Here is a 229,954-nt window from a genome sequence, read left to right on the forward strand (position 1 = left end):
TTCACATGTATTTTGTCTATATTATACGTCTTATTATGGGGTTTAACGTGGTGTGAAATATTGGCGAAGCTTCTATATTAGATGGAGGTTATAACTATTAATGATTTATTGTATTTTATTATAGGTATCGAACCGACCGAAGTGGTTTGCAATTAGTTGAATTTATAATATTTATTCATACTGATTGATATTGTGCTGGGTTTTTAAGCTTAGTTGTCTGGATACGGACTTAATTGAATCATTCATTGAACCTTTTCGAAGTGAAACTGCATAATTCTTTCCGCAATTAAACATTGCCAAATGATTTGATGGACAAACTTGCTTACGTCCCTGAGGAGGGATGACCCAATGCAAACATGGAAAAAGAAACTGGTTGTATCACAACTTGCATTAGCCTGCACACTGGCTATCGCTTCTCAGGCCAATGCGAAAGATATATCCGGCACGACCTATAATACTTTTGGATATGACAATACTGCGTCTACTCCCTGGTATTATGGTTATGCTGACTGGGATTATTCAGATGCCACACATGATGGTGACATTTATCCGGTCATCAATAAATCAACCGTAAACGGTGTTATTTCGACTTACTATCTGGATGATGGTGTCAATGGCCGTGCGAACGCGTTGAGTATTTCTAACAGCACCATTAACGGCATGATCACGTCAGAGTGTATGACCACGACGTGTGCAGATGGCGTGGATACGGACGGCACCAGCCATACCCAGTACGATCGTTTTAGCCTGACCGTTGATAACTCCACCATCAACGATGCCTACGAGCATTACGCGTATGATGTCGTTAATGGCGAGAATACTGAAACGCATTATCTGGACACCTATGGTCTGGGTAACGCAATTACCCTGGACGTTGAATCTGATATCGTTATTCAGAACAACTCCCACGTCGCGGGTATCACCCTGACGCAGGGTTATCAGGAACTGGATAACACTCCGTACGACGGCGTTGAAGGCGTTGCTAACAGCAGCAATGTCTTTACCGATACGCTGGTGGTGAAAGACTCCGTGCTGACCTCTGGTGCGTACAGCGATCTGGGCACCAACGGGTTCTACGGTCAAACGGCGAAGCCGAGCGACTACGGTGAAACCAACGCCTCGGCTGCGGATGATGCGGCGCTGATCGTTGCGGCCGGCGCGTCTGATAACGCCATGCAGACCACCGCGACCTTCGATCACTCTACCGTAACGGGTGACATTCTTTTCTCCAGCACCTTTGATAACAACTTCTACGAGAATGGCGATCCGGCAACGGATACCACTGAAGATGGCGTCTATAACCCAACCACCAACGGCTGGGACGGTACCGATACACTGGATGTTACGCTGACTAACGGCAGCAAGTGGGTCGGTGCAGCGCAGTCCAGCGTAGAAGCTATCGGCACTGCGCAAATGTATGGCCAGGGCTACAGCAACGTAGACTGGCACGCGTTATCGCCGAATAGCATCTGGCCTGATTCTACCTTTGACAGCAACGGCCACGTTGCCGGTGAAGAGGTGTACCAGAGCGGGCTGTTCAATGTGGCGCTGGATAACGGTTCCGAGTGGGATACCCGCAAGGTTTCTAACATTGATACGCTGACGGTGAACAACCAGTCTCAGGTCAATGTTGAAAACTCCGGCCTGCTGGCGGATTCAATCACCCTGACCAATGCTTCAACCCTGAATATTGGCGACAGCGGGGCCGTAGCCACCGACAGCCTCTATCTGGACAGCTATAGCCGTGCGGCACTGACCGAAGAAACCGCTGAACTGTATGCCAACACCATCACCGTGGACAACGGCGCAGAGCTGGCGCTGGGTCTGGGTCAGGTTGATACGCACAACATGGTGCTGACCGATGGTGGTGTGCTCAACGTTGCCAGCCGCGATTATGTGCTGAACAGCGACCTGAACAACGCACGCTACATCACCAACGATCGTTACAAAGCGGAATACGACTATGGTGTTGTCGCGCTGAACTCTGACGGTCATCTGGCGGTGAACGGTGACGTTGCTGGTAACTATAAAGTGCGCATCGACGATGCCACCGGTGCAGGCTCCGTTGCTGATTACGAAAACAAAGAGATCATTCGCGTCTATGACAATAACGCGGATACCGCAGCCAGCTTTACTGCCGCAAACAAAGCCGATTTAGGTGCTTACACCTATCAGGCGCAGCAGAAGGGTGACACCGTTGTTCTCCAGCAGAAAGAGCTGACTGACTACGCCAACATGGCGCTGAGCATTCCTTCTGCTAATACCAACATCTGGAATCTGCAACAGGATACCGTGGGTACGCGTCTGACCAACAGCCGTCACGGCCTGGCAGATAACGGCGGAGCGTGGGTGAGCTATTTTGGCGGCAACTTTGACGCGGATAATGGCACCGTTAGCTACGATCAGGACGTAAGCGGCATTATGGTCGGTCTGGATACTCAGATTGACGGTAATAACGCGAAGTGGATCGTCGGTGGTGCGGCTGGTTTCGCGAAGGGCGATATCAGCGATCGTACTGGTCAGGTCGATCAGGACAGCCAGACTGCGATGATCTACGCGTCTGCGACGTTTGCGAACAACGTCTTCCTCGACAGCTCACTGAACTACACCCGCTTTAACAACGACCTTTCTGCAACCATGAGCAACGGTCAGTATGTTGACGGTGACACCACCTCTGACGCTGTTGGCTTCGGGATGAAGCTGGGCTATGACTGGAAACCAAACCTGTCAGGCTACATCACCCCTTACGCGGCGGTATCTGGTCTGTTCCAGTCAGGTGACGACTACCAGCTGAGCAACGACATGCGTATCGATGGTCAGTCTTACGATAGCATGCGTTATGAACTTGGCCTGGATGCGGGTTATACCTTCAACTACGGTGGCGAGCAGGCGTTAACGCCATACTTCAAACTGGCGTACGTGTATGACGATGCCGACAACGAGGCGGATATCAACGACGACAGCATTGATAATGGCGTGGAAGGCTCTGCGGTTCGCGTAGGTCTGGGCACCCAGTTCAGCTTCACGAAAAACTTCAGTGCATACACTGATGCGACTTATCTGGGCGGCGGCGACGTTGACCAGAACTGGGGAGCAAACCTGGGTGTGAAATATACCTGGTAATACAGAAAGCGCGGGGGATTTTGCCCCCGCTTTTTTATGTGCTTTAAAAATAATAAAGAACCGACATATACAGATGACTTGAGGTATGCATGAACGTTAATGCGAAACCACTTTCTGAATTAAGCCGGCTCATAAAGTGTCTGGAAGTCGCCGGTACCCCATTTAAGAGCGAACCACAGCAATTAATAACTCCCGGCAATAATGATGATGAACCATTGACCTTTGTAATACAGTCCGGCATGACAGCCGTCCACCGTAAATCAGACGAATTACTGGTGGGTATTGCACGAGCACCGTATATTCATGGTTTAAGTGCATGGATAAATGACAGCTATCTTGAATATTCTCTGATAGCACAAACACCTTGCGCCGGATTTTATTTACCAGCCTCTACTGCGTGCCAGCTTATTCAGGAAGCACAGCTTTGGCAAGAAGCCTTCTGCTGGCTGTCCTGGCTAAACCATATACTGGGAAAACGTGATATACAACTGGTCGGAAATAATTCCTATAGCCAAATACGGGCAATGCTGATCAATATGGCAGAGTGGGATGACGCGCTACGTTCAAAAATTGGTGTTATGAATCATATTCAGCGTAGCACGCGGATTTCTCGTTCGGTCGTTGCGGAAGTGCTGGCGGCGCTGCGACAGGGCAACTACATCAATATGAGCCGGGGCAAACTGATCAGCATCAACCGTTTGCCCACGGACTATTGAGATCAGTTAGAGGCCGTAAGAACCTGCGCTTTATTGGCGCTGAGCTCGGCCACCAGGTTATTTACGCCATCACTCATATTCACGAAGCGGGTGTTCGGCGACCGGGTGACCACCACAAAAGCGCCTACGTTTGATTGCGGAATCATCGCCATGTAGGTGATGAATCCGCCACCCCCACCGGTTTTTTGAATAATACCCGGGCGGCCCTCTTTTGGTGCCATGTACACCCAGCCCATACCGAGAGCATCGGCTTTACCGGGAACGTCCATACCGATGACGCGACGTAACTGGGCACGCTGGTAGATAAGCGTCTGCATCCGGTCAGCCTGATTGCTGCGCGCGTAAAAATCCGAGGAGAGGAACTGCTGCATCCAGCGCATCATGTCGCCGGGCGTTGAATAAACCCCACCGCTGCCGATAGCGGCCAGCGTGTTGTTACACGGGCTGGCCCCTTTTTCCGCCACCATCAGTCGCTTGCACTGGTCCGGAGATGGAGTGTAAGTGGTATCTTTCATCCCCAGCGGACGCGTGATCTGCTCTTCAAACAGTTGAGGGTAAGGCTTGCCTGATGCCGACGCTAAGGCATCAGCCAGCAGATCAAACGCGAGGTTAGAATAGCCGGCCTGCGAGCCCGGAGCCGATTTCAGGGTAGCGGTGCTCAGGTAATTCCAGCGCTGTTCGCGGGTTGGCCAGACAAAAACAGGGCGATGCGCGGCGCCACCAGGCTGTTCTCGCGGCAGGGCGCTGGTATGGGTCGCCAGGTTCACCAGTCTGATCGGTGTGCCCTGATATGTCGGCACGCGCGCGCCGGGTGGGGCATATTTGCTGAGCGGATCGTCAAGTTTCACCACGCCCTGATCGAGTAATTTCACCAGCATTTCACTGGTCATCAGCTTGGTTATCGACGCGACGCGGATGACGGAATCCAGCTGCGGGCGAACATTATTTCCCGGTCGTGTTTCACCGAAGCTGCGAAACACCCGCTGGTTACCGTCGATCACGACCAGCGCCATTCCCGTCGCACCGCTGCCGTAATAAATCAGGTTCGCGTAGCGATCGGCAATGTCAGAGGCCAGAACCGGGGCCGTCAGAGGCTGGGCTGCCTGGGCGGTGGACAGGGTCACCGCACACAGCGCGGCGAAAGAGAGCAGACAACGTTTCAACGAAAAGCATCCATCAAGTGAATAAGGAGAGTTACGGGTATTTATACTACTAATCGGCGTCGGGCAATGGCCCGATTTGCATAACGATAGCGAGAAAAACGTAACCGTGGGTAAATTTGAACAATTTACTTGCGGCCAGACTCCCATTTTGTGACATCGACCGTATGATAGACGCTACGGTTGCTGTTGCGAATGAAACGCACCGAAACAATTCTCGAAAACGGGAAAGCGAACTAATAATTCACCCGCAGGTCTGACTTTTTTGCCTGAGCCGGGCGGCTGGCACAGGCAAGGTTTCGCGTGGCGATATGTTGAACACAGCAACAGCCATAACAACAAGAAGGAAGCACAATGTTTAAGTCATTTTTCCCAAAGCCGGGGCCTTTTTTCCTGTCGGCATTTATTTGGGCACTGCTGGCTGTCATTTTCTGGCAGGGCGGTGGCGGCGCGTGGCTGACCCGTCTTACGGGGGCAACGGGCGAGATCCCCATTAGCGCAGCGCGCTTCTGGTCCATGAGCTATCTGCTTTTCTACGCTTACTACCTGCTCTGCGTAGGGCTTTTTGCCATGTTCTGGTTCATCTATTCTCCTCACCGCTGGCAATACTGGTCGATTCTCGGCACGTCGTTAATCATCTTTGTCACCTGGTTCCTGGTGGAAGTGGGCGTGGCGGTCAACGCCTGGTATGCGCCGTTTTACGATCTGATCCAGACGGCGCTGAGTTCGCCGCATAAGGTGACCATAAACCAGTTCTACCATGAGGTGGGGATCTTCCTCGGCATCGCCCTTATTGCCGTGGTGATCGGTGTGATGAATAACTTTTTCGTCAGTCACTACGTGTTTCGCTGGCGTACCGCGATGAACGAACACTATATGGCGCACTGGCAGCACCTGCGTCATATCGAAGGTGCTGCACAGCGTGTGCAGGAAGACACCATGCGTTTTGCCTCTACGCTTGAAGATATGGGCGTGAGCTTTATCAACGCCATCATGACGCTTATCGCCTTCCTGCCTGTGCTGGTGACGCTCTCGTCGCACGTTCCGGAGTTGCCGATTGTCGGGCATCTGCCGTATGGCCTGGTGATTGCCGCGATTGTCTGGTCGCTGATGGGAACGGGGCTGCTGGCTGTCGTGGGGATCAAGCTGCCGGGGCTGGAATTTAAAAACCAGCGCGTGGAAGCGGCCTACCGTAAAGAGCTGGTGTATGGCGAAGACGACGCCAACCGTGCGTCACCGCCTACCGTGCGCGAGCTGTTTGGCGCCGTACGTCGTAACTACTTCCGCCTCTATTTCCATTACATGTATTTCAATATCGCACGCATTCTTTATCTTCAGGTGGATAACGTTTTCGGGTTGTTCCTGCTGTTCCCGTCCATCGTTGCGGGTACGATCACGCTCGGTCTGATGACCCAAATCACCAACGTCTTTGGTCAGGTTCGCGGTTCGTTCCAGTACCTGATAAGCTCCTGGACTACGCTGGTGGAGCTGATGTCCATCTATAAACGTTTACGCAGTTTCGAGCGTGAGCTGGACGATAAGGACTTGCAGGAAGTCACCCATACATTAGGTTAAAAAGGAATTGCTATGCCATTTGCCGTACCACGTGGATTACCGCTGACGTTACTCGCTGCCTTCGTGCTGGCGGGCTGTGCCGATAAAGGGGCCGCCCCGCTCAAAGAAGGCGAGAAGCCCGTTGATGTGGCAAGCGTGGTGCGGCAAAAAATGCCCGCCAGCGTGAAGGATCGCAGCGAGTGGGCTGATGCGCTGGCAACGACCTTCAAAAGCCAGAAGATTGCGCCTACCGAGGAGAATATCTGCTCGGTGCTGGCGGTGGCGCAGCAGGAATCGATGTATCAGTCAGATCCTGTCGTGCCTGGCCTGAACAAAATTGCCTGGAAGGAGATCGACCGCCGGGCCGAATCGATGCATATCCCGGTTTTCCTGGTGCATACCGCCCTTAAAATCACCTCGCCAAACGGTAAAAGCTACAGCGAACGGCTGGATACGGTGAAAACTGAGAAACAGCTGAGCGCCATTTTCGACGACCTGATCAGTATGGTGCCGATGGGGCAGAAGCTGTTCGGTTCGCTGAATCCGGTGCATACCGGCGGCCCGATGCAGGTCAGTATCGCATTTGCGGAAAAACATACCGACGGCTATCCGTGGGATATCGACGGTACGGTGCGTCAGGAAGTCTTCTCCCTGCGCGGGGGTCTGTGGTTTGGAACGTATCATCTGCTGAATTATCCGGCCAGCTACGATAAACCGCTGTATCGCTTTGCGGACTTTAACGCGGGCTGGTATGCCAGCCGAAATGCAGCCTTCCAGAATGCGGTGAGCCGCGCCAGCGGTGTGAAGCTGGCTCTGGACGGCGATCTCATTGCTTACGGCAGCAGCGAGGCGGGCACCACCGAACGTGCGGTGCGTAAACTCTCGACGAAGCTGGAGATGAGCAACAGCGATATCCGCCGTCAGCTGGAGAAGGGCGATAGCCTGGCGTTTGAGAAAACGGATTTGTATAAGCAGGTCTTTGCGCTCGCCGAGAAGAAAAGTGGGAAGGCATTACCAAGAGCCATTCTGCCGGGCATTCAGCTGGAAAGCCCGAAAATCACGCGTAACCTGACGACCGCCTGGTTCGCAAAACGCGTGGACGATCGTCGGGCTCGCTGTATGGGACTGTAATCAGTGGCGGTGGCGCCAGCGCAGGACGAGTGCAATGACGCCCAGCACCATGCTGCCCGCGAGGAAGGGGATGAGCCCGAACACGGTGCTCACGCCTAAACCGATTTCAACGCGCGGGCGGCCGGTATCCTGAACCTGCATCAGGTGCTCATACACGCCAGGAGCGTGAACCAGCATATTCAGCAGTTGGGTTCCTGCCCAGAAGCAAAACAGAACAAACAGGGCATAGGCAATGTTCCCCGCAGTGGAGGTTTTTGGTTGTTTTCCGCCAAAAATCGGTTTCGACAATGTAAAGTCTGCCATAAGACCTCCCGAAAATATCACTCTGTTTTAATACGCGTCGTACAGAGTGAGTGTGACAGGTCATAGCATTTGTCAATATCAGAATCGTGGGAAAGTCGGCTCAGGATTCCTCCTGGATTGTCGATTTATGCATCATGTCACAAATTGATAACATAAGTGAAACTGTGCTGCATTTCAGAATTTACGTATCCGCCACAGACGTCTTCAGTAAACTGTGAGAGGATGGTTTTTTTCTGCCGGAGTTGTCATGAAGCTCACTTCCAAACTACGCCGTGACTGGCATTACTACGCCTTTGCGATCGGGCTGATCTTTATTCTTAATGGTGTTGTCGGGCTGCTGGGCTTTGAAGCGAAAGGCTGGCAAACCTATGCGGTGGGGCTGGTAACCTGGGTCATCAGTTTCTGGCTGGCGGGATTCATTATCCGTCGTCGTCCCGATGAGACGACGACGGCAGAGAACGTCGAGTAACCGTTAGTTCATCGAACTTTTCAGGGCGCTGTCAGCGGCGTGACGTTCCAGCGCCAGTTCAATCAGGCGGGTGATCAGTTCCGGATAGCTTATCCCGCTGGCCTGCCACAATTTCGGGTACATGCTGATATTGGTAAAGCCCGGCAGGGTGTTGATTTCGTTAATCACTACCTCGTTATCCGGCGTCAGGAACACGTCGACGCGGGCCATCCCGCAGCATCCCAGCGCCTGATAGGCTTCAACGGCGATCGCGCGGATCGCGTCGTTAACATCGGGATCGAGCGCGGCGGGCACCACAACCTGGGCACCTTTGTCGTCAATATATTTGGTGTCGTAGGAATAGAAGTCGCTGCTCAGAACCACTTCACCGCAGGTGCTCGCCTGGGGGAAATCGTTGCCCAGGACAGCGCACTCGATTTCGCGACCTTTAATTCCCTGCTCAACCACCACCTTATGGTCGAATTCGAAGGCCAGACGAACGGCATCGTTAAACTGCGCTTCGCTGGTCACTTTACTGACGCCCACGGAAGAGCCCTGATTCGCGGGTTTCACGAACAGCGGCAGGCCAAGCTGCGCCTGGATCTGCGCGAAGCTGTGTTTATCGCGGTTGGCACGCGTAAGCGTCACGAACGGCGCAATGTTCAGACCGGCGTCGCGCAGCAGACGTTTAGTGACGTCTTTATCCATGCAGGCGGCAGAGCCAAGCACATCGGAGCCGACAAACGGCAGGTTCGCCATACGCAACATCCCTTGCAGGGAACCGTCTTCGCCCAGCGTGCCGTGAACGATGGGGAACACTACGTCAATCTGTGCCAGCGCCTGCGCGTTCCCGGCATTAATAAGCTGTCCCTGTTCCACGCCCGGCACCGTTGCGACGCTGATATCAGAAGGATTAAGGGCAATGTGCGCCGGATCGTCAGCATGTAGCAGATACTGGCTGGCATCGTTAACATGCCACTGGCCCTGTTTATCAATGCCCAGCAGCACCACGTCAAAACGGCTTTTATCAATCGCATCAACGATATTTTTAGCCGATTGCAACGACACCTCGTGCTCTGCCGATTTTCCCCCAAAGACAATACCTACGCGCTGCTTTGCCATCTCACTCTCTTCCAGTCTGACGAAAAGCCAATAACATACCACGATGCCCGGCGGGTTTCGCGGCCTTCTGCCATAATGTTTTAAGGGATGTTGAAGGGGGGCGCGTGAGAGGAAAAGGTCTGCTTATTCTTATCGTTATTGCCGGGATCGCCGCGGTGGGCTACCGCTGGTTGCCGCCGTATTACAATCCTTTCGTGCCGCTTACGCTTGACGATCCGCCCGGAAAAATAACCCAGTTTAAACTTCGGCGCTTAACGCCGCAGGCGTGCGAAAATCTGTTAGCGCAGGCGAATCAACGCCAGCTTATCCGTACCCAGGCTGTTGCTGACAGCGCCGGGGAGTGCCCGCTAAGTAACGTGGTGCGCGTGCGCGATTTTGGCCCCGTCAGCCTGAACGGCAGCTTTCTTGCCAGTTGCCCGCTGGCGTTAAGCTCGGCGCTGTTTGTCAGCCAGCAGGCCCGACCGCTCACCAAAACCTGGACGGGAAGCGAGCTTACGCGCATTGAACATCTGGGCAGCTTTGCCTGCCGCAATATCTATAGCCGCCCGGATGCGCGGCGCAGTGAACATGCCACGGCGGATGCGCTGGATATCAGTGCCTTCCGGCTGGCAAACGGACAGCGCGTTACCATCCTCAATGGCTGGAAAGCGGAAAAGACGCAGCCCTGGCTACAGGCGCTGCTGTCGGCAAGCTGCGGCTATTACGGTAACGGTCTGGGGCCGAACTATAATGCCGCCCATGCCAACCATTTCCATTTGGGGATGCGCGGTTACGGAATGTGTCGATGAAGCATAATCTTCCACCGAAAAGTGGATAAATTGTGACTTGTTTCACAAATATGATGACTGGGAAGATAAAACACCAAAGTCTGCAAGGCCGCATCTCTGGCGCTATGCCATCGCGCGTAACTTGCTAATCTGTCGGCGAATTCGCCTAAAAATGAAGACTATTTCTGTTATGGAATCCTGGAAAGTTAACCTCATTTCAGTCTGGTTCGGCTGTTTCTTCACCGGACTGGCTATCAGCCAGATATTGCCCTTCCTGCCGCTGTACGTGTCGCAGCTGGGGGTCACTTCCCATGAAGCGCTCTCCATGTGGTCCGGCCTGACGTTCAGCGTGACGTTTCTGGTATCTGCCATAGTGTCACCGATGTGGGGAAGTCTGGCGGACCGTAAGGGGCGCAAGCTGATGTTGCTCCGCGCCTCGCTGGGGATGGCGATAGCCATTTTGCTCCAGGCCTTCGCCACCAACGTCTGGCAGCTGTTTATTCTGCGGGCGATTATGGGGCTGACTTCCGGGTACATTCCGAACGCCATGGCGCTGGTGGCCTCGCAGGTACCGCGCGAGCGGAGCGGCTGGGCGCTCAGCACGCTTTCCACGGCACAGATCAGCGGGGTGATCGGCGGCCCGCTGCTCGGTGGCTTCCTGGCTGACCATGTCGGGCTGCGTGCGGTCTTTATCATTACCGCCATCCTGCTGACAATCAGCTTTATGGTCACCCTTTTTCTGATCAAAGAGGGCGGGCGGCCTGCTGTAAGTAAATCCGAACGACTGAGCGGAAAGGCGGTTTTCGCCTCGCTGCCTTATCCTGGCCTGATGATCAGCCTCTTTGTCACCACGATGGTGATCCAGCTCTGCAACGGCTCGGTGGGGCCGATTCTGGCGCTGTTTATCAAGTCGATGGCGCCGGACAGCAGCAACATTGCTTTTCTGAGCGGGATGATTGCCGCTGTGCCGGGCGTGTCGGCGCTGATGTCCGCGCCGCGTCTGGGAAAACTGGGCGACAGGATCGGTACGGCGCGCATTCTGATGGCAACGCTCATCATCGCCGTGATCCTCTTCTTTGCCATGTCGTTCGTCACCACACCGCTTCAGCTTGGCGTGCTGCGCTTCCTCCTTGGTTTTGCCGATGGCGCCATGCTGCCTGCGGTTCAGACGCTGCTGGTGAAATATTCCAGTGACCAGGTAACAGGCCGCATTTTTGGCTACAACCAGTCGTTCATGTATTTAGGCAACGTAGCGGGCCCGCTGATTGGCGCATCGGTCTCGGCGATGGCGGGTTTCCGCTGGGTATTTGCCGCAACGGCGGTGGTGGTACTTATTAATATTATTCAACTGGCCATTGCCTTACGCCGTCGCAGGCAAATCGCTGAGGCAAAGTCAGCCCGGTAAACACGATAATATATTATTTATTCTTATGAACGCCGCATTTTTATATAACGAAATGCGGCGCGTTTCTTTTAGAAAAACGTTTCGCTCCCGGTTCGGAATATCTTTTTTGGCAGCGATGTCACTTTTGCATAAGAGAAAATCAATCCATGCTTTGCATTATTCATTGAGGGTGTTAATTTCAGGGGGAATCACAAAAGGAAATAGCACCATGAAAAATCTCATTGCTGAGTTGTTGGTTAAGCTTGCCCAAAAGGAAGAAGAGTCGAAAGAGCTGGTTGCCCAGGTCGAGGCGCTGGAAATCGTCGTTACGGCACTGTTGCGACAGATGGCAAAACCGGAGCAGGAGGCGTTGATAGACAACGTTGAAGGCGCGCTGGAGAACGCTCGCCCTGATTCACAGGTGCCCGCAGAAGATGCGGAGCTGCTTCAACAATACGTAAAGAAGCTTTTAAGGCATCCTCGCAGCTAACCTGCCAGAGGTGAAAATGACGTGTCACAGAATTGTCATGCAGGATGCCTGGCGTCGCGCTGTTTTTATTTTTACCCACTTGTCATGGGGTAATTAAATTGAAGCAGAGCACACTTTTCACCGCATTATTTACGTTATTAATGACTTTTGTCCTTACGGCATAACCGGGTAATGATAATCGTACCGCGACGGAACTGAAATAACCGGGAGGCCCGGCGAAAATCATGGTTGCAGGGTGGTTTTTTTCCCGTAACGAACCAGACTTAACGTGGAACTTCCCATAAAGGATGGTGCAATGAAAACAACAATACTGGTTACCCTGCTCTCTGGCCTGTGTCTGATGGCCTCAGCACACGCGGAAGAGAAAACGTTAACGCCCCAGCAGCAGCGCATGACGACCTGTAACCAACAGGCGACATCGCAAAGTCTGAAAGGGGATGCCCGTAAAACGTATATGAGCGACTGCCTTAAGAAGGGTGCGGCCAAACCGGGTGAAAAAAGCCTGACCCCGCAGCAGCAAAAAATGCGCGAGTGTAATGCTCAGGCGACGCAGCAGATGCTGAAAGGCGACGATCGCAGCAAATTCATGAGCGCGTGCCTGAAGAAACAGGCGTAGTGCTAAGGGTGAGCCACGATAGTGGCTCACCCAAAATTTCATACTTTCGCTGTCATTCTCTCACTATAGCTGGGGAAATGGTTTCATAATTTTCCCAAGAAAGATGAGCGATGAATGTTATGAAATCACGAGCACCTTCGGGAAGCGGGCACCAGCAGCTTTTACTGGATGACTCATACCGTTCCGGCGGCGTTACTCATCAGGACTTACTCAGCTTCTCTGATTTTTCCATGCATTTTTGCATCGCCTCGATCACGGCGGAGCGGAACCCACGATCTTCCAGCACGCGCACGGCTTCAATGGTCGTGCCGCCCGGCGAGCACACCATATCTTTCAGTTCGCCCGGATGTTTACCCGTTTCCAGCACCATTTTGGCCGAGCCCATTACCGCCTGCGCCGCAAATTTGTAAGCCTGCGCGCGCGGCATGCCGCCCAGCACGGCGGCATCCGCCATGGCTTCGATAAACATAAAGACATACGCCGGCGCCGAGCCGCTCACGCCAACTACCGGGTGGATCATCGCTTCGGCAATCACTTCCGCTTCGCCGAAGCAGCGGAAAATATTCAGTACATCCGCCACGTCTTCAGACGTCACCAGGGCGTTCGGGGTCACGGAGGTCATGCCGGCATTCACCAGCGACGGGGTGTTTGGCATGGCGCGAACAATCTTACGGTCGTGGCCCAGCGCGCGGGCGAGCTGATCGAGGGTCACGCCTGCGGCAATCGACACCACCAGGGTATCTTTATTCAGGCTGGAGGTGATCTCGCTCAGGACTTTAATCATGATATTCGGCTTAACGGCGCCAAAGACAATGTCCGCCACCTGAGCCACTTCCTGCGCGCTTTCTGCGGCGTTGATACCATACTCATCACGCAGCGCCGCGACTTTATCCGGTGACGGGGTATAGACCCAAATCTGCCCCGGCAGCACCTGGCCGCTGGCAATCAGTCCACCGAGGATAGCTTTACCCATGTTCCCGCAGCCGATAAACCCGATTTTCTTATCCATCACGTCTCTCCGTTTTTATGCGTTGTTATCTCTCACTGATAGCTTAACAACGAAATGCAGGCGACAATAGTCGCCAGAATCATATTGGGGAGAGACTATGGCGATTTGGGTTGATGCGGACGCGTGTCCGAACGTGATCAAAGAGATTTTATTTCGCGCTGCCGAGCGCGTGCAGATGCCGCTGACGCTGGTGGCGAACCAGAATATCCGCGTGCCGCCCTCCAGATACATTCGTTCTCTGCGCGTTCCGGCCGGGTTCGACGTGGCGGATAACGAGATAGTACGCCTGTGCAGCGCAGGGGATTTGGTGATCACCGCGGATATCCCGCTGGCGGCCGATGTTCTGGCGAAAGGGGCGGCGGCGCTGAACCCGCGCGGAGAACGTTATTCTCCTGCAACGATCCGCGAGAAACTCACCATGCGTGATTTTATGGATACGCTGCGTTCCAGCGGCGTGCAGACCGGTGGGCCAGATAGCCTGTCGCAGCGCGATCGCCAGCAGTTTGCCGCCGAGCTGGATAAATGGCTGCTGGAAGTGAAACGCCGCCCGGCGTAGACATCCTCCGGGCTGTTTTGTGGTACAGTGTGGCTTCCACAGGCTTGTCATTCCGTACCGCTTTGCAGTAAAGTTAGCGCAACATCTTCTGCAATCATTTCTTTACAGCCTTCAGTTATCCGGCATCAAGGGGAATACCTGGTTATGAACCCACCCATCTTTTTAGTTGGCCCTCGCGGCTGTGGGAAAACGACCGTTGGTCTGGAGCTGGCGCGTTTGTGCCAGAGTCAGTTCGTCGATACTGACCACTGGCTCCAGGAGAATGCCGGTCAGACCATCGCCGATATCGTGGAGAATGAGGGGTGGGAGAGCTTTCGTGCGCGCGAAACGGCTACGCTGGAAGCGGTGACCGCACCGTCAACCGTGATTGCAACCGGTGGGGGCATTATTCTGGCACCGTATAATCGTCAGTTTATGCGCGAAAAAGGTGTCGTGATCTACCTCTGTGCCCCGGTGTCGACGCTGGTGGGGCGGCTGGAAGCCTTTCCGGAAGAGGGGCAGCGCCCGGCGCTGACCGCGAAACCGCTGAGTGAAGAGGTCAGCGACGTGCTCGCCGAACGCGATGCGCTATACCGCGAGGCGGCACACCATGTTGTGGATGCCTCGGCGTCACCCGAAAAAGTTGCGATTCAGATTATTACCGCCCTGCGTTTGGCTTGCGCCAGCTAACAGCCGTCTATACTCATAGCTCAGACATAAAAAAAGGATGAGCTATGCCAACCAGACCTCCCTATCCACGTGAAGCCCGCATCGTTACCGTTGAAAAAGGTAATGGCGATGAGACCGTAACCTGGTATCAGCTGCGTGCCGATCACCCCAAACCGGATTCGCTGATCAGCGAACATGAAACCGAACAGGAAGCGCGGGATGCGAAACGGCGCTATGAGGATCCAGAGAAGTCCTGATAAAAGTCCGAATTCGTTACAACCGTGCCTGCATCACACTTTTAACTTATCGCCAATGTTAAGTAGCAGTTAATATTTAGTTATTACAGGTGGATTCGGAAAGGCCAGTCGATCTTTACACTACGGTGTAGAGATCCCCTGCTACGCTTGGTGCTGTTTTGTTGAATAAATGAACGGTGCAGCGTAGTGAGCCTGTACCTGTGTGGCAGTTGTGGTAGTAACGAAAGGCGATCAAAATGAAGGCGACGTTGGCGATCCTCACAATCGGTGTGGTCCCTGTAAGCGAAGTATTACCGCTCCTCACGGAGCATATCTCTGAACAACAGATTAAGCATCTTAGCCTGTTAGGGAAGATGAGTCGGGAAGAGGTCATGGAAGACTACGCTGTCGAGGCGGGGGATGAGCCCCTGGCAACGTTATTAAGCGACGGTAAACTGGCGCATGTGTCGCGCCAGAAAATTGAGCGCGCGCTACAGGGCGTGATCGAAGTGCTCGATAATCAAGACTATGACGTTATTTTGCTGATGAGCACGGCACCGGTTAAAGGGCTTAGCGCGCGAAATGCCATTCTGCTCGAACCGATGCGGATCATTCCGCCGCTGGTGGCGTCAATTGTGGATGGTCATCAGGTTGGGGTTATCGTTCCCGTTGAAGAACTGCTGGATAACCAGACGGTGAAGTGGGCCGCGCTGGAGCACACTCCGCTGTACGCGCTGGCAAATCCGTTCTGGGACAGCGAAGCGAAACTGATTGCGGCGGGACAGGAGTTGATCGACAGAGGGGCGGATGTCCTGATGCTGGACTGCCTGGGGTTCCATCAGCGGCATCGTGATTTACTGCAAAAGGCGCTGGATGTTCCGGTGTTGCTCTCTAACGTCCTGATGGCGCGCCTGGCGTCGGAATTACTGGTGTAATGAATTTTGCGTGACAGGTCATGAGCATGGCCCCTATAGTGGATTTTTCTCTATAAATATAAGGGCCAGTTCATGCTTCAAAGTAACGAATACTTTTCCGGTAAAGTGAAATCCATTGGTTTTACCAGCAGCAGCACTGGCCGCGCCAGTGTCGGCGTAATGGCAGAAGGGGAATACACCTTTGGCACCGCAGAAGCGGAAGAGATGACGGTGGTCAGCGGCGCGCTGAACGTCTTACTGCCGGGTGAAACGGAGTGGAAAGTCTATAGCGCCGGGCAGGTATTCAACGTGCCGGGCCACAGCGAGTTCCATTTACAGGTTGCAGAGCCAACCTCTTATCTGTGCCGCTATCTGAAGTGATGTTTTTTTCCCTCTCCCCGTTGGGGAGAGGGTGATGGAGAATTATCTCTGCGCTTCGCCGCCGAGGCCTTCCACCAGATTCTGGATCAGCGCCGCCAGCTCGCCGGTCATCAGGATAAAGTCTGCGTCAAAGCGCTGGGCATAATCTTCGCGGTCGATATCTTCGTTCTGATCGCGCAGTTCATCGCAGAATTTCAGACGCTTCACCGAGCCGTCATCACACATCACAAACTGAATGCGCTGCTGCCAGTCGAGCGCCAGTTTGGTCACCACTTTGCCCGCTTCAATGTGCACGGCGATTTCGTCGCTCACCAAATCCTGTTTCTTCGCCCGGATCACGCCGCCGTCTTCCAGCAGCGCTTTCAGCTCTGCTTCATCAAGGATCTGGAAGCCCTGAGCGGCCGTCCCGCTACGCACCCACTCCGTCAGGGTCAGCTCAATCGGCGTTTCCAGCGCCAGCGGAACCACCGGCAATGAGCCAAGGCTCTTACGCAGCAGCGCCAGCGTATCTTCCGCTTTTTTGGCGCTGGCGCAGTCCACCATGATCAGCCCGTTAACGGTGTCGATCCACATCATGGTCTGGCTAAAGCGGCTAAAGGCGCGCGGCAGCAGCGAGTGCAGCACTTCATCCTTCAGCGAATCTTTTTCGGTTTTTTTAAGCTTACGGCCTTGTTCAGCTTCCAGCTTGAAGATCTTCGCTTCGAGCGCCTGCTTAACCACGGGCGTTGGCAGGATCTTCTCTTCTTTACGGGCGCAAACGATGATTTGCCCCGTGCTGCTGGCGTGGGTCAGCGCATCGCTTTGAGAACCCATTGGCGGAACCCAGCCGGTTTTTGCCATATCCTGGCTACCGCAAGGGGTAAAGGAGTAAGCGGCTAACTGTTTTTCCATCTCTTCTGCACGCAGCGAAACGTCGCGGCTGAGACGGTAAACCATCAAATTTTTGAACCACAGCATGATAATTTCCACGGCCTTGTCGTTAAATCAGCGGGCATGATAACGAATTGTCGCATCGCTTGCATTGCTAATCGGGATGCGGGCTTCTACTCTGTTGATAATCAAAATAATGAGGAGTGTCTTGTGCGTATTGGGATTGATTTGGGCGGCACCAAAACAGAAGTTATTGCGCTGAGCGAGCAGGGAGAGCAACTGTTTCGCCACCGTCTGCCTACGCCGCGCGATGATTATCACCAGACCCTCGAAACGATTGCCCGCCTGGTCGATATGGCAGAGCAGGCAACGGGCGAGACGGGGACCGTGGGGATTGGGATCCCCGGCTCCATATCGCCCTATACTGGCGTGGTGAAAAATGCCAACTCCACCTGGCTCAACGGTCAGCCGTTTGATAAAGACGTAAGTCAACGTCTGAACCGGGAAGTGCGTCTGGCAAATGACGCCAACTGCCTGGCGGTGTCCGAGGCCGTCGATGGCGCCGCGGCAGGCGCGCAGACCGTTTTTGCGGTCATCATCGGCACCGGCTGCGGGGCGGGCGTGGCTATCGGCGGACGCTCGCATATTGGCGGCAACGGCACCGCGGGCGAGTGGGGACACAACCCGCTGCCGTGGATGGACGAAGATGAACTCAAATACCGCGCCGAAGTACCGTGCTACTGCGGCAAGCAGGGCTGTATTGAGACCTTTATTTCCGGGACGGGGTTTGCCACCGATTATCATCGTCTGAGCGGCCAGCCGCTGAAAGGTAACGAGATTATGCGTCTGGTTGAGGAGCAGGATCCGGTGGCTGAACTGGCGCTCAGCCGCTACGAAATGCGGCTGGCAAAATCCCTGGCGCATGTGATCAATATTCTCGATCCTGACGTGATTGTGCTGGGCGGCGGCATGAGCAACGTCGACCGGCTGTACGCGACGGTGCCCACGCTGATAAAACAGTGGGTATTTGGCGGCGAGTGTGAAACGCCGATCCGCAAAGCCGTTCACGGTGATTCCAGCGGCGTGCGCGGCGCGGCGTGGTTGTGGCCGGAATAAACGCAAAACAGCAACGCAAGTTTTTGTACCCTCTCCCACGGGGAGAGGGCCAGGGTGAGGGCACCAGACCGCAGCGCCCCATCATTTAACCCACCGCAAACTCCCTGTCCAGCCTGCTGTATCCCAGCCCGTTGATCTTCTTCACTTTGATCTGCACCGGAATACGATCTTTCATTGCCTCGACGTGGCTGATCACGCCGATGGTTTTCCCGGTGGCGTTCAGCGCGTCGAGCGCATCCAGCGCGGTATCCAGCGTTTCGCTGTCGAGCGTGCCGAACCCTTCATCCAGGAACAGCGAGTCAATCCGCGTTTTGTGACTGACCAGATCGGAAAGCGCTAAGGCCAGCGCCAGGCTGACCAGGAAACTCTCCCCGCCGGAAAGGGTGCGCGTATCGCGTACCGCATCGGCCTGCCAGGTGTCGACCACCTCCAGCTCCAGCGCGTCGCTCGCTTTACGCTGGAGCAGGTAGCGGCCGTGCAGACGGTTGAGCTGCTGGTTGGCAAGCCACACCAGATTATCCAGCGTCAGCCCCTGGGCAAATTTACGGAATTTATCGCCGGTGCTGGAGCCTATCAGCGCATTGAGATAGCCCCAGTCGTCGGCCTGACGCGCCGCTTCCTCAATCTGCTGCATTAACGCCTGCTGGTGCAGACGGTTATCGCTGTCCTGTTTGAGCTGCTGGCGGATCTCCCCCTGATGCGTGGTGTTGTCCCGAAGCTGCTGCGCCAGCTGCTGTAACCGTGCCTGAAGGGTTGCGATATCGGTTTCCAGCCCCTCCGGGCGTTGTGTCTGGTGCGCCTGAAGCTGCTGGCTTGCCTGTACCGAGAGCGCCATGGCCTGCTGAAGCTGGTTCTCGAGCGTCTGCTTTTGCTGTTCAAGCTGGCGGATCGACGCATCATCCAGCAGGGCGGCGAGAAATGCCTCGCGATCGGCGAAGCAGCTCGCGGTCAGCGCGGCGCTGAACTGAGCCTGCGATTGCTGAAGCCGTTCACGCTCCAGGGTCTCCTGCTGCTGTAGGGTGGCGAGCTGGCTTTGCAGCGACACGCATTCGTCGTGGATCGCACGCCAGTTTTCAGGGATCACCGCGTCGGCTTCTGCATTATCAGAAACCGGCAGCGTATCCAGAATGGGCATCAGGGCGTTAATACGCTCCTGAATCGTACCGTGCTGGGCCTGTTTTTCCTGCCACCGGGCGTATTCGTTTTCGCGCGCGCTGAGCCAGGCATTTTCAGTACCCTCATCGGGCTCGCTAAGCGACAGCGACCGTAACGAGGCCGCCAGCGCCTGACGCGTCGCCGCCAGCTGCTGCTGGTGCTGGCGCGCCTGTCCTTCCTGTTCATTGAGCTGGTTTTGCAGCGTCAGACGCTGGCTTAGCTGATAAAGCTGGCGTTCGTACTGCTCCTGTTCGCTCATCCAGGGGGCAATATCATCCTGAATATTCAGCGCTATGTTCAGGGACGTGCAGACCTCCAGCCACTCTTTAGTGAGTGCTTGCTCTTCCTGAGAGAGGGACTGGGCTTCCGCTGTCTCGCGCTGGATCTGCTGGGTCAGCGCATTGACCTGCCCGAGCACCAGCAACCCTTCCTCTTTCAGCGCGACAACCTCTTTTTCGAGGGCATCGCGGCGGCGCTGATTGTCGGTCAGTTCGAGTGCCTGATACTGCACCACGGCCGGATGTTCGCATGAGCCGCAGAGCGGGCAAGGCTTACCGGCTTCCAGCTGAGCACGATAGTTCTCAAGATCTTTGATTGTCGCTTCACGCTCACAGAGCGCCTTAAGATCGACAAAGTGCTGATTTTTCTCTTTATACTGCTGGCGGCGCAGGGTCAGGGTGTCGTTGAGCGTGACCTGCTCAGCCTGTGCTTTCTTCACGCTTTCCGCATTCTGGCGCAGCCTTTTTTGCAGCGGCTGATAGCGAGCGTGAAGTGCGGTCAGGCGCTGGCGAAGCGCCCGCGTGTGTGCCTGTTGCTCCATTGCGGTTGTGATGGCCTCAGCCGTCAGCGTCAGCGTACTTTCCGGCATCCCGGCCAGCTTCTGGCGGAGCTCAGCAATGCGCGCCGACTGGGCCGCGAGCTGATTTTTATCGCGACTCAGCTGCGTAAAATGCGCCCGCCAGCCGGCAATTTCCTGTCCCCACTGACGGAAACGATCGTGTTCGGTCAGCCACTGCGTCAGCGCCGTGTGCTCTGTCTGCAACTGTTCACGGTTGCGCAGCGCACCGTTGCGGATACGCGCGCGCTGTGCCGCTCTGTCGAGTAAGCGAGTATTTACTTCAGCAATTCGCTCTGTGGTCTGCGACAGGCGGGCGGTCTGCTCCTGCTGGTGCTCCCACAGGGGGCGCAGCTGGGCGGCGGGCTGGGCCAGCTGAAGCTTCGCCAGTTGGGGAGCGGCGTCCGTCAGAGCCTGTTGCGCCTGCTGCTGCGAAACGGCTGCGCGCTGCTGTTCACGTATTAGCTCGTCGTTACGCGTAAGCCACTGAAAATCTTTCTGTTGGCTCTGCTGCCGGGCCAGCAGGATCTTTTCTTCGTCAGTGAGTGCCTGCAAACTTTGCTGCAAGTGCTGCTGCTGTTCCTCGCTCAGCAGCACTACGCCTGCGGCCTGCGCTTCACACATCTCCAGCGCGCTGCGTGCCGCTTTATGTTTTTCAAAGACCATGGCGGAAATCTGGCCGTAAATTTCCGTGCCGGTCAGTTCTTCCAGCAGCTCAGCGCGATCGCTCGGTTTCGCATTCAGGAAAGCGGCAAACTGCCCCTGAGAGAGCAGCATCGAGCGGGTAAAGCGTCCATAGTCCAGCCCGGTCAGTGCGGCGGTTTGTTCCAGCTTATCCGTGACTTTGTCGGCCAGAATTTTGCCGTCTTCGCAGCGGGCCAGCTCCACGCGCGGTGCCTGTAAGTTTCCGTCCGGCTGGTTGCGGGCACGGTTCTGGCTCCAGAAAGCGCGATAGGCGACGCCTTTGACCTCGAACTCCACCTCTGCCAGACATTCGGCGGTATCGCGCGTCATCAGGTCGTTTTGGGCCTGGGAGACCTTATTAAGGCGCGGCGTTTCGTGGTAGAGCGCCAGGCAGATGGCGTCCAGCAGCGTGGTTTTGCCTGCGCCAGTGGCACCGGTGATGGCAAACAGCCCGTTGCTGGCGAACGGCTCCGCGGTGAAATCAATTTTCCACTCGCCTTTCAGTGAATTGAGATTTTTCAGACGCAGGCTCAGAATTTTCATGCGTTTTCTTCCTCGTCATTGAGGGTATGCAGGGTCTGGGCAAACAGCTCGTTAAGCCTCGTTTGCCTGGCCTCGTCCATCTCTTCATGCGCAAGCCGCCGCGCGAACACCTCTTCAACCCGGAGTTCGCTCAGCGTTTCACGTTGAGCACTCAGCAGAATTTTCTCGCGCTGCTCGCGGCTGCGGCGTACCAGCAGCACCTCCACGGGAAGGTCTTCCGTCAGCGTCTGAATTTTACGCTGCATATCGTACAGGTAGTCGTCGGTGGCGATTTCGATATCGAGCCAGACGGGCGGGTTAAGCGCTGCGCCGCGCCACTGTTCAAGCTGGGCGGTAATGGCGGCCAGATCGCCTTTCAGCACCGCCAGCGGCTGGGTGACCGGGACCTCAAGCGTCTCAACGGCGCTGAGTTTGCCGTCGGTGAAGCTCACCAGATGCACGGATTTGGCTTTGCCCGTTTCGTCAAAACTGAGCGAAATGGGCGAGCCGCTGTAGCGGATGTGCTCGCAGCCGCCGATGATTTGCGCCCGGTGAATGTGCCCGAGGGCAATGTAGTCAGCGGGCGGGAAGTTCTGCGCCGGAAACGCGTCCAGCGTACCGATATAAATTTCGCGCACCGCGTCACTCTTACTGGCCCCGACGGTGGTGAGGTGTCCGGTGGCAACGATCGGAATGGCCTGTTCACCGCGCAGGGCACAGGCTTCCGTATGTTGCTGGTGGTAATAGCGCGTGATGGCCTGCAACAGATGCTGCTGCTTTTCGCTGCCGGACAGGCCGGCCTGGCTTTGCACGATATCGCGCGGGCGTAAAAACGGGATAGGGCACAGCACCGCGCCCGGCGTGCCGTCGCGTTTTTTCAGGATCTGCGGCGCGTGGCCGGCGCTGGCTACCACGGTGGTATTGAGGTACGCCAGAATATCGCGGGATTCGTTCAGCATCGCCACGGAATCATGGTTTCCGGCGACAATCACCAGATGACAACCGGTTTGCTGGAGGTTGACCACAAAACGGTTGTACAGCTCACGCGCATAGCTCGGCGGCGATCCGGTATCAAAAATGTCGCCCGCCACAATGATTGCGTCCACCTCGTGAGCCTGAGCCGTCTCCAGCAGCCAGTTCAGGAACGCTTCATGTTCCGCGGCGCGGCTTTTGCTGTAAAAATTTTGACCCAGGTGCCAGTCTGAGGTGTGAAGTATGCGCATAAGAGATCCGTGGCAATAATAAGAAAGCAGGATTATAAACTTTCGGGGAGCGGAAAATAACCGCTGTAATAAAACAACAGTTTGCCATTTACCGTGGTAATGTTTTTCATAAATCTGTCATAAATCTGACGCATAATGACGCCGCATTACAGACTTGTAACTTAAATACGATAAGACAGGGCAAAGTATGGCGAGACGTATTCTGGTCGTAGAAGATGAAGCTCCGATCCGTGAAATGGTGTGCTTCGTGCTTGAACAAAATGGCTTCCAGCCGGTTGAAGCGGAAGATTATGACAGCGCGGTGAACCAGCTGAATGAACCCTGGCCCGACCTGATCCTGCTGGACTGGATGCTGCCTGGCGGTTCCGGATTGCAGTTTATCAAGCATATTAAGCGCGAGGCGATGACCCGCGATATCCCGGTAGTGATGTTGACGGCGCGCGGTGAGGAAGAGGATCGCGTGCGCGGCCTGGAAACCGGCGCGGACGATTACATTACCAAACCGTTCTCCCCGAAAGAGCTGGTGGCTCGAATCAAAGCGGTGATGCGCCGTATTTCACCGATGGCGGTGGAAGAGGTGATTGAGATGCAGGGGCTGAGCCTCGATCCAACCTCACACCGGGTCATGACCGGTGAAAATCCCCTCGATATGGGGCCCACCGAATTTAAACTCCTTCACTTCTTTATGACACACCCGGAACGCGTTTACAGCCGCGAACAGTTGCTGAATAACGTCTGGGGAACTAACGTCTATGTCGAAGACCGAACGGTTGACGTCCATATTCGCCGCCTGCGTAAAGCACTGGAACTGAGCGGCCACGATCGCATGGTACAGACGGTCCGCGGCACGGGTTATCGTTTCTCGACCCGTTTCTGAACAATGACAGGAGTGTGACGCGTGCTGGAACGTCTGTCATGGAAAAGGCTCGTCTTTGAACTGATCTTATGCTGTATTCCGGCCCTCATTCTGGGGGCTGTTTTTGGCTATCTGCCGTGGTTTTTACTGGTGGCCGTGACGGGACTGCTCGTCTGGCATTTCTGGAATTTACTGCGCCTGTCATGGTGGCTATGGGTCGACAGGAGTATGACACCTCCGCCGGGAAGCGGGAGTTGGGAGCCGCTGCTCTACGGCCTGCACCAGATGCAGATGCGTAATAAAAAGCGCCGTCGTGAGCTGGGAAGCCTGATCAAACGCTTTCGCAGCGGCGCGGAGTCGCTGCCGGACGCGGTGATCCTGACGACGGAAGAAGGGACCATCTTCTGGTGTAATGGCCTCGCGCAACAGCTGCTGGGCCTGCGCTGGCCGGATGATAACGGCCAAAATATCCTTAACCTTCTGCGTTATCCCGAGTTCACGCTGTATCTGAAAAAGCGCGATTTTACCCGTCCGCATAACCTTAAGCTCAACAACGGTCGTCATCTGGAAATCCGCGTGATGCCCTACAGCGATCGGCAGTGGCTGATGGTGGCGCGTGACGTAACCCAGATGCACCAGCTTGAGGGCGCGCGCCGTAACTTCTTTGCTAACGTCAGTCACGAGCTGCGTACGCCGCTGACGGTGCTTCAGGGCTACCTTGAGATGATGCAGGAACAAACGCTGGAGGGGGCGCCGCGTGAGAAAGCGCTGCATACCATGCGGGAGCAGACGTTCCGCATGGAAGGGCTGGTCAAACAGCTGCTGACGCTTTCAAAGATTGAGGCAGCCCCGTCGCTGGCGCTAAACGACATCATTGACGTGCCGATGATGCTGCGGGTGGTAGAGCGCGAGGCCCAAACGCTGAGCCATAATCAGCACACGCTGGCTTTTGACGTTGATAACACGCTGAAAGTGCTTGGCAGTGAAGATGAGTTGCGCAGTGCTATCTCAAACCTGGTGTATAACGCCGTGAACCATACCCCGCAAGGGACGCATATTACGGTGCGCTGGCAGCATACCCCGGCGGGCGCTGAATTTAGCGTCGAGGACAACGGCCCGGGGATTGGGCCAGAACATCTCCCGCGTCTTACCGAACGGTTCTACCGGGTGGATAAAGCGCGCTCGCGGCAGACCGGGGGGAGCGGGCTGGGGCTGGCAATCGTGAAGCATGCGGTGAGCCACCACGACAGCCGTCTTGATATCGAAAGTACTCTGGGTAAGGGCACGCGCTTCAGCTTCGTGCTTCCGGAACGATTAATTGCCAAAAAAAGCGCCTGACGGCAGGTGTGTCAGTTTACCTTTCCACGGGCCAGCACTTGCTGGCCCGTTTGCTTTGCAGTCAAGCGAAACGCGGCTGAATATTATACGGCTGCTGCTTTTTTGTTCGCATGATTAGCCATGAGTTTTTCTTATACATGGCATATTATTTTGGTCTGCATTTTCATGCTGGCATATTGTTCTGGTTTTACGATCCCTCCTTGCCTTTAAACGTTATAAGCGTTTAAATTGCCCCCCATATACTGTCAGACCGACTGTATATGCGTGGTAAATCGAAAAACTATTCTTCTCCACGCCAGGACGGGAGCATATCCCGCTGAAATTGAGCAAATTTTCCGCTGCATTGTCCCGTCAGGGATGGCGAAAATCTCAACGTTTTCAACACCACATCCACAGGCAGTAAGGTTTTATGACCCATCACTTGAAATCGCGTGACATTATCGCGCTGGGCTTTATGACATTTGCGCTGTTCGTTGGCGCAGGCAACATCATTTTCCCGCCAATGGTTGGCTTACAGGCGGGTGAACACGTCTGGACGGCTGCGTTTGGCTTCCTGCTGACTGCCGTGGGTCTACCGGTACTGACCGTCATCGCGCTGGCGAAAGTGGGCGGCGGTGTGGACAGCCTCAGCACCCCGATTGGCAAAGTGGCCGGCGTTCTGCTGGCAACCGTCTGCTATCTGGCCGTTGGCCCGCTGTTCGCAACCCCGCGTACGGCGACCGTCTCCTTTGAAGTGGGTATCGCTCCGCTGACCGGTGACGGCGCGATGCCGCTGTTTATTTACAGCCTGATTTACTTCGCCATCGTGATTCTGGTTTCTCTCTATCCGGGCAAACTGCTGGATACCGTAGGTAACTTCCTGGCACCGCTGAAAATTGTGGCGCTGATCGTGCTGGCGGTTGCGGCTATCGTCTGGCCTGCGGGTCCTATCAGCTCCGCGATGGACGCGTATGAGAACGCGGCGTTCTCAAACGGTTTCGTGAATGGCTATCTGACGATGGATACGCTCGGCGCGATGGTGTTTGGTATTGTTATCGTTAACGCCGCGCGTTCTCGCGGTGTGACCGAAGCGCGTCTGCTGACCCGCTACACCATCTGGGCTGGCCTGATGGCCGGTGTCGGCCTGACGCTGCTGTATCTGGCGCTGTTCCGTCTGGGGTCAGATAGCGCAACGCTGGTCGATCAGAGCGCAAACGGCGCGGCGATCCTGCATGCTTACGTGCAGCACACCTTTGGTGGGGCAGGCAGCATGCTGCTGGCAGCGCTGATTTTCCTCGCGTGCCTGGTGACGGCGGTGGGCCTGACCTGCGCCTGTGCAGAGTTCTTCGCCCAGTATCTGCCGCTCTCTTACCGCACGCTGGTGTTTATCCTCGGCATCTTCTCCATGGCGGTGTCGAACCTCGGTCTGAGCCACCTAATTCAGGTGTCCATTCCGGTGCTGACGGCGATCTATCCGCCATGTATCGTGCTGGTCGTGCTGAGCTTCACGCGTCCGTGGTGGCATAACTCTACGCGAATTATTGCGCCAACCATGTTTATCAGCCTGATTTTTGGTATCCTTGACGGGATCAAAGCATCAGCATTTGCAGAAATCCTGCCAGCCTGGACACAGCGTCTGCCGCTGTCCGAGCAGGGCCTGGCCTGGCTGATGCCTTCCGTTGTTGCGCTGGTTCTGGCGATAGTTTGGGACCGTGCTGCCGGGCGTCAGGTAACCTCCAACGCCCATTAATCAACGGCAACAAATTGTTTAACCACGGGGCTTAAGGCCCCGTGGTTTTTTGTTTTTTTCGTGTTGAATGGCAAGATTTTAATGGAAAGCACTAACAAACTTAAACGTGGATTGAGCACCCGCCACATCCGCTTTATGGCGCTGGGCTCGGCTATCGGCACCGGTCTTTTTTATGGCTCGGCAGATGCCATCAAAATGGCCGGTCCAAGCGTTCTGCTGGCCTACATCATCGGCGGCGCCGCGGCTTATATCATCATGCGCGCGCTGGGTGAGATGTCGGTTCACAACCCGTCTGCCAGCTCGTTTTCACGCTACGCGCAGGAAAACCTGGGCCCGCTGGCCGGTTTTATCACCGGCTGGACCTACTGCTTCGAAATCCTGATTGTCGCGATTGCTGACGTAACGGCGTTTGGCATCTATATGGGGGTCTGGTTCCCCGCCGTGCCGCACTGGATCTGGGTGCTGAGCGTGGTACTGATCATCTGCGCCGTTAACCTGATGAGCGTGAAGGTGTTTGGCGAGCTGGAGTTCTGGTTCTCCTTCTTCAAGGTTGCGACCATTATCATCATGATCCTCGCCGGTTTCGGCATTATCATCTGGGGTATCGGCAACGGCGGGCAGCCAACCGGCATCCATAACCTGTGGAGCAACGGCGGCTTCTTCAGCAACGGCTGGCTTGGGATGGTCATGTCGCTTCAGATGGTCATGTTCGCCTATGGCGGTATCGAGATTATCGGCATTACCGCCGGGGAAGCGAAAGACCCTGAGAAGTCCATTCCGCGCGCCATTAACTCGGTGCCGATGCGCATCCTGGTGTTCTATGTGGGCACGCTGTTTGTGATTATGTCCATCTACCCGTGGAACCAGGTGGGCACCAACGGCAGCCCGTTTGTTCTGACCTTCCAGCATATGGGCATTGCGTTTGCGGCCAGTATTCTCAACTTTGTGGTGCTGACCGCCTCGCTGTCGGCCATCAACAGTGACGTGTTCGGCGTGGGCCGCATGCTGCACGGCATGGCGGAGCAGGGCAGCGCGCCGAAGGTGTTTGCCAAAACGTCGCGTCGCGGCACTCCGTGGGTAACGGTGCTGGTGATGACCGTGGCGCTGCTGTTCTCGGTCTACCTGAACTACATCATGCCGGAGAACGTCTTCCTGGTAATCGCGTCGCTGGCGACCTTCGCCACCGTGTGGGTGTGGATCATGATCCTGCTGTCGCAGATTGCGTTCCGTCGCCGCCTGTCGCCAGAAGAGGCCAAAGCGCTCAAGTTCAAAGTGCCGGGGGGCGTGCCAACGACCATCGTCGGCCTCATCTTCCTGGTCTTCATCATTGGCCTGATTGGTTATCACCCGGATACCCGTATCTCCCTGTACGTGGGCTTCGCGTGGATCGTCCTGCTGCTGGTGGGCTGGATGTTTAAATGCCGCCGCGACCGTCAGCTGGCGGAAGCAGAGTAAGATAAAAATGCCGGGTGGCGCTGCGCTTACCCGGCCTACACGCCCTTTTGCCCCGGCAAAAAGTCTCATCCCCCGTCCTCCTCCCCCAATAAATTCCGTCATGGTGAGCTAACCTTAACAACCCTGTGGCAAGGTGACGTCAATTTCATCAAAGGGGATTCGTGATGTTAAACGCCTGGCACCTTCCGGTTGCCCCATTTGTTAAGCAAAACAAAGACAACCTTGTGATTACGCTCTGGCTGGCGGGGGAAAATCAGCCTGAACGCGTGACGCTGCGCGCCGAAGTGGATAATGAAGAAACGTCGCTGAAAATGCACAAAGTGCGCAGCCAGCCGCAGCCGGGCATCACGGCGTGGCGGGCAAATATCGATTTGCGCAGCGGGCAGCCGCGACGCCGTTACGGCTTTAAGCTGCTGTGGAATAACCGTCAGCTGTGGTTTACCCCGCAGGGATTTAGCCGTTTTCCGCCCGCGCGCCTGGAGCAGTTTGCTGTGGACTGCCCCGATAGCGGCCCGCAGTGGGTTAACGATCAGGTCTTTTACCAGATTTTCCCGGACCGCTTTGCGCGTTCTGAAAAGCGCACCGCCGAGCAGGACAAGATCTACTACCATCATGCGGTCGGTCACGACATCATCCTGAAAAAATGGGATGAGCCGCTGACCGCCCAGGCGGGGGGATCGACCTTTTACGGCGGCGATCTCGACGGTATCAGCGAAAAACTGCCGTACCTGAAAACGCTCGGCGTGACGGCGCTCTACCTGAACCCGGTGTTTAAAGCGCCAAGCGTACACAAATACGATACTCAGGATTATCGCCACGTTGACGAGCAGTTTGGCGGTGACGAGGCGCTGCTGCGGCTGCGTCACAACACGCAAAAAGAAGGTATGCGTCTGATCCTCGATGGTGTGTTCAACCACAGCGGGGATTCTCACGGCTGGTTTGATCGTCACAATCAGTCGATGGGGGGCGCTTGCCATAATCCTGACTCACCGCAGCGTGACTGGTACAGTTTTGACGAGGAGGGTCGCGCTCTGGACTGGCTGGGCTACCCGAGCCTGCCGAAGCTTGATTTCCAGTCGCCCTCGCTGGTGAATGAGATCTACGGCGGGGAAGACAGCATCGTGCGCCACTGGCTCAAGGCGCCGTGGAATATGGACGGCTGGCGGCTGGACGTGGTGCATATGCTGGGGGAAGCGGGTGGGGCGCGAAATAATCTACAGCATGTCGCCGCCATTACCCGCTCGGCAAAAATGGCCCGCCCGGAGGCATTCGTTTTCGGGGAGCACTTTGGCGACGCGCGCCAGTGGTTGCAGGCAGATGCGGAAGACGCGGCGATGAACTATCGCGGCTTCACCTTCCCGCTGTGGGGGTTCCTCGCAAACACCGATATCTCTTACGATCCGCAGCATATTGACGCCGAAACCTGCATGGCGTGGATGGAGAACTATCGCGCCAGCCTTTCGCATCAGCAGCAGCTGCGGATGTTCAACCAGCTCGACAGCCACGATACCGCGCGCTTTAAGTCGCTGCTGGGTAAAGATGTGGCGCGCCTGCCGCTGGCGGTGACCTGGCTCTTCACCTGGCCGGGCGTACCCTGCATCTACTATGGCGATGAAGTCGGGCTGGACGGCAACAACGATCCGTTCTGCCGTAAAACCTTCCCGTGGGAGCCTGAAAAGCAGGATCAGGAGCTGTTCAGCCTGTACCAGCGCATGGCGACGCTGCGCAAGCAGAGCCAGGCCCTGCGCTACGGGGGCTGTCAGGTGATGTACGCCCACGATAACGTGGTGGTGTTTGTCCGCGTCTATAACCAGCAGCGCGTGCTGGTCGCAATCAACCGGGGCGAGGCGTGCGAAGTCGTGCTGGACAATTCCCCGCTGCTGGCCGGTAAAACGTGGAAGAGTAAAGAGGGCAAAGCGACGTTCCAGGAGAGCGTGCTCACGCTTCCCGCTATCTCTGCGGCGGTCTGGTTCGGCGGTTAACCGCAGGCAGAAGGGTTTTCACCTTTTAAGATGGCGCAAATGCAACTATTTGTGTCAATCTTAACGGATCGTTTACGGTGAAGGTGGAAACATGGACGAGCTTTACATCCTTGGCTGTTTGTTCCTGGTTTTTGCGCTGGTAGTGGCACCCGTGCTGGCGGTTATCGGCTTTAACCGAAGCACGGCGGCGAAGCAGGAGATCGCCCGGCTTCGCCAGCGCATTGAGGCGCTTGAGCAGCGTGGTGTGGCTGAAAAAGTGCCGGAGCCGGTGCAGGCCGTCACGCCGGTGGAGGAACCAGCGGCAGAGGCCGTTACCGCACCTGTCGATCCCTGGCGTCCCGAACCGCCCGTCACCGAAGCAAAACCTGCACCTGTACGGGCGACGAAACGGCCTTCTGCCTTTGGCGGCATTCTCTCCTCGCTGACGCGCTGGTTCATGCAGGGCAATCCGCTGGCGAAGCTGGGGATTGTGCTGCTCTTCCTGGGGCTCTCTTTCCTGCTGCGCTATACCGTTGAACATTCACTGTTCCCGCTTGAGCTGCGCCTTGCCGCCACGGCGCTGTTTGCCATGGTTCTGCTGGTCATTGGCTGGCGGCTGCGGCACAGGCAGCGTATCTATGCCCTTATTCTCCAGGGCGGGGCGACCGGCGTACTCTACCTGACCGTCTTTGGCGCATTCCGGCTGTGGCAGATGCTGCCGATGACCCTGGCGTTTGCGCTGCTGGTGGTGATTTGCGCGGCGAGCGTTGGGCTGGCCGTTCTGCAAAGGGCCCTGAGCCTTGCCATGCTGGCGAGCCTCGGCGGATATCTCGCCCCGCTGCTTCTGTCGACGGGCGGGGGAAGCTTTGTGGCGCTGTTCTCCTTCTATCTTCTGCTGTCCATCGGCATTCTCGTCATCAGCATCTGGCAGCACTGGCGCGAGCTCAATCTGCTCGGGCTGCTCTTTACGTTCGGCGTTGGCGGCTTGTGGGGGCTGAGCGACTACCAGCCTGAAGACTACGTCATCTGCCAACTGTTTCTGATCGCCAATACGCTGATTTTCGGCGTGTTTAGCGTGGCGCTGTCGCTGCGGGCGCAGGAAAAGGGCAAGCAGATTATTGACGGCGTACTGCTGTTTGCCCCGCCGCTGGTGGGGTTTGGGATGCAGTACGGCATGACCTCGCACTGGACGTACGGCCCGGCGCTCAGCGCGCTGGGCTACGGTGCGTTTTACCTCTCGCTGGCGTTTCTCGCGCTGCGGCGTTACCCCTCCATCGGACGACCGCTGGTTATGGCGGCGCTGGCGATTGGCGGCGGGTTTGCCACGCTTGCCATCCCGCTGGCGCTGTCGGCACGCTGGACGGCAATGGCCTGGGCGCTGGAAGGGCTGGGCATCCTGTGGCTGGGCGTACAACAGCAGCAGCGGCGCATGAGTTATAGCGGGACGGCGCTGCTGGTCCTGGCGCTCGGCAGCGCCATGTGGGCGCAGATGAACGGCGTCACATCGCTGAGCCTGCTGCTGATCTTCGCGGTGCTCAGCCTCTGCTGGCTGGCTGCGGCCTGGCTGTGGCGGAAAATCGCGCTGCCGGGCAGCTGGACGCTGCCGGGCAGCTGGACGCTGCTGGCCGGCGGGCTGCTGTTCTGGCTGGTGGCGCTGGTGGGCGCGTCGCAGCTGATCCTCAAGCCGGAGTTAGCGGTTCTGGCGGGCGTGCTGGCGCTGACGGCGGTGTCGGCCTGGGGCTGGCGGCAAATTGCCGCGCGTCTGGCATGGCGGGAGCTGGATGCCAGTAAATGGCTGCTGTGGCCGATGATGCTGCTGATGGTGCTGTATCAGGTCTCGCACCAGCAGATCCTGGCGGCCGGCTGGGCAAATCTGGCCTGGTGTATTGCGTTTCCTGCCGCCCTGATGCTGCTGCGGCGCGACGAAGAAAAACGTCTTCCACGCCTGTCGATGGGGCTGCACCTGTCGCTGTTGTGGATGATTTTGCTGACGCTGGGCGCTGAGCTTTACTGGTTTGCCCGCTCCCTGCCGTGGGGGATGGCGGCCTGGGGAAGCGGCATCGCCATGGCTGTTGGCGGTGGGGTGATTATGATGCTCTCCGCGGCCGTTCAGCATCGCGCGTGGCCGTTCCGGGTCTGGCCTGCACTCTATGCCTGTCTTAGCATGATACCGGTGGTTGTGGTGCTCCTGGTATTGCTGGTGATCACCAATTTCCAGGACGGCGTGGTCTATCGTCAGACCTGGCTGCCGCTGGTGAACCCGCTTGAGGAAGGGGCGGCGTTTGCCCTGCTGGGGCTGGTGGTCTTCTATCGGGCCGTGGATCGCTACTATCCGGCATCGCTTGCGCAGTCCCGACCGTGGCCCGCCGTTGCGCTGATGGCGCTTGGCTTCTGGTGGCTTAACGGCGCGCTGCTGCGCGCGCTGGCGTGGTACGGCGAGGTGGCCTGGAACATGGAATCATTGTGGCATTCGCGGCTTATTCAGACCACCTTTGCCCTGTTCTGGATGTTCTGCGCGCTGGTGGTGATGATCCGCGCCACCCGTCGGGCCTCCCGCCAGCAGTGGCTTGGCGGTGCGACGCTGCTGGGCGTGGTCATGCTCAAGCTGATGCTGGTGGACAGCGCGGGCGGAGGCGGCCTGGCGCGCGCCATCGCGTTTATTGGCGTGGCGATCCTGGTCCTGATTGTGGGCTATTTCTCGCCGCTACCGCCTAAAGCAGGAGAAGAAAAATGAAATGGATGAAAGCGGTTGTTTATGCGGCACTGCTGGCCCAGTCCGGTCCGGCGATAAGCGAGAGCGCACCGGCGGAATCCCCCCGGGATTATGCCTTCGGCCTGTCCCTTGATACCTCAACAGCGTCGCCGTGGTATCGGGTCACGCTGCCGTTGTCCGTTTACCAGCAGAGCACATCGCCCGATCTGCGCGACGTTCGCGTGTTTAATCAGGCGGGTGAGGCGGTTCCGTTCAGCCTGGTTACCACAACGCGTCCGCAGCCGGCACCGACCACAACGCCTCTGCGCCTTTTTGCGCTTAACGCCTCGCCGGGCGGGGAAGAAAACAACGGCGAGAAAATTATGCTGCGTGCCAGAAACGGCGTGGAAATTGTGCTGGAAGGGCAGACAGCAGCGGTGGCTGGACAACACTATCTGCTGACTCTGCCGGAAAACGCGGCTGAGGTTCCGCTCTCTCAGCTCCAGCTGATTTGGGATGCGCCGCAGGGCTCGTGGCAGGGGACCGCATCGGTCTATTACGGTGAGGATCTGAAAAACTGGTCAACCCTGCGCGAAGAGATGCCGCTGCTGGACGTGATGAGCGGGCAGGATCGCCTTAAGCTCGACCGCATCGATACCGATCTGGTGTTATCCCCTGAGGCGAATCGTTATCTGCTTCTGGTGCTGAACACGGGGCATTCTGCCCTGACGCTAACCGGCGTCAACGCCATTAACGCCCCTGCACAGGCGGAATCTGAACACATTAGCCTGGCGGGAGAGGGAGAGCGTGTATCCGAAAGCGAAGCCGTGTGGCGCTGGACGCATCCGCAACCCCTCAGTGCGATTGGCTTCATGCTGAATGGCGACGGCGTTCTCCCGGTAGAAATAGCCTGGCGGAGTTCGGACAAAGATCGGTGGCATACGCTGAAAAAAGAGGTGATCTACCAGCTTGGCGGTAAAACGTCTGAACCCGTTTCGCTTCCGGGCGGGCTGGTCGAGGCGGTGAAAATTAACGCCCTGAACGCGCGCCTGCCGGAGAACCTGCCGGTCGTGACCGGGCAACGCGTGCGCTACGATCTGGTGTTCAACGCGCAGGGAAGAGGGCCGTACCTGCTCGCGTGGGGGAACGGGGCCGCTAAACCGGCAAGCGTGGACATAGATATGCTGATCCCGTCCGGGCTGCGTAAGACCTACGATCTGGCAGCCCTGCCGATGGCCGATACGCTGGAGGCTGTCCCGCTGGGTGGCGAGGCGCGTTTAACCGCGACGTCTGCGGCAGAGCAGGAAAGCCGGATGAAAACGCTGATTGTCTGGGGCGTACTGATCGCCGGGGTATTGCTGCTTGCGGGGATGGCATGGCGAGTCTGGCGCGAGGTAAAAAAAGACGGCGCCGCATAAGGCATAAAAAAACCCGCGTATTCGCGGGTTTTTCGAAAACCGTGCCGATTACAGGCTGGATACGTTCTCAGACAGATATTTAGCTACGCCGTCTGGGGAAGCAGCCATACCTTCTTTACCTTTTTCCCACTGAGCCGGGCACACTTCACCGTGCTCTTCGTGGAACTGGAGCGCGTCAACCATGCGCAGCATTTCGTCGATGTTACGACCCAGCGGCAGATCGTTCACAACCTGATGACGAACGATGCCGTTTGCGTCGATCAGGAAAGAACCACGCAGTGCAACGCCAGCGTCCGGATGTTCGATACCGTAAGCCTGCTGGATTTCGCGTTTGATGTCCGCAACCATCGCGTATTTCACCGCACCGATGCCGCCGTTTTCGACAGGGGTGTTACGCCATGCGTTGTGTACAAATTCAGAGTCGAAGGAGACGCCAACCACTTCCACGCCACGCTTCTGGAATTCTTCGTAACGTTTGTCGAACGCGATCAGCTCAGACGGGCAAACGAAAGTGAAGTCCATTGGCCAGAAGAACAGAACGGTTGCTTTACCGTTGGTGTGCTGTTTGAAGTTGAAGTTTTCAACGATTTCACCGTTACCCAGAACTGCGGCAGCTGTAAAATCCGGGGCCGGACGAGTTACCAGAACCATATGATTCTCCTGTAGATACTAAGGTTATTTGGAACGCAACGCGGGCCAGTATAGAGACTGCGCGGGAATAAGACAAAGAGGTGGTAACAATCGTTCCACCAGTTTTTACCTATCAATCAAACCGGCATCACAGTTCTTTATTTTTTGCCTGCATCATCATACGCGGGTAGAACTGCCAGAAGCGGGTTTCCAGCGCATCGTAATGTTCATCCAGGTCATGCCATGAGTCGCGCAGCGCGTCCAGACGCGGGCGGCGGCTCGCCATGCCGTTCAGGACGTTCTGAATAAAATCCATCTCGCGGTATCGCTCCAGCCAGCGTTCAGACCACAGATAGTTATTCAGATTCACAAAGCGCGGCGGGGAGTCCGGCAAAATGATCGAGACCTGTGCGTGGGCGTAGCGCACAAACTCTGGCAGCGTCATGTCAGTCGACAGCTGTGACCAGTGGCGCGACAGGAAATGATCCCACATTACGTCGAGCGTGATTGGCGCCACGCGTCGCGTTTCGGGGCGGAACCAGGCTTTGGCTTCCGTTACTTCCGGCAGGTTATCGGTCAGCACGTCGATGCGGCGGTGCATAAAAATCCCGTCGACAACCTCGGGGGAATAGTCTTCCGCGGGGTTGCCGCGCACGAAATCGGCCAGCAAATTGCCGGAGAGGGAGCTGTCCGCGAGGTGAGCCAGATGCAGGTGAGCGAGAAAATTCATGCGTTTTATTTGTCCGGTGGCGGCTAGTTGTTGCAGCAAAAGGGCGCGAGCACTAGACTATGCCGCCTGTTTTTAAGTCACGAGTATACGTCATGCGCGTCGCCGATTTCTCCTTTGAACTACCTGAATCCCTGATTGCTCACTACCCCATGCCTGAGCGTAGCAGCTGTCGCTTGCTGTCACTGGACGGGCCAACGGGCGCGCTGACGCACGGTACTTTCACCGATCTGCTCGACAAGCTCAACCCTGGCGATCTGCTGGTCTTTAACAATACCCGCGTGATCCCGGCGCGCCTGTTTGGCCGTAAGGCCAGCGGCGGCAAGATTGAAGTGCTGGTCGAACGTATGCTCGATGATAAACGTATTCTGGCACATATTCGCGCCTCCAAGGCGCCGAAGCCGGGTGCTGAGCTGCTGCTGGGCGATGACGAGAGTATCAAAGCGACCATGACCGCGCGCCACGACGCGCTGTTCGAGGTGGCGTTCGACGACGAGCGCACGGTGCTTGATATCCTCAACAGCATCGGCCACATGCCGCTGCCGCCGTACATTGAGCGCCCGGACGAAGAGGCCGACCGCGAGCTGTATCAGACCGTCTACAGCCAGAAGCCTGGCGCGGTGGCGGCCCCGACCGCGGGCCTGCACTTTGATGAACCGCTGCTGGAAAAGCTGCGCGCCAAAGGCATTGAGATGGCCTTCGTGACGCTGCACGTCGGCGCGGGTACGTTCCAGCCGGTGCGCGTGGACAGCATTGAAGACCACATCATGCACTCGGAGTACGCCGAAGTGCCGCAGGAGGTTGTGGATGCGGTGCTGGCGGCGAAAGCGCGCGGCAGCCGCGTCGTGGCTGTCGGTACGACATCCGTGCGTTCCCTTGAGAGCGCCGCGCAGGCTGCGAAAAGCGAGTTGATTGAGCCGTTCTTTGGCGATACGCAGATCTTTATCTACCCGGGCTATCAGTACAACGTCATTGATGCGCTGGTGACCAACTTCCATCTGCCTGAATCTACATTGATTATGCTGGTGTCCGCGTTTGCGGGGTATCAGCATACGATGAATGCCTACAAGTCTGCGGTAGAACAAAAATATCGCTTTTTTAGCTACGGTGACGCGATGTTTATCACGTACAATCCGCAGGCTTTGAATGAGCGTGTCGGGGAATAAGTCCGCGGCACCGTATGACAACGTTGGACTGTTTTTCTGACGTCGGAGAAAAAATGAAATTTGAACTCGATACCACCGACGGTCGCGCGCGTCGCGGTCGCCTGGTGTTTGATCGCGGCGTGGTTGAAACCCCCGCGTTTATGCCTGTGGGCACCTACGGCACCGTAAAAGGGATGACGCCGGAAGAAGTTGAGGCCACGGGCGCACAGATTATCCTCGGCAACACCTTCCACCTGTGGCTGCGTCCGGGCCAGGAGATCATGAAGCTCCACGGCGATCTGCACGATTTCATGCAGTGGAAAGGCCCGATCCTGACCGACTCCGGCGGTTTCCAGGTCTTCAGCCTGGGCGATATCCGCAAGATCACAGAGCAGGGCGTACATTTCCGTAACCCGATCAACGGCGATCCGATCTTCCTCGATCCGGAAAAATCGATGGAGATTCAGTACGATCTCGGCTCCGATATCGTGATGATCTTCGACGAATGTACGCCATACCCGGCGGACTGGGACTATGCGAAACGCTCCATGGAGATGTCCCTGCGCTGGGCGAAGCGTAGCCGTGACCGTTTTGATTCCCTGCAAAACAAAAATGCGCTGTTCGGCATTATTCAGGGCAGCGTTTACGAAGATTTACGCGATATCTCCGTTAAAGGTCTGGTAGAGATAGGCTTTGATGGCTACGCTGTCGGCGGTTTGGCTGTGGGTGAGCCGAAGGAAGATATGCACCGCATTCTGGAGCATGTCTGCCCGCAAATCCCGGCGGATAAACCACGATACCTGATGGGGGTGGGTAAGCCAGAAGATCTGGTGGAAGGCGTACGTCGCGGCATTGATATGTTCGACTGCGTGATGCCTACCCGAAACGCACGTAACGGTCATCTGTTCGTTACCGATGGCGTGGTGAAAATCCGTAACGCGAAGCATAAGAGTGACACCAGCCCGCTCGATTCCGAGTGCGATTGCTATACCTGTCGCAATTATTCTCGCGCGTATCTGCATCATCTCGATCGTTGCAACGAGATTTTGGGCGCGCGTCTCAATACCATTCATAATCTTCGTTATTATCAGCGCTTAATGGCTGGTTTACGTAAGGCTATCGAAGAGGGTAAATTAGAGAGCTTCGTGACCGATTTCTACCAACGTCAGGGGCGGGATGTTCCACCGTTGAACGTTGATTAATTTTAATAATGAGGGAATTTGAATGAGCTTTTTTATTTCTGATGCGGTAGCAGCAACGGGCGCACCAGCGCAGGGCAGCCCGATGTCTCTGATTCTGATGCTGGTTGTGTTCGGTCTGATCTTCTACTTCATGATCCTGCGTCCACAGCAGAAGCGTACTAAAGAGCACAAAAACCTGATGAACTCCATCGCGAAAGGCGATGAAGTCCTGACCAATGGTGGCCTGGTAGGTCGCGTTACCAAAGTAGCGGAAAACGGCTACATTGCTATCGCCCTCAACGACACCACTGAAGTGGTTATCAAACGTGACTTCGTAGCTGCCGTTCTGCCGAAAGGCACCATGAAGGCGCTGTAATCCCAACTTTTCCCAAAGGGAACTGCCGTGTTAAACCGTTATCCTTTGTGGAAGTACATCATGCTGGTCGTCGTGATTATCGTCGGCCTGCTGTACGCGCTTCCCAACCTGTATGGTGAGGATCCGGCCGTTCAAATCACTGGCGCGCGCGGTGTCGCCGCCAGTGAGCAAACGCTGATCCAGGTCCAGAAAACGTTACAAGAAGAAAAAATTACCGCTAAGTCTGTGGCACTGGAAGAGGGCGCAATTCTTGCTCGCTTCGACACCACCGACACGCAGCTCCGCGCACGTGAAGCGCTGATGGGCGTGCTGGGTGATAAATACGTCGTGGCGCTTAACCTTGCTCCTGCAACCCCGCGCTGGCTGGCTGCGCTGAACGCAGAGCCAATGAAACTGGGTCTTGACCTGCGTGGTGGTGTTCACTTCCTGATGGAAGTGGATATGGATACCGCGCTCGGCAAGCTACAGGAACAGAATATCGACAGCCTGCGCAGCGATCTGCGCGATAAGGGCATTCCGTACACCACCGTACGCAAAGAAGATAACTACGGTATGAGCATCACGTTCCGCGACAGCGCGGCACGCGATCAGGCTGTGACTTATCTGTCTCAGCGTCACCGCGATCTGGTGATCACCTCTCAGGGCAGCAACCAGCTGCGTGCGGTCATGACCGACGCGCGTCTGAGTGAAGCGCGTGAATACGCCGTTCAGCAGAACATCAACATTCTGCGTAACCGTGTAAACCAGCTGGGCGTGGCTGAGCCACTGGTACAGCGTCAGGGTGCTGACCGTATCGTGGTTGAGCTGCCGGGTATCCAGGATACCGCGCGTGCGAAAGAGATTCTGGGTGCGACAGCAACCCTTGAGTTCCGTCTGGTGAATTCCAACGTCGACCAGGCTGCTGCGGCCTCAGGCCGTGTCCCGGGCGATTCCGAAGTGAAACAGACCCGCGAAGGCCAGCCGGTTGTGCTGTACAAACGCGTGATCCTGACCGGTGACCATATCACCGACTCCACTTCAAGCCAGGATGAGTACAACCAGCCGCAGGTGAATATCTCGCTTGATAGCGCTGGTGGCAACATCATGTCTAACTTCACTAAGGACAACATCGGCAAGCCGATGGCGACCCTGTTCGTGGAGTACAAAGACAGCGGTAAGAAAGACGCCAACGGCCGTGCGGTGCTGGTGAAAGAGGAAGAGGTGATCAACATCGCCAACATCCAGTCTCGTCTGGGTAACAGCTTCCGTATCACCGGTATCAGCAACCCGAACGAAGCGCGTCAGCTCTCTCTGCTGCTGCGTGCCGGTGCGCTGATTGCGCCAATTCAGATTGTTGAAGAACGTACCATCGGTCCAACCCTGGGTATGCAGAACATCAAACAGGGTCTGGAAGCGTGTCTGGCTGGCCTGGCGGTGTCCATCATCTTCATGATCTTCTTCTACAAGAAGTTCGGCCTGATTGCGACGTCTGCGCTGATTGCCAACCTGGTGCTGATCATCGGCATCATGTCCCTGCTGCCGGGGGCGACGCTAACCATGCCGGGTATCGCGGGTATCGTCCTGACCCTTGCGGTGGCGGTCGACGCCAACGTACTGATAAACGAACGTATCAAAGAAGAGCTGAGCAACGGTCGTTCTGTACAGCAGGCGATTGAAGAAGGCTACAAAGGGGCGTTCAGCTCCATCTTCGATGCGAACGTAACAACACTGATTAAGGTTCTTATCCTGTATGCAGTGGGTACTGGCGCGATCAAAGGCTTTGCGATTACTACCGGTATCGGTGTCGCAACGTCGATGTTTACCGCTATTGTCGGCACCCGTGCCATCGTGAACCTGCTGTACGGCGGCAAGCGCGTCAAAAAGCTGTCTATCTGAGGAGTGCGTTGTGGCACAGGAATATACTGTTGAACAATTGAACCACGGCCGTAAAGTCTGGGACTTTATGCGCTGGGACTACTGGGCCTTCGGCATTTCAGGTTTTCTGCTGATTTTGTCCATCGTCATTATGGGCGTGAAAGGCTTTAACTGGGGACTGGACTTCACCGGTGGTACGGTGATCGAAATTACCCTGGAAAAACCGGTCGATATGGACCAGATGCGTGAGTCTCTGCAAAAGGCGGGCTTTGAAGAGCCGCTGCTCCAGAACTTTGGCAGCAGCCGCGACATCATGGTGCGTATGCCTCCGGTACACGATGCCAACGGCAGCCAGGAGCTGGGCAGCAAGGTCGTTCAGGTTATTAACGAAACGACCAGCCAGGACGCGACGGTTAAGCGTATTGAGTTCGTCGGCCCGAGCGTCGGTGCAGACCTGGCGCAGACCGGTGCGATGGCGCTGCTGGTGGCGCTGATCTCGATCCTGATTTACGTCGGTTTCCGCTTTGAGTGGCGACTGGCGGCAGGCGTGGTTATCGCCCTGGCGCACGACGTGGTGATCACCATGGGCATACTGTCTCTGTTCCACATTGAGATTGACCTGACAATTGTGGCATCCCTGATGTCCGTTATCGGTTACTCACTGAACGACAGTATCGTGGTATCTGACCGTATTCGTGAAAACTTCCGTAAGATCCGTCGCGGTACGCCGTACGAAATCTTTAACGTGTCGTTGACCCAGACGCTGCACCGTACGTTGATCACCTCCGGTACCACCCTGATGGTGATCCTGATGCTGTTCCTGTTCGGTGGCCCGGTGCTGGAAGGCTTCTCGCTGACCATGCTGATCGGTGTGTCTATCGGTACGGCCTCGTCTATCTACGTGGCGTCCGCGCTGGCGCTGAAGCTGGGCATGAAGCGCGAGCATCTGATCCAGCAGAAAGTCGAGAAAGAAGGGGCGGATCAGCCGTCTATTCTGCCGTAAGCGAACGTCTTACGCGGCATCGAAATCCCGGCCTGTTGGCCGGGATTTTTTTTGTCTGCATCTCACAAACACTCCTGACAGTATGCTGTCAGGAGCCCTGTCGTAGACTCCTTCTCAACCCTAACAACAGGCAGGAGGACGTATGAAAAGTGTTATTAACTGGTTTGAAATTCCGGTCGCCAATATGGATCGCGCCATCAAATTTTATGAGTCGGTGATGCAGGTCGCGCTGCGGCGCGAGAAGATGGACGTGGCTGATCTGGCGATTTTCCCGCACGAGGATCCGGCCACGGGCGGCGCGCTGGCGAAATTTGACGGCGTTACACCGTCTTCGCAGGGCGCTATTATTTACCTGCATACTGCTAATCTGGCGGCCACGCTCGATCGTATTGCTTCTGCGGGCGGTGAGTGCGTGTTTGGCCCGCTGGAACTGCCGCAAGGCATTGGCACTATAGCCCTGTTTACCGACAGCGAAGGTAATCGCGTCGGCCTCCATCAACCGGTATGAGAGTAAACCGATGACCCGACGCGCTGACCGTTTGTTCCAGATTGTGCAGATCCTTCGGGGCAGGCGTCTGACAACGGCAGCGCATCTGGCGGAAAGGCTTGGCGTGTCCGAGCGCACGGTGTACCGCGATATCCGCGACCTGTCGCTTTCCGGCGTGCCGGTGGAAGGCGAGGCGGGAAGCGGATATCGGCTGATGTCGGGTTTTGATTTACCCCCGCTGATGCTGACCAACAAAGAGTCCGAGGCGCTGATGGTGGCGATTCGCCTGCTCAAAACCTGGGGCGGGGAATCGCTGTCGCGCGAGCTGGAGTCGGCCCAGGAAAAAGTGCTGGCGATCCTGTCAGAAGAGAGCCGCCGCAAAGCTGAGCAGACGCGGATTTACGCGCCGGATATTGCCCTTCAGCCACATTCCCGTAGTGGTTTCGACGTGATCCATCAGGCGATTTCCGCACAGCGCATGCTGGCACTGCATTATCGTGATGAGGCTGGGCAGCTCTCAAAGCGCGAGGTTCAGCCGCTGGGCTTGTTCTTCTGGGGAGAGCGCTGGCTGCTGGCGGCGTGGTGTGAACGGCGCGCTGACTATCGCTGTTTCCGGCTCGACCGATGCCTCAATATTGTGCAGACGGAGAGGCGGTTTAGCGAAAATGCGGACAGGTCATTGGCAGATTTTTTACGCAAGGTGAGGCAGTAAAAAGCCGGGTGGCGGCTACGCCTTACCCGGCCTACATTCGGATCGTAGGCCCGGTAAGCGTAGCGCCACCGGGCGGAATCCGCACTGATTAGAAGTTGTAACCCACCACCAGGTAACCACCCCAACCGGTAGAACGCACGCTGAAGTCGCCGTTGCCGAAGTTCAGGCTGGCGTCGTCGTTCCACTGACCGCCGTTGTGCCAGTAACGCGCAACAACAGAGTAGTGCCAGTGATCGTAGTTCAGCGCCAGGATGTGACTGGAGGCGATGGAGTCATTGGTGCGCGCCTTCTTGCCGTTCAGATCGCGGAAGTCGTTGTCGCCCAGGTCGGAACCCCAGTCAAAGTTGGTGAAGCCGATGTAGCTCAGGTTACCGCCCCACAGCTGGGTGATTGGCACAAAGTATTTCACTTTGAAACGGTAGCCGTCCCATTCGTTTTCGTTCGCGGCACCGTAGTTCTGCCACTGGTATTTTGCGTACACATTCATGGACAGGCTCATTGGCAGGCCAGTCTCAATGTCGGTGCCCAGACCCATATACCAGGTGCTCTGACGACCGGACTTGTTGCGGCCCATGTCGTAGATGTAGTTGTTTGCGAAATACCACTCTTTGAACGGACCAAACGCCAGGCTGGTGCCGGTCAGCTTGTCGATGGAGAAGCGCGGCTCGATCTCCATGAACAGAGGGGAACCATGGTTCCAGATACCTTTCGCGTCGGTGTTACCACCGAAGAAGACCGGGGCATCCATGTAGCCGTAGAAATCAAACCAGTCTTTTTTAGCGAACGCTTCGTACTCAAGGTAGGTATCGTTACGGATCTGCGGTCCGAAACGGGTGTGGTAACTGCCCACAACGTTAACGCTCTGATGCCACCAGTCAGAAACATATTCTGGCTTGTTATTCTCCGCAGCGTTAGCCGTGAAAGAGGAGGAGAGTGCCAGAACTGCACCGGCTGCGAGTAATGTTTTTTTCATAATCATGCCACTGATTGAAATTCCCTTCCGGGAGTGAAAAATGCGCGAATTGCGTTTCTAAATATTTCGTGTTTCTGCGGAGCCTATTATAGGAATCCTTGCTCACAAAAATATGTGGTGTTTCACATATCTCTCACATACGTAATCGATTGCGTTCACGTTTGCGTACTTTAGACGGGCGGGATTGTAGCGGCAATCATTTATGTTGCCAATCCATACGAAATGTAAATGTTAGCGGAGTGACATTTCACTCCGCTAGAAGGGGAGGTTATTGCGCGGCGGGTTGAATGTCGTGAATGCGGATAAAGCCTAACTGTTCCGGCGTCAGGCCGCTCAGCTGAACCGGGATGTCCACGTCGCTTGGTGCCAGCGTGCTGGCGGGGGCGGTGAAAAGCTGGTTCTTCACGTTCACTTCCTGATAATTCTCGGTAGTGCCCTGGATCTGTCCCCACTCCACGGTGCCGGTAAAGGCCGGAAGCGGATCGTTGGACTCACCCTGGATACGCAATGTTGCGCGCGTACCATCCGCATTGGCTGCAACATTCACCAGAGACATTTTTAGCATGCCAATCTGGCTGTTGAGTCGGGCAGGCGTATTAGCCCCTGGCAACAGATAAACGCCATTGCTGGATTTGGCATTCAGCGCGTTCTGCTGGGTGATTTTTACGGTTTCCTGGTTAAGTTTGTTCATCGCCACGTTGAGCGTATTCACGCTTTGTTTCATCTCGCGGACTTCACTTTGCTGTGCGCAGGCGCTGAGCGTGAACAGACTCCCCACCAGCACGATTTTCAGGTAACGTCTTGTCATTGCGTTTAATTCCTTGAAATCACAGAGTGCTGCAATGGTAGACAGGATAGTGCCGCCAGGCATAGATCCTTTGTCTCAAAAAGCTCTTCCTTTGTTGTCGGGCCAGTTCAGGGTAAAATAGAAATCAGTTAACCAGATAACAGGGACATCGTATGCATTGCCCATTTTGCTCCGCCGTGGATACCAAAGTCATCGACTCACGTCTTGTAGGCGAAGGGTCTTCCGTGCGCCGTCGCCGGCAGTGTCTGGTGTGCAACGAGCGTTTTACCACCTTCGAGGTGGCAGAGCTGGTTATGCCGCGCGTGGTAAAAAGTAACGATGTGCGCGAACCGTTCAATGAAGAAAAACTGCGCAGCGGGATGCTCAAGGCGCTGGAAAAACGGCCCGTCAGCTCCGATGACGTCGAAATGGCGTTAAACCACATTAAATCTTATCTGCGCGGGTTAGGCGAGCGCGAAGTGCCGAGCAAAATGATTGGTAATCTGGTGATGGAACAGCTGAAAAAGCTCGATAAAGTCGCCTACATTCGCTTCGCCTCCGTTTACCGCAGCTTTGAAGACATCAAAGAGTTTGGCGAAGAGATCGCCCGCTTACAGGATTAAGCCCATGCACGACGAGATGTACATGGCGCGAGCCATGAAGCTGGCGCAGCGCGGTCGGTTTACCACTCACCCTAACCCCAACGTCGGGTGCGTCATTGTTAAAGATGGCGAGATTGTGGGGGAAGGTTTTCACTACCGCGCAGGCGAGCCACATGCTGAAGTGCATGCCCTGCGTATGGCGGGGGAGAAAGCGCGAGGCGCGACGGCCTACGTGACGCTGGAGCCATGCAGCCACCACGGGCGCACGCCGCCGTGCTGTGAAGCGCTGATTGCGGCAGGGGTTTCGCGCGTGGTCGCCGCTATGCAGGATCCTAACCCGCAGGTGGCGGGCCGCGGCCTTTATCGTCTGCAACAGGAAGGGATCGACGTCAGCCACGGCCTGATGATGCAGGATGCGGAAGCCATCAACAAAGGCTTCCTGAAGCGCATGCGCACCGGCTTCCCGTTTATTCAGCTTAAGCTGGGTGCCTCACTGGATGGCCGCACGGCGATGGCCAACGGCGAGAGCCAGTGGATCACGTCCCCACAGGCAAGGCGCGATGTGCAACGTCTGCGCGCGCAAAGCCATGCTATTCTCACCAGCAGTGAAACGGTGCTGGCTGACGATCCGGCGATGACCGTGCGCTGGGATGAGCTGAATGCGGATACCCAGGCGCTCTACCCGCAGGAGAACCTGCGCCAGCCGCTGCGCATTATTATTGATAGCCAGAACCGCGTGACGCCGGAGCACCGCATCGTGCAGCAGCCGGGTGAAACCTGGATTGCGCGCACGAAGGAAGATACGCGCGAGTGGCCGGAAGGCGTGCGCAGCATTATGGTGCCGGAGCATAACGGCCATCTGGATCTCGTGGTGCTGATGATGTTGCTCGGCAAACAGCAGTTCAACAGCATCTGGGTCGAAGCCGGGCCGACGCTCGCCGGCGCGCTGCTCCAGGCGGGGCTGGTGGATGAGCTTCTCGTCTACGTTGCGCCTAAACTGTTAGGTAACGACGCCCGCGGCCTGTTTGTGCTGCCCGGCCTTGAAAAACTGGCCGATGCGCCGCAACTTTCATTCAGCGAGATTCGTCCGGTGGGTCCGGATGTCTGCCTCCATTTAACGACAGCGTAATTGCTCCCGAAATAGGGAAGCAGTGCGCAAAGTATTATGATAAAATCCGCCCCCCTGCGGGGCCAAATGAACCCGTAAAGGAAGAGTATGAACATTATTGAAGCTGCTGTAGCTACCCCGGACGCTCGCGTCGCCATCACCATTGCGCGTTTCAACAACTTCATCAACGATAGCCTGCTGGAAGGTGCGGTTGACGCCCTGAAACGTATCGGCCAGGTTAAAGATGACAATATTACCGTCGTTTGGGTACCAGGTGCTTATGAACTGCCACTGGCAGCAGGCGCGCTGGCGAAAACCGGTAAATACGACGCGGTGATTGCGCTGGGTACCGTTATTCGTGGCGGCACTGCGCACTTCGAATACGTTGCGGGCGGTGCAAGCAACGGTCTGGCGCACGTTGCGCAGGATGCTGAAATTCCTGTCGCGTTCGGCGTATTGACCACCGAAAGTATTGAACAAGCCATCGAACGTGCTGGCACCAAAGCCGGTAACAAAGGTGCAGAAGCTGCACTGACCGCGCTTGAAATGATCAATGTATTGAAAGCCATTAAGGCCTGATTTTTTTGTAAGGGGAATTCCGTGAAACCTGCTGCTCGTCGCCGCGCTCGTGAATGTGCCGTTCAGGCGCTTTACTCCTGGCAGTTGTCCCAGAACGACATCGCTGATGTTGAATACCAGTTCCTGTCAGAACAGGACGTGAAAGACGTTGACGTTCTGTACTTCCGTGAACTGCTGTCGGGAGTGGCGACTAATAGCGCGTATCTCGATGGCCTGATGAAGCCATACCTGTCCCGTCTGCTCGAAGAGCTGGGCCAGGTGGAAAAAGCAGTGTTGCGTATCGCGCTGTTTGAGCTGTCTAAACGTGATGATGTGCCGTACAAAGTGGCCATCAACGAAGCGATCGAACTGGCGAAAACCTTCGGTGCTGAAGACAGCCACAAGTTTGTAAACGGCGTACTTGATAAAGCCGCACCTGCGATCCGTCCCCACAAAAAGTGATCCGCAAACCGGAGTCCTGCATTGCCGAAACGGCAGTGCGGCTCCGGTTTTTTCTTTTATTTGCTGAGGCATAACGTATGGCATGCGGCGAATTCTCCCTGATTGCCCGTTATTTCGACCGTGTCAGAACCTCTCGTCTTGATGTTGAAACCGGCATTGGCGATGACTGTGCACTTCTCAATGTTCCCGAAAAACAGACGCTGGCAATCAGCACCGACACCTTAGTATGTGGGCGTCACTTCCTGCCCGATATCGATCCTGCTGACCTGGCGTATAAGGCGCTGGCGGTCAACGTCAGCGATCTGGCGGCAATGGGTGCCGACCCGGCCTGGCTGACGCTGGCCCTGACGCTGCCGGAGGTGGATGAAGCATGGCTTGAAGCGTTCAGCGATGCGCTGTTTGAGCAGCTGAACTATTACGATATGCAGCTGATTGGCGGTGACACCACTGCGGGTCCGCTATCGATGACCCTGGCCATTCACGGTTATGTGCCTGCCGGGCGCGCGCTCAAGCGCTCGGGCGCAAAACCGGGAGACTGGATCTACGTGACCGGCACGCCGGGAGATAGCGCGGCAGGTCTGGCGATCCTTCAGAACCGTTTAGCGGTTGAAGATGCGGACGATGCGGCGTACCTGGTGAAGCGTCACCTGCGGCCAACGCCGCGTATTCTGCACGGTCAGGCGCTGCGCGAGCGGGCCAGTTCGGCTATCGACCTGTCTGATGGGCTGATCTCCGATCTTGGTCATATCCTGAAAGCCAGCGGCGTGGGCGCACGTATCGATCTGGATCTGTTCCCGCTGTCAGAGCAGTTGCGTCGTCATGCCGAGCCTGAACAGGCGCTGCGCTGGGCGTTATCCGGTGGGGAAGATTATGAGCTGTGCTTTACCGTTCCCGAACTGAATCGCGGGACGCTGGACGTGGCGTTAGCGCATCTGGGAGCGAAATTTACCTGCATTGGGCAGGTGATGCCGGAGAGCGAAGGGCTACTATTTGTCCGTGATGGTGCCCCGGTTACGCTTGACTGGAAAGGGTACGATCATTTTGGGTGAGTGTTTTGCCGGGTGGCGGCTTCGCCTTACCCGGCCTACGATCGCACTCTATTTGTAGGCCGGGTAGGCGTAGCGCCACCCGGCAAGTGTTTACTTAAACCCCACCACCGGATGCTGCTGATACGGCGTCTCCAGCTCGGCAACCTGCTCCGGGGTCAGCGATAAATCCACCGCGCTTAACAACTCATCCAGCTGTTCTTCCCGCGATGTACCAATAATCGGTGCGGCGACACCCCGCTTGCCCAGCAGCCACGCCAGCGCCACCTGCGCGCGCGTTGCGCCGATATCGTCGGCGATCCCGGCTAAACGTTCGGCAATCAGCGCATCGCTGGCTTCCGTGCTGTCGTACAGATTTTTACCCACTTCATCCGATACCAGCCGTGCCGTGGTTTCTCCCCACGGACGGGTTAAGCGTCCGCGCGCCAGCGGGCTCCACGGGATCACCGCCACGCCTTCCTGGTCGCAGAGCGGCAGCATCTCGCGTTCTTCTTCCCGGTAAATCAGGTTGTAGTGATCCTGCATGGTGGCAAAGCGCGCCCAGCCGTGCTGCGCCTGGAGATCGAGCGCCTGAGCAAACTGCGACGCGTGCATGGACGACGCGCCGATATAGCGCGCTTTACCCGCTTTCACGACATCGTTCAGCGCTTCAAGCGTCTCTTCAATCGGCGTATTGTAATCCCAGCGGTGGATTTGCAGCAGGTCGACGTAATCCATGTTCAGGCGTCTGAGGCTGTCATCGATGGAACGGAGGATCTGCGCGCGAGAAAGGCCTTCAGTCAGCTCGCCTGACGGGTAGTAAACCTTGGTGGCGACCACAATCTCATCCCGACGGGCAAAATCACGCAGGGCGCGGCCCACAATCTCTTCGCTGCTGCCGTCAGAGTAGCTGTTGGCGGTATCGAAGAAGTTGATGCCGCCGTCTATGGCGCGCTTGATGATAGGGCGGCTGCTCTCTTCCGGCAGCGTCCAGGCGTGATTTCCCCGGTCAGGCTCGCCAAAGGTCATGCAGCCCAGGCAAAGCCGGGACACCCTGAGGTCCGTTTTTCCTAATGTCGTGTATTGCATGGTTCCGCTCCTGCTGTTTAAACAATACGTTTAAGCATAGCAGGAGCAGAAAAGGGGAGGGATCAGGCCAGCCAGCTGCGGATTCTGGCTTCGATACCGGCGGCGTCCAGGCCGATATCGGCACGCGCCTCGTCCTGAGTACCTTGCGGGATAAAGTGGTCCGGCAGGCCGAGATTCAGCACCGGAACCCATTTACGGTTCGCCATCAGCACTTCATTCACGCCGCTACCCGCGCCACCCATGATGGCGTTCTCTTCCAGCGTGACCAGCACGTCATGGCTTTCCGCCATGCTCAGAATCAGAGATTCATCGAGCGGCTTCACAAAGCGCATATCCACCAGCGTCGCGTTCAGGGTTTCAGCAACTTTTGCCGCTTCCGGCATCAGCGTACCAAAGTTCAGGATCGCCACTTTTTCGCCGCGACGTTTCACCAGACCTTTACCGATGTCCAGCTTTTCCAGCGGCTGAAGTTCAACGCCAAGGGCATTGCCGCGCGGATAACGTACCGCGCAGGGGCCGTCCTGATAGTGGTAGCCGGTATACAGCATCTGACGACACTCGTTTTCGTCGCTTGGCGTCATGATGACCATGTCCGGGATGCAGCGCAGGAAGGAGAGATCAAACGCCCCCTGGTGCGTCTGGCCGTCGGCCCCCACGATGCCCGCGCGGTCGATAGCAAACAGCACCGGCAGCTTCTGGATGGCAACGTCATGGATCACCTGATCGTAGGCGCGTTGCAGGAAGGTGGAGTAAATCGCCACCACCGGCTTGTAGCCGCCAATCGCCAGCCCTGCCGCGAAGGTAACCGCGTGCTGCTCGGCGATGGCGACGTCGAAATACTGGTCCGGGTATTTTTTGGAGAACTCGACCATACCGGAGCCTTCACGCATGGCAGGCGTGACCGCCATCAGCTTGTTATCTTTTGCCGCCGTTTCGCACAGCCAGTCGCCAAAGATTTTTGAGTAGCTCGGCATTCCGCCGCTGCTTTTCGGCAGGCAGCCGCTGGTATGGTCAAATTTGGGCACCGCGTGGAAGGTGATCGGATCTTTTTCCGCTGGTTCGTAGCCACGCCCTTTTTTGGTCATGATGTGCAGGAACTGCGGGCCTTTCAGATCGCGCATGTTTTTCAGCGTGGTCACCAGACCCAGCACATCGTGCCCGTCCACCGGGCCGATATAGTTAAAGCCCAGCTCTTCGAACAGCGTACCCGGCACGACCATGCCTTTGATGTGTTCTTCGGTACGCTTGAGCAGCTCTTTGATCGGCGGCACGCCGGAGAAAACTTTTTTCCCGCCTTCCCGCAGGGAGGAATAAAGCTTGCCGGAAAGCAGCTGCGCCAGATGGTTATTCAGCGCGCCGACGTTTTCGGAGATCGACATTTCGTTATCGTTGAGGATAACCAGCATGTCCGGCTTGATATCGCCCGCGTGGTTCATGGCTTCAAAAGCCATCCCGGCGGTGATCGCCCCGTCGCCAATGACGCAGACGGTACGGCGTTGCTTATTCTCTTTTTCGGCGGCAACGGCAATCCCGATGCCCGCGGAAATGGAGGTGGAGGAATGACCGACGCTTAACACGTCAAACTCGCTCTCGCCGCGCCACGGGAACGGATGCAGGCCACCCTTCTGGCGAATGGTGCCAATTTGATCGCGACGTCCGGTCAGAATTTTGTGCGGATAGGCCTGGTGGCCCACATCCCAGATCAGCTGATCGAACGGCGTGTTATAGACGTAATGCAACGCCACGGTCAGCTCAACCGTGCCAAGCCCGGAGGCGAAGTGGCCGCTGGAGCGGCTAACGCTGTCGAGCAGGTAGCGACGCAGCTCGTCACACAGCTTCGGCAGACTCTCTTTCGGCAACAGACGTAACTCCTGAGTGGAGTCAACTAACGCCAGTGTCGGGTATTTGGCAATATCAAAACTCATCAAAGGCTCATCGAGATATATAGTTTATTTATCACGCTGGATTATGTAGTCCGCTAGCGCTTCCAGTGCCGAGGTATCCAGCGATTGCGCGGCCAGCTCATTCAGCGACCGGCGGGCATCGTCTATCAGATCCCGGGCTTTACGTTGGGCATGCTCAAGGCCCAGCAGGGCGGGGTAGGTACTTTTGCCAAGCTGCTGATCCGCACCCTGACGTTTTCCCAATGTTGCAGTATCGCCCACCACATCCAGAATGTCATCCTGAACCTGGAATGCCAGACCGATACTTTCTGCGTATCTGTCCAGAATCGGCAGGGCTTTGCGCCCGCGTTCACCCGCGCTCAGCGCGCCCAGGCGAACGGCTGCCCGAATCAGTGCGCCCGTTTTGTGACGGTGGATGCGCTCCAGCTGTTCCAGCGTCACCTGACGACCTTCAGCTTCTAAATCCAGCGCCTGGCCGCCGCACATGCCGGCGACGCCGCTGGCCATCGCCAGCTCGGACACCATCGCCAGACGATCGCGATCGCTTACCTCAACCATCGGCGCATCGCTCAGAATTGAGAACGCCAGGGTTTGCAGAGCATCGCCCGCCAGAATGGCATTCGCTTCGCCGAACTTAATGTGGCAGGTCGGCTGACCGCGGCGCAGATCGTCATCGTCCATCGCCGGGAGATCGTCGTGGATCAGCGAATAGGCGTGAATGCACTCCACGGCGGCTGCCGGGGCGTCCAGCGTGTTATCGCTGATGCCAAACATGTTGCCCGTGGCATACACCAGGAACGGACGCAGGCGTTTACCTCCTAAGAGTGCGCCATAGTGCATGGCTTCAACCAGTGGAGTGTTCTGAAAAGGCTGCGGCTCAATAAAACGGCGCAGGGCGTCGTTGGCGCGAACGACGCGCGCCTGAAGCGCGGTGGTAAAATCCATTTACTCGGCGTCCGGTGTGAATGGCGTGGTTTTAGCGTCTTCGCTGTCGGAAAGCAGGATCTGCACGCGCTGCTCGGCCTGCTGGAGTTTTACCTGCCCCTGGCGCGCAAGCTGCACACCGCGTTCAAATTCGTTGAGGGCATCTTCCAGCGGTAAATCGCCGCTCTCGAGGCGGGTAACAATCTGCTCAAGCTCACTCAGCGCAGTTTCAAAACTGGCCGGTGCGTCGTTCTTCTTCGGCATAGTGAATTAACTCTTATATTCTTCGCCCCAACATGGTAACGGACTCGGGGCAATTATCAAATAACGCGAGTGGCGCGATGGTGGTATACTTGCGCGCCTGGATGCAGCCACGGGTGTGGGCTGCTGTATCATTTTCCACTACAAGCCTTTATAAGCTTGCCTAAGAAACATTGCAGCCATGAAGTTTATCATTAAATTGTTCCCTGAAATCACCATCAAAAGCCAATCTGTGCGTTTGCGCTTTATTAAAATTCTCACCGGGAACATTCGTAACGTTTTAAAACACTACGACGAAACGCTCGCCGTGGTGCGTCACTGGGACCACGTTGAAGTCCGCGCGAAAGACGAAAGCAAACGTCTTGATATTCGCGACGCGCTGACCCGTATTCCAGGTATTCATCATATTCTGGAAGTGGAAGACGTTCCGTTCAGCGATATGCACGATATCTTCGAAAAGGCGCTGGTACAGTACCGCGACCTGATCGAAGGCAAAACCTTCTGCGTACGCGTGAAGCGTCGCGGTAAGCACGAGTTTAGCTCGATTGAAGTTGAGCGCTACGTCGGCGGCGGTCTGAACCAGCACGTTGAGACGGCGCGCGTGCGCCTGACTAACCCGGACGTCACCGTTAACCTTGAGATCGAGAACGATCGTCTGCTGCTGGTTAAGGGTCGTTATGAAGGTATTGGCGGTTTCCCGATCGGCACGCAGGAAGATGTGCTGTCGCTGATCTCCGGCGGCTTCGACTCCGGCGTCTCCAGCTATATGCTGATGCGTCGCGGCTGCCGCGTACACTACTGCTTCTTCAACCTGGGCGGCGCGGCGCATGAAATTGGCGTCCGTCAGGTGGCGCATTACCTGTGGAACCGTTTCGGCAGTTCCCACCGTGTGCGTTTTGTGGCGATCAACTTTGAGCCGGTAGTGGGCGAAATCCTTGAAAAAGTGGATGATGGCCAGATGGGCGTGATCCTCAAACGTATGATGGTACGCGCGGCGTCCAAAGTGGCCGAGCGCTACGGCGTGCAGGCGCTGGTCACCGGCGAAGCGCTGGGCCAGGTCTCCAGCCAGACGCTGACCAACCTGCGTCTTATCGACAACGTATCAGATACGCTGATCCTGCGTCCGCTGATCTCGCACGATAAAGAGCACATCATCGATCTGGCGCGCAAAATCGGTACTGAAGATTTTGCCCGTACCATGCCGGAATATTGCGGTGTGATCTCAAAAAGCCCAACCATCAAGGCGGTGAAGGCGAAGATCGAAGCGGAAGAAGAGAACTTCGATTTCAGCATTCTGGAAAAAGTGGTGGCGGAAGCGTCCAACATTGATATCCGCGAGATTGCCCAGCAGACCGAGCAGGACGTGGTTGAGGTGGAAACCGTCAGCGGATTCGGCGCTAACGATGCCATTCTGGATATCCGCTCGATTGACGAGCAGGATGACAAGCCGTTGCAGGTGGAAGGCGTGGACGTGGTTTCTCTGCCGTTCTACAAGCTGAGCACCCAATTTGGCGATCTCGACCAGAGCAAAACGTATCTGCTGTGGTGTGAGCGCGGGGTGATGAGCCGTTTGCAGGCGCTGTACCTGCGCGAACAGGGCTTCGCGAACGTGAAGGTGTATCGCCCGTAGCCTATTGCCCGGTGGCGCTTCGCTTACCGGGCCTACTGTACCGTGCACTTGTAGGCCGGGTAAGGCGTAGCCGCCACCCGGCTTTTTTTACTCGTAGTAGTTATAAATCCCCGCCGCCATCACCAGCGATGACGCCACTTCGTACGCTTTCTCGCGCCCGACCAGCAGGTCAATAATCTTTAAGCCAAAATCAATGGCGGTGCCCGGCCCCTGGCTGGTGAGCAGGTTAACCCGCGGATCCCAGACCACACGCTTATCCACCCACTGCTCTTGCGGAATGGTGTCCTTAAGGCCGGGGAAGCCGGTCATATTGCCGATGGGGAAGATGTCGTGTGGAACCAGCACCGTGCCTGCGGCAGCACAGATTGCCGCGACGATACGCCCGGAAAGATGAAACTGACGAACGGTTTCAACCAGCAGCGGGCTGTCGCGGAAACACTCCGCGCCCTTCAGCCCACCCGGCAGGACAATAATGTCGTAATCGCCGTCCGCCACCTGTACAAGCGGTGCATCCGCCAGGATCTTCACCCCACGGGAACAGACGATCGTCAGATCGCCGTCGCTGGCGACGCTGGCGGTGGTGACTTTGATACCGCCGCGCACCATTAAATCAATGGCGGTGACCGCTTCTGTCTCTTCGCTACCAGGGGCGAGGCATACCAGTGCCGATGCGCTCATACTCACTCTCCTTTCGTTTTACTGACTCAAACAGACGGCTGTTTTCGGCAACGGTAATGCCGTGTGCCCGGGCGCGTTTTAACAGATAACCGGTAATGTAATCAATTTCGGTATGCCGCATCGCCCGGACATCCTGCAACATTGAAGAGATATTTTCTGCCGTACTCTCAATGACCTGGTCGACATAATAACGTAAATCGGTTTCTGAGGTGTGGTAGCCTTCGCGCTCAATCACGTCGGCAACTTCCCGGCAAATCAGCGCCACCTGATCCGAATGCTGACGCAGTTCACCGTTAGGGCAGTCCAGCAGGGCGGTCAGGGGGTTGATCGCGCAGTTGACCGCCAGCTTGCGCCACAGTTCCGCACGAATGTTATTGTGCCAGGCGACGTCAGGCAGCGTGCATTGCAACGTATCGGCAAGATAGCTGTAATCGCCGGGCTGCTCACGCGCAGGACCGATATGGGTGATACCATTGGCAACGTGAATAATGACGCTACCGTCGCGACGTGCCGCGTGGGTGGTTGTCCCCATTAGCAGCGGTTGCCGGACAGTTTTTAGCTCTTCAATGGTACCCATGCCGTTGTGGATCAGCAGGATTGGCGTGCTTTCAGGTAACTGGGCGGCCAGGCTTTTCACCGCATCGGAGACCTGCCAGGCCTTCAGCGTGACCAGCAGCAGATCGCTGGTGGCGAGAAATTCCGGATCGTTTGCCGTCAAAGACTCGTTAAAAATTGAACCGTCGGTACCCATCACGTTCACACTGCAATAGGGCTGAGGAATGCGCAGCCAGCCCTGTACGTCGTGTCCCTGTTTGCATAGCGCTGTAAGCCAGAGTTGGCCAAGGGCTCCGCATCCAAGCACTGTTACTTTCATTGTTCCTCCTCACCTGCAACGGTGCCAGGTGCTGTGACGCTAAGTATAGCGGCATCAGCTAAGCTTCTCGTTATGCCTCGTTGCGGGTATTATGCAACGCAACAAAAATGAAGGGAGAAGAAAAGATGCCATCTTTCGATATTGTTTCTGAAGTTGATTTGCAGGAAGCGCGTAACGGCGTAGATAACGCGATCCGTGAGGTTGAGTCACGTTTCGATTTTCGTGGCGTTGAGGCGACGATTGAACTGAACGACGCTAACAAGACGATCAAAGTCCTGAGCGAGTCTGATTTCCAGGTCAATCAGCTGCTGGATATCCTGCGCGCCAAGCTGCTCAAGCGCGGCATCGAAGGGACCTCACTGGATGTGCCGGAAGATTTCGTTCACAGCGGGAAAACCTGGTTTGTGGAAGCGAAGCTGAAGCAGGGCATTGAAAGTGCCGTGCAGAAGAAAATCGTGAAGCTGATTAAAGACAGTAAGCTGAAGGTGCAGGCGCAGATCCAGGGCGAAGAAATTCGCGTAACCGGAAAATCTCGCGACGATCTCCAGTCCGTCATGGCGCTGGTGCGCGGCGGCGATTTAGGTCAGCCATTCCAGTTTAAAAACTTCCGCGATTAAGACAATAATGCCCGGCTAAACCGGGCATTTTTTCAGGCCTTCAACGCCTGCTCCACCTCAAAGCGGTTCGTCACTTTGCTGTCAATTTTGACGTACGCGCTGCGCTCTTCCGGGACAATCAGCACTTCGCTCACGCCCTCTGTCGCTTCCAGACGCTGTTTTAGTGCATCACCGATTGTCACCTCATCGGGAATTTCTACCCGCAGGCTACTCACATAGCGCGGCTCTTTCATGGTGCTGGACACAAACAGCCAGAGCATCGCCAGCAGCGCACCGGCGAGGAAAACGGTCTGGGAATCAAACAGACCGTCCACCCAGCCGCCGAGCGAGCCGCCGATCGCCACGCCGAGAAACTGGCTGGTGGAGTAAATGCCCATCGCGGTGCCTTTGTATCCTGCCGGAGACTCTTTGCTGATCAGCGAGGGCAGCAGGGCTTCCATCAGATTAAACGCCAGGAAGAACAGCTGTACGCCTGCGATCAGCTCCCAGAAGTGCGGGCCGGCGCCCCACAGCACAATCTCGGCAATCAGCAGTAATGCCACGCAGCCCACGAAGACGCGTTTCATTTTGCGCTTCACTTCGGCGTAAATAATGAAGGGCACAACGGAGACAAACGAGATTAGCATTGTGACCAGATAAATTTTCCAGTGCTCGGCCGCCGGGAAACCTGCTGCGGCAAGCTGGCCGGGCAGGGCGACGAAGGTGGACATCAGCAGAATGTGCAGACACATAATGCCGAAGTTAAGCTTAAGCAGACGCGGCTCGGCGATGACTTTACTAAAGCAGCCTTTAACCATCCCGGATTCACGGTTGAGGACGTGATTTTTACTGTCTGGCACAACCCACAGTGTGAGTGCGATCCCGATGGTCGCCAGCACCGCAATCATCCAGAACAGAGCGTGCAGGCCGAGCGCATGCGTGATAATCGGCCCCAGCACCATGGCAATGGCAAAAGTGACGCCGAAGCTGACGCCAATAAACGCCATGGCTTTGGTGCGGTTTTGCTCGCGGGTTAAATCTGACAGCAGCGCCATCACGGCAGCAGCAATGGCGCCGGACCCTTGCAGGGCGCGGCCCAGGATAATGCCCCAGATGGAGTGGGAGAGGGCGGCGATGACGCTGCCCAGGATAAATACCAGCAGCCCGCCGACAATCAGCGGTTTGCGACCCACGCGGTCAGAGAGCAGGCCAAAGGGGATCTGGAAAATTGCCTGCGCCAGGCCGTAGATACCGATCGCCAGACCAATCAGCGCTTCGCTGGCACCCTGTAACGCCATGCCGTACGTGGTCAGAACGGGCAGGACCATAAACATGCCAAGCATCCGCAGCGAGAAAACAGTCCCTAAACCCCAGGTCGCACGCAGCTCGCCTGGCGTCATTTTATAATCGTTCATTACCACCTCAGTTCAAAAGCAGGCCATAGTGTAGTGCGGGGAAGGGGCGGGGTAAATAAAGGCTTATTTAACAAATATTACATGCGTGATTAATGGATTTGGTGAATAAAAAAGGGTGCCGAAGCACCCTTTTCATCATCACATAAACTTACCAGACGTAAGTCAGCAGGTTTTGCGAGTCCGGCACCATAAAGTCTACGGACATCATCACGGACAGGGAGGTGATGGCGACAATCGAGAACACAAACAGCTTGCGTGCCCAGACTTTGTCATCTTCTACCTTGTAGCCGCGCAGGGCCATGCCGAGCCACCAGACGCTCACCGCGGCCGCTACCACCAGATATTTATATCCGGCGTAACCGCCCAGAGAGAGCATCAGCGTTGCCACGGCAAAGGCGATGATGTACAGCGTGATGTGGTTCTTGGCAACCGAGATACCTTTCACGACCGGCAGAACCGGAATGTTCGCCGCCTGATAATCCTTGAAGCGGAAAATCGCGATGGCGTAGGAGTGCGGCATCTGCCACAGGCTAAAGATAGCCAGCAGGATGAGCGCACCGCTGTCGAACTCGTTCGTGACGGCGCAGTAACCAATCACCGGCGGCGCAGCGCCGGAGAGAGAACCAATCAGCGTGCCGTAGACGGAGTGACGTTTCATATACAGGCTGTAGACGCCCACATACACCACGAACCCCATCACCCCCAGCCAGCAGGCCAGCGGGTTAGCACCAAACCACAGCAGCATAAAGCCAGCAATACCCAGCAAGGTGGCGTACACCAGCGAGACGGAAGGGGCAATCAGGCCTTTAACCAGCACCCGATTTTTGGTCCTTTCCATCTTCTTGTCGATATCCATGTCGATGTAGTTGTTAAATACACAACCGGACGCAACCACCAGTGACACACCGACCAGCGTGTAAATAAAGAGGGTGTAATCAATGCTGCCTTTAGAGGCCAGCAGGAACCCTCCGATTACGGAGATCAGGTTGCCAAAGATGATGCCTGGTTTCGTGACTTGCAGGTATTGCTTAAACATACTCGCCGCTCTTAGTGAACCATCATGTTGTAGTTAAGGTTCCACATAATCCAGATGGAACCGACTACCAGGATAGCGATGATAATCACGGTAAAGATAAAGGCCGTCATGTTCCAGCCTTCATCGGACTTGGTGTTCATGTGCAGGAAGCAAACCAGATGCACCAGAATCTGAATCACTGCGGTCACCAGGATTGCTCCCAGGATAACCGGCTTGGATGCAGAACCGTTCATCACCATCCAGAACGGGATCACCGTCAGGATGATCGACAGGATGAAACCTGTCATGTAGGTTTTTACGCTGCCGTGGGAAGCGCCATGATCGTTAGAATGACTCATTACATCGCCCCCATCAGATAGACAACAGAGAACACACAGATCCATACCACGTCAAGGAAGTGCCAGAACAGGCTCAGGCACATAATACGGGTACGGTTAGTACTGGTCAGGCCGCGACGGGAGATCTGGAACATCAGAACCGCCATCCAAATCAGGCCCGAGGTCACGTGCAGACCGTGGGTGCCGACCAGCGCGAAGAACGCCGACAGGAAGCCGCTGCGATCCGGACCGAAACCTTCCGCAATCAGGTGATGGAATTCATAGATTTCCATCCCGATAAAGCCAGCACCAAACAGCCAGGTCAACGCCAGCCAGGAGACAACCTGGCTCTTGTTGTTCTTGTACATGGCGATAGCCGCCATGCCGTAGGTGATGGAGCTGAATAACAGCAGTGCGGTTTCAACCAGAACGAACGGCAGCTCAAAGATGTCCTTACCGGTCGGGCCGCCCGCTGTGCCGTTCACCAGAACGGCATAGGTTGCGAACAGACAGCAGAACAGGATGCAGTCGCTCATCAGGTAGATCCAGAAACCGAAAACTTTATTCGGTCCTGCATCATGGTGCGCATGCTCATGCGCGTGGGCAGTTGAGTGCGCCAGAGTATCAGTTGCCATTTTTCAGCCCCGCTTTAGAAATCTCGTCAAAATGCTGATTTTCCAGCTTTTCAACTTCACGGACTGGTACGTAGTAGTCCACGTCCTCGTCAAAGCTCTTCACAATCCAGCTGATTACGATGCCAGCGAAGCCAACAATCGCCATCCACCAGATGTGCCAGATCATTGCGAAACCAAATACCGTCGCGAAAGCGGCAATCACAATGCCCGCAGCGCTGTTTTTCGGCATGTGGATCTCTTCGTAATGCTCAGGCTGCTTGTACGCTTCACCTTTTTCTTTCATTTCCCAGAATGCGTCGCGTTCATGGATCTGCGGCACAACGGCGAAGTTATAGAAAGGAGGTGGAGAAGAGGTTGCCCACTCCAGCGTACGGCCGCCCCACGGGTCACCGGTCAGGTCACGGTTCTGGTCGCGGTCGCGAATAGAAACGTAGAACTGAATCAGCTGAGACGCGATACCGCAGGCAATCAGAACCGCACCGCCCGCTGCAACCATCAGCATTGGGTGGAACTGCGGGTCAATCTGCTGGCTCAGGCGACGGGTCATACCCATGAAGCCCAGCACGTACAGCGGCATAAACGCCACGAAGAAGCCGATGATCCAGAACCAGAACGCGCGTTTACCCCAGGTTTCGTTCAGCGTGAAGCCAAACGCTTTAGGCCACCAGTAGGTCACACCTGCGAAGCAGCCGAAGACGACGCCGCCGATGATAACGTTATGGAAGTGCGCAATCAGGAACAGACTGTTGTGCAGAACGAAGTCAGCGCCTGGTACCGCCAGCAGTACGCCGGTCATCCCGCCTACGGAGAAGGTCACGATGAAGCCGATAGTCCACAGCATGGCTGAGTGGAACTGGATACGGCCCTGGTACATAGTGAACAGCCAGTTGAAGATCTTAACCCCGGTTGGGATCGCGATAATCATGGTGGTAATACCGAAGAAGGCGTTTACGTTCGCGCCCGCACCCATGGTGAAGAAGTGGTGCAGCCAGACGATGAACGACAGAACGGTAATACATACGGTTGCCCACACCAGCGAGGTGTAACCAAACAGACGCTTACGCGAGAAGGTTGCCGCGATTTCGGAGAACACACCGAACACAGGCAGAACCAGAATGTACACTTCCGGGTGACCCCAGGCCCAAATCAGGTTGATGTACATCATCATGTTGCCACCCATATCATTCGTGAAGAAGTGGGTACCCAGATAGCGATCCAGGGTCAGCAGCGCGATGGTGACGGTCAGAATTGGGAACGACGCGATAATCAGTACGTTGGCGCACAGAGATGCCCAGGTAAATACTGGCATCTTGAACATCGTCATACCTGGTGCACGCATCTTCAGGATGGTCACGAAGAAGTTAATACCGGTCAGGGTGGTACCGACACCGGAGAGCTGAAGCGCCCAAATCCAGTAGTCAACGCCGACGCCCGGACTGTACTCAATTCCCGAAAGCGGCGGGTAAGCCAGCCAGCCGGTCTGAGCAAACTCGCCCACGCCCAGTGACAGGTTAACCAGGATAACGCCGACAACGGTGAACCAGAAGCTCAGGTTGTTCAGGAACGGGAACGCAACGTCGCGCGCGCCGATTTGCAGCGGAACGACAACGTTCATCAGACCGATAACCAGCGGCATCGCCACGAAGAAGATCATGATAACGCCGTGGGCGGTAAAGATCTGGTCGTAGTGGTGCGGCGGCAGGAAGCCTGCTTCACCCGCAGAAGCGAGCGCCTGCTGGCTACGCATCATGATCGCATCCGCAAAGCCACGAATTAACATGACGATACCGACGATGCAGTACATGATGCCGAGTTTTTTGTGGTCGACCGAAGTCAGCCACTCGTTCCACAGGTAGCTCCACTTACCGAAGTAAGTGATAAGGCCCAGTACGGCCGCGCCACCAATGATAATTGCAGCAATCGTAACCATGATAATGGGTTCATGGTACGGCACCGCATCCAATGTCAATTTTCCGAACATTTTCTTCCTCGGCCCCTTAGTGAGCGGTTTCCGCGTGGCTCATGTCCATGCCTTCCATACCCTGGTGCGTGTTGTGCTCGCCTTCAGGCTGGGTCATGTCCATGCTCATACCGTGATCCATAAATTTGCCAATAACATCTTTGAACAGATTCGGTTTCACGTTAGAGAAGTACTCCACCTTGTTATATTCGCTAGGTGCAGCCACTTTTTCGAACGCCGCCATGTCAGACATGGTGTTGGTAGACTGCTTCGCTTTTGCAACCCACTGGTCGAAAGTCGCGCGGTCTGGCGTAGCGATAGCTTTGAACTTCATACCCGAGAAGCCCGGGCCACTATAGCTGGCGGAGATACCGTCGTAGGTGCCTGCTTCATTCGCGATCAGATGCAGGTTAGTCTGCATACCGGCCATCGCGTAAATCTGGCTGCCCAGACGTGGGATGAAGAAGGAGTTCATTACGGAGTTGGAGGTCACTTTGAACTGAACCGGAGTGTTCGCCGGGAAGGCGATTTCATTCACGGTAGCAATGCCCTGCTCTGGATAGATGAAGAACCATTTCCAGTCCATGGAGACCACTTCAATGGTAATAGGTTTTTCATCGTGAACCAGCGGCTTGCTTGGCTCAAGTGCGTGAGTGGTTTTCCAGGTCAGCACGGCAAGGAACAGGATGATCAGAATAGGCACCGTCCAGACCACAGCTTCCACTTTATTGGAGTGTGACCAGTTAGGGCTATACTTCGCATCTTTATTGCTCGCACGATACTTCCAGGCGAAACCAACAGCCATCAAGATGGCAGGAATAACCACAATCAACATCAGGCCAAAAGCCGTCAGTATCAATGAACGTTGTTCCAGTCCAATCTGTCCTTTGGGGTCTAGTAGTGCAGAATCGCAGCCACTGAGTAATACAGTGCCTGCGAATAATGACAACCATCCCAAACTTTTATTGTATTTCCTGAGTCTCATTTAACGACCTCAATTCCACGGGAGTCTGGTGGCGTTTAAAGTGTGGGGGCATTTTACGGGAAGGTTACATTACTGTAAACATCATTAGCCCTGTGTCAGGAAGGTGTTACCGGGTTCTGCCGCACATGTCACAAGTGTTGCAAATTATGTCGCGTTTCAGGAGGGAAGCCGCACGGTGTGGGCGTTATAACGAAAGGGTGCCCCAGCATACCTTAAAAGGGACAATTGGTATAACCATTGTTGAAAATACACAAATAATTAACAATTAATTATCAATAAAAAGACAACTAAAAAACGAAAATTCAATCTTTCAAAAGCTGAATCGTTTAATGGAAAATAGCCTAGCGAAATAAGCTCCAATAATTTCCGAATGCTATCCCGCACAAAACAACAAATATTTTTTTTAACGAGGGCGGTTATTTCACCGTTATAATTTCGGGTCGTTATTACAACGGGAAATAACCTTTCGCTTTTTTCTTCAGGTCAGCCGGGTTTTACGCAGCGACATGAAATCCAGCGTGCCGCCCGTCAGGATGCCCGCAAGGGCCAGTAGCGCGCCAATATCCAGCAGCAGCGCTTCAAAAGGCAGCGATAGACCGGTCGTTGCATTAATAATGAGCACCACCAGCCACAGTACCAGCGCAAGGCAGCCTACCATCATCAGACGCAGCGCAAACCGATAGGCGGCCTGATATTCCGTGCGCGGCATGAAGTGTTCCGTCCGCTGGGTATATTCCAGCGTCTGACGACAAATCAGCAGCAGTAAAATCCCCGGCACGGCCGCGACCACCGAGAAGAGATAAAACGTCGGCCAGCCGTGGGCTTCAACAAACCAGCCTGCGACAGGGCCAACGTAGACGCGCCCGACGGCGGAAAGGGCAGAGAGCAGCGCAAACTGAGTGGCGGAAAATGACTTATTGCACAGCGTCATCAGAAGGGCAACAAATGCCGCGGTGCCCATACCGCCGCACAGGTTTTCAAAGAATACGGCCGTCGCCATGCTGATCATATTCTTGTCGGTTACCGACAGCAGCCAGTAACCGGCATTCGATGCGCCCTGAAGGATGCCGAAGATCAGCAGAGCCCGGAACAGCGTCAGCCGCTGCATCAATACGCCGCCGTACAGCGCGCCGACGATGGTGGCAAACAGCCCCAGGGTTTTGTTCACCACGCCGACCTCGCCCGCATCAAACCCGACGCCGCGGATCAGGAAGGTGGTGGTCAGGCTCATGGCGAAAGCATCGCCGAGCTTATAAAGAACAATCAACAGCAGGATCAGCCAGGCATTATTGCGACCGAAGAAGTCGCGGAGCGGTGCTGCGACGGCCTGCTCCAGCGAGCGGGGAACCGGAATAACATCGCTCGGTTCAGGCGCAAATAGCGTGGCAATAATGCAGGGGATCAGCAGAGCGGCCATCAGCCAGTACATTCCCTGCCAGCCGAGATAGCGGTCGGCAAGCCAGAGTGCCAGGCCGCCGGAAACCAGCATACCCAGGCGGTAGCCCAGCACGCTGATTGCCGCGCCGGCACCACGCTCTTCCGCGGGCAAGACGTCCGTTTTCCAGGCGTCAAAAACAATGTCCTGTGACGCGGAACAGAAGGCGATGACCACCGCAAGCGCGGCCATCCAGCGCAGCTGCGTTGACGGCTCAAGGAAACCCATTGCGGCGATCGCGATCAGCAGGAAAACCTGCGTCATTACGAGCCAGCCGCGACGGCGACCGAGGAACGGCGGGGTATAGCGGTCCATCACCGGCGACCACAGGAACTTGAAGACGTAGGCCTGACCGACGAGCGAGAAGAAACCAATGGTTTTAAGATCGATGTTCTCGACCGTCATCCACGCCTGTAACGTGCCGGAGGTGAGCGCAAGCGGTAAACCGGAGGCGAAACCAAGGATCAGCAGAATAGCTGATTTGGGTTGCTGGAAAATACGTAAGTAGTGACTGGACATATTCTTATGAGCTGACCCGGTGAAGCACCGGGTCAGTCAGCAGGATTAACGGGCGTTCTGCTTGATGAAGTCGTGAATGCTGGTGTCCTGTGCCATGTCGGCAATGGTATCAGTCAGCACGCTGTTAACCGCGTCAGCGATATTTTTGTTAGACGCCTGGAATGCGCCTTCAACAGAATAGCTTGCACGGTAGTTTTTATTCATTTTGTTGCCGTTCTTCGCGGTAGCGATGATGGCGATATCGGCTTTCGTCGCGATGTTGTAGCGAACGTTGCCCTGGGAAACATCAGCGTACAGGTTGTTCACGATGATTTGCAGATCAACCGCGCCGCTCGGGCCAATCATGTAGCCACGGGAGGTCATCTGTTTCTCCAGCACTTCCTGCAACAGGAAGCGCAGATCGCGGGAGGCGGTCAGGGTGACCTGCTGGTTGTCGCGGGTCACTTTCGCCAGCGCCTGATCCTGACGCTGATCGGCACCATTAATGCTGACCGTGACGCCCATCAGGCTTGGGTCCTGCTGAGGCAGGGTAATTTTTGGTGAAACGTCGATCGTCGTCGGCGGGGTCGCGCAGCCGGCGAGCATAAAGAGTGCTACCAACGGAAAGAAGATTTTTTTTAACATTTTTGGGTTCTCAACGAATCGTAAGCAAATAGAGAAAAATTGCCGCCATCATAACATCGCCAACGGCCAGTGGAAGTGGTCAACGCATGTAAATTCATCGCCTTGTCCGAAAACTGACCAGCTTTCCGCTTTTCTCTGCCTGTGAGTGACAAAACGTATGAACTTCATAGTGAACTTCATTCGTTTGACTGAGAAAATCAGACGAAAGCTAAATATTTGTTGTCAAGGTGTAATGGAAACGGTAAAAGCGGCTAATATTTAAAGGGATGGGTGACATCTTAGCGTTGTCGGAGGAGTGATTTCATGATGATACGTGAACAGATAGAAGAAAAATTAAGGGCAGCGTTCAACCCTGTGTTTCTCGAAGTTGTCGACGAAAGCTATCGTCATAACGTGCCGGCAGGTTCTGAAAGCCACTTCAAAGTGGTTCTGGTCAGCGATCGCTTCACGGGAGAACGTTTCCTGAACCGACACCGCCTGATCTACAGCACCTTGACGGAAGAACTCTCCACAACCGTACATGCGCTGGCGCTGCACACTTACACCATTAAGGAGTGGGAAGGGCTACAGGATACGGTATTCGCATCTCCGCCTTGTCGCGGTGCAGGCACCATCGCCTGATAAATCGGATTTGCAACCGCCGGAGTTTTTCCAGTATGTTGCATACAGATTTCGTCAAAACGGCCTTCGGGCCGTTTTGTTTTGTCTGAGTTTTGAGCGGATGGTGCGTTTTTGAGGCTAAAAATAGCCTTAAAGTGTGAAAAAAGCCGCAGCTACATACGCCAACCGTTCTCGACTCACCTAAGTGATGCCGCTATAATGCCGCGTCTTAATGAATGTCTTCGGGATGATTCTGGCGACAGGGAATGTGAATCTGCACATAAGAGAGCATCCCGGTATAACAGACAGATTCAGAGTTGACCGAGCACTGTGATTTTTTTGAGGTAACAAGATGCAAGTTTCAGTTGAAACCACTCAAGGCCTTGGCCGCCGTGTAACGATTACTATCGCTGCTGACAGCATCGAAACTGCTGTGAAAAGCGAGCTGGTCAACGTAGCAAAAAAAGTACGTATTGACGGCTTCCGCAAGGGCAAAGTACCAATGAATGTTGTTGCTCAGCGTTATGGCGCTTCCGTGCGTCAGGATGTGCTGGGTGAACTGATGAGCCGTAACTTTATCGACGCGATCATCAAAGAAAAAATCAATCCAGCCGGCGCGCCGAACTACGTTCCAGGCGAATACAAGCAGGGCGAAGACTTCACCTACTCCGTAGAGTTCGAAGTGTACCCTGAAGTTGAGCTGAAAGGTCTGGAATCTATCGAAGTTGAAAAACCGATCGTTTCCGTGACCGATGAAGACGTTGACGGCATGCTGGACACCCTGCGTAAGCAGCAGGCGAACTGGAAAGAAAAAGAAGGCGCTGTTGACGCGGAAGACCGCGTAACCATCGACTTCACTGGTTCTGTAGACGGCGAAGAGTTCGAAGGCGGTAAAGCGTCTGATTTCGTACTGGCGATGGGCCAGGGTCGTATGATCCCAGGCTTCGAAGACGGTATCAAAGGCCACAAAGCGGGCGAAGAGTTCACCATCGACGTGACCTTCCCTGAAGAGTACCACGCTGAAAACCTGAAAGGTAAAGCAGCGAAGTTCGTCATCAACCTGAAGAAAGTGGAAGAGCGCGAACTGCCAGAACTGACTGAAGAATTCATCAAGCGTTTCGGCGTGGAAGATGGTTCTGTTGCGGGCCTGCGTACCGAAGTGCGTAAGAACATGGAGCGCGAGCTGAACGGCGCTGTACGTAACCGTGTGAAATCTCAGGCGATTGAAGGTCTGGTAAAAGCGAACGAGATCGACGTTCCTGCTGCCCTGATCGACAGCGAAATCGACGTTCTGCGCCGTCAGGCTGCACAGCGTTTCGGTGGCAACCAGCAGCAAGCGATGGAACTGCCGCGCGAGCTGTTTGAAGAGCAAGCGAAACGCCGCGTTGTTGTTGGCCTGCTGCTGGGTGAAGTGATCCGTACCCACGAGCTGAAAGCTGACGAAGAGCGTGTGAAAGGCCTGATCGAAGAGATGGCGTCTGCATACGAAGATCCATCAGAAGTGATCGAGTTCTACGGTAAGAACAAAGAGCTGATGGACAACATGCGCAACGTCGCACTGGAAGAGCAGGCTGTTGAAGCGGTACTGGCGAAAGCTAAAGTGACCGAAAAAGAGACCTCTTTCACCGAACTGATGAACCAGCAGGCGTAATTTCGCCCCAACGGTTTAAAGTTTGAACAAAAAACCCGTTGCCCTCCGGCGACGGGTTTTTTTTATCGCAGCTTGAGTTCTGGAAGGGTGCTAAAACGCCCTTTCAGTGTTAGCGTTACAACAAAACGTTGTTATGCTTGAAATAGGGCGTGGCGACCCCCATTAGTATGTAATCACGATGATTGAGACTGGCTGATAATCCGTCCATAAGGTTACAATCAGTACAGCAGGTGTTTTCAATTTTGAACCAGGAGACGGAAATGTCATACAGTGGCGAACGAGATAACTTTGCACCCCATATGGCGCTGGTGCCAATGGTTATTGAACAGACCTCACGCGGTGAGCGTTCTTTCGATATCTATTCCCGTCTGCTCAAGGAACGCGTTATCTTTCTGACCGGCCAGGTGGAAGACCATATGGCTAACCTGATCGTGGCGCAGATGCTGTTCCTGGAAGCGGAAAACCCGGAAAAAGACATTTACCTGTACATCAACTCGCCAGGCGGTGTGATTACGGCGGGCATGTCTATTTATGACACCATGCAATTCATCAAGCCGGACGTCAGCACCATCTGTATGGGGCAGGCGGCGTCCATGGGTGCCTTCCTGTTAACCGCAGGGGCGAAAGGTAAGCGTTTCTGCCTGCCAAATTCCCGCGTGATGATTCACCAGCCGCTGGGTGGTTACCAGGGTCAGGCGACGGATATCGAAATCCACGCCCGAGAAATTCTGAAAGTAAAATCGCGCATGAATGAACTTATGGCGCAGCATACAGGTCAACCTCTTGAGCAGATCGAGCGCGATACCGAGCGCGATCGCTTCCTCTCTGCACCAGAGGCAGTTGAGTACGGCTTAGTCGACTCCATTTTGACCCATCGTAATTGATGCCCGCGACGCGAGTGTGCCGCTATACTAAGGTAGGGCGGCACGTTGCCAGTAAGCAGCTCGCGTCTGAGAATGGCATTTGCGTCGTCATGTGCGGCACATAGAACTTAAAAAGAGGTTTGGACTCATGACAGATAAACGCAAAGATGGTTCGGGCAAACTGCTGTACTGCTCTTTTTGCGGCAAAAGCCAGCATGAAGTGCGTAAACTGATTGCCGGGCCGTCCGTGTATATCTGCGACGAATGCGTCGATTTATGTAACGACATCATTCGCGAAGAGATTAAAGAAGTCGCGCCGCACCGTGAGCGCAGCGCGTTGCCAACGCCACACGAAATTCGCCACCACCTCGACGACTATGTCATTGGTCAGGAACAGGCGAAAAAAGTGCTGGCGGTGGCGGTATACAACCACTACAAACGTCTGCGTAACGGCGATACCAGCAATGGCGTGGAACTGGGTAAAAGTAACATTCTGCTGATCGGGCCGACCGGCTCCGGTAAAACGCTGCTGGCGGAAACCCTGGCGCGCCTGCTGGATGTTCCGTTCACCATGGCGGATGCCACGACCCTGACCGAAGCCGGTTATGTGGGTGAAGACGTTGAAAATATCATCCAGAAGCTGCTTCAGAAGTGCGATTACGACGTGCAGAAAGCCCAGCGTGGGATCGTCTATATTGATGAGATCGACAAAATCTCTCGTAAGTCAGACAACCCGTCCATCACCCGTGACGTATCGGGCGAAGGCGTGCAGCAGGCGCTCCTGAAGCTGATTGAAGGTACGGTTGCGGCTGTTCCACCACAGGGTGGGCGTAAGCATCCGCAGCAGGAGTTCTTGCAGGTTGATACCTCCAAGATCCTGTTTATCTGCGGTGGTGCGTTTGCAGGCCTGGATAAAGTGATTTCTCACCGTGTTGAAACCGGCTCCGGCATTGGTTTTGGCGCAACGGTGAAAGCCACGTCTGAAAAACCAAACGAAGGTCAGCTGCTGGCGCAGGTAGAACCGGAAGACCTGATCAAATTCGGTTTGATCCCCGAGTTTATCGGCCGTCTGCCGGTGGTGGCGACCCTGAATGAACTGAGCGAAGACGCGCTGATTCAGATTCTGAAAGAGCCGAAAAACGCGCTGACCAAGCAGTATCAGGCGCTGTTCAATCTGGAAGGCGTTGAGCTGGAATTCCGTGACGAAGCGCTGGACGCGATTGCCAAGAAAGCGATGGCGCGTAAAACCGGCGCGCGTGGTCTGCGTTCTATCGTAGAAGCAGCGTTGCTCGACACGATGTACGATCTGCCTTCTATGGAAGACGTCGAAAAAGTCGTGATCGACGAGTCCGTCATTGGTGGCCAGACCAAGCCGTTGCTGATTTACGGCAAACCGGAAGCGCAGCAGGCATCTGGCGAATAATTCACCAACTCATACAATCAGTTAATCAAAAAGGGGGGATTTTATCTCCCCTTTACTTTTTCCGTATTCATGACGTTGAATGTATGGGAAACATCCCCATATACTGGATTACATGTTAATGGTTGTGTGAAGCACAGTGACATGACCAGCTTACCTGGCGGACACTAAACTAAGAGAGAGCTCTATGAATCCTGAGCGTTCTGAACGCATTGAAATCCCCGTATTGCCGTTGCGCGATGTGGTGGTTTATCCGCACATGGTCATACCCTTATTTGTAGGGCGGGAAAAATCTATCCGTTGCCTCGAAGCCGCCATGGATCATGATAAAAAAATCATGCTGGTGGCGCAGAAGGAAGCATCAACGGATGAGCCGGGTGTAAACGATCTTTTCACCGTCGGGACCGTGGCCTCTATTTTGCAAATGCTGAAGCTGCCGGACGGCACCGTGAAGGTGCTGGTGGAAGGCTTACAGCGTGCGCGTATTACCACTCTGTCAGATGATGGCGAGCACTTCTCTGCGAAGGCGGAGTACCTTGATTCACCGGAACTGGATGAGCGCGAGCAGGAAGTGCTGGTACGCACCGCGATCAGCCAGTTTGAAGGCTATATCAAGCTGAACAAGAAAATCCCACCTGAAGTGCTGACGTCGCTGAACAGCATCGACGATCCTGCACGTCTGGCGGATACCATCGCTGCACACATGCCGCTGAAGCTGGCTGACAAACAGTCCGTGCTGGAAATGTCCGACGTTAACGAACGTCTGGAATACCTGATGGCGATGATGGAGTCTGAAATCGATCTGCTCCAGGTTGAGAAGCGCATTCGCAACCGCGTCAAAAAGCAGATGGAAAAATCACAGCGTGAGTACTATCTGAACGAGCAAATGAAAGCCATTCAGAAAGAGCTCGGCGAGATGGACGACGCGCCGGATGAAAACGAAGCGCTGAAGCGTAAGATCGACGCGGCGAAAATGCCGAAAGAGGCAAAAGAGAAAGCCGAAGCCGAGTTGCAGAAGCTGAAAATGATGTCTCCGATGTCGGCAGAAGCGACCGTTGTTCGCGGCTACATTGAGTGGATGGTACAGGTTCCGTGGAATGCCCGCAGCAAGGTCAAAAAAGACCTGCGTCAGGCCCAGGAGATCCTGGATACCGACCACTACGGCCTGGAACGCGTGAAAGACCGCATTCTTGAGTACCTCGCGGTACAGAGCCGTGTGAATAAAATCAAAGGCCCGATCCTGTGCCTGGTCGGACCGCCAGGGGTGGGTAAAACCTCTCTGGGTCAGTCCATCGCCAAAGCGACAGGGCGTAAGTACATCCGTATGGCGCTGGGCGGCGTGCGTGATGAAGCGGAAATCCGCGGCCACCGTCGTACCTATATTGGTTCGATGCCGGGCAAGCTGATTCAGAAGATGGCGAAAGTGGGCGTCAAAAACCCGCTGTTCCTGCTCGATGAGATCGACAAAATGTCTTCGGACATGCGTGGCGATCCGGCGTCGGCGCTGCTGGAAGTGCTTGATCCAGAGCAGAACGTCGCGTTCAGCGATCACTATCTGGAAGTCGACTACGACCTGAGCGATGTGATGTTCGTGGCGACCTCCAACTCCATGAACATTCCGGCACCGCTGCTGGACCGTATGGAAGTGATCCGTCTGTCCGGCTATACGGAAGACGAGAAGCTGAACATTGCTAAGCGGCACCTGCTGCCGAAGCAGATTGAGCGTAACGCGCTGAAAGCTAACGAGCTGACCGTTGAGGACAGCGCCATTGTGGGCATCATTCGTTACTACACCCGTGAAGCGGGCGTGCGTAGCCTTGAGCGTGAGATCTCCAAGCTGTGCCGTAAGGCGGTGAAACAGCTGCTGCTGGATAAGAGCCTGAAACACATCGTGATTAACGGCGACAATCTGCATGCTTATCTCGGCGTTCAGCGCTTCGACTATGGTCGCGCGGACAACGAAAACCGCGTGGGTCAGGTGACCGGTCTGGCATGGACGGAAGTGGGCGGCGATCTGCTGACCATCGAAACCGCCTGCGTGCCGGGCAAAGGCAAGCTGACCTACACCGGCTCGCTCGGTGAAGTGATGCAGGAGTCCATCCAGGCGGCGCTGACCGTGGTGCGCGCACGCGCGGAGAAATTGGGCATCAACGCTGATTTCTACGAAAAACGCGACATTCACGTTCACGTTCCGGAAGGGGCGACGCCGAAAGATGGCCCAAGCGCGGGTATTGCCATGTGTACGGCGCTGGTTTCCTGCCTGACGGGTAACCCGGTTCGTGCCGATGTGGCCATGACCGGTGAAATCACCCTGCGTGGCCAGGTTCTGCCAATCGGCGGGTTAAAAGAAAAACTGCTGGCGGCACACCGCGGTGGGATCAAAACCGTATTGATCCCTTATGAGAATAAACGCGATCTGGAAGAGATTCCGGACAACGTTATTGCTGATTTGCAGATCCATCCGGTGAAACGCATTGAGGAAGTTCTGACTCTCGCACTGCAAAATGAACCGTCCGGAATGCAGGTTGTAACCGCAAAATAGTGACCTCGCGCAAAGAGCGCCAATAAAAACAAGGCTGGTAAGTCATTTCGTACTTGCCAGCCTTTTTTTGTATAGCTAATTTAGATTGCTGATTGGGTAAGCCATCAACAACGGGTGTTGTAAGGTCATAGCAGGACTGATATAACTGCTGCGCGGTCGCGCTGTGAAGGATTCAGGTGCGATATAAATTATAAAGAGAGGAAGAGAACAGTGAATAAATCTCAACTGATTGACAAAATTGCTGCGGGTGCTGATATTTCTAAAGCTGCAGCTGGACGTGCTTTAGATGCTTTAATTGCTTCTGTTACTGAATCTCTGCAAGCTGGGGACGACGTTGCACTGGTAGGCTTCGGTACTTTTGCGGTTAAAGAGCGCGCTGCCCGTACTGGCCGCAACCCTCAGACCGGTAAAGAGATCACCATTGCTGCCGCTAAAGTGCCGGGTTTCCGTGCAGGTAAAGCGCTGAAAGACGCAGTAAACTGATTGCTTTCCCGCTTAAGGGAAGCTGAAAAGTACAAGGGCGCATCGTTTGATGTGCCTTTTTTGTTTGTCCAGGCCTGATTTGTGCGAGTTTATGCGAGTTGTGGGCTGACAATTGCCCTGTTTTCTTGTCACAATACGCCTTTACGCGCGACGGTCAGGATTTTCCGTCAGCGTCAGGTAACCAGTCACCTACAGCGGAGTGTTGTTACACCATGATGGACAGCTTACGCACGGCTGCTAACAGTCTCGTGCTCAAGATTATTTTCGGTATCATTATCGTGTCGTTCATATTGACCGGTGTGAGTAGTTACCTCATCGGCGGTGGCGCGAACTACGCCGCAAAAGTGAACGGCCAGGAAATTAGCCGTGGGCAGTTCGAGAACGCTTTTGCTGGTGAACGTAACCGCATGCAGCAGCAGCTGGGCGACCAATACTCTGAACTCGCAGCCAACGAAGGCTATATGAAAAACCTGCGTCAGCAGACGCTGAACCGTCTTATTGACGAAGCGCTGCTGGACCAGTACGCGAAAAGCCTGGGTCTGGGCATCAGCGATGAGCAGGTCAAAAAAGCCATCTTCTCGACGCAGGCTTTCCAGTCTAACGGGAAGTTCGACAACGCGCGCTATAACAGCATTGTTAACCAGATGGGTATGACGGCTGACCAGTACGCGCAGGCGCTGCGTAACCAGCTGACCACGCAACAGCTGATCAACGCTGTGGTGGGTACCGATTTCATGCTGAAAGGCGAAACGGAAGAGCTGGCGGCGCTGGTGGCGCAGCAACGCGTGGTGCGCGAAGCGACGATTGACGTCAACGCGCTGGCGGCGAAACAGCAGGTCAGCGACGCTGAAGTTAATGCTTACTACGAGCAAAACAAGAACAACTTCATCTCTCCTGAACAGTTCCGCGTAAGCTATATCAAGCTGGACGCGGCGGCGATGCAGGAAAACGCGACTGACGCGGAGATCCAGTCTTATTACGATCAGCATCAGGATCAGTTCACTCAGCCGCAGCGTAACCGCTACAGCGTGATCCAGACCAAAACGGAAGCAGAAGCTAAAGCCGTGCTGGACGAGCTGAACAAAGGCGCAGATTTCGCGACCGTGGCGAAAGCAAAATCCACCGACATTATTTCTGCCAAAAACGGCGGGGATATGGGCTGGCTGGAAGACGCAACCACCCCGGATGAGCTGAAAAACGCCGGCCTGAAAGAGAAAGGCCAGCTGTCTGGCGTGATCAAATCCTCCGTTGGTTTCCTGGTGGCGCGCCTTGACGATATCACTGCGGCAAAAACCAAGCCGCTGGCTGAGGTGCGGGATGATATCGCTGCGAAAGTGAAGCAGGAGAAAGCGCTTGACGCCTTCTATGCGCTGCAACAGAAAGTGAGCGATGCCGCAAGCAACGACAACGAATCACTGGCGGGCGCGGAGCAGGCTGCCGGCGTTAAAGCGGTTGAGACGGGCTGGTTCAGCCACGAAAACCTGCCGGAAGAACTGAACTTCAAACCGGTTTCTGATGCCATCTTCAATGGGGGGCTGGTGGGCGAGAACGGTACGCCGGGCAGCAACTCAGACATCATTACCGTCGACGGTGACCGTGCGTTTGTTCTGCGCGTCAGCGAGCACAAAGCCGAGGCGGTGAAACCGCTGGCGGAAGTGAAAGATCAGGTGGTGGCGCTGGTGAAACATAATAAAGCGGCACAGCAGGCAAAACTGGATGCAGAGAAAATTCTGGCCGATCTGAAAGCCGGTAAGAGTGATGCGATGAAGGCGGCTGGCCTGAGCTTTGGCGAAGCCAAAACGCTGAGCCGTACCGGTCAGGATCCTGTCAGCCAGGCGGCGTTTGGTCTGAGCCTACCGGCGAAGGACAAACCTGTCTTTAGTACCACGACCGATATGCAGGGTAATGTGGTTCTTCTGGCGCTGGATGAAGTGAAAGCCGGCACGCTGCCGGACGCGCAGAAGAAGGCTATGGTTCAGGGTATTACCCAGAACAATGCTCAGATTGCTTTCGAAGCGATGATGAGCAACCTGCGTAAAGAAGCCAAAATCAAGCTGGGTGATGTGGTTACCCAGGAGCAATAATTTCGTACCTGCTCGCAGATTTTCGTAACGCTCTGCAAAAACTAAAGGCCGCTTTCGCGGCCTTTTCCATTTCTGCAAACTGCTGTTTGTGCCTGTTTCTCCGTGAGGCTATCGTGGCGTGGCTGTCAACAAACAAGGAGAAAGCAGCATGAAATCTGGAATCAAAGCACTGTTAATTACCCTGGCGATTGCCACTTCCGGGATGAGTGCGGGAGCGCTGGCTGCAACCCCCGCCGCTAAAGCGCAGGCTGTACAAAACCAGGCGGATGCGACGTCGCAAGGTCATGTCAAAGCCAACGCGACGGCCAGCACCAAAGCGGCCGAGGACGAGGGTACGCGAGTCAGTATCAATACTGCCTCTGCGGAGGAGCTGGCCCGGGCGATGAATGGCGTAGGGCTCAAAAAAGCGCAGGCCATCGTCAGCTATCGCGAAGAGTATGGCCCCTTTAAAACCATTGACGATCTCAAGCAGGTCCCGGGGATGGGCAGCGCGCTGGTTGAGCGCAATCTCGCACACCTGACATTGTAATCGCGTAATCACTTGCACTGCGGCAAAAATTTGCCAGGATAAAGAGGTCATACCAGTTATGACCTCTGATCCTATAACAACGAAAGGCTATTGCGCTATGCAAACACAAATCAAAGTCCGTGGTTATCACCTCGATGTTTACCAGCACGTCAATAACGCCCGCTACCTGGAGTTTCTTGAAGAGGCGCGCTGGGACGGCCTGGAGAACAGCGAAAGTTTCCAGTGGCTGACTGCACACAACATCGCGTTTGTGGTCGCCAACATCAACATTAATTATCGTCGTCCGGCCGTGCTGGGGGATGTGCTTACCGTGACCAGTCAGGTACAACAGCTGAATGGCAAAAGCGGCGTGCTGAGCCAGGTCGTCACGCTGGAGCCTGAAGGACAGGTGGTGGCAGACGCGCTGATCACCTTTGTCTGCATCGATCTCAAAACCCAGAAAGCGTTGCCGCTTGAAGGAGAATTGCGCGAAAAGCTGGAGCTGATGATCGCGTAGACTTTTGTCTTTTATAAAAGACAAAAAGGATTTTCAGGGATAAAATAATGAACAGGGACTACGTTGTTGAACGCTACCGGACCCGTGATGGAAAAGTGCCGTTTGAGGAGTGGGTGGCAAAAACGAGGCGTAAGGATCCGGAGACCGTTTTACGGATCCTTATGCGCGTTAACCGTGCAATAAAACGTAATTTTGGCGATTACAAATACCTAAGAGAAGGTGTTTGGGAGATGCGAATTGACTGTGGTCCCGGTTACAGGATCTATTTTGCCGTAGAGCATCAGAATGTCTTATTGTTACTCATCGGTGGCGACAAGAAGCGTCAAAGAGCAGATGTTAAGCAGGCGGTAGAATATCTGAAAGATCATCTTTCTCAAGGAAAAACAGATGGGCACGCCTAAACGAAAATATTCAAGTTCTGTCAGTCATCACGATGCCGTTGTAAAAATGCTTCGCGAGAACCCTTCCTATGCTCAACTGTATCTTCAGATTGCACTGGAAGAGATTTATGAAGATCAGGGGATCCCTGCCTATCTCATTGCGCTTCGTCAGGTCATTGAGGCCCGTGGCGGCATCGGAGAAATTTCTGCTAAATCGGGTTTGTCACGTCAGCAGCTATACCGAACCTTGTCTGATAACGGCAACCCAACGCTGTCTACTCTGATGAAAATTACCCGTGCTGCCGGCGTAAAACTGTTCGACAGCACGGTCAGATAGCCCTATTTCAGCCCGGTCTTTTTCTGCATTGCGGCCATCACGCCCGCTTTATCCGCAAGATAATGATTCAGCCCGTTTGCGCGCAGGTTACAGGCGGCACACTGGCCGCAGCCGTCTCCTTTAATGCCGTTGTAGCAGGTCAGGGTCTCGTTGCGAACCACATCCAGCTTGCCCCAGTAGTCGGCCAGCGCCCAGGTCTCGGCTTTATCCAGCCACATCAGCGGCGTTTCGAAGCGGGTCTCTTTTGCCATTCCCAGATCCACGGCGTGATTGAGTGCTTTTACGAACTCATCCCGGCAGTCCGGGTAACCGGAGAAGTCGGTCTCACACACGCCGGTAATTACCGCTTCGGCTTTTACCTGGTAGGCATAGATTGCCGTCAGGGTCAGGAACAGAATGTTGCGGCCCGGCACGAAGGTATTCGGAATGCCGCTGGCATCCGGCTCGTAATCAGGGACCGGAATACTGTCACGGGTGAGGCTGCTGACGGCCAGTTCATTTAACAGCGTCACGTCCAGCACTTTATGCGCGCGGGCGCCCAGTTTCAGGGCCAGTTCACGAGCGACATCAATTTCAGCGCGATGACGCTGTCCATAATCAAAAGTGACGCAGTGAACTTCATCATACTGGTGAAGCGCCTGAATGAGGCAGGTTGTGGAATCTTGTCCTCCGCTGAACACGACGACGGCACGTTTCATAGATCATCTCGACAGTTACGGTAAAAGCGTCATGTTAACGCCTGGCTACAGCGGCGACCAGCTTCTTCACGCGTTTGGGGGAGGGAGCCAGGCTTCGGTGAAGTCAAACCAGCCGCGGGTGTTAAGGCGTATCCCGTTGACGCCCGGAGGCGCGCTGATTTGATACTGATAGTTAAAGAGCGGCGTCAGGACGGCAGTTTCCATTAACCGGCTGAATATGGCCTGAAGCCCTGCGTGTCGATCACGATCGTCGGCCTGCATCTGCACCGCATCCAGCGTGGCCTGTAAATGGGCGTATGCCGGTGCGCTCAGCAGATGCGGCCAGAGTGCATCGCAGCGGAGCCACTGCTCAAGCGTGTACGCCGGCGCTTCGCCAATCAGTCTGTCTCCCATCATCATGTCTGCCTCGGCAAGCGGCTGGCACCCGTCCCACGTCTTGGCGTCGTGAAAGATGACGGTCAGTTCGCAACCCTGCCGCGCAAGGTATGCTTTTAACTGGCTGGCCATGGTATGAAGCTCAACCGGCAGGTGGTAAACCAGCGTCAATGCCTCTGGCAGCGCAACGTCGGTTAAATCAGGCCATTGGGGGATCGCCCAGCCGGGAAGCAGTTCCTCGGTAGGCGTGATAAGCCCTTCGTTCAGCGGAAGCGTGTGCAGAAGCGTTGAGAGATGAATGATATTAATCAGCCGCTTTGCCTGAAGCTCGCTCAGGCGCGCGCTCTGCTTCAGCGTGAGGTAACAGAAGCCCAGGCTGGTGCTGTTACTCACCAGCCGCAGACTGGCCAGCTCGTCGGCCTGACCAATGGCGATTTGCACCGGGTGGCGGCAGCTGGTACCCAGGCTGTAGTCAAAAAGCTGCGGTGTGATCCAGTACTCTATAGCCTTAAGCAACGGATGGCTGAGGTGATATTGCTCGTGGCTTTCCAGACGCACCAGCTCGGGCTCAAAAACGCTCAGACGGAAGGGGCCGCTGCCAACCCCGGGGAGACGGGGATGCGCCAGACGGCTACAGTAGGTCGCCAGCCTGTGCGCCAGCCAGTAGTCAGGCTGATGCAAAATAAATGTCAGGCACTGTGGATGCGTGGTTTCGATGCGAAGGACGCTCCGGAAAAGTGTGCCCATGCCGGGTTGCGATAACAGCGCCGTCAGGCTTTGCTGGAGTTGCGACGTCTCTATTTTATCGCCGTTATGCCAGTGCAGGGTGGAGCGAATATAGAAATGCCAGCGCAGGCCGTCAGCAGAAACGTCCCAGTGATGCGCCAGATCGCCCGTAGGTTCGCTGCTGTTACCGTTGAAACGCGTCAAGCCAGAGAACGCCTGTCCCGCAAGATGCTGCTCCGCCCGGCCAGGTAAAAACCCCGGCTGAAGCGGCTCCAGCGAGCGATAGTAGGGGATACGCAGCGTTGGCGTATCGTTCTGCCACTGCCCGCCCAGAAACGGATGCAACAACGATCGCAAATCTTCAGGCGCGAGCTGGGCCAGCTCCAGGGCGTTATGCTGCTGCCCGCTTTTCAGCGCCTCTTCCATCATCGTATTACGCAACGAATCCGGGGTGACGTGAAAAAGTAACTCCCCTCGCTTTCCTCGTCCGGACCGGGCGTGCCAGCTTAGCCAGCCCGCCTCCTGCGCCTGGCGCAGCAGGGTGCGAATGTGGCGCTCGCTGCAAAAGCAGCGGCTGGCAAGTTCACTGATGGTCACCTGCTGCGGCGCGCCGGCGGAGGGTTGCCACAGACGTTGATACTGGTTAAGACGGTTAAGCTGGCGCATGGAAAACCCGGAACAATAATTATCATCTATTCACTATTACTTCCGTATATCTCACGTAATACTGATGCACAAGTTAACCGCATCACATTTCGGGAGTAATCATGGCTCGGCTCGCTGCATTTGATATGGACGGCACGCTGTTAATGCCGGATCACCGTTTAGGGGAGAAAACCCTCAACGCCCTTAAGCGCCTGCACGAGCGTGAAGTCACCCTGACGTTTGCCACCGGTCGTCATGTCCTTGAAATGCGCCATCTGCTGGGAACATTTTCCCTCGATGCGTTCCTGATCACCGGCAACGGGACGCGCATTCACTCCGTCGACGGCGAGGTGCTGCACCGTCAGGATCTGAACCCGGAAGTGGCCGATATTGTCCTGCACAGCGCCTGGGATACCCAGGCCAGCGTGCACGTTTTTAACGATGAAGGCTGGTTTACCGGGCGTGAGATCCCGGACTTACTGCACGCGCACGTCTACAGCGGCTTTAAGTATCAGCTTATCGATTTGCGCCGTATTCCGGCACACAAGGTGACCAAGATCTGCTTCTGTGGCGATCACGACGACCTCTGCCGCCTGCGCATTCAGCTTAACGAGGCGCTGGGCGACCGGGCACATTTGACCTTCTCAGCGGTGGACTGTCTTGAAGTGTTGCCGGTGGGCTGTAACAAAGGTTCTGCGCTGGCGGTGCTGAGCGACCATCTGGGGCTGACGATGCAGGACTGCATGGCCTTTGGCGATGCCATGAACGACCACGAGATGCTGGGCAGCGTTGGCCGTGGGCTGATCATGGGGAACGCGATGCCGCAACTTATCGCCGCGCTCCCTCATTTACCGGTTATCGGACACTGTCGTAACGAAGCGGTGTCCCATTTTTTGACACATTGGCTGGACAAAAATAACCTCCCATATTCCCCCGAATAGCGAGATCCTTCCAGCAAGCCAGGCTTAAGTCTGGCTTTTTTTTATTTCACCAGCTGAGAAATCTGCGCTTTCCACGGTTCAACATCGCCAATATTGGCCTGTACCCATTGCGCGTTGTAATAGGTCTCCAGGTAGCGCTCTCCGCTGTCGCACAGCAGCGTGACGACAGAGCCGGTACGGCCTTCTTCACGCATCCTCACCGCCAGCTGTAGCGCGCCCCACATATTGGTGCCGGTTGAGGCCCCGACCTTACGGCCAAGCTGTGTCTCCAGCCAGTGCGCCGTCGCGACGCTGGCAGCGTCCGGCACGCGAAGCATCTCATCCACAACGTCCGGAATGAACGACGGTTCCACGCGCGGGCGGCCAATCCCTTCGATTTTGCTACCCACGGGGCTACGCAGGCCGGCATCGCGGGATTGCCAGTAATCAAGGAACACCGAGTTCTGCGGATCGACCACCATCAACTGGGTATCGTAGCCCTGACAGCGAATGTAGCGTCCGATAGTGGCGGAGGTTCCGCCCGTACCGGCGCTCATCACAATGTACGACGGAACCGGATGCGGTTCGTGGGTCATTTGGCGGAAAATACTGTCTGCAATATTGTTATTGCCGCGCCAGTCTGTGGCGCGCTCGGCGAAGGTGAACTGGTCCATATAATGGCCATTCAGCTCGCGGGCCAGCATTTCGGAGGCCGCGTAGATTTCGCAGGCGCTTTCCACAAAGTGGCAGCGTCCGCCGTAAAATTCGATTTGTTCGACTTTGCGTTTCGCCGTGCAGGAAGGCATCACGGCGATAAACGGCAGGCCCAGCAGGCGGGCAAAGTAGGCCTCGGAGACGGCAGTAGAGCCGGATGAGGATTCAATAATCGTGGTGCCTTCTTTAATCCAGCCGTTACATAAACCGTATAAAAAGAGTGAACGCGCCAGGCGATGCTTCAGGCTGCCTGTAGGATGGGTACTTTCATCCTTCAGATAGAGCTGAATACCGGGAAATCCTGGCAGAGGCAGGCGGATTAAGTGGGTGTCTGCCGAGCGCTGATAGTCGGCATTTATTTCGCTGATGGCATGTTTAACCCAGGTGCTATTCATCGTAGTTATCCGTTTGTCATTTTGTGCCCAGCATAGCGAAAAGCACAGAAAAAATTGTTGCTATCTGGCCTTTAAAATAGAATGTATGGAGAATAATTTTCTCTGCGAGGTGGGTATGCTAGATAAAATTGACCGTAAGCTGCTTTCTTTGCTGCAAAGCGACTGCACCCTCTCTTTGCAGGCGCTGGCCGATGCCGTTAATCTGACCACCACGCCGTGCTGGAAGCGCCTCAAGAAGCTGGAAGATGATGGCATTCTGCTGGGACGCGTGGCGCTGCTGGATCCCGAAAAACTGGGGCTTGGACTGACCGCCTTCGTCCTGATAAAAACGCAGCATCACAGCAGTGAATGGTACAGCCGCTTCGTCACGCAGGTTTCCGATATGCCCGAGGTGCTCGGCTTCTGGCGCATGGCGGGGGAATACGACTATCTGATGCGCGTTCAGGTGGCGGACATGAAGCGCTACGATGATTTTTACAAGCGTCTGGTCAACAGCGTACCGGGCTTGTCCGATGTCACCTCCAGTTTTGCCATGGAACAGATTAAATACACCACAGCATTACCCATTGAATAACATCATAAAATACCTTCAGGAAAATACCGCGTGCGATTATTTGCCCAATTAAGCTGGTACTTTCGTCGGGAGTGGCAACGCTACCTCGGCGCGGTGGCCCTGCTTATCATCATTGCCATCCTGCAACTGCTCCCGCCCAAAGTGGTGGGATACGTCGTGGATGGCGTTACCGAACAACATTACACCGCCGCACGGGTGATGATGTGGGTCGGCACGCTGGTGCTGACGGCCGTGGTGGTTTACCTGCTGCGCTATGTCTGGCGCGTGCTGCTGTTCGGCGCGTCCTACCAGCTTGCCGTGGAGCTGCGCGAAGATTTTTACCGCCAGCTGAGCCGCCAGCACCCTGAGTTTTATCTGCGTCACCGTACCGGGGATCTCATCGCCCGCGCCACTAACGACGTGGATCGCGTGGTGTTTGCCGCCGGCGAAGGGGTATTAACGCTGGTGGATTCCCTGGTGATGGGCTGTGCGGTACTGATTGTGATGTCTACGCAAATTAGCTGGGAGCTCACTTTGCTGGCGCTGCTGCCGATGCCGCTGATGGCGCTGGCGATTAACCGCTACGGCGAGCAGCTCCATGAACGCTTCAAGCTGGCGCAGGCGGCGTTCTCGTCGCTGAACGATCGCACCCAGGAAAGCATGACCAGCATCCGCATGATCAAAGCGTTTGGTCTGGAAGACAGGCAGTCCGCGCTGTTTGCCGCAGACGCCGCCGACACCGGCGCGAAAAACATGCGCGTGGCGCGGATTGACGCCCGTTTCGATCCGACAATTTATATTGCGATTGGCATGGCGAACCTGCTGGCGGTTGGCGGCGGCAGCTGGATGGTGGTGCAAGGCACGATGACCCTCGGTCAGCTAACCAGCTTTGCGATGTACCTCGGGCTGATGATCTGGCCGATGCTGGCGCTGGCCTGGATGTTTAATATCGTTGAGCGCGGGAGCGCCGCCTACAGCCGTATCCGCGCCATGCTGGCGGAAGTGCCGGTGGTGAACGATGGCAGCGAGCCGGTACCGGAAGGTCCGGGTATCCTGAAGGCTGACGTTCGCGCCTTTATCTACCCGCAAACGGAACACCCGGTGCTTGAAAACGTCAGCTTCACGCTGCGGCCTGGTCAGATGCTGGGCATCTGCGGCCCGACGGGGTCCGGAAAAAGTACCCTCCTGTCACTCATTCAGCGCCATTTTGACGTGAGCGAAGGCGATATCCGTTTCCACGACGTCCCCCTGCCGCGTCTGCTGCTGGATGACTGGCGCAGCCGACTGGCGGTCGTCAGCCAGACGCCGTTTTTGTTTTCAGACACCATTGCCAACAATATCGCGCTCGGGTGCCCGACGGCGACGCAGGACGAGATCGAGCACGTAGCGCGCCTGGCCAGCGTCCACGAGGATATTTTGCGCCTGCCGCAGGGCTACGACACGGAAGTGGGGGAGCGGGGCGTGATGCTCTCCGGTGGACAAAAGCAGCGTATCTCCATCGCCCGCGCGCTGCTGCTGAACGCTGAGATCCTGATTCTGGATGATGCGCTGTCGGCGGTTGACGGGCGTACCGAGCATCAAATTCTGCATAACCTTCGCCAGTGGGGGGAGGGGCGCACGGTCATCATCAGCGCGCACCGTCTGTCGGCGCTTACCGAAGCCAGTGAAATTATGGTGCTTCAGCACGGACATATTGCCCAGCGTGGTCAGCATGAGCAGCTCGCCGGGCAGACCGGCTGGTATCGGGATATGTACCGCTATCAACAGCTTGAAGCCGCGCTGGATGAGGAGGTGGCCGATGCGTAAGTTTGGACAGATGTGGCCGACGTTAAAACGGCTGCTCGCCTATGGCTCACCGTGGCGCAAACCGCTTTCCATCGCCGTGCTGTTGCTGTGGATCGCCGCGATTGCAGAGGTGACCGGCCCGCTGCTAATCAGCTATTTCATCGATAACATGGTGGCGAAGCGCTATCTGCCGCTGGGGCTGGTGGCGGGGCTGGGCGTGGCGTATGTCGGGCTACAGCTGACGGCGGCGGGGCTACACTATGCGCAGTCGCTGCTGTTTAACCGGGCCGCCGTGGGCGTGGTTCAGCAGCTACGCACGGATGTGATGGATGCCGCGCTGCGCCAGCCGCTGAGCGAGTTTGATACCCAGCCGGTCGGACAGGTCATTTCGCGCGTCACTAACGACACCGAAGTGATCCGCGACCTGTACGTCACCGTTGTCGCAACGGTTCTGCGCAGTGCCGCGTTAATTGGCGCGATGCTGGTGGCGATGTTCAGCCTGGACTGGCGGATGGCGCTGGTGGCAATCACCATTTTCCCGGCGGTGCTGATCGTGATGGTGATTTACCAGCGCTACAGCACGCCGATCGTGCGCCGCGTGCGCGCTTACCTTGCGGATATCAATGATGGCTTCAACGAAGTGATCAACGGCATGAGCGTTATTCAGCAGTTTCGCCAGCAGGCGCGTTTTGGCGAGCGAATGGGGGAAGCCAGCCGCTCGCACTATATGGCGCGGATGCAGACGTTACGCCTGGACGGTTTCCTTTTACGTCCGCTGCTGAGCCTCTTCTCGGCGCTGGTGCTGTGCGGGCTGTTGATGCTGTTTGGCCTGACGACGCGCGGAACCATTGAGGTGGGGGTGCTGTACGCGTTTATCAGCTACCTCGGACGCCTCAACGAGCCGCTGATTGAACTCACCACGCAGCAGTCGATGCTGCAACAGGCGGTGGTCGCGGGCGAGCGTGTGTTCGAGCTGATGGACAGGCCGCGTCAGACCTATGGCGATGACGACCGCCCGCTGGAAAGTGGATCTATCGCGTTCGATCATGTTTCGTTTGCCTACCGCGACGACCAGCTTGTCTTGCAGGATATCAACCTGGATGTGCCGTCGCGCGGTTTTGTCGCCCTGGTTGGGCATACCGGCAGCGGCAAAAGCACGCTCGCCAGTTTGCTGATGGGCTACTATCCGTTGACGCAGGGGGAGATCCGTCTGGACGGACGGCCTCTTGCCGCGCTTAGCCACAACGCGTTGCGCAAGGGCGTTGCGATGGTGCAGCAGGATCCGGTGGTGCTGGCCGATACCTTTTATGCCAACGTGACGCTGGGGCGACCGTTCACGCCTGAGCAGGTCTGGGAGGTGCTGGAGACGGTACAGCTGGCGGATCTGGCGCGCGGGTTAAGCGAGGGGATCTATACCCGGCTGGGTGAGCAGGGCAACAACCTCTCCGTCGGGCAAAAGCAACTGCTGGCGCTGGCGCGCGTGCTGATTGAGACGCCGCAGGTGCTGATTCTGGATGAAGCGACCGCCAGCATCGACTCCGGTACCGAGCAGGCGATCCAGCAGGCGCTGGCTGCCGTGCGGGATCGCACCACGCTTGTGGTGATCGCCCACCGCCTTTCAACCATCGTCGATGCCGATACCATTCTGGTGCTGCACCGTGGTCAGGCCGTTGAACGGGGAACGCACAGGGAGCTGCTTGAGGCAAAAGGGCGCTACTGGCAGATGTATCAGTTGCAGCTGGCAGGCGACGAGCTGGCCGCCAGCGTACGCGAGGATGAGTCACTCAGCGCCTGATGCACCATTCCAAGGCAATGTGCTAACAGACATACCTGTTGGTGCAAAACGGAAACGCACCCTGCACCGTCATGGTGCGTTTTTTTTCACCCGTTCTCTGAGCATGCGCGCCGCGCCGCTTTCCTTCTCACATTTCACTTCTGGCACACCCTTTGCAATGTCCCTTTCGTGTTAGCTGCGGCCATTACCGAATTCTGACTGGAGGGGATTTATGAAGCTGGTTACGGTGGTAATTAAACCATTCAAACTCGAAGACGTGCGCGAAGCGCTGTCTTCCATGGGTATTCAGGGGCTGACCGTCACCGAAGTGAAAGGCTTTGGGCGTCAGAAAGGTCATGCCGAGCTTTATCGCGGGGCGGAATACAGCGTTAACTTCCTGCCAAAAGTTAAGATTGACGTGGCGATTGCCGACGATCAGCTTGATGAGGTGATTGATGTGGTCAGCAAAGCGGCCTACACCGGCAAAATTGGCGACGGCAAAATTTTCGTTGCTGAACTACAGCGCGTCATTCGCATCCGTACCGGCGAATCTGACGAAGCGGCGTTGTAAGTAACTCCTGGCACACAGTGATAGGGATCGAGAAAATGAAGAGAACAACAATGAAAACAGCTCTGGGGTCGCTGGCACTGCTGCCGGGCCTGGCAATGGCTGCACCTGCCGTGGCAGACAAAGCCGATAACGCGTTTATGATGATTTGCACCGCGCTGGTGCTGTTCATGACGATCCCGGGCATCGCGCTGTTTTACGGCGGCCTGATCCGCGGCAAGAACGTGCTCTCCATGCTGACGCAGGTTGCCGTGACGTTCGCGCTGGTGTGCGTGCTGTGGGTGGTTTACGGTTACTCGCTGGCCTTCGGCGAGGGTAACGCCTTCTTCGGCAACGTTAACTGGGCGATGCTGAAAAATATCGAGCTGACCGCGGTAATGGGCAGCTTCTATCAGTATATTCACGTCGCGTTCCAGGGCTCGTTCGCCTGCATCACCGTGGGGCTGATTGTGGGCGCGCTGGCCGAGCGTATCCGCTTCTCTGCGGTACTGATTTTTGTGGTGGTCTGGCTGACGCTCTCTTATATCCCGATTGCGCATATGGTCTGGGGCGGCGGTCTGCTGGCTTCCCATGGCGCGCTGGACTTTGCGGGCGGTACCGTTGTGCACATCAACGCCGCGGTAGCAGGCCTGGTCGGCGCATACCTGATTGGCAAACGCGTGGGCTTCGGGAAAGAAGCGTTCAAACCGCACAACCTGCCGATGGTCTTTACCGGCACAGCCATCCTCTACTTTGGCTGGTTCGGCTTCAACGCCGGTTCAGCCAGTGCCGCTAACGAAATCGCCGCGCTGGCCTTCGTGAATACCGTAGTGGCAACCGCCGGCGCTATCCTCTCTTGGGTATTTGGCGAGTGGGCCGTTCGCGGCAAGCCTTCGCTGCTGGGTGCCTGTTCAGGGGCGATTGCCGGCCTGGTGGGCATCACGCCTGCGTGCGGTTACGTTGGAGTGGGCGGCGCGCTGCTGATCGGCATCGTCGCCGGTCTGGCGGGGCTGTGGGGCGTTACCGCGCTGAAACGTATTCTGCGCGTTGACGATCCGTGCGACGTGTTCGGCGTGCACGGCGTGTGCGGCATCATCGGCTGCGTGATGACGGGTATCTTCGCGGCGCAGTCTCTCGGCGGCGTGGGCTACGCGGAAGGCGTGACCATGATGCACCAGGTGCTGGTCCAGCTGGAAAGCATTGCCATTACCGTTGTCTGGTCGGGCGTGGTGGCCTTTATCGGCTACAAGCTGGCCGATATGACCGTCGGGCTGCGCGTGCCGGAAGAGCAGGAGCGCGAAGGTCTGGACGTCAACAGCCACGGCGAGAATGCTTATAACGCATGATCTGCGTGCTTTGCCGGGTGGCGGCTTCGTCTACCCGGCCTGCAAAAACAGGATCCTCAGGCCCGGTAAGCGTAGCGTTACCGGGCTTTTTACATCATCCTCTGTTACGCATGACCCCTTCCTGGACCGTCGAGGCCACCAGCACGCCATCCTGGGTATAAAACTCCCCGCGTACAAAGCCGCGCGCGCTGGACGCAGAGGTACTCTCCACGCTGTAAAGCAGCCATTGGTTCATATCGAACGGACGGTGGAACCACATAGAGTGGTCAATTGTGGCAACCTGCATCCCTTTTTCCAGGAATCCCACGCCGTGCGGCTGTAGCGCAACCGGCAGGAAGTTGAAATCCGACGCATACCCGAGCAGATACTGGTGCACGCGCAAATCTGCCGGAACGCTGCCGTTGGCGCGGATCCACACCTGACGGGTGGGCTCGGAAGCGTGACCCTTCATGGGGTTATGAAATTCCACCGGGCGGATCTCCAGTGGCTTATCGCACAGAAACTTCTCTTTTACCTGCGGCGGCAGCAGATGCGCGAGCGCGCGCGCGATGTCGGTTTCCGATTTCAGATCGTCCGGCGACGGGGCAGGGGGCATCGTTTTTTGATGCTCATACCCCGGCTCTGGCGCCTGGAACGAGGCGGTCATGTAAAAGATGGGTTTTCCATGTTGGATGGCCGCCACGCGGCGGGCGCTGAAGCTTTGGCCGTCACGCAGAACTTCCACGTCGTACACAATCGGTTTAGCGCTGTCGCCAGGGCGTAAAAAGTAGCTGTGGAACGAATGCACCAGACGGTCTGCCGGGACGGTCTCCTTTGCGGCATACAGCGCTTGCCCCACGACCTGGCCGCCAAAAACCTGGCGTAAGCCTAAATCTTCGCTCTGTCCGCGAAACAGCCCTTCTTCTATTTTTTCCAGGTTCAGCAATGTCAGCAGATTGTTCAGTGCCTGACTCATAGTGGTCCTCAATAAACGCCGTGGCGAAAGATACGCAGAGTATAACGCAGAAACGAGAGTGGTCCGATGGGTGGAATTATCTTAATACCAGGCCAAAATTAGGCATTAATCCGTGATTTGTGCCACACTTGTTTACGTTATGTGAATAAAACGACATCGGATGGGATCGATCCCGCCGGTGCATTGATGATAAGGAGACTTCAATGAAACTCGTGCCTATGTTAAGCGGTGTTGCAATGGCGGTAGCGCTGTCCGCCTGTGCGGATAAGAGTGCCGATGTCCCGGTGCCAACGGCAACACCAAACGGGATTAACACCCTTTCACAGCAAGCCATTCGACAGCCTAACGTATCCGGTACTATCTGGATCAAGCAGAAAGTTGCTCTGCCGCCGGACGCGGTACTCACGGTTACGCTGTCCGATGCCTCTCTGGCGGATGCACCGTCGAAAGTGCTGGCCCAGCGCGCGGTTCGTACAGAAGGTAAACAGGCGCCGTTCAGCTTCGTGCTGCCGTATAACCCGTCTGACGTGCAGCCTAACGCGCGTATCCTCCTGAGCGCGGCGGTAACGATCAACGATAAGCTGGTCTTTATCACCGATACCGTGCAGGAAGCGGTTAATAAAGGCGGTACCAAAATCGACCTGACCCTGGTTCCTGTCCAGCAAACGGCAGTGCCCGTTGCGCCACAGTCCAACCAGCCGGCTCTGCCAACAGCACCGACTCAGCTGTAATTTTCTTTCGCCCTCTTCAGGCCTCCTGAAGAGGGCGTCAGTACTCCCACCGATACTTCTGCATATCAATCTGTCCTGACCCGGACACCTGAACCCCTTCTGAGAGTAATGCCTGACGCTGGCGCTGCAAGTCTGGCCCGGTGAGAGAGATCGCGCCATGGCGGTTGACGACCCGATGCCACGGTAACGAGCTCCCCTCCGGTAGTCTTCTTAGCACACCGCCAACCTGACGCGCCGCGCGTGGAGAACCTGCGAGTCGGGCAACTTCACCATAGGTAGTGACATAACCTTCCGGAATTGAGGCTACTATTTGCCACACTCGCTGTGGGAAAGTGTCATGTTCGTCCATTGTTTCTCCTGCGGAAAATCAGCGAAGGGGTAGGGTAAACGAAGATAAAGCAGATTGCCTGGGCAGTTTGCGCAATAATCCAGCATCCGGTTGCCAGCGGCTTGCAATTGTAGTGCTCCACAGGGATAATGCGCCAGCGCGTTGGTTATCAACGCTCTCAATGGGGGCTCTGTTGGTTCTCCCGCAACGCTACTCTGTTCACCAGGTCAGGTCCGGAAGGAAGCAGCCAGGGCAGACGACGTGGGTGCCGGGATGTAGCTGGCAGGGCCCCCACCCATTTGTGCTCCTCACCAATCCTCCCGCTTATTAAACCCTGAAAATAGTACGCCTTTATGCTGTGTCGTAATATGTTTTTCATTTAACTGAAATAATATTGTCATAAACCTGTAATAATAGACTGTCATTTTATTATCGGGCGTCTTTTTGTTGTCATAAGCAAAAAAATATATATCTGGATAACATACATATCTTCGTGTATTAAATTAAACACGTGTTCCGAAAGGATGTGACAATCATGGTTACTGCGGTTTTAAACGTTAAAATTGATGAAGCGCTAAAAGAAAGACTTCGCCACTATGCGGAAGATAATAATGAGAATTTAAGCGTGACCACAGAGAAACTGCTGCTGCTGGCATTTGAAGCGGTAGAAGAGGCGGGAGTATCGGAAGAGGATATTGATAATCAGCATACGGAAGAAGAGAGCGTAACTCCATTTACTCCTAAAGAAATCAAAGCACTACGTAAACTTCTGAAGAAGAGAAAATGAAACAACAACTATCGACGGCCAGCGACTACAACGAGGCCTGTAATCTGTTACGTTCCGGCTACGTGAAACATGTTCGTCTTGGCTGGAATGTAGGAAGTGACGAGTTCTTTCGAATTGCATCTGACTGGTGTGACACCGGTGCAAAAATAAAGAAAGAAGGGGATAATTTCATTATTTCACTGAAAGGCTTCCCGATTCCTCCTCAACATTAAGTTGTTCTTCATGAAAACTGCTGACTGCATGCGTTACAGTCAGCAGTTTTTATTGTTTCTGGTGAAAAATTTATACCAGGCTCCGTTTTACTGGCGGTGTACTTCTGTTTAAGGCAAGCCACAACGGTTTAATCCGCAATAATGCCTCTTCAAGTTCTGGTGGATTGAGGGAGAAAGGCATGCGCAGGTAGCGGTCGAACGCGCCTGAAAGCCCAAAGCGCGTGCCGGTGCCCATAATGATGCCCGTCGTCTCGGCGCGTGCCGCCAGCTGCGTCGCCAGCATGCCGGGTAACTCTATCCAGTATGAAAGCCCTCCCTCCGCTTCCTGGAACCGCCATTCAGGAAAATGTTCCCGCAGCATCTGGCCACAGCGGTCGCGCCGTTCTGCCAGCATTTTCCGGCGAGCGGGCAGAAAAGTTTCACTGTTTTCGATAAGCCACAGCGTGGCCAGCTGTTCCAGCACCGGTGAGCCCAAATCCAGCGTGTCGCGCGTCTGCGCGAGCGTGGCGATAGTGCGGGACGAGGCGCGGATCCAGCCGAGACGCAGCCCACCCCAGAAGCTTTTTCCAGCGGAACCCAGCGTTATGACGGCGGCCTCCGGGTTAAAGGCGGCCAGCGGCGGCGGCGGGGGAGCATCGAACCAGAGATCGACCATGGTTTCATCCACGACCAGCGTGGTGCGGGTTTGCGCGGCAATATGGGTTATGGTCTGGCGCGTTGCGGCATCCATACAGCGCCCCGTCGGATTATGAAAATCCGGCATCAGATAGGCCAGACGCGGGGCGGTCTGGGCAAGCGTTGCGGCAAAACCGTCGGTATCCCAGCCCGTTTCAGGCAGCGAGACGCCCACGGGCCGGCAGAGCGCTCCCTGAATGGCGGCGATCGCCAGCGGGTAGGTAGGATGATCCACCACCACGCGATCCCCGGGACCGGTCATCATTCTTAAGATCAGGGCGAAGCCGCTGACGGCGCCGTTCACCACCATCACTTCGTCTGCCCGGGTCGGCAAACCCCGTGCGGTGTAGCGGGCGGCAATGGCTTCACGCAGCGCCGGGAGCCCGAGCTGATCGTACCCGGTTAGCGCCAGGTTCGGCGTGAGGGCCTTCAGTGCGTGGGCGTAGGCCTGGTGGATCTCGGGCCCCGCGTTGAGCGCGGCGGTAGAGAGATCAAGCGCCCCGCTGGCAGTGGAAAGGGTGGGCACCGCGCGGCTGTCGGGCAGGATCGCGCGCGAACCGCTGCCCTGACGGCTCTCCAGATACCCCTCTTCCCGCAGATGTGCCAGCGCGCTGCTGATGGTGGTGCGGCTGACATCCAGTGCGGCGGCCAGCTCCCGCTCTCCGGGCAGGCGAGTGTTTAGCGCCAACCTGCCATCCAGAATCAACAGGCGTAGCGCGTCAGCCAGCTGGCGCCACAGCGGGGTGCGGGAAGAGGCTTGCTGCCAGTGCCCTAACAGGCGAACCAGAGACTGGCTACCAAAACGACGTGATGACATGAGCAGTCCACTATTTGAAAACTGGACATTAATCATAGTGCCATTTTCACCGAAGATGGAACCGGGTTCTTCGGAGAAGAGAAAATGGTACGTCGTCTGGTACAACTTTATGTCGGTTTAGGCCTGTACGGGCTTTCAACCGCGATGTTTATTCGTTCGGATCTGGGGGTAGACCCCTGGAATGTCTTTCACCTTGGCGTCGCCATCCAGACCGGGATGAGCATCGGCACGGTGATTATTTTAACCGGAGCAGCGGTGCTGCTGCTGTGGATCCCGCTGCGCCAGCTTCCGGGGCTGGGTACGGTCAGTAACGTGATTTGTATCGGCCTGGCGGCTGATGCGTCAATGGCGCTGATCCCGGAACTCACTTCGCTGCCCGTGCGCATTATCCTGCTGGTTTCAGGCATTGTGGTTAACGCCCTTGCCACCGGGATGTATATCGGGGCGGGTTTTGGTGCTGGCCCGCGTGACGGCCTGATGACCGGTATACATGCCCGGCTGGGCTGGTCGATTCGCAGCGTGCGTACCGCGATCGAGGTGAGCATGTTAATCATCGGCTACCTCCTCGGGGGAGCGTTTGGCGTTGGAACCGTGCTGTATGCGTTAACCATCGGCCCGCTGATCCAGCTCTGTTTGCCGTGGTTTCGCCACCGGCCGCGCGTTCAGAAAGCACCGCAGCCGGAGCGGATTGTCTAATTTTGCGAAGCGCTCACAGGCTATAATGGCGTAACTGTGTCAGAATAGTGGCTACACTTTTTGCGACGCCAGAATGTATGAAAGCGATCACTCTCTATGACGTTGCCCGCGAGGCAGGCGTTTCTTATCAGACCGTTTCCCGGGTGATTAACGACGCGGAACACGTTTCTGCCCGCACGCGGGAAAAGGTCCGCCAGGCCATGGCGGCGCTACACTATGTGCCTAACCGTGGCGCGCAGCAGCTGGCCGGGAAACGCACCCGCACGCTCGGGTTGATAACGACCGATCTGGCGCTGCATGCGCCGTCGCAAATCGTCTCAGCCGTAAAATCCCGGGCAGTGGAGCAGGGGGCAAGCGTGCTCATCTCTATGGTGGAACAGCCCGCGCAGTGTCAGGCTGCTTTGCAGGAGTTACTGGCGCAGCGCGTGGAGGCGCTGCTGGTGAACGTTCCGCTGGAAGATGCACAGGCAGAAATGCTTCAGGAAATGGCTTCGCCGATCCCGGTTCTTTTTCTCGATGTTTCCTCCTCAGCCAGGGTGAACAGCCTCGTGTTCAATGCCGAACAGGGCGCTGGCCTGGGGGCGGAGCATCTGCTTTCGCTGGGGCACCGGCGAATTGCGCTGCTCGCCGGTCCGGAAAGTTCCGTCTCTGCCCGGGCGCGTCTGGCGGGATGGAAAACCGCGCTCGCTCAGTCCGGCGTGGAGGCGTTTGCAGTGGCGCAGGGCGACTGGAGCGCGGCCTCCGGCTACGAGAAAGGGCATCAGCTTTTATCGGGCCCGGCGCTGCCCGACGCGATCCTCGTCGCGAACGATCAGATGGCGCTCGGCGTTATACGCGCCTGTGCGGAAAAAGGGATTGCGGTACCGGGTCAGATCTCGGTGGTCGGATTTGATGATACGGCCGACAGCGCATGGTTTACACCTCCGCTGACCACCATTCGGCAGGCGTTCCGCGAGGCCGGTGAGCGCAGCGTGGAGTGGCTCCTGGCGCCCACTCCTCACGACGAACGCTGGCAAAAACAGCTTCCCGTTACGCTGATCGTACGTCACTCCACCGCGCCGCACGCGACGCAGCAGGCCGATCGTGAAGATCTGGCGCAGCAGCTACGAACGCTGGCACTGCTGGCGGAGAAACTGGCGCGCAGCTAGCGCTTTTGTGATCGGGCTCGCCTGGTGACGATCAAAGTCTTTACCGCCACCGTTTACCAGGGCATGTTGGCTAAAATTGTGAGCGCTTCGCAAAGAGGTTGATATGTCTTCTGCATTACCGCTGACCCTCAGCGCACTTCTGGCTCGTCGTGACTGGGAAAACCCCGGCGTGACGCAATGGAACCGTCTGGCCGCACACGCGCCTTTTCATAGCTGGCGCGATGAAATTCTCGCCCGGGAGGATAAGCCTTCGCTGAGCAAGCGATCGCTTAACGGCGTCTGGCAATTCAGCTTTTTCGCCGCGCCAGAGCAGGTTCCCGAGGCCTGGGTAACGGACGATCTTGCTGACGCCGTTGAGATGCCCGTGCCGTCGAACTGGCAGATGGAGGGATTTGATACCCCCATTTATACCAACGTCACCTATCCGATAAATGTGAACCCACCGTATGTTCCGGCTGAAAATCCTACAGGCTGTTACTCGCTCACATTTGAGGTGGATGACGCCTGGCCGCGCAACGGACAGACCCGCATTATTTTCGACGGGGTCAATTCCGCTTTTCATCTGTGGTGTAACGGCCAGTGGATGGGCTATTCGCAGGACAGTCGTCTGCCCGCGGAGTTTGACCTTAGCGCGGTGCTGCAACCGGGGCAGAACCGCCTGGCGGTGATGGTGTTACGCTGGTGCGACGGAAGCTACCTGGAAGATCAGGATATGTGGCGGATGAGCGGCATTTTCCGTGACGTTTCGCTGCTGCATAAGCCGGAAACGCGGATTGCCGATTATCAGTTCGTGACCGATCTGAATGCCGAATGCGATCGGGCGATACTCCGGGTTGACGTGGCGCTGGAAGGTTCACGCTACGCCGAATGTGAGGTGGCGTTTACTCTGTGGCGTAACGGCGAAGCCTGCGCGCAAACCACGCAGCAGCCAGGATCGGCCATTGTCGATGAACGGGGCAACTGGGCGGAGCGGCTCACGGTTGCGATACCCGTGAACGATCCCGCGTTGTGGAGCGCCGAAACACCAGAACTCTATCGTCTGACAATGTCGCTTCGTGATGCGCAGGGCAGTGTGCTGGAAACCGAAGCCTGCGATGTCGGCTTCAGGCGCGTCGAAATCAGTAATGGTCTGCTGAAGCTCAACGGCAAGCCGCTGCTGATCCGCGGCGTGAACCGTCACGAACATCATCCTGAGAAAGGGCAGGTGATGGATGAGGCGACCATGCGTCGCGACATTGAACTGATGAAGCAGCATAACTTCAACGCCGTGCGCTGCTCGCATTATCCGAACCATCCTCTGTGGTACACGCTTTGCGATCGCTATGGCCTGTACGTGGTTGATGAGGCGAATATCGAGACCCATGGCATGGTGCCGATGAGCCGCCTGGCGGACGATCCGCGCTGGCTGCCCGCCATGAGCGAGCGCGTAACGCGTATGGTGCAGCGGGACCGGAATCATCCGTCAGTCATCATCTGGTCTTTAGGAAACGAATCTGGTCATGGAGCGAACCACGATGCGCTGTACCGCTGGCTGAAAACCACCGATCCCACGCGTCCAGTGCAGTACGAAGGCGGCGGCGCCTGTACGGCGGCAACCGATATTATTTGCCCGATGTATGCCCGCGTCGATCAGGATCAGCCGTTCCCGGCGGTGCCAAAGTGGTCGATTAAAAAGTGGATCGGCATGCCGGACGAAACCCGCCCGCTGATCCTGTGCGAGTATGCCCACGCGATGGGCAACAGCTTTGGCGGCTTCGCCAGCTACTGGCAGGCATTCCGCAGCCATCCCCGGTTGCAGGGGGGCTTTGTCTGGGACTGGGTCGATCAGGCATTAACCAAAAAAGAGGAAAATGGCGCGGCATTCTGGGCCTACGGTGGCGATTTTGGCGATAAGCCCAACGATCGTCAGTTCTGCCTCAACGGGCTGGTGTTCCCCGATCGCACCCCGCATCCCGCCCTTTTCGAGGCGCAGCGTGCCCAGCAGTTCTTTACCTTTACGCTGGTGAGCACCTCTCCGCTGGTCGTCGAGGTAAAGAGCGATTATCTGTTCCGTCATACCGACAACGAACGTCTGCAATGGTCGGTGGAACGTGACGGTGCGGTAGTGGCTTGTGGCGGCATGACGCTTTCTGTCGCGCCCCAGGAGGCGCAACGCATCGAGATCCCGCTGCCTGAACTTGCCGCTGAGCCGGGTGAGGTCTGGCTCAATGTGGAAGTTGTTCAGCCGCAGGAGACGCCGTGGTCGCCGTCCGGCCACCGTTGTGCCTGGGATCAATGGCCGCTCCCGGCCCCGCTGTACGTTGCGCCCGCGAATGTGGAAGGTACGGCCCCGCAGCTAACCGCGTGCGGCGAGGCGCTGGAGATTGTCCATCAGCAGCAGCGCTGGCAGTTTAGCCGCCTTACCGGAAACCTGACCCAGTGGTGGAACGCGGGGGCTGAAACGCTCCGTTCTCCGCTAACGGATAACTTTACCCGCGCGCCGCTGGACAATGATATCGGCGTCAGCGAGGCGACCCGCATCGATCCGAACGCATGGGTGGAGCGCTGGAAGGCGGCGGGGATGTATGAGATGTCGCCGCGCCTTCTCCAGTGTGAAGCGGAGCAGCACGCCCGTGAGGTGGTGGTGACCACGCAGCACGTCTGGGAATCCCGGGGGAAAGCGCTGTTTGTCAGCCGTAAGATCTGGCGGATTGACGATCGCGGCGCGCTGCACGGTGACGTGCAGGTGACGGTAGCGTCTGATATTCCCGAGCCTGCTCGCGTGGGCCTGAGCGTTATGCTGGTGGATGTCCCGGAAACCGTGCGCTGGCTGGGGCTGGGGCCGCTGGAAAATTATCCGGACAGAAAGCTGGCGGCGCAGCAGGGGCGCTGGACGCTTCCGCTGGAAGCCATGCACACGCCGTATATCTTCCCGACGGAGAACGGCCTGCGCTGCGACACCCGCGAGCTGGCGTTTGGCGCGCATCGGTTGCAGGGGCGGTTCCATTTCTCCGTGAGCCGCTACAGCCAGCAGCAGCTGCATGAGACAACGCATCAGCATCTGCTACGGGAAGAGCCGGGTTGCTGGTTGAACCTGGACGCCTTCCACATGGGCGTAGGGGGAGATGATTCCTGGAGCCCGAGCGTGGCGCCGGACTTCCTTCTGCAAAACCGGCAGCTGCGCTACACCTTCTGCTGGCAGCAGAACGGCTGAATAAAAGCACCGGCTCCGCTCAGGCGGAGCCGCTGTTGAGATTACGCTCGGCCCAGAGAATGAATTCCGCCTCAGGCAGCGCCTTGCTGTAGTACCAGCCCTGTCCGTACTGCACGCCGTGGCGATGCAGCCAGGCAATCTGTCCTTCCGTTTCGATGCCTTCTGCCACCATCGCCAGCTCGAGCGATTTTGCCATTTCGATAATGTGCGGGGTGACGTTTTTATACTCCAGCGCGTGCACGAAAGATTTATCGATCTTCAGGGTATCGACATCCAGATCCTGGAGATAGCTCAGGCTGGAGTAGCCTGTACCAAAGTCGTCAATGTAGACGGCGTGTCCGGCACGGCGAAACGCCGCGATGGCCGGGGCGCTGACGGCGGGATCGGCGAAGCCGCGCTCGGTTAACTCCAGCGCAATCTGCCGCGGGTGGACTTTCCATTTGTTCAGCAGCTGGCTCAGCAGGCGCGGCAGCTCCACGGACGTTAAATCGGCTGGGGCCAGGTTAACAGAAATGTGCAGCTCCGGATGATGATGCAGCCAGTCGCCCAGCTCGTCGAAGATCTTATCGATTGCCAGCAGCGTTAACTGGGAAATCAGCCCCGTTTGCTCAGCCAGAGGGACAAATATGTCTGGCGACAGGTTGCTGCCATCCGGCTGCGGCCAGCGCATCAGCGCTTCGGCTCCTACCAGTTTGCCGCTGCACAGCGCCACGATGGGCTGATAGTGAACCTGGATCTCCCGGTTGTTGATCGCGTCCATCAGGCGGTTACGCGGAGACTGTAGCCGGCGGAGGATCCGCAGAACAATCAGGGCCGCCGCCAGGCTAATCAGCACGCCAGCCGGCAGCCAGATGAGCAGCTGCTGATGCCAGGCTTCCGCCAGCGGCTTCAGCGAGGCCCAGGCAATGACGGTAAACCCCAGCTCGGGCACGGGCTTCAGAATGTACATCGAGCCGTTGTACTGAACGCTCGTCATCTCCTGCCGATCCTTAACAATCGAGAGGATATGCGGATCGAGGACATGACTTCTGGCAAATATGCTCTGTGTCGTGTTGCCCACCAGGGCGGCATCCATCGAGATTTCGCCGAACGGAACGACATCTACAAGCGATGCCGGATCGACCATCACCAGATAATGCCCTTTCCCGATCACCACCATATAGCGGTGAATGCCGAGGTCGTTTTGCGAGGTGAGCCACGTGCTGTAACCGTCCTCGGTGATGCGCACCGGAGGCGGCAGAGCCTCCGTATTACTCGACTGTTCCAGGGAAGAGCAGAGCGGCTTCAGGTTATCGACATACATCACTTCCTGAACATAGCGCCAGGAGAACGCGACCCGGCGCATTTCACGTAAATGCAAGGGAGTGCAGGGCGGGGCGTTGAACGACTGTAGGTGCGTGAGCGCCTGTTTAGCCTGCACGACAACTCTGTCGGTACGGATCAGGACGCGCGAGGCATAGCCGTCCAGCGCCTCCACAAACTTTTCCTCTGCCTGACGATGCGCCAGCCAGATACTGAGGCAAACGGGGACCAGCACAGAAATGATCAGTACGCCCGTGACCAGGCTCACCAGATGTCGGGTTCGCATGCCGTTTTTCCTTCCCATTTGCCCATGAAGGGCAGTGAGTTTGCGCGCCAGAGGAGAAAGATTTTAGTGCTAAATGATATAGTTATAGCATGCGAAAGTCGCAGGCAGTTATCTGAATCCACCTTTGGATAAAAGCCAAAAGTGCGCTGGATCGTCCTGGGGGTTGTTTTTGCAGCAAGGCTCGGCTAGTATTTTGTTATGTTATAACAATACACAAGAGTCAGATATGAAACCGAATATCCATCCAGCCTATCGCACCGTTGTGTTCCACGACACCACGGCTAATGAATACTTCCGCGTTGGCTCAACCATCAAGACGGACCGGGAAATCGAGCTCGACGGCGAAACGTATCCTTACGTCACCCTTGATGTCTCATCAAAATCGCATCCGTTTTATACCGGGAAGCAGAAGACCTTCTCCACGGACGGCAGCGCGGCGCGCTTCCGCAAGCGTTTTGGCGGCTTTCTTGATGCGAAGCGAGGCTAACCATGCAGGTACTTAACTCACTGCGTAGCGCAAAGCAACGGCATCCGGATTGCCAGATCGTCAGGCGCAAAGGGCGTCTGTACGTTATTTGCAAATCCAATCCGCGCTTTAAGGCCGTACAGGGACGTAAAAAAAGGCGCTAAGCGGATGCTTGGCGCCTCTTCTCCGGCAACAGCCCTGCTAGCCGTTAGCAGGGCGAGAGAGCGTGAAAACGTCATAAAACGAAAGCTCTCCCTTCCTCGCCACCATTTTTTGCAGCTTCTCTTTAAGCCCGGCCTCGACTGAAGGTGAGCGCATGATGCTGTCAATAAGCTCGGGTGGTACGTAGCGCGTGTTGTACCACTCGCCGTTGTAGCACACGCGGAAATCTAGCACGTCGATATCTTCATACCGGTAGCGCGGGTTAACGTCGAAAAAGAAGAACGCGTTAAACACCACGAACAACACAACCAGCAGCCAGACGGAATCGACCAGCGTTTCGGACCGCAGCATGACGATAAGCGTTGCCAGCCAGGCGGCGTACATCGCAACGAACAGTCCGGGGTGTTTACGGATAAAGCTGATGCTAAAGCGCGGGCGATTGTCGCGCTTTTCGCGGGCATTGAGATCGTCGATGGTGGCGGTAAGCAGGCGCTGTATCTCTGTCATTTTTTGCCTTTATACATATTGAAAATACAGGTGATCTGCCTATTTTATGAGAGGGGGTCAGGCGTGGAAAGTAACAGTTATGCCGGGAAAAAGCATAACAGTTACTCAGGGGGGGCCTTAGAGCATTTTAATGATTTTCGCGGGATTTCCGCCCACGACCGCATTGGCCGGCACGTCTTTGGTCACAACCGCACCGGACGCGATAACCGCATTATCGCCAATGGTCACGCCCGGGTTAATGACCGCCCGTCCGCCAATCCAGACGTTGTGGCCTATGGTGACCGGTTTGCCATACTCAAGCCCGCTGTTACGCGCGGTCGCGTCCAGGGGATGCGTGGCCGTATAGATGTGCACTCCCGGCGCGAGCATACAGTTATCGCCAATGCGGATAGGGCAGACGTCCAGCATAACGCAGTCGAAGTTAGCGTAAAAATTGTTGCCCAGGTAGATGTTATAGCCGTAGTCGCAGCGGAAGCTCGGCTCTATATAGGCGCCTTCGCTTTGAGCCAGCAGGTCAGCTAACAAGGCGCGTCGTTCGGCTTTCTCATCGGGGGCGGTATGGTTATAGCGGTGAATAAGATGACGCGCGCGTAAACGGTCAGCCCTTAACGTGTCGTCGCCAGGGCGGTAATATTCACCTGCAATCATCTTCTGTTTTTCTTCACTCATGGGAACCTCACTGGAATCGTTTTACGTAGCGTAAAGAGGATTAGCCAGAAAGGGAACGTTCCCTAAAAATGGCTGTGACGGTAGTCACAACATTCTTGAGCATAGATACGTTTTACACGGGAACCTGGCGTTTGCACTTGAAGCGTAGTTCGAAGGTAAATTCAGCTTAACAACGGGCGTAGTGCCTTTACAGTCTCTCTTCAACGATTAACGAACAAATTTCCACACCGAAGTGGGGATCTTGTCATACAGTTTATTCATGGTCAGTTCAGCAAGACGATGGTCGGCAGCTGAATAAAATACCGCCAGTTCATTATCGGACAGCTCGTATTTATTTTTCTCAATAACCCGCTCGAGTGTGTCAATTGACTGGCAGCGTCGCAGGCGCATCAAATAATCGACTTTAGTTAATGGTTTATCAGACATAAATTCACCTTAGTAATTGTAATAATTTTAACAGGAAAGACTAACCGGATTAGCTCTGCTGACATTCGTGAAGCAGCGAAATAGACGGTTTCCTGATTTACGCCATTTCTGCAAATCCTGTGCGTTAATGCCGTAGCTGCTGAACAACATAAAGGTGTCGTCCAGGTATTCATCAATTTGCTCTATCAACTTATTATCTTCATTGTACTTAATTTTATAATTAAGTGCGAAGGTAGCGATATGCTCAATCAGCTCGTTTAGCTGTAAATTGATAGCAGACGTTGGATCGTTCACCCAGCCATGGTTACTTTCTTCAAGATTGGCGAGGCAGTCATGGTACAAGGATTCGCAGAGAAATTTCAACTGCGCGATATCATGCCTTTTTGGCGAGTACTCGTCCATAGCGCATCCCCTTCTGAGTGATTTTTTACTCACCGAACATCATGTCGGGATGGATACAACTTGCTTAGCTACATGGGAGCTGTGTTCCTGATAACTCTAACTATAAGCCACTCTGATCAAGATTTCATCGCGCTATTACGAAAAATTACAATTAAAACGTTACTGTGCGAGCCTTTACGCAAATGTTCCTTTGGCAGGGAACGCTTTAATCAGTAAAAAACGCAGTTTTTTATCGGTTCCTTAAAATTCATTGAGTTAGCGCAAAGTTTGATGTGAAGTCCGGAACCAGATATCTCAGATATTTTCTTTAAGTTAGGAATAGTCCGAATAATTTACGCCGCGAAATGATAATAAAAGAATGCTGAGTTCTTCGTATTGATTTTCGTCCTATTATGCCAGGCCTTATAAAAAAGAAGAAAATAAATAGAACGACAATAGGTCTATTTTATGATCTTTTCTGAAAATGAAAAAGGCCGCAAATGCGGCCTTTTTATCATGTGAAACCGGTATCAGTGATGTTCTACCGAATGATTGTGCTCAACATCTTCATTCTTACGGCTGAAGCGGCGACGAACCACCACAAAGAACACCGGCACGAAGAAGATCGCAAGCACCGTCGCGGTGACCATACCGCCCATAACGCCAGTACCTACCGCGTTCTGCGCGCCGGAGCCTGCACCTGAACTGATAACCAGCGGCATAACGCCCAGGATAAACGCCAGGGACGTCATCAGGATTGGACGCAGACGCATACGAACCGCTTCCAGCGTAGCTTCAATCAGGCCTTTACCTTCTTTCTCCATCAGATCTTTGGCGAATTCGACGATAAGTATCGCGTTCTTCGCCGACAAGCCAATGGTTGTCAGCAGGCCCACCTGGAAGTATACGTCGTTGGTCAGCCCACGGAACGTTGCGGCAAGCAGCGCACCGATAACCCCCAGCGGAACCACCAGCATAACGGAGAACGGAATCGACCAGCTCTCGTACAGTGCCGCCAGACACAGGAACACCACAATCAGTGAAATGGCGTACAGGGCAGGGGCCTGGTTACCGGACAGACGTTCCTGATAGGACATGCCGGTCCAGTCGTAGCCGATACCCGCAGGCAGTTTGCTGGCCAGCTCTTCCATCAGGTTCATGGCTTCACCGGTGCTTCGGCCTGGCGCTGCCTGACCGAGGATTTCCATCGACGGCAGACCGTTATAACGCTCCAGACGCGGCGAACCGTATTCCCAGTGTGACGTTGAGAAGGATGAGAACGGCACCATCTGGCCATCGCTACCGCGAACGTACCAGTTGTTGATATCGTTCGGCAGCATGCGGTACTGCGCTTCGGACATGACGTACACTTTCTTCACGCGACCGCGGTCGATGAAGTCGTTGACGTAGCTACCGCCCCAGGCTGCACCCAGCGTGGTGTTGATGTCGCTGATGGACACACCCAGCGCCTGCGCTTTTTCCTGGTCGATATCGATTTTGTACTGCGGCGTATCTTCCAGACCGTTAGGACGCACGCCCACCAGCAGGTCAGGGTGTTTTGCCACCTCGCCAAACAGCTGGTTACGCGCCTGAGTCAGTTTTTCGTGTCCAAGACCGCCCTGGTCAATCAGCTGGAAGTCGAAGCCGGTCGCCGTACCCAGTTCCACGATCGCGGGCAGGTTAAAGGCGAAGACCATCGCGTCTTTAATCTGCGAGAAGGTAGCCATTGCACGGCCGGTAATCGCTTCAACTTTGTTCTCGTCGCCCGGACGTTCAGACCAGTCTTTCAGAGAAACGAAGGCAATACCGGTGTTCTGACCACGACCCGCGAAGCCAAAGCCGTTAACCGCAAACACGGATTCGACGTTGTCTTTCTCTTTAGTCAGGAAATAGTCGGTCATCTCATCCAGCACTTTCTGCGTACGCTCTTGCGTCGCACCGGCCGGAAGCTGAGCCATACTCAGGAACACGCCCTGGTCTTCATCTGGCAGGAACGAGCTTGGCAGGCGAACGAACAGGAATGCCATCCCTACCACGATGATGATGTAGAGCAGCAGGTAACGACCGGTGCTGCGCAGAATGTTCCCCACGCTGTCGGTGTAGTGGTGCGTGCTCTTATCAAACATGCGGTTAAACCAGCCGAAGAACCCTTTGTGCTCGCCGTGACCGCCTTTCTGAATTGGCTTCAGCATCGTCGCACACAGGGCTGGCGTCAGGATCAGCGCAACCAGCACCGACAGCGCCATCGCTGACACGATGGTGATGGAGAACTGACGGTAAATCGCACCCGTTGAGCCACCGAAGAAGGCCATCGGGATAAACACCGCAGACAGTACCATCGCGATACCGACCAGCGCGCCCTGGATCTGACCCATCGATTTACGGGTCGCTTCCTTCGGCGGCAGGCCTTCTTCCGCCATCACACGCTCGACGTTTTCGACCACCACGATGGCGTCATCCACCAGCAGGCCGATGGCGAGCACCATCCCGAACATCGTCAGGGTGTTTATTGAGTAGCCAAATATCGCCAGAACCGCGAAGGTCCCGAGCAATACAACCGGTACGGCGATGGTTGGGATCAGCGTCGCGCGGAAGTTTTGCAGGAACAGGTACATAACCAGGAAGACGAGGATGATCGCCTCAACCAGGGTTTTTACCACTTCGTGAATCGAAATTTTTACGAACGGCGTCGTGTCATACGGGTAAACGATTTTCAGACCTGACGGGAAGAACGGTTCCATCTTCTTCAGCTCGGCACGGATAGCCGTCGCGGTGTCCAGGGCGTTCGCGCCGGTCGCCAGTTTGATACCCAGACCAGATGCCGGCTTGCCGTTGAACTTCGCGATAACGTCGTAGTTCTCGCCGCCCAGCTCCACTTTCGCCACGTCACGCAGGCGAACCTGAGAACCGTCCTGATTCACCTTCAGCAGAATTTTGCTGAACTCATCCGCAGAGGTCAGACGCGTTTGCGCGATGATAGACGCGTTAAGCTGCTGGCCTTTCACCGGCGGCGTACCGCCTAACTGACCGGCTGCAACCTGGGCGTTCTGCGCTTTGATGGCGTTGATCACGTCAACCGGCGTCAGCTGGAAGTTGTTCAGCTTATTCGGATCCATCCAGATACGCATCGCGTACTGGGAACCGAACAGCTGAACGTCACCCACACCGGACGTACGGCTGATGGCATCCTTCATGTTGGCGCCCACGTAGTCGGAAATATCCTCCTGCGTCATGGTGCCGTTGGTGTTGATCACGCCGACAACCATCAGGAAGCTACTGGACGATTTCTCGACGCTCACGCCCTGCTGTTGCACTTCCTGCGGCAGCAGGGGCATCGCCAGCTGCAATTTGTTCTGCACCTGAACCTGCGCAATGTCCGCATCCGTACCGGATTCAAAGGTCAGGGTGATCTGAACCGTACCGGTTGAGTCACTGTTTGAGGACATGTACATCAGGTTATCGATACCGTTCATGTTCTGTTCGATAACCTGCGTAACGGTATCCTGCACCGTTTTTGCATCAGCGCCCGGGTAGGTTGCGGAGATCGTTACTGCCGGTGGCGCAATCGTTGGATATTGCGCAACAGGCAGCTTCAGGATCGCAAGTCCCCCGGCCAGCATGATGATAATGGCGATCACCCACGCAAATATGGGGCGATCGATAAAGAAATTAGGCATGTCTTAACGGCTCCTGTTTAAGTTAAGACTTGGTTTGTTCTGACTGGCCAGCGGCGGACGCTTGTTGTTTGTCGTCAGATTTCACTTCCTGAGCTTTGACCTGCGCGCCAGGACGAACTTTTTGCAAACCGGTTACAATCACGCGATCGCCATCTTTCAGACCTTTCGTTACCAGCCACTTGTCGCCAATCGCCTGCGTTGCGGTGATATTGCGCGTTTCGACTTTGTTATCGGCACCCACAACCAGCGCGCTCGCATCGCCGCGTGGCGTACGGGTCACACCCTGCTGAGGAACCAGAATGGCGGTTGGGTTCGTCCCTTCTTCCAGACGCGCGCGTACGAACATACCCGGCAGCAGCGTTTTATCCGGATTCGGGAAAATGGCCCGGATGGTGATTGAGCCGGTGGTCTGATCGACGGTCACATCAGAAAATTCCAGTGTACCGGTCTGCGAGAACTCGATACCGTCGTTGGTAACCAGTTCAACCTTGGCTTTACCGTTTTCCTGTTTCAGTTGACCGCTGGCCAGCTCCTGTTTGAGACGCAGGAAATCGTTGCTGGACTGGGTAACGTCAACGTAGATCGGGTCAAGCTGCTGCACGGTGGCCAGCGCGTTGGTCTGACCGTTCTGCACCAGCGCACCTTCGGTGACGGCAGATTTACCAATGCGACCGCTGATAGGGGAGGTCACTTTGGTGTAGGCCAGGTTGATACGCGCGGTTTCTACCGCCGCTTTCGCCGCCACAACGGCCGCGTTGGCTTGCTGCGCATCGGCCAGGGCAGAATCATAATCCTGTTGGCTGATGTACTGCGTGCCGAGCAGTTTCTTGTAACGATTCAACGTCAGCTGCGAAATTTTGGCTGCCGCTTCTGCTTTCGCCAGATCGCCTTTAGCGCTCTCATAAGACGCCTGGTAGGTTGCTGGATCAATCTGATACAGAGACTCACCTGCTTTGACATCACCGCCTTCGGTGAAGTTACGTTTCAGGATGATACCGCTCACCTGCGGACGCACTTCCGCAATGCGGTAGGCGCTGGTGCGGCCCGGTAGTTCTGTTGTCATCTGGAGAGGTTCGGATTTGAGCGTCACCACGCCAACTTCTGGCACCTGCTGAGCTCCTTGTTGAGCCTCTTTGTCGTCACATCCTGTAAGCGCTAAGCTGCCTGAGAGCATCAGAACGACCGCCAGAGGCGTTAACCCTCTGTTTTTGTTCATATGTAAACCTCGAGTGTCCGATTTCAAATTGATCAAGGGTCCTGAGTCTAAAAACCCATTGCTGCGTTTATATTATCGTCATGCTATGGTACATACATTCATAAATGTATGTAAATCTGACTCCTGTAAATTCATCAACGTATGGCACGAAAAACCAAACAACAAGCGCTGGAAACCCGACAACACATTCTGGATGTGGCAATGCGTTTGTTCTCACAGCAGGGTGTTTCGGCAACCTCGCTGGCGCAGATTGCTCAGGCCGCGGGCGTCACGCGGGGAGCGATTTACTGGCATTTTAAAGACAAGTCAGATCTGTTTGGTGAAATCTGGGAGCTTTCAGAGTCCAGCATTAGCGATCTTGAGAATGAGTATCGGGCAAAATTCCCTCACGATCCACTCTCAGTATTAAGAGAAATATTAGTATATATCCTTGAAGCGACCGTTGTGGAAGAACGCCGACGTCTGATGATGGAAATCATTTTCCATAAATGTGAATTCGTTGGCGAAATGGCGGTGGTTCAGCAGGCACAGCGCGACCTGTGTCTGGAAAGCTACGATCGCATCGAGCAGGTTCTTAAGGAATGTATGCAGGCCGACATGCTTCCCGCCACGCTGTTAACGCGCCGGGCGGCGATCCTGATGCGCAGCTATATTTCCGGCCTGATGGAAAACTGGCTTTTTGCCCCGCAGTCGTTTGATTTGAAAGCAGAGGCGCGCAGCTACGTCGCGATCTTCCTTGAGATGTGCCAGCTTTGTCCGACTCTCCGCAGTGAGGAACCGCCGCTGACTGCCTGAACCTGTCCAGGAAATGTCTTAGAGGATAACCTTCCCGCTATTCTGCTTCAGGCGGGCGTGATATTCTTCACGCCCGACTATTTTCGGTCATTTCTCAGATCACATTCACGACTATGCTGCACACCTATCGCTCGACACATTCTGTTCTGGCCGTTTTTTTGATCCTGCTGTTTTTCTTTGCAGCCGCACCGCATTCCTGGGCCCGTGCAGACAACGGCAGTGACGTTCCGACGCGTGCCGAGGTTCAGTCGCAACTCGACACCCTGAATAAACAGAAAGATCTCTCCGCTCAGGAAAAGCTCGTTCAGCAGGACCTGACGGAAACCCTGGAAACGCTGGATAAGATCGATCGCATCAAAGCCGAAACGGCCCAGCTACGGCAGAAGGTTGCTCAGGCACCGGAGAACATGCGTAAAGCAACGGAGGCGCTGAACGCGCTCAGCGACGTTGATAACGATGATGAAACCCGGAAAACGCTCGCCACCCTGTCGTTGCGCCAGCTTGAGTCGCGCGTGGCGCAGCTGCTGGACGATCTGCAAACGGCGCAGTCCGATCTCTCGACCTACAACAGCCAGCTGGTTTCACTGCAAACCCAGCCTGAGCGCGTGCAGAACGCCATGTATTCCGCATCGCAACAGCTCCAGCAGATACGTAATCGTCTGAATGGCATCACCGTGGGGGAAGGGGCGCTTCGTCCGAGCCAGCAAACGCTGCTGAACATTCAGCAGACGCTGCTGAACGCGGAGATTGAACAGCAGCGTAAGAGTCTGGAAGGCAACACGGTGTTGCAGGATGCGCTGCAAAAACAGCGTGACTACGTGAACGCGAATATCAACCGGCTCGAGCATCAGCTTCAGCTGTTGCAGGAAGCGGTGAACAGCAAGCGCCTGACGCTGACCGAAAAAACGGCGCAGGAAGCGGTCTCGCCAGACGAAACGGCGCGCATCCAGGCCAATCCGCTGGTGAAGCAGGAGCTGGAGATTAACCATCAGCTGAGCGAACGCCTGATTCAGGCAACTGAAAGCGGCAGCGCGCTGGTGCAGCAGAATATTAAAGTCAAAAACTGGCTGGATCGCGCTTTGCAGGCCGAGCGTAATATCAAAGAGCAGATTGCCGTCCTGAAGGGCAGCCTGCTGCTGTCGCGCATTCTCTACCAGCAGCAGCAGACGCTGCCATCCGCCGACGAGCTGGAAGACATGACCAACCGCATTGCGGATTTGCGTCTTGAACAGTTTGACGTTAACCAGCAGCGCGATGCCCTGTTCCAGAGCGACACGTTTGTTGCCAAAGTGGAAGAGGGCCATTCAAGTGAAGTGAACGGTGAAGTTCACGACGCGCTGTTGCAGGTGGTGGATATGCGCCGCGAACTGCTCGATCAGCTTAATAAGCAACTGGGCAACCAGCTGATGATGGCGATTAACCTGCAAATCAACCAGCAGCAGCTGATGAGCGTATCTAAAAGCCTACAGGAGATCCTGACCCAGCAGATTTTCTGGGTGAACAGCAACAAACCCATGGACTGGGACTGGTTTAAATCTTTCCCTGAAACGCTGAAATCCCAGATCAAAAGCATGAAAATTACCGTGAACTGGGAGAAAGCCTGGCCTGCGGTGATGATTGCCTTCCTGGCGGGCCTGCCTTTGCTGCTCATCGCCGGCGTGATCCGCTGGCGTTTGAAATGGCTGAAACAGTATCAGGCGAAGCTGGCCTCGGAAGTGGGGCAACTGCGTAACGACAGCCAGCTGCACACGCCGAAAGCGATCCTGATCGATCTGATCCGCGCGCTGCCGGTTTGCCTGCTGATCCTCGCCGTCGGCCTGATCCTGCTGACTATTCAGCTCAATATCAGCGACCTGCTGTGGGCGTTCAGTAAAAAGCTGGCGCTGTTCTGGCTGGTGTTTGGCCTGTGCTGGAAAGTGCTGGAAAAAGATGGCGTCGCCGTCCGCCACTTCAACATGCCGGAGAAACTTACCAGCCACTGGCGTCGCCAGATAGTGCGCATTAGCCTCGCGCTGCTGCCGCTGCACTTCTGGTCCGTTGTGGCCGAGCTTTCTCCGCTGCATCTGATGGATGACGTGCTCGGACAGCTGGTGATTATGCTGAACCTGCTGCTGATAGCCGTCCTGATGTGGCCGATGTGCCGCGATAGCTGGCGTGATAAAGAGTCCCACAATCTTCGCCTGGTTACCGTAACGGTGCTGGCGTTCATTCCGCTGGCGCTGATGGTGCTGACGGCAACGGGTTACTTCTATACCACGCTTCGTCTGTCAGGTCGCTGGATTGAAACGGTTTATCTGGTGATTGTGTGGAACCTGCTGTTCCAGACCGTGCTGCGTGGTTTGAGCGTGGCGGCGCGCCGCATTGCTTATCGTCGTGCTGTTGCCCGTCGACAGCATCAGGTTAAAGAGGGGGCTGAAGGGGCTGAGCCGCAGGAAGAGCCGACTATTGCGCTGGAGCAGGTCAACCAGCAAACGATGCGTATTACCATGCTGGTGATGATCGCGCTGTTTGCGGTGATGTTCTGGGCCATCTGGTCTGATCTCATTACCGTCTTCGCCTACCTCGACAGTATCACCCTCTGGCAATACAACGGCACCGAAGCGGGCGCTGCGGTAATGAAAAGCGTCACCATGGGCAGCCTGCTCTTTGCGCTGGTGTCGTCAGTGGTTGCCTGGGCGTTGATTCGCAACCTGCCTGGCCTGCTGGAAGTGCTGGTGCTCTCAAGGCTGAACCTGCGTCAGGGGGCGTCGTATGCCATTACCACCATCCTGAACTACGTCATTATTATTGTCGGGGCGATGACGGTATTCGGCTCGCTGGGCGTCTCGTGGGATAAGCTTCAGTGGCTGGCGGCGGCGCTGTCGGTGGGTCTGGGCTTCGGCTTGCAGGAGATCTTCGGTAACTTTGTCTCCGGCCTGATTATCCTGTTCGAACGTCCGGTGCGTATCGGCGATACCGTCACCATCGGCACCTTCTCCGGGACCGTCAGCAAGATCCGTATCCGTGCGACCACCATCACTGACTTCGATCGTAAAGAGGTGATCATCCCGAACAAAGCCTTCGTGACCGAGCGACTGATCAACTGGTCCCTCTCCGACACGACCACCCGCGTAGTGATCCGCCTCGGGGTGGCCTACGGCTCAGATCTGGATAAGGTCAAAGAGGTGCTGCTGAAAGCGGCTAACTCGCACCCGAAAGTGATGCACGATCCTGCCCCTGACGTATTTTTCACCACGTTTGGGCCGAGCACGCTGGATCATGAGCTGCGGTTATACGTGCGTGAACTGCGCGATCGCAGCTACACCGTCGACGAGCTGAACCGCACCATCGACCGCCTGTGCCGTGAAAACAACATCAATATCGCCTTCAACCAGCTTGAGGTGCACCTGCGCAACGAGAAAGGTGACGAGCATACGGAAGTGAAGCGCGAGATTAAGGGTGACGATCCGACTCCCGCCTAAACTATTTTCCCTCTCCCTCAAGGGAGAGGGCCTGGGTGAGGGCAACCGGCCTTCACCTTTCCCTCAAAATCTCGCCGCACAATCTCCAGCGCCTTCAGCACCGTCTCCGCCGGGATCTCATGATTCTCCAGCAGCATAATTAAATCGACGGCCAGCTTGACCTCGTCGGGGGCATTTTCCAGTGACATCAGTGTGGCTCCTGTTAACGGGTCAGGCGTTCAATGACGCGCTCAATGTCGTCCAGCGCCTGACGGCAGCGGACGATACGGCCTTCCAGCGCGCTGATTTCACGCATTAAGAGCTGCTGCTCTTCCAGCGTTTCGCTGTTGTTCAGGCGGGCTTCACGCTCGCGCTTCATCTCAAACAGACGCCGCTCAAACTCCTGGGTCTCCAGCCGCTTGCGCTGCCATTTTCCCAGACCAGGCGAGGCGCTGTCCCACGCCCGTAGCGGCCAGGCGGCGAGTTCGCGGTGCAGGGCGGCCATCTGCTCGGTAAGATGCGCTGCAAGCCACGCCACCTGTTCCTGCTGTTCATGCTCAACCGCGTGGCGAAGCTCATCGAGGTTGGTCTGCATCTCAGCAAGGTAATCCTTAATGAGGGTGCTGTGGGTGCGGAAAAGCTGCCGGTCAAAGCGCGGTTTCAGCGTGGCGTGTCCCATCAGCGGCGTGGCCTGCGCCCGCAGAGCGATCAGCTGATTTTGCAGCTTCTCAAGAAGCAGTGCTGTTTTCAATGCGCTCTCCAGTGGTAAAGTAGCCGTTCAGTTTGATAACGATTCGCATTATGCAGCGTACTATTTTAATCATCATTGGCTGGCTCGCGGTAGTGCTGGGTACGCTAGGTGTGGTTTTGCCCTTGCTGCCGACCACGCCGTTCATCCTGTTGGCCGCCTGGTGCTTCGCCCGCTCGTCGCCGCGTTTTCACCACTGGCTCCTGTACCGCTCGTGGTTTGGCGGCTACCTGCGCTACTGGCAAAAACACCGGGCCATGCCGCCCGGGGCCAAGCCGCGCGCCATTGCCTTTATCCTGATCACCTTCGCCGTTTCGTTATGGCTGGTGAAAATGATGTGGGTGCGTATTCTGCTGCTGGCGATCCTGGCCTGCCTGCTGATCTTCATGTGGCGGATCCCCGTGGTTGATGAAAAGCAACAAAAGCACTGAAGCCTCATCATGGCGGTTGCAATTATGGCGCGCAGCCAGTAAATTCGACCGTTTTCGAGCACAGGTGCGCCTGGTCAAAGGTTAAACAACTGTTACTTTGACCGACTCGTCGCGCGCCGTGAGTAACACTGTTTCATTTAGGCACAAACCGATGACCGCAACTGCACAGCAGCTTGAATATCTGAAAAATAGCATCAAAAGTATCCAGGACTATCCAAAGCCTGGCATTCTTTTCCGTGATGTCACCAGCTTGCTGGAAGACCCGAAAGCGTACGCGCTCAGCATTGAACTGCTGGTCGAGCGTTATAAAAACGCCGGGATCACCAAAGTAGTAGGTACCGAAGCCCGTGGCTTCCTGTTTGGCGCACCGGTTGCGCTGGCGATGGGCGTGGGTTTTGTGCCGGTGCGTAAGCCGCGCAAACTGCCGCGTGAAACCATCGCCGAGAGCTATGAGCTGGAATACGGCACCGATCAGCTGGAAATTCACGTTGATGCCATCAAGCCCGGCGACAAAGTGCTGGTGGTGGACGATCTGCTGGCTACCGGCGGCACCATTGAAGCGACCGTCAAGCTGATCCGTCGTCTGGGTGGTGAAGTGACCGACGCGGCATTCATCATCAACCTGTTCGATCTCGGCGGCGAGCAGCGCCTGGAAAAACAGGGTATTACCAGCTACAGCCTGGTGCCTTTCCCGGGTCATTAATCCCGTATCTCACAACCTCGCTCAATGGGTGAGGTTGTGATAGCATTCCCCTCCATTAATTCACCTTCCAGCGTTGCAGAGCCTGCCCATGAGTTATCAGGTGTTAGCCCGTAAATGGCGACCACAAACCTTTGCTGACGTTGTCGGTCAGGAACATGTGCTGACGGCCCTGGCGAACGGCTTGTCGCTAGGTCGCATCCATCACGCCTATCTTTTTTCCGGCACCCGCGGCGTCGGTAAAACCTCTATTGCCCGTCTGCTGGCAAAAGGTCTGAACTGCGAAACCGGGATCACCGCCACCCCGTGCGGCGTGTGTGACAACTGCCGCGAGATCGAGCAGGGGCGTTTTGTCGATCTGATCGAGATCGACGCCGCCTCGCGCACCAAGGTGGAAGACACCCGCGATCTGCTCGACAACGTGCAGTACGCCCCGGCGCGCGGCCGCTTCAAGGTCTATCTGATCGATGAAGTGCACATGCTGTCGCGCCACAGCTTCAACGCCCTGCTGAAAACGCTGGAAGAGCCGCCTGCGCACGTTAAATTCCTGCTGGCAACCACCGATCCGCAAAAGCTGCCGGTCACGATCCTGTCGCGCTGCCTGCAATTCCATCTGAAGGCGCTGGACGTTGAGCAGATCCGCGCTCAGCTTGAGCATATTCTCGATGAAGAGAACATTGTTCATGAACCGCGCGCGCTGCAACTGCTGGCCCGTGCGGCGGACGGCAGCCTGCGCGATGCGCTAAGCCTGACCGATCAGGCGATTGCCAGCGGTGACGGTAAGCTCTCCACCGACGCGGTCAGCACCATGCTCGGCACGCTGGATGACGATCAGGCGCTGTCGCTTATCGAAGCGATGATCGCCGCCAACGGTGAGCGGGTGATGACGCTCGTCAACGATGCCGCCGCCCGTGGCATTGAGTGGGAAGCGCTGCTGGTCGAGATGCTCAGCCTGCTGCACCGCGTGGCGATGCTGCAACTGTCCCCGTCGGCCATTGGCGCGGACATGGCAACCATAGAGCAGCGGATGCGTGAACTTGCGCGCACCGTGCCGCCGGCTGACGTGCAGCTTTATTATCAAACCCTGCTGATTGGCCGCAAAGAGCTGCCGTTTGCGCCGGATCGTCGGATGGGCGTTGAGATGACGCTGCTGCGCGCGCTGGCTTTCCATCCGCGTATGCCCTTGCCGGAGCCGGAAACGCCCCGACAGTCCTTTGCGCCGGTTGCGCCGACCGCGGTAATGTCACCGCAGCAGGTGCCACCGCAGCCGGCATCGCCGCCGCCGCAAAACGTGCCGCTGTCGGATGCCACCAGTTCGGTGCTTGCCGCACGAAGCCAGTTGCAACGTGCGCAGGGAGCAACCAAACCAAAAAAGAGTGAACCGGCAGCGCCAGGAAGAGCGCGGCCGGTGAACAACGCCGCGCTTGAACGACTGGCTTCGGTAACGGAGCGCGTACAGTCGCGCCCGGCACCGTCCGCGCTCGAGCAGAAAGCCCCGGCTAAAGAAGAGGCTTACCGCTGGAAGGCGACCACCGTTGTTGAGACGGTCAAGGAAGTGGTCGCCACGCCGAAAGCGCTGAAAAAGGCGCTGGAGCATGAAAAAACGCCAGAGCTTTCCGCCAGGCTCGCCGAAGAGTCCATCGCGCGCGACGCCTGGGCCGCTGAGGTCAGCAAACTGCAACTGCCGAAGCTGGTGGAGCAGGTCGCGCTGAACGCCTGGAAAGAGCAGGAAGGCAATCAGGTGCGTCTGCACCTGCGTCCCGGCCAGCGGCACCTCAACTCCCCCGGCGCGCAAAAGGCGCTGGCCGAGGCGCTCGCCGCTTTACAGGGCATGCCGGTTGAATTGACTATCATTGAAGATGATAATCCGGCGGTGAAAACGCCGCTCGAGTGGCGACAGGCGATTTATGAAGAGAAGCTCGCGCAGGCGCGCGAGTCGATTATCGCGGATAACAACATCCAGACCCTGCGCCGGTTCTTCGACGCCGATCTGGATGAAGAGAGTATTCGCCCCCTTTGATCGTGAGTCTGACTTACGGTTGTAATCCTTAACGTGAAAGAAGAGAGAAGCCTATGTTTGGTGGAAAAGGCGGTCTGGGTGGCCTGATGAAGCAGGCTCAGCAGATGCAGGAAAAAATGCAGAAGATGCAGGAAGAGATCGCTCAGCTGGAAGTCACGGGTGAATCCGGTGCCGGTCTGGTCAAGGTGACCATCAACGGTGCGCATAACTGCCGTCGCGTTGAAATCGACCCGAGCCTGCTCGAAGACGACAAAGAGATGCTGGAAGATCTGGTTGCAGCCGCGTTTAACGATGCCGCTCGCCGTATCGACGAAACCCAGAAAGAGAAAATGGCCTCTGTTTCCAGCGGTATGCAGCTGCCGCCGGGCTTTAAGATGCCGTTCTGATGCAAACCAGTCCGCTGCTCACGCAGTTAATGGAAGCACTGCGCTGCCTGCCGGGCGTTGGCCCGAAGTCGGCGCAGCGTATGGCGTTTACGCTATTGCAGCGCGACCGCAGCGGCGGGATGCGCCTGGCGCAGGCTTTGACCCGCGCCATGTCAGAAATTGGTCACTGTGCGGATTGCCGGACCTTTACCGAGCAGGACGTCTGTAACATCTGCACGAACCCGCGTCGTCAGGAAAACGGCCAGATTTGCGTGGTGGAGAGTCCGGCGGACATCTACGCCATCGAACAAACCGGGCAGTTCTCCGGCCGCTATTTCGTGCTGATGGGGCACCTCTCCCCGCTGGACGGCATTGGCCCGGACGATATCGGTCTCGATCGCCTTGAACAGCGTCTTGAGTCCGAGACGATCAAAGAGGTGATCCTCGCCACCAACCCCACGGTGGAAGGGGAGGCAACCGCCAACTATATCGCCGAGCTGTGCGCGCAGTACGGCGTTGACGCCAGCCGCATCGCCCACGGCGTGCCGGTCGGCGGCGAGCTGGAGATGGTCGACGGCACCACGCTGTCGCACTCTCTGGCCGGACGTCACAAGATTATTTTCTGACCAAACGGAGGCTGCGTGCGCGGCCTCCGCTTGAAAATTTCCCCCCTTATCCCCATCTCTCACTCAACGTTTTACAACCCCATTAAATGGCATTGTTGAGGTCGACTTAGATGAAAGGACAAGAAACCCGTGGTTTCCAGTCAGAAGTGAAACAGCTTCTGCACCTGATGATCCATTCCCTGTATTCCAACAAAGAAATTTTCCTGCGTGAGCTGATTTCCAACGCCTCCGATGCGGCGGACAAGCTGCGCTTCCGTGCGCTGTCCAACCCGGATCTGTATGAAGGCGACGGCGAGCTGCGCGTGCGCGTCTCTTTCAATAAAGAGAACCGCACCCTGACGATTGCCGATAACGGCATCGGGATGAACCGCGACGAGGTGATCGACCACCTTGGCACCATCGCTAAATCCGGCACCAAAGCGTTCCTGGAGTCCATGGGCTCTGACCAGGCGAAAGACAGCCAGCTGATCGGTCAGTTCGGCGTGGGCTTCTACTCGGCGTTCATCGTGGCGGACAAAGTCACCGTGCGCACCCGCGCGGCGGGCGACAGCGCCGAGAACGGCGTGCTGTGGGAATCCAAAGGGGAAGGCGAATACACCGTTGATGACATCACCAAAGCGGATCGCGGCACCGAAATCACCCTCCACCTGCGCGAAGGCGAAGATGATTTCCTGAACGACTGGCGCGTACGCTCCATTATCAGCAAATATTCCGACCACATCGCGCTGCCGGTAGAGATTGAAAAACAGGAAGAGAAAGACGGTGAAACCGTGGTTTCCTGGGAGAAAATCAACAAGGCGCAGGCGCTGTGGACGCGTAACAAGGCTGAAATCAAAGACGACGAGTACAACGAGTTTTATAAGCACATCGCCCACGACTTTACCGACCCGCTGACCTGGAGCCACAACCGCGTGGAAGGGAAGCAGGAGTACACCAGCCTGCTGTACATTCCGGCACAGGCACCGTGGGACATGTGGAACCGCGACCACAAGCACGGCCTGAAGCTGTACGTGCAGCGCGTCTTCATTATGGACGACGCCGAGCAGTTCATGCCGAACTATCTGCGCTTTGTTCGTGGCCTGATAGACTCCAACGATCTGCCGCTGAACGTCTCCCGAGAAATTCTCCAGGACAGCACCGTCACCCGTAATCTGCGTAACGCCCTGACCAAACGTGCGTTGCAGATGCTGGAAAAACTGGCGAAAGACGACGCGGAAAAATACCAGACCTTCTGGAAACAGTTCGGCCTAGTGCTGAAAGAAGGTCCGGCGGAAGACACCGCGAACGTGGAAGCTATCGCTAAGCTGCTGCGCTTCGCCTCTACGCACACCGACTCCTCCGCACAGACCGTGTCGCTGGAAGAGTACGTCTCCCGCATGAAGGAAGGGCAGGAGAAGATCTACTACATCACCGCCGACAGCTATGCGGCAGCGAAGAGCAGTCCGCACCTGGAGCTGCTGCGTAAGAAAGGCATCGAAGTGCTGCTGCTGTCTGACCGCATCGACGAGTGGATGATGAACTACCTGACCGAGTTCGACGGTAAGGCGTTCCAGTCCGTTGCCAAAGCTGACGAGTCCATCGACAAGCTGGCGGATGAAGTGGACGAAAGCGCGAAAGAAGCCGAGAAGGCGCTGGAGCCGTTCGTTGAGCGCGTGAAAACCCTGCTGGGTGACCGCGTGAAAGAGGTGCGCTTCACGCACCGTCTGACCGACACCCCGGCGATTGTCACCACCAATGCCGACGAAATGAGCACTCAGATGGCGAAACTGTTCGCTGCGGCGGGCCAGGCCGTGCCGGAAGTGAAATATATCTTTGAGCTTAATCCGGATCACCCGCTGGTGAAACGCGCGGCGGATACTCAGGACGAAGCCCGCTTCGCCGAGTGGGTTGAGCTGCTGCTGGATCAGTCCCTGCTGGCCGAGCGCGGCACCCTGGAAGATCCTAACCTGTTCATTAAACGTGTGAATGCGCTGCTGCTGGCGTAACTGACCACGTCTCCCCTGGTCTTCTCCCTCTCCCCGTGGGAGAGGGCCGGGGTGAGGGCACCAGACCGCACTCTCCCAAATTATCTCCCCTCATTAACCGTTTCAGCCTCCCCGCCTTCCTTGAGCGATACCCGTTCTGGTGGTATTGTTTAGCGCTTTTGAAAAATTGAATCGACATTTGAGGGGATTTTCGCAATGCGTATTATTCTGCTTGGCGCTCCGGGCGCGGGTAAGGGAACTCAGGCTCAGTTCATCATGGAGAAATACGGTATTCCGCAAATCTCTACCGGTGACATGCTGCGTGCCGCTGTTAAATCTGGCTCCGAACTGGGCAAACAAGCTAAAGACATCATGGATGCAGGCAAGCTGGTGACCGACGAGTTGGTTATCGCGCTGGTCAAAGAGCGCATTGCTCAGGAAGACTGCCGCAACGGTTTCCTGCTGGACGGCTTCCCGCGCACCATTCCTCAGGCTGACGCCATGAAAGAAGCGGGCATCAACGTGGACTACGTGCTGGAGTTCGACGTGCCGGACGAGCTGATCGTTGACCGTATCGTTGGCCGTCGCGTACACGCTGCCTCTGGTCGCGTTTACCACATCAAATTCAACCCGCCTAAGGTTGAAGGTAAAGACGACGTGACCGGCGAAGAGCTGACCACCCGTAAAGACGATCAGGAAGAGACCGTGCGTAAGCGCCTGGTGGAATACCATCAGATGACCGCGCCGCTGATCGGCTACTACACCAAAGAAGCGCAGGCGGGTAACACCAAATACGCAAAAGTTGACGGCACCAAAGCCGTGGCTGACGTACGTGCAGAGCTGGAAAAAATCCTCGGCTAACCGCACCTCTCTCACCCGGAATTCCGGGTGAGAAAAATTCTCATCTTACCTATTACAGCAATGGGTTTCGTTTAAACGCATTTCCGCTACAATTGACAACCTATCAAATGGTTAAGAGGCGTGAATGAGTCAGGCGAAAACCGGCATCCTGCTTGCCAATCTGGGCACCCCAGAAGCACCTACTCCAGCGGCGGTAAAACGCTACCTGCGACAATTTTTAAGCGACACGCGCGTCGTGGATACCCCAAGACTGCTGTGGTGGCCACTGCTGCGTGGCGTTATTCTGCCGATTCGTTCTCCGCGTGTGGCAAAGCTCTATCAGTCCGTGTGGATGGAAGAGGGCTCGCCGCTGATGGTTTACAGCCGTCGTCAGGAAAAAGCGCTGGCCGCCCGTCTGCCGGACATGCCCGTTGCGCTCGGCATGAGCTACGGTAAGCCTTCGCTGGCCAGCGCCGTCGATTCTCTGCTGGCGCAGGGCGTTGAGCACATCGTGGTGCTCGCCCTTTACCCGCAGTATTCGTGCTCCACGGTGGCTGCCGTCTGGGACGAGCTGGCGCGCATTCTGGCGACCCGCCGCCGTATTCCCGGTATTACCTTTATCCGCGACTACGCCGATAACGAGCTGTACATTCAGGCGCTCGCCAGCAGCGTGCGCGCGTCGTTTGAAAAACATGGCGAGCCGGATCTGCTGTTGCTTTCCTATCACGGTATTCCGCAGCGTTTCGCCAACGAAGGGGATGATTACCCCCAGCGCTGCCGCGATACGACCCGCGAGCTGGTCTCTGCGCTCGGCCTGCCGCCGGAGAAGGTGATGATGACCTTCCAGTCGCGCTTTGGCCGCGAGCCGTGGCTCACGCCGTATACCGATGAAACGCTTAAAATGCTGGGCGAGAAGGGCGTGAAGCATATTCAGGTGATGTCGCCGGGCTTCTCGGCGGACTGTCTGGAAACGCTGGAAGAGATTGCCGTCCAGAACAAAGAGTTCTTCATGGAGGCGGGCGGAACGAAATACGAATACATTCCGGCGCTTAACGACTCCCCTGAACACATCGACATGATGGTGTCGCTGGTCACCACTCGCCGCTGATCGCGTTACGGGCCGGGTTTGTGCTACCATTCCCGGCCCGTATTCTTTGCACAGTTCAGACCATGAAATTTCCCGGTAAACGTAAGTCCAAACACTATTTCCCCGTCGATGCCCGCGATCCGCTGCTACAGCAAATCCAGCCGGAAAGCGAAACCAGCGCAGCCTGGGTGGTGGGTATCGATCAGACGCTGGTGGATATTGAAGCCAAAGTGGATGACGCGTTTGTCGCACGTTATGGTCTGAGCGCCGGGCACTCGCTGGTGATTGAGGATGACGTTGCCGAAGCGCTGTATCAGGAGCTGAAGCGCGACAATCTCATCACCCACCAGTTTGCTGGCGGCACCATCGGTAACACCATGCACAACTACTCCGTGCTGGCAGATGACCGCTCGGTCCTGCTTGGCGTGATGTGCAGCAATATCGAAATCGGTGGCTATGCCTACCGCTACCTGTGCAATACCTCCAGCCGCACCGATCTGAACTATTTACAGGGCGTTGACGGGCCGATTGGCCGCTGCTTTACGCTGATTAGCGATTCCGGCGAACGGACCTTCGCCATCAGCCCAGGCCATATGAACAAGCTGCGCGCCGAAAGTATCCCGGAAGAGGTGATCGCGGGCGCGTCTGCACTGGTGCTGACCTCCTACCTGGTGCGCTGCAAGCCGGGCGAGCCGATGCCTGAAGCGACCATGAAGGCGATCGAGTACGCGAAGAAATACAACGTGCCGGTGGTTCTGACGCTGGGCACCAAATTCGTGATTGCCGACAACCCGGCGTGGTGGCAGGCCTTCCTGAAGGAGCACGTCTCTATTCTGGCGATGAACGAAGAAGAGGCCGAAGCGCTGACCGGCGAAAGCGATCCGCTGCTGGCGTCCGATAAAGCGCTGGACTGGGTGGATCTGGTGCTCTGCACCGCCGGTCCGGTTGGGCTGTACATGGCGGGATTCACGGAAGAAGAGAGCAAGCGTAAAACCCAGCACCCGCTGCTGCCGGGGGCGATTGCCGAATTTAACCAGTACGAATTCAGCCGCGCCATGCGTCATAAAGACTGCGTAAACCCGCTGCGCATCTTCTCCCACATCGCACCGTATATGGGCGGTCCCGAGAAGATCATGAACACCAACGGCGCGGGCGACGGCGCGCTGGCCGCTCTATTGCACGACATCACCGCTAACGCCTACCACAAAACCAACGTGCCGAACTCCAGCAAACACAGGTTCACCTGGCTGACCTACTCCTCGCTGGCGCAGGTGTGCAAGTACGCGAACCGCGTGAGCTATCAGGTGCTGAACCAGCATTCGCCGCGCTTAACGCGAGGACTGCCGGAACGGGAAGACAGCCTCGAAGAGGCGTACTGGGATCGTTGATTGTTAAAAGAAAACCCCGGTGGCGCTACGCTTACCGGGGCTGCTTGTAGGCCTGCTAAGCGTAGCGCCAGCAGGCTTTTTTTACCCCGTCACCGCCTCTTCAACCGGCGGCTTCGTCAGCAGCGTCAGCATCGTGTTCGCAATCTCACGCTCGCCCATCACCACCTGATTCGCGCCGCGCTCGGTGATGTAGTCCACCTCGTCGTCATAGTGCGCTCGGGCAATGATCTCAATACCCGGGCACTTCTCGCGCGCGGACGCCACGATCTCACCGGCCTCGTACCCGTTCGGGATCGTCAGCAGCAGCCAGCGGGCGCAGTCCAGATGCGCAAGCTCCATAATCTCTTCGTTAGCCGCGTTGCCCAGCACCGCACGAATGCCGCGCTCGCGAAGCTCATCCACGCGCGTGCGTGACGTCTCAATCACCACCAGCGGAATGCCCTGCGCCATCAGCTTCTCGCCAAGCAGACTGCCGACGCGGCCAAAGCCGACCAGCAGCGCGTGGTTGCAGATATCCACCGGGATCTGCTTCTCATCTTCCGTTGCCTCTTCCAGCGTCTGCTCTTCGAGGGTTTCGGTCTTCTCGAGGTATTTTTCCAGCAGGGCAAACAATACCGGATTCAGCATGATGGAGAGGATCGCCCCCGCCAGCACCAGATTTTGCCCCGCCTGCGGCAGCAGGTTCAGGGCCATGCCCAGACCGGCCAGAATAAAGGCAAACTCACCAATCTGCGCCAGGCTGGCGGCGATGGTCAGCGCCGTGCGCGGCGAGTGGCCGAACATCCGCACCAGGAAGAAGGCCGCCAGCGACTTACCGAAGATGATGATTGCCAGCGTGCCCAGCACGGCCAGCGGCTGATGAATCAGGACCATCGGGTCGAACAGCATCCCGACGGAGACAAAGAACAGCACCGCGAACGCATCGCGTAGCGGCAGGGTATCGTGCGCGGCACGGTGGCTCAGTTCGGACTCATTCAGCACCATCCCGGCGAAGAACGCGCCCAGCGCAAAGGAGACGTCGAACAATTCGACGGCGCCAAAGGCAATGCCCAGCGCCAGCGCAAGGACCGAAAGCGTAAACAGTTCACGTGAGCCGGTAGCGGCGCTGCGGGACATGATCCACGGCACCAGACGACGGCCCACCAGCATCATGATGGCGATAAAGGCCACTACCTTACCGATGGTGATGCTCATATCCAGCGCCAGCGAGGCGAAGCCGATATTCTCTTTTTCCATCATCCCGGCGACGGCGGGCAGCAGCACCAGCGTCAACACCATCACCAGATCTTCTACAATCAGCCAGCCGATCGCGATTTGCCCGCGCTGGCTGTCTATCAGCTGTCTCTCTTCAAGCGCGCGCAGCAGCACCACGGTACTGGCGGTTGAAAGACACAGCCCAAATACGATGCCGGTCATGATTGACCAGCCCAGCACCGCCGAAAGCGCCATGCCCAGCAGCGTCGCCACCCCTATCTGGGCGATCGCTCCCGGTATGGCGATCGACTTTACCGCCATCAGATCCTTCAGCGAAAAATGCAGACCGACGCCAAACATCAGCAGGATAACGCCCAGTTCCGCCAGCTCCGGTGCAAGTTTAGTATCTGCGACAAAACCAGGCGTAAACGGTCCTGCCAGCACGCCCGCTAACAAATAGCCTACCAGGGGCGAAATACGCAGTTTGTTGGCAATCATGCCGAGGATAAAAGCGAGCACAAGTCCACCAACAATGGTGGTGATAAGCGGTGTGGCGTGGTGCATTCCGTCTCCTTTCGCGATGGGTGATCCATTTTTGGTGCAAATACCAAAAAGCCGATTAATAGTTTATGACAATTTTTACCCTTATGTTTATGAATAATTGTTGAAACAGGAATAAAAAGGCAATAAGCGTGAAAAAGGGCAGGTTTTACTAAGTTTGCGGAGAGGAGTCAGAGGAAAGCCTTATGGCATCAGGTTATCCGGCTGCCAAAGTTTAACTTTGGCAGCCGAGAAATTACGCTTTATGGCGGTTGTCAGGCAGGAATATGGTCAACATCCCCAGAAGTGGCAGGAAAGCGCAGATTTTATAAACCAGGAAGATGCTGGTGTGGTCTGCAACCATCCCTAACACGGCTGCGCCAAGGCCGCCCATGCCAAAGGCAAAACCGAAAAAGAGGCCGGAAACCATACCGATACGTCCCGGCAGCAACTCCTGCGCATAGACCAGGATGGCTGAGAATGCCGATGCGAGAATAAAACCAATAATCACCGTCAAAATCCCGGTCCACTCCAGACTTGCGTACGGTAAAAGAAGGGTAAACGGTGCGACCCCGAGGATAGAGCCCCAAATCACATATTTACGCCCAATTTTATCGCCAACAGGCCCGCCAATCACCGTGCCTGCCGCCACCGCAAACAGGAAGGCGAAGAGGTGAAACTGGGCGTTTTGTACCGATAATCCGAATTTTTGCATCAGATAGAAGGTGTAATAGCTGCTGATGCTCGCCATATAGAAATATTTCGAGAAAATCAGCACCAGCAGCACGCTGACGGCCAGGATCACCTTGTTGCGGGGAAGGGGGTTAATAACCTTCGCAACAGGCTTACCCTTATTTACGCGATGCTGCGCGGCATACCAGCGGCTGATTTGCGCCAGCACGACAATCGCCAGCAGCGCGGCCAGCACAAACCACGCCACGTTGCCTTTACCATAGGGCGCAATGATTACCGCCGCCAGCAGGGGACCAAGGGAGCTACCAAAGTTGCCCCCCACCTGGAACAGAGACTGCGCCAGCCCGTGACGTCCGCCGGAGGCCATACGCGCCACGCGGGACGATTCCGGATGGAATACCGATGAACCGGTACCCACCAACGCCGCGGCAACCAAAACCGCCTCAAAGCTGCCCGCCATCGCCAGCAGCACCAGCCCGCTCAGGGTGAAGCACATGCCAATGGGCAGCGACCATGGCATCGGGTATTTGTCCGTCCAGTAGCCCACCACCGGCTGTAGCAGTGAAGAGGCCAGCTGGAAGGTCAGGGTAATCATCCCGATCTGCACGAAGGTTAATGAGAACTCGGACTGCAACAGCGGATAGATCGCCAGAATCAGCGACTGGATCATGTCGTTGAGAAGGTGAGAAAGACTGATTGCGCCTAATACTTTAAAGGAAGTGCGCGATTTCGGCGGCGACGCCGGAGCGCCCTGAACAGGCTGGGTTGATTCACTGATTGCCATAAATACCACGTCAATTTGTTATTAGATATGCAGGGAGTAATTATTATCCGACTAACATACTCGTCCGTGACATTTGAAGAAAGTCGCAAATCTGAAAACTTATTTGTCTATTCTTGTGAGTCACTGTAATTTTTGCGTTTGTCTATGGGTCAGGGAGAGAGAAGATGAAGTTAATAAAGCGTGGCGTCGCGCTGGCGCTCATTGCCGCGTGGGGGCTGACAAGCCTGCCCGCGCAGGCGTATGAGAAAGATAAAACCTATAAAATTACCATTCTCCATACTAACGATCATCACGGCCATTTCTGGCGCAGCGAATATGGTGAATATGGCCTGGCGGCGCAAAAAACGCTGGTGGACGGCATTCGCAAAGAGGTCGCGGCCCAGGGCGGCAGCGTGCTGCTGCTGTCGGGCGGGGATATTAATACCGGCGTACCGGAATCGGATTTACAGGATGCCGAGCCTGATTTTCGCGGCATGAATCTAATCGGCTACGACGCGATGGCGGTCGGAAACCACGAGTTTGATAATCCGCTGAGCGTGCTGCGCCAGCAGGAGAAGTGGTCCAAATTCCCGTTCCTTTCCGCCAATATTTATCAGAAAAGCACCGGCGAGCGCCTGTTTAAACCGTGGGCGCTGTTTAAGCGTCAGGATCTGAAGATCGCGGTCATCGGCTTAACCACTGACGATACGGCCAAAATTGGCAACCCTGAATATTTCACCGACATTGAATTCCGTAAACCGGCGGACGAAGCGAAGCTGGTGATCCAGGAGTTGCAGCAGAATGAAAAGCCGGATGTGATTATCGCGACCACCCACATGGGGCATTACGATAATGGTCAGCACGGCTCCAACGCGCCGGGCGACGTAGAGATGGCGCGCAGCCTGCCAGCGGGCTCGCTGGCGATGATTGTGGGCGGCCATTCGCAGGATCCGGTCTGCATGGCGTCGGAGAACAAAAAGCAGGTGGACTACGTGCCGGGCACGCCGTGCGCGCCGGACCGTCAGAACGGGATCTGGATCGTGCAGGCCCACGAGTGGGGGAAATACGTTGGCCGCGCGGATTTTGAATTCCGTAACGGCGAGATGAAGCTGGTGCACTATCAGCTCATCCCGGTGAACCTGAAGAAGAAAGTCACCTACCCGGACGGCAAAAGCGAACGCGTACTCTACACGCCAGAGATCGCTGAAAACCAGCAGATGCTCTCCCTGCTGACGCCGTTCCAGAGCAAAGGGAAAGCGCAGCTGGACGTGAAGATTGGCACGCTTAACGGTCGTCTGGAAGGGGACCGCAGCAAAGTCCGCTTCGTGCAGACCAACATGGGGCGTCTGGTGCTGGCCGCGCAGATGGCGCGCACGAATGCGGATTTTGGCGTGATGAGCGGCGGCGGTATTCGTGATTCCATCGAAGGCGGAAACATCACCTATAAAGACGTGCTGAAGGTACAGCCGTTTGGCAACGTGGTGGTGTATGCGGACATGAGCGGGAAAGAGGTGATTGACTACCTGACGGCCGTGGCGCAGATGAAGCCGGACTCGGGGGCGTATCCGCAGTTTGCTAACGTCAGCTTCGTGGCGAAGGACGGCAAGCTCAACGATCTCAAGATCAAGGGTGAGCCTGTTGATCCGGCGAAAACCTACCGCCTGGCAACGTTAAGCTTCAATGCCACCGGCGGCGACGGCTATCCGCACATTGATAACAAACCGGGCTATGTGAATACCGGCTTTATTGATGCGGAGGTGCTGAAGCAGTTTATCCAGCAGAATTCACCGATTGACGTGAACGCGTATGAGCCGAAGGGCGAGGTGAGCTGGCAGTAGTGGTTTTGTTGCCGGGTGGCGGCTACGCCTTACCCGGCTTTTTATTCAATCCCGGCGCGCAATATCCGCAAACGTCGCGTCCAGCATTTTCGCCAGATCGCCCGCGGCCAGTTCGATATCCAGCCCACGCTTGCCGCCAGAAATGTAGATCGTCTCAAATTCCTGCGAAGGCGCATCGATCAGCGTCGGCAGACGCTTTTTCTGGCCGAGCGGGCTGATCCCGCCGACAAGATATCCGGTCGTGCGTTGCGCAACCATCGGGTCGGCCATATCGACCTTTTTCGCCCCCAGCGCTTTGGCCACTTTTTTCAAATCGAGCTGACCGGCGACGGGCGTCACCGCCACGGCGAGGTGCTTCATATCGCCATTCACCGCGACCAGCAGCGTTTTGTAGACCTGGTCCGCGTTCAGCCCCAGCTTGCGCACCACTTCATCACCAAAGTTGGTTTCGTTCGGATCGTGATCGTAGGTGTGGATCCGGAAAGAAATTTTGTTTTTTTCGAGTAATTTAACGGCGGGAGTCATGGCTATCCTTCTTACGACAGACGATTCATAACAGCAGCATACGCCTGACGTTTGTCTAAAAAATAGCACCATCTTGCGCAATAGTATTGGCAGTGATGGTCACTTTGAGCGACAATCGGCTCAACCGAAGGTCACTTCGGTATAATAAAAACGATGAAATTCCTCTTTGACGGGCCAATAGCGATATTGGCCATTTTTTTACTTCAGCAGCGACGGCAAATTCCCTTCGCCGTACAAATGCAACGCGCCCACCGCGACGACATAACGACCGGCAGGCAGGGCATACAGCGTCTCCCGCCACGCCTGGTTACGCGCGTTCATCAGCACATCATACAACGATTCACTGAACGTCGACGGTAACGCCAGCTTGCCGTCTGCCGGCGGCGCGTCCAGCCACCAGCCAATCATGGTTTGCAGAAGCCGCGCATTGGTGTGCCAGTGGGTCAGGGTATCTTCCAGCAGCATACGTCCGTCGTCCGGCAGCTGACGCAGGAGCGCTATCTGGCTGTCCGTCCCTTCCAGTTCGATGACGGGCATAGTGCGCGCCCGTGCCATATTCAGCAGCTGATAATCAATGCCGTAATCGCCGCGCAGGCCCAGGCGCTGCGCCTGCGTGGCCTGTAACACCATCGCGATTTGCCACAGCGGCAGGGTATCAATCATGGATAGCGATACGCCCGTCTCGTTGGCAATGCGCGTCAGCTCCGCGAGCTGAGCATCGTCCAGACGTTCCGCCAGCGGGAGGTCGCTTTCCAGCCCGGCAAACGGCGACTCGTGGCCGGAGATGTCGGCCTCGACGATCAGCGCGTCGGCGCGCTTCAGCAGTTTAATCAGGCCGGCGGGCAGGGGTGACATATCCTGTGTGCCCATATGGATGCTTCCCACCAGGTGCAGATGCCGTCCGCCCGGAAGCGAAATATCCATGCCGGGCCAGGCATAACGGCGGGGAAAGAGGGCGCGAAACGATGCTTTTATACGGCTAAACAGACTCATACGCGCTCCATGATCGGAAAGGGTCATGCTAGCGCGTACGAGAACAAGGTTCAATCCTTCGGTTTAAACCGCAGCAGGCGGTTGGCGTTGCTCACCACGGTAATGGACGAGAGCGCCATCGCCGCACCCGCGACCACCGGGTTCAGCAGAGTGCCGGTCAGCGGCCACAAAATCCCGGCGGCAACCGGAATGCCGAGTGAGTTGTAGATGAATGCCCCCAGCAGGTTCTGCTTCATGTTGCGCAACGTAGCTTTCGAAATCGCCAGCGCGTCCGCCACGCCCATCAGGCTGTGCCGCATCAGGGTGATCGCCGCAGTCTCAATGGCAACATCGCTCCCGCCGCCCATCGCAATGCCTACGTCAGCCTGCGCCAGCGCCGGGGCGTCGTTGATACCGTCGCCCACCATCGCCACCTGGCGACCCTGACTTTGCAGGTTCTTGATGGCGTCCGCTTTGCCGTCCGGCAGCACGCCGGCAATCACCTCATCAATCCCGGCTTCTCTGGCGATGGCGTTAGCGGTCGTCGGATTATCACCGGTTAACATCACCAGGCGGTAGCCCGCGCGGTGCAGGCGCTGTAGGGCATCCACGCTGTCCTGGCGTAACGGATCGCGCACGGCCAGCAGCGCCGCCGCCTGTCCATCCATCGCCAGCAGAACCGGTGTCGCCCCCTGAGAAGCCTGCGCGTTAAGCTCAGCTTCCAGCGCGGACGTATCAACGCCGTTTTCATTCAACAGTGCCTGGTTACCCAGCAGCAGCGTATGCCCTTCGGCTTCCCCGCTGACCCCTAAACCGCGCAGGGTGCGGAAGTTGCTTACCTGCGGCAGGCGGGCATCGCCGGCTTTCTCAAGGATGGCGCGCGCTAGCGGGTGGCTGGAACCTTGTTCCAGCGCCGCGGCAAGGCGCACGGCATCCGCTTCCGTACAGCCCGCGGTATTGACGGCCACCACCTGGGGTTTGCCCTCGGTGAGCGTACCGGTTTTATCAAAGACAAGGGTGTCCAGCGTGCTTGCCCGCTGTAGCGCGTCGGCGTCACGGACCAGCACGCCAAACTCGGCGGCGCGACCGACGCCGGAGATAATCGACATCGGCGTGGCCAGGCCAAGCGCACAAGGGCAGGCGATGATCAGCACCGTGGTGGCAATCACCAGGGTGTAGACAATCTGCGGTGCCGGGCCGAAGAAATACCAGATCGCCGCGCTGAACAGGGCAATGCCGACCACCACGGGGACAAAAATAGCGGAAATTTTATCGGCAAGCTGGCCGATTTCCGGCTTGCTGCTCTGGGCCTGGCGGACCATGCGGATGATGCGCGACAGGGTGGTATGGCTGCCAACGGCGCTGGCGCGGAACAGCACGCTTCCGTCCTGCACCACCGTACCCGCATGCACCGCATCGCCCTGGGATTTCTGCTGGGGGATCGGCTCACCGGTCAGCATGGCTTCATCAAGCCAGGCGTCGCCCTGAGTGATTTCACCGTCGACGGGCACGCGGTCACCGGTGGTCAGGCGCAGCGTCATACCCGGCTGCACCTCCGAAAGCGGAACGCTTTTCTCCCCGTCGTCCGTCACCACGCGGGCCGTCGGCGGGGTTAAATCGAGTAATCTTTCCAGCGCTTTCGACGAGCGCTGGCGAGCGCGGGCTTCGAGCATGTGGCCTAAGTTAATCAGACCAATAATCATCGCGCTCGCTTCATAGTAGAGGTGGCGAGCTTCCATGGGGAACCACTGCGGCCAGACGTTAACGCTCATTGAATAGAGCCACGCGGCTCCCGTCCCGAGCGCGACCAGCGTGTCCATCGTCGCCGTGCGGTTTTTCAGGCTCTTCCAGGCGCTGGTGTAGAAATGCCCGCCTGCAAACACCATGACCGCAAGGGTAATGACACCAATCACCAGCCACAGGGTACGGTTGTCGGCGGTGACCATCATGTTGTCACCCATCATGCCCCACACCATCACCGGAATACCAACCAGCAGGGCGACGATCGCCTGCCAGCGGAAGCGCTTCATGGTGGCGATAGCCGTTTCCTGCTGGCGCTCGCGGCGCTCGGCATCATCTTCGATGGCCTCCGCCCCGTAGCCCGCTTTCTCGACGGCCTGTACTAAATCTGCGGCGGAGGCGCTGCCCATCACCAGCGCAGTACGCTCCGCCAGGTTTACCCGTGCCTGCGCTACGCCCGGGACCGCCTGCAAGGCATTCTGTACCCGTGAAACGCAGCTGGCGCAGCTCATGCCGTTGATCAGCAGCTGTTGGCTGTCATCAATGTCATCCGCTACCGGAAGCTCAGGAGTGGCCGCTGTCAGTGCTTCCGACGGGGATGATGACTCTGCCAGCGGTTTAGCCTTTGGGTGGCTTAACTCCGCCCCGTAACCGGCCTGTTTGATAGTATCAATCAGCGCGTCGGCGCTGGCGCTGCCGGTCACGGCGGCATGATCGATAGTCACCTCAGCGCTTTCCACGTCAGGGCGCTGCTCCAGACTTTCTTTAACGCGTTTGACGCAGTGGCCGCAGGAGAGGCCGTCAAGCGTCAGGTCAATAGTGTGAGACATAACAAAACTCCCGTATAATGTTCTGGTCAATTGTTGACCTTCACTCTGCTTTTCGCTAACTGTTATGAAGGTTAAACCTTCCATCAAGGGGAAGGTCAAGGGGGAAATGTGAATATCAGCGATGTTGCGAAAAAAACCGGCTTAACCAGCAAAGCGATTCGCTTTTATGAAGAGAAAGGGCTGGTGACGCCACCGTTGCGCAGTGAGAACGGCTACCGCAGCTATACGCAACTGCATCTTGATGAACTGACGTTACTGCGCCAGGCAAGACAGGTTGGATTCAACCTGGAAGAGTGCGGGGAGCTGGTAAACCTGTTTAACGATCCGAAGCGCCACAGTGCCGACGTGAAAAAACGTACGCTGGAAAAAGTGGCGGAGATCGAACGCCATATTATCGAATTACAGGCAATGCGTGAGCAGCTGTTACAGCTGGCGGAATCCTGCCCGGGAGATGACAGCGCCGACTGCCCGATTATCGACAATCTTTCCGGCTGCTGCCACCGCAAAACCCACGCCTAACAGGCTTTAACCCGCAGGGTAATACCTTCCACCGCAATGACCTCAACCCGCGTTCCGGCGCTGAGGTCATCATCGGCCACGACCGGCCACGAACTGTCCCCCACGCGCATATGGCCGCGTCCGTTGATCAGCGAGTTATCAAGCGTGAAACGTTTACCCACGATCTGCTGCCCACGCTGGTTGAGATGCGCATCGACTGGCTTCTGCTCCTGAACGCGTTTGTTCAGCCAGCGCCACCACAGCCAGGCGGCCACCAGCGTCAGTACGGCAAACAGCGCGCCCTGCCACTCCCAGCCGACAGGCAGCAGCCAGACGACCAGCCCGGTAATCACCGCGGCAATGCCGCTCCACAGCAGATAACCGTTGCCGCCCAGCATCTCGGCGGCCAGCAGCAGGCCGCCGAGGCTTAGCCAGAACGCATGTGGATGTGCAACGATGAGTTCAATCATTTTTTACGCTCGTTTCCGCCGTCTTTGATCAGTTCGGCAATCCCGGCGATAGATCCCATCAGGCTGCTGGCATCCAGCGGCATCATCACCACTTTGCTGTTGTTTGCAGAGCCGATCTCCTTCAGCGCATCGGTATATTTTTGCGCGACGAAGTAGTTCACGGCCTGGATATCCCCGGCGGCAATCGCCTCGGATACCATTTGCGTCGCGCGGGCTTCCGCCTCTGCCGAACGTTCACGCGCTTCCGCCTGGAGGAAGGCAGACTGACGGTCGCCCTCGGCTTTCAGGATCTGCGACTGTTTTTCCCCTTCCGCTTTCAGGATCTCGGCCTGGCGCACCCCTTCGGCTTCAAGGATATAGGCACGCTTGGTACGCTCGGCCTTCATCTGCGCGTTCATGGAAGCGATCAGCTCTGCCGGTGGGCGCACGTCGCGGATCTCAATGCGGGTCACCTTGATCCCCCACGGATTGGTAGCTTCATCCACAATATGCAGCAGGCGGGTATTGATGCTGTCACGCTGGGAGAGCATTTCATCCAGCTCCATCGAGCCCAGCACGGTACGGATGTTGGTCATCGTCAGGTTGACGATCGCCAGCTCCAGGTTGCTCACCTCATAGGCCGCTTTCGGCGCGTCTATCACCTGAATAAAGCACACCGCATCAATGGTGACGTTGGCGTTATCCTTCGAGATGACTTCCTGGGAAGGGATATCCAGGACCTGCTCCATCATGTTGATCTTGCGCCCAATTCTGTCCATGAAGGGGACGATCAGGCTTAAACCAGGCTGAAGGGTATTGGTGTAGCGACCGAAGCGTTCGACGGTCCACTGGTAACCCTGCGGGACAATTTTGATGCCTGCGCCCACGATAACCAGCGCAACGAAAATAAGGACAGGGACAACGATGAGCATAAAAACCTCCTGTTTTGCATGCCGTAGCGGGAAAAATTGCGTAATTGTTGAACGTTAGTATATCGGTTAACGGGCGGGATTTCGCCCCTGTAAAGAGGTGGGAACCGGACTGGTAAAATTAAAATGCCCCGCCAGGAGAGCAGGGCGCATACGCTTAGTCTTCTGACCAGGTGTAGCTGAAGTCGGTGATAAACCCATCCCCGGCGTCAGCGATGGCTTTCGATAAGCCCTGATAGTATTTTTCCAGGCCAATAGCCTCTATCTGTTGGATCTGTTCGCGGATCGGGGCGCAGAACAGCACTGCATTACCCGCTCCGACACGTTTGTTGTTCGGCGGCAGATCGCCGGTGATCGCTTTAAACCAGGTTCTGATCCCTTGCTTTAGGCTGTGCGGCGCTTTGGCAAGATTCTCCTGGCCGGTCAGCACCTGTAGCGTTGGGAATGCATTAGCGTTGACGGCGGTTTTCATGCGCGCAAAGAAGGCGGTAAAAAGCTCAAAAGAGCCGAGATCCGTGACGCGAGGCTTGGTGGTTTTTCCGTTCTTATTGCCCATTTTTCCCACAGGCGCGGCGGGCGCCGGAACCACATTGACCTTATGCAGATCCAGACCAAACAGCAGATTGCAGTGCGCCCGGCGTTCTTTTAGCGGGTAGGACATCAGCACGTCAATAAACGCCGTCGCCTTCACATCGGCCAGGTCATGGTTGATCAGCCATTGCGAGCGGGCAAATTCAGCAGGCGAAACGAACCAGTCCGGCACCTCGGTAAAGCGTCTGGATTTACCCTTGCTGTCAAATTCGAGAAAGTAAGCCCCGTCATCGAAAGCAAAATAGCAGTTCTTAAAGCTGCCAATCGTGGTGTTAACGATGAGTGCCTTCTTAACAAAATCGACAACCTCTGCACCCATAACAAAACGCGTGAGTTCCGACGAATTGATGACTTCCATTAATGTTTCGACATCAGGCACGCCTGGCTTCAGGGAGGAAAACTCATAAAAAATATGTGTCATGCGGCTTACTACCTGTAGTGATAGAGGTGACAATGAGCAAACAAAAAGTTTAACACTAGCCATAGCTTAAGGCTATTCGCACTGTGAACCTGAAAGGATTATGCTACAGGCTGTTCTCTTAAAAGCGTTAAATGGAATCGGAATGAATAATAAAAAAAATCTTCTGGATATCAGGGATGTTGGCTTTCGCGTGGGTGACAACACGATCCTTCAGCACGTCGATTTTTGCCTTTCACCGGGCGAATTTAAGCTGATAACCGGCCCCTCCGGCTGCGGCAAAAGCACGCTTCTGAAAATCGTGGCCTCGTTACTGAGCCCAACGGAGGGAGCTATCCTGTTTGAAGGGAAGGATATCGCCACGCTTACACCGGAACGCTACCGCCAGCAGGTGTCCTACTGCGTGCAGACGCCGTCCCTGTTTGGCGATACGGTGTACGACAATCTGGTGTTCCCCTGGCAAATCCGCAACCAAACGCCTGAACCTGAAACGTTTGCCGACGATTTGGCCCGGTTTGGCCTTTCGCCGGAGACGCTGACCAAATCGATCGCCGACCTGTCAGGCGGGGAAAAGCAGCGCGTATCGCTGATCCGTAACCTGCAATTCCTGCCGAAGGTGCTGCTGCTGGACGAGATCACCAGCGCGCTGGATGACGCCAACAAGCGCAACGTGAATGAGATTATTCATCGCTACGCCCGTGAACAGGATATTGCCGTGCTGTGGGTGACGCACGATTCAAACGAAATTAGCCATGCGGATGATGTCATCACGCTCAGGCCGCAGGGCGGGAAAATGCAGGAGGCTAACCGTGGGTGAACATAATATAACGAACGAATCGCTGGCGCTGTCGATGGTACTGGTGCTGGTGGCGATTGTGGTCAGCTACCGGGAAAAGCTGGGGCTGGAGAAAGATATTCTGTGGAGTATCGCCCGCGCGGTCATCCAGCTCATCATCGTCGGCTACGTGCTGAAATACATCTTCAACGTCAACCATGCGGTACTGACGCTGCTGATGGTGCTGTTTATCTGCTTCAACGCGGCGTGGAATGCCCAAAAGCGCAGTAAATACATCGATAAAGCGTTCATCTCGTCGTTTATCGCGATTACCACCGGGACCGCGTTAACGCTGGCGGTGCTGGTGCTCTCTGGCTCGATAGAGTTTACGCCGATGCAGGTGATCCCCATTTCCGGGATGATTGCGGGTAACGCGATGGTGGCGGTAGGGTTGTGCTACAACAATCTGGGGCAACGCTTCAGCAGCGAGCAGCAGCAGCTTCAGGAAAAGCTAAGCCTGGGGGCAACGCCGAAGGTGGCCTCGGCGCGGTTGATTCGCGACAGCATTCGTTCTTCGCTGATCCCCACGGTGGATTCAGCAAAAACCGTGGGGCTGGTCAGTCTGCCGGGCATGATGTCGGGGCTGATTTTTGCCGGTATCGATCCGGTTAAAGCGATTAAGTACCAGATAATGGTGACGTTTATGCTGCTCTCCACCGCGAGCCTGTCGACGATTATTGCCTGCTACCTGACCTATCGGAAGTTCTACAACGCAAGCCACCAGCTGGTGGTGACGCCGTTGAAAAACGTGCGCTGATTGTGCCGGGCGGCACTGCGTTTGCCCGGCCTACGATTCGTGCTTTTGTAGGCCCGGTAAGGCGAAGCCGCCACCGGGCAAAGTGCATCAATATAACAACGCGTACAGCTGACGACGATATTTTGACGCCAGGGCGTCACCGGTACCAAGCGCGGCCAGGATCTCCTGGAACATCTTCCGCGCCTGACCGTCTGCGGCGCCCAGGTCTTTCTGAAGATGGCTAAACAGCAGTTCCAGCGCCTCTTCGTTACGCCCCACCTGATGCAGCTGGAGCGCGAGCTGGCTTGCCAGCGCCGCATCCGCCGGGTTGTCTGCAACCTGCTGCTGAAGCTGCTGAATTTCAGGGGTATCCGCCGCCTGTTTCAGCAGGTCAATCTGCGCCACCAGGCCCTGATAACGGGTGTCCTGATCCTGCATCGGAACGGTTTTCAGAACGGCTTCCGCGTCTTCAGGGCGGTGCAGCGCAATTTGGGTCTCTGCCAGCAGCAGACCAATCTGGCTGTTTTGATTCGACAGCTGCCACGCGTCTTTTAACAGCGGCAGCGCCTCGTCGTATTTGCCTTCCTGCATCAGCGCCATCGCTTCCTGCGCCTTCAGCTCTTCTTCACGCGGCAGGACTTTATCCAGCAGGGCGCGGATCGCCTCTTCCGGCTGCGGCCCCTGGAAGCCATCGACGGGCTGACCATTCTGGAACAGGTAGACGGTCGGGATCGCGCGCAGGCCAAACTGGGATGCCACCATCGGTTCGGCGTCACAATCCAGTTTCGCCAGAATGAACTGGCCGTTGTATTGCGCAGCAAGGCTTTCCAGGACCGGCGTCAGTTGCAGACAGTGTTGGCTGCGTTCAGACCAGAAGTAGAACAGCACCGGTTTAGCCATTGACTGTTCGAGCGTCTGTTGCAGGTTAGCTTCAGTAATATTGACGATATTCTGTACGGACATGCGGCATTCTCTTTTGTCGGTTTACTCTTTACATGGGGGTAAGCGTCATCGCTTCAACTCAACCCTGCAAAATTTTGTCCATCATCCGTCCCGGTAGCAGGCGTTTTAACCAGCCGACGGCATGGGTCACCAGCGTGACCGGATAGCGCGTTTTGGGGTTGTCGCTCTCAAAGGCGTGACGCACTTTGGCGACCACCGCCTCCGGCCCCAGCGTGAAGCGTGCGGCAATACCGGGGTTTTCGACCGGCTTGTCTGCCTGCGTCTGGTTAACGTTTTCCGTGAACCGGGTACGGATGGGGCCGGGCTCAATCAGGCTGACCTTAATGCCGCTGTGGCGCAGTTCCATGCGTAGCGCATCGGACCACGCCTCCAGCGCGTATTTGCTGGCGGCATAAGCTCCGCGGCCCGGTGTGGAGATCAGGCCCATCACCGAGGAGGTCATGACGATGCGCCCTTCGCCGTGCGGCAGCATGGCGGGAAGCAGGCGCATGGTGAGCTGATGCGCGCCGAAAACGTTAGCGGAGAACTGCTGTTCCAGCTGTTCCCGCGAAATGGTCTGTAACGGGCCGTAGACGCCATAGCCCGCATTGTTGAACAGGCCGTAAAGCCGGTTATTGGTCAGGGCGATAACCTCATCGGCGGCCTGCTCCACGCTCTCAGGCGAATCCAGATCCAGCAGGATGCCGGTAAAACCGAGCCCTCTCATGCGTTCGACATCTTCGGGTTTACGGCAGGCTGCCAGTACCCAAAACCCCTGGCGCTTAAGCTCAAGGGCGCTTTCAAGGCCAATTCCGCTGGAACATCCTGTTATTAAGACCGATTTTTGCATAACTTTACCTGTCAGGTTCTCAGCTGTTTGACGAGTCATGTTTTACTAAAGGTGCCAGCCGGGTTGCCATCCAGTCGGCAATAAACGGCTGGGCATCGCGATTGGGGTGAATGCCGTCGTCCTGCATCCACTGGGGCTTGAGATAGACCTCTTCCATGAAAAATGGCAGCAGCGGAATATCAAACTCTTTGGCAAGCTTAGGATAGATCGCGCTAAACGCCTCATTATACCGACGGCCGTAGTTAGCGGGCAGGCGAATTTGCATCAGCAGCGGCTGGGCGTTAGCGGCCTTAATGGTCTGCAAAATGGTCCGCAGCGTTTGCTCGGTTTGCTGCGGCGGGAAGCCTCGCAGGCCATCGTTGCCGCCCAGTTCAACCAGCACCCAGCGCGGCTGATGCTGCTTGAGCAGGGCAGGCAGGCGCGACAGGCCCTGCTGCGACGTATCGCCGCTGATGCTGCCGTTAACGACAGACGTCCCGGACTGCCATTTATCATTGAGCAGCGCGGGCCAGGCCGCGCTGGCGGCCATACGATAGCCCGCGCTCAGGCTGTCGCCCAGCACCAGTAACGTGTCCGCAGCCGCCGCGCGGAAGGTCATCAGCATCAAAAACAGGAAGGGCAAATGCCAGCGGAAAACATTGTTGAAGTTCATCGTCTTAAGAAGTCCGTCGGTCAGGGAGAACACGAGCTTTCCATCCTTACCGGAGTTGAACTCGTTGTCAAACGCGCCGAAAGCATCGCGCTGATTGGCGAATCCGGTTCCGGTAAGTCCACGCTGCTGGCGATCCTGGCCGGCCTGGACGATGGCAGCAGCGGCGAGGTGAACCTGGTCGGCCAGCCCCTTCACGCGCTTGATGAAGAGGCGCGCGCCGCGCTGCGCGCCCGGCATATCGGGTTTGTCTTTCAGTCCTTCATGCTGATCCCAACCCTCAACGCGCTGGAAAACGTCGAGCTGCCGGGCCTGCTGCGCGGCGAAAATACCCGCGAAAGCCGCGATCACGCCAAAGCGTTGCTGGAACAGCTTGGGCTGGGGAAGCGGCTTGACCACCTTCCGGCGCAGCTGTCCGGCGGCGAGCAGCAGCGCGTGGCGCTGGCGCGGGCGTTTAACGGACGCCCGGAAGTGCTGTTTGCCGATGAGCCAACGGGCAACCTCGACCGTAAAACCGGGGATAAAATTGCCGATCTGCTGTTTTCGCTCAACCGCGAGCACGGCACCACGCTGATTCTGGTTACCCACGATCCGCAGCTGGCCGCCCGCTGCGACCGCCGCCTGCGGCTGGTGAACGGTATTCTTCAGGAGGAAGCATGATTGCCCGCTGGTTCTGGCGCGAATGGCGCTCGCCCTCGCTGCTGATTGTCTGGCTGGCGTTGAGCCTGGCGGTGGCCTGCGTGCTGGCGCTCGGCAGCGTCAGCGATCGCATGGAAAAAGGGCTTAGCCAGCAGAGCCGCGAATTTATGGCGGGGGACCGGGCGCTGCAAAGTTCCCGACCCGTCCCGCCGGGCTGGATAGAAGAAGCGCGCAAGGAAGGGCTGAAGGTAGGGGAGCAAATCACCTTCCAGACCATGACCTTTGCGGGCGACACGCCGCAGCTTGCCAGCGTGAAGGCCGTGGATGACATCTACCCGATGTACGGCGAGCTACAAACCAGCCCGCCGGGGCTAAAACCGGCCTCCGGTACGGTATTGCTGGCTTCGCGTCTGATGGCGCTTCTTAACCTGAAGCCCGGCGACAGTATTGACGTTGGCGATGCCACTCTGAAAATTGCCGGGGAAGTGGTGCAGGAGCCCGATTCCGGCTTTAACCCGTTCCAGCTCGCGCCGCGCCTGCTGATGAACACCGCCGATGTCGCGAAAACCAACGCCGTCCAGCCTGGAAGCCGCGTCACCTGGCGCTATAAGTTTGGCGGTACGCCCGCACAGCTGGAGGCGTATGAAAAATGGCTTCTGCCGCAGCTCAAGCCGGAACATCGCTGGTACGGGCTGGAGCAGGATGAAGGGGCGCTCGGCAAATCTCTTGAACGTTCCCAGCAGTTCCTGCTGCTGTCGGCGCTGTTAACCCTGCTGCTGGCCGTTGCGGCCGTCGCCGTGGCGATGGGGCACTACTGCCGCAGCCGTTACGATCTGGTGGCGATCCTCAAAACCCTCGGCGCGGGTCGGGCGCAGCTGCGCAAGCTGATTGTCGGCCAGTGGCTGATGGTGCTGGCGCTGTCGGCCATTACCGGCGGAGCGATCGGGCTGCTGTTTGAAAAACTGCTGATGGTGCTGCTCAAACCGGTACTGCCCGCCGCGCTGCCGCCAGCCAGCCTCTGGCCGTGGCTGTGGGCCATTGGCGCGATGACGGTGATCTCCCTGCTGGTGGGGCTGCGCCCGTACCGGCTGCTGCTCGCCACCCAGCCGCTGCGCGTGCTGCGCCGCGACGTGGTGGCCAACGTCTGGCCAATGAAGTTCTACCTGCCGGTGATTATTGCGGTGGCGGTCGGGCTGCTGGCCTGGCTGATGGGCGGCAGTACACTGCTGTGGGCGGTGCTGGCGGGTGCGGTCGTGCTGGCGCTGCTGTGCGGCGCGCTGGGCTGGGTGCTGCTCAGCCTGCTAAAAAAGCTGACGGTGAAATCGCTGCCGGTGCGTCTGGCGATTAATCGTCTGCTGCATCAGCCGTGGTCCACACTCAGCCAGCTTTCGGCGTTCTCGCTGTCGTTTATGCTGCTGGCGCTCCTGCTGGTGCTGCGCGGGGATCTGCTGGATCGCTGGCAGCAGCAGCTTCCGCCGGAAAGCCCGAACTATTTTCTGATCAACATCGCGCCCGAGCAGGTGACGCCGCTGAAGGGCTTCCTGTCCGAGCATCACATTATTCCCGAGTCGTTCTATCCGATCGTGCGTGCCCGCCTGACGCAGATCAACGGCCAGTCGACGGAAGGAAACAAAGACGAATCGCTCAACCGAGAGCTGAACCTGACCTGGCAGGAGAAGCGTCCGGACCATAACCCGATCGTCGCCGGCACCTGGCCGCCAAAGGCGGGGGAAGTGTCGATGGAGGAGGGGCTGGCGAAGCGTCTGAACGTGGGGCTGGGCGACAGCGTGACCTTTACCGGCGACACGCAGGATTTCAGCGCCAAAGTGACCAGCCTGCGCAAGGTGGACTGGGAAAGCCTGCGGCCAAACTTCTTCTTCATTTTCCCGCCGGGCGCGCTGGACGGACAGCCCCAGAGCTGGCTGACCAGCTTCCGCTGGGAAAACGGCAACGGCATGCTGACGCAGCTTAACCGGGAGTTTCCGACGGTGAGCCTGCTGGATATCGGCGCGATCCTCAAACAGGTCGGGCAGGTGCTGGAGCAGGTGAGCCGCGCGCTGGAGGTGATGGTGGTGCTGGTGACGATCTGCGGCATATTGCTGCTGCTGGCGCAGGTGCAGGTCGGCATGCGCCAGCGGCATCAGGAGCTGGTGGTCTACCGCACGCTGGGCGCCGGTAAGCGACTGCTGCGCGCCACGCTGTGGAGCGAGTTTGCGCTGCTTGGGCTGGTGGCGGGGCTGGTGGCGGCCATCGGTGCGGAAACCGCGCTGGCGGTGCTCCAGACGAAAGTCTTCGACTTCCCGTGGGAGCCTGACTGGCGGCTGTGGGTAACGCTGCCCGTCTGCGGCGCCGTGCTGCTGTCCCTGTGCGGCGGCTGGCTCGGCACCCGTCTGTTGAAAGGTAAAGCGCTGTTCCGCCAGTTTGTCAGCTAGTTTACTGACGTGATGATGACGCACCGGCATATCTGCTGGTGCGTCACCGCTTAACGGCACAAATCGTTAATGACCCTGCATTTAGTAGCACAAAACATTAAAAACCCGCCCACACAGCCCGAATATTTCCGGTTAATATTCACCAGCTAAATATTTAGCAGCGTGTCTATCAAGGAAAAAGAATGACTATAAGAAAAACAGCGCTGGCGACAACGATCGGCGCAGCAGTGGCATTGGCTTCTTTCGCATCCCAGGCGGAAATCACTCTTCTGAAACAGGATCCGCAGGCGGGTAACCCGCTGAGCCGCCTGAACTTCACCGTTGGCGGCAGTATTCGTCCTCAGTTCCAGAACATGACCGGCGATGACGGCAAAAACGGCTACAAGCGTAACGGCTTTGACGGCGGTACCCGCTTCCGTTTCGCGGCAGACTACTACCTGTTCGATGACATCAGCTGGATCACTTACTACGAGCTGGGTGTGAACATTCCGGCGCAGTTTAACTGGGATAACCACTACGCCGACGGCGCGCACGACACCTCACGTCGTATGCTCTACACCGGCCTGAAGAGCGACACCTGGGGCACGCTGACCTTCGGCCAGCAAAACAGCGTGTACTATGATGTGGTGGGCGCGAAAACCGATATCTGGGACTACGACATGATCGGCCAGGCGCCGGGTAACGGGATCAACGGCGACTACGACGGCTCTTACCGTTCACGCCAGATGCTGAAGTACAAGAAAACCGTGGGCGATGCGGATATCTATGCATCCTACCTGTTTGAGGACAGTGAATACCTGCCGGGTAACGGCCTGCGCTACAAGCGTAAAGGCGGCGGCTCGCTGGGTATCGATTACCACCTGACCACCGATCTGACCTGGGGCGCAGCGTGGAACTACACCCGCGCGGACATGCGTAACCCGGACAACGGCGACAGCAAATCCTACGACCAGAACATTGTCGGTACTGCGCTGAGCTGGACCCCGGATAACTGGACCTTCTCCGCGGGCGGCGGCTGGTATCAGAACTTCATGACCACCAAAAAAGTGTCCGTTAACGACTACTTCGCCGGTGACGCATGGGGTATTGAATACTTCGCAGGGTACAAATTCCCGGTCGGCCAGTATGCGGTGAAATCCATCCAGCCTTACTTCATGGGTGACCGCATTGAGTACGTGAACGGCCGTAACTACCAGCGCATCGACAACGGCGTGGGTATCAGCTTCCAGCTGGACTACGGTTTCCGCGTGGATTACGAACACGTGTTCACCTCCAGCACCGACAACCTGGGCGACATGAACCTGGTGCGTCTGCGTTACGACTTCTAAGTTGTTTGTTCCCCGGTGGCGCTGCGCTTACCGGGGCTACACAAGCACGCGTAGGCCGGGTAAGGCGTAGCCGCCACCCGGCTTTATTTTTCAGCGATTAAGCCATTCGGCAATGTCTTCGAACGTCCCGCGATACACAATTTTCTCCGCCTTTTTCTCCAGCTGATAACCGTACATCGGGTCGTAATAGTCGTTCAGCAGCGGCACAAGCCAGCTGAAGTGTGCGTCAGTGCTGCCAGTTCGCTGTTGCTCGACGAGCGCGGCGTCCAGCAGGGCGGTAAACTCCGCGAAGCGTTGCAGCCCCAGACGGCGACGAATGGCAAAAAGTCCGTGATGCAGGTATTCGCTGTACGCTTTCCAGCCCGCGTCTTCACCGTAGGCGGCAGAAAAGTCCGCCCACATATGGTCGAAGTACTCTTCACGCAGGCGCTCAAGACGAACGTCAAACGGATCCTCGACCACCACGATAGGCGCTTCAGCCATGCGGTCGCGCAGGCACGCCGGCAGATGGTTGGAGCCAATCATCCGGCCCTCATCTTCCAGCACCCAGCGCGCCGCGTCTTTTTTCAGCAGCTCAACGGCGAGGTGATTTTCAAAGCTCGCCTGGGAAAGCTGCGGCGTGAGCGTGCGGCCAAACGACGAGCCGCGATGGTGCGCCAGCCCTTCCAGATCGATGCCCTGCGCGTGCTGCTTCACCAGCAGCGTTTTACCGTTGCCGGTACAGCCGCCGATAAGCACCATCGGCTTTTGCGACTGCTCGACCGTGACCTGAATCGCCGTCTGACGCAGGGCTTTATAGCCGCCGCGGATCAGCGGGTAATCAACACCCGCCTCCTTAAGCCAGGCCTGGGAGATATGCGAGCGCTGCCCGCCGCGGGCGCAGCAGAGATAGCCCTCGGGGTGAGCAAGGCTGGCTTCGCGCCAGGCGTTAATGCGCGCCTCCCGCGTCTCGCCGCTCACCAGGCTATGGCCGAGCGCCAGCGCGGCGTCGGGTCCCTGGCGTTTATAGCAGGTCCCCACGGCGGCACGCTCGTCGTCGTTCATTAAGGGCAGGTTGAGTGCGGCGGGCATCGCACCCTGGGCAAATTCGATCGGCGCGCGAACGTCGATTAAAGGGGTATCGGACGCGAGGATCGCGCGATAGTCCGTTCCATCGTTCATGGTGATTCCAGAAGAAAACTGAGCAGCAATGGGCGGGAATTGTACGCCGGGGAAGGGGAAGGTCAACTCCCCGGCGCAGATGTCTTAGTTGAGCTTTGACTGTGCCCAGACAATACCGCTTGCGTATTCCGGCGGCAGGAGAGGGACGATCGCTTCCAGCGTAGCGCTCAGGCGATCCGTGTCGGTATCGTTCAGGTTCAGGTGACCGACCTTACGACCCGGGCGCACCTCTTTGTCATACCAGTGCAGGTGCACCAGCGGCAGCTTCAGCCAGTCGTAATTCAGATCGGTGCCGATCAGGTTGATCATCACCGACGGGCTGGTCACTACCGGCTGCGGCAGAGGCAGATCAGTGATAGCGCGCAGGTGCAGCTCGAACTGGCTGATGGAGGCGCCGTTTTGCGTCCAGTGGCCGCTATTGTGCACGCGCGGCGCCAGCTCGTTGATCAGCAGGCCCGACGGCGTGACGAAGCACTCCATCGCCATCACGCCCACGTAGCCCAGCTCGTGCATGATGGCGGAGAGCATCTCTTCCGCCTGCGCCTGCTGGCCAGCGTTCGCCTGCGGGAAGGCAACGCTGGTACGCAGAATGCCGTCCTGATGCAGGTTATGCGTCAGCGGGTAAAACACCGTGCGACCATCATGCGCGCGCGCGCCAACCAGCGACACTTCGCCGCTGAAGTTGATGCCCTGCTCAACGATGCATTCGCCGTAGCAGTCGTCCGGCAGCTCGGCGGTGTCGTTCGCCCGAAGACGCCACTGCCCGCGACCGTCATAGCCGCCGACGCGGCGCTTCACGATCGCCAGTTCGCCCAGCATCGCAAACACATCATCCCACTCGCTTTTATCAGAGAGCAATTGCCACGGCGCGGTTGCAAGGCCGAGCTTGTCGAACAGCTGCTTTTGCGTGAGACGGTCGGCGATGATCGGGAATACGTCCCGGTTCACAAAGGCGTTATGGCGCGCCAGCTCGCGGGTCAGGGCGGTTTCCGGCCAGCGTTCAATTTCGGCGGTGATCACGCTCTGATGGAACGGCACGGCTTCCGGCTCGGCGTCCAGCCCGACGGGCCAGACGGTAATACCCAACGGTTCGCCAGCCTGACGCAGCATGCGGCCAAGCTGACCATTACCCAGAACGCAAACCTGCTTCATGCTGCACCCCGCGGATCTGGGTTATCCAGCACCTCGTCGGTCTGGGCTTTACGCCACTCCGTCAGGCGTTGATGTAACGCTGTATCGTGCGTCGCCAGGATCTGTGCGGCGAGCAACGCGGCGTTGGCGGCGCCCGCTTTGCCAATCGCCAGCGTACCGACGGGAATACCGCGCGGCATCTGCACAATAGAGTAAAGGCTATCGACACCGCTTAACGCAGCGCTCTGCACCGGCACGCCCAGCACCGGCACCAGGGTTTTGGCGGCAATCATGCCCGGCAGATGTGCTGCGCCGCCCGCACCGGCAATAATCACCTCATACCCGTTCTCTTCGGCGCTTTCGGCGAAGCTAAACAGTTTGTCCGGCGTGCGGTGTGCGGAAACCACTTCAACGTGGTGCGGAACATTCAGGATTTCAAAGATTTCGGCGGCGAACTGCATGGTAGCCCAGTCGCTTTTGGACCCCATCACGATGGCGACACGCGCCGGATTATTGCGGGAAGACATGCGTCTTAAAACTCCTGTGGTGCGGAACACACTGCTTTCGAGGGCACAGAGAATAGCATGTAATACCGGCAAGGAAAACGGTTGCGTGGTCGAGAAATGGGCGAAAAGACGGGTGGGCGTTAAAACGGGAAGGCGATCAGTTCCACCCCTTCCGGCGTGACTTTTACCATCGAACCTTCGCTGTGCCATGCCCCTAAAACCACGCGGTGAGCGGGCTCGCCGTTGGCGATAAGGGAGTGCACGTCCGGGCGATGGGTATGGCCGTGGATCAGCCACTGAACGCGATGCTTTTCCATCACGTTAACCACTGCCTGCGGGTTGACGTCCATAATGGTCATCGATTTGCTGCTGTTGGCGGCTTTGCTGCCCGCGCGCATTCTGGCGGCGATGCGGTTGCGGATAAACAGCGGCAGGGCGAGGAACACTTTCTGGATCCACGGAGTGTGGACTTTGGCGCGAAACGCCAGATAGCCGGTATCGTCGGTGCAGAGCGTGTCGCCGTGCATGATCAGCACCTTGCGACCGTAGAGATCGAGCACCTGCTCTTCCGGCAGCAGCGTCATGCCGCTCTCGCGGGCGTAGCGCTGGCCTATCAGGAAGTCACGGTTGCCGTGAATGAAATAGCAGGGCACGCCGGAATCCACCAGCGCGTGAATGGCGGCTGCCATTTCACGGTGCAGCGGGTTCGGGTCGTCGTCGCCGATCCAGGCCTCAAACAGGTCGCCCAGAATGTACAGCGCGTCGGCGCTTTTCGCTTCACCGCGTAAAAAACGCAGAAAACCGGCGGTTATCGCCGGTTCTTCTGTTTGCAGATGCAGGTCTGCAATAAAGAGTGTCGCCACGAATTACTCGCTGACGGTCACGCTTGTAATCACAACGTCTTCTTTAGGAACGTCCTGGTGCATACCGCTGCGGCCAGTAGAAACGGCTTTGATCTTGTCGACCACGTCCATCCCTTCAACCACTTCTGCGAATACGCAGTAGCCCCAGCCTTGCAGGCTTTCGCCAGAGAAGTTCAGGAAGTCGTTGTCCGCTACGTTGATGAAGAACTGTGCGGTTGCAGAGTGTGGCGCCTGAGTACGGGCCATTGCCAGCGTACCACGGGTGTTTTTCAGGCCGTTGTTCGCTTCGTTTTTGATCGCTTCTTTGGTCTCTTTCTGGCGCATACCAGGCTCGAAACCGCCGCCCTGGATCATAAAGCCGTTGATCACACGGTGGAAAATAGTGTTGTTGTAGAAACCTTCGCGGCAGTAGTCCAGGAAGTTTTTAACTGTTTCAGGCGCTTTATCATCAAAGGTTTTGATTACGATATCGCCATGATTAGTGTGGAAAGTAACCATTTTTGCATCCTGTTCCGTTATTGTGGTGCGTCGACCCGTGCTCGGGTCACATATAGGGGCTTGTTATAGCATAACCACAGGACACGATCACCTTGCATTGTGTGCTGACCGTGCTCCCAATTATGGGTATTATAAGGAACAAACAATCCACACACGTGTTTACATGGAATCTTCGATGTTAAAAATCTTTAATACAATGACGCGCCAGAAAGAGGAATTTAAACCTATCCATGCCGGGGAAGTCGGCATGTACGTGTGTGGTATTACGGTTTACGATCTCTGTCATATCGGCCATGGCCGTACCTTTGTTGCGTTCGACGTGGTGTCACGCTACCTGCGCTTCCTGGGCTATAACCTGAAGTACGTGCGCAACATCACCGACATCGACGATAAAATCATCAAGCGCGCTAATGAAAACGGCGAAAGCTTCGTCGCGCTGGTGGATCGCATGATCGCCGAAATGCACAAGGATTTTGACGCCTTAAATATTCTGCGCCCGGACAGCGAGCCGCGCGCGACCCACCATATCCATGAAATCATTGAGCTCACCGAAAAGCTGATCGAACGCGGTCACGCCTATGTGGCGGACAACGGTGACGTGATGTTCTCGGTGCCGACGGACCCAACCTACGGTGCGCTTTCCCGCCAGGATCTGGACCAGCTTCAGGCCGGCGCGCGCGTGGACGTGGTTGACGTGAAGCGTAACCCGATGGACTTCGTGCTGTGGAAGATGTCCAAAGAGGGCGAGCCGAGCTGGCCATCCCCGTGGGGCGAAGGGCGTCCGGGCTGGCACATTGAATGTTCAGCGATGAACTGCAAGCAGCTGGGCAACCATTTCGACATTCACGGCGGCGGTTCGGATCTGATGTTCCCGCACCACGAAAACGAAATCGCGCAGTCCACCTGCGCCCACGGCGGCGAGTACGTGAACTACTGGATGCACTCCGGGATGGTGATGGTTGACCGCGAGAAGATGTCTAAATCGCTGGGCAACTTCTTTACCGTGCGCGACGTGCTGAAGTATTACGACGCGGAAACCGTGCGCTACTTCCTGATGTCTGGTCACTATCGCAGTCAGCTGAACTACAGCGAAGAGAACCTGAAGCAGGCGCGCGCTGCGCTGGAGCGTCTGTACACCGCGCTGCGCGGCACCGACAAATCTGTGCCTGCGGCGGGCGGCGAAGCATTTGAAGCGCGCTTTGTTGAGGTGATGAACGACGACTTCAACACCCCGGAAGCCTACTCCGTGCTGTTCGACATGGCGCGTGAGGTCAACCGCCTGAAGTCAGAAGATATGGCGGCGGCGAATGCGCTGGCGTCTCATCTGCGTAAGCTCTCTTCCGTGCTCGGCCTGCTGGAGCAGGAGCCGGACGCGTTCCTGCAAAGCGGCGCGCAGGCAGACGACGGCGAAGTGGCAGAAATTGAAGCGCTGATTAAAGCGCGTCTGGAAGCGCGTCAGGCGAAAGACTGGGCGGCGGCGGATGCGGCGCGTAACCGTCTGAACGAGATGGGCATCATTCTGGAAGACGGCCCGCAGGGGACGACCTGGCGTCGTAAGTAAGTCTTTAATGCCCGGTGGCGCTTCGCTGACCGGGCCTACAAAAGCACGACCGTAGGCCGGGTAAGGCGCAGCCGCTACCCGGCTTTTTTTACCTTCGTTTCCACCACAACATCCCCATCAGCACCGCCCCCGGCAGCCACACCCACAGCAGTTCCGAGATAATGACCTCATGCCCGTACGGCGTGGTATAGCGCGACAGCGCAAACGGCGCGACCTTGATCACCTGCCACGGCGCAAAGAAGCGCTCGTCTGACCACGGCCACAGCCAGCCGACGCCTTTCCCGCCGGTGGTAACGGAGTCCAGCAGGCTGTGCGACAGCAACGACACGGTTAAAAACAGCCAGCAGCGCGTCAGGCTGGCCCTGAACCATCGTCGCCCGGCCAGCATGCAGAGTATCGGCACCACAAAGGCAAACAGTAGCGAATGAGTGAAACCGCGGTGGCCAAAAATATTCCCGTAGGCGACGCCGAATTTAAACGCCAGTACGTCGGCGTCGGGCAGCATGGCGAGGACGATCCCGGCAAACAGCAGGCGGGGTGGGATGACTTTCGTTCCCAGACCTAAGCCCAGACACAGAGGAACGGCAGCGTGGGTGATAACGGTAGGCATTGCATGTATCCATGGCAAATCATGGGAATATAGCAGTGGATCCGCCGCAGTAAACCCGTGTCAAATTCTGATTTTACGCCGATTCCCGCGCGATAAGCTGCCCGGAGAGGGTAATGCGCTGGGTTTGCAGATCCGGCTCTTTTAGCCTGCGGATCATCAGCCCCGCCGCCTGGCGGCCTGTCTCTTCGCTGGCTGACGAAACGTAAGTCAGTGACGGCGACGTGAGGTTAACGTGAAGCATATCTTCAAAGCCGATCAGCGCCACCTGCTGAGTCAGGAAAACATCTTTACCCACCGTGCGCCCCACCTGGTGAATGCCGGAGATTGAACCGAGCATTGCATCCGGCGAGTGGCAGAGCAGGGCGGTAATCGTATTGTTCTTCTCCAGCAGCTGGCGGGTCGCCATGGCCGCCGCCTGCGTGTCATCGGTGCAGGCGGGAGAATATTCCTCACGCCAGACCAGCCCGTTCTGCGTCATCGCGCTGCGAAAACCAAGCAGGCGCTGCTCGCGGATACGACATCCGTCGCGCCCGCCGATGTAGGCGATGTTGCGGTGCCCGCGCTCGATAAGATACCGCGCGGCCAGGTTCGCCGCCTGACGGTTATCGCGCATCACCAGGTTGCATTTCTCTTCCAGCAACGACTGCGAAACCGCGACAAGCGGCAGCGGGCAGTGGCGAATGTGTTCCGGGAGAGCGGCGGCGCGGGTATCCGACGCCAGGTAGATGACGCCCGCGACGCCCTGCTGCTTAAACGACAGCAGGGTGCGTTCCAGATGTTCGCCGTCGTTCAGCGGCTGACCGAGAAAAACCATATAACCCTGTTTCTCCAGCTCCTGAACGATGCTCGCCATCACTTTGATGGAAAAGCTGTCGCTGAAGTCGCGCAGGATCAGGCCGATTAAGTTGGAGGTGTTGGCGCGAAGGTTGGCAGCGGCGACGTTATGAACATAGCCCAGCGTTGTGATGGCGGCATTGACCTTCCCGATCGTCGCCTCTGAGATCTTCCCTTTCTGGCGCAGCACCAGCGAAACGGTAGAAACCGACACGCCCGCATGCTTTGCAACATCAATAATGCTGACTTTCTTCAAAACCGCTCCCTGAAATTTACCGATTATCAGCCAGATAAGAGGCGTCCCCCAGCGTACAGGAGACGCCTTCTTCAGGCATCTTATTATTTGCCAATCATGGTGGACATGGTCTGGGCGATAAACTGTGCTCTGGCCCCGAAAATCACCTGTATACCGTTGTCGCCCACGAACACCACGCCGCGCGCGCCAAGCCCGTTCAGGCCCTCTCTGTCCACCGCATCGCTCTTCGCCACTTCCAGACGCAGGCGGGTGATGCAGGAGCCGACGGAGTCAATGTTCTGCGCGCCGCCCAGCAGGCCGATGATTTCGGTGGCAAGTTCGGAATCGGACTTGTCATTCGCGCTGGCGGTGACTTCGGTGCGCCCCGGCGTTTTTACGTCGAAACGGCGGATCACGAAGCGGAAGGTGAAGTAGTAAATCAGCGCCATCGGAATGCCGATGATAATGGCGCTCAGGAAGTTTGTCTGATAGCCGTTAAACGACGGCAGGATCCCGAACGACAGGTAGTCGATAAAGCCTGCGGAGAACGATTTGGCAATATGCGCATGCATCAGGTACATGGTCATATACGCCAGCCCCGCCATAATGGCGTTGAAAACGTAAAGGATGGGGGCCACGAAGATAAAGGTGAACTCCACCGGCTCGGTGATCCCCGTCAGGAAACAGGTCAGCGCCGCAGAGAACAGAATACCGGCCGCGATTTTCTTATTCTTCGTGTGCGCTTCGTGGTACATCCCCAGGCAGGCCGCTGGCAGCGCGAACAGCATCAGCGGGAACTCGCCCTGCATGAATTTCCCGGCGTTCTGGTAGGTGTCGCTGCTGAAGGATTTTACCCCCTCTTCGAGCATCTTGAACCAGATGGTCTGGTCACCGTGGATCACCTGACCCGCCTGAGTGGTGTAATCCCCAAACGAATACCAGAAGGAGGGATACCAGATATGGTGCAGGCCGAGCGGGATCAGCGCGCGCTCTACCAGCCCGAAAATAAAGGTCGAGGCCGCCTGGTTATCGCCGTTCACCACCACGGACAGGGCGTCTATCCCGGACTGAATATGCTGCCAGACGTACGGCAGCAGCAGGCCGAGCAGGAACGACAGAAACGCCGTCGCGATCGCCACAAAGCGCTTCCCGGAGAAGAAGCCAAGGAACTCCGGCAGCTGCATGGTGTGGAAGCGGTTATAGCACCAGGCCGCGAGTATGCCGCAAATAAGGCCGCCGAAGACGCCCATCTGCAACGTCGGGATACCGACCACCATGGCGTATTTCCCGCCCTGAGAGGCCATTTCCGGCGTAATGCTCAGCACCGTGCTGATGGTGATATTGGTGACAAACACCGAGACCGCCGCAGAGAGTGCGGCAATACCGGATTCCGAGGCCAGACCGACAGCAGAGCCGATGGCGAACAGCATCGGCAGGTTATCAAAGATAACCCCGCCGGCGTTCATCATCAGCGGCAGGTGGAACTTATCGCCGAAGGCCAGCAGCAGGCCCGCAGCGGGAAGCAGTGAAATTGGCAGCATTAAGGCGCGGCCAATCATCGACAGCTTAGACAACGATTTAACAAACCCTGATATCAGACTCATGCTGATTTCCCCCGAATAGCGCTTTTTTCGCGCTGTTATTGTTAGTAGAACGTTTTAGTAGAACGTTCTACTCATCGTGGGGAAAGTCTGAAAAGCGCGCAACTGAATTCTCACCTTTCAACAGATGAAATAATGATTATTTGAAGTTGATCGATAAATAACCGCGATGGGTGTGAGGGGATAGAGACAGAAATTGCCGGCTGGCGGCTTCGCCTTACCCGGCCTACAACCGGAGACAGTACGTAGGCCCGGTAAGCGCAGCGCCACCGGGCATCAAACGGCTTACGCCGTCACGGTCACGCTTTGTCCCGCAAAACTTACGGTCTGACCCGCGACAATTTTGCAGCGCTTGCGGGTTTCCACCACGCCGTCCACTTTCACCTGCCCGTCGGCGATCACGATTTTCGCCTGCGCGCCGCTTTCGCTCCAGCCTTCCAGCTTCAGCAGATCGCACAGCTCAACGTGCGGGTGTTTACCTAAAGAAAAAGTTGCCATGTTACGCGTCCTCTACGTCGTGATACTCCTCGCACGCCTGCAAGGTATTTTGAATCAGTGTTGCTACCGTCATCGGGCCTACGCCGCCCGGGACCGGGGTAATGTAAGACGCGCGCGCTGCGGCATCTTCATACACCACGTCGCCGACCACTTTGCCGTTTTCCAGACGGTTAATACCCACGTCCACGACGATGGCGCCCTCTTTGATCCACTCGCCCGGAATAAAGCCCGGCTTGCCGACCGCGACGATCAGCAGATCGGCGTTTTCAACGTGGTGACGCAGGTTTTTGGTGAAGCGGTGGGTCACGGTGGTGGTGCAGCCCGCCAGCAGCAGCTCCATGCTCATCGGGCGGCCCACGATGTTGGAGGCGCCAATCACCACGGCGTTCAGGCCGTAGGTGTCGATGTTATAACGCTCCAGCAGCGTCACGATGCCGCGCGGAGTGCACGGACGCAGGCGCGGCGCGCGCTGGCACAGGCGGCCCACGTTATACGGGTGGAAACCGTCAACGTCTTTGTCCGGTGCGATGCGCTCCAGCACCTTTACGTTGTCAATGCCCGCAGGCAGCGGCAGTTGAACCAGGATGCCGTCGATTGCTTTATCGGCATTCAGGGTGTCAATCAGTTCCAGCAGCTCCGCTTCGCTGGTGGTTTCCGGCAGATCGTAGGAGCGGGAGACGAAGCCTACCTCTTCACACGCTTTGCGCTTGCTGCCGACATAAATTTGCGAAGCCGGGTTGCTGCCAACCAGCACAACGGCCAGCCCTGGCGCGCGAAATCCAGCGGCTGTACGCGCCTTCACTTTTTCCGCAACCTCAGAGCGCACCTGCTGCGCAATCGTTTTACCGTCAATAATCTTTGCTGCCATCAGAGAGAAGATTCCGTCTGTAACGTTAGAAGGGGGGATTGCCTGTATTTTGTCAGAAGCGAGCGCCGCTGTCAGTCACCCTTTACGAGATTTCACCGATAGCCTGCAAAACCCCTTCTCAGGGCATGGCCAATTTCTTAGGGGGGATTAGGATGTGACCTGGCAAAATGGCAGCGTTTTGACATATTACAAAATAGATTACTGAGCTACTTTGTCTTCTCCGAAATAAGCCTTCAATTTTTTAATTGAACGTATTTCTTATTCCCGAATATGTGCGGGAAGGGTTATTTACATTTTAAAGGAATAGACATGAAACTCAGCAACATTGCTTCTACTGTTATTGCAACTCTGGCCCTGGTCGCGGGTGCCGCTCACGCAGAAGATCCTGTAACGCCTGTATCTGTTAACGGTGGTACGGTGCATTTTAAAGGTGAATTAGTCAATGCCGCGTGTTCAGTAAATACGGACTCTTCTGAGCAGACCGTTAATCTCGGCCAGTACCGTACCGCGAAATTCACTAAAGTGGGTGACACCACCTCCAATATTCCGTTCACCATCGAACTGAACGACTGCGATCCTGCGGTAGCGAAAACCGCAGCTGTTGCGTTCACCGGCCAGATCGACGCCACCGACAAAACCCTGCTGGCGGTAACCTCCGGTAACAACGACAACTCCGCGAAGGGCGTGGGCATTGAGATCCTCGACAGCAAATCCACCACGCTGACCCCGGACGGTGCCACCTTCTCTGCGGCACAGAGCCTGATTGAAGGGACTAACACCCTGAACTTCACCGCGCGCTATAAAGCTACGGCTGCGACCACCCAGCCAGGCCAGGCAAACGCGGACGCAACTTTCGTAATGAAATACGAGTAATGCCTTTGTACAGGGATGTGGTTGGCCTCAGGGAAGAGGTCTTTTAATCGCTTATACCGGGAGCGAAGGATGACAAGGACTGGGATATTGCTGTGCGCCCTTGCCGTTGCCTCAGCGGTAAACGCACATACCGTGGTGATCGACGGCGGCAAAGTTCACCTCAGAGGAGAGCTGGTCAACGGCGGCTGCGCGGTGGCCCCGGACAGCCAGAATATGCGCGTGGATATGGGGCAATACCGCACAAACGCCTTTTCCGGCGTCGGCAGCTTTTCCACGGTTAACGTGCCTTTCACCGTACGTCTGCTGGATTGTAGCGTGGACGTCTCCCGCACCGTCGGGATCCAGTTCCAGGGCGTCACACCGGCAGAAGATCCGCAGGTTTTCCTGGCGACATCGCGGCCAGGGGAAAACGCGGTCAGCAGCGGTGTCGGGCTGGCGCTTTTTGACGAACAGCAACGGCAAATCATCCCGAACGCGACGGCGGTGAGCTGGTTACCCATTGATACCCGCGAACTGGCATTTCATTTTAGCGCCCGCTATCGGGCTATTTCCGAACACCTGGTACCAGGCACTATTCAGTCGAATGTCTGGTTTACGTTGATTTATCCCTGACGCCTGCGAACTAATTATTAAAGGTACGGTTGTGATGAACACCCTGATTAAACCTGGACTGTTTTTATCTTTTATTTTGATGATGATGTCTGCCTGCGCAAATGCGTCCGGCGGAATTGCGCTGGGCGCGACGCGCGTTATTTATCCGGCCGATGCAAAACAAACGTCGCTGGCGATCACCAACAGCAATAAACAAGAGCGCTATTTAATTAACGCGTGGATAGAAAACGCCAGCGGGCAAAAGGAAAAATCCTTTGTCGTCACGCCGCCGCTGTTTGTCAGCGAGCCGGCCAGTGAAAATACGCTGCGCATTATTTACGCAGGCCCGGCGCTGCCCGCCGATCGCGAATCCCTCTTTTACATGAACGTCAAAGCGATTCCATCGGTCAGCAAAACGCACCAGGACGGCAACAACGTCCTGCAACTGGCCATTTTGTCACGCATCAAACTGTTTGTACGCCCGGCTAACCTGGCGATGCCGCCGGAAGAGGCGCTCTCGCAGCTGCGCTTTGAGCGCGTCGGCAACCACCTTAAGGTGAGCAATGCCTCGCCGTATTACGTAACGCTGGTCAACCTGAAGCTCGGCGGCAAGACGCTCGATAACCTGATGGTTGCGCCTAAAAGCTCGGCACAGCAGGTACTGCCCGCCGCCGCGAGCGGCACGCTCTCCTGGCAGAGCGTGAACGACTACGGTGCCATTACGCCGGCGCGTAGCGTCAGCCTGTGAGCAGAGACAGGGCGATGAACACTCAATGGCGTTACTGCCCGGTTGCGCTGGCGCTGATGGCAACGCTCTGGCCACACGCTGGCTGGGGCGACAGCTATTTTAACCCGGCGTTTCTCTCCGATGACGCGGCGAACGTGGCGGATTTGTCGCGTTTTGAAAAGGGCCACCAGCAGGCACCGGGCGTCTATCGCGTCGATATCTGGCGTAACGATGAATTTATCGGCACCCAGGACGTGCGGTTTGAGCAAGCCGACAACACGCCGCCGGTCGCGGGCGGGTTGTCGCCGTGTATTACGCGCGCGATGCTCGATCGCTTTGGCGTGAATATCGCCGCCTTCCCGGAGCTCAGCAACGTGCAGGGCGACACCTGCGTTCCGCTTACCACGGCTATTCCCGGCAGCGAAACGGCGTTCAACTTCGCCTCGTTGCGCCTTAACGTCAGCCTGCCTCAGGTGGCGATGCAAAACAGCGCCCGGGGGTATATTCCGCCTGAACAGTGGGATGAGGGCATCCCCGCCGCGCTGGTGAACTACAGCTTTACCGGCAACCGGGGCAGCGAAGACGACAGCTATTATCTGAACCTGCAAAGTGGGCTGAACTATGGCGCGTGGCGATTACGCAATAACGGCGCGTGGCGCTATACCGAAAGCAACGGCCAGCGGCACAGCAGCTGGCAAAATATCGGCACCTGGGCGCAGCGTACGGTCATTCCGCTGAAAAGCGAGCTGGTGCTCGGCGACAGCAATACCGGCAACGATGTCTTCGACAGCGTCGGTTTTCGCGGCGGTCGGCTCTATTCTTCCGACAGCATGTACCCGGACAGCCTGCAAGGCTACGCGCCTACCGTGCGCGGAATCGCCCGCACCCCTGCCAAAGTGGTGATCCGCCAGAACGGCTACGTGATTTACCAGAGCTATGTTCAGCCGGGTGCTTTCGCCATTACCGACCTTAACCCCACCTCCTCCAGCGGTGACCTTGAGGTGACGGTGGAAGAGAAGGACGGCAGCCAGCAGCGCTACACCGTACCGTATTCCACCGTACCGCTGCTCCAGCGTGAAGGACGCTGGAAATACGATCTGGTGGCGGGGGATTATCGCAGCGGCAACAGCGAGCAGGACACGCCGTTCTTTACGCAGGGAACGATGATTGCCGGCCTTGCCGACGGCTACACGCTGTACGGCGGTACGCAGCTGGCCTCGCGGTATACCGCAATCGCCATTGGCGCGGGGAAAAACCTCGGTGACTGGGGCGCGGTCTCACTTGACCTCACGCACGCCCGCAGCCAGCTGGCGGATGACAGCCGCCATGAAGGCCAGTCCCTGCGTTTCCTGTACGCAAAATCCCTTAACGGATTCGGCACCAACTTCCAGCTGCTGGGCTATCGCTACTCGACCAAAGGCTTCTACACCCTCGACGATGTGGCCTGGCGCACAATGGAAGGCTATCAGTATGGCGACGATAAGGATGATGACGGCGTGCCGGACGTGCAGAGCTATCACAACCTGACGCTGAATAAAAAAGGGCGTTTCCAGCTCAATATCTCCCAGTCTCTCGGCGATTACGGCTCGGTGTACGTTTCAGGCAGCCAGCAGAGTTACTGGGGCACCAGCGAGTCCAACGTCTGGTACCAGCTCGGCTATGCGGGCGGGGTGAAAGGGGTCAGCTATGCCTTATCCTGGTCGTGGAACAAGGCCGTCGGCATTGACGGAACCGACCGCATCGCCTCGTTCAACGTCTCCGTACCGTTCAGCCTGTTCACCCGTCACGGCTTCCGTCGCGATAGCGCGATCGACAGAGCCTATGCCACGGCCTCTTCCAGCCGAAACAGCAACGGTGATACCAGCTGGCAGACCGGGATAAGCGGAACGCTGCTGAAAGATCGCAACCTGAACTATAGCGTCACCCAGGGCCACGCCAGCAATAACGGCGCAAGCGGCAGCGCCAGCGCCAACTGGCAGGCCACCTACGGCACGCTGGGCGTGGGCTACAACTACACCCGGGATCAACACGATTTCAACTGGCAGCTTTCCGGCGGCGTGGTAGGGCATTCCGACGGCGTAACGTTCAGCCAGCCGCTGGGCGATACCAACGTGCTGATCAAAGCGCCGGGCGCGTCGGGCGTGAGCATCGAAAACCAGACCGGGGTGAAAACCGACTGGCGTGGCTATGCGGTGATGCCGTACGCCACGGTGTACCGTTACAACCGCGTGGCGCTTGATACCAACACCATGAGCAACAACACCGACATTGAAAATAACGTGTCCAGCGTCGTGCCGACGAACGGCGCGCTGGTGCGCGCTAGCTTCGATACCCGCATCGGCGTGCGCGCGCTGCTGACCGTGAAGCGCGATAACCAGCCCGTACCGTTTGGTGCGGTGGTGCGTGAGACGCAGAGCGGCGTAACCAGCATGGTGGGCGATGACGGGCAGATTTACCTGAGCGGGCTGCCGCTGGAAGGGGAGCTGCTGATTCAGTGGGGAGACGGAAAGCAGTCCCAGTGTCGTGCGCCCTACAGCTTGCCAGAACAGAGCCTGCAACAGGCGATCACACTTAAGGGGATCCGCTGTGAATAAAATCCATTATCTGGGGTTATCCCTTCTGGCGTTTTTGCCGGTAACTGACGCGCTCGCCACCGTCTGCGTCAATGAAAATGGCGTGCCGACGGAGGTCTATTACGACCTGACGGATAAATTCAACAGTTCCAATAACCAGGTGGGGCAGGTGGTTACGCTCAGCGAGAAATCCCAGTGGGTGGGCGTGAACGCCGTCTGCCCTAAGGGAACGTCCGGGAACACCACCAAGCGCAGCTATGTGACCGATTTCCCGGTCACGGGCACCAGCGATGGCTATCAGTATCTGAAGCTTAACGACTATCTGGACGGGGCGATGAAAATCACCGACAGCTACGCGGGCACGTTTTATCCCCCCAAAAACTACATCCAGATGGGGAGCCACCCGAACGTGTCTAAAAACAAACCGTTTGGCGTTCAGGATTCCAGCCTCGTCTTTCGGCTTAAGGTGACCCGGCGCTTTATCAATATGGTGGTGATCCCGCGGGCGACCATGTTCCGGGTTTACGTTACCACCACCTCTTCGGATCCGCTCACCACGCCGGTCTATACCATCAGCTACAGCGGAACCATTCAGGTGCCTCAGAGCTGTGAGATTAATGCCGGGAATGTGGTGGAGTTCGATTTCGGGGACATCGGCGCCTCCTTGTTCAGTAAAGCGGGCATCGGGAATAAGCCGGAGGGAGTCTCAGCGCAAAGCAAAACCATCGGCATAAAATGCACCAACGTGGAGGCGAACGCCATGCTCACGATGCGCGTCGAAGCGGAGAAGGTTTCAGGCAGTACGCTGGTCTCCGATAACGCGGATGTGGGCTTTGTGATTGCCAACAGCAATGGCGTGCCGCTGACGCCGAACAACCTGACCAGCAAAATTCCGTTCCGCCTGGACGACAGCGCGCAGGCGCAGGTTGGGATCCGTGCATGGCCCGTCAGCGTGACCGGTAAAAAACCTGCCGAGGGGCGTTTTACCTCTCGCGGCTATCTACGCGTCGACTACGACTAAGGAGCGGGAATGCGAAACGGGATGCGGTATCTCTCTCTGGCGCTCCTGACGCTTTGCGCGCATGCGCATGCAGAGACGGCGCTTGGGGAAATTAACATTCAGCTTTACGGCAATATCGTGGATTTTACCTGCGTGGCGGAGGGGGACGACAGCAATAAGACCGTCACGCTCGGCACCTGGCCAACGAAACAGCTTCGCACTACGGGAAGCCGCACGCAGCCCGTGCCGTTCACCCTCAAGCTGACCGGATGCCCTCCCGGGGCGGCTTCGGTCACGTTTACGGGGAAGGTTGACGGGCATGATAACAGCCTGCTGGCGCTGAATGATGCCAGCGCGGCCAGCAACGTGGCCGTGGAGATCCTCGACCGGGATAAAACGCGCCTCGCCTTGCAGCAGGCCAGCAAGACGGTATCGGTGGATGCGCAGGGAAATGCAGAGCTGTCATTTTATGCCAATTATATCGCCACGGCGGATAATCCGCAGCCGGGTCGGGCTGACGCCGATGCAACGTTCATGATTAATTATAATTAATTATATCCACTCTCCCTGTAACGGTTATCCGTTGCAGGGAGAGTGTCAGGTTACAATAATTCGTGCGCTTTCGCGTAATCAATTAATTCAACGATACTCTGCACGCCCAGCTTCGAAAAGATATTAGACTTATGGGCGCTAATTGTTTTGTTGCTAAGTAATAATTGATCGGCAATCTCCTTATTAGATAATCCGTTCGCCAGATACCGCAAAACCGTCACCTCACGATTCGATAAAGGCATATCCACAGCGGCGCCTGTCCGGGAGCCCAGGTGATTTATAAAACTCAACGTTTCTGACGGGAAAAAAGAATAGCCCATCAGTATCATTTCCACTGCGTTATAAATTTCTCCCAAATCTTTTCGCTTGCTGACAAAACCATTGGCCCCGGCGCGAATGGCGCGGCCGGCATAGAAGGCTTCTGATTTTGAAGAGAGGAAAAGCACCTTAATGTCTTTGTTTAAGTTCCTGATTCTTTTCAGTAATACGAACCCATCCGTGCCCGTCATTTCAATATCCAGAATGACCAGGTCGATAGGGTGGTTGCGTATACAGTCAAGCACTTCGTGGCTGTCGCCTGACTTCAGTTTTACCTGGATGTTTTTATTTTTCTGTAGCAGGACTTCTATCGACATTCTGACGATAGGGTGTTCGTCCATAATGATAACGGATGCCGGTTTCATTTTTTATGCCTCAGATTGTTAAAAGCGTTATGCTGAGTTTTGTAAAAACTCTCGAAAAGCCGGAAGGATAATTGCGCAGATCCTTCTACGGTAAATGTCCCGGGGAAGAGCGAAAGCATCCTTGTTTACGTAGTGTGATATCGATGCCTCAGCGCAGTTATCTCATAAGGCTGGTTATGGCAAAATGATTTTTCTTATTAGTGTGTCAAACACGTCTTATTATACCGTTTAAGTAATGTCCGAAAAGCCTGTAAATTAATATCCATATATTGCTGATTATTATCTTCTGGATCTGAATCGCTACCTTTTTAAATTTAGCAAAAATGTCCTGATATTGCATTTACCACACACTTTCATCTTTATGTAATAACAAAAAATAAACGATATTACTGTATGTTGCTAAAATGTTAACAATACGCAGTCTGTGACGGAGGTCATCCTGCCCGCTCGCCACCCCTGATATCCGCGCTTTCGCACGTCATCGCCCCTTTATAAACGTCTCAGGCCAGGCTTAAGATCCCGGCGTATGAACAGCACTATCTGCTGTTTTCTTCACCTCTCATCGCGTTTATTTACACGTAAATCGCTTGTTTTTACACCATTATCACTCTGTTAACGAAAACGTCAGGTCCTTAACGCCTGGATAAAAGTACTCTGATTGAGCATATAAACAGCATTTCGCGCGGTTGAGGGCTAAGAATTAGGAATAGTTATAAAATCGAAAGTTTTGTTAAAAAATACAAAAATTTAACATATATCCTAAGTATTTTCCTAAAGGTCTTTAGGAATTAAGGGGTTATTGAATACGTTAATACGTGAAATCTGAGAGGTTGTTGAGAAGATGTAGCAACTCGTGTCGATGGTTCAGCCCAAGTTTCGCCAGGATGCAGCTGAGACGGTAAATAATGCGGCTATAGGGGCGGTTCTGTATCTGCGCGATCTGACGCAGGGAGCTACCCTGCGACAGCGCCTGTAAGATTGGCCATTCTTCCCTGGAAAACCACTCTTTCCGGTGGCCGACGGGAGACGGCGGCTCCAGCAACGTTTGTTGCATAGCCAGCGCCGAAAGCTGCCGTTCAAGCACGTGAAAAGGGCCAGCCGCTTTGCAAAACAGGCGTGTATCGTAATCATCGGCGCGGATGAGCAGGTAGGGGGTCAGGAAGGGAGGGTACAGGCTGTGGCGTCGTAATCGGTCCAGCAGTTCAATCAGCGGCGAGGCGCGGCTCTCTACGTCTACCACCAGACGTGATGAAGGCCATTGATTCAAATCGCTGAGGGCTGCTTCCAGCGTGGAGTAGTCGCAGCAATTGCTCAGGGGCGAATGCCCGCTCAGAAAACCGGAACGGAAAAAGTTATCCTGTGTGACCAGAACGATAAAGGGAGCATCGGTTTTGCGGGTCTGGTTGATTGACTGGCTCAAATATTCGAGACGATCAAAAAATGGGAGAGCAAAAGGCGAGTGCGTTGAACCCAGTGAATCACTTCCTGTCCGACGACGCCGGTAACGGCGTACTGTCATTCGCATAGCTTCCCTCTTGGCGATGACCGTTCAGTCCTCCTGCCATCTCCAGGATGGCCAATAATATCCCTGACCGAAGCGCGCGCCAGCCTGAAGCGCACACTCACGATCCTTTTCTGTTTCAATGCCTTCTATAAGCACATTGGCAGCAATTCTTGAACAAAGACCGACCAGCTGCGTCAGCGCTGGCGTTGCACGTAGTCGCCAGAAAGCCATCTTATCGATTTTGATTCCGCTTAACGGCAGACGGCAGGATAAAAATGCGGGCCCTGACGCTTCATCAATATCATCCAGCCAGATCCGATGCCCCTGCGCCGTCAACTGCTGAAGCGCACAACTTACCCTCAGACGTGTTGGGTCTGAGAGGGAAAAGAACGAGGCGGGCTCCACGAGTTCAATGTTCAGCGGTGGGCTGTTAAGTTGCAGTAAGCGCTGGAACATATCCGGGATGGTCAGAACGGTTATCGGCACATTTATGAAAAGGTTGTCACAGGGAGAGGGGTTTTTTAACGCAGCGATCTGGGCTTCCAGCAGCATAAGCGCCCGGGCGGCGGACCAGTCGCGGAAAAAGTCTTCACTTTGCTGATGCGGTGACAGCACGCTGAGCACTTCGGCCCCAATTGTGCGGGAAGAGGAGAGGGCGACAATGGGTTCAAGCTTGATGCCTGTAATGTCGCGTGAGATGTGCTGCACGCACGAGGGGAAACCTGTCTGGTCTGGCGCTGTCACTCCGTCGTCCTGTTCACTTCCAGCCTCCAGGTGGCCGGGATACCGCAGGACAGTGTGACGGCGAAGTAAACAGGAAAACAGCAGGCGTTACTTAAAAGCGGCTAAGCCTTTTCGCAGCCCGTAAAAGGAGCATAAATGTTGAAAAAACAGCCGTATTTACAATCAGCTAGTCATTATCGGCAGAGAAGGCGGAAAAGGCATTGACTCACTACGCATTGACCGTATAATTCCAGGCGTTTCACCACCGCGAAGTATACTCTTCTCCGTGCGCCCTTAGCTCAGTTGGATAGAGCAACGGCCTTCTAAGCCGTAGGTCGTAGGTTCGAATCCTACAGGGCGTGCCATTTAAAAACAGTCACTTACGCCAGTTTCAAGCCAGCCTGATTTTCTCCTTGTGTCGTATTTGTGTCATGGTTGGCAAAAATGGCATCTATTTTCCGTGCGTGTTCGCTTAAATGGTTCGGTGCCATGTGAGCGTATCGACGGACCATTTCGATGCTTTTCATCCACCCTCTCCTGAAGAACGGAACCCCTAACTGAATTAACCAACTTGCACGGGATGTTGCGTGTCTTAAAATAGTAAAATTATCAATATCTACATGATGGTACACTGTATTTTATGTACTAAATCAACATTGCGCGTCTTCCTGGCGGTGGGTGTATAGTGTACATATGGAAAATGCTTTGACTTAGTGTTGACGTATATCTGTTTATAATGCTTATTATTTTGAGTATGCAGAGTTAAATATGCATTGTCATTCAGTGCTGCACCAGTAGTTCTATAAGATGTGCTATTACAATGCGCACCTGATGGTGCGCATTTTATTCATAGGCTATGCAGCTATTAACTTATGAGAAAGCTTAGAGATCTTTATACTTTTCTTGTCTACGTATATGTAGAATAATGTTGAAATCATATAAACAGATGATATTGTGACCAAGGATGTGAATATTGCTGAGTATTCATAACTGAGTCCCAGGCTCTTAAATAGATCAAAACCAACTTGTGTCATCACGTAGAATACTGGAATTTGTATCAGATACGCAGAATACGATACCTTACCAAGATATAATGATACTCTATTCGTAACTGTACATTGAGCAACACCTGATTTCACGACAGCAAAAACAATCAAAACGCCTGAAATCATATTCGATAAGTAATATGGATTGGATTTTCCTCCTGGAGCTTTGAATGACATAAGTTCATATATTATGCTATAGGAGTTACTTTTGTTATGGAAACCTGCAAAATATAGGCCCGCTATTAATGCAAGATAGCCTGTTAACTTTGAAGGCTTAATTTCGGCATGATATATGGCCGAGCCAATCAAAAAACATGCATAGCTGGCACCAATCTTATCTGGCGAAATACAAAACATTAATAATGCACCGGTAAAAAGAACCACTTCTTTGTATTTAACTTTAACTATCAAAGGTGTCATGCAGAATACTATTAATGAACCAAAAAACTCAACTTGCATTGTCCATATAATAATATTATATGACCTGTCGCAGAATAACACGGCTGATACCAATCCATTATAAATCGCGCCTGGTAAATCATGGCCTTTTACGTCCAATACTCCACCAATCCATGAGAGAGTATTAAATCCGTCTGGGGTGGCAATCATTACGAAATAGCACAGCAATACAGAACCAAGAGTTGGAAGCATTAATCTTGGGTATCTTGACATCGTCATCTTTAGGCAGTTATTTAAGATATCGCCATTTCTGCAACATGCAAAACTGAGAATATATCCGCTAAGCACAAAAAAGATGAAGACAGCAGCCGTTCCGGAGTAGAAGAATGCAAAAGGGGAGTGGTATATATAATACTCAACCTGCGAGTGCTGCTCAGAAATTCTTCCAGTATAGACATATGGAAAAAAAATCAGTGACAGATGTGAAAGTAGAACCATCAAGCATGCTACACCTCTAACTCCATCAACAGAGTCAATTTTTTCTTTCATTTTCGCTAAACCTGTGATTAAGCATAATCTTATTGATTTTGTGCGTATAATGGCACATAAAACACATTAAGTCAGCGCCTTGTATAGGTTATTGTGACGAAGATTTATACAACTAAAACGTTTGACATGGCCAACCTAAACAGAATGGGAATCACTCTTATCCCCGGGAAACGCGTAATTTACTGTGCAAAGTTTGTACGTCACTCTGCGGATTTAGCAGCTGAGTTTAAGTTAATCAAAGAAAAACAATTATTATTTAATACATGTAAAATGTAAGTAATACAGGCACGTAGCGGTATCGATCCTAACTTCTTTTAGTCTGGAAATCCTTCTATTGATTATTGTAGTTTATAAAAGCACTGTGCGTGCATACAGTGTGTTTGAGAGGGGTTACGCAATGCATTGTAAACATTCCTAACGTCTTTAGAATCAATTCAGTCGAATCTATAAGTTATCGCTATCTAAGTACGAACAGCTTCATATCAAAGCTTCAAACTTTTGATTGGTATTTCACTCGGGAAGAGGCGAATTCATGTATTTAGCGAGGCTAGCTTTGCTTCGCTGACAAAGTGACCGAAGGTAGCGACAAACGTTAATGGATTCTACCAACATTGGGAGGGTTGCAATGATAGGATTTCCTCTGTTGTCGATGGTCTTCGTTGAGTGTTAGATATCAGCAGAGGTTTATTGCAACTCAAGTGTTGTCAGTAGGGTGCGTGAAACTGATGTTGGGTAAGCAGCGATTGAGTCTTTTACGACAAAGACGAGACGTTTTGATGATCTTCTTGTGCGACTGCCATATAACTGTAAGGGTACATATTATAGATGATGGCATATCGTATGCGACGCATCGACTCTTCCCCGACGTCCCTGTAGGAGAGTGCGCCATTATTGCCCGGTAACGGCAGCCGCGGCGACCGGATGGTCAGCGTTGGCCACCACGGTTGCGCGGGCGACGGGATGATAATCACCACCTGTTGCGGCTGCGACAGCGACAGGATGGTCGGCAGAAACCACCGCGGTGGTACGGGCGACGGGATGGCTGCCTTCACCGGTGGCTGCCGCGACGGCAACAGGGTGATCGGCAGAGGCGACGGCGGTGGCGCGTGCTACCGGGTGGTTCGCAAAGGCAGAGAACGATGCAGTAGTGAAAGCCAGCGCGAGAATGATTTTTTTTCATGAGGTAACTCCTGTCGTTTTTTCCTGAATGACCAGGGGAGACATTAATCTGAATAATGCTGATAAAGAATCGTGAGCTGATATCGCTTCGCCTGAGGCAATAATACGGACAGCGTAGCTGGATATGTCGCTATTGATAATAGAAATGACTCTGTCTACAGGGTTTATTTTGTTTGGTTTTAAATTTTCGTTTTTAATTTAAAATTAAATTTTGACCTTGAATAAGCATATTTTGCTAAAGAGGATGCATTTGCGCCAGGCAGAATGGCGATACCTTTAATGAAGAATAATGGGTTAAAAATGAAAAAACACTTACTCATCGCGTTGAGCTTTCTGGCTTTCGCCAGCCCGGCGATCCACGCCGGTTCCCGAACGCTGGTGGAATATGGCACCGTTCAGCAGAGCCAAATCATTACACATACGCGTGAGGGCTATCATCCACTGCGTACGCTGGTCGCGGGTACGATTGGGGGCGTCGTCGGGCACCAGTTCGGTAATGACAAAGGGAACACCGCGATGACGGTGGCTGGCGCTACGGCCGGGGCGGTGGCGTCACATAAACAGCAGTCCAGCGAGCTGGCCGTGCAGGAAGTGAAGCTGCTCATCAAGACCCAAACCGGCCAAACCATTCAGGTTGTTCAGCCTAATAATGGCTTGGCGTTTAACCCCGGCGATAAAGTTCGCATTCTCACAACAGGATCGATTACGACCGTTGATAAATTCTATTAAGGACGTTATCAGCAATGTCGTGGTGTTTACGTCTGCACTAAAAATAGTGATGCTCGATATCTGAATATTCAGGACGATATTTTTCCCGTAACGTTAAACGACCCCGCGCTCAGAGGGTTTATAAAAGTCTTTCGCATACCGATGTCCGCATCGGTGTTCCTGTTGGAGCTTGCCTGCTACGGGAACAACGCCTGAGTGCAAAAAAATCAGGCGGCATCACAAAATCAGCCAGAGAAACTGTCAGAGGTAAATGGCATTTTCGCCAATCCTCTACCATGCTCATAACACCTCACCGTTTCGCGTGGGGCCTTTTCGTAGTTGCTCATTAATCTCAAGGAAAAAGGTTATGAAAAAAACGACTGCTATTTTGTTGGGCACCGCGTTTCTGTTTACCACCAATGCCTTTGCGGCTGAAATGATGACAAAAAACGAATTCGAAAAAGTTGAATCGCAGTACGAAAAAATCGGTACCGTGAGCACCGCTAACGAAGTCTCTGTCGATGATGCGAAAAAAGAGCTGGTCGAGAAAGCCGATAAAGAAGGCGCTGATGTGCTGGTGCTGACCTCCGGTAACACCAACAACAAAATTCACGGCACCGCCGATATCTACAAGAAAAAATAATACCTGAGCAGCCACCCCCGTACGCGGGGTGGCTGTGCGTCACGCTTTCTCCCGCCTGCATACCCTCCCGTCTTACTTTCACCGTTTACACAGAAAGAAACGCGCGTTTACGCTTGATAACGCATGGATAATACGTATAGTTCTCATTTGCATTTCTCTCAATAAATTCTAAGGCCCGACAACGGGTCATTTTTGCGCGCACGTTAAACGAGTTAACTATGAACAACACCACAATGCACAAAACGCTGCTGGCGATTGCCATTGGCGCGGTTACCCACTCCGCCTTTGCGGCGGATGAAAAAAAAGAAGACACCATCGTTGTCCAGTCCACAGCGGGGAGTGATTTTAAACCCGGCGGTGACCAGCTGGTGCCCGCCTTCCTTGACGGGCAGGTGGCCAACGGTGGACGTATGGGGATGCTCGGTCAGCAGAACGCCATGGACGTGCCGTTCAACATCATCAGCTACACCTCGAAGCTGGTGGAAGATCAGCAGGCAAAAACCATTGCTGACGTGGTCGCGAACGACGCGGGCGTGCAGTTTGTGCAGGGTTACGGCAACAGCGCGGAAACCTTCCGTATTCGCGGCCTGAAGTTTGACGGCGACGACATGACCTTCGGTGGCCTCTCCGGTGTGCTGCCGCGTCAGGTGGTGGATGCCCAGATGGTTGACCGCATTGAGATCTTCAAAGGGGCAAACGCCCTGATGAACGGCGCGGCAAGCTCGGGCGTAGGCGGGATGATTAACCTTGAGCCAAAGCATGCCGGGGAAACGCCGCAGGCGAAAGTGGGCGTGGACTACACCTCGGATTCCCAGATTGGCACCACCCTGGATGCGGGGCGTCGCTTTGGCGATAACGACCAGTTCGGCGCGCGCGTGAACCTCGTGCATCGTGAAGGCGAAACCGGCGTACCGAACGACCGCCGCCGCACCACGCTGCTCTCCACCGGTCTGGACTACAAAGGCGACCGTTTCCGCACCTCGCTGGACCTCGGCTATCAGAAGAAAACCTTCCACGGCAGCCCGACCAGCGTCAACATCTCGGCGGTGGATTTCGTGCCTGAACCGCCGAAAAACGATCGCAACTTCTCGCAGAAGTGGGCCTACAGCGATATCGAAAACGAGTTCGGGATGTGGCGCAGCGAGTATGACATCACCGACAGCTGGACCGCCTATACCGGCCTCGGCGCGCAGCACGCGCACGAAGAAGGGATCTACAGTGCGCCGAAGCTGGTGGACAAGAGCGGTAACGCAACGGTCAGCCGTCTCGACACCAACCGCATCAGCGATTCCGTCAGCGGGATGGCGGGCATTCGCGGTAACTTCACTACCGGCTTCGTTTCGCACAAGGTGAACGTCGGCTATTCTGCGATGACCAAAAACGAAAAGATTGCGTGGAAGATGTCGGCAGCGGCGGATAATCCGACCACCAACATCTATCACAACACCGGCGTGGCTATGCCGGACAGCACCAACTTCAGCGGCTCGGGCGGCAAATACAGCGATCCGCTGACCAGCGGGCGCACCCGTACCCAGGGCTGGCTGCTGAGCGATACCCTGGGCGTGCTGGATGATAAATTGCTGTTCACCGCCGGCGCGCGCCATCAGAAGGTGGTTATTCGCGGGTACAACAAAATCACCGGCGCGGAAAACGACGCGGACGGTTTCGACGGCAGCCGCTGGATGCCAACCTACGGCGTGGTCTACAAACCGTGGGAGGAAATCTCCCTTTACGCCAACCATACCGAAGCGTTACAGCCCGGAGAAACTGCGCCTAACACTGCCACCAACTACGGCCAGAGCACCGGTATCGTTCACTCTAAGCAGAATGAAGTGGGCGTGAAGGCAGACTTTGGCCGCGTGGGCGGCTCACTGGCGCTGTTTGAAATCAAAATGCCGTCGGCGATCCTCGACGACAGCGGACACTATGGCCTGGACGCTGAACAGCGCAACCGTGGCGTGGAGCTGAACGTCTTCGGCGAGCCCATGCTGGGGATGCGTCTGAATGCCAGCGCCACCTGGCTTCAGGCCGAGCTGACCAAAACCAAAAACGGCGTGAATCAGGGGAACGATGCGATCGGTATTCCGAACTTCTACGCCGTGCTGGGCGCGGAGTACGATATCAGGCCGATTGAGGGGCTGACGGCCACCGCGCGCGTTAACCACTCCGGCACGCAGTATGCCGATCTCGCGAACAGCAAAAAGCTGGACAGCTACACCACGCTGGATCTGGGCATGCGCTATCGCTTCGCGGTAAACCACAATGAAAACCAGATGACGGTGCGCGCAGGCATCGACAACGTGACCAACGAAAACTACTGGTCAAGCGTGGACGATTCCGGTACCTACATCACTCAGGGCGAGCCGCGAACCTTTAAGGTCTCGGTGGGCTACGAGTTCTAAGCGTTCCACCTCGTTATCCGGGGCAGGGACGCCCCAATCCCCTCGTTATCGTGTTATAAAATTGTAACAAAAGCTTCTTACACTGGTCGCCAACTCTTTTACCTCTTGGCCAATGACAGGAAGCCGCTATGGGCAGACCCCTCAAATCCGTTTTCAAAAAAGAACATCAAGACGATATCAGTAACCGCAGCGCTAACCCGGTATTTTCCGAGGTTGCGGAGGTGTTCCTCTCCCGCCGCCGTTTTCTCCAGATGGGGGCCGTTGCGGGGGCCGCCGTATCATTCCCGTTTCTGATCAAACCTGAGAACGCCATTGCCGCGGTCTCAAAACCGTCCGCGCTGGCAAAAGCGGTGTCGCTTGGGTTTACCAGCATCTCTGTTTCCACCGAAGATACGGTCAGGGTGCCGGAAGGCTATATTGCCCGCCCGTTCTATCGCTGGGGCGATCCGACGGGTCTCAAAGACAACATGCCGGCCTTTAAGCCGGACGCCAGCAACACCACGGACGAACAGGCCGCGCAGGCGGGCATGCATCACGACGGCATGGCGTGGTTTAGCCTGCCGCAGGGGGGGCAAAGCCCGGAGCATGGCCTGCTGGCGATGAACCATGAATACATCGACAACGGGATGCTGTTTACCGACGGTACGGCGAACTGGAGCCTCGACAAAGCCCGCAAGGGGCAGAACGCGATGGGCGTGTCGGTGGTGGAAGTGAAAAAAGCGGGCAGCGGCTGGGAGGTGGTTCGTCCGTCTTCGTTCGCGCGCCGTATTACCGTCAATACGCCGATGCAGCTTACCGGTCCGGCGCGGCATCAGGATCTAATGAAAACCGCCGCCGACCCGCAGGGGGAGCGCGTGCTGGGCACCATGCAAAACTGCGCTAACGGCCACACGCCGTGGGGTACCTATCTCACCTGCGAGGAGAACTGGTCGGATATTTTCGTGAAAAAAGCCGATCTCAATCCGCTGGAAAAACGCTACGGCATCAGCGACAGCGATGAATCCTACCGCTGGAACGAAGTGGATGAGCGGTTCAGCGTCGATAAAACCCCTAACGAACCTAACCGTTTCGGCTGGGTCGTGGAGATCGATCCTTACGACCCATCCTCCACGCCACGCAAGCACACCGCGCTCGGTCGCTTCAAGCATGAGGGGGCTGCCGTTACGCTCGCCGCCGATAATCGCGTGGTGGTCTATATGGGGGACGATCAGAAGTTCGAGTACATCTATAAGTTTGTCTCGGACAAAAAATACGATCCGGCGAACCGGGAAGCCAGTATGCAGCTGCTGACCTCCGGCACGCTGTACGTCGCGAGGTTCAACGAGGACGGTAGCGGCGACTGGCTGCCGCTGATCTTCGGGCAAAACGGCCTGGATAAGCGCAACGGGTTTGAAAGCCAGGGCGATCTGCTGATTAAAACCCGCCTGGCGGCCGACGCGGTGGGCGCGACCAAAATGGATCGCCCCGAGTGGATCGCCGTCGATCCACACGCCAGCGGCAGCGTCTACTGTACGCTCACCAACAACAGCGATCGCGGGAAAGAGGGGAAAGCGCCGGTGGATGCCGCCAACCCGCGCGCCAACAACGTGTTTGGGCATATCATGCACTGGCACGAAGACGGGGCCGATCCTGCTGCCGCGCGCTTTAAGTGGGATATTCTGGTCATGGCCGGGCGTACCGACGGCGACGATCCGAAGGCCAAAGGCTCCATGCAGGGCGCGGAATTCGGCAGCCCCGACGGCCTGTCGTTCGATCACCAGGGCGTGCTGTGGATCCAGACCGATGTCTCCTCCAGCACCATTAATAAGAAAGCGTACGAGGGGATGGGCAATAACCAGATGGTGGCGACCATTCCGGGCACCAACGAGTATCGCCGTTTCCTGACCGGACCGCGCGGGTGTGAGATCACCGGCATTGCGTTTACGCCGGACAACCGCACGCTGTTTATCAACATTCAGCATCCGGGGGAGGGCGGGGATGATATTACCGACCCGGCCAATCCTCGCGCTATCTCAAACTGGCCGGACGCCAGCCCGAACGGACGCCCGCGATCGTCCACGGTGGTGATCGTGAAAGCGGACGGCGGGATCATCGGTTCGTGACGTTTACGCGCCGGGCGCATGCGCTGGCCCGGCGTTAAGCTTGCTACCACCAGCATGAAGTGTTAAAACGTGCCCCTTCTAAAAAAGAGACAGGGGTAGGGCGTGAAAGACGCGTCATCCGCTTCAGGCCATGGTAGCGCTGAAGCTTCGTCGGATCAGAATCCGACGCTGCAACGTGGTTTGCAAAATCGACATATTCAGTTAATTGCCCTCGGCGGCGCAATCGGTACCGGGCTGTTTCTCGGCATCGGCCCCGCCATTCAGATGGCCGGTCCCGCGGTTCTGCTGGGTTACGGCATCGCCGGGATCATCGCCTTCCTGATCATGCGCCAGCTCGGCGAGATGGTCGTTGAAGAGCCGGTGTCCGGCTCCTTCGCGCACTTTGCCTATAAATACTGGGGCCCGTTCGCAGGCTTCCTCTCCGGCTGGAACTACTGGGTGATGTTCGTGCTGGTGGGCATGGCAGAGCTGACCGCCGCCGGCATCTACATGCAGTACTGGCTGCCGGACGTGCCCACGTGGATCTGGGCGGCGGCCTTCTTCATCATTATTAACGCCGTTAATCTTGTGAACGTGCGCCTGTATGGTGAGACCGAGTTCTGGTTTGCGCTGATTAAGGTGCTGGCAATTATCGGCATGATCGGCTTTGGCCTGTGGCTGCTGTTCTCCGGCCACGGCGGCGAGCGAGCCACCATCGACAACCTGTGGCAGCACGGCGGCTTCCTGGCGACCGGCTGGAAAGGGCTCATCCTCTCGCTGGCGGTCATTATGTTCTCCTTCGGCGGTCTGGAGCTGATTGGCATTACCGCGGCTGAAGCGCGCGACCCGCACAAAAGCATCCCGAAAGCGGTCAACCAGGTGGTGTACCGTATTCTGCTGTTCTACATCGGCTCGCTGGTGGTGTTGCTGGCGCTCTACCCGTGGGTGGAAGTGAAATCCGACAGCAGTCCGTTTGTGATGATTTTCCACGATCTGAACAGCAACGTGGTGGCTTCCGCACTGAACTTCGTCATTCTGGTGGCCTCTTTGTCGGTGTACAACAGCGGGGTCTACTCCAACAGCCGTATGCTGTTTGGCCTCTCCGTACAGGGCAACGCGCCGAAGTTCCTCACCCGCGTCAGCCGTCGCGGCGTACCGGTCAATTCGCTGTTTCTTTCTGGCGCTATCACCTCGCTGGTGGTGCTGATCAACTACCTGCTGCCGAAAGAGGCCTTTGGTCTGCTGATGGCGCTGGTAGTGGCGACGCTGCTGCTGAACTGGATCATGATCTGCCTCGCGCACCTGCGTTTCCGCGCGGCGATGCGCCGTAAGGGACGCGAGACGCAGTTTAAAGCGCTGCTCTACCCGGCGGGGAACTATATCTGTATTGCGTTCCTGGGGCTGATTCTGGTGCTGATGTGCACCATGGATGAGATGCGACTTTCAGCAATGCTGCTGCCGGTATGGGTGGTATTCCTGTTTGTTGCCTTTAAGCTTACACGCAAAAAGTAGCGCGGTTTTCACCCTTTCCCTGTGGGAGAGGGCCGGGGTGAGGGCACCAGACCGCACCAAACCAGACTTCGCTTACCGGGCCTACATGTCCGGGGACGTTATTTTGTAGGCCGGGTAAGGCGCAGCCGTCACCCGGCACCCCCTTCACCTTTATCGTGACCCTTCTCCCAATTCTGTTTCGATCAACAGGATCTTTGAATTGTAATCGATTACTTTTCATATGAACCGTTTTGTAATCGATTACTTTTCCCGGGTGAGGCTTATCATGGTGTCAACTGATGGTAGTGAAAAGGCGATAACACAGCACTGGCTGCTGGTGCCCCGGCTGTCGCTGATGATGTTTCTGCAATTTTTTATCTGGGGTAGCTGGTCGGTCACGCTCGGCCTGGTGATGACCCAGTACAACATGTCTCTGCTGATTGGCGATGCGTTCTCCGCCGGGCCAATCGCCTCCATTCTCTCGCCGTTCGTGCTCGGCATGCTGGTGGACCGCTTCTTCGCCTCGCAGAAGGTGATGGCGGTGATGCACCTCGTGGGCGCGGCGATCCTTTTGTTCGTGCCGGGAGCGCTAATTGCCGGGAACGGCGCGCTGCTGATTGGCCTGCTGTTTGGCTACACGCTCTGCTACATGCCGACGCTGGCGCTGACCAACAACATCGCGTTTCACAGCCTGGCCAACGTGGATAAAACTTTCCCGGTGGTGCGCGTGTTCGGCACCATCGGCTGGATCGTGGCGGGCATTTTCATCGGCGTCACCGGCGTGGCGTCCAGCGTCACCATCTTTCAGGTGGCGGCGGCCAGCTCCGTGCTGCTGGCGCTTTACAGCCTGACGCTGCCGCACACGCCTGCACCGGCGAAAGGCCTGCCGGTGAAGGTGCGGGATCTCTTCTGCGCGGATGCGTTCGCGCTGCTCAAAACCCGCCACTTTTTCGTCTTCTCCGTCTGCGCGATGCTGATCTCCGTTCCGCTCGGCACCTATTACGCCTACACCGCCTCGTATCTGGCGGATGCGGGAATTGCCGACGTCAGCACCGCCATGTCCTTCGGGCAGATGTCCGAGATCGTCTTCATGCTGGTCATTCCGCTGCTGTTCCGCCGCCTGGGGGTGAAGGTCATGCTGCTGATCGGCATGCTGGCGTGGTTCGTGCGCTACGCCATGTTCGCGCTGGGCGTCAGCGAGGAAGGGCGCATTCTGCTGTATCTCGGCATTCTGCTGCACGGCGTCTGCTACGATTTCTTCTTTGTCGTCGGCTTTATCTACACCGACCGGGTGGCGGGCGAAAAGGTGAAAGGCCAGGCCCAGAGCATGATCGTGATGTTCACCTACGGCATCGGCATGCTGCTCGGCTCGCAGATTTCCGGCGCGCTCTATAACCGCCTGGTGGCAGGGCAGACCGTGCCGCAGGCGTGGGTAACATTCTGGTGGATCCCGGCGGTGGCGGCCGCGGCGATCGCGCTGATTTTCCTTCTCACGTTTAAGTATGACGATGACAAGGCGTAACGTTCAGGAGGTGGTATGAGGACGATGAAAGGACCCGGCATTTTTCTGTCGCAGTTTATTGGCGAGCACGCGCCGTTCAACACCCTTGACGGGCTGGCCGGATGGGCGGCTGCGAAGGGCTACAAAGCGGTGCAGATCCCCTGCAACCATCCGCACATCTTTGACGTGGAGAAAGCCGCAGAGAGCGAGGCCTACTGCGACGACATCGCCGCTAAGCTGGCTGCGCACGGGCTGGCGATCAGCGAGCTGTCGACCCATCTGGAAGGGCAGCTCGTGGCGGTGAATCCGGTTTACAGCGAGGCGTTTGACCACTTCGCGCCCGCCGCCGTGCGCGGTAACGAGGCGGCGCGCCGGGCGTGGGCAACCGAAAAACTGAAGCAGGCGGCGGTCGCCTCGGCAAGATTAGGGCTGAAGGCGCACGCGACCTTCTCCGGCTCGCTGGCGTGGCCGTTTTTCTATCCGTGGCCGCCACACAACGAGCAGCGTTTTCAGGAGGCGTTTCAGATGCTGGCGGATCGCTGGCGGCCAATTCTGGATACCTTCGACGAACAGGGCGTAGACGTCTGTTTTGAGCTGCATCCCGGGGAAGATCTGCACGACGGCGTGACCTTCGAGCGTTTTCTGGCGCTGGTGGACAACCATCCGCGCTGCAACATTCTCTACGATCCAAGCCATATGCTGCTCCAGCAGATGGACTATCTGGCCTTTATCGACATCTTCCATGCGCGTATTAAAGCGTTCCACGTGAAGGATGCCGAGTTCCGCCCCAGCGGGCGCAGCGGCATGTACGGCGGCTACCAGCCGTGGATCAACCGCGCCGGACGCTTCCGCTCGCCCGGCGACGGGCAGATCGACTTCAAAGGCATTTTCAGCAAGCTGACCCAGTACGACTATGACGGCTGGGCGGTGCTGGAGTGGGAGTGCTGCATGAAGGATGGCGATACCGGGGCGAGTGAAGGCAGCGAATTTATCCGCCGCCACATCATTCCCGTTTCCGGACGGGCGTTTGACGATTTCGCCGCAGGGGACAGCCATGATTAACGTCGGGATCGTCGGCAGCGGGTTTATTGGCCCGGCACATATCGAGGCGCTCAGGCGCCTCGGGTTTGTTCAGGTGGTCGCGCTGTGCGACGGCTCGCTCGTTAAGGCGCAGGAAAAGGCGCGCCTGCTTAACGTACCGCACGCGTACGGCAGCGTTGAGGCGCTGCTCGCGCACCCTGATTTGCACGTGGTGCACAACTGCACGCCGAACCACCTGCACGCACAGATTAACCGCCAGATCCTGCGCGCGGGCAAGCACGTGTTTTCCGAAAAGCCGCTCTGCATGACGCCTGAGGAGGCGCGCGAACTGGTGGCGCTGGCGGAGCAGGCGGGCGTGATGCACGGCGTGAGCTTCGTCTATCGCCAGTTTGCGATGGTGCGTCAGGCGGCGAGCATGATGCGCGCGGGCAGCCTCGGGCGGATTTTTGCCTCACACGGCAGCTACCTCCAGGACTGGATGCTGCTGGAAACCGACTACAACTGGCGGGTGGATGCCGCGCTCGGCGGCGCATCGCGGGCGGTGGCGGATATCGGCTCCCACTGGTGCGATACGGTGCAGTATGTGACCGGCAGGCGCATTACCGAGGTGATGGCTGATTTATCCATCGTCTGGCCGACGCGCAAGGTCAGCGCGGGCGGTCATCAGACCTTCTCCCATGACGAGCAGGCGGAGTATGAAGACAAACCGGTCACGACCGAAGACTTCGGCTCGGTACTGTTCCGCTTTGACGATGGCAGCAAAGGCAGCTTTAGCGTCTCGCAGGTGAGCGCGGGGCGAAAAAACCGTCTGACCTTTGAAATTAACGGCAGCGAGCGGTCGGTGGCATGGGATCAGGAGATCCCGCAGCAGCTGTGGATCGGCCATCGCGACCGGGCAAACCAGACGCTCACCGACGATCCGGGCCTGATGAACCGTGACGTGGCCGACAGCGCCCACTTCCCCGGCGGGCACATTGAAGGCTGGCCGGATGCTTTTAAGAATATGATGGCGCAGTTTTACCGTGCCGTGCAGGCCGGTGTAATGCCTGAGGCGGCGCAGTTTGCCACCTTCCACGATGGCGAAAACGTGATGTATATCATTGATGCTATTGTGAAAAGCCATCAGCAGCAGCGCTGGGTGTGCGTGGAACGCTGACGCATTGCCCGGTTCGCCGGGCAACGAATTTATGATAGCCTGCACAAAACGCTAACCGCAGGATGTATCGTCGCTATGTCAATTCAGAAAATCGCCCAGCTGGCCGGGGTTTCCGTGGCAACGGTCTCCCGCGTGCTGAACAACAGCGATACCGTGAAGGCGAAAAACCGCGAGCGCGTTTTGCAGGCGATCCAGGAGAGTAACTACCAGCCCAATCTGCTGGCGCGTCAGCTGCGCACCGCCCGCAGCTATATGATCCTGGTGATGGTCTCGAACATCGCTAATCCGTTCTGCGCCGAAGTGGTGAAGGGCATCGAAGCGGAGGCGGAAAAGAACGGCTATCGCATTCTGCTCTGCAACTCCGGCTCGGACATTGAGCGCTCCCGCTCGGGCTTAAGCCTGCTGTCGGGCAAAATCGTCGACGGCATCATTACCATGGATGCGTTTTCAAAACTGCCGGAACTGGCGGCGCTGATTGGTTCTGCGCCGTGGGTGCAGTGCGCCGAATACGCGGATGCGGGAGCGGTTTCCTGCGTGGGGATAAACGATGTTGATGCCTCCCAGCACGTTGTCAGCCAGCTGGCCGACGGGGGGCGCAAGCGTATCGCGCTGATCAACCACGACCTCAGCTACAAATATGCCCGCCTGCGCGAGCGCGGCTATAAGAGCGTGATCCACCTGCGGGGTCTGGACTATCAGGCGGTGGAGTACGCCAGTGAGCTCAGCTCCAGAGCGGGCATGGCGGCGATGCAAAACCTGTTAAAAGATAATTCGCCGGATGCGGTATTTGCCGTTTCCGATACGCTGGCGGCGGGCGCGTTGCGCGCTATTCAGCAGGCAGGTCTGCGGGTGCCGGAGGATATTGCCGTGGTCGGCTTTGACGGTACGGAGCTGGCGGACATGATTTCACTTACCACCATCGAACAGCCGTCGCGGGATATCGGGCGCAAGGCGGTCAATCTGCTCTTAAACAAAATTGACAACCCGGATGCGCCCACGGAAAGGGTGATGATGGGCTGGCGCTTTATTTCCCGCGCCAGCGCCTGATTATCTGGCAATAACCCCTGCCAGCGAGCGAATATCGTTTCCGGTCGGTGACTGATGAATACGCAGGCCAAACTCATCCACTACCGCGAAAATATGGTCGAAGATGTCGGCCTGAATATCTTCGTATTCCGCCCAGATGACCGTATTGGTAAAGGCATATATTTCAATCGGCAGCCCGTTGGCATCCGGCGCCAGCTGGCGCACCATCAGCGTCATATCTTTACGAATACGCGGATGGTTACGCAGATATTCATTCAGGTAGGCGCGGAAGGTGCCGATATTGGTCATCTTGCGCAGGTTTAATACCGATTCTCCTTCCCCGTTTTGCTGATTCCACAGATTAATTTCCTCATGGCGCGCGGCCAGATAGGGCTTCAGCAGTTTCGCCTGAATCAGCTTCTGCTGCTCCTGCTCGTCGAGAAAATGAATGCTGGTGGTGTCGATATTCAGGCTGCGCTTAATGCGGCGACCGCCGGAGGCGGACATACCGCTCCAGTTGATGAACGCGTCGGAGACCAGCGCCCAGGTCGGGATGGTGGTAATGGTGTTGTCGAAGTTGCGCACCTTAACGGTGGTCAGGCCGATATCCGTCACCGTGCCGTTGGCGCCGTATTTCGGCATTTCCAGCCAGTCACCAAGCTTGAGCATGTCGTTGGCGGAGAGCTGAATGCCAGCCACTAAGCCCAGGATCGGATCTTTGAATACCAACATCAGAACGGCAGCCATCGCACCCAGGCCGCTTATCAGAATGGCGGGAGACTGGCCGATCAGCAGGGAGATAATTAAGATCCCCACCAGAATAGCGCTCACCAGCTTGATGCCCTGGAATATCCCCTTCAGCGGCAGCTGCGACGCGGTGGCCATTTTCTGCGACAGATTGAATATGACGTCCAGCAGCGAGAAGAAAGAGAGCAGGGCATATACCATCACCCACAGCTTTGCGCAGGTGGTGAGCATTTCCGCTGCTTCGCTGCCTTTTTGCAGCCACAGTACCGCCTGAACGTTGACGATTATCCCCTGAAGGGTAAACGCCAGACGGTGAAATAACTTGTTCTGAGTGATGATCTGCAACCATAAATGGCTGCTGGCCTGCGCGCGTTTCTCAAAGGCGCGCAGCACCACTTTGTGCAGAATAAAATGAACAATGATGGCGGTAAGAAAAATAATACCAAAGATAATCACTAAAGAGGTGGTGTGATTAATTTCAATCCCTAACTCTTCAACCTGAGCAATTAATTCCTGCATAACGTCTCCTGTATTGATGCAGCCCCATAATGGCGGCTGCGGATCTATTATGCAAATTCAGGCTGTTTTATTTTGTCGTCGGGCAGGCCTTGACGACCGGTAAACTCAGGCGATGGCGCATGCGCAGCGTGGCCAGCGCCAGCACCACCATCATGACCGTTTCCACCATCAGAAAGACGTTGACCGCCTGGGTGTAATTGCCGTGATGAGTGTGCAGCCCGTGCAGCAAAATTGCGCCGAAAATGGCCGGGCCAAGCCCCAGCGCAGCTTGTTGCAGGGTGCTTAAAATCGCGCTCGCGGCCCCCGCGTCGTCAGGCTGGATATCGCGCATCCCGATGCGGTAGAAGCTGTTCACAATCAGCGCCTGCCCGTAACCCACCAGCCCGGTAGCCGGGGCCAGCGTCAGCGCGGTATTGTGCATTCCCCAGTGGCGGAACGTGGCGATCAGCGCCACCAGGCCGACAAGCTGAATCGCAAGCCCGGTCAGCAGGATGGCGCTGGTGCTGTAGCGGGCAATCAGGCGTGGGGCGAACCAGGCAGAGATAAAATAGGTCACGCCGAGCGCGATAAAGCTGTTCCCGGACTGCCACGGCGCCATCCCCAGACCGCTTTGCATGGTCAGCGCCATGCAGAACATAAACCCGGACCAGACGCTGAAAAAGAGCATCCCAATCAGCACGCCAAAGCGAATGCTGCGCAGCTGCAACAGGCGCGGCGCAATCAGCGGGTGGGCATCCTCACGCTCTTTTTTGCGCGCGTTCAGCACCATTAACCCGGCCAGCGGCACAATCGCCATCAGCGCGGCCTTCAGCGGCCAGGACCAGTGCCACTGCGGGCCGAGCGCCATCGGGAACAGCAGACAGCACAGTATCGCCGTCAGCAGGACGGTTCCGGTCCAGTCAATGCGCGACGGCGTGTCGCGGCGGGTTTCCGGGACGTAGCGACGGCTTAACGCCAGCACCACCAGACAAATCGGCACGTTGATAAAGAAGGCGTTGCGCCAGCCCAGCCCGGCGATGTCCGCCGACACCAGCCAGCCGCCACCCATCTGGCCGACGATAAACGCAATCCCGCCGATCCCCCCAAACAGGCTGATCGCTTTGGCGTGTGCCGTCCCTTTTAACGTGACATGCAGCGTCGCAAGAATTTGCGGCATGATAAGCGCGGCGCCCGCACCCTGAATAATGCGCGCGGCAAGCAGCTGTTCAATATTGCCCGCCATGCCGCACAGCAGCGAGGCCAGGCCAAAACTCGCCACGCCCCACATAAACAGACGACGGCGGCCAAGGTTATCGCCCAGCTTGCTGCCGGGGGCCAGACAGACGGCGAAGGCCACGCCGTAGAGGGCGACAATCAGCTCCAGTTCGGTAGCAGTGGCGTGTAACGACTGGGTGATGGAATCCAGTGCCACGTTGGTGATTGAGGTATCAATCAGCGGCAGCATCTGGCCGGTTAACAGCAGTATCAGGCCCGCACGACCCGGTGAAACAACTGACGTATTCATGGTGACTCCATTGCGTCAAACAGCGTAGAGTCGTAGCATCAACCATCTGATAAACGGGTACCAGTTCTTGCTTATACTGGTACTGGCACTACCATGCAGGAGATTTTATGGCGCTGATGTCTGAACCTGTCACCTCTCTCCAGGATGACACCCGCAAGCAGCTGGGCGCCTTTTTACGTGCCCGGCGTGAAAGCCTTGACCCGCAACGCCTCGGCTTACCGCGCAGCGGCCGCCGCCGCACGCCGGGCCTGCGCCGCGAGGAGGTGGCGATGCTCGCGGACGTCGGCGTCACCTGGTACACCTGGCTGGAACAGGGCAGGGACGTCAACCCGTCCAGCGCGGTGATGGCCGCCATCGCAAAAGCGCTGCAATGCACCCCAACCGAAGCCCGACATCTTTTTGTGCTCGCCGGTTTGCCGCCGGGTGAAGCCCCACAGGCGGTCTGCTGTGAGGGGATCAGCGAAGGCACGCGTCGCCTGCTGGATACGCTGATGCCAAAACCCGCCAGCATTCAGAAACCGAATTTCGATATCGTGGCCTGGAACGACAGCTTCGGGCATTTGATGGGCGTCGATTTCAACGCCATACCGCCGGAAGATCGCAACTGTATTTATCTCTTCCTCACCCATCCGGCGTGGCGCGCGCGGCTCGGCAAACGTGACGACGTGCTGCCGATTTTCGTCTCCTATTTCCGCGCGGCAATGGCCGAACACCGGGGCGACCCGCTCTGGGAAGCGAAGCTGGCGCGTTTTTTCGCGGTTTCCGAGGAGTTCAAAACCCTGTGGCACCAGCGCAACGACGTGCGCGGCGTGGAGAATCAGCTCAAGCTGTTTACCCATCCTGAACTGGGGGATTTCCATCTCCAGCAGATGTACTGGTACTCCGCGCCGCGAAACGGATCGCGGTTGCTGGTGTATCTGCCGGTAGACGAGGCGGGAGAGCGGGCGATGGCGTGGCTTGCCGGGCAGGGGAAATCAGTTTTTTGCGAGGCGCTTTCAGGGAATCAATGCGGATCCGGTACTGACTGTTAAAAGCAGGTAAGGTGAGTCATGAAAGGCAAAATTAGCCTTTAATACAAATTGCCTTATATGCTAATATCAGGGATGAATAACGTGTTCAGACTTATCGTTCATAAGGCGGTCAGGGATGAGATTCTCTCCCTGCCTGCTGGGGTACAGGCGAAGCTGATTCGTCAGCTTGATAAACTATGCGTTAATCCGACGGCACTGAGAGAGCCTGTCAGCAAACCCTTACCCTATGGTTTGTTTGAAATCAGAACCGTCGGGCTGATCCACACGCGTGGGATCTACGTCTATCAGCGAGAAAAGACAATTTTTCTGCTGCGGGTGTTTATCAAGAAGACGCAAAAAACGCCCTCTGCTGAACTTCGTCTGGCACTGAAGCGACAACAGGAGATGTTAGATGAGCAAGAAGATTATTGACTGGGATGAACTCAGGGCTGAACTGTTAAGCGATACAGAGGTTCAGGCTTCCTTTGATGCAGAAGAGCGCAAGGAGCGTTTGCGGGAGATGCTGGCGCAATGGCGCAATCATGCTGGCCTGACGCGCGCCCAGGTGGCGGAGCGGATGGGCGTCAGCGCACCAACGGTATCAAGAATGGAAGCGAATATTACCCGGGCGAGTCTCGATACATTAACGCGTTATGCGATGGTGTGTGGGGTAAAGCATCCGCAGATTACGCTCTATTGACGCTTAATCAACGTACTGAATCTACGCGATTTCTATTGGAAGTTAAGTTGACTATACTTATGCGATGAGAAACAATGAATGTCGCCACTGATGATTGATTCCGCAGAGTTCAGCCAAAAACTCGGGCTTATCTCCCGAAACGTCGAACATACCGAAGCATTTCTGGCGCGGGGTACTGCGGATTTTCATCTGCCGGGGTTCTTGCTGCCTGTCGGATACCGACTTTTAAAATCGCGTTATGGTGATGAATATCGTCTCGTGACTACCGATGACGGTAAGCCTTATACGGCGTATGCCGTGAAGCTTACATTTCATAAAGAAATTACCTTTCCCCACGGTGCCGCCACGCAGGTGATGGTATGGCGCACCCCGCGCGCCGTCCACCAGCGCGTAATTAGCGGATTACCGCAATTATTTTTCCAGTGGGTGCTCAGCGAATACGACATCGTAGTCTCCGACAGCGAGCAAACGGGGGACGGGCAACGGTTCTGGCTGCGCATGATCGACTGGGCGTTCACCATGAACTATCGCATTAGCGTGGCAGACGGTACGGTGGGAGAAGAATGGACGTTAACGCCCGTAAACTCTTACGCTGAGCTGGAAGAGCGATGGATTGCCTTTGCCTGGGGAAGCGATCGCGATGTCCATCCGCACCGCAGGCTGGTCATCAGTAAAACGTAACGGGCCGCGTGCAGCGGCCCGTTTGAATCAGCACTCGGTCACAATCGTGCTCAGCGGCAGACGAGACTTCGGCAGCGTGGCGTTGAAATCTTCCACGCTGTGGTGCCCGACCGGGACCACCACCAGGCTGGTGAAGCCTTTCTCTTTCAGGCCAAACTCTTCGTCAAGAATAGCCGCGTCAAAGCCTTCAATCGGCACCGCGTCCAGGCCCATTGCGGCCACGCCCAGCAGGAAGTTACCGACGTTCAGGTAAACCTGCTTCGCCATCCACTGGTCGTCATCTTTCAGATCCACGCGGTGCATGTCGGCAAAGTAGCAGCGGCCCTTGTGGTTCGCGGCTTTGGCTTCCGGCGTGTTGAAACGGCCATCGGCTTCTTCCTGATCGACAACGCGCTCAAGCCAGGCATCGTCCATCGCGGTTTTCGCACAGAACACCACTACGTGAGAGGCATCCAGCATTTTGCGTTCGTTGAACACATAAGTGCCCGCCGCGGATTTTGCCACGCGCGCTTTACCCTCTTCAGTGCTGGCAACAATAAAGTGCCACGGCTGGGAGTTGGTGCTGGACGGGCTGTATTGCAGCAGCGTTTTGATTTTTTCCGCTTCTTCTGCGGTCAGTTTTTTAGCGGGGTCGAACGCCTTGGTTGAGTGGCGTTTCAGGGCGACAGAAATAATATCCATAACAACTCCTGGTGATGAAATTCGCCCGTGGGTGGGCGTGAAAGGAAAGCAGATTACCGCGCGAAGCGGGAAAAGATAAGTGCGATTCGAGCGCTTATACTGTTCGCCTCAGGCGAACAATCAGGTCGGGCGTATCCGCTTCTGGTCTTTTTTCGGCAGTTTGTCGACGACCAGGTTCCACGAGTCCGTAATCAGGTCGGTGACCAGCTCAGGCGTAACGTCGTCGGTGCCGTACACGGAAATCCAGTGCTTCTTGTTAAGATGGTAGCCGGGCTCCACGCCACGGTAGATCTGCTGATTGAGCAGCGATGTTTCCGGATCGGACTTCAGGCTGACGTGGGGTCGACCGCGTACGGTCGCCATCAGCATGAAAATTTTCCCACCCACCTTAAACACGTCATACTCCGGCCCAAACGGCCAGCAATGTTCGGTGAAGGGCATCTCCAGTGCGACGCGTTTTGCGTGCGCCTGCAAGGTTTTACCGTCCATCGTTATCCTCCTCAGCAAGCCCGCGCCACATGGCCTCAAAGCCCAGCGCTTTAAAATCGACGGCACGGGACGGATCGCGGGTAGCAAACTCCATGGTGGTTTCCGCCAGCGATAAGAACATGGCATCACCGAAGGTCTTAAACTCGTCGGACATAAATACCTGTCGAATCGAACGGCGGCACAGTTCATGCAGCTCAGGGAACATGTCTTTCACCGCCTGCTCCGTTTCCGCGTTCAGCTTTTCACTGACGCCGATCTGGCGGATAGCCGCATGCGCCACGGGGTTACGAATACCCCAGTCCACATAGCTGTTCCAGATATTGCGGGTGTGCTCTTTCGGCAGGGTGATGGTGCGATCGAGGTTCGCCAGCATGGTCTGGCAAAGATCCTGCTTCAGATGCAGGTAGAGGGCATTCAGCAGATCGTCTTTGGTAGCAAAGTAGCGAAACAGCGTCCCTTCAGCGACGCCCGCATTACGGGCAATTAACGCCGTTGAGGCGGCAATACCTGACTGCGCAAATGCAGCGGTTGCTGCTTCCAGTAAGGCCTGTTTTTTATCTTCACTCTTCGGACGTGCCACTAAATTTTTCCTCCCGTCAATTGTAAAAGCCCTGATTGAAACACGTGCTTTGTTACGCTGCAACGCGGAATGTCAAAGATCGAAAACCTTCTTGACGGCGTAAGCATCCTATCTATAATGAGTGCTTACTCACTCATAATCAAGTGTCACCCGCGCAAACCATCGGAAGGGGCGCGTTGGCGGGTCAGGAAATGAAAAAGCCTCTATTCATCTGCGTGGTGTTAGTCATGATTATTGCTTCAGCGGCGAGTTTACCGTTTGTACTGAATGCCGGATTTGGTCAGCCGCCGCAGGGTGCGCAGCTCTCTGAAGTGGAAGCTTCCCCGCACTATCGCGACGGGCAATTCCACAACACGCTCCCTACGCCGGGCTTTACCGGGCAACAAAATATGCTGGTAGCGTGGTGGCAGTTTCTTACCCGTAAAACCGAAAATGCCCGTCCTGCTCAGCCGCTGCCGCTGGTGAAAACTGAACTGGCCAGCCTGTCGCCTGAACAGGACACGCTGGTGTGGCTCGGCCACTCCTCCTGGTATATGCAGCTTGCGGGAAAACGCATCCTGATCGATCCGGTTCTGGGGAATTACGCCGCGCCGTTCTCCTTCCTCAATAAAGCGTTTGCGGGGGAGTACCCGTGGAGCGCACAGAGCATGCCGGAGATAGACCTGCTGATTATCTCTCACGATCACTATGACCATCTGGATTACGCCACCATCAGGGCGCTGCTGCCGAAGGTGAAGCGCGTGGTCACGCCGCTCGGCGTGGGCTCACACCTGCGCTACTGGGGCATGAACCCGGACATAATTGACGAGCGGGACTGGAATCAGTCTGTACACATCAGCGATGCGCTGACGGTTCACGTGCTGCCCGCACGCCACTTTTCCGGGCGCGGCATTAAGCGTAACCAGACCCTGTGGGGCAGCTTTATGTTTGTCACCCCGGAGCGGAAGGTTTACTACAGCGGAGACTCCGGTTACGGCCCGCACTTCAAAGCGATTGGCGAGCAGTTTGGCGGCGTTGACTTAGCCATCATGGAAAACGGCCAGTACGACCAGGACTGGAAGTACATCCATATGCACCCGGCAGAAACGGCGCAGGCCTCGGCAGATCTCAATGCTAAAGCGATCGTACCGGGCCATAACGGGCGTTTTGTGCTGGCGAAACATACCTGGAACGATCCGCTGATCCAGCTGGCGAAAGCCAGTAAGGATAAAAACTACCGGCTGCTGACGCCGGAGCTGGGCGAGCCTGTCCGGGTGAGTGATTCCACGCAAAAATTTCGCGAGTGGTGGGAATAATGTTTAAGCGAGAATCAGAGGGGGAGAGCAGTATGACGATTTCCGCTCAGGTCATTGATACGATTGTCGAATGGATCGATGACAACCTGCATCAGCCGTTACGTATCGAAGAGATTGCCCGCCACGCGGGTTACTCAAAGTGGCATTTACAGCGGCTGTTTATGCAATACAAAGGCGAAAGTCTGGGGCGCTATATCCGTGAACGCAAGCTGCTGATGGCGGCGCGCGATTTGCGTGAATCAAACGAACGCGTGTACGACATCTGCCTGCGCTACGGCTTTGACTCGCAGCAGACGTTTACGCGCATCTTCACCCGCACCTTCAACCAGCCGCCCGGCGCGTACCGCAAAGAAAATCACAGCCAGACACATTAAATTTGACGGCATGTAGGCCGGGTAAAGCGTAGCCGCCACCCGGCTTTTTTATTGCCTCGCTGCCGTTGTAGCCCATGCCGACACCTGCGATCGTTCTGACATCACCGGTAAAACGCTGTAGGTGATATTGCAAATTATTACCATTTGCATTAGCGTTGATGCCAAATTTCGTTGGGAAACAAGCGGTAATGAAGAGCGTATGGAGTGGGTTGCTGGTGGGGATCGGCGCGCTGCCCGCGGTGGCGGCAACGTGCGAGGAGTCGTCCCTGCTGGGGGATGTTCAGGGAAAGTTTGATGCCAGCGGCGAAGTCTGCTTTTTGCTGCCCGAGCTGGATGAAAATTACGTTTCCGCCACGCTGAACGGCGTGACGGATGCGCGCCTGCTGGACGGTCAAAACCGCCGCATTCGCACGTTGGTCGAAGGCGGGCCTGCCGACGGCGAACACACGCTGCTGTTTGCCCTGCCGGTGAAACAGCGCACCTCGCTGGTGCTGCACGGCGAAGCGGGCAAGCCGTGGCGTTTTCAGTGGCGAATGAAAGAGACTTCCGCCTTGCCGCGCGTACAGAGGCTGGCGCCTGAAAGCCCGACGCTGAAGGCGCTGGCAAACGCTATTTCTGCCGGTGGCAGTACCGAGGCGTTCTGGCAGGCGCAGCGTCGGCAGGGCACGCCGATGGTGGAGCCGGTTGACGCGAGCCATAAGCGCGTGACCTTTCTGTGGCGCGGCGCGCGCGATAACGTGTTCATTCTCGGCTCTCCGGCGGGGGATCACGATCCGCTGTTCCGCCTGGGCAACAGCGACGTCTGGTTTCGCAGCTACGTCGTGCCCGCTGATACGGTGATGCAGTACAAGCTCGCCCCCAATGTACCGATCGTGGAAGGTTCTGCCCTCGACAGGCGCCGCGCGATCCTGGTGAGCGCGCAGGCCGATCCGCTTAACCCGAACACCTTTGGTGAACAGAAGGCGGATCGCTGGAATCGCTTTTCCCTGCTCGATCTCAGCCCGGCGCGCTATTGCTCCGTTCAGGCTACGGCACAGCCGCTGGTGCACGGAACGTTGAGCCGCCAGATGCTGAACAGCACTATCCTCGGCAATGCCCGTGAAGTGATGATCTATAAACCGCGCGGCGCGCAGCCCGCGCGCTGGACGCTCATCCTTTTCGACGGACAGATTTATCAGGACGAGTACCGTTTTGCCAACGTGCTGGATGGCCTGATTGCCCGGCACCATCTGCCACCCATTAACGTGGTGTTTATCGACAGCCTCGATCATGCCCGACGCGGCAAGGAACTGCCGCCGAACCCGGATTTCGCCGATTTCATGGCGCACGAGCTGCTGCCGTGGCTTCGCGGACAGGGCATCGCGATGCAGCGGCAAAAAACGGTGCTGGCGGGGTCAAGCTACGGGGGAATCGCCTCTTCCTGGGTGGCGCTACGCTACCCGCGGCTGTTTGGCAACGTGCTGAGTCTATCCGGCTCCTACTGGTGGGCGCCAAAAGGTGAAGCCCCCGGCTGGCTGACGCGTCAGTACCAGCAGTCTCCGCCGTATCCGGTACGCTTCTGGTTACAGGCCGGGAAGTTTGAAACCGCGGGGCCGGGCGGTGGCATCTATCGCACCACGAAGGATTTTGAACAGGTGCTGAGGGAAAAAGGCTATCGCGTCAGTTTCCATCCGTGGTCCAGCGGCCACGACTACGCGGCCTGGTGCGAAGCGCTGATCCACGGGATGCGCGATTTCACCGGCCTACGACGCCAGTGAAAACCAGCGGCGCCAGACGAAACGCAGAATGAAGAATTCGATGGCGCCGAGCAGTAAAAACCACAGGCAGAACAGAATGGTGTAAAGCTGATTCAGATCGACCATGTGAAAGGTCTGAATCAGCTTTTGCGCCAGCGCCAGCCCAAGCGACGGCGCAGGTAACAGCAGACAGGAGAGCAGGGCCATCAGTAAAATGCCTCCCGCGGTAATCAGCGATTCTAACGGGTGTTTCATCGTAATGTTAATCGTCAGTTAAAAATGTCATTGTCCGGCATCCTGAAACGTAAAGCAATATCATCCCGGCTGGCAAAATTAAGACACAGCCCACCGTTATTCTGCGAATAAATAGCCAAAAAAGAATATAAACGCCGATGCGATTAAATTAATATCGCGTAATGTAAATAAACGTCTTTTTTACGAAAGTAATTTTACAAAGCTATAGGTGCTATATCCAATTAACGTCGCAATAACAATGGCTGCGACAATGTATAACGCCAGGCGCCGTCCGCGATAAATACCAAACATGGTTCCTCCTCGTTTAGTGTTGGTTTAGAAATATTTTGTAAAAATCAGCGCATCGAAATAATTTAAATCAGTTTTGAATAACCTTGTCGTCATTATATTGCGGTAGATCAATTTAACCCGCAAGTCTTAAAAATGAATTAATTAAAGCCAGAAAGGAATTCCGGCTTCCGACCACCGGATATTGAAGGAAAAATACCATGACCAAAAAAAATTTCTCACAGAATATGCCACCCGCAGGCGGACAGGCGTACCAGCAGAACACAGAGCAGGTGCTTGCCCACACCCAAAGCCAGGCCAGCGGCCTTGACCGCGCCGAGGCGCAGGCGCGTCTGCAAAAGCATGGCCCAAACGCGCTGCCGGAGAAAAAAGGCAAGCCGGGCTGGCTGCGTTTTCTCGCGCACTTTAACGATGTACTGATTTACGTCCTGCTGGCGGCTGCTGTATTAACCGCGGTAATGGGCCACTGGGTTGATACGCTGGTTATTCTGGGCGTGGCGGTCATCAATGCGCTAATTGGCCACATTCAGGAAAGCAACGCGGAAAAATCGCTGAAGAGTATTCGCAATATGCTTTCCAGCGAGGCGCGCGTTATTCGTAACGGCAACCATGAAACTATCCCGACGACGGAAATCGTCCCGGGCGATATTATTGTGTTGCGCGCAGGGGATCGTATTCCGGCGGATATGCGTTTAATCGAAGCGCATAATTTACGCGTGGAAGAGGCGATCCTGACCGGCGAATCCACGGTGGTGGATAAACACACGAACCCGCTTAACGGCGAATTACCGCTGGGCGACCGCACCAATATGGTCTTTTCCGGTACGACGGTAAGCGCGGGCGGCGGCGTGGGCGTGGTCATTGCCACCGGTCAGGAGACCGAACTCGGCCACATCAACCAGATGATGGCGGGCATTGAAAAACACCGCACCCCGCTGCTGGTGCAGATGGACAAGCTGGGCAAAGCCATCTTCGCCATTATTCTGGCAATGATGGCTGCGCTGTTCGTCTTCAGCCTGGTGTTCCGCGAGATCCCGATGGGCGAGCTGCTGCTCTCCCTCATTAGCCTGGCGGTCGCCTCCGTACCGGAAGGCCTGCCGGCGATTATCTCCATCATCCTCTCCCTGGGCGTGCAGGCGATGGCGCGCAAGCGGGCGATTATCCGCAAGCTGCCGACGGTTGAAACCCTGGGCGCGATGACCGTGGTCTGCTCGGACAAAACCGGCACCCTGACCATGAACGAGATGACGGTTAAAGCCATCATCACTGCCGATACCTGCTACCGCGTGGACGGCAACAGCTACGAGCCGGTGGGCAATATCTACCTGGAAGGCAGCGATGAGCCGGTACAGATCCAGCCGGGCACCGTGCTCGAGCAGTACCTGCGCACCGTTGACCTGTGCAACGACAGCCAGCTGATTCAGGACGAGCGCGGCCTGTGGGGCATTACCGGTGGGCCGACCGAGGGCGCGCTGAAGGTGCTGGCTGCGAAAGCCCACCTCGCGCCGGTGATGACCACCCTTATCAACAAGATCCCGTTCGACTCGCAGTACAAGTATATGAGCACCCACTACCAGATTGGCGGTGAGGAGCAGATTTTGATTACCGGCGCGCCGGACGTCATTTTCGCCCTGTGCAACCAGCAGCAGACGCGCAACGGCGCGGAAGCCTTCAACCGCGCGTACTGGGAAACGGAGATGGAGCGCTATGCGCGTCAGGGGCTGCGCATGGTTGCCGCGGCGTTCAAGCCGGCGAACGGCGAGCAGGCGTTAACGCACGACGACCTGAGCCACGGCCTGATTTTCCTCGGCATTGCCGGAATGATGGATCCGCCGCGCCCGGAAGCGATTGATGCAATTAACGCCTGCCAGCAGGCGGGGATCCGCGTCAAGATGATCACCGGCGATCACCCGCAGACGGCGATGAGCATCGGCCAGATGCTGGGGATCACCAACAGCGAGCAGGCGGTCACCGGCTATCAGCTGGAGAAAATGGACGATGCCGAGCTGGCGGAAGCGGCGGTGAAATACGACATCTTTGCCCGTACCAGCCCGGAGCATAAGCTGCGCCTGGTGAAAGCGTTGCAGGATAAAGGCGAAATCGTCGGCATGACCGGCGACGGCGTAAACGATGCCCCGGCGCTGCGCCAGGCGGACGTCGGCATCGCGATGGGCATCAAAGGCACGGAAGTTACCAAAGAGGCGGCGGACATGGTCCTGACGGACGATAACTTCGCCACCATCGCCAGCGCGGTGAAAGAGGGGCGTCGCGTTTACGACAACCTGAAGAAAACCATCCTGTTCATTATGCCGACCAACCTGGCGCAGGGGCTGCTGATTGTGATTGCGCTGCTGGCGGGGAATATCATTCCGCTGACGCCGGTGCTGATTCTGTGGATGAACATGGCGACCTCCGCCACGCTCTCCTTCGGCCTGGCCTTTGAGGCCGCCGAGCGCAACATTATGCGCCGCCCGCCGCGCCAGACCGGGCAGCACGTGATGGACGCCTACGCCGTATGGCGCGTGGCCTTCGTCGGCACCATGATTGCCATCGCCGCCTTTGCGCTTGAAGCCTGGCTGGCCCCGCGCGGCCACAGCGCGGAGTTCATCCGCACCGTGCTGCTCCAGATGCTGGTCTGCGCCCAGTGGGTGTACATGATTAACTGCCGCAACACCGACGGGTTCTCCCTGAACCGCGGCCTGCTGGCGAACAAAGGGATCTGGCTGGTGACGGGCGTACTGTTCCTGCTCCAGGCGGCGATTATCTACCTGCCGTTTATGCAGATGCTGTTCGGCACCGAAGCGCTGCCGCTGCGCTACTGGTTCGTAACGCTGGCGGTGGCTGGGGTGATGTTCTTCGTCGTCGAAATCGAGAAGCGACTGACCCGCAGGTTCCGTAAGGCTGCATAACAAAGATCCCCCTCACCCTAACCCTCTCCCCACAGGGGAGAGGGGACCGCCCGGTTTTCACCCTCGCCCCTGTGGGGAGAGGGCCGGGGTGAGGGGTACAAATTAGAGGTACTCCCATGAAATTCCCGCTCCTGTTCGTACTCCTCGCCTGCACGCTGCCACCCGCATTCGCCGCGGCTATTCCCGTTCGCGTCGCCAATGTGGAGCAGACCGCCCATGCCGCCGAGCGCCAGATCCCGGGCCGCATCGAAGCCATTCACACCGTTGAGCTGCGCGCGCGTACGGAAGGCGTGATAACGAAAATCCACTTCCGCGACGGGCAGTACGTGAAAAAAGGCGACGTGCTGTTTGAGCTGGACGACGCCGAGCCGCGTGCCGCCCTGCGTCTGGCGCAGGCCGAAGTGAGAAGCGCCGAAGCCACGCTGCGTCAGGCGCAGCAGCAGCTTTCCCGCTTCGAAAGTCTGGGCAGCAGCAACGCTATTAGCCGTCACGACGTGGACAATGCCCGCATGCAGCGCGACGTGGCGAGCGCCGCGCTGGAGCAGGCGAAAGCCCGGCTCGACACCCGCAGCGTCACCCTGGACTACACCCGCATCACCTCGCCGATTGACGGTCGCGTGGGGCATAGCCAGTTCCACGTGGGCAGCCTGGTGAATCCTGCCAGCGGCGTGCTGGTGGAAGTGGTGCAGCTCGATCCCATCCGCATCGCCTTTGCGCTGGAAGAGGGCGCGTTTGCCACCAAAGCCGGACAGCACGCGGATATCAGCGCCATGAAGCAGGCCTGGCAGGCGCTGATCGACAGCAACGGTCAGCGCGTCGGCGGGGAACTGACGTCCGTGGACAACCGCATCGATCCGCGCACCGCCAGCGTGATGCTGCGCGCCGAGTTTGCGAACCCGCGCCACCAGCTGCTGCCCGGCGGCAACGTGAATGTCTATCTGCGTCCGGCGAGCGAGCAGCCGGTGCTGACGCTGCCTGCCGCCGCTGTCCAGCAGAACGGCGACGGGTTCTTCGCCTGGGTGGTTAACGCCGACGGCAAAGCTGAAAGGCGCCCGCTGAACGTAGCCGGGCAGATCGGCCAGCAGTTTCAGATTGCCTCCGGTGTGAAGCCCGGTGAGCGAGCGATTACCGACGGCGCGCAGCGCGTGCAGCCCGGTGCTGCCGTTCAGATACTCAATTAAGGAGCCATCATGCTGACGTTTTTCATCAAACGCCCGCGCTTCGCGATGGTGATTGCGCTGGTCATCACCCTGCTGGGGGCCATCGCGCTGAGGATCATTCCGGTGGAGCAGTACCCGCAGATCACCCCGCCGGTGGTGAATGTCTCTGCCAGCTGGCCGGGCGCCAGCTCGGCTGACGTGGCAGAGGCCATCGCCACGCCGCTGGAGACGCAGCTTAACGGGGTGGATCACATGCTCTATATGGAGTCCACCAGTTCGGATGAAGGCACCTACAGCCTGAACATCACCTTTGCGGCGGGTACCGATCCAGACCTCGCTGCCATCGACGTGCAGAACCGCGTGGCGCAGGCCGTGGCGCAGTTGCCGACCGAGGCACAGCAAAACGGCGTGCAGGTGCGCAAGCGCGCCACCAACCTGATGATGGGGGTAAGCCTTTACTCACCGAACAACACCCACACGCCGCTGTTTGTCAGCAACTACGCTAGCACGCAGGTGCGCGAGGCGCTGTCGCGTCTGCCGGGCGTGGGACAGGTGCAGATGTTTGGCGCGCGGGACTACAGCATGCGCATCTGGCTGCGTCCGGACCGCATGAACGCCCTGAACGTCACGACCGACGACGTGGCGCAGGCGCTGCGCGAGCAGAACGTGCAGGGGGCGGCGGGCCAGATCGGTACGCCACCGGTATTCAACGGCCAGCAGCAGACGCTGACCATCAACGGGCTGGGGCGCTTAAGCCAGGCCGAAGACTTTGCCGAGATCATTATTCGCGCCGGAGAGATGGGCCAGCTGGTGCGCCTGAAGGACGTCGCCACCATCGAGCTCGGCTCGCGCAGCTACAGCTCGGGCGCCCAGCTGAACGGGCATGACTCTGCTTATCTTGGCATCTACCCGACGCCGTCCGCTAACGCCCTGCGCGTGGCCGACGCGGTGCGCGCGGAGCTGGAGCGTCTCTCGACGCGCTTCCCGGACGACCTGGTCTACGAAGTGAAATTCGACACCACCACCTTCGTAGCCGCCACCATTAAAGAGATCGGCGTCTCGCTGGCGCTGACCATGCTGGCGGTTGTAGTAGTCGTTTCCCTGTTCCTGCAAAGCTGGCGCGCGACGCTGATTGTCGCCCTCGCCATTCCGGTGTCGCTGGTGGGTACCTTTGCGGTGCTTTACGCGCTCGGCTACTCCGCCAACACGCTGAGCCTGTTCGCCATTATTCTGGCGCTGACCATGGTGGTGGATGATGCCATCGTGGTGGTTGAGAGCGTCGAAACCCTGATGGCGGAAGGGCAGAGCCGCACGGCGGCGACCGCGCTGGCGCTGCGCCAGATCGCCGGGCCGGTGATTGCCACCACGCTGGTGCTGCTGGCGGTGTTTGTGCCGGTGGCGCTCTTGCCGGGGATCGTCGGCGAGCTGTACCGCCAGTTCGCGGTGACGCTCTCCACCGCCGTCACGCTCTCAAGCCTGGTGGCGCTGACCCTGACGCCCGCGCTTTGTGCCATGCTGCTGCGCCCGCGTCCGGCGAAGCCTGCCGCGATTTTCCGTGGGTTCAACCGTGGGCTGGACGCCACGCGCACGCTTTACACCCGGATAGTGAGCGTATTCAACCGGCGTCCGTGGCTGGCGCTGCTGGCCACCGCAGGCGCGGCAGCGGTGGTGGCGTTCAGCTTTATGTCGATGCCAAAGGGCTTCCTGCCGCAGGAAGATCAGGGCTACTTCTTCGCCAGCGTCCAGCTGCCGGAGGCGGCCTCGCTGGAGCGTACCGAAGCGGTAATGACCACCGCGCGCGCGCTGATCGCTAAAAACCCGGCGGTGGAAGACGTGATTCAGGTCTCCGGGTTTAACATCCTCAACGGCACCAGCGCGTCGAACGGCGGGTTTATCTCCATCATGCTCAAAGACTGGAGCGAGCGTCCGCCGCTGGATGAGGTGATGGGCACCCTTCAGCGCCAGCTGCTGGCCCTGCCGGAAGCGACCATCATGACCTTCGCGCCGCCGACGCTGCCGGGGCTGGGCAACGCCTCCGGTTTCGACCTGCGCATTCAGGCGCAGGCGGGGCAGAGCCCGGCGGAGCTGGAGCGCGTTACGCGTGAGGTGCTGGCAAAAGCCAACCAGCATCCGCAACTGAGCCGCGTGTTCACCACCTGGAGCAGCAACGTGCCTCAGCTGACGCTGACCGTTGACCGCGAGCGCGCGGCCCGGCTCGACGTGCCGGTGTCGCGCATCTTCAGTAGCCTGCAAACCGCCTTCGGCGGCACCCGCGCCGGGGATTTCAGCGTCAACAACCGCGTTTACCACGTGGTGATGCAGAACGAGATGCAGTGGCGCGAGCGCGCAGAGCAAATCAGCGAGCTGTTCGTGCGCAGCAACAGCGGCGAGCGGGTGCGACTGAGCAACCTCGTCACCATCACGCCGACCGTCGGCGCGCCATTTATTCAGCAGTACAACCAGTTCCCGTCGGTATCGGTAAGCGGTTCGGCAGCGGAAGGGGTAAGCAGCAGCACCGCGATGGCGGCGATGGGCGAAATTCTGGCGCAGAGCCTGCCTGCCGGGTACGACTACGCCTGGAGCGGTATGTCGTATCAGGAGCAGCAGACCGGCAACCAGGCGGTATGGATTGTGCTGGCGGCGGTGGTGATGGCGTGGCTGTTCCTCGTCGCCCAGTACGAGAGCTGGACGCTCCCGGCGAGCGTGATGCTTTCGGTGCTGTTCGCCATCGGCGGGGCGCTGGTCTGGCTGTGGCTGGCGGGCTACGCCAACGACGTGTACGTCCAGATCGGTCTGGTCTTGCTGATCGCGTTAGCGGCGAAAAACGCGATTCTTATCGTGGAGTTCGCCCGCGCGCGGCGGATGGACGGGATGGCGATTGTCGATGCCGCGCGGGAAGGGGCATCGCGCCGCTTCCGCGCGGTGATGATGACCGCCGTGTCGTTCATTATCGGCGTCCTGCCGATGATGCTGGCGACCGGGGCGGGTGCCCAGAGCCGCCGCATCATTGGCACCACGGTGTTCAGCGGCATGCTGGTGGCAACCGTGGTGGGGATTGTGTTCATCCCCGCGCTGTTCGTGCTGTTCCAGCGCCTGCGCGAGTGGGGCCACGGCCTTACGGACTCGTCGCCCACAGCTCGCAGTGTTTCTGAACCAGAGAAATAAGCGAGCCGCCGTCGGCGATGAAGTCCCGCATGCGCTGCGCCTCGCTCTTGCCCTGCTTTAACAGCAGGGCAATTTCCTTGATGGCGCTCGTTGCGCCGAGCTTCTCGGCCGACGGCGCAACCTGCTCCAGCAGCCAGGCGATATCGTCCGCCACGGTTTTGTGCTCGCCGGTATGCACGTCCGTCAGAACCCCCTCCAGCCCGTAGCGACACGCCTGAAAACGGTTAAAGCGGTACAGCAGAAAATCCCGCTCCTGATGCTTATAGGGCCGCGTGGTCAGCAGCCAATGAGACGTCGCCTGGATCAGCCCGGCGATATTAATCGCGTGGCCGAGCGTCAGCGGGGTATCCATCACCCGTACCTCCACGGTGCCGAAGTGCGGGCTGGGACGGATGTCCCAGTGAAGATCTTTAATGCTGTCGATCATGCTGGTAGCGCTCAGGCGTCGGAACAGCCCCTCGAACTCCTGCCAGCTGTTGACCCACGGCATCTGGCCGTTATCCGGGAAGCCGGAGAAGATATTGAGCCGCGACGAGGAAAACCTGGTGTCCGTGCCCTGCATATAGGGGGAGGACGCGGCGAGGGCGATAAAGTGCGGCACGAAGCGCGACAGGCCGTGCAGCAGATAAATGGCGTCGTCCCCGTTTCGGCATCCCACGTGCACGTGCTGGCCAAACACCGTCGCCTGTAAAATCAGATAGCCAAAGCGCTCCAGCGTGACGTTATAGCGCTCATCGGCGCACACTTCCTGCCGCTGCCACTTCTGGAACGGATGGGTCCCGCCGCCGCAGATCTGAATATGCTGCTCCGCCGCCGCGCGCAGGATGCTCTGCTGCATCACCGAGAACTGCGCCGCCGCCTGGTCGATGGTCTGGCACACGCCGGTGGCGATTTCGAGCATGCTTTCGGTGATGTCGTGTTTGACTTCACCGCCTTTGATGTCGTCTTTGACGGCAGCGATAAGCGCGGAAGAGTCCTGACTCAGGTCGTAGCCCGGCGGGTTCACCACCTGGAGTTCAAGCTCGATGCCGAGGGTGTAGGGTTCAGAGGATTTGAAATCAGGTAAAGGCATGGCGCACTCCGTTGTCTGTTGTGTGTTGAGTATAGACAATGGGTGTGGCGCGCTCGTCTCGTGGTGGTATAACGGATAGCAGGCTTTGCAACAGGGGAGTGACTTATGTCTGACTATCCATCGATTGCGCTGATTGGTCCCGGTGCGATTGGCACCACCATTGCCGCGGTATTGCATGATGCTGGCCGCACGCCGCTATTGTGCGGACGCACCGCGCATCCGGAATTGCGCCTGCGTCACGATGAGGGTGAAATTGTGGTGCCAGGTCCGGTACTCACCGATCCGACCGTTATCACGCGCCCGGTTGATCTCGTTTTCGTCGCGGTAAAAACGACGCAAAATGCCGACAGCGCCAGGTGGCTGCGCGCCCTGTGCGATGAAAATACCGTGGTCTGCGCGCTACAAAACGGCGTGGAGCAAAGGCCCAGCTTGCGCCTTTGGTCAATGGCGCTGCGGTGCTGCCGTCGGTGGTCTGGCTCCCGGCCCAGCGCGAGCCGGATGCTTCCGTCTGGCTGCGCGCCAAACCGCGCCTGACGCTGCCGGACGTGCCCCAGGCGCAGCGGGTGGTCGAAGCGCTTCGTGATACGCGCTGCGCGGTTGAGCTCTCGGAAGATTTCCCCACCGTCGCCTGGCGCAAACTGCTGCAAAACGCGGTCGCCGGGCTTATGGTGCTGGCCAACCGCCGCGCCGGGATGTTCAGGCGAGAGGATGTCAGCGAGCTGGCGCTGGCCTACCTGCGCGAAGGGCTGACCGTCGCCCGCGCTGAAGGGGCGAAGCTGAACGATGACGTGGCGCAGGAGATCCTGGCGAACTTTCAACGCGCGCCCGTGGATTTGGGTACGTCGATTCTCGCTGACCGTCAGGCGGATCGCCCGATGGAGTGGGATATCCGTAACGGCGTCATCCAGCGCTGCGGCCGCAAACACGGCATTGCGGTGCCCATCAGCGACGTGGTGGTGCCGCTGCTGGCGGCGGGGAGCGAGGGGCCGGGTTAACGGCCGCTGTTTTTCCGTTCGGCAAAGTAATGGGCGGCCGTGCTGCCCATCGCTTTTCTAAACAAGGTGATAAACGCATTCATACCTGACAGTGGCGGCGGGCCGATAGAGAGGAAGGGAGATGAATATGAATGTCCGCTCTGTGCCAAAACAGTCGTTGTCGTCGCATGTAATTTCGATATTGGCCCCCCACTCTGGCAGACAATACTGCCCTATTGTTGAACTCTGAGATTTCTGTTGAGCCTGTCACGGTTCAGCTCTGTTTTTAGTGGCTCCTAATTGCAAAGTCATGTTTTACATGACTTACGATCGCGCTCTTTACGAACAAGGCTTTCAGGCATAATCTGTGCTAACAATAGAGTAAAATCAGAGGGATAGCTGAAGGAAATAAACTGGCTTTAGCTAATCTTTAGCGTTGTTTCTGGTATAATAACGCTAACTTTTATAGGTATGATTTTGTTTGATTAACTGCGAGAAGTAGGTCTCTCGGTGAAGATGGGGAAGGGATATCAATGAGTGATGACAGCTATAAATTTCAAAAGCTAACACCGATAAGCGATGTTGAGCTGGGTATATATAAAAATGCGATAGATTTTGTTTTTGCCAATGACGATTTAAAAAATGTTGCTATATCAGGACAATATAGTGCAGGAAAAAGTAGTCTTGTAGAGTCCTATAAGAAAAGTCATTCGAATATAAAGTTTGTTCATATTTCACTTGCCCATTTCAGAGCGACGGAGGAAGCTGAAACTAATGAACCCGGTAGAGTCATGAGTGAAACCGCGTTAGAAGGTAAAATTCTTAACCAGTTAATTCACCAAATTAATGCTGAAGATATCCCCCAAACGCATTTTAAAGTAAAGAAAAAAGTAAAAACGAGCAGCATTGTGATGAATACTATCTTCACGGTATTATTTATCGCCACGGCACTGCATATTACTCTTTTTAATAAATGGGGTGACTTTGTTTCACTTTTATCTGATGGAGTTGCAAAGACACTACTAACATTCTCTACTAGACACGATTCTTTATTAATTAGCGGTTTTATAGCTACAATCCTTTCTTGCATCTTTATTTATAAATTAATAAAAACCCAAAAAAATCGCAACGTCCTTAAAAAAATAAATTTACAAGGCAATGAAATAGAGATTTTCGAAGAGAGCGAAGAGTCTTATTTTGATCGGTATTTAAATGAAGTATTATACCTTTTCGAGAATGTTAATGCTGATGCCATTATTTTTGAAGACATGGATCGTTTTAATAGCAATCATATCTTTGAACGTCTTCATGAAGTGAATAGACTGGTTAATATTCAACGAACCCTGGCAGGGCACAAGAAATCGTCGTTACGTTTTATTTACTTGCTTCGTGATGATATCTTCATTTCAAAGGATAGAACCAAATTCTTTGATTATATCATTCCAGTTATTCCTGTTGTTGATAGTTCTAACTCTTACGATCAGTTTATCTCACATTTTAATAATGGTGGTATTCTCAAATTGTTCAATGAAAGATTCCTACAAGGGATGTCTCTGTATATTGATGATATGAGAATATTGAAGAACATTTATAATGAATTTCAAATTTATTACAATAAATTAAATACAACAGAACTTGACTGTAATAAAATGTTGGCCATTATTGCCTATAAAAATATATTCCCACGAGATTTTAGTGAGTTACAACTTAATCAAGGTATGGTTTATTCCATATTTAGTGAACGGGATAATCTTATTATAAAAGAGATAAAAGATATAGAAAAATACATTAGCGATAGAAAAAAGGAGATTGAGGTAATCAAGAATGAAATGCTCAATTCTAGCCAAGAGGTTGATGCTATATATGATAAGGAATTGTCTAAATATAACAGTCATCATTACTATAATCAGGCTGAGAAAGCTGATATAGAAAAGAGAAGAGCGGCTAGAAGGGAAAGTGTTGAAAATAAAACCAATGGAAAAATAGAAGAAATCAATGAACTTATATCAAAATCAAGAGATAGTTTGGTTGACTCTAGGAATAAAAGACTTAAAGAAATAATAACAAGAGAAAACATTGATGAAATATTTAAGCTCACCTACACCAATGAAATTGGAGAAAAAAGAGATTTTAATGAAATAAAAAGTAGTGAGTATTTTGACTTGCTTAAATACCTTATTCGTGATGGATATATTGATGAAACCTATACCGACTATATGACCTATTTTTATGAAAATAGCCTGAGTCGAAATGATAAGATGTTTTTACGCAGCATTACCGATCAAAAAGGCAAAGATTTCACTTATCAACTCAAGAACCCCAAACTGGTCGTTACCCGCCTTCGAGAAGTGGATTTTGAAAAGGAAGAGGCGCTTAATTTTGATCTATTAGCTTATCTGCTTCAAACGCCAGCCCAAGTAAACTTAATAGAACGTTTATTCAAACAACTAAGAAAAGATAGAAGAGTTGAGTTTATTCGTAGCTACTTTGAAACTGAGAGGGCTCAGTCAGGCTTCATCAATCGATTAAATACGCAGTGGCCTGAATTCTTTTCTTATGCGCTGACCGATAGTGAATTTTCTGCTGATTGGGTTAAACGCTACTCTATAGGCACACTTTATTATTCTGCCAGTAACGCCATTGAGGCTATTAACATTGATGATTGTCTGACTGATTACCTTTCTGACTCGTCGGATTATTTAGCAATATCAGAACCGAAGGTTGACAAGTTAATCAGTGGTTTTAAGTTACTTAATGTCTCATTTGTCAGTATTAAATTCGAAAGCGCAAATAAAGTACTCTTTGATGCGGTTTATCAGCATTCACTTTATGATATTAATTTTGCCAACCTGACCTTAATGCTGAGTAAGGTTTACACATTTAACAGTGAAGATGATATTCGCCATAAGAACTATACCCTAGTTATGTCACAGCCTGATTCCCCCTTGGCTAGTTATGTTAATAACCATATTAGTGACTATCTGGATATGGTTTTATCTAGTTGTGATGGATCAATCGTGGATGATGAAGCCATTGTTTTATCCGTTCTTAATAATGAGGAAATAACTGATGAACAAAAAGGGCAGTATATAAACTCTTTGCAAACTTTCGTGACCTCTCTGAGTGAGGTTGAGAGCGAATCCTTATGGTCATCTTTGTTGGATAAAGATAGAGCAATTTGCTCTGAGGGTAATATTGTTTCTTACTTTGAACATGTTGATGGACTGGATGGTTCACTTATCGAATTTATCAATAGAACTGATACCGAGCTTGATTTTAAAAAAATTGACCTTGAAGACGAGCAGAGAATTAAATTATTTAGATCGATTATTGTCTGTAATGATTTATCAAATAATAAATATGATGAATTAATTTGCTCGCTAAATAGGATTTATCCGACCTCCTTTGGCACTGCTAATATTGCTGGTGATAAATTTAAAATATTAGTGGATAAGAACATTATTCGTATGAGTCTTAGTTCACTTGATTTCATACGAGACAATTATCCTGAACAAAACTCCTACTACATTAAGAAAAATATCCAAATCTACGTTGAGTTAATGACAATTGATAATTTTGTCTTAGATGAAGCCATATCAATTCTTTCTTGGAAAGTTGATGATGATTTAAAAATTAAGTTACTCGAATTGATTAAAGTACCATTGACTATTCATGATAAAAAATACCCTCCGGTCGTTAATGATTATATTTTAGAGAATAATTTTAATTCAGACGAATTATTAAGTTTGACGTCATCTTATAAAAATTGGGGAACCTCTACTCAGTCACTCATTCTGATCAGAGCAATACAGGATATATCGACATTGATAGCAAACCCTGATGATGTTGCTGAGCTGTTACTAAAAGATCTGTTTGTCGCAGAGGGACTGAATATGCAGAATAAAATAGCACTGCTAATCGCTTTGCTGCCGGGTAAGGATTTGAGTAAGACGACTTGCAAAGAGTATCTTGATCTGCTTGGTTTATCGGAGTTCAGTAAAATTTTGGGGCGAGGCAAACCTAAAATTGAAGTTGATACAACTAATCAAATTTTATTAACAGCATTACGAGATAACCATTTCTTCTCTGATTTTGAGGTGGATGATGAAAATCCCACTTATTATAAAATAACAAGGCGGCGCTCTATGTTTGGCTCAGATACATAGCATTATGTATTTTTCTACAGTTTGGGCACTTTTATAGTGCCCAATTTTTACGCTGAAACTTACGTAGCTAATCTGAATTTTTCTCAGTTGACAAGTACTCCTAGGTGTTCGTTAAGCCCTCTGTGTGTTGGGAAAGATGCGAGCGTCCGCTCCTCGCTCTTAACGGACATTCAACAAACAACTCTGTACTTTGAGTAAGGCCAAAGTCCTGCTTTTTACCCAGCAGAACCCCGGCCTCCCATCACCCGCCTCAGTGCGCCGTTATATAAGGCTCTTTTACAAACTCCGCCAGCAGCCAGACCATATCATGCAACAGCCCGGTAAGTTCTTTCGCCACGCTCGCAGGCAACGTCCCGCCCATTATCGCCAGCGTTAACGCCACGGCATAATCCACCTGTAGCGCCGTTTCTTGCCAGCATTCCGGCACGCAGGAGGGGATCTTTTCCCCCGCAATGAGCCGTTCAACCAAATACGGCGGAAGTTCTGAGTCACAACTCTTGCGCAGCCGTTTCAGCGCAGCCAGCAGTCGCTCGCAAAGGGTGGCAAAAGTCACCGCGTCGTCCGTTTCAACCAGCACGCTCACATACGCAGTGCAGGCGTCAGCCAGTTCAAAGAGATCCGCAGACTCAGGCAGTTGCAGGTGGAGAAGGTGATGAACAGCACTTTCTTCAGAAAGTGCATAAGACAGGGAAGGGATAGTTGTCATGTGATTTTCCTTTTAAAACGTACTCCAGACCACCACATAAGTTCCTACGCTCATGGGTGGTTGCGCTGACGGAGGTAGGAATACCGCACATGACTAACGGCCAACCTTTCGGTTGCTCCGCCAGCGCGACCGTATTTTAACGGGATGAGCGCTGTCGCGACAAAAATAATTGCCGTGTCATGTTATGCGGGTTCCTACGCCCGGTTACGGATGTGCCGCAACGCAGGCACTTTACGGCGGTGAAAAAAGGAAGGAAAGGGGATACCCCTGAATTACATAAGGTTGCTTGCAGGTTTGCGAGGCGGCTTCCAGAACGGCATTGCCGGGTGGCGGCTACGCCTGACCCGGCCTACAAAATCCAAAGCCCCAACAGCGACACGAACCGTAGGCCCGCGCAAGCGCAGCGCCGCCGGGCACAGACGCACCGTAGCTACCCCTCGCTCATCATCGCCAGAAACCGCTTCACCGTCCGCGAACGTTCAAAGCGCCGCCAGCAGAGCGCGATATCGGTATAAAGCTCCGGCGAGCGCAGCGCATGGTAGGTGACATTCGGCGGCGAAATAGCGGCCATGGATTTCGGCACCAGCGCGAACCCGCCGCCGGCGGAGACCATGCTCAGGGAAGAAGAAAGTTGTGAAGATTGCAGCATGTGCTGCATATCGATTCCGGCCCGCTCACAGCTGCCGTAAACGCGGTCGTACAGCCCCGGCGCGACCTCCTGCGGGAACAGCACCACCGGCGTATCTCGAAGTTCCTCCAGCGCCAGATCGCCGCACGTCGCCAGGGGATGATCGCGATGCAGCGCCACCACCATGGGCTCCCGGTCGAGGATTTTTAATTCGAACACCTTGCTGCTTTCGCACGGCAGGCGCACAAAGGCGATATCCAGCTCACCCTCCGCCAGCATCGTGGTCAGCGACGACATATTGGCTTCCACCTGATGAACCTGCACCGCCATGTTCTGCACCTGAAACTGGCGGATCAGGGCGAAGATCTTGGGATGAAAGGCATCCGAACTGGTAATGCCAATCGACAGGCTGCCGTTCAACCCGCGCGCGATGCCCCGGGCTTTTTCCAGCGCGGCGTCGCTCAGCGCCAGGATCTTACAGGCGTCCTCATAGAAGGCTTCTCCCGCTTCGGTCAGCTCCACGCCCCGCGTCAGGCGCCTGAACAGCGGCGTGCCCACTTCCTCCTCAAGCCGTTTGATCTGCTGGCTCAGAGGAGGCTGTGAAATACCCAGCGCGTTGGCCGCCCTGGTGAAGTGTCGCTCGCGTGCTACCGCGACAAAATAGCGCAGATAACGAAGTTCCATATCAAAAACGTCTCAAACCAGCATGGATTCTATATTGGAACTCTCTGCTGAATCGGGTCAACATTTATTTAACCTTTATAAATAAAGTTGAAGAGGACCAGCATGATGATGCATTCATCTGCATGCGACTGTGAGGCGAGTTTATGCGAGACCCTGCGCGGGTTCTCGGCTCAACATCCTGACAGCGTGATCTATCAGACATCGCTAATGAGCGCCCTGCTAAGCGGCGTGTACGAAGGGGAGACCACTATCGCCGACCTGCTGGCACACGGCGATTTTGGCCTCGGCACCTTTAACGAGCTGGACGGCGAAATGATTGCCTTCAGCAGCCAGGTGTACCAGCTGCGCGCCGACGGCAGCGCCCGCGCCGCGAAGCCGGAGCAGAAAACGCCGTTCGCGGTGATGACCTGGTTCCAGCCCCAGTACCGCAAAACCTTCGACGGGCCGGTCAGCCGTCAGCAGATCCACGACGTGATCGACCAGCAGATCCCCTCCGATAACCTGTTCTGCGCGCTGCGCATTGACGGCAACTTCCGCCATGCCCACACCCGCACCGTTCCGCGCCAGACGCCGCCGTACCGGGCGATGACCGACGTGCTGGACGACCAGCCGGTGTTCCGCTTTAACCAGCGCGAGGGCGTGCTGGTGGGGTTCCGTACCCCGCAGCATATGCAGGGGATAAACGTGGCGGGCTATCACGAACACTTCATCACCGACGACCGACAGGGCGGCGGCCATCTGCTCGACTATCAGCTGGAGAGCGGCGTGCTCACCTTCGGTGAAATTCACAAGCTGATGATTGACCTGCCTGCCGACAGCGCGTTTTTACAGGCCAACCTGCACCCCAGCAACCTTGATGCGGCTATCCGCGCCGTCGAAAACTAACAGGAGAACTACCGTGAACAGTGAGAAACAGTCACGTCAGTGGGCGCACGGCGCCGATATGGTTGTCGGCCAGCTGGAAGCGCAGGGCGTGAAGCAGGTGTTCGGGATACCGGGGGCGAAAATCGACAAGGTTTTTGACTCCCTGCTGGACTCCTCCATCGAGATCATTCCCGTACGCCACGAGGCCAACGCCGCGTTTATGGCGGCGGCGGTAGGGCGGCTGACCGGCAAAGCCGGGGTGGCGCTGGTCACCTCCGGGCCGGGCTGTTCGAACCTGATCACCGGCATCGCCACCGCCAACAGCGAAGGCGACCCGGTGGTAGCGCTGGGCGGGGCGGTGAAGCGGGCGGATAAAGCCAAGCTGGTGCATCAGAGCATGGACACCGTCGCGATGTTCAGCCCGGTGACGAAATACGCCGTAGAAGTGAACTCCCCGGACGCGATTGCCGAGGTGGTGTCCAACGCGTTTCGCGCCGCCGAGCACGGCAGGCCGGGCGGGGCGTTTGTCAGCCTGCCGCAGGATATTGTCGACCAGCCCACCACGGGGGCGATCCTGCCCGCCAGCGGTCCCGCGCTGATGGGCCCGGCACCGGAATCCGCCATTAACAACGTGGCGAAGCTTATCGAAAAGGCCAAAAACCCGGTCATCTTACTCGGCCTGATGGCCAGCCAGCCCGCCAACAGCGCCGCGCTGCGCAAGCTGCTGGAGAAAAGCCGTATTCCGGTCACCAGCACCTACCAGGCCGCCGGGGCGGTCAATCAGGAACACTTCACCCGCTTCGCCGGGCGCGTCGGCCTGTTTAACAATCAGGCGGGCGACCGTCTGCTGCATCTGGCGGATCTGATTATCTGCATCGGCTACAGCCCGGTGGAGTACGAGCCTTCTATGTGGAACAGCGGCGACGCCACACTCGTGCACATCGACGTGCTGCCCGCCTATGAGGAGCGCAGGTATGTTCCCGATCTGGAGCTGGTGGGGGATATCGCCGCCACGCTGAACCTGCTCGCCAGCCGCATTGAGCACAAGCTTGAACTGAGCCAGCGCGCCTCGGAAATTCTGGTCGATCGCCAGCATCAGCGGGACCTTCTCGACCGCCGCGGCGCATCGCTTAACCAGTTTGCCCTGCATCCGCTGCGCATCGTGCGCGCCATGCAGGACATCGTGAACAACGACGTGACGCTCACCGTCGATATGGGCAGCTTCCATATCTGGATCGCCCGCTACCTCTACAGCTTCCGCGCGCGTCAGGTGATGATCTCCAACGGTCAGCAGACCATGGGCGTGGCGCTGCCGTGGGCGATTGGTGCGTGGCTGGTCAACCCGGGGCGCAAGGTGGTGTCGGTCTCCGGCGACGGCGGCTTTTTGCAGTCGAGCATGGAGCTGGAAACCGCCGTGCGCCTCAACGCCAACGTGCTGCACATCATCTGGGTGGATAACGCTTACAACATGGTGGCGATCCAGGAAGAGAAAAAATACCAGCGTCTTTCCGGCGTGGAGTTCGGCCCGGTCGACTTCAAAGCCTATGCCGACGCGTTCGGCGCAAAAGGTTTTGCCGTCGAGAGCGCCGACGCGCTCGAACCGACGCTGCGTGCGGCAATGGATGTCGACGGCCCGGCCGTGGTGGCCATTCCCGTCGACTACAGCGATAACCCGCTGCTGATGGGCCAGCTCCATCTCAGCCAGATTTTGTGAATCAACATAAGGACAGAGAAATGCAAAAAGTGGCTCTCGTAACCGGCTCCGGCCAGGGGATTGGCAAAGCGATCGCGCTTCGTCTGGTGAAGGATGGCTTTGCCGTCGCTATCGCCGATTACAACGAAGCGACGGCGAAAGCGGTTGCCGATGAAATCACCCGCAGCGGCGGGAAGGCCGTCGCCGTGAAGGTCGACGTCTCTGACCGCGAGCAGGTGTTTGCTGCCGTGGAGAAAGCCCGCACCGAGCTGGGCGGCTTCAACGTCATCGTCAATAACGCCGGGGTTGCGCCGTCTACCCCCATCGAATCCATCACCCCGGAGATTGTCGACAAAGTCTACAACATCAACGTGAAAGGGGTGATCTGGGGCATTCAGGCCGCGATTGACGCGTTTCGCAAAGAGGGGCACGGCGGCAAAATCATCAACGCCTGCTCCCAGGCGGGGCATACCGGTAACCCGGAACTGGCGGTATACAGTTCAAGCAAGTTCGCGGTACGCGGCCTGACCCAGACGGCCGCGCGGGATCTCGCCCCGCTAGGGATCACCGTTAACGCCTACTGCCCGGGCATCGTTAAAACGCCGATGTGGGCGGAAATTGACCGTCAGGTCTCCGAGGCGGCGGGTAAACCGCTCGGCTACGGGACGGAAACCTTTGCCAAACGCATCACGCTTGGCCGTTTGTCCGAGCCGGAAGACGTGGCCGCGTGCGTCTCTTACCTTGCGGGGCCAGACTCCGACTACATGACCGGCCAGTCCCTGCTGATAGATGGCGGGATGGTGTTTAACTAAAAAATAACGATAAGCTCTGACATGAACTTTCCCCTGCTCACGTGCAGGGGCTTTTTTTTGTCTCCTCAGCCATTGTGGATTACACTGCGCGCTGCAAAACTTTAGTCTTGAGATCTGACAGGCGGTAACAGCGATGAACGGTACAATCACAACGTGGTTTAAAGATAAAGGCTTTGGATTTATCAAAGATGAAAACGGCGACAACCGCTATTTTCATGTGATTAAGGTCGCCAACCCTGATCTGATTAAAAAAGATGCGGCGGTGACCTTCGAGCCAACCACCAACACCAAAGGTCTTTCCGCGTATGCGGTGAAGGTGATCCCGGAGAGCAAGCATCTCTATATTGCGGGCGAGCGCGTGAAGCTCACCTCGATCAAGTCCTTCGTGGTATTCAGCGAGGAAGAGCCCGTTGAGACCAAAATCGACAAAGAGAATGCAGTGCTCTCGGTGGGGCTGCTGATGAACAGCATCAAACCAAAATCCGACAAGAAGCCGGGCGAAATGCGTACAGTGAAGAAGCTGGCGATCACCACCTTCCAGAACACGACGATGATCTTTACCGAAGATGAAATCGACATCGACGCCACGGTAAAACTGCTGAAGTAATCTTATGCCGGGTGGCGGTTCCACGTTACCCGGCCTGCATTTCCTCTCTTTTCGTCCGCTTTTTAACCTGCTATAACACACTCCTTACCTTTCAGGGAGTCATTGCCGTGCCCGAAATCAATCAACATGGTCAAACCGTTAACGATATCGTCCCGGACTGGAAATGCGCCCGCGCGCTGGCCCGCACCGCGCTCGTTGGTCAGTATTGTCGTCTGGAGCCGCTCGATGCCGATCGCCATTCCGCGGATCTGTATGAAGCGTATGCCCTGGGCGACGACAGCGACTGGACGTGGCTTGCCAGCAGCCAGCCCATGAGCGTGGAAGCCACCGCGCACTGGGTGCTCGGCAAAGTGCTGGATGACGATCTGGTGCCCTATGCCGTGATTGATTTGCGCACCGAGCGCGCCGTGGGGCTGGTCTGCTACATGGCGATAGAGCGGTTCCAGGGCTCGGTGGAGATCGGCCATGTGACCTGGTCGCGCAGAATGAAAGGCACCCGCATTGGCACCGAAGCGGTGTGGCTGCTGCTGAAAAATGCCTTCGAGCATAAATACCGTCGGCTGGAGTGGAAGTGCGATTCGATGAACACCGCCTCACGCAACGCGGCGGAGCGGCTGGGGTTTGTCTGGGAAGGACGTCTGCGCCAGAAGCTGGTGCGTAAGGGGCGTAACCGCGACAGCGACATGCTCTCTATTATTGACGGCGAATGGCCGCAGAGGGACGCGGCGCTGCGCGCGTGGCTGGCAGCAGAGAATTTTGATGCGCAAGGGCATCAGATTAAGCGGCTAGAGGCATTTCGTTAGAACGGTATCGCGGGCAGAGCGCAATGCGGCTGCTCTGCCCACGAACGTTATTTCTCGATCATCTGGATAATTTGATCGCGGTTGATAGCATGTTCATTGCCCGCAACGTCCTCATAGGTAATTAAACCGTTGTCATCATCGACTTCCGGCTTTCCGTGGGTAATAATCATTTCGCCATTTTTCTTTTGTAATACGTAGTCGCTGGAGCACCCTGTAACCGTCAGGGTCATCAGTGCCAGACTCATTACTGCTGCTAAATTTTTCATCTTAATGCCTGTAATTAAAAAGACCACCGTGGCCGAATAAGGTTACTGACATTCACCTCATAAAAAAGGGAGATATCAGTAACACTGTATATATCAAAACCATAAACAGGAGCGTCACAATAACAACGCGACGTTCAAGGGGCGTAACGGCCGCTTTAGATCTTTCATCTGGTTTCGTTGACATGATTTTCTCTCATTTAGCCTGCGAGCGTTCTCTTAAGCCGTGACCACGCCAGTAATAGCGTGCCAGTGACAAATAAACAGCAAAAAAGCAGTTCAGGATAATATACCTGCGTAATGACCGCGTTATTTATTTTTCCCGAGCGCCAGGTTAAGCGTAAGGCGTCATTAACAGACCTCACGCTATTTAATAAAATATGAAGCGTTTATGATAATTCGCAGCAGTAACCCGACTGAACCCTTTCACCCGGGTTTACGCAGCACGTCCGTGTGCTTACAGAATAAAGGTTCCTTCAATCATCAGGCACGCTTTGCCTGAGAGTTCGACGCGTCCGTTGTCCTTAACATGGCAAATCAGTTCGCCTTTACGGCTTCCGCCCTGTTGCGCGCGCAACGTCTTCTTCGACAGTTTTTCGCTCCACAACGGTGCCAGAAAGGTGTGGGCAGAACCCGTCACCGGATCTTCATTTACTCCCACCTGCGGGCCGAACCAGCGGGAGCGAAAATCGAAGGTGCGTGAGGCGGCAGTAACCACCACGCCGCGCGTGTTAAACCTTTCCAGCGCGGAAAAATCAGGCTTCAGCGCATCCAGCCTGTCTTCATCATCAATGACGACGATGAGATCGGACGCCTGCCAGGTTTCTCCGGCGTTTTCCTCCAGCCCTAGCGCCTCAAACAACCCTTCCGGAGCGGTAATGCGGGACGGGATCGCCTGTGGGAAATCCAGCGTGTATTGCTCACCCTCCGAGGTGACGTTCAGCTCGCCGCTGCGGGTGAAAAAACGCACGCTTTCAGAGGCGTGGTCACGGCTCAAGAGAACGCTCGCAGCGGCAAGCGTCGCATGGCCGCAAAGATCCACTTCCACCGCAGGGGTGAACCAGCGAAGCGCGAAGCCGTCGTCCTGCTTAACCACAAACGCGGTCTCGGAAAGATTGTTTTCCGTAGCGATACGCTGGAGAACATGCGCGTCCGGCCAGGCGTCCAGCAGGCAGACGGCCGCGGGATTGCCCGTAAAGGGACCGTCAGAGAAGGCGTCAACCTGGTAAAACGGAATGCGCCGGGGAGTGTTATTTTTCACCCATCACCTCAAGATCGTTATAAACCGTATAGCGCGTCACGCCCAGGGCCTGCGCCGCGTGCTGGACGCCACCCCGCATTTTGAAAATGCCTTTCGCGTGCATTTCAGCAACTATTTTAAGCCGCTGCGCTTTCTGAACCTTTTTGCCCGGGACCGAATGTTTATCGATGATTTCCTGGATTGACTGCTCGATGATGCCGCCCAGGTTCATATCCTGCGGGTCTGAATCGGCAAGCGGGCTGCCCGTAATCGCGTCCAGGCACTTGCGCATTTGCTCGTAAGGAGAGGTATCGATATTGATGCAAAAGGCCATCAACGGTACGCCTTCCTCGCTGTAGTAAATTGTCGAGGCGCTGCTCAGGATCCGTCCGGATGCCGTGACGGTTTTATAATTTTTTACCGTGACCGGGGTGCTGTCCTTGCTGTTTTTAAGCAGCAGGGCAAATCCTTTGTCTTTTTCAGGGCCGGACAAAAGATTGTCACCCGCTTGTCTGCCGCTGACGTGCCCGTTGATGATTTTTACCACGGACTGATCTGGCATGGTGAGGTTGTGCAGGACTATCTCATGATTCGCCGACAACGTACCTGCAAGCGCTTCCATCGCCGCTTCCAGCGGCCCGGAAATCAGTTCAATTTGTTTGGCGTAATCTGATTTCATCGTTGTTCCTTTATGTTTGGCATGGTCAGATGTCGTGCTTAAAACCTCACTGACCTTAAAGTATATTGATAGTGTTTAATTATCAACAAAAAGTTGATAAATGTATTGAGAGCACACAGATTTTATGCCGTGTCAGGCGGTCGCTGATCAATTAAGGTATTAATATTTAAGGTAAAAAAAAAGCCTCTGATGAAAGAGGCTCAGGGGAACGTATTCTCAGCGGTTTTGAAGGGTATGACGCGTTTTGCCGTGAGGGCAGGACTTGAAAATGCAGCGGGTTGTGGTCGTACAATACGGATTTTCAGGTTCTCTGTCTCCCGGACAGCTGGACATATTGTGCATTACCCGCCAGAGCGTTGGGCTGTATTTATCAATCTGAATAATGTTCACCGAACGTAGTTGCCCGGAAATAACAAAGCCTTTGTTACTAACCTTAATGTTATCTCCGGGCTTGATAAGATAGTCGCCATTATACCAGAGCAGATATTTATGATTATGTTGTGTAACTATTTTAGTGAAAAACGTTCCAGTAATAGGGCTGACAATAGTCCCTAACGAAATCCATAATTTTGTTGTTTCCACTCATTTACCTTTTTAACAAATTTTATACTCTTTGAAGGCAGTTTAGCTACCTCCGTAAAGAGTACATAATAGATATTGCCTATCCATCGGATTAACGCCGATATGCATCGACTAATTCTTCTGTCAAATATATCGGCAATAATTTACATTAATAAAACGTTACGTTGAAATTTTCACAAAAACGTCTTCACGGTGTTGATGCAGGCGAAGGATATAGGGAGAGTCTGATTAATGCTCATCCCAGAGAGACAGCACCTCCTCGACGCTTCTTACCCCATCGCGAAAAAAATTAACATGACGCTTTTCGATATAAAGAATTTCAAGCGTTAACACCAGAAAGAGAAACACAACGAAGCAGATTAAAAGATTTTTGATCATAAAGTGTACCGGGCGACGTGATACCTGACGGGATAAAGCTGCCGCTCAGTGCCCTGTTGAATTCGAAAACAGATTTATCACCATCACGCCGGCAATAATAAGGCCTATTCCTGTCAGGGCCGCCATATCCAGCTTTTGATCATAAATAATCCATCCTGCCAGGCTAATCAGTACGATCCCGGCCCCTGACCACACCGCATAAATAATTCCCGTTGGGATTGTTCTCATGGGGAAGGTTAATGACCAGAACGCAATGATGTAAAACATCACCGTGATGACGGAGGGCCACAACCGGGTGAAGCTGTCGGATAGTTTTAATGCCGTCGTCGCAATGACTTCAGATGCGATTGATAATAAAAGAAAAAGATAGGTATTCATTCAGATGCCTGTTTTTAGATACTCCGGTTTCCTAGGTGGGGGGAAAAATATTATCAACAACAAGTTGTAAATTAAACCAATTGTTTAATTTGTGTGAGCCAGCGCACCTTCTCTGGCCTGAAGGATGGCAGCCGGAGAAGGGCTGAGGGGAACACTCAGAGGACGGTCACTCGATTGGATATAATTTGACCTAATTTGTCGTTCTGTAAAAAACGTAATAATAAGTAATGGATATTGTCACGCAGCGGGATAATCGGGATAGTGCGCTTCACAGGAAAAAACCACATAAGGAAAATGGTTTATGAAAACGTTCGTTTCTCTTACCGTACTTCTCGGTGTTGCCTCAACTTCTGCTTTTGCCGCGAGCGCGCCTGACTGCGTAAAAGCGGATAATCAGCAAATTGAAGCGCTTTTTGATAAATGGAATGCCTCACTCCAGACTGGGGATGCCCATAAGGTCGCGGAGAATTACCTGAGCGATGCGGTTTTACTGCCGACCATATCCAATCAGGTCCGGCTGACCGATCAGGAGCGCGTGGATTACTTCCAGGATTTTCTGAAGAAGAAGCCGTTTGGGAAAATTGATAGCCGCACCATTCGTCTCGGCTGCAATAAAGCGATTGATACAGGGACCTACACGTTTACCTTTGCCGATAAAACGTCCGTGACCGCACGTTATACCTTCACCTACGCGTGGGATGGAAAAGCGTGGAAAATTTCATCGCACCACTCTTCAGCGATGCCAGAAGGGTAAATTCTGTCCCCCTCGCCCTGGCGGGGAGAGGGGGAATGTCTTATCGGCGAACCGGCGCGCCATTCGCCACGTAATACGCCGCCGTGCTCTTCGCCAGCGGCTCGCGCCCGCGAATGGCATCAGCAATTTTCTCACCGATCATAATCGTGGTGGCGTTCAGGTTGCCGGTAATAATCTGCGGCATGATCGACGCATCCACCACGCGTAATCCTTCCAGCCCGTGAACGCGGCCTTCACCGTCAACCACCGCCATCTCGTCATAGCCCATTTTGCAGGTGCCGCACGGATGGAAGGCGGTTTCAGCATGGTTACGCACGAACTCGTCCAGCTGTTCGTCGGTCTGGCATTCGACGCCCGGGCTGATTTCACGACCGCGGTATTTGTCCAGCGCCGGCTGGTGCATGATCTCGCGGGTGATGCGGATCGCGTCGCGGAACTCCTGCCAGTCCTGCTCGTGGGACATATAGTTAAACAGGATCGCCGGATGCTGGTGCGGATCGCGAGATGTAATGCGCACGTGCCCGCGGCTCGGGGAGCGCATGGAGCCGACGTGGCACTGGAAGCCGTGTTCCTTCACCGCGTTCGAGCCGTTGTAGTTAATCGCTACCGGCAGGAAGTGGTACTGAATGTTCGGCCACGCGAACTCCTCGCGGCTGCGGATAAACCCGCCCGCTTCGAAGTGGTTGCTCGCACCTACGCCGGTGCCGCCAAACAGCCACTCCGCGCCAATCTTCGGCTGGTTCCACCATTGCAGGGCAGGGTAGAGGGAAACCGGCTCCTTACATTCATACTGGAGGTACATCTCCAGGTGATCCTGCAAGTTTTCCCCCACGCCGGGTAAATCATGCACCAGCGGGATATCGAACTGCTTCAGCAGCTCAGCGTTGCCCACGCCGGAACGCTGGAGGATCTGCGGAGACGCAATGGCGCCTGCGCACAGGAGAACTTCTTTATTCGCCGTCGCTTTTGACGGAATGGTGCTTTCGCCTTCCAGCCACTCAACGCCCGCCGCGCGCTTGCCGTCAAAAATAATGTGATCGGTCATGGCGTGGGTGCGGATGGTCAGGTTAGGACGCGGTTTTGCCTGGTCCAGATAGCCGCGCGCGGTGCTGGCGCGTCGGCCCTGCGGCGTGACCGTGCGGTCCATCGGGCCAAAGCCTTCCTGCTGGTAGCCGTTGAGATCATCGGTGCGCGGATAGCCCGCCTGCACGCCTGCTTCCACCATTGCTTCAAACAGCGGGTTCACGCCCGGCTTAGAGGTGGTGACGCTCACCGGACCGTCGCCGCCGTGGTAGTCGTTCGGCCCCACGTCGCGGGTCTCCGCCTTGCGGTAGTAGGGCAGACAGTTGAGGTAGCTCCAGTGCTCCAGACCCGGTTCTTTCGCCCAGTTGTCCAGATCCATCGCGTTGCCGCGCACGTAGCACATGCCGTTGATCAGCGACGAGCCGCCCAGCCCTTTTCCGCGTCCGCACTCCATGCGGCGGTTGTTCATGAAAGGCTCTGGCTCAGTTTCATACGCCCAGTTGTAGCGCTTGCCCTGGAGCGGGAAGGCCAGCGCGGCGGGCATCTGGGTGCGGAAATCAAAGCGGTAGTCCGGCCCGCCCGCCTCAAGCAGCAGGACGGAGGTGTTCGGATCTTCAGTCAGTCGTGTAGCCAGTACGTTGCCGGCAGAGCCGGCCCCGATAATGATGTAGTCAAATTGCAAATAAACCTCCCGGTTAAAATATGGACTGGAATTTACCCATCTCAACCTGGATGGACTTCACCTGGGTGTAGCTCTGAAGCGTCATCACGCCGTTTTCGCGGCCAATGCCGGAGTGCTTGTAGCCGCCAACCGGCATCTCCGCGGCGGATTCACCCCAGGTGTTGATCCAGCAGATGCCCGCTTCGAGCTGATGAATCGCGCCGTGCGCGCGGTTCAGATCGGCGGTGACGATGCCCGCCGCCAGACCGTAGTCGGTATCGTTGGCGCGGCGAATGGCTTCTTCATCGCTTTCATAGGTGAGGATGGACATCACCGGGCCGAAGATCTCTTCGCGCACGATGGTCATCTCATCGGTGCAGTCGGTGAACACGGTCGGGGCTACCCACGCGCCGTTATCAAACCCGTCGCCCTTCAGCACGTCGCCGCCACACAGCACGCGCGCGCCTTCTTCTTTACCTTTGGCGATGTAGCGCATCACGCTGTCGCGGTGCGGGAAGCTGACCATCGGGCCAAAGTTGGTGCTTTCATCGAACAGATCGCCCGCGCGGATGCGGCCCACGCGCTCTACGATTTTCTGTTCAAACGCGGCCTTATATTTTGCAGGCACGAACACGCGGGTGCCGTTGGTGCACACCTGTCCGGAACTGAAGAAGTTGGCCATCATGGCGATGTCTGCGGCGAGATCCAGATCCGCATCGTCAAACACTATCAGCGGAGATTTGCCGCCCAGCTCCATCGTCACCTCTTTAAGGGACGAGGCTGCGGAGTTAGCCATCACCTTTTTGCCGCTGGCGACGCCGCCGGTGAAGGAGACTTTGGCAATGCCCGGATGCTCGGTCAGGTACTGGCCGGTTTCCGCGCCCACGCCCGGCAGGACGTTAAACACGCCGTCCGGCAGGCCCGCTTCGGTGTAGATTTCCGCCAGTTTCAGGGCGGTGAGCGGCGTCACTTCGCTCGGCTTGAAGATCATCGCGTTGCCCGCCGCCAGCGCCGGGGCGGATTTCCACAGGGCGATCTGGATCGGGTAGTTCCACGCGCCGATGCCCGCCACCACGCCCAGCGGTTCGCGGCGGGTGTAGACGAATGAGGTGTCGCGCAGCGGGATCTGGCTGCCTTCCAGCGCCGGGATCAGCCCCGCGTAGTACTCCAGCACGTCCGCGCCGGTGACGATGTCGACGGTCGAGGTTTCAGAAAACGCCTTACCGGTGTCGAGGGTTTCAAGCTTCGCCAGCGCGTCGTTGCGCTCGCGCAGGATATCAACGGCGCGACGCAGGATGCGCGAGCGCTCCATGGCGGTCATCGCCGCCCAGATTTTTTGCCCGCGCGTTGCGCTCGCTACGGCGCGGTCCACGTCTTCACGCCCGGCGGCCTGCACGCTCGCCAGAACTTCACCGTTGGCCGGGTTGATGGTCTCGAAGGTGCGACCGCTGGTGGCGGATGTATAACCACCATTTATATAAAGCTGCTGTTCTGCCATTCGGGACATGCTTCCTCCTCGGTTATTCGGTCGGTAAATGCTGGCTGATAAAGTGGCTGGTGAGCGATTGCGCGAGGGTTTTGTCCAGCGGTTTGCCGCTCAGCGCGGCGCGCAGCCACAGCCCGTCAATCAGCGCGGCGAGCCCGTAGCCCGCCTCTTCAGCCTGTTCACGCGGCAGCTCGCGGCGGAACTCGTACACCAGGTTTGAGAGCAACCGGCGGCTGCTGACCTGCTGCAAACGGTAGAGCATCGGCTGATGCATGCTGCTCGCCCAGAAGGCCAGCCAGGCCTTCATCGCCGCGCCGCTGACCTGGGTTTCATCAAAATTGCCGCCAACAATCGCCTGCAAACGCTGCTCCGCGCTGCCGTTCGGCAGGGCGCGTAAGCGGCTTAATACCGCGTCGCGCAGCTGGCCGGTGATGTCGCGCATGGTCGCTTCCAGCAGGCCGTTTTTATCTTTGAAATAGTGGCTGATGATCCCCGTGGACACGCCCGCCCGACGGGCGATCTGCGCGATGGTTGCGTCATGCATTCCCACTTCATTAATTGCTTCCAGCGTGGCGTCGATAAGCTGCCTGCGCCGGATCGGCTGCATCCCCACTTTGGGCATTTTTGCCACTCCATTCATCAGCGTTGGTAATCTATTAAAGCGGTTTTTGATTGGACGTTCAATATAAAATGTGTCTTAATTGTTGCGATTTTGGATTTCAATAGTTACAAAAACAGTGGGGATACTGGATGACAGACCTTTCACAAGACAGAGAAAAAGACAAAATCAACCCGGTCGTTTTTTATACGTCCGCCGGGCTGATTTTGTTGTTTTCCCTGACGACCATTTTCTTTAGCGATTTTTCTGCCGAGTGGATTGGCCGCACCCTGAACTGGGTGTCGAAGACCTTCGGCTGGTACTACCTGCTGGCGGCGACGCTCTATATCGTCTTCGTGGTCTGCATTGCCTGCTCGCGCTTTGGCTCGGTGAAGCTTGGGCCAGAGCAGTCCAAGCCCGAGTTCAGCCTGCTGAGCTGGGCGGCGATGCTGTTTGCCGCGGGCATCGGCATCGATCTGATGTTCTTCTCGGTGGCCGAACCGGTCACGCAGTATATGCAGCCGCCGGAAGGGGCGGGGCAGACGATGGAGGCCGCGCGACAGGCGATGGTCTGGACGCTGTTCCACTACGGCCTGACAGGATGGTCGATGTATGCCCTGATGGGGATGGCGCTCGGATACTTTAGCTATCGTTATAATTTGCCCCTCACCATCCGCTCCGCGTTGTACCCGATTTTCGGGAAAAGGATTAACGGCCCGATTGGCCACAGCGTCGATATCGCGGCGGTCATTGGCACCATCTTCGGCATCGCGACGACGCTCGGCATTGGCGTGGTCCAGCTCAACTATGGGCTGAGCGTGCTGTTTGATATCCCGGATTCAATGGCGGCGAAAGCGGCACTGATTGCGCTCTCGGTGATTATCGCCACCATTTCGGTGACCTCCGGCGTGGATAAGGGCATCCGCGTGCTCTCTGAGCTAAACGTGGCGCTGGCGCTGGGCCTGATCCTGTTCGTGCTGTTTATGGGCGACACGTCGTTCCTGCTCAACGCTCTGGTACTGAACGTGGGGGACTACGTGAACCGCTTCATGGGCATGACGCTGAACAGCTTCGCCTTTGACCGCCCGGTGGAGTGGATGAACAACTGGACCCTGTTCTTCTGGGCATGGTGGGTCGCATGGTCGCCGTTTGTCGGCCTGTTCCTGGCGCGTATTTCGCGCGGGCGCACCATTCGTCAGTTTGTGATGGGCACCCTGATCATCCCGTTCACCTTTACCCTGCTGTGGCTGTCGATTTTCGGCAACAGCGCGCTGCACGAGATCATCCACGGCAACGCAACCTTTGCCCAGGAAGCGATGGCGCATCCGGAGCGCGGCTTCTACAGCCTGCTGGCGCAGTATCCGGCGTTTACCTTTAGCGCCTCGGTAGCGACCATTACCGGCCTGCTGTTTTACGTCACCTCGGCGGATTCCGGCGCGCTGGTGCTGGGGAACTTCACCTCGAAGCTGAAGGACATCAACAGCGACGCGCCGAACTGGCTGCGCATCTTCTGGTCCGTCGCCATCGGCCTGCTGACGCTCGGCATGCTGATGACCAACGGCATTTCGGCGTTGCAGAACACCACGGTGATCATGGGCCTGCCGTTCAGCTTTGTGATCTTCTTCGTGATGGCCGGGCTGTATAAATCGCTCAAGGTAGAAGACTACCGCCGCGAAAGCGCCAGCCGCGACACCGCGCCGCGGCCGATGGGCGCCCAGGACCGGCTGAGCTGGAAGAAGCGCCTGTCGCGCCTGATGAACTACCCGGGCACGCGCTACACCAGCCAGATGATGGAAACCGTCTGCTTCCCGGCGATGGAAGAGGTGGCGCAGGAGCTGAAGCTGCGCGGTGCGTACGTGGAGCTGAAAAACCTGCCGCCGGAGGAGGGCGAAACCCTGGGGCACCTGGATCTGCTGGTGCACATGGGCGACGAGCAGAACTTTGTCTATCAGATCTGGCCGCAGCAGTACTCGGTGCCTGGGTTTACCTACCGGGCGCGCAGCGGGAAATCAACCTACTACCGGCTGGAGACGTTCCTGCTGGAAGGTAGCCAGGGGAATGATTTGATGGATTACAGCAAGGAGCAGGTGATTACGGACATTCTGGACCAGTATGAACGGCACCTGAACTTTATCCATCTGCACAGGGAAGCGCCGGGGAATAGCGTGATGTTCCCGGATGTCTAAGTAATGACAAACTCCTTTAATTAAAAATCCAGCCATTTTTTTGCCGGGTGGCGCTGCGCTTACCCGGCCTACAAAACTCCAAAACTGCTTTTCCGTAGGCCTGATAAGCGAAGCGCCATCAGGCACGCCCTTCATTGACATAACTTTAATGATAACCATTTTCATTTAAATATAGCCTGTGCTATACCTTATAGCACGGGCTAATTTTGCTTTGAATTTAACCACCTCAGGAGACTTCTGCGATGCACCCACTGCAAGGATTAAAGCGTCTGTTGCTCGGCGCGCTGCTTACGGCTACGACCAGCACGGGCGCGCTGGCGGCTGAAAAGTTCCAGGTCATCACCACCTTTACCGTCATCGCGGATATGGCGAAAAACGTGGCGGGGGATGCCGCAGACGTCACCTCCATCACCAAACCGGGCGCTGAAATCCATGAGTACCAGCCGACACCGGGGGATATCAAACGCGCGCAAAAGGCGCAGCTGATCCTGGCGAACGGCATGAATCTGGAGCTGTGGTTCCAGCGTTTTTATCAGCATCTGAACGGCGTGCCGGAGGTGATTGTCACCCAGGGCATTACGCCGATGGGCATCAGCGAGGGGCCGTACGACGGCAAGCCCAACCCGCACGCGTGGATGTCGCCGGACAATGCGCTGATTTACGTCGATAATATCCGCGACGCGCTGGTGAAGTACGACCCGGCGAATGCGCAGACGTATCAGCGCAACGCCGAAGCCTACAAGCAGAAGATCGTCGCGACCCTCGAACCGCTGCGCAAGCAGGTAGCGGCTATCCCGGAAGACAAGCGCTGGATGGTGACCAGCGAGGGCGCCTTCTCCTATCTGGCGCGGGATCTGGGCATGAAGGAACTTTACCTGTGGCCGATCAACGCCGATCGGCAGGGGACGCCGCAGCAGGTGCGCAAGGTGATCGATCTGGTGAAGAAACATCGCATCCCGGCGGTATTCAGCGAAAGCACGGTTTCCGATAAGCCGGCGCGTCAGGTGGCGCGGGAAACCGGCGCCCAGTACGGCGGCGTGCTGTACGTCGACTCCCTGAGCGCGGAAAACGGCCCGGTGCCGACCTATATCGACCTGCTGAACGTGACCACCCGCACGCTGGTGCAGGGCATTCGCGACGGCATGAAGGAGTGACCATGCAAAAGGGGATTGTCGTTACGGACGTGACCGTGACCTACCGCAACGGCCACACGGCGCTGCGCAATGCGTCGTTCAGCGTGCCCGGCGGATCGATTGCCGCGCTGGTGGGGGTCAACGGCTCCGGCAAGTCCACGCTGTTTAAGGCGGTGATGGGTTTTGTGCGGGCGGCGAGCGGCAGCATCACCCTCCATGGGCTGCCGCCTCACCGGGCGCTACGCCAGAACCTGGTCGCCTACGTGCCGCAGTCGGAAGAGGTCGACTGGTCGTTTCCGGTGCTGGTCGAGGACGTAGTGATGATGGGCCGCTACGGGCATATGGGATTTCTGCGGCGGCCTAAAGCGCAGGATCGGCAGATCGTAACCGACGCCCTGAAGCGCGTGGATATGCTCGAGCTGCGCCATCGGCAGATTGGCGAGCTCTCCGGCGGGCAAAAGAAGCGCGTCTTCCTGGCGCGGGCGATTGCCCAGCAGGGCGAGGTGATCCTGCTCGACGAGCCGTTTACCGGCGTGGACGTTAAAACCGAAGCCAGAATCATCAGCCTGCTGCGCGAGTTGCGCGATGAGGGCAAAACCATGCTGGTCTCGACCCACAATTTAGGCTCGGTCACGGAGTTTTGCGATTACACGGTGATGGTCAAAGGCACCGTGCTGGCGAGCGGTCCGACGGAAACCACCTTTACCGCCGAAAACCTTGAGCGCGCCTTCAGCGGCGTGCTGCGCCACGTGGTGCTCAGCGGCTCGGAAGAACGCATCATCACCGACGACGAGCGGCCCTTCGTCACGCACCGGCAGGAGGCCAAATGAACGCGCTTCTTGAACCCTTCGGCTATGAGTACATGCTCAACGCGATGTGGGTCTCGGCGATGGTGGGCGGGCTGTGCGCGTTTCTCTCCTGCTACCTGATGCTCAAAGGCTGGTCGCTGATCGGCGATGCGCTCTCGCACTCCATCGTGCCGGGCGTGGCGGGGGCTTACATGCTCGGGCTGCCTTTCTCGCTGGGGGCGTTTTTATCGGGCGGGCTGGCGGCGGGCAGCATGCTGTTTCTCAACCAGCGCAGCCGCCTGAAGGAGGACGCCATCATCGGGCTGATCTTCTCCTCCTTTTTCGGGCTGGGGCTGTTTATGGTCTCGCTCAACCCGACCTCGGTGAATATTCAGACCATCGTGCTCGGCAATATTCTGGCTATCGCCCCGGAGGATATCGTCCAGCTGGCGATTATCGGCGTGGTGTCGATGGTTATCCTGCTGTTCAAATGGAAAGATCTGATGGTGACCTTTTTTGATGAGAACCACGCCCGCGCCATCGGCCTGCGCCCGGCGCGCCTGAAGGTTCTGTTCTTCACGCTGCTGGCGGTCTCCACCGTGGCGGCGCTGCAAACCGTCGGCGCGTTTCTGGTGATTTGCCTGGTGGTTACGCCCGGCGCAACCGCGTGGCTGCTCACCGACCGCTTCCCGCGCCTGCTGATGATTGCCGTCGCCATTGGCAGCCTCACCAGCTTCCTCGGCGCGTGGGCCAGTTATTATCTGGACGGTGCCACCGGCGGCATTATTGTGGTCGCCCAGACGCTGCTATTCCTGCTGGCGTTCGTCTTTGCGCCGAAGCACGGGCTGCTCGCCAGCCGCCGTCGCGCGAAGGAGGCACACCCATGATGGCGCTGCTCCTTGAACCCTTCCAGTTTGCGTTCATGAATAACGCGCTGCTGATTTCACTTCTGGTAGCCGTGCCCTGCGCGCTGCTGTCGGTTTTTCTGGTGCTCAAAGGCTGGGCGCTGATGGGCGATGCCATGAGCCACGCGGTGTTTCCCGGCGTGGTGCTGGCGTGGGTGATGGGCCTGCCGCTGGCGGTGGGTGCATTCGTTGCCGGTCTGTTCTGCGCGATCGCCACCGGCTACCTGAAGGACAACAGCCGGATCAAGCAGGATACGGTGATGGGGATTGTCTTTTCCGGGATGTTCGGCGCCGGGCTGATCCTCTATATCGCCGTCAAGCCTGAGGTGCATCTCGACCACATTCTGTTCGGCGATATGCTGGGCATTAACGGGATGGACATACTGCAAAGCGGTCTCGTCGCGGGGGTGATCGCGCTGGTGATTGGCCTGAAGTGGCGCGATTTCCTGCTGTTCTGCTTTGACTATCAGCAGGCGCAGGCGAGCGGCCTGCGCGCCCGATGGCTGCACTACGGCTTACTGTGCATGGTTTCGCTGACCATCGTGGCGACGCTGAAGGCGGTGGGGATCATTCTGTCGATTTCGCTGCTGATTGCCCCCGGCGCGGTGGCGGTGCTGATCGCCCGACGCTTTCACATGGCGCTGCTGGTGGCAGTGGCGGTATCAGTACTGGTGTCGGTCAGCGGCGTGTATGCCTCGTTTTATCTCGACAGCGCGCCCGCGCCGACCATCGTGGTGCTGTTCGCGGTGGTGTTTATCGTGACGTTTGTGGTGACCAGCGTGAAGGCGCGTCGGCAGGAACGTGTGACAGCAGGGTGATCGCCTGCTCGCCCTGCTGCTGCCAGTGCAGGGTGAAGGCGGTGCCTTCGTTAAAGCCTGCCAGTTGACGGGTCAACGCCAGCGTGAGCGTCTTATTGTCGAGCAAGGTGACGCGGGCGCTGTCAAAACCCATATATGCCTGCACCTGGGGAAAGAGGGCCTTGAACAGGCTCTCTTTGGCGCTGAAAACCAGCGTCAGGGCGAGGGCGAACGGGTATCCCGAGTGGGAAAGCACGCGCTCCTCCTGGGCATCTATAATGCCGTCCTTAATTTCTCTGGCTTCATTTTCGGGCAGGAGGGTTTCGCAGTCGATGCCGATGAGCGCGTGTCGATCGCTAACCACTACCGCCATGGCCTGGGTGCCGCTGTGGGTGATGCTGCCGGAAATTCCGTCCGACCAGAGCGGTTCCCCGCTGGGGCCGATAGCGGGAACGGTGTGGTCAGGCAAGGCGTGCGCGGCGGCGATGCGTCCTGCCAGATGGTCAGCCTTGCGTTTACGTCCGGCATCAGCGAGCTGGGCGTGATGGGGAAGCCAGAGGAGATCGGCGTCGGTGAAGGTGGCGGGGGCGAAGGTGATGCGGTGGAGGATGAGGCCGGCGAGAGAAAATGTGCTGTGGGTGGTGTGCATGGTTTTTCCCCTCACCCTGACCCTCTCCCCGGAGGGGAGAGGGAAGGATTGACTTCAGTGCCTTAAAAACGCGTATTCACGCTCATGTACCAGGTGCGACCCGGTTCATTATACGTGTAGGCACCCGCACCGTACATATACGCACCGGTGGTGGCATTTCCGGTCGTCTGGGCATTACCCGCGCGCCACTGGCGCTTGTCGAAGACGTTGTCCACGCCGCCGGTCAGGCTGACGTTTTTGGTCATGTCCCAGGTGGCGCTCAGGCCAACGATGCTGTACGGGCTGACTTCATCTTTCTCAGACCCGGTCACCGGCTGACCTTTGTAGTTGTACTTCTTCGGCTGCTGCTTGCCGTACCAGGTGAAGGTCGACTGCAATGACACGTCCTGGTGCACCTGCCAGCTCAGGGTCGAGTTCAGCGTGTACTCCGGAATGATCGACAGACGGTCGCCGGTCTCCTTGTTCTTGCTTTGCAGCATATAGGTGATGTTGTTGGTCCAGTTGATGGTGTCGCTGACCGGCACGTTCAGGGAGCCTTCCAGACCTTCCACCACCGCCTTCGGCACGTTTTCCCACTGGTAGATATCGGTGGTGACTTTACCGGTGGAGGTCTGGCCAATCGGCGCGTAGCCCGCTTCAATCTTGTTGCGGTAGTCGTTGCGGAACCAGGTCACGCCCGCCAGCCAGCCGTCGCGTTTCCACTCCAGGCCAATCTCTTTGTTGATGCTGGTTTCCGCTTTCAGATCGTCGTTACCCATCATGTAGCAGCCCACGCCGTCGGAACTGGCGTAGCAACCCTGGCCTTTACTGTACAACAGGTAGTTCGGGTTGGTCTGGTACAGGCTTGGCGCTTTATAAGCGCGCGCAATCCCCATCTTCAGGGTGAAGTCATCCCCCAGACCCTGCGACAGGTTCAGGGACGGGCTCCAGTTATTGCCCACGATGGTGTGGTGATCGAAGCGCAGGGCAGGGGTCAGCATGGTGCTGTCGGTCAGCTCCATGTTGTTCTCAGCGAACAGGGAGAAGATCTCCGCTGACGTGTACGGGCTACGGTCTTCGCTCATGCCCGGGATGGTGCCACCCTGCTGGGTTTGCGTGAAGGAGGTTGAATCCTTCATCCGCTGCTGGTTCCACTCGGTGCCGAGCGTCAGGTTCTGGTTCACAATGAAATCAATCGGCAGGTTGATTTCGCTGTGCAGCATCACGTCGGCCAGATCGGTATCGGTGAATTTATTGCTGTTGAACAGGCCTTCCAGACCGCCCGCCAGCCCTTCGCCCAGGCGGGAGTTGCGGGTGTGTTCGTACTGCGCCCAGTTGCTGGTGGTAATGCCGTTATCCCAGCCGCCGTTCCAGGTCACGGCGAAGTTCTGGCGATAAATACGGTTGGTCTCTTTGCCGTAGTTTTTCTTCACCAGCGCGTTGTCGTTGTTGGTGTTCTGCGTGTCACCCGCATACAGGTTGTTCTGGCGGCTGTAGCCCGCTTCAAACTCCAGCGACTGCATCGGCGCGAAGTCCCAGCGCACCACGCCGTTGATGTCTTTGTTCTCTACACCCTCGCGGCCCGCGGGCAGGGTGTTGGCGTAAGCGCCCGTGCGGTCAGACTGATGACCCTGGTTAATGTCCCACGCGTCGGCCTGGGTTTTGTCCAGGTTACCGAACATGCGGAAGCTGAAGTCGCCGCCCAGCGGGCCGCTCAGGCTGAAGTTGGTGCGCTTGGTAGAACCTTCGTCTTTATGTTCTGGCGCGTTCAGGTAGGTGTTCCAGGAGCCGTGCCACTGGTCGTCGAATTTTTTGGTGATGATGTTCACCACGCCGCCCGCCGCGCCGTTACCGTAGCGGGCAGCGGCCGGGCCGCGGATCACTTCGATGCGCTCGATCATCTCCGGCGGCACCCAGCCGGTATCGCCGCGGGTATCACGCTCGCCGCGCCAGCCCAGGCGAATCGAGTTGCGGCTGGTGACGGGCTTGCCGTCGATCAGGATCAGGGTGTTTTCCGGGCCCATGCCGCGAATGTCGATCTGACGGTTGTTCCCGCGCTGGCCGCTGGTGGAGTTCCCGGTCAGGTTAACGCCCGGCATGGTGCGGATGATTTCCGCCACGTCCCGCGCGGGCGGGTTTTTGCGGATCTCATCGGCGGTGATGGTCGACACGCCTGGCGCCTGCAAATTCTGCTCGGCGGCGGTGATCACCATGGTGTCTTCGTGCTGCGCGGAGGCGGCGTAGTCGTCTGCCATGGCGGGCAGCGCGACGCCATAAATCCCTAAATTGACCAGCAAGGCCAGAGAGTGAATCTTCTTATTCATTGTACGTCCCGCTTTTATGGTTATTTATGAACGCGCTTCCCACAGCGCGGGCAATACGCTATTGCAAATGCAAATAGTTATCAATAATATTATCAATAAAATTTGCTCTGAAACAAAAAATATTGTTAAACATGGGGTTATAAGGGTGACGGCGTTAACAACCGGAAGTGAAGCGTGGTGGCAGTCGAAAAACGGGCCGGAATGGGAACGTCATGAGGAAAACTATCGCGTCACATTCTGGTGGCGGGACCCGGCAGGAACCCAGAAGACCTCAACGATCAAGCGCGTCTGGCTCTACGTTACCGGCGTGACCGACCACCATCAGAATGCTCGCCCGCAATCGCTTGTACGTATCCCGGATACTGACGTCTGGCACTGGCAGGGGGAGTTCAGCCCCGAATGGCGCGGCAGCTACTGTTTTATCCCCTCCGATAACGAAAACGATTTTGCCGATGCAGTGTTTGAAGGCGATCAGCCGGACCGCATGGCGCTGCGCGAAGGCTGGCGAAAACTGCTGCCGCACGCAATTTCTGACCCGCTGAATGCGCAGAGCTGGCGCGGCGGGCGCGGGCACGCCGTCTCGGCGCTGGAAATGCCTGCGGCCCCCGTTCAGCCGGGCTGGAACCATCCCGATACGCCTTATAAAAAGCCCGTCTGCATTACGTGGAACAGCGAGCGCCTGAAGAATCGTCGCCGCGTGTGGATTTTTACCACCGGCGATGATAACCCCGGTCGCCCGCTGGCGGTGCTCCTCGACGGGCAGTTCTGGGCCGAAAGCATGCCGATCTGGCCCGCGCTGGCGTCGCTCACCCGTGAAGGCAAACTGCCGCCAGCGGTTTACGTGCTGATCGACGTGATAGACACCGCGCACCGCAGCCGCGAGCTGCCCTGCAACCCTGATTTCTGGCTGGCGGTGCAGGAAGAGCTTCTCCCGCAGGTGAACAGCATTGCGCCCTTCAGCGATCGCGCCGATCGCACCGTGGTGGCGGGCCAGAGCTTCGGCGGGCTCTCTTCGCTCTATGCCGGCCTCAACTGGCCGCAGCGGTTTGGCTGCATCCTCAGCCAGTCCGGATCTTACTGGTGGCCGCACCGCGGCGCACAGCAGGACGGGCTGCTCATCGAACAACTTAAAGCGGGTGAAAAAACCGCTCGCGGGCTGCGCATCGTCCTTGAGGCCGGGCGCAATGAGCCGCTTATCTTGCGCGCAAACCAGGCGATTTACGCCGAACTACACGCACAGCAACCGGTATTCTGGCGTCAGGTTGACGGCGGACACGATGCGCTTTGCTGGCGCGGTGGGCTGACGCAGGGGCTGATGACCCTCTGGCAGCCGCTCATTCAATAACGGAGTCTGTATGGAATTCAGCAATCCTTTCGATAATCCGCAGGGACAGTTCGCCATTTTGCAAAATGACCAGGGGCAGTACAGCCTGTGGCCGCAGCAGTGCGAGTTGCCCGCGGGCTGGCGCGTGGTCTGCGAACCGCACTCTCAGGAGGCGTGCCAGCAGTGGCTGGCGCAACGCTGGCAGACGCTTGAGCCGTCCTGTTTTGCGGGGGAGCGCGCATGAACCGTCTTCCTCTCGTCGCCGCCCAGCCGGGTATCTGGATGGCAGAGCAGCTTTCCTCGCTGCCAAACGCCTGGAGCGTGGCGCACTACACCGAGCTGAAAGGCAATATCGACGCGCCATTGCTGGCAAAAGCCATTGCGCAAGGCATGATGCAGGCCGATACCCTGCGCACGCGTTTCGCTGAAGATAACGGCGAGGTCTGGCAGTGGGTCGATGAGACCCTGATCCTGCCGGAGCCGTCCATCGTTCGCGTTGATTCTCACGATGCCGCCGTGGCGCTGATGGAGGCCGATCTCAGTCAGGATCTGCGCGTGGACAGCGGTCAGCCGCTCGCTTTTCATCAGCTGATTCAGGTCGGTGACAACCGCTGGTACTGGTATCAGCGCTATCACCATCTGGTGGTGGATGGCTTCAGTTTCCCGGCGATTACCCGCCAGATCGCCGCGATTTACGCTGCCTGGAAGAAAGGGGAACCCACCCCAGCCTCACCGTTTACCCCGTTTGCCGAGGTTGTTGACGAGTATCAGCGCTATCGCGACAGCGAGGCCTGGCAGCGCGACGGTGCTTTCTGGGCCGGGCAGCGCAAACAGCTTCCTCCTCCGGTCTCGCTCTCCTCCGCGCCGCTGCCGGGACGCGCCGCCACTACCGACATCCTGCGCCTGAAAATTGCCATGGACGCTCGCGCCTTTAGCCAGCTGGCGCAGGCAGCCGGGCAGGCACAGCGCACCGATCTGGCGCTTGCGCTGGTGGCGCTGTGGCTCGGCCGCCTCACCGGACGGCTGGACTACGCCGCCGGGTTTATCTTTATGCGCCGCATGGGGTCCGCCGCGCTGACCGCAACCGGCCCGGTGCTTAACGTCCTGCCGCTGGCGGTGAATATTAATCCGCTTGAGAGCCTGCCGGAGCTGGCGCTGCGCCTGGCGAACCAGCTGAAAAAAATGCGCCGCCATCAGCGCTACGACGCCGAGCAGATCGTGCGCGACAGCGGGCGGGCCGCAGGGGACGAACCCTTGTTTGGGCCGGTGCTGAACGTGAAGGTGTTCGATTATCAGCTGGATATCGACGGCGTGGAGGCCATCACCCACACGCTGGCGACTGGCCCGGTGAACGATCTTGAGCTGGCGCTGTTCCCGGACGAGCAGGGCGGATTAAGCATTGAGATCCTCGCCAACAGGCAGCGTTACGACGACGCAACGCTGAAGCGCCACGTTTCGCGCCTGAACGCGATGCTGACGCAGTTTGCCGCGAACCCGGACCTGCGCTGTGGCGACGTGGAAACCGTATCCGAGCAGGAGTACGCCCGGCTGGCGCGCATCAACGATACCGGCCTGGCGCTGCCCTCCACCACGCTGGCGGATCTGGTGGCGGAGCAGGCAAACAAAACGCCGGACGCCCCCGCGCTGGCAGATGCCCATATTGAGCTGAACTACCGCCAGATGCGCGAGCAGGTGGTCGCGCTGGCAACCCTGCTGCGCGCGCGCGGCGTGAAGCCCGGCGACAGCGTGGCGGTGGCGCTCCCGCGTTCAGTGTTCCTGACCCTGGCGCTGCACGGCATTGTTGAAGCCGGTGCCGCCTGGCTGCCACTGGATACCGGCTACCCGGACGATCGTTTGCGGATGATGCTGGAGGACGCGAAACCGTCGCTTCTCATTACCACCGACACGCAGCTTCCGCGCTTTAACGATCTGCCGATACCTTCGCTTAGTTACAACATGCTATTGCCGACCACGGACGCTGAACCTCTGCGGCTGGCGAAGCCGGAGCAGACCGCGTACATCATCTTTACCTCAGGTTCAACGGGACGCCCGAAAGGGGTGATGGTGGGGCATACCGCCATCGTTAACCGCCTGAAGTGGATGCAGGATCATTATCCACTGGCGGCGGATGATGTCGTGGCGCAGAAAACGCCGTGCAGCTTTGACGTGTCGGTGTGGGAGTTCTGGTGGCCGTTTATCGCCGGGGCAAAGCTGGTGATGGCCGAGCCGGACGCGCACCGCGATCCGCAGGCGATGCAGAGCTTCTTCGCAGAATATGGCGTAACCACCACCCACTTCGTGCCGTCGATGCTGGCGGCATTTGTCGCCTCGCTGACGCCGGAAAACGTCGACTGTTGCAGGACGCTGAAGCAGGTGTTCTGTAGCGGCGAGGCGCTGCCAACGGCGCTGTGCCGCGAGTGGGAGCAGCTCACTCATGTACCGCTGCACAACCTCTACGGCCCAACCGAAGCGGCGGTGGACGTGAGCTGGTATCCGGCGTACGGCCCGGAACTGGCGGCGGTGGAGGGCAACAGCGTGCCGATCGGCTTCCCGGTGTGGAATACGGGGCTGCGCATTCTGGATGCGATGATGCGCCCGGTGCCGTTCGGCGTGGCGGGCGATCTGTATCTCACCGGCATTCAGCTGGCTCAGGGGTATCTGGGACGCCCCGACCTCACCGCCAGCCGCTTTATTGCCGATCCGTTTGCCCCAGGCGAGCGGATGTATCGCACCGGGGATGTTGCCCGCTGGCTGGATAACGGGGCGGTGGAATATCTGGGCCGCAGCGATGACCAGCTGAAAATCCGCGGTCAGCGCATTGAGCTGGGTGAAATCGACCGGGCGATGCTGTCACTGCCTGACGTGGCCCAGGCCGTAGCGCATGCGTGCGTGTTCAATCAGGCTGCGGCAACGGGCGGCGATGCCCGCCAGCTGGTGGGGTATGTGGTGTCCGAATCCGGTTTACCGCTGGATCGCGACGCGCTGCTGGACTCGCTCAGGACACAGCTGCCGCCGCATATGGTGCCGGTGGTGCTGCTGCAAATCAGCGCGCTGCCGCTGAGCGCCAACGGCAAGCTGGATCGCAAGGCGCTGCCGCTGCCGGAGCTGACCAGCAAAACCTCCGGTCGCGCACCCGAGACACAAACCGAAGCCGTCGTGGCGCAGGCGTTTTCCGCGCTGCTGGGCTGCGAAGTGAACGATATCGACGCCGACTTCTTTGCCCTTGGCGGCCACTCGCTGCTGGCGATGCGCCTCGCGGCTCAGCTCGGCCGTGCGTTCAGCCGCAAGGTCACGCCGGGGCAGATTATGGTCGCCTCGACGGTCGGCAAGCTCAGCGCGCTGCTGGACTCGCAACTGAGCGACGAACAGGCGCAGCGTCTGGGGTACGAAACCCTGCTGCCGCTACGTGAAAGCAACGGCCCGACGCTGTTCTGCTTCCATCCGGCGTCCGGCTTTGCCTGGCAGTTCAGCGTCCTGGCGCGTTACCTCAGCCCGCGCTGGTCCATCGTCGGCATTCAGTCGCCGCGGCCAAACGGCCCGATGCAGCAGTGCGCGGATCTCGATGGCGTGATCGAACATCACCTGAAAACGCTGCGTAAGCAGCAGCCGCAAGGGCCGTATTATCTGTTCGGCTATTCGCTCGGCGGCACGCTGGCGCAGGGCATTGCGGCGCGTCTGCGCGAGCAGGGCGAAGCGGTGGCGTTTCTTGGTCTGCTGGATACCTGGCCGCCGGAAACCCAGAACTGGGCGGAGAAAGAGGCCAACGGCCTTGACCCGGAAGTGCTGGCAGAGATCGAGCGCGAGCGTCAGGCGTTTATCGCCGCCCAGCAGGGTCAGGGCTCCAGCGAATTGTTTAACACCATTGAAGGCAACTACGCGGACGCGGTGCGACTGCTCACCACCGCGCACAGCTCACGGTTCGACGGTAAAGCGACGCTGTTTGTTGCCGAACGCACGCGAACGATGGATCCGCATACGGCCTGGGCGCCGTGGGTGGGCGAGCTGGAGGTCTACAGCCAGGACTGCGCCCACGTGGATATCATTTCACCGCAGGCGTTCGAGAAGATAGGACCGGTGTTGAAGGAAATATTGGAGTAACGTCAACAGCGCCGGGTGGCGGCTACGCCTTACCCGGCCTACGGGAGCTGACTGTAGGCCGGGTAAGGCAATTACCGCCGACCTAACGGCACCACCAGCGGCGTGCCCGCCACCGGATCGTCAATAATCATGCAGCGCATGCCGTAGATCCGCGCGATCAGCTCTGGCGTCACAATCTCCTTCGGCGCGCCCTGCGCCACAATCTCGCCGTCGCGCAGCGCAATCAGATGCGTCGCGTAGCGGCAGGCCTGATTTAAATCATGCAGCACCGCCGCCAGGGTGTACCCCTGCGTGCGGTTCAGCTCGCTCAGCAGCTCCAGCAGGTCAATCTGATGGCTGATGTCCAGCCAGGTCGTCGGCTCGTCCAGCAGCATAATGGCGGTTTCTTGCGCCAGCACCATCGCGATCCACGCCCGCTGTCGCTGTCCGCCGGAGAGGGTATCCACGCTTTGCTGAGCCAGATCGGTGATGCCCGTTGCTTCCATCGCGCGCTTCACGGCCTCGTCGTCCTCTTTGCGCCAGCGGGTAAACAGCGGCTGGTGCGGGTAGCGCCCGCGCGAGACCAGCTCCTGCACCGTGATATCTCCCGGCGTGGTGGCGTTTTGCGCCAGCAGCCCGATGCGCCTGGCCACCTCTTTGCTGGCGAAGCGCTGGATCTGCTCTCCGTCGAGGAATACGCTGCCCTCTGTCGGCGACATCAGGCGGCTCAGGGTGCGCAGCAGGGTCGATTTGCCGCAGCCGTTCGGACCGATAATCGCGGTGAAGTGGCCGTCCGGAATGGCGACGGTTAAATCACGGGCAATGATTTTTTTGCCATAGCCGAGGGTCAAGTTTTCGCCGCGCAAGCGGGTTGTTGAATCTGTCATTTCTTGCGTGACTCCTGAACGAGCAAGACGATGAGGTAAATCCCGCCGAGGCTGACGGTCACCACGCCCACCGGAAGTTGATAAGGCATAAACAGCCGCTGGGCACAGAGATCGGCGGCCAGCAGCAGCATCGCACCGCACAGGGCAGCCTGGGTCAAACCCCAGCGTGCGGTGCCGCTAAGACGCCGCGCGATATGCGGCGCGACAAGGGCAATAAACGAGATCGGCCCGGCAATCGCGGTGGACGCTGCGGTCAGCAATACCGCCACCAGCATCAGCATCAGACGCGAACGCTCAACGCTCACGCCCAGCGCGCAGGCGCTGTCGTCGCCCATCTCCAGCAGGCGCATCCGGCGTACCAGCAGCAGTGCGCCGATAAACATCAGCAAAATCAGCGGCGCGGCGGGCCAGGTTTTGCCCCACGTCAGGCCGTTAAGTGAACCGGCATACCACAGCCCGGCGGAGAGCGCGGTTTCCAGAGACGCCTGCAACAAAAGCCAGGTGTTAAACGCCATCAGCATCGCGCGGATGCCGATCCCGATAATGATCAGCCGGAAGGTGTCAATGCCGTTGCGCCAGGCCAGGGCCCAGATTAGCAGCGAGGTCAGAATGCCGCCCGCCATCGCCGTAAAGGTAATGGCCATCAGATGCTGCCCGAACAGCACCATCGCCACCAGCACACCGCTCCACGCGCCGGTATTCAGGCCCATCACGTCCGGGCTGCCGAGGGG

General features: G+C 56.5%; 206 protein-coding genes, 1 tRNA gene, 1 other RNA gene, 5 pseudogenes and 1 other annotated feature (1 of these 214 only partly in view). Of the genes and pseudogenes, 123 read left to right on the forward strand and 90 right to left on the reverse strand.

The features are described 5' to 3' along the window. Positions 1 to 348 precede the first annotated feature (348 nt). The gene (locus E0L16_RS00280; RefSeq protein WP_131636055.1) at positions 349 to 3,123 is read left to right on the forward strand and encodes an autotransporter outer membrane beta-barrel domain-containing protein; all 2,775 of its coding nucleotides are present in this window, start codon (positions 349 to 351) and stop codon (positions 3,121 to 3,123) included. A gap of 89 nt (positions 3,124 to 3,212) precedes the next feature. Beyond that, positions 3,213 to 3,839, forward strand: coding sequence for a helix-turn-helix domain-containing protein (locus E0L16_RS00285; RefSeq protein WP_131636056.1), 627 nt, complete (start codon positions 3,213 to 3,215; stop codon positions 3,837 to 3,839). 2 nt (positions 3,840 to 3,841) lie between these two features. Here the strand turns inward: E0L16_RS00285 and ampH are convergent, their stop codons facing one another. Beyond that, positions 3,842 to 5,002: a D-alanyl-D-alanine-carboxypeptidase/endopeptidase AmpH gene (ampH, locus tag E0L16_RS00290; protein WP_063451732.1), complete on the reverse strand. Its 1,161-nt coding sequence runs from the start codon at positions 5,000 to 5,002 to the stop codon at positions 3,842 to 3,844. A 351-nt stretch (positions 5,003 to 5,353) separates the two neighbouring features. Here ampH and sbmA point away from each other — a divergent pair, with 351 nt between their 5' ends. Together sbmA and E0L16_RS00300 are read left to right on the forward strand one after the other, a co-directional pair. Further along, positions 5,354 to 6,574, forward strand: coding sequence for a peptide antibiotic transporter SbmA (gene sbmA, locus E0L16_RS00295; protein ID WP_131636057.1), 1,221 nt, complete (start codon positions 5,354 to 5,356; stop codon positions 6,572 to 6,574). 12 nt (positions 6,575 to 6,586) lie between these two features. After that, positions 6,587 to 7,684 carry a DUF1615 domain-containing protein gene (locus tag E0L16_RS00300; protein WP_107534780.1) on the forward strand — a complete coding sequence of 366 codons (1,098 nt, stop codon included), beginning with the start codon at positions 6,587 to 6,589 and terminating at the stop codon, positions 7,682 to 7,684. On the opposite strand, the gene E0L16_RS00305 is transcribed toward E0L16_RS00300, so the two are convergent. Further along, a complete protein-coding gene (locus E0L16_RS00305) occupies positions 7,685 to 7,987 on the reverse strand; it encodes a DUF2755 family protein (protein ID WP_131636058.1) in 303 nt (100 codons plus the stop codon). 247 nt (positions 7,988 to 8,234) lie between these two features. Between E0L16_RS00305 and E0L16_RS00310 the strand changes: the two genes are divergently transcribed. Then, entirely contained in the window at positions 8,235 to 8,456 is a 222-nt protein-coding gene (locus E0L16_RS00310; RefSeq protein WP_063869114.1) for a DUF2754 domain-containing protein, read from the forward strand. A gap of 3 nt (positions 8,457 to 8,459) precedes the next feature. Here E0L16_RS00310 and ddlA read toward each other — a convergent pair whose 3' ends face one another. After that, positions 8,460 to 9,557 (reverse strand): D-alanine--D-alanine ligase, encoded by a 1,098-nt coding sequence (gene ddlA / locus E0L16_RS00315; RefSeq protein ID WP_131636059.1) that lies wholly within the window; start codon positions 9,555 to 9,557, stop codon positions 8,460 to 8,462. A gap of 104 nt (positions 9,558 to 9,661) precedes the next feature. Between ddlA and E0L16_RS00320 the strand changes: the two genes are divergently transcribed. The 4 genes from E0L16_RS00320 (at position 9,662) to psiF (ending at position 12,814) form a co-directional block, all read left to right on the forward strand. Continuing rightward, positions 9,662 to 10,345: an extensin-like domain-containing protein gene (locus tag E0L16_RS00320; protein ID WP_131636060.1), complete on the forward strand. Its 684-nt coding sequence runs from the start codon at positions 9,662 to 9,664 to the stop codon at positions 10,343 to 10,345. A gap of 169 nt (positions 10,346 to 10,514) precedes the next feature. Then, on the forward strand, positions 10,515 to 11,729 hold the full coding sequence (locus E0L16_RS00325) for a multidrug efflux MFS transporter (RefSeq protein ID WP_131636061.1): 1,215 nt from the start codon (positions 10,515 to 10,517) through the stop codon (positions 11,727 to 11,729). Between the two features lie 208 nt (positions 11,730 to 11,937). Then, positions 11,938 to 12,198, forward strand: coding sequence for an anti-adapter protein IraP (iraP, locus tag E0L16_RS00330; RefSeq protein ID WP_063869106.1), 261 nt, complete (start codon positions 11,938 to 11,940; stop codon positions 12,196 to 12,198). Between the two features lie 295 nt (positions 12,199 to 12,493). Then, entirely contained in the window at positions 12,494 to 12,814 is a 321-nt protein-coding gene (gene psiF / locus E0L16_RS00335; protein WP_131636062.1) for a phosphate starvation-inducible protein PsiF, read from the forward strand. Between the two features lie 199 nt (positions 12,815 to 13,013). Here psiF and proC read toward each other — a convergent pair whose 3' ends face one another. Further along, positions 13,014 to 13,823 carry a pyrroline-5-carboxylate reductase gene (gene proC, locus E0L16_RS00340; protein ID WP_063451722.1) on the reverse strand — a complete coding sequence of 270 codons (810 nt, stop codon included), beginning with the start codon at positions 13,821 to 13,823 and terminating at the stop codon, positions 13,014 to 13,016. 97 nt (positions 13,824 to 13,920) lie between these two features. Between proC and E0L16_RS00345 the strand changes: the two genes are divergently transcribed. The 5 genes from E0L16_RS00345 to ppnP all read left to right on the forward strand — a co-directional run bounded on the left by E0L16_RS00345 (position 13,921) and on the right by ppnP (position 16,558). Next, positions 13,921 to 14,379, forward strand: a complete 459-nt coding sequence (locus tag E0L16_RS00345; RefSeq protein WP_063451721.1) for a YaiI/YqxD family protein — start codon at positions 13,921 to 13,923, stop codon at positions 14,377 to 14,379. A gap of 144 nt (positions 14,380 to 14,523) precedes the next feature. Further along, positions 14,524 to 15,048: a shikimate kinase AroL gene (gene aroL, locus E0L16_RS00350; protein ID WP_063869102.1), complete on the forward strand. Its 525-nt coding sequence runs from the start codon at positions 14,524 to 14,526 to the stop codon at positions 15,046 to 15,048. A gap of 44 nt (positions 15,049 to 15,092) precedes the next feature. Continuing rightward, complete coding sequence (yaiA, locus tag E0L16_RS00355) at positions 15,093 to 15,284, forward strand: protein YaiA (RefSeq protein WP_063451719.1); 192 nt, start codon at positions 15,093 to 15,095, stop codon at positions 15,282 to 15,284. A 236-nt stretch (positions 15,285 to 15,520) separates the two neighbouring features. Next, positions 15,521 to 16,198, forward strand: a complete 678-nt coding sequence (locus E0L16_RS00360) for an AroM family protein (RefSeq protein WP_063451718.1) — start codon at positions 15,521 to 15,523, stop codon at positions 16,196 to 16,198. Between the two features lie 72 nt (positions 16,199 to 16,270). Next, positions 16,271 to 16,558, forward strand: coding sequence for a pyrimidine/purine nucleoside phosphorylase (gene ppnP / locus E0L16_RS00365; RefSeq protein WP_003859131.1), 288 nt, complete (start codon positions 16,271 to 16,273; stop codon positions 16,556 to 16,558). Positions 16,559 to 16,600: 42 nt separating this feature from the next. Here ppnP and rdgC read toward each other — a convergent pair whose 3' ends face one another. After that, positions 16,601 to 17,515 carry a recombination-associated protein RdgC gene (gene rdgC, locus E0L16_RS00370; protein WP_006809928.1) on the reverse strand — a complete coding sequence of 305 codons (915 nt, stop codon included), beginning with the start codon at positions 17,513 to 17,515 and terminating at the stop codon, positions 16,601 to 16,603. A 123-nt stretch (positions 17,516 to 17,638) separates the two neighbouring features. Here rdgC and mak point away from each other — a divergent pair, with 123 nt between their 5' ends. Then, on the forward strand, positions 17,639 to 18,544 hold the full coding sequence (gene mak, locus E0L16_RS00375) for a fructokinase (protein ID WP_131636063.1): 906 nt from the start codon (positions 17,639 to 17,641) through the stop codon (positions 18,542 to 18,544). Between the two features lie 85 nt (positions 18,545 to 18,629). Here mak and sbcC read toward each other — a convergent pair whose 3' ends face one another. After that, positions 18,630 to 21,761 (reverse strand): exonuclease subunit SbcC, encoded by a 3,132-nt coding sequence (gene sbcC, locus E0L16_RS00380; RefSeq protein WP_131636064.1) that lies wholly within the window; start codon positions 21,759 to 21,761, stop codon positions 18,630 to 18,632. Next, entirely contained in the window at positions 21,758 to 22,963 is a 1,206-nt protein-coding gene (sbcD, locus tag E0L16_RS00385; RefSeq protein WP_102749802.1) for an exonuclease subunit SbcD, read from the reverse strand. The genes sbcC and sbcD overlap by 4 nt, the downstream gene beginning before the upstream one ends. Before the next feature lie 187 nt (positions 22,964 to 23,150). Between sbcD and phoB the strand changes: the two genes are divergently transcribed. The 7 genes from phoB to E0L16_RS00420 all read left to right on the forward strand — a co-directional run bounded on the left by phoB (position 23,151) and on the right by E0L16_RS00420 (position 34,412). Further along, positions 23,151 to 23,840, forward strand: a complete 690-nt coding sequence (phoB, locus tag E0L16_RS00390; RefSeq protein WP_003859122.1) for a phosphate response regulator transcription factor PhoB — start codon at positions 23,151 to 23,153, stop codon at positions 23,838 to 23,840. Positions 23,841 to 23,861: 21 nt separating this feature from the next. Beyond that, positions 23,862 to 25,157 carry a phosphate regulon sensor histidine kinase PhoR gene (gene phoR, locus E0L16_RS00395; protein ID WP_063869094.1) on the forward strand — a complete coding sequence of 432 codons (1,296 nt, stop codon included), beginning with the start codon at positions 23,862 to 23,864 and terminating at the stop codon, positions 25,155 to 25,157. Between the two features lie 409 nt (positions 25,158 to 25,566). Next, complete coding sequence (gene brnQ, locus E0L16_RS00400; RefSeq protein WP_063451713.1) at positions 25,567 to 26,886, forward strand: branched-chain amino acid transporter carrier protein BrnQ; 1,320 nt, start codon at positions 25,567 to 25,569, stop codon at positions 26,884 to 26,886. An 81-nt stretch (positions 26,887 to 26,967) separates the two neighbouring features. Next, entirely contained in the window at positions 26,968 to 28,341 is a 1,374-nt protein-coding gene (gene proY / locus E0L16_RS00405) for a proline-specific permease ProY (RefSeq protein WP_063451712.1), read from the forward strand. 164 nt (positions 28,342 to 28,505) lie between these two features. Continuing rightward, complete coding sequence (malZ, locus tag E0L16_RS00410) at positions 28,506 to 30,323, forward strand: maltodextrin glucosidase (protein WP_131636065.1); 1,818 nt, start codon at positions 28,506 to 28,508, stop codon at positions 30,321 to 30,323. A 91-nt stretch (positions 30,324 to 30,414) separates the two neighbouring features. Next, positions 30,415 to 33,036 carry a DUF2339 domain-containing protein gene (locus tag E0L16_RS00415; RefSeq protein WP_131636066.1) on the forward strand — a complete coding sequence of 874 codons (2,622 nt, stop codon included), beginning with the start codon at positions 30,415 to 30,417 and terminating at the stop codon, positions 33,034 to 33,036. Then, positions 33,033 to 34,412 (forward strand): DUF3999 domain-containing protein, encoded by a 1,380-nt coding sequence (locus tag E0L16_RS00420; protein ID WP_131636067.1) that lies wholly within the window; start codon positions 33,033 to 33,035, stop codon positions 34,410 to 34,412. The genes E0L16_RS00415 and E0L16_RS00420 overlap by 4 nt, the downstream gene beginning before the upstream one ends. A gap of 48 nt (positions 34,413 to 34,460) precedes the next feature. Here E0L16_RS00420 and E0L16_RS00425 read toward each other — a convergent pair whose 3' ends face one another. Together E0L16_RS00425 and acpH are read right to left on the reverse strand one after the other, a co-directional pair. Continuing rightward, complete coding sequence (locus tag E0L16_RS00425; protein WP_003859113.1) at positions 34,461 to 35,063, reverse strand: peroxiredoxin C; 603 nt, start codon at positions 35,061 to 35,063, stop codon at positions 34,461 to 34,463. A 127-nt stretch (positions 35,064 to 35,190) separates the two neighbouring features. Continuing rightward, complete coding sequence (acpH, locus tag E0L16_RS00430; RefSeq protein ID WP_063869087.1) at positions 35,191 to 35,772, reverse strand: ACP phosphodiesterase; 582 nt, start codon at positions 35,770 to 35,772, stop codon at positions 35,191 to 35,193. Positions 35,773 to 35,864: 92 nt separating this feature from the next. On the opposite strand from acpH, the gene queA reads away from it, so the two are divergent. The 7 genes from queA to E0L16_RS00465 all read left to right on the forward strand — a co-directional run bounded on the left by queA (position 35,865) and on the right by E0L16_RS00465 (position 42,527). Further along, a complete protein-coding gene (queA, locus tag E0L16_RS00435; RefSeq protein WP_131636068.1) occupies positions 35,865 to 36,935 on the forward strand; it encodes a tRNA preQ1(34) S-adenosylmethionine ribosyltransferase-isomerase QueA in 1,071 nt (356 codons plus the stop codon). Positions 36,936 to 36,988: 53 nt separating this feature from the next. Continuing rightward, positions 36,989 to 38,116: a tRNA guanosine(34) transglycosylase Tgt gene (tgt, locus tag E0L16_RS00440; RefSeq protein ID WP_003859110.1), complete on the forward strand. Its 1,128-nt coding sequence runs from the start codon at positions 36,989 to 36,991 to the stop codon at positions 38,114 to 38,116. Between the two features lie 22 nt (positions 38,117 to 38,138). Beyond that, on the forward strand, positions 38,139 to 38,471 hold the full coding sequence (gene yajC / locus E0L16_RS00445; protein WP_003859109.1) for a preprotein translocase subunit YajC: 333 nt from the start codon (positions 38,139 to 38,141) through the stop codon (positions 38,469 to 38,471). A gap of 27 nt (positions 38,472 to 38,498) precedes the next feature. Further along, positions 38,499 to 40,346 (forward strand): protein translocase subunit SecD, encoded by a 1,848-nt coding sequence (secD, locus tag E0L16_RS00450; protein ID WP_003859106.1) that lies wholly within the window; start codon positions 38,499 to 38,501, stop codon positions 40,344 to 40,346. A gap of 10 nt (positions 40,347 to 40,356) precedes the next feature. Continuing rightward, complete coding sequence (secF, locus tag E0L16_RS00455; RefSeq protein ID WP_003859105.1) at positions 40,357 to 41,328, forward strand: protein translocase subunit SecF; 972 nt, start codon at positions 40,357 to 40,359, stop codon at positions 41,326 to 41,328. 142 nt (positions 41,329 to 41,470) lie between these two features. After that, positions 41,471 to 41,836: a VOC family protein gene (locus E0L16_RS00460; RefSeq protein ID WP_112791893.1), complete on the forward strand. Its 366-nt coding sequence runs from the start codon at positions 41,471 to 41,473 to the stop codon at positions 41,834 to 41,836. Between the two features lie 10 nt (positions 41,837 to 41,846). Then, positions 41,847 to 42,527 (forward strand): helix-turn-helix transcriptional regulator, encoded by a 681-nt coding sequence (locus tag E0L16_RS00465; RefSeq protein ID WP_131636069.1) that lies wholly within the window; start codon positions 41,847 to 41,849, stop codon positions 42,525 to 42,527. A gap of 88 nt (positions 42,528 to 42,615) precedes the next feature. On the opposite strand, the gene E0L16_RS00470 is transcribed toward E0L16_RS00465, so the two are convergent. Next, positions 42,616 to 43,500, reverse strand: a complete 885-nt coding sequence (locus E0L16_RS00470) for a nucleoside-specific channel-forming protein Tsx (protein ID WP_131636070.1) — start codon at positions 43,498 to 43,500, stop codon at positions 42,616 to 42,618. A gap of 268 nt (positions 43,501 to 43,768) precedes the next feature. Beyond that, entirely contained in the window at positions 43,769 to 44,308 is a 540-nt protein-coding gene (locus E0L16_RS00475; protein WP_077221137.1) for a SadB/YajI family lipoprotein, read from the reverse strand. A 152-nt stretch (positions 44,309 to 44,460) separates the two neighbouring features. Here E0L16_RS00475 and nrdR point away from each other — a divergent pair, with 152 nt between their 5' ends. The 5 genes from nrdR (at position 44,461) to thiL (ending at position 48,066) form a co-directional block, all read left to right on the forward strand. Then, positions 44,461 to 44,910, forward strand: a complete 450-nt coding sequence (gene nrdR / locus E0L16_RS00480) for a transcriptional regulator NrdR (RefSeq protein ID WP_003859099.1) — start codon at positions 44,461 to 44,463, stop codon at positions 44,908 to 44,910. A gap of 4 nt (positions 44,911 to 44,914) precedes the next feature. After that, positions 44,915 to 46,018 (forward strand): bifunctional diaminohydroxyphosphoribosylaminopyrimidine deaminase/5-amino-6-(5-phosphoribosylamino)uracil reductase RibD, encoded by a 1,104-nt coding sequence (ribD, locus tag E0L16_RS00485; protein ID WP_131636071.1) that lies wholly within the window; start codon positions 44,915 to 44,917, stop codon positions 46,016 to 46,018. Between the two features lie 87 nt (positions 46,019 to 46,105). After that, positions 46,106 to 46,576 carry a 6,7-dimethyl-8-ribityllumazine synthase gene (gene ribH / locus E0L16_RS00490; RefSeq protein ID WP_003859098.1) on the forward strand — a complete coding sequence of 157 codons (471 nt, stop codon included), beginning with the start codon at positions 46,106 to 46,108 and terminating at the stop codon, positions 46,574 to 46,576. Between the two features lie 21 nt (positions 46,577 to 46,597). After that, the gene (nusB, locus tag E0L16_RS00495; protein ID WP_006809908.1) at positions 46,598 to 47,017 is read left to right on the forward strand and encodes a transcription antitermination factor NusB; all 420 of its coding nucleotides are present in this window, start codon (positions 46,598 to 46,600) and stop codon (positions 47,015 to 47,017) included. Between the two features lie 77 nt (positions 47,018 to 47,094). Beyond that, a complete protein-coding gene (gene thiL, locus E0L16_RS00500) occupies positions 47,095 to 48,066 on the forward strand; it encodes a thiamine-phosphate kinase (protein ID WP_112791896.1) in 972 nt (323 codons plus the stop codon). Between the two features lie 90 nt (positions 48,067 to 48,156). Here thiL and E0L16_RS00505 read toward each other — a convergent pair whose 3' ends face one another. The 4 genes from E0L16_RS00505 to xseB all read right to left on the reverse strand — a co-directional run bounded on the left by E0L16_RS00505 (position 48,157) and on the right by xseB (position 52,223). Further along, positions 48,157 to 49,131: an aldo/keto reductase gene (locus E0L16_RS00505; RefSeq protein ID WP_131636072.1), complete on the reverse strand. Its 975-nt coding sequence runs from the start codon at positions 49,129 to 49,131 to the stop codon at positions 48,157 to 48,159. Between the two features lie 62 nt (positions 49,132 to 49,193). Next, positions 49,194 to 51,056, reverse strand: a complete 1,863-nt coding sequence (gene dxs, locus E0L16_RS00510) for a 1-deoxy-D-xylulose-5-phosphate synthase (RefSeq protein WP_131636073.1) — start codon at positions 51,054 to 51,056, stop codon at positions 49,194 to 49,196. A 24-nt stretch (positions 51,057 to 51,080) separates the two neighbouring features. Then, positions 51,081 to 51,980: a (2E,6E)-farnesyl diphosphate synthase gene (ispA, locus tag E0L16_RS00515; RefSeq protein ID WP_063869075.1), complete on the reverse strand. Its 900-nt coding sequence runs from the start codon at positions 51,978 to 51,980 to the stop codon at positions 51,081 to 51,083. Beyond that, positions 51,981 to 52,223, reverse strand: a complete 243-nt coding sequence (gene xseB, locus E0L16_RS00520; protein WP_003859094.1) for an exodeoxyribonuclease VII small subunit — start codon at positions 52,221 to 52,223, stop codon at positions 51,981 to 51,983. 178 nt (positions 52,224 to 52,401) lie between these two features. Here xseB and thiI point away from each other — a divergent pair, with 178 nt between their 5' ends. Beyond that, a complete protein-coding gene (thiI, locus tag E0L16_RS00525) occupies positions 52,402 to 53,850 on the forward strand; it encodes a tRNA uracil 4-sulfurtransferase ThiI (RefSeq protein ID WP_063869073.1) in 1,449 nt (482 codons plus the stop codon). Positions 53,851 to 53,937: 87 nt separating this feature from the next. On the opposite strand, the gene yajL is transcribed toward thiI, so the two are convergent. Both yajL and panE read right to left on the reverse strand, forming a co-directional pair. Then, on the reverse strand, positions 53,938 to 54,528 hold the full coding sequence (gene yajL / locus E0L16_RS00530; protein ID WP_064910902.1) for a protein deglycase YajL: 591 nt from the start codon (positions 54,526 to 54,528) through the stop codon (positions 53,938 to 53,940). Further along, the gene (panE, locus tag E0L16_RS00535; RefSeq protein WP_131636074.1) at positions 54,491 to 55,402 is read right to left on the reverse strand and encodes a 2-dehydropantoate 2-reductase; all 912 of its coding nucleotides are present in this window, start codon (positions 55,400 to 55,402) and stop codon (positions 54,491 to 54,493) included. The genes yajL and panE overlap by 38 nt, the downstream gene beginning before the upstream one ends. A 125-nt stretch (positions 55,403 to 55,527) precedes the next feature. Between panE and E0L16_RS00540 the strand changes: the two genes are divergently transcribed. After that, entirely contained in the window at positions 55,528 to 56,019 is a 492-nt protein-coding gene (locus tag E0L16_RS00540; RefSeq protein WP_022647233.1) for a YajQ family cyclic di-GMP-binding protein, read from the forward strand. Between the two features lie 32 nt (positions 56,020 to 56,051). On the opposite strand, the gene E0L16_RS00545 is transcribed toward E0L16_RS00540, so the two are convergent. The 8 genes from E0L16_RS00545 to E0L16_RS00580 form a co-directional block, all read right to left on the reverse strand. Further along, on the reverse strand, positions 56,052 to 57,413 hold the full coding sequence (locus tag E0L16_RS00545; RefSeq protein WP_063451698.1) for an MFS transporter: 1,362 nt from the start codon (positions 57,411 to 57,413) through the stop codon (positions 56,052 to 56,054). 148 nt (positions 57,414 to 57,561) lie between these two features. Then, entirely contained in the window at positions 57,562 to 58,449 is an 888-nt protein-coding gene (gene cyoE / locus E0L16_RS00550; RefSeq protein ID WP_003859062.1) for a heme o synthase, read from the reverse strand. 11 nt (positions 58,450 to 58,460) lie between these two features. Beyond that, entirely contained in the window at positions 58,461 to 58,787 is a 327-nt protein-coding gene (locus E0L16_RS00555; RefSeq protein ID WP_006809888.1) for a cytochrome o ubiquinol oxidase subunit IV, read from the reverse strand. After that, positions 58,787 to 59,401: a cytochrome o ubiquinol oxidase subunit III gene (locus E0L16_RS00560; protein WP_063451697.1), complete on the reverse strand. Its 615-nt coding sequence runs from the start codon at positions 59,399 to 59,401 to the stop codon at positions 58,787 to 58,789. The genes E0L16_RS00555 and E0L16_RS00560 overlap by 1 nt, the downstream gene beginning before the upstream one ends. Continuing rightward, the gene (gene cyoB, locus E0L16_RS00565; protein ID WP_107534798.1) at positions 59,391 to 61,382 is read right to left on the reverse strand and encodes a cytochrome o ubiquinol oxidase subunit I; all 1,992 of its coding nucleotides are present in this window, start codon (positions 61,380 to 61,382) and stop codon (positions 59,391 to 59,393) included. The genes E0L16_RS00560 and cyoB overlap by 11 nt, the downstream gene beginning before the upstream one ends. A gap of 16 nt (positions 61,383 to 61,398) precedes the next feature. Next, positions 61,399 to 62,346: a cytochrome o ubiquinol oxidase subunit II gene (cyoA, locus tag E0L16_RS00570; protein WP_003859054.1), complete on the reverse strand. Its 948-nt coding sequence runs from the start codon at positions 62,344 to 62,346 to the stop codon at positions 61,399 to 61,401. 478 nt (positions 62,347 to 62,824) lie between these two features. After that, the gene (gene ampG, locus E0L16_RS00575; RefSeq protein WP_131636075.1) at positions 62,825 to 64,300 is read right to left on the reverse strand and encodes a muropeptide MFS transporter AmpG; all 1,476 of its coding nucleotides are present in this window, start codon (positions 64,298 to 64,300) and stop codon (positions 62,825 to 62,827) included. A 45-nt stretch (positions 64,301 to 64,345) separates the two neighbouring features. Continuing rightward, entirely contained in the window at positions 64,346 to 64,924 is a 579-nt protein-coding gene (locus tag E0L16_RS00580; protein ID WP_006809883.1) for a lipoprotein, read from the reverse strand. Between the two features lie 303 nt (positions 64,925 to 65,227). Between E0L16_RS00580 and bolA the strand changes: the two genes are divergently transcribed. From bolA to ppiD, 7 genes and pseudogenes are all read left to right on the forward strand, one after another. Further along, a complete protein-coding gene (bolA, locus tag E0L16_RS00585) occupies positions 65,228 to 65,545 on the forward strand; it encodes a transcriptional regulator BolA (RefSeq protein WP_003859051.1) in 318 nt (105 codons plus the stop codon). A gap of 331 nt (positions 65,546 to 65,876) precedes the next feature. Next, positions 65,877 to 67,175, forward strand: a complete 1,299-nt coding sequence (gene tig / locus E0L16_RS00590) for a trigger factor (RefSeq protein WP_063869062.1) — start codon at positions 65,877 to 65,879, stop codon at positions 67,173 to 67,175. A 260-nt stretch (positions 67,176 to 67,435) separates the two neighbouring features. Then, a complete protein-coding gene (clpP, locus tag E0L16_RS00595; RefSeq protein ID WP_063451693.1) occupies positions 67,436 to 68,059 on the forward strand; it encodes an ATP-dependent Clp endopeptidase proteolytic subunit ClpP in 624 nt (207 codons plus the stop codon). A gap of 127 nt (positions 68,060 to 68,186) precedes the next feature. Continuing rightward, positions 68,187 to 69,461: an ATP-dependent protease ATP-binding subunit ClpX gene (clpX, locus tag E0L16_RS00600; RefSeq protein WP_006809879.1), complete on the forward strand. Its 1,275-nt coding sequence runs from the start codon at positions 68,187 to 68,189 to the stop codon at positions 69,459 to 69,461. A gap of 184 nt (positions 69,462 to 69,645) precedes the next feature. Continuing rightward, on the forward strand, positions 69,646 to 72,000 hold the full coding sequence (lon, locus tag E0L16_RS00605; RefSeq protein ID WP_063451692.1) for an endopeptidase La: 2,355 nt from the start codon (positions 69,646 to 69,648) through the stop codon (positions 71,998 to 72,000). 210 nt (positions 72,001 to 72,210) lie between these two features. Continuing rightward, the gene (hupB, locus tag E0L16_RS00610; protein WP_002444653.1) at positions 72,211 to 72,483 is read left to right on the forward strand and encodes a nucleoid-associated protein HU-beta; all 273 of its coding nucleotides are present in this window, start codon (positions 72,211 to 72,213) and stop codon (positions 72,481 to 72,483) included. 215 nt (positions 72,484 to 72,698) lie between these two features. Then, positions 72,699 to 74,498, forward strand: a pseudogene (gene ppiD, locus E0L16_RS00615) (peptidylprolyl isomerase); the annotation flags it as partial. Here the strand turns inward: ppiD and E0L16_RS22305 are convergent. Then, positions 74,454 to 74,645, reverse strand: a pseudogene (locus E0L16_RS22305) (hypothetical protein); the annotation flags it as partial. The pseudogenes ppiD and E0L16_RS22305 sit on opposite strands and share 45 nt — an antisense overlap. 70 nt (positions 74,646 to 74,715) lie before the next feature. Between E0L16_RS22305 and E0L16_RS00620 the strand changes: the two are divergent. From E0L16_RS00620 to E0L16_RS00635, 4 genes are all read left to right on the forward strand, one after another. After that, the gene (locus E0L16_RS00620; RefSeq protein ID WP_131636077.1) at positions 74,716 to 75,096 is read left to right on the forward strand and encodes a helix-hairpin-helix domain-containing protein; all 381 of its coding nucleotides are present in this window, start codon (positions 74,716 to 74,718) and stop codon (positions 75,094 to 75,096) included. 97 nt (positions 75,097 to 75,193) lie between these two features. Further along, positions 75,194 to 75,592: a YbgC/FadM family acyl-CoA thioesterase gene (locus tag E0L16_RS00625; protein ID WP_063451689.1), complete on the forward strand. Its 399-nt coding sequence runs from the start codon at positions 75,194 to 75,196 to the stop codon at positions 75,590 to 75,592. 47 nt (positions 75,593 to 75,639) lie between these two features. Further along, a complete protein-coding gene (locus E0L16_RS00630) occupies positions 75,640 to 75,993 on the forward strand; it encodes a type II toxin-antitoxin system RelE/ParE family toxin (protein ID WP_131636078.1) in 354 nt (117 codons plus the stop codon). After that, positions 75,980 to 76,309, forward strand: a complete 330-nt coding sequence (locus tag E0L16_RS00635) for a helix-turn-helix domain-containing transcriptional regulator (protein WP_131636079.1) — start codon at positions 75,980 to 75,982, stop codon at positions 76,307 to 76,309. Before E0L16_RS00630 ends, E0L16_RS00635 begins: the two co-directional genes overlap by 14 nt. 2 nt (positions 76,310 to 76,311) lie before the next feature. Here the strand turns inward: E0L16_RS00635 and queC are convergent, their stop codons facing one another. Then, entirely contained in the window at positions 76,312 to 77,007 is a 696-nt protein-coding gene (gene queC / locus E0L16_RS00640; RefSeq protein ID WP_045142053.1) for a 7-cyano-7-deazaguanine synthase QueC, read from the reverse strand. Positions 77,008 to 77,073: 66 nt separating this feature from the next. Beyond that, on the reverse strand, positions 77,074 to 78,774 hold the full coding sequence (locus E0L16_RS00645) for an SgrR family transcriptional regulator (RefSeq protein ID WP_131636080.1): 1,701 nt from the start codon (positions 78,772 to 78,774) through the stop codon (positions 77,074 to 77,076). Positions 78,775 to 78,875: 101 nt separating this feature from the next. On the opposite strand from E0L16_RS00645, the gene cof reads away from it, so the two are divergent. Then, the gene (gene cof / locus E0L16_RS00650; RefSeq protein WP_063451685.1) at positions 78,876 to 79,694 is read left to right on the forward strand and encodes an HMP-PP phosphatase; all 819 of its coding nucleotides are present in this window, start codon (positions 78,876 to 78,878) and stop codon (positions 79,692 to 79,694) included. A gap of 41 nt (positions 79,695 to 79,735) precedes the next feature. Here the strand turns inward: cof and E0L16_RS00655 are convergent, their stop codons facing one another. Beyond that, a complete protein-coding gene (locus tag E0L16_RS00655) occupies positions 79,736 to 80,782 on the reverse strand; it encodes a PLP-dependent cysteine synthase family protein (protein ID WP_131636081.1) in 1,047 nt (348 codons plus the stop codon). Between the two features lie 115 nt (positions 80,783 to 80,897). Here E0L16_RS00655 and E0L16_RS00660 point away from each other — a divergent pair, with 115 nt between their 5' ends. The 5 genes from E0L16_RS00660 (at position 80,898) to amtB (ending at position 86,787) form a co-directional block, all read left to right on the forward strand. Then, complete coding sequence (locus E0L16_RS00660; protein ID WP_022647254.1) at positions 80,898 to 81,356, forward strand: Lrp/AsnC family transcriptional regulator; 459 nt, start codon at positions 80,898 to 80,900, stop codon at positions 81,354 to 81,356. 30 nt (positions 81,357 to 81,386) lie between these two features. Next, positions 81,387 to 83,141, forward strand: a complete 1,755-nt coding sequence (locus tag E0L16_RS00665; protein WP_131636082.1) for a SmdA family multidrug ABC transporter permease/ATP-binding protein — start codon at positions 81,387 to 81,389, stop codon at positions 83,139 to 83,141. Next, complete coding sequence (locus E0L16_RS00670) at positions 83,134 to 84,915, forward strand: SmdB family multidrug efflux ABC transporter permease/ATP-binding protein (RefSeq protein ID WP_131636083.1); 1,782 nt, start codon at positions 83,134 to 83,136, stop codon at positions 84,913 to 84,915. Before E0L16_RS00665 ends, E0L16_RS00670 begins: the two co-directional genes overlap by 8 nt. A gap of 211 nt (positions 84,916 to 85,126) precedes the next feature. Further along, complete coding sequence (glnK, locus tag E0L16_RS00675) at positions 85,127 to 85,465, forward strand: P-II family nitrogen regulator (protein ID WP_006809867.1); 339 nt, start codon at positions 85,127 to 85,129, stop codon at positions 85,463 to 85,465. A 35-nt stretch (positions 85,466 to 85,500) separates the two neighbouring features. Beyond that, complete coding sequence (gene amtB / locus E0L16_RS00680) at positions 85,501 to 86,787, forward strand: ammonium transporter AmtB (protein ID WP_063869042.1); 1,287 nt, start codon at positions 85,501 to 85,503, stop codon at positions 86,785 to 86,787. Positions 86,788 to 86,881: 94 nt separating this feature from the next. Here amtB and tesB read toward each other — a convergent pair whose 3' ends face one another. Next, positions 86,882 to 87,742: an acyl-CoA thioesterase II gene (tesB, locus tag E0L16_RS00685; RefSeq protein ID WP_063451680.1), complete on the reverse strand. Its 861-nt coding sequence runs from the start codon at positions 87,740 to 87,742 to the stop codon at positions 86,882 to 86,884. A gap of 203 nt (positions 87,743 to 87,945) precedes the next feature. Between tesB and E0L16_RS00690 the strand changes: the two genes are divergently transcribed. Next, positions 87,946 to 88,473 carry a YbaY family lipoprotein gene (locus E0L16_RS00690; RefSeq protein ID WP_131636084.1) on the forward strand — a complete coding sequence of 176 codons (528 nt, stop codon included), beginning with the start codon at positions 87,946 to 87,948 and terminating at the stop codon, positions 88,471 to 88,473. Between the two features lie 37 nt (positions 88,474 to 88,510). Here E0L16_RS00690 and E0L16_RS00695 read toward each other — a convergent pair whose 3' ends face one another. Further along, positions 88,511 to 88,822: an MGMT family protein gene (locus tag E0L16_RS00695; RefSeq protein ID WP_131636085.1), complete on the reverse strand. Its 312-nt coding sequence runs from the start codon at positions 88,820 to 88,822 to the stop codon at positions 88,511 to 88,513. Between the two features lie 170 nt (positions 88,823 to 88,992). Between E0L16_RS00695 and ffs the strand changes: the two genes are divergently transcribed. The 3 genes from ffs to E0L16_RS00710 all read left to right on the forward strand — a co-directional run bounded on the left by ffs (position 88,993) and on the right by E0L16_RS00710 (position 89,800). Beyond that, positions 88,993 to 89,089: signal recognition particle sRNA small type (gene ffs / locus E0L16_RS00700), an RNA gene on the forward strand. A 247-nt stretch (positions 89,090 to 89,336) separates the two neighbouring features. Beyond that, the gene (locus E0L16_RS00705; protein WP_063451676.1) at positions 89,337 to 89,588 is read left to right on the forward strand and encodes a hypothetical protein; all 252 of its coding nucleotides are present in this window, start codon (positions 89,337 to 89,339) and stop codon (positions 89,586 to 89,588) included. Next, positions 89,585 to 89,800 carry a hypothetical protein gene (locus tag E0L16_RS00710; protein ID WP_015571263.1) on the forward strand — a complete coding sequence of 72 codons (216 nt, stop codon included), beginning with the start codon at positions 89,585 to 89,587 and terminating at the stop codon, positions 89,798 to 89,800. Before E0L16_RS00705 ends, E0L16_RS00710 begins: the two co-directional genes overlap by 4 nt. A gap of 70 nt (positions 89,801 to 89,870) precedes the next feature. On the opposite strand, the gene yczR is transcribed toward E0L16_RS00710, so the two are convergent. After that, a complete protein-coding gene (gene yczR / locus E0L16_RS00715; protein ID WP_131636086.1) occupies positions 89,871 to 91,292 on the reverse strand; it encodes a MocR-like transcription factor YczR in 1,422 nt (473 codons plus the stop codon). A gap of 84 nt (positions 91,293 to 91,376) precedes the next feature. Here yczR and yczE point away from each other — a divergent pair, with 84 nt between their 5' ends. From yczE to E0L16_RS00730, 3 genes are all read left to right on the forward strand, one after another. After that, positions 91,377 to 91,988, forward strand: a complete 612-nt coding sequence (gene yczE, locus E0L16_RS00720; protein WP_131636087.1) for a membrane protein YczE — start codon at positions 91,377 to 91,379, stop codon at positions 91,986 to 91,988. Between the two features lie 77 nt (positions 91,989 to 92,065). Then, complete coding sequence (locus E0L16_RS00725) at positions 92,066 to 93,136, forward strand: LacI family DNA-binding transcriptional regulator (protein WP_131636088.1); 1,071 nt, start codon at positions 92,066 to 92,068, stop codon at positions 93,134 to 93,136. Positions 93,137 to 93,239: 103 nt separating this feature from the next. Next, complete coding sequence (locus tag E0L16_RS00730) at positions 93,240 to 96,329, forward strand: beta-galactosidase (RefSeq protein WP_131636089.1); 3,090 nt, start codon at positions 93,240 to 93,242, stop codon at positions 96,327 to 96,329. Positions 96,330 to 96,348: 19 nt separating this feature from the next. On the opposite strand, the gene E0L16_RS00735 is transcribed toward E0L16_RS00730, so the two are convergent. Then, positions 96,349 to 97,917 carry an EAL domain-containing protein gene (locus E0L16_RS00735; RefSeq protein ID WP_131636090.1) on the reverse strand — a complete coding sequence of 523 codons (1,569 nt, stop codon included), beginning with the start codon at positions 97,915 to 97,917 and terminating at the stop codon, positions 96,349 to 96,351. A 226-nt stretch (positions 97,918 to 98,143) separates the two neighbouring features. Between E0L16_RS00735 and E0L16_RS00740 the strand changes: the two genes are divergently transcribed. Then, a complete protein-coding gene (locus E0L16_RS00740) occupies positions 98,144 to 98,404 on the forward strand; it encodes a type B 50S ribosomal protein L31 (RefSeq protein WP_063451670.1) in 261 nt (86 codons plus the stop codon). Between the two features lie 2 nt (positions 98,405 to 98,406). Continuing rightward, the gene (gene ykgO, locus E0L16_RS00745) at positions 98,407 to 98,547 is read left to right on the forward strand and encodes a type B 50S ribosomal protein L36 (RefSeq protein ID WP_063451669.1); all 141 of its coding nucleotides are present in this window, start codon (positions 98,407 to 98,409) and stop codon (positions 98,545 to 98,547) included. Positions 98,548 to 98,584: 37 nt separating this feature from the next. Here ykgO and E0L16_RS00750 read toward each other — a convergent pair whose 3' ends face one another. From E0L16_RS00750 to acrA, 6 genes are all read right to left on the reverse strand, one after another. After that, complete coding sequence (locus E0L16_RS00750; RefSeq protein ID WP_063869025.1) at positions 98,585 to 99,052, reverse strand: YlaC family protein; 468 nt, start codon at positions 99,050 to 99,052, stop codon at positions 98,585 to 98,587. A 117-nt stretch (positions 99,053 to 99,169) separates the two neighbouring features. Further along, positions 99,170 to 99,721, reverse strand: a complete 552-nt coding sequence (gene maa / locus E0L16_RS00755) for a maltose O-acetyltransferase (RefSeq protein ID WP_131636091.1) — start codon at positions 99,719 to 99,721, stop codon at positions 99,170 to 99,172. Between the two features lie 207 nt (positions 99,722 to 99,928). Beyond that, a complete protein-coding gene (locus E0L16_RS00760) occupies positions 99,929 to 100,147 on the reverse strand; it encodes an HHA domain-containing protein (protein ID WP_010428174.1) in 219 nt (72 codons plus the stop codon). 27 nt (positions 100,148 to 100,174) lie between these two features. Beyond that, positions 100,175 to 100,549 (reverse strand): Hha toxicity modulator TomB, encoded by a 375-nt coding sequence (tomB, locus tag E0L16_RS00765; protein ID WP_006809850.1) that lies wholly within the window; start codon positions 100,547 to 100,549, stop codon positions 100,175 to 100,177. Positions 100,550 to 101,058: 509 nt separating this feature from the next. Continuing rightward, on the reverse strand, positions 101,059 to 104,205 hold the full coding sequence (gene acrB / locus E0L16_RS00770; protein WP_063451666.1) for a multidrug efflux RND transporter permease subunit AcrB: 3,147 nt from the start codon (positions 104,203 to 104,205) through the stop codon (positions 101,059 to 101,061). A gap of 22 nt (positions 104,206 to 104,227) precedes the next feature. Beyond that, on the reverse strand, positions 104,228 to 105,421 hold the full coding sequence (gene acrA, locus E0L16_RS00775) for a multidrug efflux RND transporter periplasmic adaptor subunit AcrA (RefSeq protein WP_063451665.1): 1,194 nt from the start codon (positions 105,419 to 105,421) through the stop codon (positions 104,228 to 104,230). Between the two features lie 141 nt (positions 105,422 to 105,562). On the opposite strand from acrA, the gene acrR reads away from it, so the two are divergent. After that, positions 105,563 to 106,216: a multidrug efflux transporter transcriptional repressor AcrR gene (gene acrR, locus E0L16_RS00780; protein WP_131636092.1), complete on the forward strand. Its 654-nt coding sequence runs from the start codon at positions 105,563 to 105,565 to the stop codon at positions 106,214 to 106,216. 113 nt (positions 106,217 to 106,329) lie between these two features. Beyond that, complete coding sequence (gene mscK, locus E0L16_RS00785) at positions 106,330 to 109,677, forward strand: mechanosensitive channel MscK (RefSeq protein ID WP_131636093.1); 3,348 nt, start codon at positions 106,330 to 106,332, stop codon at positions 109,675 to 109,677. Position 109,678: 1 nt separating this feature from the next. On the opposite strand, the pseudogene rsmS reads toward mscK, so the two are convergent. After that, positions 109,679 to 109,865, reverse strand: a pseudogene (gene rsmS / locus E0L16_RS00790) (pleiotropic regulatory protein RsmS). 14 nt (positions 109,866 to 109,879) lie between these two features. Then, positions 109,880 to 110,407, reverse strand: coding sequence for a primosomal replication protein N'' (priC, locus tag E0L16_RS00795; RefSeq protein WP_131636094.1), 528 nt, complete (start codon positions 110,405 to 110,407; stop codon positions 109,880 to 109,882). Positions 110,408 to 110,457: 50 nt separating this feature from the next. Between priC and E0L16_RS00800 the strand changes: the two genes are divergently transcribed. From E0L16_RS00800 to E0L16_RS00840, 9 genes are all read left to right on the forward strand, one after another. Next, positions 110,458 to 110,835: a DUF454 family protein gene (locus tag E0L16_RS00800; protein ID WP_063451660.1), complete on the forward strand. Its 378-nt coding sequence runs from the start codon at positions 110,458 to 110,460 to the stop codon at positions 110,833 to 110,835. A 151-nt stretch (positions 110,836 to 110,986) separates the two neighbouring features. Continuing rightward, on the forward strand, positions 110,987 to 111,538 hold the full coding sequence (gene apt / locus E0L16_RS00805) for an adenine phosphoribosyltransferase (RefSeq protein ID WP_000127359.1): 552 nt from the start codon (positions 110,987 to 110,989) through the stop codon (positions 111,536 to 111,538). An 88-nt stretch (positions 111,539 to 111,626) separates the two neighbouring features. Next, the gene (gene dnaX, locus E0L16_RS00810; protein ID WP_063869016.1) at positions 111,627 to 113,555 is read left to right on the forward strand and encodes a DNA polymerase III subunit gamma/tau; all 1,929 of its coding nucleotides are present in this window, start codon (positions 111,627 to 111,629) and stop codon (positions 113,553 to 113,555) included. After that, positions 112,885 to 112,949: a sequence feature (DnaX frameshifting element), on the forward strand. Its footprint overlaps the gene before it by 65 nt. A 53-nt stretch (positions 113,556 to 113,608) precedes the next feature. Next, positions 113,609 to 113,941 (forward strand): YbaB/EbfC family nucleoid-associated protein, encoded by a 333-nt coding sequence (locus E0L16_RS00815; protein ID WP_003858972.1) that lies wholly within the window; start codon positions 113,609 to 113,611, stop codon positions 113,939 to 113,941. Beyond that, the gene (recR, locus tag E0L16_RS00820) at positions 113,941 to 114,546 is read left to right on the forward strand and encodes a recombination mediator RecR (protein ID WP_006809843.1); all 606 of its coding nucleotides are present in this window, start codon (positions 113,941 to 113,943) and stop codon (positions 114,544 to 114,546) included. Before E0L16_RS00815 ends, recR begins: the two co-directional genes overlap by 1 nt. Before the next feature lie 110 nt (positions 114,547 to 114,656). Then, positions 114,657 to 116,531 (forward strand): molecular chaperone HtpG, encoded by a 1,875-nt coding sequence (gene htpG, locus E0L16_RS00825; RefSeq protein ID WP_131636095.1) that lies wholly within the window; start codon positions 114,657 to 114,659, stop codon positions 116,529 to 116,531. 195 nt (positions 116,532 to 116,726) lie between these two features. Next, positions 116,727 to 117,371: an adenylate kinase gene (gene adk / locus E0L16_RS00830; RefSeq protein ID WP_006809841.1), complete on the forward strand. Its 645-nt coding sequence runs from the start codon at positions 116,727 to 116,729 to the stop codon at positions 117,369 to 117,371. 124 nt (positions 117,372 to 117,495) lie between these two features. Then, complete coding sequence (gene hemH, locus E0L16_RS00835; protein ID WP_063451657.1) at positions 117,496 to 118,458, forward strand: ferrochelatase; 963 nt, start codon at positions 117,496 to 117,498, stop codon at positions 118,456 to 118,458. 62 nt (positions 118,459 to 118,520) lie between these two features. Continuing rightward, positions 118,521 to 119,825, forward strand: coding sequence for an inosine/guanosine kinase (locus E0L16_RS00840; RefSeq protein WP_131636096.1), 1,305 nt, complete (start codon positions 118,521 to 118,523; stop codon positions 119,823 to 119,825). 81 nt (positions 119,826 to 119,906) lie between these two features. Here E0L16_RS00840 and ybaL read toward each other — a convergent pair whose 3' ends face one another. Both ybaL and E0L16_RS00850 read right to left on the reverse strand, forming a co-directional pair. Then, a complete protein-coding gene (ybaL, locus tag E0L16_RS00845) occupies positions 119,907 to 121,583 on the reverse strand; it encodes a YbaL family putative K(+) efflux transporter (protein ID WP_112791913.1) in 1,677 nt (558 codons plus the stop codon). Positions 121,584 to 121,815: 232 nt separating this feature from the next. Next, positions 121,816 to 123,036: an MFS transporter gene (locus E0L16_RS00850; RefSeq protein WP_063451654.1), complete on the reverse strand. Its 1,221-nt coding sequence runs from the start codon at positions 123,034 to 123,036 to the stop codon at positions 121,816 to 121,818. Between the two features lie 164 nt (positions 123,037 to 123,200). Between E0L16_RS00850 and ushA the strand changes: the two genes are divergently transcribed. Then, positions 123,201 to 124,853, forward strand: a complete 1,653-nt coding sequence (ushA, locus tag E0L16_RS00855) for a bifunctional UDP-sugar hydrolase/5'-nucleotidase UshA (protein WP_131636097.1) — start codon at positions 123,201 to 123,203, stop codon at positions 124,851 to 124,853. Between the two features lie 45 nt (positions 124,854 to 124,898). Here ushA and ybaK read toward each other — a convergent pair whose 3' ends face one another. The 3 genes from ybaK to copA form a co-directional block, all read right to left on the reverse strand. Then, positions 124,899 to 125,378 (reverse strand): Cys-tRNA(Pro)/Cys-tRNA(Cys) deacylase YbaK, encoded by a 480-nt coding sequence (ybaK, locus tag E0L16_RS00860; RefSeq protein ID WP_063451652.1) that lies wholly within the window; start codon positions 125,376 to 125,378, stop codon positions 124,899 to 124,901. A gap of 198 nt (positions 125,379 to 125,576) precedes the next feature. After that, complete coding sequence (locus tag E0L16_RS00865) at positions 125,577 to 126,371, reverse strand: TraB/GumN family protein (RefSeq protein WP_102749828.1); 795 nt, start codon at positions 126,369 to 126,371, stop codon at positions 125,577 to 125,579. 50 nt (positions 126,372 to 126,421) lie between these two features. Continuing rightward, complete coding sequence (gene copA / locus E0L16_RS00870) at positions 126,422 to 128,920, reverse strand: copper-exporting P-type ATPase CopA (protein ID WP_112791915.1); 2,499 nt, start codon at positions 128,918 to 128,920, stop codon at positions 126,422 to 126,424. Between the two features lie 108 nt (positions 128,921 to 129,028). On the opposite strand from copA, the gene cueR reads away from it, so the two are divergent. After that, positions 129,029 to 129,439, forward strand: a complete 411-nt coding sequence (gene cueR, locus E0L16_RS00875; RefSeq protein ID WP_063869000.1) for a Cu(I)-responsive transcriptional regulator — start codon at positions 129,029 to 129,031, stop codon at positions 129,437 to 129,439. On the opposite strand, the gene E0L16_RS00880 is transcribed toward cueR, so the two are convergent. The 3 genes from E0L16_RS00880 to E0L16_RS00890 all read right to left on the reverse strand — a co-directional run bounded on the left by E0L16_RS00880 (position 129,436) and on the right by E0L16_RS00890 (position 131,808). Next, positions 129,436 to 129,888 (reverse strand): NfeD family protein, encoded by a 453-nt coding sequence (locus E0L16_RS00880; RefSeq protein WP_131636098.1) that lies wholly within the window; start codon positions 129,886 to 129,888, stop codon positions 129,436 to 129,438. The two genes, cueR and E0L16_RS00880, sit on opposite strands and share 4 nt — an antisense overlap. Further along, positions 129,885 to 130,799, reverse strand: a complete 915-nt coding sequence (locus E0L16_RS00885) for an SPFH domain-containing protein (protein WP_063451647.1) — start codon at positions 130,797 to 130,799, stop codon at positions 129,885 to 129,887. The genes E0L16_RS00880 and E0L16_RS00885 overlap by 4 nt, the downstream gene beginning before the upstream one ends. A gap of 154 nt (positions 130,800 to 130,953) precedes the next feature. Further along, positions 130,954 to 131,808 (reverse strand): hypothetical protein, encoded by an 855-nt coding sequence (locus E0L16_RS00890; protein WP_063451646.1) that lies wholly within the window; start codon positions 131,806 to 131,808, stop codon positions 130,954 to 130,956. Between the two features lie 142 nt (positions 131,809 to 131,950). On the opposite strand from E0L16_RS00890, the gene fetA reads away from it, so the two are divergent. Together fetA and fetB are read left to right on the forward strand one after the other, a co-directional pair. Continuing rightward, positions 131,951 to 132,622, forward strand: a complete 672-nt coding sequence (gene fetA, locus E0L16_RS00895) for an iron efflux ABC transporter ATP-binding subunit FetA (protein ID WP_131636099.1) — start codon at positions 131,951 to 131,953, stop codon at positions 132,620 to 132,622. After that, positions 132,615 to 133,397: an iron efflux ABC transporter permease subunit FetB gene (fetB, locus tag E0L16_RS00900; RefSeq protein ID WP_131636100.1), complete on the forward strand. Its 783-nt coding sequence runs from the start codon at positions 132,615 to 132,617 to the stop codon at positions 133,395 to 133,397. Before fetA ends, fetB begins: the two co-directional genes overlap by 8 nt. 87 nt (positions 133,398 to 133,484) lie before the next feature. On the opposite strand, the gene E0L16_RS00905 is transcribed toward fetB, so the two are convergent. Genes E0L16_RS00905 through tesA form a run of 3 tightly spaced genes read right to left on the reverse strand, consistent with a single transcriptional unit; the run spans position 133,485 to position 135,820 of the window. Continuing rightward, on the reverse strand, positions 133,485 to 134,339 hold the full coding sequence (locus E0L16_RS00905) for a co-chaperone YbbN (protein WP_063451644.1): 855 nt from the start codon (positions 134,337 to 134,339) through the stop codon (positions 133,485 to 133,487). Between the two features lie 58 nt (positions 134,340 to 134,397). Further along, entirely contained in the window at positions 134,398 to 135,207 is an 810-nt protein-coding gene (locus tag E0L16_RS00910) for an SDR family oxidoreductase (protein ID WP_107534829.1), read from the reverse strand. Beyond that, positions 135,188 to 135,820 carry a multifunctional acyl-CoA thioesterase I/protease I/lysophospholipase L1 gene (gene tesA / locus E0L16_RS00915; protein WP_063451796.1) on the reverse strand — a complete coding sequence of 211 codons (633 nt, stop codon included), beginning with the start codon at positions 135,818 to 135,820 and terminating at the stop codon, positions 135,188 to 135,190. Before tesA ends, E0L16_RS00910 begins: the two co-directional genes overlap by 20 nt. Here tesA and ybbA point away from each other — a divergent pair. The 3 genes from ybbA (at position 135,791) to E0L16_RS00930 (ending at position 140,216) form a co-directional block, all read left to right on the forward strand. Next, positions 135,791 to 136,477, forward strand: a complete 687-nt coding sequence (ybbA, locus tag E0L16_RS00920) for a putative ABC transporter ATP-binding protein YbbA (RefSeq protein WP_063451642.1) — start codon at positions 135,791 to 135,793, stop codon at positions 136,475 to 136,477. The genes tesA and ybbA overlap by 30 nt on opposite strands. Next, positions 136,474 to 138,888 (forward strand): putative ABC transporter permease subunit YbbP, encoded by a 2,415-nt coding sequence (gene ybbP / locus E0L16_RS00925; protein WP_131636101.1) that lies wholly within the window; start codon positions 136,474 to 136,476, stop codon positions 138,886 to 138,888. Before ybbA ends, ybbP begins: the two co-directional genes overlap by 4 nt. Positions 138,889 to 139,070: 182 nt before the next feature. Continuing rightward, positions 139,071 to 140,216 carry a porin gene (locus E0L16_RS00930; RefSeq protein WP_063451640.1) on the forward strand — a complete coding sequence of 382 codons (1,146 nt, stop codon included), beginning with the start codon at positions 139,071 to 139,073 and terminating at the stop codon, positions 140,214 to 140,216. Positions 140,217 to 140,306: 90 nt separating this feature from the next. On the opposite strand, the gene mnmH is transcribed toward E0L16_RS00930, so the two are convergent. The 5 genes from mnmH to ppiB all read right to left on the reverse strand — a co-directional run bounded on the left by mnmH (position 140,307) and on the right by ppiB (position 144,375). Continuing rightward, the gene (mnmH, locus tag E0L16_RS00935) at positions 140,307 to 141,377 is read right to left on the reverse strand and encodes a tRNA 2-selenouridine(34) synthase MnmH (RefSeq protein WP_131636102.1); all 1,071 of its coding nucleotides are present in this window, start codon (positions 141,375 to 141,377) and stop codon (positions 140,307 to 140,309) included. Between the two features lie 84 nt (positions 141,378 to 141,461). Further along, the gene (purK, locus tag E0L16_RS00940; RefSeq protein ID WP_107534832.1) at positions 141,462 to 142,529 is read right to left on the reverse strand and encodes a 5-(carboxyamino)imidazole ribonucleotide synthase; all 1,068 of its coding nucleotides are present in this window, start codon (positions 142,527 to 142,529) and stop codon (positions 141,462 to 141,464) included. Next, a complete protein-coding gene (gene purE / locus E0L16_RS00945) occupies positions 142,526 to 143,035 on the reverse strand; it encodes a 5-(carboxyamino)imidazole ribonucleotide mutase (protein ID WP_063868980.1) in 510 nt (169 codons plus the stop codon). The genes purK and purE overlap by 4 nt, the downstream gene beginning before the upstream one ends. Positions 143,036 to 143,154: 119 nt before the next feature. Next, positions 143,155 to 143,877 (reverse strand): UDP-2,3-diacylglucosamine diphosphatase, encoded by a 723-nt coding sequence (gene lpxH, locus E0L16_RS00950; protein WP_112791922.1) that lies wholly within the window; start codon positions 143,875 to 143,877, stop codon positions 143,155 to 143,157. Positions 143,878 to 143,880: 3 nt separating this feature from the next. After that, positions 143,881 to 144,375, reverse strand: a complete 495-nt coding sequence (gene ppiB / locus E0L16_RS00955; protein ID WP_000256009.1) for a peptidylprolyl isomerase B — start codon at positions 144,373 to 144,375, stop codon at positions 143,881 to 143,883. Positions 144,376 to 144,550: 175 nt separating this feature from the next. On the opposite strand from ppiB, the gene cysS reads away from it, so the two are divergent. Then, the gene (cysS, locus tag E0L16_RS00960) at positions 144,551 to 145,936 is read left to right on the forward strand and encodes a cysteine--tRNA ligase (protein ID WP_131636103.1); all 1,386 of its coding nucleotides are present in this window, start codon (positions 144,551 to 144,553) and stop codon (positions 145,934 to 145,936) included. An 88-nt stretch (positions 145,937 to 146,024) separates the two neighbouring features. Here the strand turns inward: cysS and E0L16_RS00965 are convergent, their stop codons facing one another. From E0L16_RS00965 to folD, 5 genes are all read right to left on the reverse strand, one after another. Beyond that, on the reverse strand, positions 146,025 to 146,546 hold the full coding sequence (locus tag E0L16_RS00965; RefSeq protein WP_131636104.1) for a metal-dependent hydrolase: 522 nt from the start codon (positions 146,544 to 146,546) through the stop codon (positions 146,025 to 146,027). A gap of 73 nt (positions 146,547 to 146,619) precedes the next feature. Then, positions 146,620 to 147,636: a Mal regulon transcriptional regulator MalI gene (malI, locus tag E0L16_RS00970; protein ID WP_131636105.1), complete on the reverse strand. Its 1,017-nt coding sequence runs from the start codon at positions 147,634 to 147,636 to the stop codon at positions 146,620 to 146,622. Positions 147,637 to 147,719: 83 nt separating this feature from the next. Then, positions 147,720 to 149,219 carry a PTS transporter subunit EIIC gene (locus tag E0L16_RS00975; protein ID WP_131636106.1) on the reverse strand — a complete coding sequence of 500 codons (1,500 nt, stop codon included), beginning with the start codon at positions 149,217 to 149,219 and terminating at the stop codon, positions 147,720 to 147,722. Positions 149,220 to 149,501: 282 nt separating this feature from the next. After that, positions 149,502 to 149,714, reverse strand: a complete 213-nt coding sequence (ybcJ, locus tag E0L16_RS00980; RefSeq protein WP_063451631.1) for a ribosome-associated protein YbcJ — start codon at positions 149,712 to 149,714, stop codon at positions 149,502 to 149,504. A 1-nt stretch (position 149,715) separates the two neighbouring features. Continuing rightward, positions 149,716 to 150,582, reverse strand: a complete 867-nt coding sequence (folD, locus tag E0L16_RS00985; protein WP_063451630.1) for a bifunctional methylenetetrahydrofolate dehydrogenase/methenyltetrahydrofolate cyclohydrolase FolD — start codon at positions 150,580 to 150,582, stop codon at positions 149,716 to 149,718. A 309-nt stretch (positions 150,583 to 150,891) separates the two neighbouring features. On the opposite strand from folD, the gene fimA reads away from it, so the two are divergent. From fimA to sfmF, 6 genes are all read left to right on the forward strand, one after another. After that, on the forward strand, positions 150,892 to 151,455 hold the full coding sequence (gene fimA / locus E0L16_RS00990) for a type 1 fimbrial major subunit FimA (RefSeq protein ID WP_074161078.1): 564 nt from the start codon (positions 150,892 to 150,894) through the stop codon (positions 151,453 to 151,455). Between the two features lie 69 nt (positions 151,456 to 151,524). Further along, entirely contained in the window at positions 151,525 to 152,067 is a 543-nt protein-coding gene (gene fimI, locus E0L16_RS00995) for a type 1 fimbrial protein subunit FimI (protein ID WP_063451628.1), read from the forward strand. 34 nt (positions 152,068 to 152,101) lie between these two features. Then, the gene (gene fimC / locus E0L16_RS01000) at positions 152,102 to 152,794 is read left to right on the forward strand and encodes a type 1 fimbria chaperone FimC (RefSeq protein ID WP_112791925.1); all 693 of its coding nucleotides are present in this window, start codon (positions 152,102 to 152,104) and stop codon (positions 152,792 to 152,794) included. A 14-nt stretch (positions 152,795 to 152,808) separates the two neighbouring features. After that, positions 152,809 to 155,367, forward strand: a complete 2,559-nt coding sequence (locus E0L16_RS01005) for a fimbrial biogenesis usher protein (protein WP_131636107.1) — start codon at positions 152,809 to 152,811, stop codon at positions 155,365 to 155,367. Beyond that, positions 155,360 to 156,367: a type 1 fimbria D-mannose specific adhesin FimH gene (fimH, locus tag E0L16_RS01010; RefSeq protein ID WP_063868959.1), complete on the forward strand. Its 1,008-nt coding sequence runs from the start codon at positions 155,360 to 155,362 to the stop codon at positions 156,365 to 156,367. The genes E0L16_RS01005 and fimH overlap by 8 nt, the downstream gene beginning before the upstream one ends. Positions 156,368 to 156,376: 9 nt before the next feature. Beyond that, positions 156,377 to 156,898, forward strand: coding sequence for a fimbria assembly protein (sfmF, locus tag E0L16_RS01015; protein WP_063868955.1), 522 nt, complete (start codon positions 156,377 to 156,379; stop codon positions 156,896 to 156,898). Positions 156,899 to 156,948: 50 nt separating this feature from the next. Here the strand turns inward: sfmF and fimZ are convergent, their stop codons facing one another. The 3 genes from fimZ to E0L16_RS01030 form a co-directional block, all read right to left on the reverse strand. Next, positions 156,949 to 157,581, reverse strand: coding sequence for a fimbria biosynthesis transcriptional regulator FimZ (gene fimZ, locus E0L16_RS01020; protein ID WP_063451623.1), 633 nt, complete (start codon positions 157,579 to 157,581; stop codon positions 156,949 to 156,951). Positions 157,582 to 158,389: 808 nt separating this feature from the next. Further along, a complete protein-coding gene (locus E0L16_RS01025) occupies positions 158,390 to 159,106 on the reverse strand; it encodes a helix-turn-helix transcriptional regulator (RefSeq protein WP_131636108.1) in 717 nt (238 codons plus the stop codon). 24 nt (positions 159,107 to 159,130) lie between these two features. Further along, positions 159,131 to 159,793 (reverse strand): EAL domain-containing protein, encoded by a 663-nt coding sequence (locus E0L16_RS01030; RefSeq protein ID WP_131636109.1) that lies wholly within the window; start codon positions 159,791 to 159,793, stop codon positions 159,131 to 159,133. Positions 159,794 to 160,096: 303 nt separating this feature from the next. Between E0L16_RS01030 and E0L16_RS01035 the strand changes: the two genes are divergently transcribed. After that, a tRNA-Arg gene (locus tag E0L16_RS01035) sits at positions 160,097 to 160,173 on the forward strand. 15 nt (positions 160,174 to 160,188) lie between these two features. Here E0L16_RS01035 and E0L16_RS21980 read toward each other — a convergent pair. Both E0L16_RS21980 and E0L16_RS01045 read right to left on the reverse strand, forming a co-directional pair. Then, positions 160,189 to 160,335 carry a hypothetical protein gene (locus tag E0L16_RS21980; protein WP_165498391.1) on the reverse strand — a complete coding sequence of 49 codons (147 nt, stop codon included), beginning with the start codon at positions 160,333 to 160,335 and terminating at the stop codon, positions 160,189 to 160,191. Positions 160,336 to 160,662: 327 nt separating this feature from the next. Then, positions 160,663 to 161,802 (reverse strand): acyltransferase family protein, encoded by a 1,140-nt coding sequence (locus tag E0L16_RS01045; RefSeq protein ID WP_131636110.1) that lies wholly within the window; start codon positions 161,800 to 161,802, stop codon positions 160,663 to 160,665. Positions 161,803 to 163,281: 1,479 nt separating this feature from the next. On the opposite strand from E0L16_RS01045, the gene E0L16_RS01055 reads away from it, so the two are divergent. The 9 genes from E0L16_RS01055 (at position 163,282) to E0L16_RS01095 (ending at position 175,051) form a co-directional block, all read left to right on the forward strand. Then, positions 163,282 to 163,710 (forward strand): glycine zipper 2TM domain-containing protein, encoded by a 429-nt coding sequence (locus E0L16_RS01055; protein WP_131636111.1) that lies wholly within the window; start codon positions 163,282 to 163,284, stop codon positions 163,708 to 163,710. Positions 163,711 to 164,056: 346 nt separating this feature from the next. Further along, the gene (gene yahO / locus E0L16_RS01060) at positions 164,057 to 164,332 is read left to right on the forward strand and encodes a DUF1471 family periplasmic protein YahO (protein WP_022647318.1); all 276 of its coding nucleotides are present in this window, start codon (positions 164,057 to 164,059) and stop codon (positions 164,330 to 164,332) included. 218 nt (positions 164,333 to 164,550) lie between these two features. Next, positions 164,551 to 166,734 (forward strand): TonB-dependent receptor, encoded by a 2,184-nt coding sequence (locus tag E0L16_RS01065; protein WP_131636112.1) that lies wholly within the window; start codon positions 164,551 to 164,553, stop codon positions 166,732 to 166,734. Between the two features lie 128 nt (positions 166,735 to 166,862). Beyond that, a complete protein-coding gene (locus E0L16_RS01070) occupies positions 166,863 to 168,836 on the forward strand; it encodes a PhoX family protein (protein ID WP_131636113.1) in 1,974 nt (657 codons plus the stop codon). A 102-nt stretch (positions 168,837 to 168,938) separates the two neighbouring features. Beyond that, positions 168,939 to 170,327 (forward strand): phenylalanine transporter, encoded by a 1,389-nt coding sequence (pheP, locus tag E0L16_RS01075; protein ID WP_131636114.1) that lies wholly within the window; start codon positions 168,939 to 168,941, stop codon positions 170,325 to 170,327. Positions 170,328 to 170,592: 265 nt separating this feature from the next. Next, entirely contained in the window at positions 170,593 to 171,828 is a 1,236-nt protein-coding gene (locus E0L16_RS01080) for an MFS transporter (protein ID WP_131636115.1), read from the forward strand. A 15-nt stretch (positions 171,829 to 171,843) separates the two neighbouring features. Beyond that, positions 171,844 to 172,869 (forward strand): sugar phosphate isomerase/epimerase family protein, encoded by a 1,026-nt coding sequence (locus E0L16_RS01085; protein ID WP_131636116.1) that lies wholly within the window; start codon positions 171,844 to 171,846, stop codon positions 172,867 to 172,869. Further along, positions 172,862 to 174,004, forward strand: coding sequence for a Gfo/Idh/MocA family protein (locus E0L16_RS01090; RefSeq protein WP_131636117.1), 1,143 nt, complete (start codon positions 172,862 to 172,864; stop codon positions 174,002 to 174,004). Before E0L16_RS01085 ends, E0L16_RS01090 begins: the two co-directional genes overlap by 8 nt. 75 nt (positions 174,005 to 174,079) lie before the next feature. Further along, positions 174,080 to 175,051, forward strand: coding sequence for a LacI family DNA-binding transcriptional regulator (locus E0L16_RS01095; protein ID WP_131636118.1), 972 nt, complete (start codon positions 174,080 to 174,082; stop codon positions 175,049 to 175,051). On the opposite strand, the gene E0L16_RS01100 is transcribed toward E0L16_RS01095, so the two are convergent. Beyond that, entirely contained in the window at positions 175,052 to 176,296 is a 1,245-nt protein-coding gene (locus E0L16_RS01100; RefSeq protein WP_022647326.1) for a mechanosensitive ion channel family protein, read from the reverse strand. It lies immediately after the preceding gene. 67 nt (positions 176,297 to 176,363) lie between these two features. Beyond that, positions 176,364 to 177,800: an MFS transporter gene (locus E0L16_RS01105; RefSeq protein WP_131636119.1), complete on the reverse strand. Its 1,437-nt coding sequence runs from the start codon at positions 177,798 to 177,800 to the stop codon at positions 176,364 to 176,366. Between the two features lie 107 nt (positions 177,801 to 177,907). Here E0L16_RS01105 and E0L16_RS01110 point away from each other — a divergent pair, with 107 nt between their 5' ends. The 4 genes from E0L16_RS01110 (at position 177,908) to E0L16_RS01125 (ending at position 180,191) form a co-directional block, all read left to right on the forward strand. Further along, positions 177,908 to 178,831, forward strand: a complete 924-nt coding sequence (locus tag E0L16_RS01110) for a helix-turn-helix transcriptional regulator (protein ID WP_131636120.1) — start codon at positions 177,908 to 177,910, stop codon at positions 178,829 to 178,831. Positions 178,832 to 178,912: 81 nt separating this feature from the next. Continuing rightward, positions 178,913 to 179,242 (forward strand): type II toxin-antitoxin system RelE/ParE family toxin, encoded by a 330-nt coding sequence (locus tag E0L16_RS01115; RefSeq protein WP_131636121.1) that lies wholly within the window; start codon positions 178,913 to 178,915, stop codon positions 179,240 to 179,242. Further along, complete coding sequence (locus tag E0L16_RS01120; RefSeq protein ID WP_131636122.1) at positions 179,223 to 179,510, forward strand: helix-turn-helix domain-containing protein; 288 nt, start codon at positions 179,223 to 179,225, stop codon at positions 179,508 to 179,510. The genes E0L16_RS01115 and E0L16_RS01120 overlap by 20 nt, the downstream gene beginning before the upstream one ends. Before the next feature lie 78 nt (positions 179,511 to 179,588). Next, positions 179,589 to 180,191 carry a hypothetical protein gene (locus E0L16_RS01125; RefSeq protein ID WP_045260722.1) on the forward strand — a complete coding sequence of 201 codons (603 nt, stop codon included), beginning with the start codon at positions 179,589 to 179,591 and terminating at the stop codon, positions 180,189 to 180,191. Positions 180,192 to 180,218: 27 nt separating this feature from the next. Here E0L16_RS01125 and nfsB read toward each other — a convergent pair whose 3' ends face one another. The 3 genes from nfsB to E0L16_RS01140 form a co-directional block, all read right to left on the reverse strand. Further along, on the reverse strand, positions 180,219 to 180,872 hold the full coding sequence (gene nfsB / locus E0L16_RS01130; protein WP_023324270.1) for an oxygen-insensitive NAD(P)H nitroreductase: 654 nt from the start codon (positions 180,870 to 180,872) through the stop codon (positions 180,219 to 180,221). A gap of 120 nt (positions 180,873 to 180,992) precedes the next feature. Beyond that, on the reverse strand, positions 180,993 to 181,361 hold the full coding sequence (locus E0L16_RS01135) for an MmcQ/YjbR family DNA-binding protein (RefSeq protein ID WP_131636123.1): 369 nt from the start codon (positions 181,359 to 181,361) through the stop codon (positions 180,993 to 180,995). Next, the gene (locus E0L16_RS01140) at positions 181,351 to 181,941 is read right to left on the reverse strand and encodes a TetR/AcrR family transcriptional regulator (RefSeq protein WP_063451553.1); all 591 of its coding nucleotides are present in this window, start codon (positions 181,939 to 181,941) and stop codon (positions 181,351 to 181,353) included. The genes E0L16_RS01135 and E0L16_RS01140 overlap by 11 nt, the downstream gene beginning before the upstream one ends. Before the next feature lie 191 nt (positions 181,942 to 182,132). Here E0L16_RS01140 and E0L16_RS01145 point away from each other — a divergent pair, with 191 nt between their 5' ends. From E0L16_RS01145 to E0L16_RS01155, 3 genes are all read left to right on the forward strand, one after another. Next, positions 182,133 to 183,236 carry a RomA family MBL fold metallo-hydrolase gene (locus tag E0L16_RS01145; RefSeq protein ID WP_063868923.1) on the forward strand — a complete coding sequence of 368 codons (1,104 nt, stop codon included), beginning with the start codon at positions 182,133 to 182,135 and terminating at the stop codon, positions 183,234 to 183,236. Between the two features lie 32 nt (positions 183,237 to 183,268). Next, entirely contained in the window at positions 183,269 to 183,610 is a 342-nt protein-coding gene (locus E0L16_RS01150) for a RamA family antibiotic efflux transcriptional regulator (RefSeq protein WP_063451551.1), read from the forward strand. 188 nt (positions 183,611 to 183,798) lie between these two features. After that, positions 183,799 to 185,367: an alpha/beta hydrolase-fold protein gene (locus E0L16_RS01155; RefSeq protein ID WP_131636124.1), complete on the forward strand. Its 1,569-nt coding sequence runs from the start codon at positions 183,799 to 183,801 to the stop codon at positions 185,365 to 185,367. Here E0L16_RS01155 and E0L16_RS01160 read toward each other — a convergent pair. Further along, on the reverse strand, positions 185,353 to 185,601 hold the full coding sequence (locus tag E0L16_RS01160; protein WP_064910879.1) for a DUF1158 domain-containing protein: 249 nt from the start codon (positions 185,599 to 185,601) through the stop codon (positions 185,353 to 185,355). The two genes, E0L16_RS01155 and E0L16_RS01160, sit on opposite strands and share 15 nt — an antisense overlap. Positions 185,602 to 186,089: 488 nt before the next feature. On the opposite strand from E0L16_RS01160, the gene E0L16_RS01165 reads away from it, so the two are divergent. From E0L16_RS01165 to E0L16_RS01175, 3 genes are all read left to right on the forward strand, one after another. Beyond that, the gene (locus E0L16_RS01165; protein WP_131636125.1) at positions 186,090 to 188,798 is read left to right on the forward strand and encodes a cation-transporting P-type ATPase; all 2,709 of its coding nucleotides are present in this window, start codon (positions 186,090 to 186,092) and stop codon (positions 188,796 to 188,798) included. Positions 188,799 to 188,914: 116 nt separating this feature from the next. Continuing rightward, the gene (locus tag E0L16_RS01170) at positions 188,915 to 189,979 is read left to right on the forward strand and encodes an efflux RND transporter periplasmic adaptor subunit (RefSeq protein ID WP_131636126.1); all 1,065 of its coding nucleotides are present in this window, start codon (positions 188,915 to 188,917) and stop codon (positions 189,977 to 189,979) included. A 9-nt stretch (positions 189,980 to 189,988) separates the two neighbouring features. Beyond that, positions 189,989 to 193,123, forward strand: a complete 3,135-nt coding sequence (locus E0L16_RS01175; protein WP_131636127.1) for an efflux RND transporter permease subunit — start codon at positions 189,989 to 189,991, stop codon at positions 193,121 to 193,123. Here E0L16_RS01175 and E0L16_RS01180 read toward each other — a convergent pair. Next, entirely contained in the window at positions 193,074 to 194,195 is a 1,122-nt protein-coding gene (locus E0L16_RS01180; protein ID WP_063868913.1) for a YbdK family carboxylate-amine ligase, read from the reverse strand. The genes E0L16_RS01175 and E0L16_RS01180 overlap by 50 nt on opposite strands. A 105-nt stretch (positions 194,196 to 194,300) precedes the next feature. Between E0L16_RS01180 and E0L16_RS01185 the strand changes: the two are divergent. Then, positions 194,301 to 195,190, forward strand: a pseudogene (locus E0L16_RS01185) (oxidoreductase). Here the strand turns inward: E0L16_RS01185 and E0L16_RS22145 are convergent. Next, a pseudogene (locus tag E0L16_RS22145) lies at positions 195,187 to 195,273 on the reverse strand (AraC family transcriptional regulator); the annotation flags it as partial. The pseudogenes E0L16_RS01185 and E0L16_RS22145 overlap by 4 nt on opposite strands. A 429-nt stretch (positions 195,274 to 195,702) precedes the next feature. Between E0L16_RS22145 and E0L16_RS01195 the strand changes: the two are divergent. Further along, complete coding sequence (locus E0L16_RS01195; RefSeq protein WP_131636128.1) at positions 195,703 to 199,335, forward strand: YobI family P-loop NTPase; 3,633 nt, start codon at positions 195,703 to 195,705, stop codon at positions 199,333 to 199,335. 250 nt (positions 199,336 to 199,585) lie between these two features. Here the strand turns inward: E0L16_RS01195 and E0L16_RS01200 are convergent, their stop codons facing one another. From E0L16_RS01200 to E0L16_RS01210, 3 genes are all read right to left on the reverse strand, one after another. Then, positions 199,586 to 200,041, reverse strand: coding sequence for a hypothetical protein (locus E0L16_RS01200; protein WP_131636129.1), 456 nt, complete (start codon positions 200,039 to 200,041; stop codon positions 199,586 to 199,588). Beyond that, positions 200,004 to 200,165: a hypothetical protein gene (locus E0L16_RS22275; RefSeq protein ID WP_131636254.1), complete on the reverse strand. Its 162-nt coding sequence runs from the start codon at positions 200,163 to 200,165 to the stop codon at positions 200,004 to 200,006. The genes E0L16_RS01200 and E0L16_RS22275 overlap by 38 nt, the downstream gene beginning before the upstream one ends. 306 nt (positions 200,166 to 200,471) lie before the next feature. Next, positions 200,472 to 201,353: a LysR family transcriptional regulator gene (locus E0L16_RS01210; protein WP_107534868.1), complete on the reverse strand. Its 882-nt coding sequence runs from the start codon at positions 201,351 to 201,353 to the stop codon at positions 200,472 to 200,474. Between the two features lie 105 nt (positions 201,354 to 201,458). Here E0L16_RS01210 and budA point away from each other — a divergent pair, with 105 nt between their 5' ends. From budA to E0L16_RS01235, 5 genes are all read left to right on the forward strand, one after another. Then, entirely contained in the window at positions 201,459 to 202,238 is a 780-nt protein-coding gene (gene budA / locus E0L16_RS01215) for an acetolactate decarboxylase (RefSeq protein WP_028012263.1), read from the forward strand. Next, positions 202,210 to 203,931: an acetolactate synthase AlsS gene (alsS, locus tag E0L16_RS01220; protein WP_427854514.1), complete on the forward strand. Its 1,722-nt coding sequence runs from the start codon at positions 202,210 to 202,212 to the stop codon at positions 203,929 to 203,931. The genes budA and alsS overlap by 29 nt, the downstream gene beginning before the upstream one ends. A gap of 20 nt (positions 203,932 to 203,951) precedes the next feature. Next, positions 203,952 to 204,722, forward strand: coding sequence for a (S)-acetoin forming diacetyl reductase (locus tag E0L16_RS01225; protein WP_131636131.1), 771 nt, complete (start codon positions 203,952 to 203,954; stop codon positions 204,720 to 204,722). Between the two features lie 133 nt (positions 204,723 to 204,855). Further along, positions 204,856 to 205,329 (forward strand): cold-shock protein, encoded by a 474-nt coding sequence (locus E0L16_RS01230; protein WP_045260739.1) that lies wholly within the window; start codon positions 204,856 to 204,858, stop codon positions 205,327 to 205,329. Positions 205,330 to 205,436: 107 nt separating this feature from the next. Further along, positions 205,437 to 206,132, forward strand: a complete 696-nt coding sequence (locus E0L16_RS01235) for a GNAT family N-acetyltransferase (protein ID WP_107534872.1) — start codon at positions 205,437 to 205,439, stop codon at positions 206,130 to 206,132. 47 nt (positions 206,133 to 206,179) lie between these two features. Here E0L16_RS01235 and E0L16_RS01240 read toward each other — a convergent pair whose 3' ends face one another. The 5 genes from E0L16_RS01240 to E0L16_RS01260 form a co-directional block, all read right to left on the reverse strand. After that, the gene (locus tag E0L16_RS01240; protein ID WP_107534873.1) at positions 206,180 to 206,398 is read right to left on the reverse strand and encodes a YgdI/YgdR family lipoprotein; all 219 of its coding nucleotides are present in this window, start codon (positions 206,396 to 206,398) and stop codon (positions 206,180 to 206,182) included. A gap of 454 nt (positions 206,399 to 206,852) precedes the next feature. Beyond that, entirely contained in the window at positions 206,853 to 207,656 is an 804-nt protein-coding gene (locus E0L16_RS01245) for a PhzF family phenazine biosynthesis protein (protein ID WP_131636132.1), read from the reverse strand. Next, positions 207,646 to 208,314 (reverse strand): helix-turn-helix transcriptional regulator, encoded by a 669-nt coding sequence (locus tag E0L16_RS01250; RefSeq protein WP_107534875.1) that lies wholly within the window; start codon positions 208,312 to 208,314, stop codon positions 207,646 to 207,648. Before E0L16_RS01250 ends, E0L16_RS01245 begins: the two co-directional genes overlap by 11 nt. A 216-nt stretch (positions 208,315 to 208,530) precedes the next feature. Beyond that, a complete protein-coding gene (locus tag E0L16_RS01255) occupies positions 208,531 to 208,896 on the reverse strand; it encodes a hypothetical protein (protein ID WP_131636133.1) in 366 nt (121 codons plus the stop codon). Between the two features lie 423 nt (positions 208,897 to 209,319). Continuing rightward, positions 209,320 to 209,652: an SMR family transporter gene (locus E0L16_RS01260; RefSeq protein WP_131636134.1), complete on the reverse strand. Its 333-nt coding sequence runs from the start codon at positions 209,650 to 209,652 to the stop codon at positions 209,320 to 209,322. 301 nt (positions 209,653 to 209,953) lie between these two features. Here E0L16_RS01260 and E0L16_RS01265 point away from each other — a divergent pair, with 301 nt between their 5' ends. Further along, positions 209,954 to 210,406, forward strand: coding sequence for an SgcJ/EcaC family oxidoreductase (locus E0L16_RS01265; protein ID WP_063866013.1), 453 nt, complete (start codon positions 209,954 to 209,956; stop codon positions 210,404 to 210,406). A gap of 40 nt (positions 210,407 to 210,446) precedes the next feature. Here the strand turns inward: E0L16_RS01265 and betA are convergent, their stop codons facing one another. From betA to betI, 3 genes are read right to left on the reverse strand one after another with little or no spacing between them, the layout of a single operon-like run. Continuing rightward, the gene (betA, locus tag E0L16_RS01270; protein WP_131636135.1) at positions 210,447 to 212,111 is read right to left on the reverse strand and encodes a choline dehydrogenase; all 1,665 of its coding nucleotides are present in this window, start codon (positions 212,109 to 212,111) and stop codon (positions 210,447 to 210,449) included. A gap of 13 nt (positions 212,112 to 212,124) precedes the next feature. Further along, complete coding sequence (gene betB / locus E0L16_RS01275; RefSeq protein WP_131636136.1) at positions 212,125 to 213,597, reverse strand: betaine-aldehyde dehydrogenase; 1,473 nt, start codon at positions 213,595 to 213,597, stop codon at positions 212,125 to 212,127. 13 nt (positions 213,598 to 213,610) lie between these two features. Beyond that, on the reverse strand, positions 213,611 to 214,198 hold the full coding sequence (gene betI / locus E0L16_RS01280; RefSeq protein ID WP_023334836.1) for a transcriptional regulator BetI: 588 nt from the start codon (positions 214,196 to 214,198) through the stop codon (positions 213,611 to 213,613). A 128-nt stretch (positions 214,199 to 214,326) separates the two neighbouring features. Here betI and betT point away from each other — a divergent pair, with 128 nt between their 5' ends. The 5 genes from betT to E0L16_RS01305 all read left to right on the forward strand — a co-directional run bounded on the left by betT (position 214,327) and on the right by E0L16_RS01305 (position 220,004). After that, positions 214,327 to 216,360 carry a choline BCCT transporter BetT gene (betT, locus tag E0L16_RS01285; protein WP_063866018.1) on the forward strand — a complete coding sequence of 678 codons (2,034 nt, stop codon included), beginning with the start codon at positions 214,327 to 214,329 and terminating at the stop codon, positions 216,358 to 216,360. Positions 216,361 to 216,602: 242 nt separating this feature from the next. Further along, entirely contained in the window at positions 216,603 to 217,514 is a 912-nt protein-coding gene (locus E0L16_RS01290) for a metal ABC transporter substrate-binding protein (protein WP_131636137.1), read from the forward strand. Positions 217,515 to 217,516: 2 nt separating this feature from the next. Continuing rightward, positions 217,517 to 218,323 carry an iron/manganese ABC transporter ATP-binding protein SitB gene (gene sitB, locus E0L16_RS01295; protein WP_131636138.1) on the forward strand — a complete coding sequence of 269 codons (807 nt, stop codon included), beginning with the start codon at positions 217,517 to 217,519 and terminating at the stop codon, positions 218,321 to 218,323. Then, positions 218,320 to 219,168 carry an iron/manganese ABC transporter permease subunit SitC gene (gene sitC / locus E0L16_RS01300; protein ID WP_112792647.1) on the forward strand — a complete coding sequence of 283 codons (849 nt, stop codon included), beginning with the start codon at positions 218,320 to 218,322 and terminating at the stop codon, positions 219,166 to 219,168. The genes sitB and sitC overlap by 4 nt, the downstream gene beginning before the upstream one ends. After that, on the forward strand, positions 219,165 to 220,004 hold the full coding sequence (locus E0L16_RS01305) for a metal ABC transporter permease (RefSeq protein WP_131636139.1): 840 nt from the start codon (positions 219,165 to 219,167) through the stop codon (positions 220,002 to 220,004). Before sitC ends, E0L16_RS01305 begins: the two co-directional genes overlap by 4 nt. Here E0L16_RS01305 and entD read toward each other — a convergent pair. Both entD and E0L16_RS01315 read right to left on the reverse strand, forming a co-directional pair. Continuing rightward, complete coding sequence (gene entD / locus E0L16_RS01310) at positions 219,940 to 220,632, reverse strand: enterobactin synthase subunit EntD (RefSeq protein WP_131636255.1); 693 nt, start codon at positions 220,630 to 220,632, stop codon at positions 219,940 to 219,942. The two genes, E0L16_RS01305 and entD, sit on opposite strands and share 65 nt — an antisense overlap. A gap of 62 nt (positions 220,633 to 220,694) precedes the next feature. Then, a complete protein-coding gene (locus E0L16_RS01315) occupies positions 220,695 to 222,935 on the reverse strand; it encodes a TonB-dependent siderophore receptor (RefSeq protein ID WP_131636140.1) in 2,241 nt (746 codons plus the stop codon). A 145-nt stretch (positions 222,936 to 223,080) separates the two neighbouring features. Here E0L16_RS01315 and fes point away from each other — a divergent pair, with 145 nt between their 5' ends. The 3 genes from fes to entF are packed head-to-tail and all read left to right on the forward strand — an operon-like array spanning position 223,081 to position 228,357. Beyond that, positions 223,081 to 224,280, forward strand: a complete 1,200-nt coding sequence (gene fes / locus E0L16_RS01320) for an enterochelin esterase (protein WP_131636141.1) — start codon at positions 223,081 to 223,083, stop codon at positions 224,278 to 224,280. A gap of 10 nt (positions 224,281 to 224,290) precedes the next feature. Further along, the gene (locus E0L16_RS01325; protein WP_063449420.1) at positions 224,291 to 224,503 is read left to right on the forward strand and encodes an MbtH family protein; all 213 of its coding nucleotides are present in this window, start codon (positions 224,291 to 224,293) and stop codon (positions 224,501 to 224,503) included. Then, positions 224,500 to 228,357, forward strand: coding sequence for an enterobactin non-ribosomal peptide synthetase EntF (gene entF, locus E0L16_RS01330; protein WP_131636142.1), 3,858 nt, complete (start codon positions 224,500 to 224,502; stop codon positions 228,355 to 228,357). Before E0L16_RS01325 ends, entF begins: the two co-directional genes overlap by 4 nt. Positions 228,358 to 228,428: 71 nt before the next feature. Here the strand turns inward: entF and fepC are convergent, their stop codons facing one another. After that, complete coding sequence (gene fepC, locus E0L16_RS01335) at positions 228,429 to 229,223, reverse strand: iron-enterobactin ABC transporter ATP-binding protein (RefSeq protein ID WP_028012291.1); 795 nt, start codon at positions 229,221 to 229,223, stop codon at positions 228,429 to 228,431. Beyond that, positions 229,220 to 229,954, reverse strand: the 3' portion of a protein-coding gene (gene fepG, locus E0L16_RS01340; RefSeq protein ID WP_427854515.1) for an iron-enterobactin ABC transporter permease. 258 nt of this gene lie beyond the right edge of the window; the window shows 735 of its 993 coding nt (coding positions 259-993); its start codon lies beyond the right edge, outside the window; it ends in the stop codon at positions 229,220 to 229,222. Before fepG ends, fepC begins: the two co-directional genes overlap by 4 nt.

This window comes from Enterobacter quasihormaechei, assembly GCF_004331385.1.
Lineage (GTDB): Bacteria > Pseudomonadota > Gammaproteobacteria > Enterobacterales > Enterobacteriaceae > Enterobacter > Enterobacter quasihormaechei.

Excerpts from the sequence above, each read along its gene's own strand:
- ribD (WP_131636071.1), top strand. The coding sequence starts at position 44,915 with ATGCACGACGAGATGTACATGGCGCGAGCCATGAAGCTGGCGCAGCGC.
- E0L16_RS00425 (WP_003859113.1), bottom strand. The coding sequence starts at position 35,063 with ATGGTTCTGGTAACTCGTCCGGCCCCGGATTTTACAGCTGCCGCAGTT.
- E0L16_RS00635 (WP_131636079.1), top strand. The coding sequence starts at position 75,980 with ATGGGCACGCCTAAACGAAAATATTCAAGTTCTGTCAGTCATCACGAT.
- dnaX (WP_063869016.1), top strand. The coding sequence starts at position 111,627 with ATGAGTTATCAGGTGTTAGCCCGTAAATGGCGACCACAAACCTTTGCT.
- E0L16_RS00800 (WP_063451660.1), top strand. The coding sequence starts at position 110,458 with ATGCAGCGTACTATTTTAATCATCATTGGCTGGCTCGCGGTAGTGCTG.
- E0L16_RS00880 (WP_131636098.1), bottom strand. The coding sequence starts at position 129,888 with ATGATTGAACTCATCGTTGCACATCCACATGCGTTCTGGCTAAGCCTC.
- E0L16_RS00690 (WP_131636084.1), top strand. The coding sequence starts at position 87,946 with ATGAAACTCGTGCCTATGTTAAGCGGTGTTGCAATGGCGGTAGCGCTG.
- nfsB (WP_023324270.1), bottom strand. The coding sequence starts at position 180,872 with ATGGATATTATTTCTGTCGCCCTGAAACGCCACTCAACCAAGGCGTTC.
- E0L16_RS01120 (WP_131636122.1), top strand. The coding sequence starts at position 179,223 with ATGAGCAAGAAGATTATTGACTGGGATGAACTCAGGGCTGAACTGTTA.
- E0L16_RS00310 (WP_063869114.1), top strand. The coding sequence starts at position 8,235 with ATGAAGCTCACTTCCAAACTACGCCGTGACTGGCATTACTACGCCTTT.
- malZ (WP_131636065.1), top strand. The coding sequence starts at position 28,506 with ATGTTAAACGCCTGGCACCTTCCGGTTGCCCCATTTGTTAAGCAAAAC.
- E0L16_RS00850 (WP_063451654.1), bottom strand. The coding sequence starts at position 123,036 with ATGGCAATCAGTGAATCAACCCAGCCTGTTCAGGGCGCTCCGGCGTCG.
- E0L16_RS00660 (WP_022647254.1), top strand. The coding sequence starts at position 80,898 with ATGCTAGATAAAATTGACCGTAAGCTGCTTTCTTTGCTGCAAAGCGAC.
- E0L16_RS01260 (WP_131636134.1), bottom strand. The coding sequence starts at position 209,652 with ATGAATACCTATCTTTTTCTTTTATTATCAATCGCATCTGAAGTCATT.
- E0L16_RS01110 (WP_131636120.1), top strand. The coding sequence starts at position 177,908 with ATGGCGCTGATGTCTGAACCTGTCACCTCTCTCCAGGATGACACCCGC.
- ispA (WP_063869075.1), bottom strand. The coding sequence starts at position 51,980 with ATGGATTTTACCACCGCGCTTCAGGCGCGCGTCGTTCGCGCCAACGAC.
- E0L16_RS00625 (WP_063451689.1), top strand. The coding sequence starts at position 75,194 with ATGCAAACACAAATCAAAGTCCGTGGTTATCACCTCGATGTTTACCAG.
- tomB (WP_006809850.1), bottom strand. The coding sequence starts at position 100,549 with ATGGACGAGTACTCGCCAAAAAGGCATGATATCGCGCAGTTGAAATTT.
- panE (WP_131636074.1), bottom strand. The coding sequence starts at position 55,402 with ATGAAAGTAACAGTGCTTGGATGCGGAGCCCTTGGCCAACTCTGGCTT.
- yaiA (WP_063451719.1), top strand. The coding sequence starts at position 15,093 with ATGCCAACCAGACCTCCCTATCCACGTGAAGCCCGCATCGTTACCGTT.
- clpX (WP_006809879.1), top strand. The coding sequence starts at position 68,187 with ATGACAGATAAACGCAAAGATGGTTCGGGCAAACTGCTGTACTGCTCT.
- nrdR (WP_003859099.1), top strand. The coding sequence starts at position 44,461 with ATGCATTGCCCATTTTGCTCCGCCGTGGATACCAAAGTCATCGACTCA.
- E0L16_RS01305 (WP_131636139.1), top strand. The coding sequence starts at position 219,165 with ATGATGGCGCTGCTCCTTGAACCCTTCCAGTTTGCGTTCATGAATAAC.
- E0L16_RS00740 (WP_063451670.1), top strand. The coding sequence starts at position 98,144 with ATGAAACCGAATATCCATCCAGCCTATCGCACCGTTGTGTTCCACGAC.
- yajL (WP_064910902.1), bottom strand. The coding sequence starts at position 54,528 with ATGAGCGCATCGGCACTGGTATGCCTCGCCCCTGGTAGCGAAGAGACA.
- purK (WP_107534832.1), bottom strand. The coding sequence starts at position 142,529 with ATGAAGCAGGTTTGCGTTCTGGGTAATGGTCAGCTTGGCCGCATGCTG.
- E0L16_RS21980 (WP_165498391.1), bottom strand. The coding sequence starts at position 160,335 with ATGAAAAGCATCGAAATGGTCCGTCGATACGCTCACATGGCACCGAAC.
- ybbP (WP_131636101.1), top strand. The coding sequence starts at position 136,474 with ATGATTGCCCGCTGGTTCTGGCGCGAATGGCGCTCGCCCTCGCTGCTG.
- acrB (WP_063451666.1), bottom strand. The coding sequence starts at position 104,205 with ATGCCTAATTTCTTTATCGATCGCCCCATATTTGCGTGGGTGATCGCC.
- tgt (WP_003859110.1), top strand. The coding sequence starts at position 36,989 with ATGAAATTTGAACTCGATACCACCGACGGTCGCGCGCGTCGCGGTCGC.
- tig (WP_063869062.1), top strand. The coding sequence starts at position 65,877 with ATGCAAGTTTCAGTTGAAACCACTCAAGGCCTTGGCCGCCGTGTAACG.
- E0L16_RS00345 (WP_063451721.1), top strand. The coding sequence starts at position 13,921 with ATGGCGATTTGGGTTGATGCGGACGCGTGTCCGAACGTGATCAAAGAG.
- E0L16_RS01090 (WP_131636117.1), top strand. The coding sequence starts at position 172,862 with ATGATTAACGTCGGGATCGTCGGCAGCGGGTTTATTGGCCCGGCACAT.
- ybaK (WP_063451652.1), bottom strand. The coding sequence starts at position 125,378 with ATGACTCCCGCCGTTAAATTACTCGAAAAAAACAAAATTTCTTTCCGG.
- queA (WP_131636068.1), top strand. The coding sequence starts at position 35,865 with ATGCGCGTCGCCGATTTCTCCTTTGAACTACCTGAATCCCTGATTGCT.
- E0L16_RS00645 (WP_131636080.1), bottom strand. The coding sequence starts at position 78,774 with ATGCGCCAGCTTAACCGTCTTAACCAGTATCAACGTCTGTGGCAACCC.
- yczE (WP_131636087.1), top strand. The coding sequence starts at position 91,377 with ATGGTACGTCGTCTGGTACAACTTTATGTCGGTTTAGGCCTGTACGGG.
- E0L16_RS00725 (WP_131636088.1), top strand. The coding sequence starts at position 92,066 with ATGAAAGCGATCACTCTCTATGACGTTGCCCGCGAGGCAGGCGTTTCT.
- E0L16_RS01200 (WP_131636129.1), bottom strand. The coding sequence starts at position 200,041 with ATGACAACTATCCCTTCCCTGTCTTATGCACTTTCTGAAGAAAGTGCT.
- E0L16_RS01195 (WP_131636128.1), top strand. The coding sequence starts at position 195,703 with ATGAGTGATGACAGCTATAAATTTCAAAAGCTAACACCGATAAGCGAT.
- aroL (WP_063869102.1), top strand. The coding sequence starts at position 14,524 with ATGAACCCACCCATCTTTTTAGTTGGCCCTCGCGGCTGTGGGAAAACG.
- E0L16_RS01095 (WP_131636118.1), top strand. The coding sequence starts at position 174,080 with ATGTCAATTCAGAAAATCGCCCAGCTGGCCGGGGTTTCCGTGGCAACG.
- entF (WP_131636142.1), top strand. The coding sequence starts at position 224,500 with ATGAACCGTCTTCCTCTCGTCGCCGCCCAGCCGGGTATCTGGATGGCA.
- E0L16_RS00580 (WP_006809883.1), bottom strand. The coding sequence starts at position 64,924 with ATGTTAAAAAAAATCTTCTTTCCGTTGGTAGCACTCTTTATGCTCGCC.
- E0L16_RS00465 (WP_131636069.1), top strand. The coding sequence starts at position 41,847 with ATGACCCGACGCGCTGACCGTTTGTTCCAGATTGTGCAGATCCTTCGG.
- E0L16_RS00670 (WP_131636083.1), top strand. The coding sequence starts at position 83,134 with ATGCGTAAGTTTGGACAGATGTGGCCGACGTTAAAACGGCTGCTCGCC.
- E0L16_RS00710 (WP_015571263.1), top strand. The coding sequence starts at position 89,585 with ATGAAACAACAACTATCGACGGCCAGCGACTACAACGAGGCCTGTAAT.
- apt (WP_000127359.1), top strand. The coding sequence starts at position 110,987 with ATGACCGCAACTGCACAGCAGCTTGAATATCTGAAAAATAGCATCAAA.
- E0L16_RS00305 (WP_131636058.1), bottom strand. The coding sequence starts at position 7,987 with ATGGCAGACTTTACATTGTCGAAACCGATTTTTGGCGGAAAACAACCA.
- entD (WP_131636255.1), bottom strand. The coding sequence starts at position 220,632 with ATGCACACCACCCACAGCACATTTTCTCTCGCCGGCCTCATCCTCCAC.
- fimI (WP_063451628.1), top strand. The coding sequence starts at position 151,525 with ATGACAAGGACTGGGATATTGCTGTGCGCCCTTGCCGTTGCCTCAGCG.
- ybaL (WP_112791913.1), bottom strand. The coding sequence starts at position 121,583 with ATGCACCACGCCACACCGCTTATCACCACCATTGTTGGTGGACTTGTG.
- E0L16_RS01055 (WP_131636111.1), top strand. The coding sequence starts at position 163,282 with ATGAAAAAACACTTACTCATCGCGTTGAGCTTTCTGGCTTTCGCCAGC.
- E0L16_RS00555 (WP_006809888.1), bottom strand. The coding sequence starts at position 58,787 with ATGAGTCATTCTAACGATCATGGCGCTTCCCACGGCAGCGTAAAAACC.
- E0L16_RS01315 (WP_131636140.1), bottom strand. The coding sequence starts at position 222,935 with ATGAATAAGAAGATTCACTCTCTGGCCTTGCTGGTCAATTTAGGGATT.
- amtB (WP_063869042.1), top strand. The coding sequence starts at position 85,501 with ATGAAGAGAACAACAATGAAAACAGCTCTGGGGTCGCTGGCACTGCTG.
- E0L16_RS00865 (WP_102749828.1), bottom strand. The coding sequence starts at position 126,371 with ATGAGTCTGTTTAGCCGTATAAAAGCATCGTTTCGCGCCCTCTTTCCC.
- tesB (WP_063451680.1), bottom strand. The coding sequence starts at position 87,742 with ATGAGTCAGGCACTGAACAATCTGCTGACATTGCTGAACCTGGAAAAA.
- purE (WP_063868980.1), bottom strand. The coding sequence starts at position 143,035 with ATGTCTTCCCGCAATAATCCGGCGCGTGTCGCCATCGTGATGGGGTCC.
- brnQ (WP_063451713.1), top strand. The coding sequence starts at position 25,567 with ATGACCCATCACTTGAAATCGCGTGACATTATCGCGCTGGGCTTTATG.
- acrA (WP_063451665.1), bottom strand. The coding sequence starts at position 105,421 with ATGAACAAAAACAGAGGGTTAACGCCTCTGGCGGTCGTTCTGATGCTC.
- cyoA (WP_003859054.1), bottom strand. The coding sequence starts at position 62,346 with ATGAGACTCAGGAAATACAATAAAAGTTTGGGATGGTTGTCATTATTC.
- ushA (WP_131636097.1), top strand. The coding sequence starts at position 123,201 with ATGAAGTTAATAAAGCGTGGCGTCGCGCTGGCGCTCATTGCCGCGTGG.
- E0L16_RS00730 (WP_131636089.1), top strand. The coding sequence starts at position 93,240 with ATGTCTTCTGCATTACCGCTGACCCTCAGCGCACTTCTGGCTCGTCGT.
- E0L16_RS01155 (WP_131636124.1), top strand. The coding sequence starts at position 183,799 with ATGAAGAGCGTATGGAGTGGGTTGCTGGTGGGGATCGGCGCGCTGCCC.
- E0L16_RS01265 (WP_063866013.1), top strand. The coding sequence starts at position 209,954 with ATGAAAACGTTCGTTTCTCTTACCGTACTTCTCGGTGTTGCCTCAACT.
- hemH (WP_063451657.1), top strand. The coding sequence starts at position 117,496 with ATGAGTCAGGCGAAAACCGGCATCCTGCTTGCCAATCTGGGCACCCCA.
- maa (WP_131636091.1), bottom strand. The coding sequence starts at position 99,721 with ATGAGTGAAGAAAAACAGAAGATGATTGCAGGTGAATATTACCGCCCT.
- E0L16_RS01165 (WP_131636125.1), top strand. The coding sequence starts at position 186,090 with ATGACCAAAAAAAATTTCTCACAGAATATGCCACCCGCAGGCGGACAG.
- E0L16_RS00630 (WP_131636078.1), top strand. The coding sequence starts at position 75,640 with ATGAACAGGGACTACGTTGTTGAACGCTACCGGACCCGTGATGGAAAA.
- sitB (WP_131636138.1), top strand. The coding sequence starts at position 217,517 with ATGCAAAAGGGGATTGTCGTTACGGACGTGACCGTGACCTACCGCAAC.
- ddlA (WP_131636059.1), bottom strand. The coding sequence starts at position 9,557 with ATGGCAAAGCAGCGCGTAGGTATTGTCTTTGGGGGAAAATCGGCAGAG.
- cof (WP_063451685.1), top strand. The coding sequence starts at position 78,876 with ATGGCTCGGCTCGCTGCATTTGATATGGACGGCACGCTGTTAATGCCG.
- E0L16_RS00540 (WP_022647233.1), top strand. The coding sequence starts at position 55,528 with ATGCCATCTTTCGATATTGTTTCTGAAGTTGATTTGCAGGAAGCGCGT.
- E0L16_RS01290 (WP_131636137.1), top strand. The coding sequence starts at position 216,603 with ATGCACCCACTGCAAGGATTAAAGCGTCTGTTGCTCGGCGCGCTGCTT.
- E0L16_RS00285 (WP_131636056.1), top strand. The coding sequence starts at position 3,213 with ATGAACGTTAATGCGAAACCACTTTCTGAATTAAGCCGGCTCATAAAG.
- E0L16_RS01175 (WP_131636127.1), top strand. The coding sequence starts at position 189,989 with ATGCTGACGTTTTTCATCAAACGCCCGCGCTTCGCGATGGTGATTGCG.
- E0L16_RS01240 (WP_107534873.1), bottom strand. The coding sequence starts at position 206,398 with ATGAAAAATTTAGCAGCAGTAATGAGTCTGGCACTGATGACCCTGACG.
- dxs (WP_131636073.1), bottom strand. The coding sequence starts at position 51,056 with ATGAGTTTTGATATTGCCAAATACCCGACACTGGCGTTAGTTGACTCC.
- fimZ (WP_063451623.1), bottom strand. The coding sequence starts at position 157,581 with ATGAAACCGGCATCCGTTATCATTATGGACGAACACCCTATCGTCAGA.
- thiI (WP_063869073.1), top strand. The coding sequence starts at position 52,402 with ATGAAGTTTATCATTAAATTGTTCCCTGAAATCACCATCAAAAGCCAA.
- betI (WP_023334836.1), bottom strand. The coding sequence starts at position 214,198 with ATGCCCAAAGTGGGGATGCAGCCGATCCGGCGCAGGCAGCTTATCGAC.
- E0L16_RS01325 (WP_063449420.1), top strand. The coding sequence starts at position 224,291 with ATGGAATTCAGCAATCCTTTCGATAATCCGCAGGGACAGTTCGCCATT.
- copA (WP_112791915.1), bottom strand. The coding sequence starts at position 128,920 with ATGTCTCACACTATTGACCTGACGCTTGACGGCCTCTCCTGCGGCCAC.
- E0L16_RS00905 (WP_063451644.1), bottom strand. The coding sequence starts at position 134,339 with ATGTCCGTACAGAATATCGTCAATATTACTGAAGCTAACCTGCAACAG.
- E0L16_RS01160 (WP_064910879.1), bottom strand. The coding sequence starts at position 185,601 with ATGAAACACCCGTTAGAATCGCTGATTACCGCGGGAGGCATTTTACTG.
- budA (WP_028012263.1), top strand. The coding sequence starts at position 201,459 with ATGATGCATTCATCTGCATGCGACTGTGAGGCGAGTTTATGCGAGACC.
- mnmH (WP_131636102.1), bottom strand. The coding sequence starts at position 141,377 with ATGAACGATGGAACGGACTATCGCGCGATCCTCGCGTCCGATACCCCT.
- cyoE (WP_003859062.1), bottom strand. The coding sequence starts at position 58,449 with ATGTTTAAGCAATACCTGCAAGTCACGAAACCAGGCATCATCTTTGGC.
- E0L16_RS01105 (WP_131636119.1), bottom strand. The coding sequence starts at position 177,800 with ATGAATACGTCAGTTGTTTCACCGGGTCGTGCGGGCCTGATACTGCTG.
- queC (WP_045142053.1), bottom strand. The coding sequence starts at position 77,007 with ATGAAACGTGCCGTCGTCGTGTTCAGCGGAGGACAAGATTCCACAACC.
- lon (WP_063451692.1), top strand. The coding sequence starts at position 69,646 with ATGAATCCTGAGCGTTCTGAACGCATTGAAATCCCCGTATTGCCGTTG.
- E0L16_RS00420 (WP_131636067.1), top strand. The coding sequence starts at position 33,033 with ATGAAATGGATGAAAGCGGTTGTTTATGCGGCACTGCTGGCCCAGTCC.
- E0L16_RS00415 (WP_131636066.1), top strand. The coding sequence starts at position 30,415 with ATGGACGAGCTTTACATCCTTGGCTGTTTGTTCCTGGTTTTTGCGCTG.
- sbmA (WP_131636057.1), top strand. The coding sequence starts at position 5,354 with ATGTTTAAGTCATTTTTCCCAAAGCCGGGGCCTTTTTTCCTGTCGGCA.
- E0L16_RS00705 (WP_063451676.1), top strand. The coding sequence starts at position 89,337 with ATGGTTACTGCGGTTTTAAACGTTAAAATTGATGAAGCGCTAAAAGAA.
- E0L16_RS00890 (WP_063451646.1), bottom strand. The coding sequence starts at position 131,808 with ATGACACATATTTTTTATGAGTTTTCCTCCCTGAAGCCAGGCGTGCCT.
- E0L16_RS00840 (WP_131636096.1), top strand. The coding sequence starts at position 118,521 with ATGAAATTTCCCGGTAAACGTAAGTCCAAACACTATTTCCCCGTCGAT.
- mscK (WP_131636093.1), top strand. The coding sequence starts at position 106,330 with ATGCTGCACACCTATCGCTCGACACATTCTGTTCTGGCCGTTTTTTTG.
- psiF (WP_131636062.1), top strand. The coding sequence starts at position 12,494 with ATGAAAACAACAATACTGGTTACCCTGCTCTCTGGCCTGTGTCTGATG.
- cyoB (WP_107534798.1), bottom strand. The coding sequence starts at position 61,382 with ATGTTCGGAAAATTGACATTGGATGCGGTGCCGTACCATGAACCCATT.
- fimA (WP_074161078.1), top strand. The coding sequence starts at position 150,892 with ATGAAACTCAGCAACATTGCTTCTACTGTTATTGCAACTCTGGCCCTG.
- sbcD (WP_102749802.1), bottom strand. The coding sequence starts at position 22,963 with ATGCGCATACTTCACACCTCAGACTGGCACCTGGGTCAAAATTTTTAC.
- rdgC (WP_006809928.1), bottom strand. The coding sequence starts at position 17,515 with ATGCTGTGGTTCAAAAATTTGATGGTTTACCGTCTCAGCCGCGACGTT.
- htpG (WP_131636095.1), top strand. The coding sequence starts at position 114,657 with ATGAAAGGACAAGAAACCCGTGGTTTCCAGTCAGAAGTGAAACAGCTT.
- E0L16_RS01025 (WP_131636108.1), bottom strand. The coding sequence starts at position 159,106 with ATGCGAATGACAGTACGCCGTTACCGGCGTCGTCGGACAGGAAGTGAT.
- E0L16_RS01150 (WP_063451551.1), top strand. The coding sequence starts at position 183,269 with ATGACGATTTCCGCTCAGGTCATTGATACGATTGTCGAATGGATCGAT.
- E0L16_RS01135 (WP_131636123.1), bottom strand. The coding sequence starts at position 181,361 with ATGGACGGTAAAACCTTGCAGGCGCACGCAAAACGCGTCGCACTGGAG.
- clpP (WP_063451693.1), top strand. The coding sequence starts at position 67,436 with ATGTCATACAGTGGCGAACGAGATAACTTTGCACCCCATATGGCGCTG.
- E0L16_RS00655 (WP_131636081.1), bottom strand. The coding sequence starts at position 80,782 with ATGAATAGCACCTGGGTTAAACATGCCATCAGCGAAATAAATGCCGAC.
- E0L16_RS01045 (WP_131636110.1), bottom strand. The coding sequence starts at position 161,802 with ATGAAAGAAAAAATTGACTCTGTTGATGGAGTTAGAGGTGTAGCATGC.
- E0L16_RS01180 (WP_063868913.1), bottom strand. The coding sequence starts at position 194,195 with ATGCCTTTACCTGATTTCAAATCCTCTGAACCCTACACCCTCGGCATC.
- proC (WP_063451722.1), bottom strand. The coding sequence starts at position 13,823 with ATGGATAAGAAAATCGGGTTTATCGGCTGCGGGAACATGGGTAAAGCT.
- yahO (WP_022647318.1), top strand. The coding sequence starts at position 164,057 with ATGAAAAAAACGACTGCTATTTTGTTGGGCACCGCGTTTCTGTTTACC.
- sitC (WP_112792647.1), top strand. The coding sequence starts at position 218,320 with ATGAACGCGCTTCTTGAACCCTTCGGCTATGAGTACATGCTCAACGCG.
- E0L16_RS01070 (WP_131636113.1), top strand. The coding sequence starts at position 166,863 with ATGGGCAGACCCCTCAAATCCGTTTTCAAAAAAGAACATCAAGACGAT.
- E0L16_RS00475 (WP_077221137.1), bottom strand. The coding sequence starts at position 44,308 with ATGACAAGACGTTACCTGAAAATCGTGCTGGTGGGGAGTCTGTTCACG.
- E0L16_RS00750 (WP_063869025.1), bottom strand. The coding sequence starts at position 99,052 with ATGACAGAGATACAGCGCCTGCTTACCGCCACCATCGACGATCTCAAT.
- ybbA (WP_063451642.1), top strand. The coding sequence starts at position 135,791 with ATGCCAGCGGAAAACATTGTTGAAGTTCATCGTCTTAAGAAGTCCGTC.
- E0L16_RS01225 (WP_131636131.1), top strand. The coding sequence starts at position 203,952 with ATGCAAAAAGTGGCTCTCGTAACCGGCTCCGGCCAGGGGATTGGCAAA.
- betT (WP_063866018.1), top strand. The coding sequence starts at position 214,327 with ATGACAGACCTTTCACAAGACAGAGAAAAAGACAAAATCAACCCGGTC.
- bolA (WP_003859051.1), top strand. The coding sequence starts at position 65,228 with ATGATGATACGTGAACAGATAGAAGAAAAATTAAGGGCAGCGTTCAAC.
- fepC (WP_028012291.1), bottom strand. The coding sequence starts at position 229,223 with ATGACAGATTCAACAACCCGCTTGCGCGGCGAAAACTTGACCCTCGGC.
- E0L16_RS00300 (WP_107534780.1), top strand. The coding sequence starts at position 6,587 with ATGCCATTTGCCGTACCACGTGGATTACCGCTGACGTTACTCGCTGCC.
- tesA (WP_063451796.1), bottom strand. The coding sequence starts at position 135,820 with ATGAACTTCAACAATGTTTTCCGCTGGCATTTGCCCTTCCTGTTTTTG.
- acrR (WP_131636092.1), top strand. The coding sequence starts at position 105,563 with ATGGCACGAAAAACCAAACAACAAGCGCTGGAAACCCGACAACACATT.
- E0L16_RS01170 (WP_131636126.1), top strand. The coding sequence starts at position 188,915 with ATGAAATTCCCGCTCCTGTTCGTACTCCTCGCCTGCACGCTGCCACCC.
- E0L16_RS00460 (WP_112791893.1), top strand. The coding sequence starts at position 41,471 with ATGAAAAGTGTTATTAACTGGTTTGAAATTCCGGTCGCCAATATGGAT.
- E0L16_RS00965 (WP_131636104.1), bottom strand. The coding sequence starts at position 146,546 with ATGCCTACCGTTATCACCCACGCTGCCGTTCCTCTGTGTCTGGGCTTA.
- adk (WP_006809841.1), top strand. The coding sequence starts at position 116,727 with ATGCGTATTATTCTGCTTGGCGCTCCGGGCGCGGGTAAGGGAACTCAG.
- E0L16_RS00545 (WP_063451698.1), bottom strand. The coding sequence starts at position 57,413 with ATGAACGATTATAAAATGACGCCAGGCGAGCTGCGTGCGACCTGGGGT.
- E0L16_RS01065 (WP_131636112.1), top strand. The coding sequence starts at position 164,551 with ATGAACAACACCACAATGCACAAAACGCTGCTGGCGATTGCCATTGGC.
- E0L16_RS00885 (WP_063451647.1), bottom strand. The coding sequence starts at position 130,799 with ATGCTCATCGTTGTCCCTGTCCTTATTTTCGTTGCGCTGGTTATCGTG.
- E0L16_RS00620 (WP_131636077.1), top strand. The coding sequence starts at position 74,716 with ATGAAATCTGGAATCAAAGCACTGTTAATTACCCTGGCGATTGCCACT.
- E0L16_RS00560 (WP_063451697.1), bottom strand. The coding sequence starts at position 59,401 with ATGGCAACTGATACTCTGGCGCACTCAACTGCCCACGCGCATGAGCAT.
- cysS (WP_131636103.1), top strand. The coding sequence starts at position 144,551 with ATGTTAAAAATCTTTAATACAATGACGCGCCAGAAAGAGGAATTTAAA.
- alsS (WP_427854514.1), top strand. The coding sequence starts at position 202,210 with ATGCGGCTATCCGCGCCGTCGAAAACTAACAGGAGAACTACCGTGAAC.
- E0L16_RS00815 (WP_003858972.1), top strand. The coding sequence starts at position 113,609 with ATGTTTGGTGGAAAAGGCGGTCTGGGTGGCCTGATGAAGCAGGCTCAG.
- ybcJ (WP_063451631.1), bottom strand. The coding sequence starts at position 149,714 with ATGGCAACTTTTTCTTTAGGTAAACACCCGCACGTTGAGCTGTGCGAT.
- E0L16_RS00325 (WP_131636061.1), top strand. The coding sequence starts at position 10,515 with ATGGAATCCTGGAAAGTTAACCTCATTTCAGTCTGGTTCGGCTGTTTC.
- yczR (WP_131636086.1), bottom strand. The coding sequence starts at position 91,292 with ATGTCATCACGTCGTTTTGGTAGCCAGTCTCTGGTTCGCCTGTTAGGG.
- ppnP (WP_003859131.1), top strand. The coding sequence starts at position 16,271 with ATGCTTCAAAGTAACGAATACTTTTCCGGTAAAGTGAAATCCATTGGT.
- E0L16_RS01145 (WP_063868923.1), top strand. The coding sequence starts at position 182,133 with ATGAAAAAGCCTCTATTCATCTGCGTGGTGTTAGTCATGATTATTGCT.
- E0L16_RS00360 (WP_063451718.1), top strand. The coding sequence starts at position 15,521 with ATGAAGGCGACGTTGGCGATCCTCACAATCGGTGTGGTCCCTGTAAGC.
- ampG (WP_131636075.1), bottom strand. The coding sequence starts at position 64,300 with ATGTCCAGTCACTACTTACGTATTTTCCAGCAACCCAAATCAGCTATT.
- E0L16_RS01125 (WP_045260722.1), top strand. The coding sequence starts at position 179,589 with ATGTCGCCACTGATGATTGATTCCGCAGAGTTCAGCCAAAAACTCGGG.
- sbcC (WP_131636064.1), bottom strand. The coding sequence starts at position 21,761 with ATGAAAATTCTGAGCCTGCGTCTGAAAAATCTCAATTCACTGAAAGGC.
- E0L16_RS00505 (WP_131636072.1), bottom strand. The coding sequence starts at position 49,131 with ATGCAATACACGACATTAGGAAAAACGGACCTCAGGGTGTCCCGGCTT.
- E0L16_RS00695 (WP_131636085.1), bottom strand. The coding sequence starts at position 88,822 with ATGGACGAACATGACACTTTCCCACAGCGAGTGTGGCAAATAGTAGCC.
- E0L16_RS00735 (WP_131636090.1), bottom strand. The coding sequence starts at position 97,917 with ATGCGAACCCGACATCTGGTGAGCCTGGTCACGGGCGTACTGATCATT.
- yajC (WP_003859109.1), top strand. The coding sequence starts at position 38,139 with ATGAGCTTTTTTATTTCTGATGCGGTAGCAGCAACGGGCGCACCAGCG.
- phoB (WP_003859122.1), top strand. The coding sequence starts at position 23,151 with ATGGCGAGACGTATTCTGGTCGTAGAAGATGAAGCTCCGATCCGTGAA.
- sfmF (WP_063868955.1), top strand. The coding sequence starts at position 156,377 with ATGCGAAACGGGATGCGGTATCTCTCTCTGGCGCTCCTGACGCTTTGC.
- E0L16_RS00760 (WP_010428174.1), bottom strand. The coding sequence starts at position 100,147 with ATGTCTGATAAACCATTAACTAAAGTCGATTATTTGATGCGCCTGCGA.
- thiL (WP_112791896.1), top strand. The coding sequence starts at position 47,095 with ATGGCATGCGGCGAATTCTCCCTGATTGCCCGTTATTTCGACCGTGTC.
- E0L16_RS00930 (WP_063451640.1), top strand. The coding sequence starts at position 139,071 with ATGACTATAAGAAAAACAGCGCTGGCGACAACGATCGGCGCAGCAGTG.
- xseB (WP_003859094.1), bottom strand. The coding sequence starts at position 52,223 with ATGCCGAAGAAGAACGACGCACCGGCCAGTTTTGAAACTGCGCTGAGT.
- E0L16_RS00910 (WP_107534829.1), bottom strand. The coding sequence starts at position 135,207 with ATGACTCGTCAAACAGCTGAGAACCTGACAGGTAAAGTTATGCAAAAA.
- ppiB (WP_000256009.1), bottom strand. The coding sequence starts at position 144,375 with ATGGTTACTTTCCACACTAATCATGGCGATATCGTAATCAAAACCTTT.
- E0L16_RS01005 (WP_131636107.1), top strand. The coding sequence starts at position 152,809 with ATGAACACTCAATGGCGTTACTGCCCGGTTGCGCTGGCGCTGATGGCA.
- proY (WP_063451712.1), top strand. The coding sequence starts at position 26,968 with ATGGAAAGCACTAACAAACTTAAACGTGGATTGAGCACCCGCCACATC.
- acpH (WP_063869087.1), bottom strand. The coding sequence starts at position 35,772 with ATGAATTTTCTCGCTCACCTGCATCTGGCTCACCTCGCGGACAGCTCC.
- E0L16_RS01085 (WP_131636116.1), top strand. The coding sequence starts at position 171,844 with ATGAGGACGATGAAAGGACCCGGCATTTTTCTGTCGCAGTTTATTGGC.
- E0L16_RS01100 (WP_022647326.1), bottom strand. The coding sequence starts at position 176,296 with ATGCAGGAATTAATTGCTCAGGTTGAAGAGTTAGGGATTGAAATTAAT.
- fetA (WP_131636099.1), top strand. The coding sequence starts at position 131,951 with ATGAATAATAAAAAAAATCTTCTGGATATCAGGGATGTTGGCTTTCGC.
- folD (WP_063451630.1), bottom strand. The coding sequence starts at position 150,582 with ATGGCAGCAAAGATTATTGACGGTAAAACGATTGCGCAGCAGGTGCGC.
- E0L16_RS00470 (WP_131636070.1), bottom strand. The coding sequence starts at position 43,500 with ATGAAAAAAACATTACTCGCAGCCGGTGCAGTTCTGGCACTCTCCTCC.
- E0L16_RS01080 (WP_131636115.1), top strand. The coding sequence starts at position 170,593 with ATGGTGTCAACTGATGGTAGTGAAAAGGCGATAACACAGCACTGGCTG.
- E0L16_RS01230 (WP_045260739.1), top strand. The coding sequence starts at position 204,856 with ATGAACGGTACAATCACAACGTGGTTTAAAGATAAAGGCTTTGGATTT.
- recR (WP_006809843.1), top strand. The coding sequence starts at position 113,941 with ATGCAAACCAGTCCGCTGCTCACGCAGTTAATGGAAGCACTGCGCTGC.
- E0L16_RS00280 (WP_131636055.1), top strand. The coding sequence starts at position 349 with ATGCAAACATGGAAAAAGAAACTGGTTGTATCACAACTTGCATTAGCC.
- ribH (WP_003859098.1), top strand. The coding sequence starts at position 46,106 with ATGAACATTATTGAAGCTGCTGTAGCTACCCCGGACGCTCGCGTCGCC.
- E0L16_RS00975 (WP_131636106.1), bottom strand. The coding sequence starts at position 149,219 with ATGAGTCTGATATCAGGGTTTGTTAAATCGTTGTCTAAGCTGTCGATG.
- glnK (WP_006809867.1), top strand. The coding sequence starts at position 85,127 with ATGAAGCTGGTTACGGTGGTAATTAAACCATTCAAACTCGAAGACGTG.
- ykgO (WP_063451669.1), top strand. The coding sequence starts at position 98,407 with ATGCAGGTACTTAACTCACTGCGTAGCGCAAAGCAACGGCATCCGGAT.
- betB (WP_131636136.1), bottom strand. The coding sequence starts at position 213,597 with ATGTCCCGAATGGCAGAACAGCAGCTTTATATAAATGGTGGTTATACA.
- E0L16_RS01210 (WP_107534868.1), bottom strand. The coding sequence starts at position 201,353 with ATGGAACTTCGTTATCTGCGCTATTTTGTCGCGGTAGCACGCGAGCGA.
- iraP (WP_063869106.1), top strand. The coding sequence starts at position 11,938 with ATGAAAAATCTCATTGCTGAGTTGTTGGTTAAGCTTGCCCAAAAGGAA.
- E0L16_RS01250 (WP_107534875.1), bottom strand. The coding sequence starts at position 208,314 with ATGAAATCAGATTACGCCAAACAAATTGAACTGATTTCCGGGCCGCTG.
- fimC (WP_112791925.1), top strand. The coding sequence starts at position 152,102 with ATGAACACCCTGATTAAACCTGGACTGTTTTTATCTTTTATTTTGATG.